The sequence below is a fragment of the Geomesophilobacter sediminis genome (assembly GCF_016458275.1).
Taxonomy (GTDB): domain Bacteria; phylum Desulfobacterota; class Desulfuromonadia; order Geobacterales; family Geobacteraceae; genus Geomesophilobacter; species Geomesophilobacter sediminis.
In genome coordinates this window covers 57,672-284,819 of the sequence record NZ_JAEMHM010000008.1, presented here as the reverse complement: position 1 = coordinate 284,819, position 227,148 = coordinate 57,672, and the positions used below count along the sequence as shown (strand labels likewise).

Annotated in this window: 185 protein-coding genes, 1 tRNA gene and 1 riboswitch; of the genes, 58 read left to right on the top strand and 128 right to left on the bottom strand. The window is 62.0% G+C overall.

Features of this window, described 5'->3' with window-relative positions:
* Together JFN93_RS11675 and JFN93_RS11670 are read left to right on the top strand one after the other, a co-directional pair.
* Window positions 1-1,149, top strand: a 1,149-nt coding sequence (locus JFN93_RS11675; RefSeq protein WP_199384252.1) for a discoidin domain-containing protein, incomplete at its 5' end; no start/stop codon positions are given.
* A 189-nt stretch (window positions 1,150-1,338) separates the two neighbouring features.
* Window positions 1,339-2,961, top strand: coding sequence for a glycoside hydrolase family protein (locus tag JFN93_RS11670; RefSeq protein WP_199384251.1), 1,623 nt, complete (start codon window positions 1,339-1,341; stop codon window positions 2,959-2,961).
* Window positions 2,962-3,260: 299 nt separating this feature from the next.
* Here JFN93_RS11670 and JFN93_RS11665 read toward each other — a convergent pair whose 3' ends face one another.
* The 23 genes from JFN93_RS11665 to JFN93_RS11555 all read right to left on the bottom strand — a co-directional run bounded on the left by JFN93_RS11665 (window position 3,261) and on the right by JFN93_RS11555 (window position 27,220).
* Window positions 3,261-4,052 (bottom strand): glycosyltransferase family 2 protein, encoded by a 792-nt coding sequence (locus tag JFN93_RS11665; RefSeq protein ID WP_199384250.1) that lies wholly within the window; start codon window positions 4,050-4,052, stop codon window positions 3,261-3,263.
* Between the two features lie 37 nt (window positions 4,053-4,089).
* The gene (locus JFN93_RS11660; RefSeq protein ID WP_199384249.1) at window positions 4,090-5,031 is read right to left on the bottom strand and encodes a class I SAM-dependent methyltransferase; all 942 of its coding nucleotides are present in this window, start codon (window positions 5,029-5,031) and stop codon (window positions 4,090-4,092) included.
* A gap of 89 nt (window positions 5,032-5,120) precedes the next feature.
* Window positions 5,121-5,978 carry a glycosyltransferase gene (locus JFN93_RS11655; protein WP_199384248.1) on the bottom strand — a complete coding sequence of 286 codons (858 nt, stop codon included), beginning with the start codon at window positions 5,976-5,978 and terminating at the stop codon, window positions 5,121-5,123.
* The gene (locus tag JFN93_RS11650) at window positions 5,975-6,952 is read right to left on the bottom strand and encodes an NAD-dependent epimerase/dehydratase family protein (protein WP_199384247.1); all 978 of its coding nucleotides are present in this window, start codon (window positions 6,950-6,952) and stop codon (window positions 5,975-5,977) included. The genes JFN93_RS11655 and JFN93_RS11650 overlap by 4 nt, the downstream gene beginning before the upstream one ends.
* A gap of 20 nt (window positions 6,953-6,972) precedes the next feature.
* Entirely contained in the window at window positions 6,973-8,337 is a 1,365-nt protein-coding gene (locus JFN93_RS11645) for a glycosyltransferase (protein ID WP_199384246.1), read from the bottom strand.
* The gene (locus tag JFN93_RS11640; RefSeq protein WP_199384245.1) at window positions 8,334-9,878 is read right to left on the bottom strand and encodes an MATE family efflux transporter; all 1,545 of its coding nucleotides are present in this window, start codon (window positions 9,876-9,878) and stop codon (window positions 8,334-8,336) included. Before JFN93_RS11640 ends, JFN93_RS11645 begins: the two co-directional genes overlap by 4 nt.
* Complete coding sequence (locus JFN93_RS11635) at window positions 9,875-11,347, bottom strand: O-antigen ligase family protein (protein WP_199384244.1); 1,473 nt, start codon at window positions 11,345-11,347, stop codon at window positions 9,875-9,877. Before JFN93_RS11635 ends, JFN93_RS11640 begins: the two co-directional genes overlap by 4 nt.
* A gap of 28 nt (window positions 11,348-11,375) precedes the next feature.
* Window positions 11,376-12,266, bottom strand: a complete 891-nt coding sequence (locus JFN93_RS11630; RefSeq protein WP_199384243.1) for a glycosyltransferase family 2 protein — start codon at window positions 12,264-12,266, stop codon at window positions 11,376-11,378.
* Window positions 12,266-13,360: a lipid II:glycine glycyltransferase FemX gene (locus tag JFN93_RS11625; RefSeq protein WP_199384242.1), complete on the bottom strand. Its 1,095-nt coding sequence runs from the start codon at window positions 13,358-13,360 to the stop codon at window positions 12,266-12,268. The genes JFN93_RS11630 and JFN93_RS11625 overlap by 1 nt, the downstream gene beginning before the upstream one ends.
* Complete coding sequence (locus JFN93_RS11620; protein ID WP_199384241.1) at window positions 13,357-14,343, bottom strand: polysaccharide deacetylase family protein; 987 nt, start codon at window positions 14,341-14,343, stop codon at window positions 13,357-13,359. Before JFN93_RS11620 ends, JFN93_RS11625 begins: the two co-directional genes overlap by 4 nt.
* Before the next feature lie 60 nt (window positions 14,344-14,403).
* Window positions 14,404-15,912 (bottom strand): GumC family protein, encoded by a 1,509-nt coding sequence (locus JFN93_RS11615; protein ID WP_199384240.1) that lies wholly within the window; start codon window positions 15,910-15,912, stop codon window positions 14,404-14,406.
* Between the two features lie 17 nt (window positions 15,913-15,929).
* Window positions 15,930-16,625 carry a polysaccharide biosynthesis/export family protein gene (locus JFN93_RS11610; protein ID WP_199384239.1) on the bottom strand — a complete coding sequence of 232 codons (696 nt, stop codon included), beginning with the start codon at window positions 16,623-16,625 and terminating at the stop codon, window positions 15,930-15,932.
* Between the two features lie 209 nt (window positions 16,626-16,834).
* Entirely contained in the window at window positions 16,835-17,449 is a 615-nt protein-coding gene (locus JFN93_RS11605; protein WP_199384238.1) for a hypothetical protein, read from the bottom strand.
* Between the two features lie 20 nt (window positions 17,450-17,469).
* Window positions 17,470-18,639 carry a glycosyltransferase family 4 protein gene (locus JFN93_RS11600; RefSeq protein WP_199384237.1) on the bottom strand — a complete coding sequence of 390 codons (1,170 nt, stop codon included), beginning with the start codon at window positions 18,637-18,639 and terminating at the stop codon, window positions 17,470-17,472.
* Between the two features lie 29 nt (window positions 18,640-18,668).
* Window positions 18,669-19,169, bottom strand: coding sequence for a hypothetical protein (locus JFN93_RS11595; RefSeq protein ID WP_199384236.1), 501 nt, complete (start codon window positions 19,167-19,169; stop codon window positions 18,669-18,671).
* 11 nt (window positions 19,170-19,180) lie between these two features.
* On the bottom strand, window positions 19,181-20,245 hold the full coding sequence (locus JFN93_RS11590; protein WP_199384235.1) for a GNAT family N-acetyltransferase: 1,065 nt from the start codon (window positions 20,243-20,245) through the stop codon (window positions 19,181-19,183).
* Window positions 20,246-20,282: 37 nt separating this feature from the next.
* The gene (locus JFN93_RS11585; RefSeq protein ID WP_199384234.1) at window positions 20,283-21,314 is read right to left on the bottom strand and encodes a lipid II:glycine glycyltransferase FemX; all 1,032 of its coding nucleotides are present in this window, start codon (window positions 21,312-21,314) and stop codon (window positions 20,283-20,285) included.
* The gene (locus JFN93_RS11580) at window positions 21,311-22,522 is read right to left on the bottom strand and encodes a DegT/DnrJ/EryC1/StrS family aminotransferase (RefSeq protein WP_199384233.1); all 1,212 of its coding nucleotides are present in this window, start codon (window positions 22,520-22,522) and stop codon (window positions 21,311-21,313) included. Before JFN93_RS11580 ends, JFN93_RS11585 begins: the two co-directional genes overlap by 4 nt.
* Window positions 22,503-23,021, bottom strand: a complete 519-nt coding sequence (locus JFN93_RS11575; RefSeq protein ID WP_199384232.1) for an acyltransferase — start codon at window positions 23,019-23,021, stop codon at window positions 22,503-22,505. The genes JFN93_RS11580 and JFN93_RS11575 overlap by 20 nt, the downstream gene beginning before the upstream one ends.
* Before the next feature lie 25 nt (window positions 23,022-23,046).
* Window positions 23,047-24,057 (bottom strand): Gfo/Idh/MocA family protein, encoded by a 1,011-nt coding sequence (locus tag JFN93_RS11570; protein ID WP_199384231.1) that lies wholly within the window; start codon window positions 24,055-24,057, stop codon window positions 23,047-23,049.
* Between the two features lie 25 nt (window positions 24,058-24,082).
* Window positions 24,083-25,204 (bottom strand): sugar transferase, encoded by a 1,122-nt coding sequence (locus JFN93_RS11565; protein WP_199384230.1) that lies wholly within the window; start codon window positions 25,202-25,204, stop codon window positions 24,083-24,085.
* Window positions 25,205-25,228: 24 nt separating this feature from the next.
* On the bottom strand, window positions 25,229-25,966 hold the full coding sequence (locus tag JFN93_RS11560) for a P-loop NTPase family protein (RefSeq protein WP_199384229.1): 738 nt from the start codon (window positions 25,964-25,966) through the stop codon (window positions 25,229-25,231).
* Window positions 25,967-25,999: 33 nt separating this feature from the next.
* On the bottom strand, window positions 26,000-27,220 hold the full coding sequence (locus tag JFN93_RS11555; protein ID WP_199384228.1) for an ExeA family protein: 1,221 nt from the start codon (window positions 27,218-27,220) through the stop codon (window positions 26,000-26,002).
* 781 nt (window positions 27,221-28,001) lie between these two features.
* Between JFN93_RS11555 and JFN93_RS11550 the strand changes: the two genes are divergently transcribed.
* Window positions 28,002-28,172, top strand: coding sequence for a hypothetical protein (locus tag JFN93_RS11550; RefSeq protein WP_199384227.1), 171 nt, complete (start codon window positions 28,002-28,004; stop codon window positions 28,170-28,172).
* Between the two features lie 163 nt (window positions 28,173-28,335).
* Here the strand turns inward: JFN93_RS11550 and JFN93_RS11545 are convergent, their stop codons facing one another.
* The 3 genes from JFN93_RS11545 to JFN93_RS11535 all read right to left on the bottom strand — a co-directional run bounded on the left by JFN93_RS11545 (window position 28,336) and on the right by JFN93_RS11535 (window position 39,467).
* Window positions 28,336-29,490, bottom strand: a complete 1,155-nt coding sequence (locus JFN93_RS11545; RefSeq protein WP_199384226.1) for a hypothetical protein — start codon at window positions 29,488-29,490, stop codon at window positions 28,336-28,338.
* Window positions 29,491-29,510: 20 nt separating this feature from the next.
* Window positions 29,511-37,352, bottom strand: a complete 7,842-nt coding sequence (locus JFN93_RS11540) for a carboxypeptidase regulatory-like domain-containing protein (protein WP_199384225.1) — start codon at window positions 37,350-37,352, stop codon at window positions 29,511-29,513.
* 63 nt (window positions 37,353-37,415) lie between these two features.
* The gene (locus JFN93_RS11535; protein ID WP_199384224.1) at window positions 37,416-39,467 is read right to left on the bottom strand and encodes a chitobiase/beta-hexosaminidase C-terminal domain-containing protein; all 2,052 of its coding nucleotides are present in this window, start codon (window positions 39,465-39,467) and stop codon (window positions 37,416-37,418) included.
* Between the two features lie 569 nt (window positions 39,468-40,036).
* Between JFN93_RS11535 and JFN93_RS11530 the strand changes: the two genes are divergently transcribed.
* Together JFN93_RS11530 and JFN93_RS11525 are read left to right on the top strand one after the other, a co-directional pair.
* Window positions 40,037-41,050, top strand: a complete 1,014-nt coding sequence (locus tag JFN93_RS11530; protein ID WP_199384223.1) for a zinc-dependent alcohol dehydrogenase family protein — start codon at window positions 40,037-40,039, stop codon at window positions 41,048-41,050.
* A gap of 715 nt (window positions 41,051-41,765) precedes the next feature.
* The gene (locus tag JFN93_RS11525) at window positions 41,766-41,954 is read left to right on the top strand and encodes a hypothetical protein (RefSeq protein WP_199384222.1); all 189 of its coding nucleotides are present in this window, start codon (window positions 41,766-41,768) and stop codon (window positions 41,952-41,954) included.
* Window positions 41,955-42,124: 170 nt separating this feature from the next.
* On the opposite strand, the gene JFN93_RS11520 is transcribed toward JFN93_RS11525, so the two are convergent.
* The 8 genes from JFN93_RS11520 to truD form a co-directional block, all read right to left on the bottom strand.
* On the bottom strand, window positions 42,125-42,862 hold the full coding sequence (locus JFN93_RS11520; protein WP_199384221.1) for an SDR family NAD(P)-dependent oxidoreductase: 738 nt from the start codon (window positions 42,860-42,862) through the stop codon (window positions 42,125-42,127).
* A gap of 1,054 nt (window positions 42,863-43,916) precedes the next feature.
* Window positions 43,917-44,288 carry a hypothetical protein gene (locus JFN93_RS11515; protein ID WP_199384220.1) on the bottom strand — a complete coding sequence of 124 codons (372 nt, stop codon included), beginning with the start codon at window positions 44,286-44,288 and terminating at the stop codon, window positions 43,917-43,919.
* Window positions 44,289-45,264: 976 nt separating this feature from the next.
* The gene (locus tag JFN93_RS11510) at window positions 45,265-46,536 is read right to left on the bottom strand and encodes a serpin family protein (protein ID WP_199384219.1); all 1,272 of its coding nucleotides are present in this window, start codon (window positions 46,534-46,536) and stop codon (window positions 45,265-45,267) included.
* A gap of 1,012 nt (window positions 46,537-47,548) precedes the next feature.
* On the bottom strand, window positions 47,549-48,847 hold the full coding sequence (locus tag JFN93_RS11505; protein WP_199384218.1) for a serpin family protein: 1,299 nt from the start codon (window positions 48,845-48,847) through the stop codon (window positions 47,549-47,551).
* 413 nt (window positions 48,848-49,260) lie between these two features.
* Entirely contained in the window at window positions 49,261-50,088 is an 828-nt protein-coding gene (locus JFN93_RS11500; RefSeq protein ID WP_328753865.1) for a TIM barrel protein, read from the bottom strand.
* 62 nt (window positions 50,089-50,150) lie between these two features.
* A tRNA-Gln gene (locus JFN93_RS11495) sits at window positions 50,151-50,225 on the bottom strand.
* An 82-nt stretch (window positions 50,226-50,307) separates the two neighbouring features.
* Window positions 50,308-51,150, bottom strand: coding sequence for a 4-(cytidine 5'-diphospho)-2-C-methyl-D-erythritol kinase (gene ispE, locus JFN93_RS11490; protein ID WP_199384216.1), 843 nt, complete (start codon window positions 51,148-51,150; stop codon window positions 50,308-50,310).
* A 162-nt stretch (window positions 51,151-51,312) separates the two neighbouring features.
* The gene (gene truD, locus JFN93_RS11485; RefSeq protein WP_199384215.1) at window positions 51,313-52,548 is read right to left on the bottom strand and encodes a tRNA pseudouridine(13) synthase TruD; all 1,236 of its coding nucleotides are present in this window, start codon (window positions 52,546-52,548) and stop codon (window positions 51,313-51,315) included.
* A gap of 656 nt (window positions 52,549-53,204) precedes the next feature.
* On the opposite strand from truD, the gene JFN93_RS11480 reads away from it, so the two are divergent.
* The 4 genes from JFN93_RS11480 to JFN93_RS11465 all read left to right on the top strand — a co-directional run bounded on the left by JFN93_RS11480 (window position 53,205) and on the right by JFN93_RS11465 (window position 59,157).
* Window positions 53,205-56,165, top strand: coding sequence for an NAD-glutamate dehydrogenase domain-containing protein (locus JFN93_RS11480; protein ID WP_199384214.1), 2,961 nt, complete (start codon window positions 53,205-53,207; stop codon window positions 56,163-56,165).
* 866 nt (window positions 56,166-57,031) lie between these two features.
* The gene (locus tag JFN93_RS11475; protein ID WP_199384213.1) at window positions 57,032-57,751 is read left to right on the top strand and encodes a hypothetical protein; all 720 of its coding nucleotides are present in this window, start codon (window positions 57,032-57,034) and stop codon (window positions 57,749-57,751) included.
* Window positions 57,748-58,119 carry a copper resistance CopC family protein gene (locus JFN93_RS11470; protein WP_199384212.1) on the top strand — a complete coding sequence of 124 codons (372 nt, stop codon included), beginning with the start codon at window positions 57,748-57,750 and terminating at the stop codon, window positions 58,117-58,119. The genes JFN93_RS11475 and JFN93_RS11470 overlap by 4 nt, the downstream gene beginning before the upstream one ends.
* A gap of 9 nt (window positions 58,120-58,128) precedes the next feature.
* Window positions 58,129-59,157: a copper resistance D family protein gene (locus JFN93_RS11465; protein WP_199384211.1), complete on the top strand. Its 1,029-nt coding sequence runs from the start codon at window positions 58,129-58,131 to the stop codon at window positions 59,155-59,157.
* 237 nt (window positions 59,158-59,394) lie between these two features.
* Here the strand turns inward: JFN93_RS11465 and trmB are convergent, their stop codons facing one another.
* Window positions 59,395-60,027 (bottom strand): tRNA (guanosine(46)-N7)-methyltransferase TrmB, encoded by a 633-nt coding sequence (trmB, locus tag JFN93_RS11460; protein WP_199384210.1) that lies wholly within the window; start codon window positions 60,025-60,027, stop codon window positions 59,395-59,397.
* A 202-nt stretch (window positions 60,028-60,229) separates the two neighbouring features.
* On the opposite strand from trmB, the gene JFN93_RS11455 reads away from it, so the two are divergent.
* Both JFN93_RS11455 and JFN93_RS11450 read left to right on the top strand, forming a co-directional pair.
* Window positions 60,230-61,687, top strand: a complete 1,458-nt coding sequence (locus JFN93_RS11455; protein WP_199384209.1) for a DEAD/DEAH box helicase — start codon at window positions 60,230-60,232, stop codon at window positions 61,685-61,687.
* The gene (locus tag JFN93_RS11450; protein ID WP_199384266.1) at window positions 61,680-62,675 is read left to right on the top strand and encodes a helix-turn-helix transcriptional regulator; all 996 of its coding nucleotides are present in this window, start codon (window positions 61,680-61,682) and stop codon (window positions 62,673-62,675) included. The genes JFN93_RS11455 and JFN93_RS11450 overlap by 8 nt, the downstream gene beginning before the upstream one ends.
* A 608-nt stretch (window positions 62,676-63,283) precedes the next feature.
* Here JFN93_RS11450 and JFN93_RS11445 read toward each other — a convergent pair.
* The 7 genes from JFN93_RS11445 to JFN93_RS11415 form a co-directional block, all read right to left on the bottom strand.
* Window positions 63,284-63,556 carry a type II toxin-antitoxin system TacA family antitoxin gene (locus JFN93_RS11445; protein ID WP_199384208.1) on the bottom strand — a complete coding sequence of 91 codons (273 nt, stop codon included), beginning with the start codon at window positions 63,554-63,556 and terminating at the stop codon, window positions 63,284-63,286.
* A gap of 304 nt (window positions 63,557-63,860) precedes the next feature.
* A complete protein-coding gene (locus tag JFN93_RS11440; RefSeq protein ID WP_199384207.1) occupies window positions 63,861-65,669 on the bottom strand; it encodes an AMP-dependent synthetase/ligase in 1,809 nt (602 codons plus the stop codon).
* Window positions 65,670-65,908: 239 nt separating this feature from the next.
* On the bottom strand, window positions 65,909-66,598 hold the full coding sequence (locus JFN93_RS11435) for a hypothetical protein (RefSeq protein WP_199384206.1): 690 nt from the start codon (window positions 66,596-66,598) through the stop codon (window positions 65,909-65,911).
* 161 nt (window positions 66,599-66,759) lie between these two features.
* Window positions 66,760-68,325: an efflux transporter outer membrane subunit gene (locus JFN93_RS11430; protein ID WP_199384205.1), complete on the bottom strand. Its 1,566-nt coding sequence runs from the start codon at window positions 68,323-68,325 to the stop codon at window positions 66,760-66,762.
* Between the two features lie 200 nt (window positions 68,326-68,525).
* Window positions 68,526-71,675, bottom strand: a complete 3,150-nt coding sequence (locus JFN93_RS11425; RefSeq protein ID WP_199384204.1) for a multidrug efflux RND transporter permease subunit — start codon at window positions 71,673-71,675, stop codon at window positions 68,526-68,528.
* The gene (locus JFN93_RS11420; protein ID WP_199384203.1) at window positions 71,672-74,743 is read right to left on the bottom strand and encodes an MdtB/MuxB family multidrug efflux RND transporter permease subunit; all 3,072 of its coding nucleotides are present in this window, start codon (window positions 74,741-74,743) and stop codon (window positions 71,672-71,674) included. Before JFN93_RS11420 ends, JFN93_RS11425 begins: the two co-directional genes overlap by 4 nt.
* The gene (locus JFN93_RS11415; RefSeq protein ID WP_199384202.1) at window positions 74,740-76,161 is read right to left on the bottom strand and encodes an MdtA/MuxA family multidrug efflux RND transporter periplasmic adaptor subunit; all 1,422 of its coding nucleotides are present in this window, start codon (window positions 76,159-76,161) and stop codon (window positions 74,740-74,742) included. Before JFN93_RS11415 ends, JFN93_RS11420 begins: the two co-directional genes overlap by 4 nt.
* 340 nt (window positions 76,162-76,501) lie before the next feature.
* On the opposite strand from JFN93_RS11415, the gene JFN93_RS11410 reads away from it, so the two are divergent.
* A complete protein-coding gene (locus tag JFN93_RS11410) occupies window positions 76,502-77,056 on the top strand; it encodes an acyloxyacyl hydrolase (protein WP_199384201.1) in 555 nt (184 codons plus the stop codon).
* A 135-nt stretch (window positions 77,057-77,191) separates the two neighbouring features.
* Here the strand turns inward: JFN93_RS11410 and JFN93_RS11405 are convergent, their stop codons facing one another.
* The 3 genes from JFN93_RS11405 to JFN93_RS11395 are packed head-to-tail and all read right to left on the bottom strand — an operon-like array spanning window position 77,192 to window position 80,716.
* Entirely contained in the window at window positions 77,192-78,433 is a 1,242-nt protein-coding gene (locus tag JFN93_RS11405; protein ID WP_199384200.1) for a BamA/TamA family outer membrane protein, read from the bottom strand.
* Entirely contained in the window at window positions 78,434-79,417 is a 984-nt protein-coding gene (locus JFN93_RS11400) for a lysylphosphatidylglycerol synthase domain-containing protein (RefSeq protein WP_236021659.1), read from the bottom strand.
* A gap of 9 nt (window positions 79,418-79,426) precedes the next feature.
* A complete protein-coding gene (locus tag JFN93_RS11395) occupies window positions 79,427-80,716 on the bottom strand; it encodes a sulfotransferase family protein (protein WP_328753863.1) in 1,290 nt (429 codons plus the stop codon).
* A 316-nt stretch (window positions 80,717-81,032) separates the two neighbouring features.
* Here JFN93_RS11395 and JFN93_RS11390 point away from each other — a divergent pair, with 316 nt between their 5' ends.
* Both JFN93_RS11390 and JFN93_RS11385 read left to right on the top strand, forming a co-directional pair.
* Window positions 81,033-82,325 (top strand): M23 family metallopeptidase, encoded by a 1,293-nt coding sequence (locus JFN93_RS11390; protein ID WP_199384199.1) that lies wholly within the window; start codon window positions 81,033-81,035, stop codon window positions 82,323-82,325.
* Window positions 82,326-82,422: 97 nt separating this feature from the next.
* Window positions 82,423-82,821 carry a four helix bundle protein gene (locus tag JFN93_RS11385; protein WP_199384198.1) on the top strand — a complete coding sequence of 133 codons (399 nt, stop codon included), beginning with the start codon at window positions 82,423-82,425 and terminating at the stop codon, window positions 82,819-82,821.
* Window positions 82,822-82,882: 61 nt separating this feature from the next.
* Here JFN93_RS11385 and JFN93_RS11380 read toward each other — a convergent pair whose 3' ends face one another.
* From JFN93_RS11380 to mobA, 9 genes are all read right to left on the bottom strand, one after another.
* Window positions 82,883-84,403, bottom strand: coding sequence for a sensor histidine kinase (locus JFN93_RS11380; RefSeq protein ID WP_199384197.1), 1,521 nt, complete (start codon window positions 84,401-84,403; stop codon window positions 82,883-82,885).
* 1 nt (window position 84,404) lies between these two features.
* The gene (locus JFN93_RS11375) at window positions 84,405-85,772 is read right to left on the bottom strand and encodes a hybrid sensor histidine kinase/response regulator (RefSeq protein WP_199384196.1); all 1,368 of its coding nucleotides are present in this window, start codon (window positions 85,770-85,772) and stop codon (window positions 84,405-84,407) included.
* On the bottom strand, window positions 85,765-86,784 hold the full coding sequence (gene cheB / locus JFN93_RS11370; protein WP_215907744.1) for a chemotaxis-specific protein-glutamate methyltransferase CheB: 1,020 nt from the start codon (window positions 86,782-86,784) through the stop codon (window positions 85,765-85,767). Before cheB ends, JFN93_RS11375 begins: the two co-directional genes overlap by 8 nt.
* A gap of 43 nt (window positions 86,785-86,827) precedes the next feature.
* Window positions 86,828-89,134 carry a hybrid sensor histidine kinase/response regulator gene (locus JFN93_RS11365; RefSeq protein ID WP_199384194.1) on the bottom strand — a complete coding sequence of 769 codons (2,307 nt, stop codon included), beginning with the start codon at window positions 89,132-89,134 and terminating at the stop codon, window positions 86,828-86,830.
* 39 nt (window positions 89,135-89,173) lie between these two features.
* Window positions 89,174-91,030: a HAMP domain-containing methyl-accepting chemotaxis protein gene (locus JFN93_RS11360; protein WP_199384193.1), complete on the bottom strand. Its 1,857-nt coding sequence runs from the start codon at window positions 91,028-91,030 to the stop codon at window positions 89,174-89,176.
* A 95-nt stretch (window positions 91,031-91,125) separates the two neighbouring features.
* Window positions 91,126-91,722 carry a chemotaxis protein CheW gene (locus JFN93_RS11355; protein ID WP_199384192.1) on the bottom strand — a complete coding sequence of 199 codons (597 nt, stop codon included), beginning with the start codon at window positions 91,720-91,722 and terminating at the stop codon, window positions 91,126-91,128.
* Window positions 91,723-93,255, bottom strand: a complete 1,533-nt coding sequence (locus tag JFN93_RS11350; RefSeq protein WP_236021658.1) for a CheR family methyltransferase — start codon at window positions 93,253-93,255, stop codon at window positions 91,723-91,725.
* Window positions 93,236-93,748 carry a chemotaxis protein CheW gene (locus JFN93_RS11345; RefSeq protein ID WP_236021656.1) on the bottom strand — a complete coding sequence of 171 codons (513 nt, stop codon included), beginning with the start codon at window positions 93,746-93,748 and terminating at the stop codon, window positions 93,236-93,238. The genes JFN93_RS11350 and JFN93_RS11345 overlap by 20 nt, the downstream gene beginning before the upstream one ends.
* A gap of 534 nt (window positions 93,749-94,282) precedes the next feature.
* Complete coding sequence (gene mobA, locus JFN93_RS11340; protein WP_199384190.1) at window positions 94,283-94,876, bottom strand: molybdenum cofactor guanylyltransferase; 594 nt, start codon at window positions 94,874-94,876, stop codon at window positions 94,283-94,285.
* Window positions 94,877-95,019: 143 nt separating this feature from the next.
* On the opposite strand from mobA, the gene JFN93_RS11335 reads away from it, so the two are divergent.
* Window positions 95,020-95,451, top strand: a complete 432-nt coding sequence (locus tag JFN93_RS11335) for a bacteriohemerythrin (protein WP_199384189.1) — start codon at window positions 95,020-95,022, stop codon at window positions 95,449-95,451.
* A 115-nt stretch (window positions 95,452-95,566) separates the two neighbouring features.
* On the opposite strand, the gene JFN93_RS11330 is transcribed toward JFN93_RS11335, so the two are convergent.
* The 11 genes from JFN93_RS11330 to JFN93_RS11280 form a co-directional block, all read right to left on the bottom strand.
* Window positions 95,567-95,950 (bottom strand): molybdenum cofactor biosynthesis protein MoaE, encoded by a 384-nt coding sequence (locus tag JFN93_RS11330; protein WP_199384188.1) that lies wholly within the window; start codon window positions 95,948-95,950, stop codon window positions 95,567-95,569.
* 87 nt (window positions 95,951-96,037) lie between these two features.
* On the bottom strand, window positions 96,038-96,439 hold the full coding sequence (locus JFN93_RS11325) for a hypothetical protein (protein WP_199384187.1): 402 nt from the start codon (window positions 96,437-96,439) through the stop codon (window positions 96,038-96,040).
* An 11-nt stretch (window positions 96,440-96,450) separates the two neighbouring features.
* A complete protein-coding gene (locus tag JFN93_RS11320; RefSeq protein WP_199384186.1) occupies window positions 96,451-97,854 on the bottom strand; it encodes a fibronectin type III domain-containing protein in 1,404 nt (467 codons plus the stop codon).
* An 8-nt stretch (window positions 97,855-97,862) separates the two neighbouring features.
* Window positions 97,863-99,854: a TonB-dependent receptor plug domain-containing protein gene (locus JFN93_RS11315; protein ID WP_199384185.1), complete on the bottom strand. Its 1,992-nt coding sequence runs from the start codon at window positions 99,852-99,854 to the stop codon at window positions 97,863-97,865.
* Window positions 99,855-99,927: 73 nt separating this feature from the next.
* The gene (locus JFN93_RS11310; RefSeq protein ID WP_199384184.1) at window positions 99,928-101,616 is read right to left on the bottom strand and encodes a fibronectin type III domain-containing protein; all 1,689 of its coding nucleotides are present in this window, start codon (window positions 101,614-101,616) and stop codon (window positions 99,928-99,930) included.
* Between the two features lie 130 nt (window positions 101,617-101,746).
* Window positions 101,747-102,646 (bottom strand): energy transducer TonB, encoded by a 900-nt coding sequence (locus tag JFN93_RS11305; protein ID WP_199384183.1) that lies wholly within the window; start codon window positions 102,644-102,646, stop codon window positions 101,747-101,749.
* A complete protein-coding gene (locus tag JFN93_RS11300; protein WP_199384182.1) occupies window positions 102,646-103,209 on the bottom strand; it encodes a hypothetical protein in 564 nt (187 codons plus the stop codon). Before JFN93_RS11300 ends, JFN93_RS11305 begins: the two co-directional genes overlap by 1 nt.
* Entirely contained in the window at window positions 103,196-103,975 is a 780-nt protein-coding gene (locus JFN93_RS11295; RefSeq protein ID WP_199384181.1) for an energy-coupling factor transporter transmembrane component T family protein, read from the bottom strand. The genes JFN93_RS11300 and JFN93_RS11295 overlap by 14 nt, the downstream gene beginning before the upstream one ends.
* Complete coding sequence (locus tag JFN93_RS11290; protein ID WP_328753860.1) at window positions 103,959-105,380, bottom strand: ABC transporter ATP-binding protein; 1,422 nt, start codon at window positions 105,378-105,380, stop codon at window positions 103,959-103,961. Before JFN93_RS11290 ends, JFN93_RS11295 begins: the two co-directional genes overlap by 17 nt.
* A complete protein-coding gene (locus JFN93_RS11285; protein WP_199384180.1) occupies window positions 105,377-105,622 on the bottom strand; it encodes a hypothetical protein in 246 nt (81 codons plus the stop codon). The genes JFN93_RS11290 and JFN93_RS11285 overlap by 4 nt, the downstream gene beginning before the upstream one ends.
* Window positions 105,622-106,350: a hypothetical protein gene (locus JFN93_RS11280; RefSeq protein WP_199384179.1), complete on the bottom strand. Its 729-nt coding sequence runs from the start codon at window positions 106,348-106,350 to the stop codon at window positions 105,622-105,624. Before JFN93_RS11280 ends, JFN93_RS11285 begins: the two co-directional genes overlap by 1 nt.
* Window positions 106,351-106,520: 170 nt before the next feature.
* Window positions 106,521-106,639: riboswitch (molybdenum cofactor riboswitch) on the bottom strand.
* A gap of 161 nt (window positions 106,640-106,800) precedes the next feature.
* On the opposite strand from JFN93_RS11280, the gene JFN93_RS11275 reads away from it, so the two are divergent.
* Both JFN93_RS11275 and JFN93_RS11270 read left to right on the top strand, forming a co-directional pair.
* The gene (locus JFN93_RS11275; RefSeq protein WP_199384178.1) at window positions 106,801-107,457 is read left to right on the top strand and encodes a hypothetical protein; all 657 of its coding nucleotides are present in this window, start codon (window positions 106,801-106,803) and stop codon (window positions 107,455-107,457) included.
* A gap of 74 nt (window positions 107,458-107,531) precedes the next feature.
* Window positions 107,532-107,840, top strand: a complete 309-nt coding sequence (locus tag JFN93_RS11270) for a photosystem P840 reaction-center cytochrome c-551 (RefSeq protein ID WP_199384177.1) — start codon at window positions 107,532-107,534, stop codon at window positions 107,838-107,840.
* Between the two features lie 96 nt (window positions 107,841-107,936).
* Here the strand turns inward: JFN93_RS11270 and JFN93_RS11265 are convergent, their stop codons facing one another.
* From JFN93_RS11265 to JFN93_RS11250, 4 genes are all read right to left on the bottom strand, one after another.
* Window positions 107,937-108,944, bottom strand: coding sequence for a GGDEF domain-containing protein (locus JFN93_RS11265; protein WP_199384176.1), 1,008 nt, complete (start codon window positions 108,942-108,944; stop codon window positions 107,937-107,939).
* Between the two features lie 382 nt (window positions 108,945-109,326).
* Window positions 109,327-109,812, bottom strand: coding sequence for a MogA/MoaB family molybdenum cofactor biosynthesis protein (locus JFN93_RS11260; protein WP_199384175.1), 486 nt, complete (start codon window positions 109,810-109,812; stop codon window positions 109,327-109,329).
* Complete coding sequence (gene moaC, locus JFN93_RS11255) at window positions 109,809-110,291, bottom strand: cyclic pyranopterin monophosphate synthase MoaC (protein ID WP_199384174.1); 483 nt, start codon at window positions 110,289-110,291, stop codon at window positions 109,809-109,811. The genes JFN93_RS11260 and moaC overlap by 4 nt, the downstream gene beginning before the upstream one ends.
* A 75-nt stretch (window positions 110,292-110,366) precedes the next feature.
* Window positions 110,367-111,587: a molybdopterin molybdotransferase MoeA gene (locus JFN93_RS11250; protein ID WP_199384173.1), complete on the bottom strand. Its 1,221-nt coding sequence runs from the start codon at window positions 111,585-111,587 to the stop codon at window positions 110,367-110,369.
* A 226-nt stretch (window positions 111,588-111,813) separates the two neighbouring features.
* On the opposite strand from JFN93_RS11250, the gene JFN93_RS11245 reads away from it, so the two are divergent.
* Window positions 111,814-112,350, top strand: a complete 537-nt coding sequence (locus JFN93_RS11245; RefSeq protein WP_199384172.1) for a M48 metallopeptidase family protein — start codon at window positions 111,814-111,816, stop codon at window positions 112,348-112,350.
* Window positions 112,351-112,393: 43 nt separating this feature from the next.
* Here JFN93_RS11245 and JFN93_RS11240 read toward each other — a convergent pair whose 3' ends face one another.
* Together JFN93_RS11240 and moaA are read right to left on the bottom strand one after the other, a co-directional pair.
* Entirely contained in the window at window positions 112,394-112,837 is a 444-nt protein-coding gene (locus JFN93_RS11240; protein WP_199384171.1) for an MOSC domain-containing protein, read from the bottom strand.
* Between the two features lie 15 nt (window positions 112,838-112,852).
* Window positions 112,853-113,827: a GTP 3',8-cyclase MoaA gene (moaA, locus tag JFN93_RS11235; protein WP_199384170.1), complete on the bottom strand. Its 975-nt coding sequence runs from the start codon at window positions 113,825-113,827 to the stop codon at window positions 112,853-112,855.
* Window positions 113,828-114,120: 293 nt separating this feature from the next.
* Here moaA and JFN93_RS11230 point away from each other — a divergent pair, with 293 nt between their 5' ends.
* Window positions 114,121-114,714 carry an acyl carrier protein phosphodiesterase gene (locus JFN93_RS11230; RefSeq protein ID WP_199384169.1) on the top strand — a complete coding sequence of 198 codons (594 nt, stop codon included), beginning with the start codon at window positions 114,121-114,123 and terminating at the stop codon, window positions 114,712-114,714.
* A gap of 80 nt (window positions 114,715-114,794) precedes the next feature.
* Here JFN93_RS11230 and JFN93_RS26220 read toward each other — a convergent pair whose 3' ends face one another.
* Window positions 114,795-115,412, bottom strand: coding sequence for a lipase maturation factor family protein (locus JFN93_RS26220; RefSeq protein WP_268898813.1), 618 nt, complete (start codon window positions 115,410-115,412; stop codon window positions 114,795-114,797).
* A gap of 114 nt (window positions 115,413-115,526) precedes the next feature.
* Here JFN93_RS26220 and JFN93_RS11220 point away from each other — a divergent pair, with 114 nt between their 5' ends.
* Entirely contained in the window at window positions 115,527-115,883 is a 357-nt protein-coding gene (locus JFN93_RS11220) for a hypothetical protein (protein ID WP_199384167.1), read from the top strand.
* A 20-nt stretch (window positions 115,884-115,903) separates the two neighbouring features.
* Here the strand turns inward: JFN93_RS11220 and JFN93_RS11215 are convergent, their stop codons facing one another.
* The 5 genes from JFN93_RS11215 to JFN93_RS11195 form a co-directional block, all read right to left on the bottom strand.
* A complete protein-coding gene (locus JFN93_RS11215; RefSeq protein WP_199384166.1) occupies window positions 115,904-116,443 on the bottom strand; it encodes a DUF2284 domain-containing protein in 540 nt (179 codons plus the stop codon).
* Window positions 116,444-116,907: 464 nt separating this feature from the next.
* Window positions 116,908-117,297: an STAS domain-containing protein gene (locus JFN93_RS11210; RefSeq protein ID WP_199384165.1), complete on the bottom strand. Its 390-nt coding sequence runs from the start codon at window positions 117,295-117,297 to the stop codon at window positions 116,908-116,910.
* A 238-nt stretch (window positions 117,298-117,535) separates the two neighbouring features.
* On the bottom strand, window positions 117,536-118,513 hold the full coding sequence (locus JFN93_RS11205; RefSeq protein ID WP_199384164.1) for a sigma 54-interacting transcriptional regulator: 978 nt from the start codon (window positions 118,511-118,513) through the stop codon (window positions 117,536-117,538).
* Between the two features lies 1 nt (window position 118,514).
* Window positions 118,515-120,755 (bottom strand): PAS domain-containing protein, encoded by a 2,241-nt coding sequence (locus JFN93_RS11200; RefSeq protein ID WP_199384163.1) that lies wholly within the window; start codon window positions 120,753-120,755, stop codon window positions 118,515-118,517.
* Between the two features lie 467 nt (window positions 120,756-121,222).
* Window positions 121,223-121,723, bottom strand: a complete 501-nt coding sequence (locus JFN93_RS11195; protein WP_199384162.1) for an NUDIX domain-containing protein — start codon at window positions 121,721-121,723, stop codon at window positions 121,223-121,225.
* 309 nt (window positions 121,724-122,032) lie between these two features.
* On the opposite strand from JFN93_RS11195, the gene JFN93_RS11190 reads away from it, so the two are divergent.
* On the top strand, window positions 122,033-122,794 hold the full coding sequence (locus JFN93_RS11190; protein WP_199384161.1) for a TIGR01458 family HAD-type hydrolase: 762 nt from the start codon (window positions 122,033-122,035) through the stop codon (window positions 122,792-122,794).
* Window positions 122,795-123,190: 396 nt separating this feature from the next.
* On the opposite strand, the gene JFN93_RS11185 is transcribed toward JFN93_RS11190, so the two are convergent.
* Window positions 123,191-124,021: a transporter family protein gene (locus JFN93_RS11185; protein WP_199384160.1), complete on the bottom strand. Its 831-nt coding sequence runs from the start codon at window positions 124,019-124,021 to the stop codon at window positions 123,191-123,193.
* Window positions 124,022-124,337: 316 nt separating this feature from the next.
* Entirely contained in the window at window positions 124,338-124,841 is a 504-nt protein-coding gene (locus JFN93_RS11180; RefSeq protein ID WP_199384159.1) for a hypothetical protein, read from the bottom strand.
* 188 nt (window positions 124,842-125,029) lie between these two features.
* On the opposite strand from JFN93_RS11180, the gene JFN93_RS11175 reads away from it, so the two are divergent.
* The 3 genes from JFN93_RS11175 (at window position 125,030) to JFN93_RS11165 (ending at window position 126,781) form a co-directional block, all read left to right on the top strand.
* Window positions 125,030-125,275, top strand: coding sequence for a type II toxin-antitoxin system ParD family antitoxin (locus JFN93_RS11175; RefSeq protein ID WP_199384158.1), 246 nt, complete (start codon window positions 125,030-125,032; stop codon window positions 125,273-125,275).
* Entirely contained in the window at window positions 125,275-125,577 is a 303-nt protein-coding gene (locus JFN93_RS11170; protein ID WP_199384157.1) for a type II toxin-antitoxin system RelE/ParE family toxin, read from the top strand. Before JFN93_RS11175 ends, JFN93_RS11170 begins: the two co-directional genes overlap by 1 nt.
* Window positions 125,578-125,866: 289 nt before the next feature.
* Window positions 125,867-126,781: a DUF535 family protein gene (locus tag JFN93_RS11165; protein WP_199384156.1), complete on the top strand. Its 915-nt coding sequence runs from the start codon at window positions 125,867-125,869 to the stop codon at window positions 126,779-126,781.
* Between the two features lie 158 nt (window positions 126,782-126,939).
* Here JFN93_RS11165 and JFN93_RS11160 read toward each other — a convergent pair whose 3' ends face one another.
* The 3 genes from JFN93_RS11160 to JFN93_RS11150 all read right to left on the bottom strand — a co-directional run bounded on the left by JFN93_RS11160 (window position 126,940) and on the right by JFN93_RS11150 (window position 129,045).
* The gene (locus JFN93_RS11160; protein ID WP_199384155.1) at window positions 126,940-127,578 is read right to left on the bottom strand and encodes an HAD family hydrolase; all 639 of its coding nucleotides are present in this window, start codon (window positions 127,576-127,578) and stop codon (window positions 126,940-126,942) included.
* A 558-nt stretch (window positions 127,579-128,136) separates the two neighbouring features.
* Complete coding sequence (locus tag JFN93_RS11155) at window positions 128,137-128,475, bottom strand: hypothetical protein (protein ID WP_199384154.1); 339 nt, start codon at window positions 128,473-128,475, stop codon at window positions 128,137-128,139.
* 57 nt (window positions 128,476-128,532) lie between these two features.
* The gene (locus JFN93_RS11150; protein WP_199384153.1) at window positions 128,533-129,045 is read right to left on the bottom strand and encodes a PaaI family thioesterase; all 513 of its coding nucleotides are present in this window, start codon (window positions 129,043-129,045) and stop codon (window positions 128,533-128,535) included.
* Between the two features lie 188 nt (window positions 129,046-129,233).
* Between JFN93_RS11150 and JFN93_RS11145 the strand changes: the two genes are divergently transcribed.
* Window positions 129,234-129,716: a GreA/GreB family elongation factor gene (locus JFN93_RS11145; RefSeq protein ID WP_215907743.1), complete on the top strand. Its 483-nt coding sequence runs from the start codon at window positions 129,234-129,236 to the stop codon at window positions 129,714-129,716.
* A 266-nt stretch (window positions 129,717-129,982) separates the two neighbouring features.
* Here the strand turns inward: JFN93_RS11145 and JFN93_RS11140 are convergent, their stop codons facing one another.
* The 8 genes from JFN93_RS11140 to JFN93_RS11105 all read right to left on the bottom strand — a co-directional run bounded on the left by JFN93_RS11140 (window position 129,983) and on the right by JFN93_RS11105 (window position 136,856).
* Window positions 129,983-130,321 carry a zinc ribbon domain-containing protein YjdM gene (locus tag JFN93_RS11140; protein ID WP_199384152.1) on the bottom strand — a complete coding sequence of 113 codons (339 nt, stop codon included), beginning with the start codon at window positions 130,319-130,321 and terminating at the stop codon, window positions 129,983-129,985.
* A gap of 400 nt (window positions 130,322-130,721) precedes the next feature.
* Complete coding sequence (panP, locus tag JFN93_RS11135; RefSeq protein ID WP_199384151.1) at window positions 130,722-132,350, bottom strand: pyridoxal-dependent aspartate 1-decarboxylase PanP; 1,629 nt, start codon at window positions 132,348-132,350, stop codon at window positions 130,722-130,724.
* Between the two features lie 284 nt (window positions 132,351-132,634).
* Window positions 132,635-132,940, bottom strand: coding sequence for a DUF167 domain-containing protein (locus JFN93_RS11130; RefSeq protein ID WP_199384150.1), 306 nt, complete (start codon window positions 132,938-132,940; stop codon window positions 132,635-132,637).
* Between the two features lie 15 nt (window positions 132,941-132,955).
* Window positions 132,956-133,570 carry a hypothetical protein gene (locus JFN93_RS11125; RefSeq protein WP_199384149.1) on the bottom strand — a complete coding sequence of 205 codons (615 nt, stop codon included), beginning with the start codon at window positions 133,568-133,570 and terminating at the stop codon, window positions 132,956-132,958.
* A gap of 564 nt (window positions 133,571-134,134) precedes the next feature.
* Entirely contained in the window at window positions 134,135-134,527 is a 393-nt protein-coding gene (locus JFN93_RS11120; RefSeq protein ID WP_199384148.1) for a hypothetical protein, read from the bottom strand.
* Between the two features lie 54 nt (window positions 134,528-134,581).
* Window positions 134,582-135,151 carry a hypothetical protein gene (locus JFN93_RS11115; protein WP_199384147.1) on the bottom strand — a complete coding sequence of 190 codons (570 nt, stop codon included), beginning with the start codon at window positions 135,149-135,151 and terminating at the stop codon, window positions 134,582-134,584.
* A gap of 311 nt (window positions 135,152-135,462) precedes the next feature.
* On the bottom strand, window positions 135,463-136,206 hold the full coding sequence (locus JFN93_RS11110) for a DUF2459 domain-containing protein (protein ID WP_199384146.1): 744 nt from the start codon (window positions 136,204-136,206) through the stop codon (window positions 135,463-135,465).
* 29 nt (window positions 136,207-136,235) lie between these two features.
* A complete protein-coding gene (locus tag JFN93_RS11105; protein ID WP_199384145.1) occupies window positions 136,236-136,856 on the bottom strand; it encodes a cell wall hydrolase in 621 nt (206 codons plus the stop codon).
* 450 nt (window positions 136,857-137,306) lie between these two features.
* Here JFN93_RS11105 and katG point away from each other — a divergent pair, with 450 nt between their 5' ends.
* Window positions 137,307-139,499 (top strand): catalase/peroxidase HPI, encoded by a 2,193-nt coding sequence (gene katG, locus JFN93_RS11100; RefSeq protein ID WP_199384144.1) that lies wholly within the window; start codon window positions 137,307-137,309, stop codon window positions 139,497-139,499.
* Between the two features lie 272 nt (window positions 139,500-139,771).
* Here katG and JFN93_RS11095 read toward each other — a convergent pair whose 3' ends face one another.
* Window positions 139,772-140,656: a hypothetical protein gene (locus tag JFN93_RS11095; protein ID WP_199384143.1), complete on the bottom strand. Its 885-nt coding sequence runs from the start codon at window positions 140,654-140,656 to the stop codon at window positions 139,772-139,774.
* Between the two features lie 401 nt (window positions 140,657-141,057).
* Here JFN93_RS11095 and JFN93_RS11090 point away from each other — a divergent pair, with 401 nt between their 5' ends.
* Window positions 141,058-142,662 (top strand): SecDF P1 head subdomain-containing protein, encoded by a 1,605-nt coding sequence (locus tag JFN93_RS11090; RefSeq protein ID WP_199384142.1) that lies wholly within the window; start codon window positions 141,058-141,060, stop codon window positions 142,660-142,662.
* 176 nt (window positions 142,663-142,838) lie between these two features.
* Here JFN93_RS11090 and JFN93_RS11085 read toward each other — a convergent pair whose 3' ends face one another.
* Entirely contained in the window at window positions 142,839-143,750 is a 912-nt protein-coding gene (locus tag JFN93_RS11085; RefSeq protein WP_199384141.1) for a DUF4384 domain-containing protein, read from the bottom strand.
* 285 nt (window positions 143,751-144,035) lie between these two features.
* Between JFN93_RS11085 and JFN93_RS11080 the strand changes: the two genes are divergently transcribed.
* From JFN93_RS11080 to JFN93_RS11070, 3 genes are all read left to right on the top strand, one after another.
* A complete protein-coding gene (locus JFN93_RS11080; protein ID WP_236021653.1) occupies window positions 144,036-145,775 on the top strand; it encodes a transporter substrate-binding domain-containing protein in 1,740 nt (579 codons plus the stop codon).
* The gene (locus JFN93_RS11075) at window positions 145,772-147,205 is read left to right on the top strand and encodes a sigma-54-dependent transcriptional regulator (RefSeq protein ID WP_199384140.1); all 1,434 of its coding nucleotides are present in this window, start codon (window positions 145,772-145,774) and stop codon (window positions 147,203-147,205) included. The genes JFN93_RS11080 and JFN93_RS11075 overlap by 4 nt, the downstream gene beginning before the upstream one ends.
* A gap of 316 nt (window positions 147,206-147,521) precedes the next feature.
* Window positions 147,522-148,826 carry a dicarboxylate/amino acid:cation symporter gene (locus tag JFN93_RS11070; RefSeq protein WP_199384139.1) on the top strand — a complete coding sequence of 435 codons (1,305 nt, stop codon included), beginning with the start codon at window positions 147,522-147,524 and terminating at the stop codon, window positions 148,824-148,826.
* Window positions 148,827-149,109: 283 nt separating this feature from the next.
* Here JFN93_RS11070 and JFN93_RS11065 read toward each other — a convergent pair whose 3' ends face one another.
* The 5 genes from JFN93_RS11065 to JFN93_RS11045 form a co-directional block, all read right to left on the bottom strand.
* The gene (locus JFN93_RS11065; RefSeq protein WP_199384138.1) at window positions 149,110-149,493 is read right to left on the bottom strand and encodes a hypothetical protein; all 384 of its coding nucleotides are present in this window, start codon (window positions 149,491-149,493) and stop codon (window positions 149,110-149,112) included.
* Window positions 149,494-149,583: 90 nt separating this feature from the next.
* A complete protein-coding gene (locus tag JFN93_RS11060; RefSeq protein WP_236021652.1) occupies window positions 149,584-150,318 on the bottom strand; it encodes a hypothetical protein in 735 nt (244 codons plus the stop codon).
* Window positions 150,319-150,508: 190 nt separating this feature from the next.
* Complete coding sequence (locus JFN93_RS11055) at window positions 150,509-151,441, bottom strand: hypothetical protein (protein WP_199384137.1); 933 nt, start codon at window positions 151,439-151,441, stop codon at window positions 150,509-150,511.
* A complete protein-coding gene (locus JFN93_RS11050) occupies window positions 151,416-153,635 on the bottom strand; it encodes a fibronectin type III domain-containing protein (RefSeq protein ID WP_199384136.1) in 2,220 nt (739 codons plus the stop codon). Before JFN93_RS11050 ends, JFN93_RS11055 begins: the two co-directional genes overlap by 26 nt.
* Before the next feature lie 722 nt (window positions 153,636-154,357).
* Window positions 154,358-154,624, bottom strand: a complete 267-nt coding sequence (locus JFN93_RS11045) for a DksA/TraR family C4-type zinc finger protein (RefSeq protein WP_199384135.1) — start codon at window positions 154,622-154,624, stop codon at window positions 154,358-154,360.
* Between the two features lie 294 nt (window positions 154,625-154,918).
* Here JFN93_RS11045 and JFN93_RS11040 point away from each other — a divergent pair, with 294 nt between their 5' ends.
* The 4 genes from JFN93_RS11040 to JFN93_RS11025 are packed head-to-tail and all read left to right on the top strand — an operon-like array spanning window position 154,919 to window position 160,834.
* Window positions 154,919-157,558: a chemotaxis protein CheB gene (locus JFN93_RS11040; RefSeq protein WP_199384134.1), complete on the top strand. Its 2,640-nt coding sequence runs from the start codon at window positions 154,919-154,921 to the stop codon at window positions 157,556-157,558.
* Window positions 157,559-158,914: a sensor histidine kinase gene (locus JFN93_RS25930; protein ID WP_199384133.1), complete on the top strand. Its 1,356-nt coding sequence runs from the start codon at window positions 157,559-157,561 to the stop codon at window positions 158,912-158,914.
* Window positions 158,915-158,940: 26 nt separating this feature from the next.
* A complete protein-coding gene (locus JFN93_RS11030; protein ID WP_199384132.1) occupies window positions 158,941-160,284 on the top strand; it encodes a sensor histidine kinase in 1,344 nt (447 codons plus the stop codon).
* 31 nt (window positions 160,285-160,315) lie between these two features.
* Complete coding sequence (locus tag JFN93_RS11025; protein ID WP_236021651.1) at window positions 160,316-160,834, top strand: DUF2141 domain-containing protein; 519 nt, start codon at window positions 160,316-160,318, stop codon at window positions 160,832-160,834.
* 246 nt (window positions 160,835-161,080) lie between these two features.
* On the opposite strand, the gene mgtA is transcribed toward JFN93_RS11025, so the two are convergent.
* Window positions 161,081-163,636, bottom strand: a complete 2,556-nt coding sequence (mgtA, locus tag JFN93_RS11020) for a magnesium-translocating P-type ATPase (protein ID WP_199384131.1) — start codon at window positions 163,634-163,636, stop codon at window positions 161,081-161,083.
* 454 nt (window positions 163,637-164,090) lie between these two features.
* Between mgtA and JFN93_RS11015 the strand changes: the two genes are divergently transcribed.
* Window positions 164,091-165,815, top strand: coding sequence for a sigma-54 interaction domain-containing protein (locus JFN93_RS11015; RefSeq protein ID WP_328753854.1), 1,725 nt, complete (start codon window positions 164,091-164,093; stop codon window positions 165,813-165,815).
* Window positions 165,816-166,066: 251 nt separating this feature from the next.
* On the opposite strand, the gene JFN93_RS25780 is transcribed toward JFN93_RS11015, so the two are convergent.
* Window positions 166,067-166,195 carry a hypothetical protein gene (locus JFN93_RS25780; RefSeq protein ID WP_268898807.1) on the bottom strand — a complete coding sequence of 43 codons (129 nt, stop codon included), beginning with the start codon at window positions 166,193-166,195 and terminating at the stop codon, window positions 166,067-166,069.
* A gap of 579 nt (window positions 166,196-166,774) precedes the next feature.
* On the opposite strand from JFN93_RS25780, the gene JFN93_RS11010 reads away from it, so the two are divergent.
* Window positions 166,775-167,722, top strand: a complete 948-nt coding sequence (locus tag JFN93_RS11010; protein WP_199384129.1) for a sigma 54-interacting transcriptional regulator — start codon at window positions 166,775-166,777, stop codon at window positions 167,720-167,722.
* Window positions 167,723-168,043: 321 nt separating this feature from the next.
* Here JFN93_RS11010 and JFN93_RS11005 read toward each other — a convergent pair whose 3' ends face one another.
* The 3 genes from JFN93_RS11005 to JFN93_RS10995 form a co-directional block, all read right to left on the bottom strand.
* Window positions 168,044-168,637 carry a CDP-alcohol phosphatidyltransferase family protein gene (locus JFN93_RS11005; protein ID WP_236021650.1) on the bottom strand — a complete coding sequence of 198 codons (594 nt, stop codon included), beginning with the start codon at window positions 168,635-168,637 and terminating at the stop codon, window positions 168,044-168,046.
* A gap of 195 nt (window positions 168,638-168,832) precedes the next feature.
* The gene (locus JFN93_RS11000) at window positions 168,833-169,147 is read right to left on the bottom strand and encodes a hypothetical protein (RefSeq protein WP_199384127.1); all 315 of its coding nucleotides are present in this window, start codon (window positions 169,145-169,147) and stop codon (window positions 168,833-168,835) included.
* Between the two features lie 62 nt (window positions 169,148-169,209).
* On the bottom strand, window positions 169,210-170,793 hold the full coding sequence (locus JFN93_RS10995; protein ID WP_199384126.1) for a DUF3943 domain-containing protein: 1,584 nt from the start codon (window positions 170,791-170,793) through the stop codon (window positions 169,210-169,212).
* 1,448 nt (window positions 170,794-172,241) lie between these two features.
* Between JFN93_RS10995 and JFN93_RS10990 the strand changes: the two genes are divergently transcribed.
* The 5 genes from JFN93_RS10990 (at window position 172,242) to JFN93_RS10970 (ending at window position 177,801) form a co-directional block, all read left to right on the top strand.
* Window positions 172,242-173,192, top strand: a complete 951-nt coding sequence (locus tag JFN93_RS10990) for a sigma 54-interacting transcriptional regulator (RefSeq protein ID WP_199384125.1) — start codon at window positions 172,242-172,244, stop codon at window positions 173,190-173,192.
* Window positions 173,193-173,613: 421 nt separating this feature from the next.
* Entirely contained in the window at window positions 173,614-173,799 is a 186-nt protein-coding gene (locus JFN93_RS10985) for a hypothetical protein (protein WP_199384124.1), read from the top strand.
* A 40-nt stretch (window positions 173,800-173,839) separates the two neighbouring features.
* A complete protein-coding gene (locus JFN93_RS10980; RefSeq protein WP_199384123.1) occupies window positions 173,840-175,627 on the top strand; it encodes an alpha-amylase family glycosyl hydrolase in 1,788 nt (595 codons plus the stop codon).
* Between the two features lie 81 nt (window positions 175,628-175,708).
* Entirely contained in the window at window positions 175,709-176,875 is a 1,167-nt protein-coding gene (locus JFN93_RS10975) for an OmpA family protein (RefSeq protein WP_199384122.1), read from the top strand.
* A gap of 200 nt (window positions 176,876-177,075) precedes the next feature.
* The gene (locus tag JFN93_RS10970; protein WP_199384121.1) at window positions 177,076-177,801 is read left to right on the top strand and encodes a BON domain-containing protein; all 726 of its coding nucleotides are present in this window, start codon (window positions 177,076-177,078) and stop codon (window positions 177,799-177,801) included.
* A 151-nt stretch (window positions 177,802-177,952) separates the two neighbouring features.
* Here the strand turns inward: JFN93_RS10970 and JFN93_RS10965 are convergent, their stop codons facing one another.
* Both JFN93_RS10965 and JFN93_RS10960 read right to left on the bottom strand, forming a co-directional pair.
* Window positions 177,953-178,084, bottom strand: coding sequence for a lmo0937 family membrane protein (locus JFN93_RS10965; RefSeq protein ID WP_199384257.1), 132 nt, complete (start codon window positions 178,082-178,084; stop codon window positions 177,953-177,955).
* Window positions 178,085-178,195: 111 nt separating this feature from the next.
* Window positions 178,196-178,843 (bottom strand): DUF2959 family protein, encoded by a 648-nt coding sequence (locus tag JFN93_RS10960; RefSeq protein ID WP_199384120.1) that lies wholly within the window; start codon window positions 178,841-178,843, stop codon window positions 178,196-178,198.
* A 583-nt stretch (window positions 178,844-179,426) separates the two neighbouring features.
* Between JFN93_RS10960 and JFN93_RS10955 the strand changes: the two genes are divergently transcribed.
* Window positions 179,427-180,989, top strand: coding sequence for a B12-binding domain-containing radical SAM protein (locus JFN93_RS10955; protein ID WP_199384119.1), 1,563 nt, complete (start codon window positions 179,427-179,429; stop codon window positions 180,987-180,989).
* A 120-nt stretch (window positions 180,990-181,109) separates the two neighbouring features.
* Here the strand turns inward: JFN93_RS10955 and JFN93_RS10950 are convergent, their stop codons facing one another.
* The 5 genes from JFN93_RS10950 to JFN93_RS10930 all read right to left on the bottom strand — a co-directional run bounded on the left by JFN93_RS10950 (window position 181,110) and on the right by JFN93_RS10930 (window position 186,672).
* Entirely contained in the window at window positions 181,110-181,274 is a 165-nt protein-coding gene (locus JFN93_RS10950) for a hypothetical protein (protein WP_199384118.1), read from the bottom strand.
* 121 nt (window positions 181,275-181,395) lie between these two features.
* Entirely contained in the window at window positions 181,396-181,884 is a 489-nt protein-coding gene (locus JFN93_RS10945) for a ferritin-like domain-containing protein (RefSeq protein WP_199384117.1), read from the bottom strand.
* Between the two features lie 674 nt (window positions 181,885-182,558).
* Entirely contained in the window at window positions 182,559-184,145 is a 1,587-nt protein-coding gene (locus JFN93_RS10940) for a sigma-54-dependent transcriptional regulator (protein ID WP_199384116.1), read from the bottom strand.
* A complete protein-coding gene (locus JFN93_RS10935) occupies window positions 184,142-184,519 on the bottom strand; it encodes a response regulator (protein ID WP_236021648.1) in 378 nt (125 codons plus the stop codon). Before JFN93_RS10935 ends, JFN93_RS10940 begins: the two co-directional genes overlap by 4 nt.
* A 35-nt stretch (window positions 184,520-184,554) precedes the next feature.
* On the bottom strand, window positions 184,555-186,672 hold the full coding sequence (locus JFN93_RS10930; RefSeq protein ID WP_199384114.1) for a hybrid sensor histidine kinase/response regulator: 2,118 nt from the start codon (window positions 186,670-186,672) through the stop codon (window positions 184,555-184,557).
* A gap of 847 nt (window positions 186,673-187,519) precedes the next feature.
* On the opposite strand from JFN93_RS10930, the gene JFN93_RS10925 reads away from it, so the two are divergent.
* From JFN93_RS10925 to JFN93_RS10910, 4 genes are all read left to right on the top strand, one after another.
* Window positions 187,520-187,843, top strand: a complete 324-nt coding sequence (locus tag JFN93_RS10925) for a hypothetical protein (RefSeq protein ID WP_199384113.1) — start codon at window positions 187,520-187,522, stop codon at window positions 187,841-187,843.
* Window positions 187,844-187,887: 44 nt separating this feature from the next.
* Window positions 187,888-188,844: a hypothetical protein gene (locus JFN93_RS10920; protein WP_199384112.1), complete on the top strand. Its 957-nt coding sequence runs from the start codon at window positions 187,888-187,890 to the stop codon at window positions 188,842-188,844.
* Between the two features lie 44 nt (window positions 188,845-188,888).
* Window positions 188,889-189,170 (top strand): sll1863 family stress response protein, encoded by a 282-nt coding sequence (locus JFN93_RS10915; protein WP_199384111.1) that lies wholly within the window; start codon window positions 188,889-188,891, stop codon window positions 189,168-189,170.
* Between the two features lie 115 nt (window positions 189,171-189,285).
* Window positions 189,286-190,254, top strand: coding sequence for a hypothetical protein (locus tag JFN93_RS10910; RefSeq protein ID WP_199384110.1), 969 nt, complete (start codon window positions 189,286-189,288; stop codon window positions 190,252-190,254).
* 109 nt (window positions 190,255-190,363) lie between these two features.
* On the opposite strand, the gene JFN93_RS10905 is transcribed toward JFN93_RS10910, so the two are convergent.
* The 4 genes from JFN93_RS10905 to JFN93_RS10890 all read right to left on the bottom strand — a co-directional run bounded on the left by JFN93_RS10905 (window position 190,364) and on the right by JFN93_RS10890 (window position 196,400).
* Window positions 190,364-191,647 (bottom strand): spinster family MFS transporter, encoded by a 1,284-nt coding sequence (locus JFN93_RS10905; protein WP_236021647.1) that lies wholly within the window; start codon window positions 191,645-191,647, stop codon window positions 190,364-190,366.
* Window positions 191,648-191,766: 119 nt separating this feature from the next.
* Entirely contained in the window at window positions 191,767-194,244 is a 2,478-nt protein-coding gene (locus tag JFN93_RS10900) for an AMP-binding protein (protein WP_199384109.1), read from the bottom strand.
* Between the two features lie 99 nt (window positions 194,245-194,343).
* Window positions 194,344-195,117, bottom strand: a complete 774-nt coding sequence (locus tag JFN93_RS10895) for an MlaA family lipoprotein (RefSeq protein ID WP_199384108.1) — start codon at window positions 195,115-195,117, stop codon at window positions 194,344-194,346.
* On the bottom strand, window positions 195,114-196,400 hold the full coding sequence (locus JFN93_RS10890; RefSeq protein WP_199384107.1) for an alpha/beta hydrolase: 1,287 nt from the start codon (window positions 196,398-196,400) through the stop codon (window positions 195,114-195,116). The genes JFN93_RS10895 and JFN93_RS10890 overlap by 4 nt, the downstream gene beginning before the upstream one ends.
* Window positions 196,401-197,155: 755 nt before the next feature.
* On the opposite strand from JFN93_RS10890, the gene lexA reads away from it, so the two are divergent.
* From lexA to JFN93_RS10865, 5 genes are all read left to right on the top strand, one after another.
* On the top strand, window positions 197,156-197,776 hold the full coding sequence (gene lexA, locus JFN93_RS10885; RefSeq protein ID WP_199384106.1) for a transcriptional repressor LexA: 621 nt from the start codon (window positions 197,156-197,158) through the stop codon (window positions 197,774-197,776).
* Entirely contained in the window at window positions 197,752-199,011 is a 1,260-nt protein-coding gene (locus tag JFN93_RS10880; protein WP_199384105.1) for a DNA polymerase Y family protein, read from the top strand. Before lexA ends, JFN93_RS10880 begins: the two co-directional genes overlap by 25 nt.
* 322 nt (window positions 199,012-199,333) lie before the next feature.
* Window positions 199,334-202,321 (top strand): DNA polymerase III subunit alpha, encoded by a 2,988-nt coding sequence (locus JFN93_RS10875; RefSeq protein ID WP_199384104.1) that lies wholly within the window; start codon window positions 199,334-199,336, stop codon window positions 202,319-202,321.
* 274 nt (window positions 202,322-202,595) lie between these two features.
* Complete coding sequence (locus JFN93_RS10870) at window positions 202,596-202,772, top strand: hypothetical protein (protein WP_199384103.1); 177 nt, start codon at window positions 202,596-202,598, stop codon at window positions 202,770-202,772.
* Between the two features lie 281 nt (window positions 202,773-203,053).
* Complete coding sequence (locus JFN93_RS10865; protein WP_199384102.1) at window positions 203,054-203,707, top strand: putative quinol monooxygenase; 654 nt, start codon at window positions 203,054-203,056, stop codon at window positions 203,705-203,707.
* Window positions 203,708-203,883: 176 nt separating this feature from the next.
* On the opposite strand, the gene JFN93_RS10860 is transcribed toward JFN93_RS10865, so the two are convergent.
* From JFN93_RS10860 to JFN93_RS10835, 6 genes are all read right to left on the bottom strand, one after another.
* Window positions 203,884-205,068 (bottom strand): MFS transporter, encoded by a 1,185-nt coding sequence (locus JFN93_RS10860; RefSeq protein WP_199384101.1) that lies wholly within the window; start codon window positions 205,066-205,068, stop codon window positions 203,884-203,886.
* A 216-nt stretch (window positions 205,069-205,284) separates the two neighbouring features.
* Window positions 205,285-205,857: a flavin reductase family protein gene (locus tag JFN93_RS10855; protein ID WP_199384100.1), complete on the bottom strand. Its 573-nt coding sequence runs from the start codon at window positions 205,855-205,857 to the stop codon at window positions 205,285-205,287.
* Window positions 205,858-206,808: 951 nt separating this feature from the next.
* On the bottom strand, window positions 206,809-207,468 hold the full coding sequence (locus JFN93_RS10850; RefSeq protein ID WP_199384099.1) for a hypothetical protein: 660 nt from the start codon (window positions 207,466-207,468) through the stop codon (window positions 206,809-206,811).
* A gap of 168 nt (window positions 207,469-207,636) precedes the next feature.
* Complete coding sequence (locus JFN93_RS10845; protein WP_199384098.1) at window positions 207,637-208,044, bottom strand: hypothetical protein; 408 nt, start codon at window positions 208,042-208,044, stop codon at window positions 207,637-207,639.
* The gene (locus JFN93_RS10840; RefSeq protein WP_199384097.1) at window positions 208,034-209,332 is read right to left on the bottom strand and encodes a vWA domain-containing protein; all 1,299 of its coding nucleotides are present in this window, start codon (window positions 209,330-209,332) and stop codon (window positions 208,034-208,036) included. Before JFN93_RS10840 ends, JFN93_RS10845 begins: the two co-directional genes overlap by 11 nt.
* Before the next feature lie 6 nt (window positions 209,333-209,338).
* Complete coding sequence (locus JFN93_RS10835) at window positions 209,339-210,400, bottom strand: hypothetical protein (protein WP_199384096.1); 1,062 nt, start codon at window positions 210,398-210,400, stop codon at window positions 209,339-209,341.
* A 286-nt stretch (window positions 210,401-210,686) separates the two neighbouring features.
* Between JFN93_RS10835 and JFN93_RS10830 the strand changes: the two genes are divergently transcribed.
* Window positions 210,687-211,085 (top strand): hypothetical protein, encoded by a 399-nt coding sequence (locus JFN93_RS10830; protein ID WP_199384095.1) that lies wholly within the window; start codon window positions 210,687-210,689, stop codon window positions 211,083-211,085.
* Window positions 211,086-211,236: 151 nt separating this feature from the next.
* Here JFN93_RS10830 and JFN93_RS10825 read toward each other — a convergent pair whose 3' ends face one another.
* A complete protein-coding gene (locus JFN93_RS10825; RefSeq protein ID WP_199384094.1) occupies window positions 211,237-211,746 on the bottom strand; it encodes a L,D-transpeptidase family protein in 510 nt (169 codons plus the stop codon).
* 128 nt (window positions 211,747-211,874) lie between these two features.
* Between JFN93_RS10825 and JFN93_RS10820 the strand changes: the two genes are divergently transcribed.
* From JFN93_RS10820 to JFN93_RS10810, 3 genes are all read left to right on the top strand, one after another.
* Window positions 211,875-212,777 carry a L,D-transpeptidase family protein gene (locus JFN93_RS10820; RefSeq protein WP_199384093.1) on the top strand — a complete coding sequence of 301 codons (903 nt, stop codon included), beginning with the start codon at window positions 211,875-211,877 and terminating at the stop codon, window positions 212,775-212,777.
* A 164-nt stretch (window positions 212,778-212,941) separates the two neighbouring features.
* Window positions 212,942-213,817: a DMT family transporter gene (locus JFN93_RS10815; protein WP_236021646.1), complete on the top strand. Its 876-nt coding sequence runs from the start codon at window positions 212,942-212,944 to the stop codon at window positions 213,815-213,817.
* Between the two features lie 396 nt (window positions 213,818-214,213).
* A complete protein-coding gene (locus JFN93_RS10810; protein WP_199384091.1) occupies window positions 214,214-215,137 on the top strand; it encodes a M28 family peptidase in 924 nt (307 codons plus the stop codon).
* Window positions 215,138-215,274: 137 nt separating this feature from the next.
* Here the strand turns inward: JFN93_RS10810 and JFN93_RS10805 are convergent, their stop codons facing one another.
* The 6 genes from JFN93_RS10805 to JFN93_RS10780 form a co-directional block, all read right to left on the bottom strand.
* Window positions 215,275-216,549: a B12-binding domain-containing radical SAM protein gene (locus tag JFN93_RS10805; RefSeq protein WP_199384090.1), complete on the bottom strand. Its 1,275-nt coding sequence runs from the start codon at window positions 216,547-216,549 to the stop codon at window positions 215,275-215,277.
* Window positions 216,546-217,208, bottom strand: a complete 663-nt coding sequence (locus tag JFN93_RS10800) for a cytidylate kinase-like family protein (protein ID WP_199384089.1) — start codon at window positions 217,206-217,208, stop codon at window positions 216,546-216,548. Before JFN93_RS10800 ends, JFN93_RS10805 begins: the two co-directional genes overlap by 4 nt.
* Before the next feature lie 237 nt (window positions 217,209-217,445).
* Window positions 217,446-217,934, bottom strand: coding sequence for an adenosine-specific kinase (locus JFN93_RS10795; RefSeq protein WP_199384088.1), 489 nt, complete (start codon window positions 217,932-217,934; stop codon window positions 217,446-217,448).
* A 37-nt stretch (window positions 217,935-217,971) separates the two neighbouring features.
* Entirely contained in the window at window positions 217,972-219,054 is a 1,083-nt protein-coding gene (gene ald, locus JFN93_RS10790) for an alanine dehydrogenase (RefSeq protein ID WP_199384087.1), read from the bottom strand.
* A 492-nt stretch (window positions 219,055-219,546) separates the two neighbouring features.
* Entirely contained in the window at window positions 219,547-222,708 is a 3,162-nt protein-coding gene (locus tag JFN93_RS10785) for a PAS domain S-box protein (protein WP_199384086.1), read from the bottom strand.
* 164 nt (window positions 222,709-222,872) lie between these two features.
* A complete protein-coding gene (locus JFN93_RS10780; protein WP_199384085.1) occupies window positions 222,873-223,508 on the bottom strand; it encodes a flavodoxin family protein in 636 nt (211 codons plus the stop codon).
* A gap of 243 nt (window positions 223,509-223,751) precedes the next feature.
* On the opposite strand from JFN93_RS10780, the gene JFN93_RS10775 reads away from it, so the two are divergent.
* The 3 genes from JFN93_RS10775 to JFN93_RS10765 all read left to right on the top strand — a co-directional run bounded on the left by JFN93_RS10775 (window position 223,752) and on the right by JFN93_RS10765 (window position 225,539).
* Window positions 223,752-224,102, top strand: coding sequence for a winged helix-turn-helix transcriptional regulator (locus JFN93_RS10775; protein WP_268898806.1), 351 nt, complete (start codon window positions 223,752-223,754; stop codon window positions 224,100-224,102).
* On the top strand, window positions 224,099-224,680 hold the full coding sequence (locus JFN93_RS10770) for a hypothetical protein (protein ID WP_328753848.1): 582 nt from the start codon (window positions 224,099-224,101) through the stop codon (window positions 224,678-224,680). Before JFN93_RS10775 ends, JFN93_RS10770 begins: the two co-directional genes overlap by 4 nt.
* A 292-nt stretch (window positions 224,681-224,972) precedes the next feature.
* Entirely contained in the window at window positions 224,973-225,539 is a 567-nt protein-coding gene (locus JFN93_RS10765) for a hypothetical protein (RefSeq protein ID WP_199384084.1), read from the top strand.
* Between the two features lie 155 nt (window positions 225,540-225,694).
* Here JFN93_RS10765 and JFN93_RS10760 read toward each other — a convergent pair whose 3' ends face one another.
* Both JFN93_RS10760 and JFN93_RS10755 read right to left on the bottom strand, forming a co-directional pair.
* The gene (locus JFN93_RS10760) at window positions 225,695-225,994 is read right to left on the bottom strand and encodes a P-II family nitrogen regulator (protein WP_199384083.1); all 300 of its coding nucleotides are present in this window, start codon (window positions 225,992-225,994) and stop codon (window positions 225,695-225,697) included.
* 576 nt (window positions 225,995-226,570) lie between these two features.
* Window positions 226,571-227,011: a hypothetical protein gene (locus tag JFN93_RS10755; protein ID WP_199384082.1), complete on the bottom strand. Its 441-nt coding sequence runs from the start codon at window positions 227,009-227,011 to the stop codon at window positions 226,571-226,573.
* Window positions 227,012-227,148 lie beyond the last annotated feature (137 nt).

The window sequence follows — 227,148 nt, the reverse complement described above, 5'->3', positions numbered from 1 at the left end:
ACCATCGCCGCCTCGTTTGCCACCGTCAGCTACAGCATCGCCGCCAGCGCCGGCACCGGCGGGAGCATCTCCCCGGCGGGAACCGCCACCGTGAATGCCGGCGGCTCCCAGGTCTACAGCATCACCCCGGCATCGGGCTACCAGATCGCCTCGGTAACGGTCGACGGCGCCTCGGTAGGCGCGGTCTCCTCCTACACCTTCAACAGCGTCGCCGCCAACCACACCATCGCCGCCTCGTTTGCCACCGTCAGCTACAGCATCGCCGCCAGCGCCGGCACCGGCGGGAGCATCTCCCCGGCCGGGACCACCTCGGTGAATGCCGGCGGCTCCCAGGCCTACAGCATCACCCCGGCATCGGGCTACCAGATCGCCTCGGTAACGGTCGACGGCGCCTCGGTAGGCGCGGTCTCCTCCTACACCTTCAACAGCGTCGCCGCCAACCACACCATCGCCGCCTCGTTTGCCACCATCAGCTACAGCATCGCCGCCAGCGCCGGCACCGGCGGGAGCATCTCCCCGGCAGGAACCGCCACCGTGAATGCCGGCAGCTCCCAGGCCTACAGCATCACCCCGGCGTCGGGTTACCAGGTAGCGGCAGTAACGGTCGACGGCACCTCGGTCGGCGCGGTTTCCTCCTACACCTTCACCAGCGTCACCGCAAACCACACCATTTCCGCCACCTTCGCGGCGACCGCGACCACCACGACCGCCGCAAACATCCCCCATACCCTGTGGAAGCTCAAGTATGCCGACAGCCAGGAAACGGTCGGTCAAAACGGCGCGGCAACCAACGCCTTCGACGGGAGCTCCACCACCATCTGGCACACCCAGTGGTACAAGGCTGCGCCTGCCGCCCCGCACGAGATCCAGATCAACCTCGGCAAATCGTACAAGCTCTCCAGCTTCAGCTACCTGCCGCGCCAGGACGGCGGCATCAACGGCACCATCGCGAAGTACGAATTCTACGTCAGCGCCGACGGCGTGAACTGGGGCACCCCGGTGGCAACCGGGACCTTTGCCAAAAGCACCACGCTGAAGCAGGTTTCCTTCGCGGCCAAAAGCGGCCAGTACATCCGGCTGAGAGCCCTCTCGGAGGTAAACGGCGGTCCCTGGACCTCCGCGGCCGAGATCAACGTCGCCGGCTACTAGACTGAACCAGAGCCTGCCGCCAATCCCATAGCGATCAATCAACCGGCACTTCCTCCGCCGCGGATTCCTCATAAGAATCTGCGGCGGGGGTAGCGACACTGTCAGAAAGAATCCGGTTACGCGGTATAATCAATGGGAACGACGGCGAAGTTTGCTCGAGATAGAGTAACTTTGCAAAGGAGATACGGAATGAAGAGAACAGTGAGCAGAACCTGCTTTGGGATCCTGGCTTTCTCGATGATGTCCTTCATGTCGCCGGCAGCATGGGCGGCCACCTACTTCGTCGCACCGAACGGGAGCAACAGCGCAGCAGGATCTGCGTCGGCGCCCTGGCAGACCCTGTCGTACGCCTGCGGCAAGGCGGTCTCCGGCGACACGATCAACGTCAATGCGGGGAGCTACACCGACAACAGCACCTGCACCCTCAAAACCGGCGTCAAGATCCTCGGAGCGGGGAGCTCCCTGGTCACCATCAACACCACCGCCAACCCCTATATCAAGGCCACGAGCTCGCTTCCCGTGGTGAACGGGGCAAACGAGATCGCCGGCATCGGTTTTGTCGGCACCGGCACCGCGATCCTCTCCGGAGCACGCAGCAACCAGATCTTCCACGACTGCGCCTTCAACGGCTTCGCGAACGCCATCAGCGTTTACGGCAAGATGTACATCTACAGCAACGCCTGCCTGACCACGGCGCCGACCCAGACGGCGACCTACTGCGACGACAGCGCGCCCCTGAGCACCGAGCCGGCCGCAAACGAATGGGCCACCGGCATCCAGATCTACAACAACACGCTGATCAACTCGAAGCTCTACCCCAACTCCATCAAGTCTTCGAGCATCCACGACAACGTGATCGACAACTCCACCTCGCTGCTCAGCGCCGTGGGGAACACCTCGCACTGGTGGAACGACGTGCAGTTCTACAACAACACCATGAAGGTGGCCACCCTGGCCTGGCACACGGTCGCCATCGAGGTTTGGATGGTGGAAGGGGACACCAAGTTCTACAACAACTGGACCAACGGGATGTACTCCATCCTGCTCAATCCAAACGGACCGAACCTCCCCTATTCCTGGGAGATCATCAACAACACCTTCGCCAGCGACGTCCCCCAGGGAACCGGGAGCACCGCGGTCGGCCAGGCGCTGGAAAGCTGCTACTTCGTGGAAAACGTGCTGATTGCCGGCAACTATTTCACCAATACCACCTCGACCAAGGGGTATGACACCGCCATCGGCATCCACGGCAAGGGGTACACCAAGAACGTCACCATCAGAAACAACGTCTTCTACAACATCTACGGCGATGCCGTCGCCATCAACACCACCGACAAGACCGGGGCCCCCTTCGTCGGAAGCAACATCAACATCTACAACAACGTGTTCGACACCATGAACAACGGGAGCAGCCAGGGCATCTACATGCAAAACGGGGTCGGCACCCTGGACTCGGTGAACATCCGGAACAACATCTTCAAGGGGGTCGCGCACGGAGCGCTGATCTACCCGGGCGGGGCCGGCATCTCCAACATCGTCTTCACCAACAACAACGTCGCCAACGGGGCGTACACGTACAACTACGGGAGCGGCGGATTCACCACGGTGACCAACAACTACAACTTCGCCGCCCAGTTCCAGGGTTCCGGCAACCGGCCCGATCCTTACTACCGTCCCGGGAGCGCCACCGCCAACATCGTCGGGAAAGGGACCAAGGTAGGTCTGCCGTTCTCCGGAACCGCCCCCACCCTGGGAGCCTTCGACCCGTCGCTGGAACTCTATGCCCCGTCCAGCATCTCCATAGGTCAGTAACCCTTCGGCGGGCCTGTCAACAAGTTGAGGCAAAAGAAAAGGCGGTGTGGCAACACCGCCTTTTTCTTTGGGAATTCAAAAGATGTTCTCCGCACCGGGGCAAAGCCGGCGTTGCGGGAACAGCTCTCGCCTTGGCCCCCCTTTCGTCCTTGACACCCCCCTTTGGCAAAGGGGGGATGGGGGGATTTGCCTTTCTGATGGTGCATCTCCGCCCCAGCTGCACCCGGTCCGTTGCAAGCCGTGCTATCGCACGCACCCCTTGTTGGTTGCCGCCTGCCCCCGATCCCCGATCCCCGCGTCTACCCCACCTTCTGTACCAGTGCCATCCTTCCCACCTTGGCAAGCAACTGCCGCAGTAAAAACGGGTAGAACCTCCAGGTGAAATAGGCGCGGTTGATCCTCAGGTTTTCGATCTTGAGCCGCGTCCGCTGCCGGGAGCTCACCCCGGTGACGTCGAAAAGGCAAACCGGGAGGTCGATGAAGCAGATCTCGAAGTGGTGGCGCTTGAGCGCCCGCAACAGCCACTCCCGGTCGGCGCTGATCCGGTAGCTGATGTCGAAGATCCCGGTGGTGGCGAAAACCCGCCGCGCGGTGAAGAGCGCCTGGTGACATATGGTGTCGCGGTAGAGCTGGTACTGCGAGCCGATATCGTAACGAAACATCCGGGGGCCGGTTTCGTGCAGCTGGAGGACGTTGCCGCAGACGATGTCGGGGGTAGCGCCGTCGAGCCTGGCGACCACCTGCTCCAGGGTATCGGGAGCGGCAAAGGTGTCCCCGCAGTTGAGAAAGTACAGGTAATCCCCCCGGCAGACCTGGATCGCCTTGTTCATGGCATCGTAGATCCCACGGTCGGGTTCGCTGATCCAGTACCGGATGAAGCGCTGGTAGCCCTTGATCAGCTCGATGGTGCCGTCGGAGGAACCGCCGTCGATGACCACCAACTCGAAATTCCGGTAGGTCTGGTTCACCACCGAGGTCAGGGTCCGGGGCAGCCCCTGCTCCCCGTTCAAGACGACGGTGACGATGCTGAAACGCGGCCTTCTCCCCGGCTGGTGCCCTTTCCCCCCGGTGCGTACTGTTTCGGCGCTCATCCGGATCACCTCCTTTGCTTCCCTTATCCCCGACCGGTCAGACCACCTTTCTCAGCCACAGCGAGGTGGGGAAGTGCCGGGAGGGATCGTACCGCTCCACGACCCCCTGGATCGCCTCGGGGAACTTGTAGTGCAGATAGCTCTGGCACATGACGATGCGAAACGCGTGGCTGTACATCAAGAGCGCCCGCACCAGCGCCGCCTCGTTCCACAACATGGAGACCGCGAAGGCGGGGTGTTCCGGATGACAGGTCGCATAGGGAAACGGGATGTCGTGGATGTGGATCACCACCCCCTTGGCCAGGCGGGGGAGGATTTCGAGGTAGATGTGGTTGATGTCGCTGTCCAGCTTGCAGACATGGCTCGAGTCGATGAACAGAAGATCGTCCGGTCCCAAGCGGTCGAAACAGGAAAGCTCGACGTCCTGGACCTCCTGCGCATGCAGCTCGAGGCGGCCGGCTCCGGCGAGTTCGCGGAACTTGGCGCTCGGGTAAGGCTCGATGCAGCTCAGGGAGAACTCCTTCCCACCCTCGGACCGGTTTCGGCGCAGCGCCTCCAAGGCATAGCAGGTCGACACCCCGGAGCCGATCTCGATCACCTGCCCCGGCTTGAGATGGCGGATCATGCAGTGCAGCAAAGAGGCCTCCACCTCGCCGTAGCCCGGGCCGTAACCGGCCGCGGTGACCGCCTCGAAATCCGGCAGGTCCCGGCATTCCTCCCGGTAGGGGCGCAGGGCTTCCAGGACGCCCAACTGCTCTTCCACCGCCAGCTCCACGCCGCCCAGATCGCTTTCCCGGTACCAGCGGGGCATCTTCTCCCGCAGCGCCGCCACATCCGGCAACGGGCTGTAGTAATGGGTCGGGGCCACGGGGATCTCGTACCAGGCCTGGAACCCGCGGGTTACCAGATTCCCGGCCCAGCCGGAAGATTTCAGCTGCCGCATCAGGGCCCGGCATGCTTTACCGATCATGGCGCTCATAGGGCTTGCTCCCTGCCGGAATCGGGCTGCGGGCCGCAACCGCTACCGGCCCGCCGTCCCCCCGGGTGCTTGGTGGCATTTCGCCGAAATCACACCCACTCTTCCCGGTCCTTGTCCCAGACGAAGAGCTGGTCGGGGTTGAGGCTTTTTTTCACCCGCAACGGCAGCGCGCCGACCAGGCGGTCGAAGGCGCACACGAGGTAATCCGGCAGCCCCGGGCGCTGGGCCAGCTCCCGGATCTCCTTGATATTGTTGGCCGCGGGCGCCCCCCCCGCTTCCTGCGCTCCCTTCTGGGTGAGCGAATCGGGATGGACCTTGAAGCCCCCCAGGTACGCCGCGACGATGTGCAGGTCGGCCTTTTGCGCGAACTGGTGCCAGAGGTAGAAGTCGCCGGAGTTCCGGAAACGGCGCAGGGAATCGAAATCGACCGCATCGAGAAGCTCCTTGGCCCAGAAGGTCGATTCCTGCTGGACAAACCCCAGGCGGGGACCGTACAGCCCCCGGGCGAACAGGCGCCGACGGTAGCGGAAGGGGATCCGGAAGCCGACCACCTGCGAGCTCGCGTTGTAGAGGGTCTGGTAGCCGGTCAGCCACTTCACCTGCTTGTTCCGGAAGATGTCCAGCACGATGTCGAAGGCGCACTTGTGGTAGTAATCCCCGGCGTTCAGGTAGGCGACGATGTCGCCGGTAGCCTGCCGCAGCCCCTTGGCGAGGGCATCGTACATCCCGCGGTCCGGCTCGGAGATGATGGTGATCCGCTTAGAGCCGAAGGACTCGATGATCGGGACGGTCCGGTCCGTCGATCCCCCGTCCCGGATCAGGTATTCGAGCTCGGCGCGCCCGGAAAGGATCGCCGTCTGCTCCAGGACCGACGCCACGGTCTCCCGGATCGAGTGCTCCGCCTGGTAGCAGGGGGTGACGATGGAGATGCGGGGGCGCTCTCTCATGGCGCCATCCTTCCCGATTCCCGGACCTGCTGGCTGATCCAGGCATAGGTCGTCTCCAGGCCCGCGGCCAGCGGCTGCGACGGGCGCCAGTGGAGCTTTTCGTAGATGAGCCGGTTGTCCGAGTTGCGCCCCCGGACCCCGAGCGGACCCGGGATGTGTTTGATGCCGAGGTGCTTCCCGGCGATCTTCGCCACCATCGCGACCAGATCGTTGATGCTCACCATCTCGTCGGAGCCGATGTTCACCGGTCCCGTCCAATTAGAGCGCATCAGCCGCGAGATCCCCTCCAGGCATTCGTCGATGTAGAGAAAGGAGCGGGTCTGCTGGCCGTCCCCCCAGATCTCGATCACGCTGTCGTCCCGGCTGAGGGCGACCTTGCGGCAGATGGCGGCCGGCGCCTTTTCCCTCCCCCCGTCCCAGGTCCCCTCCGGGCCGAAGACGTTGTGGAAGCGGGCGATGCGGACCTCCATCCCGTGGTTTCGGCCGTAGGCCAGGTAGAGGCGCTCGCTGAAGAGCTTTTCCCAGCCGTATTCGCTGTCCGGAGCGGCCGGGTAGGCGCTTTTTTCCTCGCAGTTGGGATTGTCCGGGTCGAGCTGGTTGTGCTCGGGATAGATGCAGGCCGAGGAGGAATAGAAGATCTTCTTGATGTTCCGCCTCCGGCAGGCCTCGACCATGTTGAGGTTGATGGTGGCGGAGTTGTGCATGATCGCCGCGTCGTGGTCGCCGGTGAAGATGAACCCGGCCCCCCCCATGTCGGCGGCGAACTGGTAGACCGCGTCGAAACGGCGGTCGACCACCCGCTGGCAGAGGGGAAATTCCCGCAGGTCCCCCAGGACGAACTCGTCGGCGGCGGTTTCCGAGTATTCCGGGAACTTGAGGTCGACCCCCATCACCCAGTACCCTTCCGATTTGAGCCGCTGCACCATATGGCTTCCGATAAACCCACCAGCTCCACAGACCAGTGCCGTTTTCATAGTGGTAGCCCTCCCTTTTGTCACCCCGATGCGACGGAGGCGGAGGGAAGGTCCCCCCCGTACCGGCGCAGGTGAATCATCTGGTACCAGTCGATATAGTCGTCGACCATCCGCGTAAGGGAAAAGCGGCGGCGGGCGGCGGCCGCGGCGTACTCTCCCATCCGGCACCTGAGCGCCGGGTTCCCCTGCAGTTGCCGGATCCGCTCCGCCATGGCCCCGGGGTCGCCGGGGGGGACCAGGAAGCCGGACTCCCCCTCGTCGATCTGCTCGGGGATGCCGCCGACGGCGGTGGCGATCACCGGGGTCCCGCAGGCCAGGGCCTCCAGCACGGTGGTCGGAAAGGTGTCCGCATGGGCGGCGTGGAGGTAGACGTCGGCGGCACGGTAGAACCGGGCCACCCGGTGCGGGTCCCCCTGGTAACCGACGAACCGGATCTCCGCCCCCCCGGCGACCCGGGTCTCCCCCTCTTCGCCGAGGCAGATCAGCAGCGGCCGGCGCCCCCCGGTCCCTCCGGGAAGCGAGCTCACGGCGTTCAGCAGGGTGTCGAAATCCTTGAAGCGGTTTTTGACCACCCCGTGGCCGACGAAAAGGGCCACCCACGCCCCCTCGTCCACCCCCACCTCCCGGCGGGCGGCGCCCCGGTCACCGGGAGAGAACACCGACAGGTCGACCCCGTTGGGGATGACCCGCGCCTCCGCCAGGGCCGGCCGCAGCATGGAGCGGTACACCCGGTCCATGAGCCAGCGGGAGGGGGTGGCGAGGTAAAGCCGGCTGTCCCGGTAGAGCATCCGTTTGCGCTGCCAGTTGTAGGCAGTCGCATCCCTCTTTACCGGCGGATAGCTGGCAAGGTCAGGACAGGCGCCGCACCCGGTCCGCCAGCGCTCGCAGCCGAGGGTGCAGGCGCAGTGCCCGGTCATCAGCCACTCGTCGTGGAGGGTGACCACGGTCGGGAGCGCGGCGGAAAGCTCCGGCAGCAGGCGCAGGTCGAAATAGCCGCCATGCAGCACGTGGAGGTGGAGCAGGTCGGGGCGCCGGGAGGGGAGGTCGAGGAGCCGGGCCGTCCCCGGGAAGTGGCAGTCCTCGACACCGGCCAGCTCCTCCCGCCAGCGCCGCGGCTCGCCGAGGCGGGCCAAAAGCCGCGCCAGGCCGGGGAGCAGGCGGATCCCCCCCTCGGTCAGACGCCGCTCGCCGCTGCGCCAAAAGCCCGACCAGCGGTTGCGCATCGGCTCGTTGGGGATCTCGAAGACGTCCGGGTCGGCGCTCTGCTTTCTCCCGACGGCGAGATACGAGCCGTGCCCCCGCTCCCGGTAGCCGCGAAAGAGGTCGTAGGAGATCCGGGCGGCGCCGCCGGTCGCTTCCAAAAAATTCACCTGAAGGACGTTCACGGTGGCTCCTCCAACGCGCCGGCGGCGCGTTCTTTGCGCCCCGGGCGGAAGTACTGCACGACAAAGGCCCGCTCTTCCCGGGAAAAAACGCCCATCCCGCAGGATACGGCCAGGTACAGGAGCGAGGTCGCCAGCATCGCACCGAGCACGGCCGCCACCCCGGTGAAGGGGAGCCGGAGCAGGAAAAGGAACGGCAGCGCCGTGACCAGACCCGCCGCCGCCGGCAGCAGGTAGACCTCCTGGAAAAGCCGCACCAAGGAGAGGTTGAGCACCCGCTTGGTGACGTAGGCCACGAAGGCGGGAGCGACCAGGACGTGCCCGGCCAAAAAGGCGAGCGCGATCCCGTCGATGTTCAGCCACCGGCTGAGCGGATAGACCAGCGCGAGGTTGATCCCCGCGTTGGCCATCGCGAAAAAGCCGCAGACCTTCGGCATCCCCAGCCCGTTCAGCACGTTGGAGGGGATGTTGGTGCAGGTGTCGATATACAGCGACGCGGTCAACAGCAGCAGGACCGAGCCGGTCTGCGCCCGGAAGGACTCCCCCATCCACAGGGCGAGGAAACGCCCCCCGAAGAGGAAAAGGGGGAGGCAGAGCGCCGTGGAGATGGCGAAGATCAGCCGGGAAGCCTTGAGGTAGAGCCGGGCGACCGAATCGAAGTCGCGCTTTCCCTGCAGCGCGCTGATCACCGGGAAGATGACGCCGCCGACCCGGAAGGTGACCGCCATCGCCCGGGATACCAGGTTGAAGGGGACCACGTAGTAGGTGACCGACGCCACCCCGAGCACCGCCCCCGCGACGAGGCGGACCCCCTGGAACTGCAGCATGGTGGAGAGCCGGCTCATCAGGGAAAAAAGCCCGTAGCGAAGCACCGTCCCCAGCGAGGCGAGGCTCAAGACCGGTCGGAGCGCGAGACCCGGAAGGAGCCTTTTGCCGATGGCGACGTAAAAGGCGATACCGGCCACAGAAACCGCCAGGTTGAGCAGCACCACCCCCCGCAGCCCCGCTCCGAGGTAGAGAAGCCCCACCGTGCCGAGGCTGGTAAAAAGCCCCAGGGCCATGGTCGCCTTGCTGGTGATGTCGTAGCGGTTCACCCCGTTGGGGATCGCCGCCAGGGCCGAGGAGATCATGGTGAGCAGGATCCCCGCCCCCCCGACCCGGAAGGCGAAAAGGGCCGCCGGCCGGAGCTCGGGCTTGATGTCGAGCAGATGCGTCACCAGTTCCCCGGACAACAGCAGCACGGTAACCCCCGCGGCGCAGCCCAGGGCGAGGTAGAGGAGCATCACGCTCCCGACCACCTCGTTCACCTTCCCCATCTTCCCCTCGGCGTGGTACTGCGCCACGTACTTGATCACCGCGTCCCCCAGGTTGAGATCGAGGACGGCGAAATAGCCGATCACCGACAGGACGAGGACCAGCACCCCGTAGCCGTCCGCCCCCAGCCTGCCGACGATGTAGGGGAGAAACACCAGGCTCAGAAGCACCGCCACGACCCAGCTCGCGGTGTTGAAAAGCGCGTTATGGAAGATCCGGTGGTCCGTCATCGACATCTCCCGGGGACGTCCGAGCCTGAGGGGTCCAGGCGCATGAGGTTCAGGCACAGCGCCGCAAAGAGCGCGACCAGGAAGCTTTGGTGCAGGTACCAGGGGACCGGCCCGGTGGCGAACATGCAAAGCCAGATCCCGGCCCCGGAGCCGATCCCGACGACGTGGTCCCGCAAAGGCGATGCCGGCGCGCTGCGGAGGAAGCGGTGCACCCGCCTGAGGTAGACCCCCCCCCCCACGACCAAAAGGGAGATCCCGGCGAGCCCCAGTTTCATCCAGAGGTAGAGAAAGGTGTTGTGCACGACGTGCAGCGGCTGGTCCTCGGCGCGCCAGGCCCCGGGGACCGGGGAGTGCGTCCCGCCGAGCCCCATCCCCAAAAGCGGCCGCGCCGAGAGGTCCTTGAGGGTGACCGCCGACTCCTCGAAGTGGTGCCGGTTCGAGTGCTGGGAGGGATTGAAGATGGAGCCCAGCCGCGCGGCGAGGGTGAGCCGTTCTTCCCCGGGAGCCTCACCCCCCCCCGCGGCCAGGTAGCTTCCCGAGGCGACCAGGGCGCAAAGGAGCGCGGCGAGGGCGAGCTTTCTTCTTGCGTCCCGGAAGCTCCAGAGGTAGAGGAGAAGGCCGGCGGCAATCTGCCCGACCCAGTGCCCCCGACGGAAGGAGAAGACGAGCGCGAAGACCATGGGCAGAAGCGCCAGGAGCACGACCGGGAACGGCCGGGGCCACCTTCCCGCCACGATGAGGGCCAGGACCAGGGAGACCATGATGCCCGACGCCATGAGGAGCCCGGAGTCGAGGGTGACCACGGTGGAGAAATCGTAGGGCTGGCCGTTGCCGGTCAGGTAGTTGAGGTCGAGCAGGGTGCAGCGCAGCGCGCAGGCGGCGAAGAGCACCCAGAGCATGGTGCGGATCTTTTTCCCGTCGTCGAGAAGGTTGACGCAGAGGTAGAAACAGAGCGCGGGGTAGACGAACCGGATCAGGTCGTTTTTGACCTCCTCGGGGGCGGCGCCGTTGCCGAGCCCGGTGCCCAGGGCGAGGGCCAAGAGGAGGGCGTAGGGGATGAGGTACCTGAGCGGCACCACGGAGGGGCGCCCCTGAAACGCGAAGCGCCGGACGAAGTAGAGCGCACCGAGCGCTAAGAGCGCCGCGACGGTGGCGGGGGGGACCCCCTGCATGAGCTTCAGGTCCGGGATCGGGGGAAAGCCTCCGGCCGCCGCGAACTCCTCGTCGATCGTCTCGGTGGTCAGGATCACCGCCGCCATCAGCGCGTAGAGCGCGACCTCCGGTCGCAGCAGGGCCACGATCGAGGCGGCCGCCGCGGCGAGGACGAAGAGGGCGACCGGCAGCGGGGCGGCGGCGATCAGGACCCCGATCCCCGCGGCAACGACGAGCGCGGCGAGCGTCCCCGGCCATCCGGAGGGGAGCCGGGAACTCTCCCCGGCCGCTGAATAGGTACCTGCGGAGCGTGACATCGTGGACCACCTCCCCGGCCGGGCCGGCTCAAAACAGCGCTGGCAAACGCGACCGGACTTTCTCCCACTGTTCGGACCGGAAAAACGTGACGAAGTCGTCGTCGACCGGCCGTGGCGGCTTCAGGCAGTACTGCCAGAAAAATCCCGCGGTTCTTACCCCCGAGGCGACCAGGTACGGTTTCTGGGTGATGCGGCGCACCCCCTTCAGAAGCTGGAACAGCGGATGACTCCCGAGCCCGTAGTCCTTGGCGCCGTCCCGGAAGCTCTCCTTGAGGGCGCCGCGTGCGACGCTCCCCTTTTTGTGGTGCAGCACGGCGAGGTGGTCGAAGGTGGCGCACTCCCACCCCAGCATCCGCGCCATCACCGCCGCGATGGTGTCCTCCCCTCCCAGGGGCGCCGGCCGATACCCGCCGATCGCCTCGAAACACTCCCGGCGAAAGAGCTGCACCCGCCCGGAGACGTACCGGGTGTCGTCGAAGGGGAGCGGGCGGAGCTCGCCGTCCTGCTCTTCCCAGATCCGGCCGCTGGCGATCCCGAGCCCGGGAGAGCGGCGGTACTCCTCGAGGATGCTCTCGAAGTACTCCGGCTCGAAGGAGACGTCGGCGTCGAGGTTGCCCAGGAACTGGTACGGCACCCCCCGCAGCAGGTCATACCCCGCCCCAAAGGCGCGAACCTTCGCGGCGAAGTCGCCCCCGCCCCCCCCTTTCGGCCGGCGCAGGAAGCGGATGAACGGGTGCTCCCGGGCGCAGCTTTGGGCGATGGCATCGGTGCGGTCCGTGGAGCCGTCGCTCACGATCACCCAGCGCAGCGGGAGGATGGTCTGGGCCAGCACCGAGGCCACGGTCTTTTCCAGGTACCGCTCCTCGTTATAGGCCGGGGTGATCAGCGCGTACATGGCATGGGCTCTCCGACTGTCCATCAGCCGCGGCCCCGCAGCAGCTGACCGGCGGCGCGCTTGAGCCGGGCGTACCCCGGGAGGAGGCCCCCCACCCCGGCCACCAGCCGGCTCCCGAAAAAGGTGCAGCTCTCCAGGTACCCGTGGCAGCAGATCTCCTCCCCCCCAAGCCCCGCCTTGAAGTGGTATCCGCCGGGGTTGCGCTCGGGGTCGATGCCGGCGAGGTCGTAGTAGCGGTACCCGTTCTCCTTGAGCCACTGGATGGTCCGCCACTGCAGGAGGTTCGATCCCTTGGTCTTCAGCCCCGGGGTGCTCGTCGCCCCGAGGTGGTAGATGCCGCACTCCCCCAGGGCGGAGAAGATCGCCGCCGCGGCCGGCTCCCCCCCCTCTTCGCAGACCAGGATCCGCAGCTTCGCCCCCTCGGGAAGCGCCTGCTGGAGGGCCCGGAACTCGTCGAGGTCCATCGAGGTGGCAAAGCGCTTGCGGGCGCACATCTCCCGGTAGATCGCGGCGAACCGGTCGTAGAGCTCGAGCGAGGTCCCCCCGGTCACCGTCAGGCCGTTGCGCTCGGCCCGGTTCAGGTCGCAGCGCCACTTCTGGGCCAGCCGCCGGCGCAGCTCCTCCAGCGAAGGCGAGAGGTCCACCAGGAGGGTGCGGTAGGAGTGTCCCCCCCCGACCCAGGCGAAGCCGCTCCCCCGGTAGGTGCGGTCCAGGCGCTCCGGAGAGCGGTTTTCCTCGTACAGCGGATGGGGGACGACCCTGAGGAGCAGGCGCCGCCTGACCGCGTACTCCTCCCGGAGCGCCCCGGCCATGGCCCGTGCGGTACCGACCCCGGCGGCGCCGGCGAGCCGGAGCAGGGGCCCCCAGCGCAGATAGGCGATGCCGGCGGAGCTGACCGGGGCCCGGAAGATGGCAAGCTGCGCGCAGGCGACCACCCCGCCGTCGCGCTTCAATAGCAGGTGGCTCAGCCTGGGCGCCCCCCAGCGCACCGCGCCGTATTCCCAGGTCTGGTACAGGTTCGCATCGGCAAAAGGGCGCAGGATCGCCGACCACTGCTGCGGCCCGACGCTGTCGCTCTCCCAGGTGAAGCCCTGCGGTAACCCAGCCGTGGTCGTCATGCTTCCCCCGTGTTCCGGGCGTCCCACCGCATCGACGCGGCGCCCGGATCTCCTCCCTGCGGGACGGCACGGGCCAGCCGCCCCCCCTTTTCCCAGAAGCGGGCCATCTCCCGCGGCAGCGGGTGCCAGTACTCGCCCCGGTAGCGCGACCGGACGTAGTCGAGGAGCTCGGTGTAGAGCGAGGCGGGATACTCCTCGAACCCGGGCGCTCCCTCGAAGCACATGTAGTCGGGATGGGTGTTCAAAAGGACCATCCCCCCGCACCGGGCGATCCAGTCGATTTTGCGTTTCCAAAGGTCGATCCCCCGCTGCCGGAGCAGGACGAAGAGGGTGAAATCCTGGGGGAGGGTGTAGGGAAGCTCGACATAGCCTTTCCTCCCCCCGCTCCCGGGGACCCAGAAGGGGAAGATGGTGCCGACCCCCTCGGGTTGCGGCTCGAAAGGGTCGGTATCGAAAGTCGAGGCGTCGTACTCGATGTCGAGCTCCTGGAGCCACTCCAGGTTGTGGTACATGCAGGGGGAACGGAAGCCGACCGCTCCCCAGTGGCGCAAGAAGATGTTGATCAGCTCGGCGTGGGCCAGGAAGGTCTCCCGGGACTGGTAGAGGGTCGCGTTGTGCACGAGCCCGTGCAGCCCGACCTCGAAGCCGCGGCCGCGCAGATGGTCGTGCAGCTCGCTCGATACCAGGTAGCGGGCGGCCACGAAGTTGAAGGAGGAACGGAACCCGGCGCTCTCCTCCAGTTGCAGCAGGTGCCGGCACTTCTCCTGTCCCCGGTCCGTATCCACGTCGTGGGTGAGGATGAGGGCAAAGCGCCGCTTTTCGGGCCACCCGCCCCACCCCTCGGGGGGGATCCCGGCCTGGGGATCGATCGGCCAGAAGTGTCCGCACCGGCCGAGGGTCCGGAACGCCCGCCACCGGCGCAACGCTATCTGCAGGCGCCTGGGAAGAAACGGCTTCACACGGTAGTAAAGAGGAATGATCATGCCTTTAGTCCCATGGGTCGGCAGCGGGCGCTTTCGGCCCTCGCCCGACGGCTTCCCGGCTCAGCCGATGGTGATCGAGGTGCCGGCGGCCTCCCCCTCGCGGTAAGGGATCGCCGCGACCACCGGGACCCCCAGGCGCCGCTGCACACTCTCCGGGGTGGAGAAGCTCTGCGCCGCATATTCGCGGAAAAAGGCGGCGGCGACCCCGGCGACCAGGCCGAAGAAGAGCCCCAGGACGAGGTTGCGCCCCTTGTTCGGACGCACCGGAACCGCCGGGACCGCGGCCTGCTCGATGACGCTGATGTTGGCGAGCTTGAGCCGGTTCATGTCGTCGGCGATGCGGGCCTCCTCGGTGCGCTCCAGATAGGTCTGGTAGTTCTTCTCGTTGATCGTCTGATCCCGCTTGAGCTTCTGGATATCCTTCTCCCGGAAGTCGAGCGCCTGGATCGCCCCGTCGAGCTGGCGCAGCTGCTGGCGCAGGGTGCCGGCCTTCGCCTTTTGGGACTGGTAGTCGGTCTCGGCCCGGATCAGCTCGATCTGCACGTTCTGGTAGACCGGGTTGGCCGTTTTCACCCGCGTCTTGATTTCCTCTTCCTGCTCCTTCATGAAATTGGTGACCATCCGGATCTCGTTACGGACGTTGACCACGAGCCGGTTTCCCTCGGTGTACTTCTTGAGCAGTTCCTGCTCCTCCAGCCGCAGCGAAAGCAGCCGCGCCCGGGCGTCCACGATGATCCGATCCCGCTCGGTCTGGGTGTAGCCTCCCTCGACCTGGGCGAGCCGCCGCCCCTGCGCGGTCAGAGCCGCGATCTTCTTTTGCTGTTCGGCGATCGAGTTCTCGGCGGACTTCAGCACCGTGTCCAGGGAGGTCCGCTGGTCGAGGAGGAGCCGGCGCTGCTCGTCGAGCGAATACACCCCGTGCTCCTGCTTGAACTTCTGCAGGGTGTCCTCCGATTGCCGGAGCTTCTTTTCGTAGGCCGAGAGCTGCTGCTCCAGGAAGGGGGACTTGTTGTCGGAGAAGGCCTGGAGATGCATCACGGTGTAAAGCTCCACCAGGGTGTTCACCGCCCGGGCCGCGACCTTCGGGTCCCGGTGCCGAAACGAGACCTGGACCACGTTCGACTTGCGGACCACCGCCACCTTGAGCTGGCTGGTGAAAAGCTCCGCGGCCACCCCCAGCCGGTCGGCCTCCGGTCCGTTATTCCGGGCCAGTTCCGGGTAGATGGTGCCGAGCCCGACCGTCGCGATCACCTTCTTGATCAGGTCGCGGTTGGTGAGGATCTGGATCTCGGAGTTGGTCATCTCTTCCTGGCTTACGGCGACGAAGGGGGCGCCGTTACCGAGATCCTGGCGGTTCTGGTATTCACGGCCGATCTTCACCAGGATGCTCGACCGGGTCTCGTAGACCGGCGGCAGCAGGAAGCTCGCCGCAGCGGTCGCCGCCACGCAGACGGCGCAGACGACGGCGATCCGGAGCCGGTTTTTGAAAATGACGCTGAGCCAGGTCCTCAGATAGTCCCGGTTCCCTCGGCCCGGGCCGGTCTCTTCGATACGGATCAGGTTTCCCATGGCAGTTTCCTTTGGCATCACGGGTACCCCTTGTAGACCCCGGCGCTCAGGGAGAACGGGAGGAGCCGGCGGATGTACTGGTCGACCCAGAGGTCCACGTTGGTGATGGTGGTTCTCGGCACGAAGACGATGTCGTAGGGCAAAAGCGCCACATCCTGCCTGGGATCGCTCCCGTCCAGGGCGGCCTCCAGGTTCAGGGTCATCGCCGTCTTACCCTTTTCCGACATCCGGATCAGGATGACGTCCTGCAGCCGGGCGCTGTCCTGCTTGGCCCCCCCGGCCTGGGAGATCGCCTGGAGAATGGTCATCGGCTCGCTCAGGGCGACCAGGCCCGACTTGTTCACCTCCCCGTCCACGTACACCTTCTCGGTGTTGAAGGTACGGACCAGGACGGTGATCTCCGGGCTCTTGATCTGGGGGGAGTAGCGCTCGATGAGGAGCTCGGTCAACTGGGCGGCGGTCCGGCCGGCGACCTCGATCTCCTTGACCAGCTGCAAGGCGATCTTGCCGTCCGGGCGGACCGTGACCGTCTCGTTGAGCTCCGGGTTGTAGAAGAACTTGATGTCGAGGCTGTCCCCGATCTGGATCCGGTACGCCCGCACCGGGGCCGGGGCATGCGCCAGCACCGACTGGGGTGCGGGAGGAGGGAGCGGGGTGGCACAGGCGGCAAGGAGGACGAGGAGGAGCAGTATCACCAGGCGCGGCGTTTTCATGGCAGTATCTCCCGACGGTTCACGTCACCGGTGTTGAGTTGAACGTTCAACGGTTAATGTTCAGAGTTCAGAGTTCTGGGCTACGCCGGCTCACTTGCTACCGTTACGGCCGATTCTTAAGGGAGCGAACCAGACGCCATTAGTGGCGGTAACCGGTCTCAACGCCTCAGAACGCAAAACTCAAAACTCAAAACTTAAAACTGCCTTTCTCACCTTCCCGTCACGGCGAAGTCGTCGAAGTAGGTCACCGCATCCCCCCGGGTCCAAAGCCCCACCTCTCCCGCCGCCGGGAAGCTCTGGTCCCGCAGCTCCAGGTAGCGCGTCCCGTCCAGGTAGCACTCGATCCGGTCCCCGTTCATGGTCACCCGAAGGGCGTGCCACCCGGAAAAGCTATGGGTCGCGACGCGCCGCAACACCACCCGTCCGAAGTTGTGCACCTTGGCCAGGGTGAAGTCGCCGGCGAGCGGGTCGTAACTCGCGAGGTAGTAGTTTCTTGCGTCCTGCGCCCGCCAGACCACCCCTCCCCCCGGTTCGCGCTCCCCGCCGACCGGACGGAGCATTACCGAAAGCTCGACATCGCGGTAACGGGCGCCGGCGACCAGGGTGAGGTTGAAGGTGTCGGTCGAGCTCCGCCCCAGCTGCGCCAGGACGTTCGGGGGTGAGGGAGCGGTGGCCTCCCCCTTTACCCGCCACTGCCCGGCGCTCACGTAGTAGCCGGACGGGGTGGCCCCGACCCGGTCCCGGTCGAAATCCCAGCCCCCCTCCGCCCCGTGGGGTGCGGCGGCCAAAAGCGCAACGGCTGCGAGAATCTTCTTCCCCGGCATCTCCCCTCCCCCGGTCCCCTTCAGCAGGCACCGATGGTCCGCTCCACGATCGCGACGAGCTTCTCCTTCTGGCGGGCCCACCGGTAGGGCTGGTAACGGCTGGTCCCGGCCCGCGCCACCTCCTCCCGCTTCTCCGGGTGGGCGTAGGCGTCGAAGAGCGTCTCCGCCAGGGCCCCGGGGTCCCCGGCCTCGAAAAAGAGCAGGGTGCGGTCGTCGAAGTAGTCGGTGATCCCCCGGGTCCTGGGTGCGATCACCGGTTTGCCCAGGGAGAGGTACTCCAGGATCCGGGTGGGGAGGTTGATCTCGGTGAAGGGGCTGCTGATGTTCGGGACCAGGCCGACGCTCATCTCCCGGATCCGGGGGCCGAGCTCCTCCTGCGGCCGGTAGCCGTGGAAGCGGACCATTCCCTCCAACCCCAGTTCCCGCGCCTGCCGTTCCGCGCCCGGGCGTGCTTCCCCCTCCCCGTACACCTCGAAACAGAGCCCGGGGATCCGGTCCCGGACCAGGCGCAGCGCCTCCAGGGCGACGTGGATGCCGCTTCTGCGGTTGATCACCCCGTGGAACATCACCACGAATCCTTCCCGGGCCGGCGGCTCGGTGCCGCAACAGAGGACCTCCTCCTGCGCCGAATTCATCACGATGTCGATCTTCTCCCTCGGACAGCCGCGGGCGATGAACCGCTCCTGGAAGGCGAAGTTGGGGGTCAAGACCCGGTCGGCGAACTTCACGCTCAGCCGTTCCAAAAGGCACATCCCCCGCACCACGGGGTGATCCTCGGCGAGGGCGTACTTGGTCATGTAGACCTCGGGGACCGGGTCGTGCAGGTCCAGGATGACCTTCGCCCCGGCGAGCTTCGGGATCAGCGCGCTCAGCACCAGGATGTCCGGCATGTTGTGGACGTGGACCAGCCGGTAGTGCCGCTTCAGGTGAAACAGGGCGACGGCGCCGGCCGAGGCGGCGATGAAGGCCCCGTATTCCAGGACGTAGTTGAGCTTTCCGGACCGGCTTCTTTGCAGGGGGAGCCGGTAGACCTGCACCCCGTTGCAGAGCTCGCGGGGCAGAGCCCCCCGGTCCTTGAGGCAGAAGACGTCGACGGAGATCCCCGCGTCGGCGAGCGCCTCCGCCTCCCGCCGGACCCGGGGGTCTTTCGGGTAGTGCGAGAAAACCACCATGGCCACGTTGCGTCCCATTGTTTCCTCCAGCCTGGATTTCCCGGTCCTCACTCGGCCTGCTCCAGCCATTCGCGCCGCCAGAAGTAGAAGCAGGTGCGGTCGCAGCTGCCGAAATCCACGGTCCCGGAGCAGTACACCCCCTCCAGGAGGTAGATGCCGCGGCATTTCTTCATGCGGTAGTCCCGCTCGTCGAGAAACCGGGCCACCGGCTTCAGGACCGTCTGGCGGCTGTCGCAGAAGGGGAGCATCTCGTTCATGAAGGCGCACCCCTTGAGCTGGTTCCAGCGGTTAAGGGTGGCCCGGATCTCCGCTTCGCTTTTCACCCGCACCCGGGTCCCGGGAAGCAACGGCGCCCCCTCCTCCCCCCCGGGGGGAGCCTCCCGCGACCAGCAGTTCAAAAGGTAGTTGCCCCGGCGCTTCAAGAAGCGCCGCCCCCAGCGCCAGACGTCGGCCAGGGGATTGATCCCGCCCCCTCCGGAAAGGATGAGGTTCGGGACCGATCCGATCTGGCAGGGGAGAGAGTCCCTTTGTTCCGGCCGCTCGTCCATACAGCCTCCCGTCACACCAGGTGCCGGTAGCAGAAGTTCCCCGCCATGCGGAAGGCGAAGCGGGGGAGCGTCGGGACCGCCTTGCGCAAAAGCGCGACGGAGCGCAGCACCTCCTTGCCGTCCCGCTCGCTGGTCCCGGAACGCTGGTAATGGTAGTGACAAAGATCATGGGAGAGGGTCCCCCACCGATTCTTGGCATCCAGCAGGCTCTTGTGCTCCACCGGGGTCCTCCCGAAGTCGAACACCTCGTACCCCTCCCGGCAGGCGGCCCGGATCGCCTCCCAGAAGAGGAGGTGGTTGGGGCTCACCCCGCGGTACGCCTCGTCGCCGACCGAGACCTCGGCGGAGACCCTTTTGCCGTAGCGGAAGAGGAGCAGGGCGGCCACCGGCGCCCCGGCATAATCGGCCATGGTGAGGGTCACCAGCCCGGACGGGTGGAACTCGCTCCAGAGCGCGGCGAAGAACCGGTACGGCTGGGGGAGGAGCCCGATCCTTTTCCGGGCCCCGAGGTAGAGCCGGTAGAAGAGCTCGAGATCGCCCACTCCGGTCCCCGGCCGCGCGGTCACCCCGGCCTCGACGGCCCGCGCGATCCGCTGGCGCACGCAGCTTCGGTGGAAGGCGGGCATCAGCTCCTCAGGGTCGGCGCGAAGCATGAGGTAGTGGTACCGGAAGCGCCGCCGCTCATCCAGAGTCGGGTCGGAGAAAAGCGGCGCGGCGGTCAGGGTCCGCAGCTCGGCGCCCGAGCAGTTCAGCCGCTCGGCCAGGGCGCGCAAGGCAGCAAGGAGCGGCGCCAGCTCCTCCTCGGAGCGGACCAGCGGGTCGCACAGGGTGGCCTGCGGAAGGCTCACCAGCTGCCTCCCCCCGAAAAGGCTCCAGGTCTGGAAGACCGGAAGTCCCGCCACGAGGACGCCGGAGGGCTCCTCGAGGGCGAGGTAGTGCCCCTTGAGATGGGGGAAGGAGTCGTCCAGCACCCGTTTCCAGCCGGAGAGATGGGTGATCCATCCGAACGGGTGGCTCTCCACCAAGGCATCCCAGCGGGGGTCGACCAGGGGATCTATCTCGATCACGCTCGCCATCGCAACCTCCTCTCCTGCGGGGTCTCCCCGCGTTGCCTCACCCGACGTGGCGGTAGCAGATTGCGCCGATGCAGCGGAGCAGGGCGACCGGGAGCCGGTTGAGCACCCGGCGTCCGCCCCCCCCGGGGGGAAGGGGCTCCCGGTAGCAGCCATCCTTAAGGTCGTAGCGGTAGTAGCTGATCACCGACTCCGTCCCTCCCCAGCCGCGCTTGAACCGGCGCAGTCCCTCGTCGCCGCAGTCGGTCCGCCCCAGGCTCAGCACGCCCGCTCCGTTTTCGATTCCCCACCGGATCGCATCCCACATGACCAGGTTGTTGGCCCTCAGGTTCCGGTCCTCAAGGGTCGAGGCGCCGAACTTGTAGAGGAGCGTGGCACCAAAGCAAAGGTAGAGCCCCCCGGCGACAGGGCGCCCCTGGTGCGCGGCGAGAACGACGGTGCCGAGCCCCGGCTCGATCAGGAACCGGTGCAGGTTTTCAAAGAAGCAAAGGGGCTGGGGGGGAACCCCGTGCCGCTTCCGGGTCAGGCAGTGGAGCCGGTAGAACTCGCGCACCGCCTCCAGGGACCGGGAGCGGGTCGTCACCACCCCCTGGGCGACCGCCTTCTCGATGTTGCGCCGGGTGTTCCCCGAGAAGCGGCGCCAAAGCGCCGGTTCCCCCTCGGAGAGGTCGACGCGGTTCCCGACATAGCTGGCAAACGGGGGAACGCCGGGGAGGAAACGTTCCCCGCCCCGAAGCTCCAGATAGCGCCACCCCGCGCCCCTCCCGTAGTCGACCGCCCTCCCCAAAAGCTCGTCAAAGGTCGCCGCGTCCCGGGCGATCGGCTCGCAGAAATCGGAAAAGGCGAGCGAAACACCCCGGCATCCGGTCGCCAGGCTGCGCACCTCCAGCACCGGGAGGAGCCCCGCGATCTCGCCGTGCTCCAGGCGGACCTGGTAGCGGGGCCGATAGCCGTAGGAGCGGCTCAACACCTTGGCCCAGGCGGCGGAGTGGAAGATGCTCGGTTCCTTAAGGCGCAGGATCGCCCGGTCCCATCCTTCCCGCTCCGCGGGGTCCACCATCTCGAAGGTCATCGCCGCTGCGTCCCGGGACCCTCCGGACCCTCCTTGATCCGGGCCCGGTTGTGGGCCGCTACGGGCACCTCCCCGGCGAACCGATAGGTGACGTAGACCCGCTTAGGACGGCAGGCGCTCCGGACCCCCTGAGCGACCTGCCGGATCTGCTCGTCGGTCAGCTCCGGGTACATCGGCAGCGAGAGGAACTCCTCGGCCTGGCGCTCCGCCACCGGGTAGCTCCCCCGGGCATGGCCGAGCCCCCGGTAGGCGAGCTGCAGGTGCACCGGTACCGGGTAATGGATCCCGCAGCTCACCCCCGCCTCGGCGAGGGTGGCCAGAAACTGCGGCCGGTTGCGGACCCGCAGCGCGAAGATGTGGTAGACGTGGTGGGCGTACTCCATCCGGCGCGGCAGGATGACGTCCTCCAGGTCGGCGAGGAGCTCCCGGTACCGCTCGGCATGGCGGATCCGGGCCTGGTTCCAGCCGTCCAGGTACTTGAGCTTCACGCTCAAGACCGCCGCCTGGATGCCGTCCATCCGGCTGTTGATCCCGATCACGTCGTGGCAGTACTTGGTCGCCTGGCCATGGTCGCGCAGGATCCGGACCTTTTCCGCCAGGCTCCGGTCGTTGGTCACCACCCCCCCCGCCTCGCCGTAGGCGCCCAGGTTCTTGCCGGGGTAAAAGCTGAAGCAGGCGATTTCCGACATCGCCCCCGGACCCTTCCCCTTGTACCGGGAGCCGTGGGCCTGGCAGGCGTCCTCCACCACGAACAGCCCGTGCCGGCGGGCGATCTCCACGATCGGGTCGAGGTCGGCCGGCTGCCCGAAAAGGTGCACCGGGATGACCGCCCGGGTGCGCGGGGTGATCGCCGCCTCCAGGAGGGAGGGGTCCATGGTGAAGCTTTTCTCCTGCACGTCCACGAAGACCGGGACCGCACCGCAAAGCGAGATCGCCTCCGCCGTGGCGATGAAGGTGTTGGGGACCGTGATCACCTCGTCGCCGGGGCCGATGCCGAGGGCGAGCAGGGAAAGCCAGAGCGCCTCGGTCCCGCTGCCGACCCCGACCGCGTGGCGGGTGCCGCAGAAGTCGGCAAACGCGGTTTCGAACCCGGAGACGAACGGCCCGCCGGAGAAGGAGCAGCTGGCAATCACCTGGGTCATCGCCGCGGAGATCTCCTCGGCAATACCCTGGTACTGCGCCGCGAGGTCAAGATAGGGGACTTTCATGGTACACCTCCTGGGTGGCCGCCCGCTCGAGGCGCCGGATCAGCCGGGCCGGATTTCCCGCCACGATGGCGTAAGGTGGGACGTCTTTGGTAACCACGCTCCCCGCCCCGACCATGGCATGTTCGCCGACGGTGACCCCGCAAAGCAGGGTGGTGCTCGAACCGATGGACGCCCCCTCCCGGATCAGGGTGGGGACGCACTCCCAGTCCGCTTCGCTTTGCAGACCGCCGCCGGGGTTGGTGGCCCGCGGATAGAGATCGTTGATGAAGGTCACGTTGTGCCCGATGAAGACGTTATCCTCCACGACCACCCCCTCGCAGATGAAGGTATGGCTGGAGATCTTGCAGTCATTCCCGATCCGGGCGTTTTTCTGGATCTCGACGAAGGCGCCGATCTTGGTCCGGTCCCCGATTTCACACCCGTACAGGTTGATGAAGTGGGCGAGCTTCACCCCCTCCCCCAGCCTGACGTCCGCGCTTACCGCCAGATATTCCCCCATGGCAACGCCTCCTTTGACGCAAAGATCACAGGTAGACCACTTCCCCACCCATCTTCAGCGATTTCACCGTCGCCTCGATCATCCGGACCACGTCCAGTCCGGTCCGTCCGTCGTTGAACGGCTTGCGGTTATTGTCGATGCAGTCGACGAAGTACTCCGCCTCGCGCCGCAGGGCCTCGCACTCCTCGACCTTGGGGGCCCACATGTCCCCGCTCCGGTAGCTCATCTGGGCCGGGTGCACCGGCGTCGCATCCGCGTGGCCGTTGTCGACCCCGCGGTCGTAGATGCGGATCTTCTCGTCGGAGACCAGGTCGTTCCAGACGATCATCCGCTTGTCCCCGCCGATCAGCGTGGTCCGGATCTTGACCGGGGAGAGCCAGCTGATGTTGAAGTGGGCGATCATGTTGCCGGAGAAGTAGACGGTGATGTAGGCGACGTTTTCGATGTCGTCGTCGAAGTGGGAGATCCCCGTGGCCGCGATCGCCACCGGGGGGCGGTCGATCAGAAAGTTCATGATGGAAAGGTCGTGGGGGGCGAGGTCCCAGACCACGTTCACGTCCTTTTGGAAGAGCCCCAGGTTGATCCGGGTGGAGTCGAAGTAGTAGAGCTCCCCCAAAAGCCCGTCGCTGATGAGCTCCTTGATCTTGTTGACCGCGCCGGTGAAGAGGAAGGTGTGGTCCACCATGATGGTCAGTTTCTTGCGCTCGGCGATCTCGATGAGCTCCTCGGCCTGCGCGGAGCTTGCCGTGAACGGCTTCTCGATGAAGAGGTGCTTGCCGTTTAAAAGCGCCTTCTTGGCCAGCTCGTAGTGGGTCGACACCGGGGTCACCACCGCCACCGCGTCGATGCGCCGCGACTTGACGAGGGCGTCGTAGTCGTCGGTGATCTCGATCTTGGGAAAGTTCTTCTTGACCATGCCGAGCGCCCTGGCGTCGACATCGCACACCGAGTGGACCGACGCACCGGGAATGCTGGAAAAGTTCCGGACGATATTGGGTCCCCAGTAACCGTAGCCAACCACGCCGAGTCGTAACATGAAGGCACCTCGCTTTGCTTCAGAATCAGTACGCCCCCTTCCCCCGGATGACCGCCAGGGGCGTTGCCAGAAGGAGCTTGATATCGAGCCAGAGGGACCAGTGCCGGATGTACTCCACGTCGAGCCGCACCATCCCGTCGAAGGTGGTCCGGCTCCGGCCGCGCACCTGCCAAAGCCCGGTGATCCCCGGCTTGCGGGTCAGCCGCAAGCGGTGCCAGGGATGGTAGGAGGCCACCTCGTAGGCGATCGGGGGGCGCGGGCCGACCAGCGACATGGCTCCGGTAAGGACGTTGACCAGTTGGGGGAGCTCGTCGATGCTGGAGCGCCGGAGAAAGTTTCCGATCGGGGTGAGCCGCGGGTCGTTGCGGATCTTGAAGGGGGTCGTCGGATCCTTTTCCCCTTCGCCTCCCGCGTTGATGAAGTTGCGGATGAACTCCCGGTGGATCGCGTCGTCGTTGTCGATCCTCATGGAGCGGAACTTGAGCAGGGTGAAGACCCGGCCGTAGGCACCGAGCCGCTCCTGGCGGAAGAAGACCGGCCCCGGCGAGGTGAGCTTGATCAGGAGGGCCACCACGCAAAACAGGGGGGCGCCGAGGACCAGGAGCAGGAGCGAGCCCGCGAGATCGACCCCGCGCTTGGCCAGATCGGCCAGCCGCCCCGGCCCCGCCTTGACGACCTCCGGGTACAAAAGCGCGTTGAGCGGGTCGCCGGGGGCGTCGACCGTTTCGGGAAAGACGATGGCGGAGATGACGAGGTACGCGTAAAGCTCCGGTTCCACCCCTTTTTGCAGGGCGTCGCGCACCCGCTGCACCAAAAGCTCCCGCGTCGCCTGGATCCCGGAGCGGGGAAGGCAGGTAAAGACGATCCCCTGCACCTCGCCCAGGCGGAACCAGCCGTAGGCGTCGGTCTCCCGCAAGAGCGGCGGGAGCACCAAGGCCGCCTCCCGGCACCCCTGCAGCCGCTCCTTTTGCCGCAGCAGGGAGAAGTCGACCAAAAGCAAAAGCAGCGAGTCCTCGGTCCGCTCGGCGCGCTTTCGCTCGCGGCAGAGGATGTGGTCGAAGGCCGCTTCGCCCGGCAGCACCGGTTCCGGAAGGGTCCGGGGGGATGCCGCAGCGAAACCCGTTATGTCATCGCGCAAGGTCGCCATGCCATGGAGCTCCTTTCCCGGGTATCAGTGGAACCACCGATAGACCGGCTCCGGAATGTGGAAGCGCCGCTTGTTGAGGACCACCCCGAGCAGCCGCCCCTCGTTGTTCAGGATCTTCTCCTTGAGGTTGTCGACGAGAAACCACTTGGTCCGCTCCGCTTCCACCACGATGATGACTCCGTCGGCGTGGCGCGCGAGGTCGATCCCGTCCGGGGACTCCTCGAAGGAGGGGGAATCGATCAGGATCAGGTCGAAGTAGTCGCTCAGCTCGGCCAGGATGTCCCGCCCCGACTGGACCGGGCTGAGCCAGATGGCCGCGGCATCGAGGGGGAGAAAGGCGACGCAGAGGTTCTCCCGCCCCGCCTTGAAGCAGGTCGACACCGGCACCGGGCCGCCGTGCGGCCGCTGCCCCCCGGCCATCACCCACTCCGGGTAGCGGCTCGAGGTGTCGATGATGAGGACCCGTTTCCCCAGGCGCTCCGCCGAGGTGAGCGCGATCCCCTTCACCACGGTGGAGACCCCTTCCCCCCGCCGGGAGCAGATGACCTGGACCGTCTTTTTGCTGTGCAGCGCCAACTGGGTCTCGAAGGCGCGGCAGATCTCGATGTAGGCGTTGTGCTCCGCGCTGACCCGGGAGCCCTGCCGCTGCGGGGGTAAGAGCGTGTCCTTGCGGACCGGCATGCGCCATCCCGCACCGGCATCCGATTCCGGTTCCGTCAATTCCTGCCGCGCCTGCTCGAGCGCCCGATAGATCTTGCTCATGATCGCCCCCCGGGGTTGCCGGCCTTGTTCCCCTTACGGTTCCAGGCGAGGGAAGAACACCTTCCTCCCCTCGATGATGAGGTCTTCGTCCTTGATCCAGGGATTCTTCGCCTTCACCCGCTGGATGATGTTGCGGTTCACGAAGCCGTACTGCTTGATGACCAGGGCGGCGAGGGTGTCCCCCTTGCGCACCGTCTTCCCCTCCCCGCGCAGGGCCGTGCCGGCCTCCCTCTCCTCGGGCTGCGCAGCGGCGACCTTTGCTGGCGGCGGCTCCGCGGCGGCGGGAATGGGCGGGGCTTGGCTCCGCGCCACCTCGACCGACCGGGCCGCAGCCGGGGTCCCCCCCTCCGGGCTCAGGAAATGTTCCGCCAGGAAAAACGAGCCGAAAAAGACCATCCCCAGGCCCAACCCGATCGCCAGGGTTCTCAACCACCGCCACTTGGGCCGGCGCGCCGTCGCCTGGAAATCGGCCAGGACCTCCCGGGCGGTCTGGAGGGTCACCCGTTGCCGGCCGTATCCGAACGAGGTGACCAGGCTGTTGTCGCAGAGGATGTTGATCACCCGCGGGATGCCGCCGGCGCGGTCGGCGATGTAGGCCAGCGCATCGGGGGCGAAGAGGGAATCGTTCCCCGCGGCAACCCTCAGCCGGTGCCTGATGTAGGCGAGGCGCTCCTTGCCCGGAAGCGGGCGGATCACCGCCTTCACCGCGACCCGCTGGCGCAGTTGCCGGAGCTCACTTTTTTCGAGCAGCGTCTCCAGTTCCGGCTGGCCGCACAACACCACCTGCAAAAGCTTGCCCCGCTCGGTTTCCAGGTTGGAGAGCACGCAAAGGTGCGCGAGGGTTTCGATCGGGAGGTTCTGCGCCTCGTCGATGACGAGCACGACGTGGTGCCCCCGGGCGCTCTCCCCGAGGAGGTATCCGTTCAACGCACGCATCGCCTCCAGGGGGTCCGCCGCGGCTTCGAGCCCGAGCTCGCGGGCGATGAAGCGGCGCAGCTGATCGACCGAGACGCGCGCCTCCAGGAGGTTCAGCACCCGGTTGATTTCCCGGTTCACCCCTGCGGCGTAGCTGCGCAAGACCGTGGTCTTCCCCACCCCGACCTCGCCTACGATTACGATCACCCCTTTGCGCTGGGCGACGCCGTAAACGATGGCGGCGAGCGCCTCCCGGTGGTCCGGGCTCAGGTAGAGAAACTCCGGATCGGGGGTGATGTTGAACGGTTCCCGTGCCAGTCGGTAATAGCGCAGATACATGGTCAGCTCCCCTTGGTAGGGAATGGGGCTGGGCGGAAGCGATCCTTCCGCCCGGCCCGAGGTCGTATATGCTTTTCATGGCCTTCCGTTATCTGTCACCCGCACCTACCGGACTGACACAGGCCACGATTTACCGGAAAGATTTAATGTATTTGCTAAAAACCATATCGTTCGAGGAATCAGGCGCAATAACTACTTCAGGTATATGTTGGCAGGAAAAACCTCCCATCGGGGGATTATACGGATAGCACTAAGGTAGTAACCCGCCTGGTGAGTAGCAACTGGCATTGCATTGTGAATACAGAGAGTTAGAAAAGAGATGGAACAGCTGTGGAAAGCATTCTCGGGTAGGATCAGTGGGATGGTCGTTTAATTAGAGAGTATATCTTTACATGAAAATCAGTGTGAAGGGGGCCCTTTGTCATGTCTCACTTCCCCTGTGACAGAGAAACCACCTAATTAACTATTTCACATCAACGCAACAACTTCGCAACTGAGCGATGCAGGGAACCCGGAGTGGCGGGAGCGCAATTTCGGGCGCGAACGATCCCTTTAAGCCTGCTACCTGCGCCTTCGGTCATCCAAGGGGATACCACAAATTAGCCATTGTTAATTTTATGAACAGCGCTGCCCTCGGCGCGAGCAGCTCCCCCACTTCCCCCGCCACCGTTTCCTGTCATACCGGGCACTTAGTTCCGGCACAGTTTAAGCTTGGTGCCCAGAAACGAAAGGAAAGCGTCAGCTCCCGGAAGGGAACATCGGATGCGCGCGGAGGTGAACCATGAGCATGCCAGACCGAAGGGGAACCGGGACCATTGTCAACGATCGGCGCACCGGAAGCGGCGAGGATCTCAGTTCGGCGGAAGTAGTGAAGATCCTGAGGCAAAGGGCAGCCCGGAGTTCCGGCAAGAAGCAGGCGGTCGACGCCGACTGGGAGGAAGGGAAACGGTAACCGAGGGAAAAGGCAGGAACCAAGAGGGGGCGGCGGAAAAATGCCGCCCTTTTTTTTGAAGTAGCGGCTTCTTAAACCGCGCGCCGTGCCTGGCGCCAACAAAGAGAGGGGGCGGCTTGGAAAAGCCGCCCCCTCTTCTATTCACCAAACGGTGAACCAGCGCCTACAGCAGCGTGGCGGTCACGGTCAGGCCGGTCGGGTCGATGGGAGCCTGGCCCGAGTCATACGCGCCGAGCACCGGCAGCTGGAAGTCGCCGTTGGCCGGCGCAGCGCCGGGCGCGACCTGGCAGGTCAGGGTCAGAAAGGGACCGAAGGCAAAACCTGTGGGCGAGGCCACGATAACGCCGACCCGTCCCCGCTTCCAGGCGTTGGCGCTGGCGTAAACCCCTTCGGCGAAGACCCCGCTCGCGGTGGCAAGCGACCCTGCCACGACGTTACCGTTGCTGTCTGCCTGCACGGTCACCCCCGGGGGCAGCACCACCTGGAATTGCAGCCCGCCGATCGACCCCGCGGTTCCGGTCACGGCAAGCCGCACGTTTCTGGTCACCGACCCGATGTCGGCCAGGTGGGTCTCGAGGAGGTCGACGATGCCGGTCTGGTTTTCGGCGCTCGCGGTGAAGGTGGCGAGGGCGCCCCGGAACTCCTGGGCGGCAGTCGTGTCCAGGGTCCCGTCGCTCCCGATGGCGCTTTTGAGCGTGGCGATCACCGTCGGCAGATCTTCTCCCTTGTCCTGCATTAACTGGGAAACCGCCGCCAGGACCAAGGCATGCTCCTTCTGGGCGTTGCTCGCCCCCGGCGTCACCGAGAGCGCGTCGACCGGCATGGTCCCGACGATGTCCACCTGGAAAAGGGCGGACACCGCGGCGTTGGTGGCGGCGATCTGCGCCACCGTGACGTTGTGGCTGACCGGGTCCTCCATGCGTTGGACCGCAAGTTCGGTGAGCGGGGTCACCGCGATCGCGGCGGTACCGCTCACCTGTTCCACGGCGGCACGCAGCGGCGCATCGGCCGGAATCGTTTTGGTCGCCCCGGTCGCCTCGTCGGTGTAGCTGCCGCTCGCCTCCACGAGGACCGCACCCGAATAGGAGAAGGAGGCCGAATAGGCGCCGTTTGCGTCGGTCGAGGTCTCCTTCAGGAGCGCGCCCTTGCTCCCGTCCGCATTGAGGGCGAAGATCCTGATCAGGCCGTTTTTGATGATCCCTTTCGAGGCCACCCCGCTCACCCTCGTGCTCGGCGTGCCCCCCCCTCCCCCGCCACCGCAGGAAGCCAGCCCCAGAAACACCACCACTATTGCCAGTAAAGCCAGAACTCGTTTCATTTTTTTCACTCCATCAATCATTAAGGTAGCAAGACGGTCTGGCGCGCGGCCTTTTGCAGGATAAGCAGCGCGTCGGTGATATCGATCTTCCCGTCGGGGGCGGCGACGCCGCCGACCACCGGGGCCACGTCGCAGTGAACCAGCGCCTCGGGCGTGGCGGCATCGAGCCCCACCGCGATCCGCAGCACCTTGATCGCGTCCAAAAGGGTCGGCACGCCGGTGTCCCCCAGGGTGCCGTCCGGGCCGCAGGCCTCGGTGCGGTCGATACCGCTTACGTCGGTGCCGCCGCTTACCGTGATCCGGGTGGCGGTGCCGGTTTCGGCGGAGCTTTTGTACCAGTGGTCGACCCCGTTGACCGTGAAACGGAGCCGGTAGTTGCCGTCGGGAACGCCGCTGATCTGGTAGTGACCGCCGAAGAGTGGGGCAGCTTCGGCGACCAACCCGCCGGAGTACCAGTCGAAGAGCCGGACGTTCCCGATGGTCAACGAGCAGCCGGTATCGCCGGTAACCGTTCCGGAGATGGTCGCGCCGCCGGCGACAAGGGTGACGTCGTTGCCGTCGGCGCTGGCGCCGGGCGTCACCGCGACCGCGGTGGCGGTCTCGGCGTCATTGGCGTTTCGGTACCACTGGCGGAGCAGTCCGGGGTTGGGCGGAGCAAAAAAGAGCTTGTAGCTTCCGGCGGCCAGCCCCCACAAGGTGAACTGCTCGGCGTTTTGAGGGGTGACGAACGTTTGGGCCACCACCTTGTCGTCGGCGTCATATGCCGTTACCGACACGGTGGTCCACTCGGTGCAGAGGCTGGCCGGCAGGGAGACCGCACCGGTGATGGCTCCCCCGGGAACCATCTGCGCGTCGATTCCCGAGTTCACCTGCCCGGCCACTACTCCCACATCGCTCGCCCCCACGCTTCCTGCCGTAGCGTACCACCGGGTCTGGTACCCTCCTACCGTCAGGTTCGGATAATCCGTTTCGAATTTGACCCGGTAGGAGCCGGTGGGGAGACCGAAACGGAAGTAGGTGCCGTCGGATTCCGTTTGGGTGGTTCCAACGATGGCCCCGGTGGTGCTGTCGTAGACCAACACCGTGACGTAAGGGATGACCGCGCCGGAAGGGTCGGTCACCGTGCCGGTAATGGCCCCCAGGGTGTCGACTGTGAAATCGACACCCGAGGTTTCCTGGGGGGAGGTTACGGTGACCGGTCCGATGGGAGCAAGGGTCCCGGCAGAACTCGTGGCCGTGGTAGTGGGCATGTCGGGCGAGGCGGTCAAGCGCTTGGGACTTGTTGCCGGTACCCCGTTGGCAAGGCCCGAGGACGCTCGTTGCTGGGCAGCCGATACCAGGGATACATTCCCTACCGTCGAGACGCTCCCCAAGGTGGCGGAAGACGACCCGAGGTAGCCGGTCCCCCCCGTGGTGCTGGTCGTGGTGCTTGTCGTGGTGCCGTCGATGGTTGGTCCCGGATACGAGCCAGGAAGGTAGTAGTAAAGCTGGTAGCTGCCGCTGGGCAGTCCGCCGATGGAGAAGGCCCCGTAGGAGTCGGAGTAGCTATACCTAACCGAGCTTCCCGAACCGGCATTTCTTGCTTCGACGACCACCCCGGGAACCGGTTCCCCGGTCCTGGAGTCGGTAACGTGCCCACTGATGGTCCCATTACCCGTTGTTACCCCGCCGCCTGGCTGAAGGGAGAGGTCGGCTGCGGTCGCCGTCGTCGCTGCCGCCACCGTCACCCGCACCTGTGGGCCCGGCAGATACCCGTTCTGATTCGCCGAGACGAAATATTCCCCGCTCGGCACCCCAGTGATGAAGTACGTTCCATCCGCCGCAGTGAAGCCGCCCAGTCCATACAGCGACTGGGAGGTGGACGCGACGTAGACCGAGGCATTCCCGATCCCCCGCAGGGTTACCCCATCGATGACCCGTCCGGAGATGTTGCCGCCCTGGCCGAGACGCACGTCAACACCCGAGGTGGTTGCCGGCGCCGAAACGGCGATGGTGGCGGGGCAGCCGCCACCCACCCCCACTCCGTCGAAAACTCCGCCGAGGTAGTTGTTGGTGGAGATGACCTGCAGCCGGTAGTTTCCGCTGGCGAGGCCGGCGATCGTGAAACTGCCGTCGGCTGCGGTGTCAACGGCACCGGTCGAGTTCCCGGTTCGCGTGTCGACCGAGAAGACGTGGGCCAACAACCCGACCCCGGTGCTGCGATCGGTCACCGTGCCGGAAATGGCGCCGCCGCCGGCAAGGGTCGCGTCGAGGGTGGTCTCGGCGGGAGCCGTCACCGCCACCGAAGTGCTGAACTGCAGGTAGCCGCTGCGGTCAAAGGAAATCCGGTAGCTGCCGCTCACCACCCCAGAGACCCGGTAGCGGCCGAAGCTGTCGGTCCAGCCGTATCCGACAGAGCTCCCGGATGCGGTCATCAGCTGGACCGAGACTCCGCTGATGGGGAGCCCGGTCGCGGCATCGGTCACCGTACCGGAAACCGCCCCCCCCTTCTCCAGGGCCGCGTCGATGCCGGAAACGGGCACCCCGGCAGCGGCGGCAACGACGTCCGCAGTCCCATACCCTGCCTTGGCGTTGTACCACTGGGCAGTGTAATCGGTCCCCGAGAAGCGGATCCGGTAATTGCCGTTGGGAAGCCCGGAGATGGTGTAATTCCCGGAACTGTCGGTGTAGGTGGAGCGGCCCCAGTTGCTCGTCGCGACGTCGACGGCGATCACGGAGATCCAAGCAAGCCCGGTCCCGGTCCCCTTGTCGGTCACCGTGCCGGTGATGCTTGCGCCGACCAAAAGTGCCGCGTTTACGCCGCTGGTCGTGTTGGGCGCCGTTACGGCGACGGTGGCGGCGGAGGTCTGGTTACCGGCTCCCCCGGACCACTGGCCGATATACCCGGACGCCGAGTAGGAAACTTGGTAGCTCCCGCTGGCAAGTCCGGGAATGGTGTAGGTGCCGTCGGCGCCGGCGCCGGCGCTGCCGACATATTGGCCGGTGCTGGCATCGTAGGCGGTGGCGCTGGCATAGGGGATGCCGGCCCCGGTCGCGCGGTCGGTGATTTTTCCGGTGATGCTCCCCCCGCGAGCCAGGGCGACATCGATCCCGGTGACGGCACCGCCAGGTACCACCGCGACCACCGAGGCCGCAGCCTGACTCGTCCCGCCGTACCACTGTGCGAGGTATCCCGAGGCGAAGGCCTCGATCTTGAAGCGGCCGGAAAGCCCGGAGATGCTATACCGTCCCGAGCTGTCGGTTCCGGTTGACGTGACATAGGAGCCGCTATCGGCATCGTAGACGGTGACGGTGGCCGAGGTAATCGCTCCCCCGGTGCCGGCCGTAATGGTCCCGGAGACGCTCCCCCCCTTCTGCAAGGCGGCGTTGACACCGCTCGCGGTACTACCGGCGCTCACGACGATTTCCGTTGCCGAGGCCGAGTCCGGCTTGTTGCCATACCACTGGCCGAGGTAACCGTAATCGGCCCAGAAGCGGACCTTGTACCGGCCGGTCGCCATCCCGGACATGGTGTAGTTGCCCGAACCATCGGTAGTGGCCGAACCTCCCCAGGCGCCGGTAACGGCATCGTGGGCCGTGACGTATATCCCGTAAATCGCGGCGCCGGTATCGGCGGAGGTGACGGTCCCGGAAATCCGGCCGGCGATGTTCAGGGCCGCATCGATACCGGTCACCGCTGCCGGAGCAGTAATGACCACCGGGGTGGCCGTGGAGCTATCGGATCGGCCGTTGTACCACTGGTTGAGGTAACCGTTGGCTCGGAAGGAAACCTTATAGCTGCCGCTGCGGACCCCGGACAGGAGGTAAGCCCCGGTAGCGTCGGTAGGAGCGCTTTGGGCCGGCGAACCGGTGTTGGCATTTACCAGCTGTACCCAGACCCCACTGATGCCGCTGCCGGTCGCACTGTCGGTGACCCGTCCGGAAATGCTGCCGACGAAGGAGTAGCTGGCGGTCTTCACCGCCTCCTGGTTGCCGAAGGCATCCACCGAGTAGTACTTGAGCCCGATATCGCCGGAGAGGGCGATCGGGGCGGTGTACGGGAGATTGGGGGTGCATCCGCCCCCCAGGCAGTAGAAGGTGCCGACGCAGCCGCTGCCGCCGGGGTCGTCGCTGCAGGCCAAGGTGACCGACTGCGCGGTGCTGTAGTTGGTGCCGCTCCCCGGGGTGGCGGTCGTGGTCGGAGGGAGGGAGTCGATGGTCCAGCCGGCCACCGTCGCCGAAGCGCTCCGCTGCTCACGGTCGGACGTTTTCCCGATGACCGCAACCACGTGCGCCCCGCCGCTCAGGCCGGTGAGGGTGATGGGGGTGGCGACCGGGATGGCGTCCGGGCCGAAGCCCCCCCCGTCCACGGCGTAGCGGTAGGAGACGATGCCGTCGCCGGCCACGGTGATGGTAGCGGAATTTTCCCGGACGGCGCTGGTGGGCGCGCCGGAGAGGACCGCCCGCGGCTCGCCCGGATCGAACTCGTAGGCGCCGATGTCAAGCCGCGCCGCGCCCCCGGCGGTCCCGGCGGTCCCGGCGATCAGGCGCGGGGCGCCGGCCAGGTCGAAATCGGGAACGCCGGCTACGCTGGCATCCCCCGCGTCGATGGCCGGGGAGCCCGCCGTCAGGCTGAAATATCCGAAGGACGGACCGTTCAGCAGCGGATCGGCGCTCAGGTTGCCGTTCACCCCGTTCTGGCCGCTGCAGGTGCCGCCGAAGGTGGCGCCGCCTAAGGCGTAGACGAGGTTGTCCTGAAATGCCGGGGGGAGCGCATCGGAATACCAACCCTGCTCGCACTGCACCGGAGTCTGGTCGTTTTGGGAGGTGACGATGGTATTGGCGATCAAGGTTCCATCGTTGGGGCCGGAGGCCAGGATTCCTGCGCCGGACGGGGCTTCGTTGAGGGCGATGGTGTTGCCCTCCAGGGTGAGTTGGGCCCCGACCTGGAATTCCTGCAACAGGTACACGCCCCCGCCGGCGACGGCGCGGTTGCCGGCTACCACATTTTGGAGGACCGAGACGTTGTCGCTGTCTTCGATCGCGACGCCCCCTCCGTTTTGGCCGCAGGAATTGTTCCGGACCGTGTTGTTCCGGATGGTGGCCCCGAAGGAATCGCTCACCAGGATGCCGCCGCCGCTGCCGTAGGAAACCGTGTTGTTGCTGATCGTGTTGCCGATGATCCGGGCATCGGCACCGCCGTCCAGTAAGATGCCTCCGCCGCCGTAGTAATAGGAGGAACTGCCCATGCTGTTGTTGGTAATCAGGTTCCCCTGCAGCAAGGGCGATCCCTGATAAATCCCCACCCCGGCGCCGGCATAGGCCGTGTTGCCGGTGATCCGGTTATTGAGGATCGCCGGAGCGGACTGGGCCACGTAAACCCCGCCGCCATACCCCAAGTTATTGGAACTGGTCCCGTTGCGCAGGGTGAAACCGTCCAGCACCGAGGTCCGCATCTCACCGGAGACAAAACTGACTACCGAGCCGGCATGTCCCCCGTCGATGATGGTGGCGGCAGCCCCGTCGCTGCTGGTGACCGAGATCGCCTTTCCCTTGAAGTCGATGTTCTCGCGGTAGGTTCCCGGAGCGACGACGATGGTATCGCCGTCCTGGGCCGCATCGATGGCCCCCTGGATGGTCGCCTGGCCAGCCGGGACGTTGATGGTTGCGGGGGGACCGGAACGGATGGTGTAACGCTCGGTCTTGTCGCGTTCCCAGTTTCCCACCCTATCGCTTGAGTAGTAGGTGAGATAGGTCGACTCGGAGATGGCGATCGGGCCGGAGTAGGCGGTGTGCGGGGTACACCCCTTGCCGAGGCAGTAGTAGGTCGCGGAGCAGCCGGTCCCGCCGCCGTCGCTGCAGGAAAGCGTCACCGTCTGGGGAGCGGTGAAGATTCCCGACGCAACCGACGGGGTCGTCGTGGGCGGGTCGGCATCGATCACGTAGGAGACGGTCTGAACCGCCTCCGCGTTGCCGGACTTGTCCACGGAGTAGAACCTCAGGTCGTTGGAACGGGAAATGTTCACGTACGAGGTGTACAGGTTGGTCGGGGTGCACCCGGTACCGAGGCAGTAATAGGTGTGGGCGCATCCGCTGCCGCTCCCGTCGGAGCACCAAAGGCTCACCGAAAGGGACTGGTAGGTGCCGGAAGACGAACCGGTGGTAGTCACCGGAGGGGTGACGTCGGGGATGATCGTGAAGGACAACGTTTTCACGGCTTCGGCATTGCCGCCGCGGTCGACCGAGTAATAGCGCAGGTCGGTGGAGGCGGTGATGGGGATGGCGGTGCTGTAGGTCGTCGTGGGTGTGCAGCCGCTACCTGTGCAGTAGTAGGTGGTGGCGCACCCCAGGCCGCTGTCGCCGCAGTAAAGCGCTACGTCCCGTTCTCCCGAATAGGTGCCGCCGCCCAGGGAAGACGACGTCGACGGCGGAGTGTGGTCGAAGGTGTAGTGCCCGGTGTTGACCTGCTCGTAGTTCCCCGCCGTGTCCGACGAGGAGAAGCTGAGGTAGGTGTCGGAGGCAATGCTCAGCGGCGTGGTGTAGGGAATGGTCGGGGTACAACCGGAGCCGAGACAGTAAAGGGTTGCGGCGCACCCGGCCCCGGCACCGTCGCTGCAGGAAAGGGCAACGCTCTGGGGCGTGCTGTACATCCCGGCGCCCGGAGCCGCCGTCGTGGTCGGGGCCGAGACGTCGGGGTTCGCTCCGGCCTGGAAGCTGACCTGGTCCAGGAAAGCCGACTCCCAGGGGACGGTGTAGCTTTGGGGGGTGAAGGTCCAGCGCAGGGTGTGGCTTCCGGCCGGGACGAGAACGGACTGCGGCCGCCATCCGGTCGTGTTGTTGAAGGTGGTGTTGCTCCAGGTGGTGGTGATGGTTCCGTCGATGGTGAGGGAAAGCGAGCCGTCGTAGTAGCCCGAATCGATCCGCCACCAGAACCGGAGCGCACCGGGCCCGGTGACGGTGGTTTCCAGCCAGCTCGACTGTCCCGAAGTGACCGCGCCGCTTTGCCAGGCGATCCCGTCGCGGGTCACGTCCGGCTGTACGAACCAGGAGACGTCGCCGCCGGAGGTGAAGGTGAGGTCGCTCGTTTCGGTGTTGACCACCCACCCGGCGGCGGTGGCGGTCTCCGCTTTCTGCTCCAGGCCCGAGCCGTTTTTCCCCAAAACGACGATAAAGTGCCGGCCGTTGCTGAGACCGGTGAGGGTGATCGGGGTCGCGACGGCGGTATCCCCGGAAAAGGCGCCCCCGTCCAGGGCATAGCGGTACGAGACGACGCCGGTTCCGCTCACCGTCAGGGTGAGGCTGTTGCTGGTGAGAAAGGCGGTCGGCACTCCCGCCAGCTGTGCGACCGGGTAGGCGGGATCGAACTCGTAGGCGCCGATGTCGATCGTCGCGGTCCCGTCCCCGTTCCCGTCGACGACTCGCGTCCCTCCTCCCAGGTCCGTGGCGGGAATCGAGGCAACCGTTCCGTCCCCGGCGTCGATCGCGGGGGAACCGGCCCGAAGCGCAGCGAGCCCCTGGGTGACGTTATTCAACAGGGGGTCGCCGGCGAGGTTCCCCTTGATCCCGGTCTGGTCCGGGCACCCGGTTGCATAGGCGGTCCCGGAGGGGGCATAGACGAGGTTGTGGCTGAAGTTTCCGAGCGACGAAGCGGAGCAGACTACCGCGCTCTTTCCCGGCACCCCGAGCAGCACGTTGTTCACGAACGTGCCGCCGCCGAGGGAAACCGCCGCATTGTCGGAGTATGCCCCGCCGGTGGAATCGTTGTTGGCAATGGTGTTGTTGATGAAGACGGTGGGACCGTAGCCGGTGGTCAGTCCGCCGTGGGAGGGAGCCTGGTTATTGACGACCAGGTTCTGCAGGAAGGTGGTCGTAGAGCTGTTCACGCTCGAGATGCCGCCCCCCTCGGTAGTGGCGGTGTTGTTCCGGAAGACGTTTCCCTGGACCAGCTAGTTCCCCGCAGCCCAGAGGGAGATCCCGCCGCCGTTACTGGCGCGGTTTTGGTAGATGCTGTTCCCGGTGACCTCTGCCACCGTCGTGGAACCAGTCAGACTGATGCCGCCCCCCCAATCGCCGCTGTTTTGGTAGATGCTGTTGTTCCGGATCGACGGGGAGCCGAAATAAACCGCGATTCCTCCGCCGAAATCGCCGGTGTTTCCGTAGACCTTGTTGTTGGTGATGGTTGGGGAACTGTTTCCGACGTAGATCCCCCCGCCGTTATAGCTTGCCGAGCCGTTACGGATGGAAAATCCGTCCAGCACGGAGGCACGGGTCTCTCCGGATACCAGGGAAACGACGGAGCCGTTGCGGTTCCCGTCGATGATGGTGGCGTCGGCGCCGCCGCTGCTGGTAACGGTGATGTTCTTGCCGTGGAAGTCGATGTTTTCCAGGTAGGTGCCTGGGGCGACGAGCACGGTGTCCCCGTTGTAGGCCGCGTCGATGGCCGCCTGGATGGTGGCCATGTCGGCCGGCACGTTGATGGTCCGCGCCTGGCTCCCCCGCACGTAGTTAAGCGTGTTAACCGACTCGTTGTTGTAGGCATTGTCGGAAGAGTAGAAGCGGAGCACCGTGGTGTCGTTGATGCGGATCGGGACACTGTAATTTATGTTCGGAGTGCAGTTGGGGCCGGTGCAGTAATAGGTCTGGTTGCATCCGGTGCCGCTGCCGTCACTGCAGGAAAGGGTGACGACCGGAGCCTCGGTGTAGGTACCGGCCGACGGGCTCGCCGAGGTGACCGGCGGGGTCTTGTCGATCACGTACGATACCGTCTGCACCGCTTCGCTGTTGCCGCTGTTATCGGTGGAGTAGAACCGGAGATCGCTGGAGTTGGTGAGGTACGGGATCTGGTTCGCATAGAGCGTGGTCGGCGTGCAGCCGCTCCCCAGGCAGTAGTACGTGGCGGCGCAACCGCTGCCGTTTCCGTCGCTGCAGGTGAAGTAAGGATAGAAGGCCGCGTAGGTTCCGCTGACACGGGAGGGGGTAGTCGTCGGAGGGGTGGTGTCCGCCGTGATGGTGTAGTTGGCGGTAGAGACCGCCTCGGTGTTGCCGGCGCGGTCGGTGGAATAGTAACGGAGCACCGTCGAGGCATTAACGGCAATGGAAGTGGAGTACTGATAGGCCGTCGTCGGGGTGCAGCCGCTTCCTGTGCAGTAATAGGTGGAGGCGCATCCCATGCCGGAATCGCTGCAGCTGAGCTGGATCGAGCGCCCCCCGACATAGGAGCCGGCCGCGGGATTGGCGTTGGTGGTCGGAGCTTGGTTATCGATGTAGTAGGAGGTCTGTTGAACCGTTTCGCTGTTGCCGGCGACATCCGTCGAATAAAACCTGATGGGCGTCGAGGAGGACAGGGCAATCGGAGCTGTGTAGCTGCTGGTCGGGGAGCAGCCGCTTCCGAGGCAGTAATAGGTAGAGGCGCAACCGCTCCCGGTACCGTCGCTGCAGGAAAGAGTGACGCTTTGGCCGGCCGGGTAATAGTAGTACCCCGCAGGGGAAGCGGTCGTGGTCGGAGCGGTGAGATCGAAGGTACCCGGGGTGAAGGTGATCTGGTCCAGCCAGGCGGAATTGCTGCCGCTTAAGATGGAACCGTCGGTGGAATAGGTCCAGCGCAGGGTATGGGTGCCGGCGGGAACGGAGAAACTCTTGTACTGCCAGTCGATCTCGCCGCGGATGTCAGTTTGGGCGGTGCCGTCGATGCTGAAGCGGAGCGGGTCGCAGCATCCCTCCGAGGAGACCTTCCACCAGAACCGGATCACGCCGGGTCCGGTGACCGTGGTCTCCATCCAGCTCGACTGGCTGTTGGAAATCGCCCCGCTCTGGAAGGCATTGCCGCCGCTGTGAGATGTGGCCGTCTCCGTGAACCAGTTGGCGTTACCGCCGTAGGAGAAGGTGAGATCATCGGCCCAGGCCGCAGATTTGGGAAGGATCACGAACAGGGAAAACAGCAGCAACCAGAAAGACAGTCCCCTTTTTAAAACCCCACCGCACCTCAATTCACTCAGCATGCAATTGCCCTCCCGGCATCAGATCACAACATTGGACAGGAAAAACCAATTGGTATTCCAATATTCGTGCCCATTCCAGGAGCAATTCAGAACCCTATACATTTCAACACAATAGCACACCGGACCTAAGCCAGCGTTATCATTAACTTCATTTTACTGTTCATTTTGTTACAGCCGATTTCGGTAAGCTTTTGTAATAGTGTCACTTTGGATAGACTGTAACAAAATGGACAGTCCATTTTGTTACAGAACCACCCGCCAAACGCAGATCAGTCCTTGATACCCCCCTTTGACAAAGGGGGGATGGGGGGATTTGCCTTTTTAATGGCGCAACAGAACCCATTCCCACCCTGCGGTGCCAGCTCGCCCTGACGACAGCACGCCCCTGATGCGAGGTTATCGCCAGCCGAGGCCCGCACATTAATCGCTTAACAACACCCCTCGAAGAGGATCATAATTCAACCAGAAGTCTCAACTACTGGATCAAATCTACCCGGACTGAGACATCGGACACTCTTTTCGATCCAGACGTAGCTGACACCCAAACCATTTGCAAAGATGAGGCGCCTATGAAAGCGATACGACTAAAAGGATCCGGTGGGCTCGAACGCCTGACGATGGTCGAGGCGCAAGAGCCGGGCCCGCCGCAGCAGGGCGAAATCCTGGTGCGGCTATTGGCAAATTCCCTCAATTATCATGATTACCTCGTCGCCCTCGGCAAGATTCGCACTGCGGAAGGACTCATCCCGTTGTCCGATGGTGCAGGCATCGTCGAAAGCGTCGGGAAAGGGGTGACCGAGTTTGCCGTCGGCGATCACGTCGTTTCCTGTTTTTTCCCCGAGTGGCAAAACGGAGAACCGGTACCCTCCGCCGTCGCAAAGGTCCCTGGCGACAGCTCGGATGGCTATGCACAGGAGAAGGTAGTGCGGCCGGCGCACTGGTTCACCCGCGCGCCGAAAAACTACAACCATGCCGAAGCGGCAACGTTGCCAACTGCCGCTCTCACTGCGTGGCGTGCCCTCGTCAGTGATGGCCCATTGAAGGCCGGCGAGACGGTACTGACGTTAGGCACCGGCGGTGTGTCGATCTTCGCGCTGCAATTCGCAAAAATGATGGGCGCAGTTACGATCGTCACTTCCTCCTCGGATGAAAAGCTGGCCCGCGCCCGCACCTTGAGCGCCGATCATACCATCAACTACAAGACCTATCCGAATTGGTCCGATCAGGTATTAGAGCTGACCCGCGGACGCGGCGTAGATCATGTCATCGAAGTGGGCGGTCCCGACACGCTGCCGCAGTCGATCAGGGCAAGCCGCATCGGGGGACACATCGAGTACATCGGCGTCCTGACCGGTTTCTCCGGACCGATTCCGACCGTGGAGCTGTTGGCACGACAAGTGAGGCTTCAAGGCATCCAAGTCGGAAGCCGCCAGCAGCAGATCGAGATGATCCGGGCCCTCGACGCCAATGACGTAAAGCCGGCAATCGACAAGACCTTCCCGCTAAAAAACCTGTTCGAGGCCTTTCAATACGAGGCGGCCGGAGCCCATTTCGGAAAGATTTGCATTGAGATTGCCGGTTAGGGTCCATTCTCCGGGAGGCGGCGGAAGCTGCCAAGACGACAAACGGCCGACCAGAGTGCATAACTGGTCGGCCGTTCCTTTTAGAATTTCCAAGGTTTGTAGTAAGACGACGTGAAACTTAAAATCTTAACAACGTCCCCTCGGGGCGCCTCCAATATTACCGTATAGAACAAGCAACTTATTTTCCAAGTTTTTTTCGAGCGGATGCAACCAGCTTAAAATTAAGTCTGAAAAATACAAAGACTAATACAATAAAACCAACTTTATAAATTATTGGAAAGGTTGAAAACAATACTGGAACCAATAAAATAGCGGTGCCAGTATAATATATAGTCCTTCCTTTTTTAAAGTTGTTAATGTCAAAAACTTCACGCTTCCCAAAAAACATCACTGCTAAATAAATTGACGCAAGTACCAAAGAGAACAGCATCATTAGTGCTTCAGTAAAAGGATCCACATTACCGCCTTGGATTGCCAAAATATCCGCAACATAAAGATTAATTAATCCAAATCAAACCAGTGGTACCAGCAATCGTTCTTATGAAGGTCCCGACAGAAAGGGCGGGAGTGCCTACCGCAGCTAACCCTGAAGGCACATTTAGGGGGACGCCCATGCAATTATGTGTTGCTTTCCCATGGTGATATGGCAATTTTAAGCACATGCCCCGTCAAGCCCGCATAGACACTCCCGGAGCTCTCCGGTGGTTGGCATGTTGTGGAAGATGCCCGACGCTGCAACACGTTCTTAAAGAGCGACGAGCGTATTCTTGGTGATAGCGACTTCGTTGAAGCCGTCCTGAAAGTAGCAAATGAACAAATGGAAAGGAGGGCTGCCTACAAAGACAGCCAAATTGAGCTGGAGCAAATCGCCCACAGAGTGGCGGAGATCTTTAAAGTTGATTGATAGCATCATATCCCGCAAAAATTTCGTCGTCCATATCGAACATTATTATGTCTTTTGATAATGCTTTCGATAGCTTTGAGTCAAAGAACATCATCACGTTGGTTCTAAATTAAATTTAAATACTCTAACTACAATTGGTCCAATTTTGTGTTCCATTGTTTTTGCTCCTTTTACCAGGGACTTAATTCGGTTTCATCCTCTATGTCGTTACTGAAAAACTTACCTGTCGGTCCATCATCATCAGTTAGCGTATGTTTAATGATAAACTCTGCTGCGCTTTCTATTGTTCCTGTCCCAATATGGTTATTAAAATCTGTTGCAGTAAAACCAGGGTCAATTGCATTTACTTTAAAACTCAATCCTTTTAGTTCATAGGCTAAAACAATGGTGTAAGCATTCAAAGCTGCTTTTGAAGTTATATACCCCACATGTTTTACATCATAATATTTCCAACTCGGATCGCTGTGTAAAGTTAAAGATCCAAGACCGGATGTGATAATGCTAATACGTGGGCTTTTAGACTTTTTAAGCAGTTCTAAAAAGGATTGTGCAACACTAATCCCGCCAAAAAAATTGGTATCAAACACTTTCTGAATCTCTTTGATAGGCGTATCAATGGCATGTTGAGGCACTTCTCCGAGTATGCCTGCATTACTTATCAAAATGTCCAATTTGCCCTGCTCTGTTTCGATCCTATTCTTGGCGGACAAAATGGTATCTGGCTTAGTGACATCAATTTCAATAGCTTTAATGTTATCAAATCCATCTTCTGTTAATTCTTTTAAAACAATGTTCCCCTTTTCAATGTTACGACTGCCCAAATAAACAAGCAGCCCTTTTTTTGAAAGTTGTCTTGCTGTTTCCAATCCTATGTTTCTGTTGGCTCCTGTAATTAATACCGATTTCATTTTGTTCTCCTTATATTTTGTATGAAGTTCCTAAGCTTTCCTGGTTGTCGTCCTGTCTCAGTACGTCATAAACGACGTTTCCGGATGGACACTATTTACCAAGCTGTTTTAAGTAAAAGCACGGTACGGACCAACCCGAAGAGGCAAGAGAGGCAAGGGATCAAGTCTTTACCCTTGATGTTTTTCAGCTAACTTCGTCAAGACTCTATTCACCGTTGAATGGTGCAGTTCGAGATAATCTGACACCGCCAGTTGTTCATAGCTATGCTAAATGCAAAATCAAGTCCTCATGTTACTTATTATGAATAGTTTTTCTTACTGCACGAACAACCAAAACATTACCAAAAAACATAATAAGGTATAGCATTGATATATTAATTTTCCAAATTATATCAAATGAAGGTATAATCCATATTGGTATTGACATAACAATAACACTAATCCAAATAATTTTGGATGTTTTTTTATTATTGTTTATATCAAAAAGGTCACTACGAAAATGAAACATCACACGTATATAAACAAAGGTTAAAAAACCAAACAAAAGAATTAATAGGTCACCACGCATATTGTCCTTATTGTTTCAATCCAGCCATCATCTGGCAAGGGGGTAAAGTCATTAAAGGCTGTCCGTCAAGAGGCAAAAAGGCCCCCTGAAGCTGGAAAAGAGACTTTTCAAGCCCTTCTGTTTTCAGTTATCGCCGTCAGTACTATTGCCGTTATTTCTTTCTTTGCGATGTCAAACTTTGCTGCATCCCAGTCACCCATCAGGATCAAGGCCGGTTACGGTGGTAGATGTACGGCCCCTTCCGCATTTCGCGGTCCAGAAAACCCTCGGTACCATGCCGGGTCCAAATGTTTGTTTCAGGTCTTGTGGTTATTAACCAGCCCCTTGGTGGCTCTCGGCATGGGGACACCCCGTGGGGTCAGGTTCGACATTAGGACATTTCAGAAACGTGTCTGCCCTTTGCTTAACCTTCGTCAGAATTGCTCCACGGGATTTCGGCCCCCACAAGGGAATTACCTGGAGGCTCAGCCCCCCATGACAGACCTATCAATTGGTTGGCGCGGGGGTGGTGGTCACCGTATTAAGGGCTGGGCCGTTAGCATCTGTCGGAACTCTGACCGTTGCTCCTACGACCGTGTAGAAAATACCGTTTCGGGTGGTGATGGTGATCGTGCTGCTCCCGTCCGGCGACGTGACTGTTGTTCCCGCGGGTACCTCTACCGAATCATTGGCAAGCATGATCACGGTTGAGCCAGCTGGTAGTGTGTAAAGATTCTGCATCTGGGATTCAAATCCCCCACCGCCATCGTTCCGATTAGTTTGGGGAGTGGAATTGCCAGCAGAGCTGCTGTCGCTTCCACAGCCAGCAAGCATTGCAATGACCAGCATTAAGATCGAGATTCGAAATATTCCGTGCATGAATCCTCCCAAGGCCCTGCCGTCAGACCTACACCGTTTGATAACGGTTCGGCTGTTGACTTTTTTATCCGGAACCTGAAGCTTTGCAGGGTGCCGACCTACAGTCTGGCAACCCCAAGTTTCCTGCCACCTTCAAAGATTTCAGAGCCTTAATACATTGTGAGAACGTTTTATGTCAATCTAAAATCGGGACAAAACCTGTTTAAATTCTGTAGGTTATCAATATTGTTAACCGAGGAAGGCAGAAATAATTTGGAAGGTGTAAACGGACATTCGGTCGCGCCGTTGCTAAGAGCCAGGAATGCCATTGCTACAGGAAGCGGCTGGTTTCATGAAAAAGAAGACCTGCGTGCATCAGCGTTCATCGGCGGACGATTGTATAATCCCACCAGGGAAGGACGTTCCCACAGCTTTTGCAGCGAAAATGCACTCTCCGCCTGAAAAACGCATTTTCCATTCGCAAAATGCTACTTCGCGTCGCGAAATGCATTTTTCCGAACGCAAAATGCAACTTCGTAACGCGAGATGCATTTTTCCGAACGCAAAATGCAACTTCGCGACGCGAAGTGCATTTTGCGCGTTGCGAAATGCGAGTTCGGAAATCGAAGTGACGTTTTCGTGCGGGAAAAGTTGATTTCGTTGCGCGAAGGGCAATTTTCTCTTTGCGGAAAGGCGTTGGCTTAAAATTATCGTCCGCAGATAAACGCAGATTTACGCAGATATTCCGTGTAGTTGAAGAACGTGTATCCCATGATATCCCTACCTATCCCAATTGATTCCTGCATCTTTTAGGTCCTTACCGAGGATCATCGGCGTTCATCTACGTTTATCGGCGGCGGGCTTCAGTTTTGGACACAATTCCAATATCCGCCGACAAAAAAAAGAGGACTTAGCATGTTTGCTAAGTCCTCTTTTATATTGGCTGGAACGCCAGGGATGAACCGTCCCTGTTTCTGTGCGTGACTTGTCCTGTCGCTTAAAAATTCACGACTTTCCCCATGAACAGAATCAACCCCGTGGTACGATCCCGGATCAGGTAAAGGAAAGGATGATCGATTGCCAACGGGATCGACGTAGATACGTACCCACCACCCGCTCCGATTCCGGTAGCAGCTGCGGCTTCGGTTCCGTTCTCATCAATCACCGTGAACGCCTTGTGCTCAACACTCGCGACCGACAGGTCATGTCGTCCGTCGATCAGGGAAAAATCGGCATTGGGGCTGAAAGCGTCGGATATGCCTAAGGCGGACAACGTTTCCTTCAAACCGAAGTCCCCGTCTGCCCTGAATTTAGGGAGATTGAGCTCGATTCCCTGCAAGGTCAGCGCGGTGGTGATTTGCCCCAGGACGGCTGGTGAGAATGTGCCCAGAAACGCATCGAACGAACCGGGGTTCGGAAGCACCACCAGCATCGCGAGGTCATTTCCGACGTACGGCAGCTCGACGGCACGGCATCCTGCTGTCTCCGCATAGGGGAAGGCGCTGATCTGATGCATGAAGGGTACGCTCGCGGACGAACCGTCCCGATTAAAAAAGCTCTCTGCGCTGGTTGCTGACGGCTCAAAGGGGGCAGCCCATGCTGCTTTCAGCCAAACGGCATTGGTGAGCACCAGTTTGGTGTCCGTAGTCACGCTGCCTGAAGGCATCAGGTTCAGGATCTTGTTGTTGGTTTGCTCGGCGACCCAGGCGTTGATCGCCAGGCGAGCCGGTTCCCATGCCGTCACAAAGTCGACGGTATGGACTCCGGCACCGTAGTTGACTGCCAACGTATCCAAATACGTGGGGAGAATTGAGAAGTCCTGCTGCAGCCAAAGCGCGTTGGCATTATGGATTATGGGCCTGTTATTAGAGCCGTCGTTTGCCTGGGTGATGAGGAGATCGAGCTTGTTGAAGGCAGGATTTAGCCGCTCTTGCGGAAGGGTGAAGCACAGTGCCAGTTCAATCTGGGTGAGGGTGTTACCTTGAGCCCCTGCGGTGAGGAGCGCGAAGGCCTGGGTAATGCTGTAGGGGGAAAAAGAGCTGTTGGTGTTATCGTTACCTATCAGCGGAAAGATGTTGAGGGCAAATTGATTGTTTCCCGAGACTACGGCAGCCAGGTCAGCATCGGGAACGCTTGGGCTCGTGTTGCGGGACAGGGCAGATCGGACAACGCTTGACGTCGGGGAACTGGAAGAGCCGTTGCAGCCAGTAAACAGACTGAAAGCACAGATCAGAGCGACAACAAGATTTCGAAGCGATGATGTTTGCATTTGCTCCCCCATAGCACAGATGTTTTTCAAACACCTCTAAACTGAATTTGATTGGCAAACCTATAAATATCGTCCGCAGATGAACGCAGATGTACGCAGATGTACGCAGATATTCGGTGCAGAACGGGAACGTGTTTCCGATGATGGTCACCCACCTATTCCGATTGATTCCTGCATTTTTCTGGTTCGTACCGATGAAAATCGGCGTTCATCTGCATTTATCTGCGGCAGGCTTCAGGTTTGGATACGATTCAATGTCCGCCGACAAAAACAGATATGTGATTTTAGGCGTTTGAGGCGCCGCGAAAGCAAAGACAGGTGACTTGGAGACAGGAGCTGGCTTTATAAATATCGTCCGCAGATAAATGCTGATGCACGCAGATATCGGTGCAGTAGGGCAACGGAAGCCATAGTGCCGGGTACCGGATGAGCTTTTTATCTCGAAGGCAATCGTAGCTCTGTGGTTTCTGTGTTTAATCGCTTTTGTACAATTTTAAAATACCCTCAAGGGCGTCTTTGCTTTTTACTACATTAATATAGAAGAATGGTACCGCCATTATCCATGGGAAAATAAGAAATGTGAGATTGTCAAATTGATTAATCCGATGCATGTCTCGGTATCCAACATACATCCAATAGCTATGAAAACCGGTCCATGCAAGCAAAAAAAACCAAATCAGCGGGTGAAACGTCATCACGACCTTTACATGAGTTCCATCTTTAGAAGGATGAAATCTCCCAAACAACATGGGATTAAATGAATCGCGGCCTCGGATCGTCCGCATGATTTTAAATCCATTTGGGGTGACCTTGCCAAAAAATGGAAGGTCCTTTGGCGGAAGACCTAGTCGATTCGGACGGCCTACAGATCGTTGCAGTACCTCAGAAATTTCATCACAAGGGATTCGCGATTCTGCTTCATATATTAGATAGGGCATCTATAGGACCATAGTACCTAGTATTGATTTACTGATAAGGGGTTCGCCGACGCGAGTTGGCCGGCCAGATCCCCCTACGGATTAACCACCCGCCCCGTGAGGAGAACTACGCCCGTTACAGAGTCTCTGACGTAAAAAAGGAAGGGCCGGCCTACGACTACCGACGGAAGCGAAAATATGGACATGTTAGTGGTGCCCAGATATGAATACACCGTCACACCGTATCCGGAATCACCCGGGTTGGTCCAGGTTTCCGGATGGGCATCGTCCAGGGCCAGGAGCGTTGCCGCTCCCCCTTGAACACCCGACTCATCGATTTTTATGTTTGCGTACTGCCTGCTCGAGGTAACGAAAAGATCGCTGGTCCCGTCAATACCTGAGAAGTCCGCAGTTAATTTAATCGCCCCGCTGCCGACTGGCAGATCGTTGGCGACGGAAATCGAAAACTTCGGAAGCCATAAATCAACGGCTCCCGGTGTCATAGCCGAGGTGATTTGGGCAAGTTTGGTAGGGGTCATCGCCCCCTGAACCGCTCCGAAACGCCCCTCGTCCGGCAAGATCAACAAGAACCGCAAGTCCCCGGAGATCGGCAGTTCCATCGCGGTGTAGCCGTCGCCGGTCGTCTGGCCAAGCGACGTCTGCTTGCGCAAGAAATCCATCGAGTAGATGTTACCGGCAAGATCCTCGAAGTTACCTGGGGTGGTGAGAGCCGGATCGAAGGGGTCCAGCCAGGAAGCTCTCAGAAACAGCCCTTCTCCTACCGCCAAGCGGGTGTCTTTGCTTCCAGGAGCGTTAACCGGCACTGCGGTCCACCCTTGGGCCCAGTCCGTTATCCCCTGCTGGGTAAAATCAAGCCTCTGGTCGAAATCGGCAACAACGGGATACAGCCCGAAATTTTGTGCAAGGGGATCGAAGTATTTCAGAAGATAGCCATAGCGATCCTGCAACCAGGCGCGCGACCCGATGGAGGAGGCCGTCCCCAGGAGAGAGGCGTTTTTAAGCCGTGCAGCGATGCTGAGATCGAGGGAATTGAAACCGGAATCGACCATGGCATCCGGCAGGGAAAGGTGCAGGATGCCGTTGAGGTCGCTAAAGGTCTGACCGGCGGCGCCGATTCGGATTTCTTCCAGCGCGAGGGCGCTGGTGTAGGGAGCGACCACTGTATTGACGGCGTCATTACCCAGGAGGTCTATGCCGAGGGCATTTACACTTTGTGCCAGCGACTGCAGGGTGGCGGCGTCCGCACTGGGAGCAACGTCACGGGTTTGCGCCGACTTGTTGATGATCGGGGTTGTATCGCCGCTACCACCGCATCCGCCCACGGCGAAGACGGAGAGAATGAGCAGGACCATCAGACTTCTGGTGCATCGCATGTTAACCCCCTTGTAGAAAGAAATCCCCACAAGACCTACCCGACCTGTTGCCCAATACCAACGACAAATCTGGGCGTTCCCTTCAAGATTTTAGAGCCTTAATACATTGTGAGAACGTTTTATGTCAACCTCAATTCCAAACAAAAACTGTGTCAATTCTGTAGGTTATCAATATTGTTGACCGAGGATGGCAGAAATAATTGAGTGGGCCGGCTTTAAAATATCGTCCGCAGATGAACGCTGATGAACGCAGCTATTCGGTGTAGTTGAGGAACGTGTTTCCGATGATGGTCACCCACCTATTCCGATTGATTCCTGAATTTTTCTGGTTCGTACCGATGAAAATCGGCGTTCATCTGCGTTTATCTGCGGCAGGCTTCGGGTTTGAAACAATTCGAATTCGAACCGTCACCTCAGAACTTCTCGTAAGTCCTCTTCAACAGCAGCGCGTCGTGCTCGACTTTTGGCCCTTCGCAGATCACGCATCCTTTTACGTCGAAATCCTTCAACGCCTGCAAGCATGCGACGTAGTTGAAATCACTCTCCTGCAAGGGGAGATGGTTCCGCTCGCCTTTTACGCCGTACTCGATACCTCCCATGTGGATGTGCAAGTCGTCCAAAGCGGCCCGCCCGAGCTCGTCGGAAACGAATTGCAGAATCCCCGCAAAGTCCGCGTAACTTCTCAGGCTGCCGTTATTCCGCGCATGTACGTGAGCGAAGTCGATGCAGAGTTTGCAGGAACTGATTTCCTTGCACAACGCCACCAATTCTTCGATCGTCCCGAACTGGGTTCCCTTGCCGGTCGTCTCCAATCGGTAATCGACGCCACGATAGGGCAGAAGGGAGAGGTTATTCCGGACCGACGAGTACGCATCGCTCATAGAGGACTTCAGGTAGTAACCGGGATGGAAAATCAGGCTCCGCCCCTGCACCTTGGCAAGCGCCTCCACTCCATCGAGGATCCGCTCGACGGAGGCCTGCTGCAGCTTCTCGGCCTCTGCATTCAGGTTGATGTAATAGGAGCCGTGAGCCGACAGGTAAAAATCGTGCGCCAGCTTGCTGCTAAGGATCGCGTCCTTGTTCTTGTCGGAGACGTTGATCGAGCGGACAAACAAAAGCTCCATCGCATCCAGCCCAAACTCCTTCAGATAAGGAATCGCGGAAGCGTAGTTGAGCTTCCGTCCGTCTCCAAGCGGAAGCCCGGATATGCCAAAGAGAAGCCGGTCCAATCTGCACCTCACTTGCTGGTAACATCAATACGAAAAAGAGGACTTAGCTGTGGGGGCTAAGTCCTCTTTTATATTGGCTGGGGCGCCAGGGATCGAACCTGGGAATGACGGGATCAAAACCCGTTGCCTTACCGCTTGGCGACGCCCCAATATTTTTAACTGCGGGGGTCTGGGATCGGGGGTCTGGGGTCGGGGACGACCAAACCTCATTGGATCTTGACCCTGTAGTCTTTACAGCGTTTGTACGGCTTCGGCGAACCAGCCTTTTTCTTCGGTTACCCGGTTGGCTACTTGCTTCGCGGTGGCTTCGTCTTCGAACAGGGCGAAAACGGTGGCTCCGCTGCCGGACATTAACGACCCGGCGGCTCCCCACGCGGCCAACAACTCTTTCAGCTCCTGAACGACGGGGAACTTACTGAAGGTGACCGGCTCCAAGTCGTTGGAAAGAATGCCACAGACATCCTTTACCCCGGCGTAAGAATTCGGGATTATAGCCACCGGACGGTCGGCTGTCAATTGCAAATTCTGGTACACCCAGCCGGTTGAGACGTGTACGCCGGGATTGGCGAGCACAACCCACACCTTGGGCATGTTTTCGAGAGCGGTGAGCTGATCGCCGATCCCTTCGGCGATGGCGGTCTTCTTGAAGATGAAAAACGGCACGTCGGCGCCGAGCTTCACGCCAATCTCGCGCAGGCGCTGCTCGGAAAGATTCAGCCCCAAAAGTTCGTTCACGCCCATAAGGACGGTGGCGGCATCGCTGCTCCCGCCGCCGAGTCCGGCGGCAACCGGAATGCGCTTGGTGATGTCGATGTCGATTCCGCCGCGGTAGTCGGAGAGTTGAAGCAGGGCGTCGGCGGCGCGCCAGGCGATGTTGCCCGGTCCGTCGGGAACACCGTCCTTGCCGCAGGTAACACGGATGCCGGGCTCGTCGACGAGGCGGATTTCCACGTCGTCGCTCAGATCGACGCGTTGCATGACCATGCGCAGGTCGTGATAGCCGTCTGCACGGCGACGTAAAACGTCCAGGCGGTAGTTCACCTTGGCCGGTGCTTTAAGGATCAGTTTTTTCAATTGGTTGCCCTCCATTCACTAAAGAACTGTTGCATCAGGCAGGGAGTTGATGATGGGGCGTGGTAAGGAGTAAGAAAGGCAAATCCCCCCTGCCCCCCTTCGCAAAGGGGGGTAACCATCGCAACCTCATTTTTTTAAATGGTCACTTTTTTTTTTGAGTCTCTAGACCTTGATTATCTCGCGCAGGACCGTGGTGGCGTAGGAGCCGCGGGGGAGTGAGAAGGCGAGCAATAGATCGGCGCCGTCCTGCTCGACTTCCACGTCTTTTACCGGCACGCGCAGCGGGCGGCGCTCGCCTTCCATCTTGAGACCGCCACTCAGGTTGAAACTCTCCAGGGTTAGCCCCTCCCCTGCCAGAAGCTCGCGCTCCAGAACGAGTTGCGCACCGGACGGCTCCATCATGGTGCAGCCGAACATCGGGCCGGTCGGCGAGATCTCGAACGCCTGCGCCCGCGGCGCCTCGGCGGCTGCGTCCTGCACCAGGAAGCAGGCGCCGTTTTCGTGTTTGAAAGCGATGTCGCCGGTCGAGACTTCGCCCAAGGTATCCAAGCGATGTTCGACCACGCGGTCGAAAAGCGCGGACTGGAACGCGGAAAGGTAGAGTCGCTTCAGCCGGGGCGGCACCGCGTGGAAGGCCTTGTCAAAGGCGTCGGGGCGGGAAATCAGGCGAGCGATGACGTCGCGTTCGACCCGGAACTGGCCGGGAAACAACGACAGGCTCTCACTTAATTCGCCGCGGCGGTAGGCCTCGATCGCCTGGCGCCAGCGCTCGTCGGAAACCGCACCGGGTTCGCCGATCAGGGCATCGATCGCGGCTTTGTAGTCGCCGCGCAATACCGCGCCGCCGATCCGGTGCGAATTGCCCTGGACCCCGTAGCGCTGTTCGCCGAAGAAGTTGGGTACGCCGCGCGCTTCGAGAACCGCCAGCGCCTGGGCGGCCAGTTGCGCGGCATTCGGCACCACGGAACGGACCCGAATCCGGAAACGGTTCCCTTTCAGGTGGCCGAGCCTAAGCTTGTTGCCGTGCCGTCGCGCCGACAGGACCTTGATCCCGGGGATCTGCATCGCCTCGACTTTTTCCGGGGCCACCCGCGGAATGGAGATGGTTTGCCGGGTGATGCCGATGGCATCTTTCATTCCGGCGTAGCCGAGGTCCCGTTCCTGGACACCGAGCGTCTTGGCGATGCGGCGCAGCGCCTCCAGCGTCGCGATGCCGCGCTTTTCGATGAGGGCGTAGCAGTGTTCCCCCTCCCCGCTCGGCAGATAGGACGGAATTTCCTCGACCAGGAAGTCCTCGACGGTTTCCTTGACGATGCCGCCGGTTCCGGCGATGTCGGATGTCAGGAATTTTGCGGTGCGATCAGTCAACGGCAGCCCCCTTTGCAATCGGGCAATCATACAGACTCACCGGCGCGGATTCAACGGTTTTGTATGACGGATGAATTTGGCCGCAGATGAACGCAGATGAACGCAGATGAGCGTCAAGAGGTCAAACGGTTTGTTTTGCGTCGGTGCTGGGGAATGAGATCGTGTCGTGTTTTACTATCAAAGCTTAAAAGCAAATCTCCCTAAATCCCCCTTTTTCAAAGGAGGACTTAAAATCCTGTCGTACTATACCAATCCGACCGAGTCGCGTTCATCGGCGTTTATCGGCGGACGGATTCGGAAGTTAACAGGGTGTTAACAGGGATGAAGGGGATGCAGGGGATAATCCGTCAGGATCTAAAAGGTTTATCCCCTTCATCCCTTCCATCCCGGTTCAAACGGTTGTCAGTTTTTCCGATGCGCGAGGTCCCGCGGATTATTCGCGCCAGGAATGGCGCTCCCACAGGATAACTGTCGTTTCCTCAGGGTTACCATCTGCACCCATTGAGAGCGGGCCTTGGCTCAAAGAAATGTCACAACTCAACCTTTCCCTGCTCACTGGAACAGCGGGTAAATCTTTAACGGTTCCGGTTGCCGTAGTTCCTTCTATAGGTTAAACATTCTCATGCAGTTGCCGAAACGTGTTGTTACAGTAACAAGCAATCTTTCATATCTCAAAGGGGTATCGCATGCCTAACCAGGGAGCAAAAAAACGGTCGGTCTCCTCCGCCGACGTCGCCAGAAACCGGAAATGGCTCCACGAACAGATCTCCCCCTTCTTTTTCCGCGCCATGCGCGACGAGCCGGAAGCGCTCGCCATCCTGGAGCGCGAACTCGGCAGCTTGAAGCACAACCGGCGCCTTATCCTCGCCGACCGCGAAAAATCGCTCATCCTCGCCCGGGTCAACGAGGTCGGCTCGCTCTACGACGCCCTGCGCCAGTGGGGGGACCGGGACATTTCCTATGCCATGTTCACCCACTCGGACGGAATGCTGCCGGGCATGGAGCAGGAGCTGGAAATCCAGCGTTTCGAGTTTGACCGCAAGAGCAACGAGGTGGTCCTGGCGCTCGATGCCGCGGTAATCCCGAGGTCGATCGTCAGGAGCGTGGCCGGGGAAATCCGGAAGAGCTATCCCGACTTCGACATGAAGGATTACGACCGACTGCTGCGGATCCTCTGGCTCAACAACGAGAGCTATGTGCGGGTCTCCTCGCCGCTTCGGGTCGCCCAGGTGCTGCAGCTTTTGCAAAAGGCCAACCGCAGCAGCGGCCTCTACCTTTCGGTCGAACCGATGGCGGACGGCACGCACTCGCGGGTCCATTTCGCGGTGGCCAACCCGCCGCCGCGGGAATTTCTCCTCCAGCTCATGGAGGTGTTCAACCGCCTGGAATTCGCCGTCAACCGCGCCTATTGCCTTACCATCTCCAGCGGGGGGCATCCCTACTTTCTCGGCACCTTCTACGTCACCCATCGTATCGGCGGCACGCTGCGCCCGGACGGCGAGATTTTCCAGCGACTGCAGGATGAGCTTTACAACACGCAGATCGTCGCCACCCGCGGCCAAGCCTACCGGGAATTCGTCACCACCGGGATCATGACCGGCGAAGAGGCGTCATTGGTGAACGCGTTCATCGCGTTTTGCCACACCAACCTCGCCCACACCCGTCCGGACCGTTACGGGCTGGACGACGTGCAGAGTGCGTTCTATTCGCACCCGGAAATCGCGCTGCAGCTGGTGAAACTCTTCAAGGCGCGTTTCGACCCGCAGCTTGAGGACCGCGACTCGGTGTACCGGACAGTGCTCGAAGAGACCCGGGAGGCGGTCGAGGATTACAACACCGGGCACCGCTATCTCGACGAGGTGCGCCGCACCATCTTCGGCTGCTGCCTTTTGTTCATCGAGCACACGCTGAAGACGAACCTCTTCGTGCTGGAAAAGCAGGCGCTCGCCTTCCGGCTGGATCCGATCTATCTCAAAGAACTCCCCCCCGAATTCACCGCGGATCTCCCCCAGGCGCTGCCGTTTCGGGTCACCTTTTTCTTCAGCCGGTACGGGTTCGGCTACCATATCGGCTTCTCCGATATCGCCCGCGGCGGCTGGCGCACCGTCATCGCGCGCAACACCGACGACTTCATCACCAACGCCAACACCATCTTCCGGGAAAACTTCGTCCTGGCCCACACCCAGCACCTCAAGAACAAGGACATCTACGAGGGGGGATCGAAGCTGGTGCTGATCCTGGACGCCTCCGACATGCAGCGCGGCGGCGAGCGGGAAATGGAAAACTGGCGTCTGTACAAGCTGCAGCACGGGGTGATCAACGCCTTCCTCGACATCTTCATCACCGAGAACGGCGTCGCCAAGCACCCCCGGGTGGTGGATTACTACCGTGAGGACGAGCCGATCGAAATCGGTCCGGACGAGAACATGCACGACGCGATGATCGAGAACATCGCCCGCATCTCCAAGCGGCGCGGCTACATCCTCGGCATCGGGATCATCTCCAGCAAGGAGGTGGGGATCAACCACAAGGAGTACGGGGTCACCTCGACCGGCGTGGTCAAATTCGCCGAGGTCACCATGGCCGATCTCGGCATCGACATCACCAAGGACCCCTTTACGGTGAAGTTCACCGGGGGGACCAACGGGGACGTGGCCGGAAACGCCATGCGCATCCTTTTGGGCCGCGCACCGAAGGTCGCGATCCGGCTGATCCTGGACGGCACCGCCGCCCTCTACGATCCGGAAGGGGCGAACCACGGGGAGCTTTCCCGCATCCTGCTCAAAGAGGATTTGGACGCCTTCAACCCGATGAACCTCAACCCGGGGGGATTCATGCTTTTCCGCACCGGGAACAAGCGCGAAGGGCTGCGCGAACTCTATCGCCGGGTGGACCGCACCTCGGCCGGCATCAACGAAAGCTGGATTTCCACCGACGAGTTCTCCCGCGAGTACGCCAGCCTCCCCTTCACGGTCCCGGCCGACCTCTTCATCCCCGCCGGCGGGCGTCCGGAAACCATCGACCGGGACAACTGGAGCGACTTCTTCCTGTCGGATGCGACGCCGTCCGCCCCGGCGATCGTCGAGGGGGCGAACTCGTTCATCACCCCGGAGGCCCGCATCGAGCTGCAAAAACGCGGGGTGATCATCATGCGCGACGCCTCGGCGAACAAGTGCGGGGTCATTTCCTCGTCCTACGAGATCATCGCCAACCTGCTTTTGAGCGAGGAAGAGTTTCTGACCGAGAAGGACCGCTACGTGCGGGACGTCCTGGCGATCCTGGAAAAAAGGGCCGCGGACGAGGCGAGCCTGATCATCAAGCGGCACCGGGAGCAGCCGGCGCTGCTTTGCACCGACATCTCGGACAGCCTGAGCACCGAGATCAACGCGAACTACGCGATGATCTTCCGGTTCTTCCAGAACCGGCCGCAACTCTGTCTGCAGCCGCTGTACCGGCGGGCGATCCTGGCGCACCTGCCGCGCATGCTGAGCGAGGAGCGCTACCGGCGCCGGATCAAGAACCTGCCGCAGAAATATCTCTTCGCGATCCTGGCCGCGGAGCTCGGTTCCTCGCTGGTGTACCGCGGCGAACGGGAGGACGACCTGGAAGCGACGATCCGCGGGCATCTTTTGCGGAACTTCGAATAACCGGAAGCGGGAAAATTAGCCGCAGATAAACGCTGATGAACGCAGATGGGATTGTCGTAAAGCAGCACCACCGAGGACACGGAGGGACACAGAGGAAAACCTTGTGTTCGCGTTTTTAATCCCGTAGGGGCGCAGCATGCTGCGCCCGTCACTCCTTGCCTTTCGCTCCACAAAAAAGCTCCAGCTTTGTTGTTACAGGCTGGAGCTTTTCTTTTTTACAGGTTCGGTATGGCCCCTCCTTTGACAAAGGGGGCCAAGGGGGATCTGGTTCTCAGGTCTTCTGCTGCCTCCCGGTAACGGTAACACCTCAAAGGCAAATCTCCCTAAGTCCCCCTTTGCTAAAGGGGGACTTAAGGTCACGCTTTCGCCTTGGCGAAATGACCAATACCAGGGCTGACGGGCGCTGCATGCTGAGCCCCTACTGGTTCAACCGACCACACCAATAGGTTTTCCTCTGTGTCCCTCTGTGTCCTCTGTGGTCCGGCTTTAACTTCTGTGGCCCGGCTTTGCCACAATCCTATCTGCGGCCATCGACGTTCATCCGCGGCTAAATTCCCGACAACTACAACAGAAGGGAGAACCAATGGTTCTTCCTTTTGTTGTAAGATTCTTGTAATGCTTATGTTCATTGACAGAATCGCCTTTGGCGATAACCTTCATCGCAATTTCTGACTGCGTTATGTAGTATCCTGGAGGGTATTGTCATGCGAGAACTTAAATTTACGGCTGTTTCGTTCCTTTCCATAATGCTTATCCTTGTTCTGGCGCCCCTTTCCGCTCATGCACACGGGACTGCCGGGAAAAGATTCTTCCCTACTACCTTCCAGGTGGACGATCCGTTCATCTCGGATGAGTTCTCCCTTTTGGTGGATCATCGCAAACAGCCGGGCGATGCCCCGAACAACTCCACCGAGTTCAACCTGGACTATTCCAAAAGGATCCTCCCCAATTTCGGCCTCGAATTCCACGACGCGTATCAGCGCCTGGACGGCGCCGGCGCCACGAGCGGTTGGGAGAACCTCTCGGTCGGCGGCAAGTGGCAATTTTTCACCAGCGAACAGCACGAAACCATCCTATCCTTGGGCACCGACGTGGAAATCGGCGGCACCGGGGCACGCCGGATAGCCGAGAACACCTCGACCGTCTCCCCCGCCCTCTTCTTCGGCAAGGGGATGGGGGATCTCCCCGACAGCGCATCGTTTCTCAAACCGTTCGCCGTCACCGGCGCCATCGGTCCTGATTTCCCGATCCGCTCCGAGAACCCGGCCACCTTCAGTTGGGGCTTTACTTTGCAGTACAGCCTCCAGTATCTTCAGTCCTATGTTAAGGACGTCGGGCTCGGCGCGCCGTTCAACCGGATGACCCTGGTGACGGAGTTTCCCATGCAAACGGACGTGGACACCCGACAAACCACCGGAACCGTCAACCCCGGGATCGTCTGGATGGGCAAATCGGTTGAATTCGGCGTGGCCGCAGAGATTCCGATCAATGCGCGCTCCGGTAACAGTATCGGGGTAATGGCCCTGTTCCATCTGTTCCTCGACGACCTTTTCCCCAACAGCATCGGGAGGCCAATTTTCCCATGATATCGACTCGTTGCAGAGGATGGCTCGTTTCGGCCCTGATCCTCGTGGCACTTGCCGCCCCTGGTACCGTGTGGGCGCACTGTTTCCCGGAGCGCTCCGAGCCGAAGGTCGGGGCGACGGTCAACGCACCGCAAATGGTGCGCATCTGGTTCGACGGAGCGCTGGAGGCGGGATTCAGTACGCTGATGGTCAAAGACCACAACGGCAAACGGGTGGACAAGGGCGACGGGCACGTCGACGCCAAGGACAAAAAACTCCTCGAAATCGGCGTTCCCCCGTTGAAACCGGATACCTACCACGTCTACTGGAAGGTTGTATCCCGCGACGGCCATCGCACCACCGGCGATTTCCCGTTCACGGTCCGCTAAGGGGGAGTTGTGTCGTTGCTTGCCCTCCTTCCCTCCTGGATTGAAATTCTTTCCCTCACCATCTGCACCGGCGCTGTTCTCGGCGCGGGCTGGCTGACCTCCACTCCTGATTCGCCCCCTCTCCTGTGGCGTGACAACAACCTCGGTAAAGTCTTCGGCATCGGGATTGGCGCTGCCTTCCTGAGCGCTGCGCTGGCGTTTCTGGTGCGCAGCACCGAGATGGGGGACGTTCCGCTCTCCGAAGTCGTTCCGATGCTCCCGGCGGTGCTGCGCAGCCACTACGGCCAGTTATGGCTCGGACGGATGGTCGCCTTGGCGTTACTTTCCGGCACCGCGTTGGCCGCCCGGCGGCTCGAGCAAAGAGGATCGCTCTCCTGGGTGATGATGGCGCTCATCGCCGTCGTCTGTGGCACCGAAAGCGCAACCGGCCATGCCGCGGACGCGGGGGATTTCACCCTCCCGGAGTTTATGGATGGACTGCACCTGATGGCGGTGCTGATCTGGTGCGGTGGGTTGATCGCGCTGGATCGCGCGGTGCTGAGGGACGCAACGGAGGAGGTGGCGCCGCGGGTGGCGGAAGCGGTTTCGAGATTTTCCCGCGTTGCCGGGTGGGCGGTTTTGGTCGTGGCCGCCACGGCGGCGTACAACACGGTGATCAACCTCGACGAGGTGAGTTCGCTGATGACTACGCTGTACGGCGGGATCGTGGTGGGCAAGGGAGCGCTTTTCTGCGCGCTTTTGGAGGTGGGGGCATTCAACCGGTACCTGGTGGTGCCGGCACTGCGCGAATCGGCCGGGCTGGACCCGTTGCGATCTACATTGATCGGCCCTATTGCAGCGGCGGTGGCAGGGGCGAATCCGTCGTTGGTGGGAAAGGGAACGGTGGTGCGCCGGTTTCGGGCGACGGTGCGGATTGAGATCCTGCTGCTGGTGGTGATGCTGCTTTTGGCGACGGTTTTGCGCCATGAGACGCCGGCGAAGTATGCGAAACACGATCATCTGCCGGCGGTGGGATCGGTGGAACATCATGCGCATTAGCCGCAGATGAACGCAGATGAACGCAGATGACATCGGACAACGCACCACTTTGGCGAAGGAGGCGGGGCAGATTTGCCTTTGAGGTTTTCCCAGACGTCAGGACGTTGAAAATCTTAAGAGCAAATCCCCCTAAATCCCCTTTTTCAAGGGGGGACTTAAAACCCTGCCGTACTAAACCAATCCGACAGATCTGCGTTTAGTCGCGTTCATCTGCGGCTGATTCAGTAATCTATAAAATCACCCTTCCGCCTTTTTCACCTTGTAATGCACGAAATAGATCTGCTTCCCTTCGGCCATGAACTTCCGCATGTACTTGGAAAGGTGATAGCCGGGGAAGTCGTGCCGGTACAGGTCGGGGGCGAACTGGTTCTCCAGCCGCTCCACACCGGGCAGAGCCTGCGCCACGTCGATCCCGTAGTCGTCAAAATCGGTGGCGAAAAAGAAATCGCCACCGGGAACCAGGTAGTCGAGCATAAATTCCACGAACTCCCGGTTCACCAGACGCCGCTTCCGGTGCCGCTTCTTGGGCCAGGGGTCGGGACAGTTGATGTAGACCGCGGAGAGACTCCCCTTGGCGATCCGCTCGGTGACGAACAGCCGCGCCTCGTCGCGCAGCACCCGGACGTTGCTCACCCCGTGTTTATCCAGGCGCCGGCAGCTTTTCCAGCATCCCTTGTTGTAAAAGTCGATGGCGATGAAGTTGGTGTCCGGCTCATCCAACGCCGTCTTCAGGATGAAGTCGCCGACGCCGCAGCCGATCTCCAGCGCCAATGGCCGGTCGTTGCCGAAAACGGTTTTCCAGTCGGCCGGACTGGAAAGTTCTTCAGGTTTAAGGTAGTTAGGTGATTCGATCTGGATAAACGATTGCATCTGCCCCTCTTCTTGGTGAAATCCGACTGAAGATACCATAGCTCCCGAAAAGGTTGAAGGACAAAAAAGAGAGCGACGTGGAAACTTCTTTTTCGCTGATAACCGCTCCTGGCACGCTTACAGCATCCTTTCCATTGCCATTTCCTGCACATTGTGCTAATGATATCCTCTTGAAATAACGTGAAAAAAGGATAACCAGAGAATGAAATTCACAGACTTATCGATCCCGTCAGAGGTTCTGAAAGGGATCGAGGAGACCGGCTTCACCGACTGCACCCCCATCCAGGAGAAGTCACTCCCGCTGGCGCTGAGCGGAAAAGACGTCGCCGGCCAGGCCCAGACCGGCACCGGCAAGACCGCCGCGTTCCTCATCGCCCTCTTCACCAAGCTCCTCAGCCAGAAGAAGAGCGGCAACGAACATCACCCCCGTGCCCTCATCCTCGCCCCCACCCGCGAACTCGTGGTCCAAATCGAAAAGGACGCCCAGACCCTCGGCAAGCACACCGGTTTCGTGATCCAGGCGATCTACGGCGGCGTGGACTACATGAAGCAGCGCGACGCGCTCAAGGCGGGCGCCGACGTCGTCATCGGCACCCCGGGGCGGCTCATCGACTACCTCAAACAGAAGGTCTACTCCCTCAAGGACATCGAGTCGCTGGTCATCGACGAAGCGGACCGCATGTTCGACATGGGGTTCATCGCCGACCTGCGCTACATCCTGAGAAAACTCCCGAGCTACGAAAAGCGGCAGAATTTCCTCTTCTCGGCGACCCTGAACACCCGGGTCATGGAGCTCGCCTACGAGTTCATGAACATCCCGGAAAAGGTCTCGGTGACTCCGGAGCAGATGACCGCCGAGCGCGTGGAGCAGGTCCTCTTCCACGTCTCGCGCAAGGAGAAGTTCCCGCTGCTTTTGGGTCTGCTCCGGCGCGAAGGGATGGATCGGACCATGGTCTTCGTCAATACCAAGCGCGAAGCCGAGTTCCTCATGGACCGCCTTTCCGCCAACGAGTATCCCTGCCGGGTGATCTCCGGTGACGTCGAACAGCGCAAGCGGATGAAGATCCTCGCCGACTTCAAGGACGGCAAGCTTCCGATCATGATCGCCACCGACGTCGCCTCCCGCGGGCTGCATATCGACGGGGTCTCCCACGTCATCAACTACGACCTGCCGCAGGACTGCGAGGACTACGTGCACCGGATCGGCCGGACCGCCCGCGCCGGCGCGGAAGGAAAGGCGATCTCCCTGGCCGACGAGGACGGGGCGTTCTACCTGGAGGCGATCGAGGATTACATCAAGCAGAAGATCCCGACCGAATGGGCCGAGGACGATCTGTTCGTCCACGATTACAAACGGACCAAGCCCAGACCGAAGACCGACGATAAACTGGCTCCCGGCCGCCGCGGAAAGTCCGGCGGTGAAAGAGGTAGGTCCGGTAGCGGCAGAGGAAAACCGGCCGGCGAAAAGCGCAAGGACGAAGGCGAGAAAGTTAAAGCCGAAGCCGAGAAGGTGAAGGTCGAGGGCGAGCAGGGGAAACCGGAAGGAGACGCCGAGAAGAAAAAACGGCGCCGGCGGCGCAAGCCCGGCTCCAAGCCCGGCGGCTCCGAAGCGGCCAATGCACCGGCATCTTCCGACGCTCCCAACTCCCCCGATGCCTAAAGGGCGTCCTGCCAAGAAATACTCGCAGGCGGCCCGGGTCCACGACATCATCCGGCTCATCGAGTCGCGCCACGGCATCACCCTCGACGAACTCGTCGAGGCGACCGGAGTGAACCGCCGCACCATCCAGCGGGATCTCGTCTCCATCCAGGAGGCGGGATACCCGCTCACCGCCGAGTGGACCGACGGCGTCAAGCTCTACCGCTTCATCACCGGCTTCAAGGACGTCCCCCCCATCCGTTTCACCCTTCAGGAGCTGATGACCCTCTCCCTGCTCCGTTCCCAGCTCGACCTTCTAAGCGGCACCCCGTTTCGCGACGACGTGGAAAGCATTTTCGGCAAGGTAAACTCCGTCCTGCCGCCGCGCTTTGCCGCGCACATGGAACGGATCGCCCAGGTGGCGCTGCCGCTCATCCAGGGGAGGCGCGATTACCAGGGATCGGCCGAACACCTGAAGGCAATCCGCGAGGCGCTCCTCTACCAGAAGCAGCTCACGGTGAGCTACCTGCCGGCCGGCCGAAGTGTGCCGGAAAACTACCATTTCGACCCGTACACCCTGCTTTTCCAGAAAGGGGGGATCTACCTGCTCGGTTACGCGCACGAGCGCAAGGCGCTGCGGACCTTTGCCCTGGAGCGGATCCGGGGGGTGGAGGCGGGGAAGGAACGTTTCGAGATTCCGGAGGGATTCAATCCGGGGCAGGCGCTGGAGGGAGCGTTCGGCCTGGTCGCCGAGCCGCCGATGGAAGTGGCGGTGCGCTTTGACCGGGAGGTGGGGCATTCGATAAAGGACCGGGTCTGGCACCGTTCCCAGGAGATCGTGGAGCAGGAAGACGGCGGGGTGCTGCTGAAGTTCCGGGCGGGGGGAAAGATGGAGATCCTTTCCTGGCTTTTATCCTACGGAGCCCACGCCGAGGTCCTGGAGCCGCCCGAGCTGCGCGAGGAGATCGGGAAGATCGTAAAGGGTGCGGCGCAGCAGTACGAAAGCTGAGGGTTCCCCGTGGAGGACATGCTGTGTGTGAGCGACATAGCTTTCGCGATTGCCAGAGGGTGATTGCGGCAGAGGTGTCGCTCTTTGTTTAAAAGAAATGGCCCGACAGCTGAATATCGGGCCAGGTTTCGGAGGGGCGCGGCATGCTATCCCGTCATCTGCCAGGACAGGCAGGTTGCAACCCGCGTTGCGGGTTGATCGCGACAGGAAAGTCGCTCCTACAAGACTCGGCCGCCCTCGTCCAAGCTCGGGCGACTACCTGACCACGAGAGCGCGTGCCGCCAAGATCTACTCCAGCTTCAAAAGGGTCTGCATCGGCAAAAACTGTCCCCTTGCATCAACAGAGACCGCAAGGCGAGCCAGCCTCACTGCGGGAAGAGCTGAATCAGGGTATTTCTTTGCATACCTTTCCGGTAATACTTCGACTGAAATCTCGCAGATAGCAAGTGTAAAAAAGCCCAGGATTTCCCCGGGCTTTGCATCGTCGACGAGAACAAACGTCTTGCTGATTCCTTTTCGCCATGTTGCCGTGCCGTCTCCTTCAGAAACTGATTCAACGGAGCAACTCCACAATCAACCGGCACGATCATGAGCCTTTGACAGAGGGACTACTTGCACAGCAGCCTCTTCCTCTGCTCCAGTGCCGCCTTCATATAATCATTGGGTTCGGGAGGATTATCGAGCAAGTCAAACAGGATCTTGGACGACGCCCCGTCTAATCTGATTACTGTTTCCTGGTCTAAAACTGCGTCAGCCTTTTCTATTGCGGCAGATACAACGAATTCGTTCAAGGTGGTGCCGAGCGCTGCTGCAGCAGCGCTGATACGTTCATAAACATCAACCGGAAGCGGGATATGTTCTTCGTCTCTTTGTATGGCCATCTACGTTCTCCTGGTAACTACTTAATTCCATACTAAGAAACATGCAGCTCAATGGCAAAGAAAAACGCTACCATCTGGTAGGAAATGATCAACAGCGATGGCAGGGAGACTTCGGCCTCATCGTGGACAGATACCTGCCCACCGACAGCTTTCTTCAATCGCGCCCGGAAGGACGCTCCCACAGGGTAAGGCCCCACATCCCCTCGGCAAGCGTTTCCCCCCGATCCCTGCTCCTAATACCCAATACCCAATACGCCATCCCCGCCCCCAGCCCCCAGATTCTCGATCCCAGACGCCGGTTCCATCAATGCCCCGCATACAGCGCGTCGATCTCGGCGCGGTAGCGCTCGATGAGCTGGGCGCGGCGCAATTTCAGCGTCGCGGTGATCAGTCCCTCGTTGATCTCCCACGGGATCAGGGTGGCGTGCACCCGCCAGATCTTCGCGTATCCCGGGAAATGGGCGATCGCGGCGGCGATGCGCTCCAGGAAAGTCTGCTCCACCCGCGGATCATCGGCCGGAACCGCCTCCCGCGCCTCGGCCAGCCCCTTCTCGGACAAAACGCGCAGGAACTGTTCCTCGTTCACCACCACCAAGGCCGATAAATACGGCCTCCCCTCCCCTACGACGAGTACCTGCTCGAAGAGCGGATCGACGGCGATCGCCATCTCCAGATCGGCCGGCGCCACCTTCTCGCCGGTGGCCAAAACGATGATGTCCTTGATCCGCCCGGTGATGCTTATGTAACCGTCGCCATCGACGGTGGCGAGGTCGCCGGTGTGCAGCCAGCCGTCCTCTTCCAGGGCCAGTTGGGTCGCTTCCAGGCGGTTCCAATAGCCGCTCATCACGTTCGGCCCCTTCACCAGCAACTCTCCGCTTCCCGCGACCTTCACCTGAACGCCGTCGATGGGCGGCCCCACGGTCTCGGGGCGGTTCCCGATCGCCGGATTCACCGCCACTACCGGGCTGGTCTCGGTCAGGCCGTATCCCTGCAGCACGTCGAGCCCGAAGGAAATGAACAGGCGCGCCGTCTCCGGGTTGAGCGGTGCGCCGCCGCTGATCGAGAGCCGGACCCGTCCGCCCAGCGCCGCCATCACTTTGTCGGCAACAAGATGCTTGAGAATCGGCCAAAGGAGAAAAGACGGCGACCAGCCGCCGGTCCCTTGCCGGTGTTGGAAGCGCTGCCAGCCGATCCGGGCGGCCAGGAAAAAGAGCTCTCTTCTAAAGCGCGGGCCCTGCGCCAGTTTGCCGGTCAGCCGTTTGTGGACCCGCTCGAAAACCCGCGGCACGGACACGATCACGGTGGGGCGCACGATTACCAGGTCCTCGGGGAGTTTTTCCAGGGAGCGAACGTGGGCGACCGACGCCCCGGCCATCATCGGCGCATAGTAACCGGCGGTCCGCTCCAGGGTGTGGGAAAGAGGAAGAAACGAGAGGAAGAGATCCTCACGGTAGATGGGGATTCTCTGCATGCCGGCCCAGGCATTGGAAAGCATGTTGCGGTGGGTGAGCATCACCCCTTTGGGATTGCCGGTCGTCCCCGAGGTATAGACGATGGAGGCAACGGAGTCCGGGCTCCAGTTGCCGGGATCATAGGGGGGAGCCTCTTCCGGGATCCAGCGCGAAAGGTCGATCAGCCGGGGATCGCAGTCGTGATCGCAGGCGTGGATCACCGCGACGAACCGCACCAGGCTGACCAGACGGTCCTGCACCCGCCGAATCCGCTCCCACTGTTCCACCCCGTCGAGGAGCAGAAATTTGGCGCCGGTCTCCCCGAGGATGAAGGTGAAGTTGTCGGGACGGTCATTGACGAAGAGCGGAACGGTGATCAGTCCCAGTCCCATGGAAGCGAGGTCGAAAATGACCCACTCCAGGCTGTTGCGCAGCATCACCGCGACCCGGTCGCCGGGTTGGAGCCCTTCCTGGCGCAGGGCGACCTGCCAGCGGGCCGCCAGGCGGGAGACTTCGGCCCAGGTGGCCTCTTCGCAACAGCGGTCGCCGAGATCGAAGCGTCGATAAGCACAGGCGTCCGGGGTGCGCCGGACGCGTTCGCAGAAAAGCGCGGGAAGGGTCGGAGCTACATCGGGGGAAATGAGATCGAGAGTGCCGGACATGACGCATCTCCTGCGGAAGGTGAAAGGTGGTTGCCGGGACGATTCATTATAACGCGGTTAAACTCCGCGCCAAAGAGGAAAGAAATCGGCGCGGGGGGCAAGAATCCTGGATAGGTGAGGGACAGAGTGAGGACGTCGTGGCAAGGGAATAAATGACAAAGGCAGCGGCACAATTTTGCGCCGCTGCCTTGTTATGTAAGTACCTGCGGGGGTGGCAGTTCTGCCGCGGGAATGGGCCCTTATTGCGCCGTCGTCGTCATCGTTCCGGTCTGATTACCGACGGTCAGGGTCGTAACGACGCTTTGTCCCACGGTGCTGGGAGCCGTATTGCGCAGGTAGATCACGGCGGGAGAGGAAAACGTGATCGACTGACTTATCGCAGTGAACCCGGTGGTGGCGTTGGTTGAGAAAAGCCCGTTCGTTATGCTGACAACGTAGGATCCCGGGGTGATATTCAAAGTCACGAGACCGGAATCTACATCCTTCCCGGCGGCCGCCTGCTTGGTGATCGGACTGAACAGGGGCTGAACGTTGCTGACAATGCTGGTAAAGGTCTCGGCGATATTTCCGATGGTAACGGTCGTAACGACGACGCCGCCAACGGTGCTGGAAGCCGTATGCTGCACCGTCACCGTATCTCCGTTTTTCACGGTCCCGTTGGCAGAAGTGAAGGCCCCGCCGTTGATGGAGTACTGGCTCCCGGATCCGGTGGTATCGGAGATGGTTATGGTCGTGCTCGCGGCCTTGAGGCCCTGGACGGTGATGGTATTGGACTTGACCACACTCCCCAAAGCGACGTTGGTCTGCGTATCGAAAGAAAATACGTTCGGATCGGTGGGTGATTGGTGATACTCCGGGAACCAGTCGGCACCGCACCCTGCGGTCAGCGCCAGCAGCAAAAAGATAAGGAAGAATCTGCAGTATTTCATGTTGCCTCTTAGATCGCCGCAAGGATGTCCGGGCTCGTCACCCCTCCGTGTCAGCATGTCGCCATTGATATGAACCGGGTCCCGTCCCGTTATGAGCAACAGTCTCTTTGGGCCCCCAAAGCCACCGAATCCTACCAGATTGCTCCAAGGTTTTCACCCACTTATTTCTTGGCGGCGCCCGCAGAGACCACCGTGCCGGTATTGGGCGACGCTCCGGCGGCAGGGGCAGCGCCGGCCGCCGCAGGTGCGGGAGCTTGTTTGGGCCGGTCGTAGGTGATCTTCGAGGTGTCCCACCCGCCGCCTAAGGCCCGGATCAGGAGCACGCTCGCGGAAAGCCGCCGCCCCAGGATGTCCACCGCGCTTCGCTCGTTGGTAAGGAGGGTGTTCTGGGCCACGGTCACGTTTATGTAGCTCACGATGCCGGCCCGGTACTGGTTCAGGGTCACCGCGAGGGACGACCGGGCGGCAGTCACCGCATCGTTTTGGGCCGCCGCTTCGGACTCCAGGATGCGCAGCGCGGCCAAGTTGTCCTCGACTTCCTGGAAGCCGGTGAGCACGGTCTGGCGGTAGTTGGCGACGACCGCGTCGTAGGCAGCCTTGGCCTGCTCGGTCTGGGCCCTTCTCAGCCCGCCGTCGAACAGGGTCTGCGACAGCGTCGGACCGACCGACCACAAAAAGCTCGGCCAGGAGAGCCAGTTGGAGAGGCTGGTCGATTGGAAGCCCGCCGAAGCGCCGAGGCCGACGGTCGGGTAGAAGGCTGCCTTGGCGACGCCGATCTCGGCGTTGGCCGCCTGCATCCGGCGCTCGGCACCGGCGATGTCGGGCCGGCGCTCCAAAAGCTGGGACGGCACGCCGGTCGGGATGTTGGGGAAGACCGGGGAGAACGGGACGGTCGGAATTGAAAACACCGAGGCCGGTTTGCCGACCAGCAATGCAATGGCATGTTCCAGCTGCGCCCGCTGCACGCTGAGGTCGATCGCCTGGGCCTGGGCCTGTTTGAGTTGAGTTTCCGCCTGCAGCACGTCGGAGCGGGCCACGACGCCACCTTGGTAGCGGTTGTTGGTCAGATCGAGCGCCTTCTGAAAGCTCGCCACCGTGTCGTTAAGAAGCCGGATCTGGACGTCCTGGGCGCGGAGCAGGAAGTAATCCTCGGCAAGGGCGGCCTGGGCCGAGAGCCGTACCCCGGCAAGGTCGGCTTCAGTTGCCTGCGCGCTGGAGCGGTTGGCCTCGACGGTGCGGCGCACCCGTCCCCAGACGTCCGCCTCCCAGGCGAAGTCGATCGGAAGCGCATAGGTGGTGGTTCCGGCAATACCGCGCGAGGAGGCCGCCGAGCCGGCGGACCCGCTGCTGCCGCTCCCGCCGGTCCCGGCGCGGGTTACCGAGGCGCCGGCGGTGACGGTCGGGAAGTAGCCGGCACGCGCCGACTGCACCAAGGCCTTCGCCTGGCGGAACTGCGCCTCGGCCGCCAGGACGTTCTGGTTGGAGATGTTCACCTGCTCTTCGAGGTCGTTCAGCTGAGGGTCGTTGAAGAGCTGCCACCACTTCTCGCCGAGCGTTTCCCCGCCGGGGCGGGCAAGCTTCCAACCGGCGCTCTCCTTGAACGCATCCATGGATGGCGGCGGGACCGGGGCCGAGGGTTTGACGTAATTGGGGCCGACGGTGCAGGCGGTCAAAAGCAGGAGTGCCGCCGCCCCGGTGAGCTGGATCGATCTATTTAAAAAGCGCATGGGATACCTTCCTTCCGTTAGCGGAAAACATCATCTGATGCATAGGCGCCTACCCTGTGGGAGCGCCCTTTCGGGAGCGATTAAAGGATGTGGATCGCGACAGGAATGTCGCTCCTACAGGACGCAACCACCTTTCTTACCTAACTAACTGCCATTCGCGCCAGGAATGGCGCTCCCACAGCATAATCACAACCATCCTGCTATCCCTTGTCCCCGTCGTCCTCGCCCAGTCCGGCGCGGCTTTCCTCGTATTCGCGACGCCGCTCGCTCTTGCCCCGTACCCGTTCGATGAACTCACGGAACCGGTCCATGTAGAGGTAGACGACCGGGGTCGTGTAGAGGGTCATCGCCTGGCTGAAGATCAGCCCGCCGACGATGGAGATACCGAGCGGCCGGCGCAGCTCGCTCCCCACCCCGGTTCCCAACGCCAGCGGCACCGCACCCAGAAGGGCGGCCATCGTGGTCATCATGATGGGACGGAACCGGAGCAGGCACGCCTCGTAGATGGCATCGTGGGCGCTGCGCCCTTCCTTGCGCTGGGCCCCGATGGCGAAGTCGACCATCATGATCCCGTTCTTCTTCACGATGCCGATCAAAAGGATCACGCCGATGATCGCGATCAGGCTCAAATCGGTCTTGAAGAGCATCAGGGCGAGCACCGCCCCGACACCGGCTGATGGCAAGGTCGAGAGGATGGTGAGCGGGTGCATGTAGCTCTCGTAGAGCACCCCGAGCACGATGTAGACGGTGATCAGCGCGGCCAGGATCAGAAACGGTTCGTTGGCGAGCGACGCCTGGAAGGCCTGGGCGGAGCCGGAGAAGTTCCCCCGGATGCTCGCCGGCATCCCGAGATCCCGGGTCGCCTTCTCGATCGCCTGCACCCCCTGGCCGAGCGCCACTCCCGGCGCCAGGTTGAAGGAAAGGGTGACCGAGGGGAACTGGCTTTGGTGGTTCACCGCGAGCGCCGAGGCGGTAGGTTCGTAGTGGCTGAACGCGGAAAGGGGCACCATGGCGTTGTTGGTCCCGGGGACGTAGATGTCCTGCAGCGTGTCGGGACGCTGCCAGAAGGCGGGGTCCACCTCGAGCACCACATGATACTGGTTCAACAGCGTATAGGTAATGGCGACCTGGCGCTGGCCGAAGGCATCGTAGAGGGTGTTGTCGATCACCTGCGGCGTGATGCCGAAGCGGGCCGCGGTGGCGCGGTCGATCACCAGGGTCGCCTCCCGCCCCTTGTCCTGCTGGTCGCTGGAGACATCAACGAGCTGCGGCATGGTGCGGAACTTGCGCATCAGCTGCTGGGCCCAGGAGTTCAGCTCGGCGATGTTCGCCCCCTGCAGGGTGTACTGGTAGAGCGCGTTGCTGATCCGCCCGCCGACCCGCAGGTCCTGCACCGGCTGCAGGAAGGTCGGGGCGCCGGGAACCTGGTTGATCTTGCCACGCAGCCTTCGGATGATCTCCTGGGCGTTCGCCTTCCGCTTGGAGAAGGGCTTGAGCGAGATGAACATCCGGGCGGTATTGGTCGTGGAACCCCCGCCCCCACCGCCGCCGGTGAAGCCGGTCACGTACTCGATGTCGGGGTCGGTCTTGATGATGTTCACGATCTGGGTGAGCTTGTCGCGCATCGCCTGGTAAGAGGTGTCCTGCGCGGCCTGGATGCTCCCGGCGATCCGCCCGGTGTCCTGTTCGGGGAAGAAGCCCTTGGGGATCGCACCGAAGAGATAGACGTTGAAGCCGATGGTGACGAAGGTGACCAGCAGCATGATGAACTGGTGGTCCAAGGCGATACGCAGGGTCCGCTCGTAGCCGGAGTGCAGCCGGTTGAACATCCCCTCGCTCCACCGGTAAAGCCATCCGTGCTCCCGCGGCTCCTCGGGCCTGAGCAAGATAGCGCACATCATCGGGGTGAGGGTGAGCGATACCAGAAGCGACACCATGATCGAGGCGGAAAGGGTGACGGCGAACTCCCGGAAGAGCCGTCCCACCATCCCTCCCATCAACAGGATCGGGATGAAGACCGCCACCAGGGAGATGCTCATGGAGACGACGGTGAACGAGATCTCGCGGCTCCCGATGAACGCGGCCTCCAGGGGAGAGTGGCCCAGTTCCCGGTACCGGGTCGTGTTTTCCAGGACGACGATGGCGTCGTCCACGACGAAGCCGGTGGCGATGGTGAGCGCCATCAGGGAGAGGTTGTCCAACGAGTACCCGAAGAGGTACATCACCGCGAAGGTGCCGATGATGGAGACCCCGACCGCCACCGCCGGGATGATGGTGGCGCGGACGTTACGCAAGAACCAGAAGACGACCAGGATGACCAGCGCCGCCGAGATGAGCAGGGTGACCTCGACGTCGTGCAGCGACCCGCGGATCGGCGGGGTGCGGTCCAAAACCACGGAAAGATCGATCCCGCCGGGAAGGGCGGCTTTGAGCTGCGGCAAGAGGTCGCGCACCGAGTCCACCGTCTCGATGATGTTGGCGCCGGGCTGGCGGAAAAGGACCACCATGACGGCGGGCTTGCCGTTCACGATACCGGTGGTCCGGACGTCCTCGACCGAATCGACCACGTTGGCGATGTCCTGGACCCGCACCGCCGCGCCGGAGCGGTAGCTCACCACGAGCGGAAGGTACTGGGCGGCGGTGTTGAGCTGGTCGTTGGAATGGAGTTCCCAGGTGTGGTCGCGGTCGTCGACGCTCCCCTTGGGGCGGTTCACCGTGGTCGATGAGATGGCGCCGCGCACGTTCTCCAGGCTCACCCCGTAGCGATTCAGCGCCAGGGGATTCATCTCGATGCGCACCGCGGGAAGCGAACTCCCCCCGACGAAGACCTGCCCTACCCCTTTCACCTGGGAGAGCTTTTGGGCCAGGATCGACGAGGCCGCATCGTACATCTTCGGTTTGGTCACCGTCTCCGAGGTGAGCGAGATGATCATGATCGGCGCATCGGAAGGGTTCACCTTCCGGTAGCTCGGGTTGGAGGGGAGGTTCGCCGGGAGATACCCGCGTGCCGCGTTGATCGCGGCCTGGACGTCGCGGGCCGCGCCGTTGATGTCGCGGGACAGGTCGAACTGCAGGGTGACGCTCGTGGAGCCGCGGTTGCTCGTGGAGGTCATCTCGGTGACCCCGGCGATGCGGCCGAACTGGCGTTCCAAAGGCGCCGCCACCGAGGTCGCCATGGTCTCCGGGTCCGCGCCGGGAAGCCCTGCGGAAACCGAGATGGTCGGGAAGTCGACCTGCGGCAACGGGGAGACCGGCAGCAGGTTGAAGGCCAGCATCCCGGCCAGCACCACCCCCAGGGTAAGGAGGGTCGTGGCTACCGGACGGCGTATGAAGATCGCGGAGATGTTCATTTCTTGCCGCGACGGCGCGCGAGCCGGTCAAAGGCCAAGTAGATGACCGGGGTGGTGTAGAGGGTGAGTACCTGGCTGATGATGAGGCCGCCGACGATGGAGATCCCCAGCGGTCGGCGCAGCTCGCTGCCGACGCCGTGGCCCAAGGCCAGCGGGAGTGCCCCGAGGAGCGCCGCCATGGTGGTCATCATGATCGGGCGGAAACGGAGCAGGGAGGCCTGGTAGATCGCCTCCTCGGGCGACTTCCCTTCGGTCCTTTCCGCCTCCAGCGCGAAGTCGACCATCATGATCCCGTTCTTTTTCACGATCCCGATCAACAAGATGATGCCGATGACCGCGATGACGCTCAGTTCGTTGCCGCAGACCATGAGCGAGAGCACCGCACCGGCGCCGGCCGACGGGAGCGTGGAGAGGATGGTGATCGGGTGGATGAAGCTTTCGTAGAGGACGCCGAGCACGATGTAGACGGTGATCAGGGCGGCGAGGATCAAAAGCGGCTCGTTCTTGAGCGACTGCTGGAAGGCCTCGGCGGTCCCCTGGAAGCTGCCGCGGATGCTGGCCGGAAGCCCCATCTTGGCGGTCGCCTCTTCGACCGCGGCGACGGCGCCCCCCAGCGACACCCCCGGGGCCAGGTTGAACGAGGCGGTGACCGCCGGGAACTGCCCCTGGCGGTTGATCACCAGAGGTGTCGTCCCCTCGCGGGCCTTGGCGATGGTGGAAAGCGGCACCGTGCCACCGGTCGAGGAGCGGAGGTAGACCGAACTGAGGCCGTCCGGTCCCTGGTTGAAGCCGTCTTTTACCCCCAGCACGACGCGGTACTGGTTCAGTTCGGTGAAGATGGTCGAGACCTGGCGCTGGCCGAAGGCATCGTAGAGCGCGTCGTCGATGTTCTGCGGGGTGATCCCGAGCCGGGAGGCGGTGGTCCGGTCGACATCGAGCGCCAGCATCAGCCCCAGGTCCTGCTGGTCCGAGCTCACGTCGCGCAGCTCGGGGCGGGCCTTCAAGGCCTCGACGATCCTGGGGGCCCACGCCTTCAGCTCGTCGGTATTGGGGTCCTCCAGGGTGTACTGGAACTGGGTCCGGCTCACCCGGGCATCCACGGTCAAATCCTGCACCGGCTGCATGAACAGCGTGATGCCGGGGACCTTGGCGAGCTCCGGCTGGAGCCGGCGGATCACCTCGGAGGCGGTCAGGTCCCGGTCGGCCAGGGGCTTCAGGTTGATCATGATCCGGCCGGAGTTGAGGGTCGTGTTGGTCCCGTCCACCCCGATGAAGGAGGAGATGCTCTCCACCGCGGGATCCTGCAGGATGACCTTGGCGAGCTCCTGCTGCCTATCTGCCATGGCGGCAAACGAGATCGACTGGGGGGCCTCGGAGATCCCCTGGATGGCGCCGGTGTCCTGCACCGGGAAGAACCCCTTGGGAACGAAGACGTACAAAAGGACGGTCACCACCAGGGTCGCCACGGCGACGAAGAGGGTCTTCTTCTGGTGCCCGAGGACGAAGGTGAGCGAGCGGCCGTAGGCGGCGATGATCCGGTCGAAGAAGCGCCCGGAGGCGTGGTAGAACCACCCCTGCTTTTCCTCGGGGACGTGCTTCAAAAGCCGGGCGCACATCATCGGGGTCAGGGTCAGCGAGACCACGGCGGAGATCAGGATGGTCACCCCGAGGGTGATGGCGAACTCGCGGAAGAGCCTTCCCACCACGTCCCCCATGAATAACAGCGGGATGAGGACGGCGATGAGGGAGACGGTGAGCGAGAGGATGGTGAAGCCGATCTGCTTGGCACCCTTGAGCGCCGCCTGCAGCGGGGGCTCCCCCTCCTCCACGTAACGGGAGATGTTCTCGATCATGACGATGGCGTCGTCGACGACGAAGCCGGTGGAGATGGTGAGCGCCATGAGGGAGAGGTTGTTGAGGCTGAAGCCCAGAAGGTACATCACCCCGAAGCTCCCCACCAGGGAGAGCGGGACCGCGACGCTCGGGATGGCGGTCGCCGGGAGGTTTCGCAGAAAGACGAAGATGACCGCCACGACCAGGACGACGGCGAGCAGCAGCTCGAACTGCACGTCTTCGACCGAGGCGCGGATGGTGTCGGTGCGGTCGGTGAGGACGGTAACCTTGACCGCCGCCGGGAGCGAATTCTGCAGCTGCGGCAAGAGCCTTTTGATCCGGTCCACGACCTCGATGACGTTGGCGCCGGGCTGGCGCTGGATGTTCATGATGACCGCGCGGGTCCCGTTGGACCAGGCGGCCTGCTGCACGTTCTCGGCGTCGTCGATCACGTCGGAGACGTCGGAGAGGCGCACCGGGGCGCCGTTACGATAGGCGATCACCAGGGGGCGGAAGTCCCGGCTCGAGTAGAGCTGGTCGTTGGCGCCGATGACGTAGGCCTGGCGCGGGCCGTCGAAGCCCCCCTTGGCCTGGTTCACGTTGGCCGTCGCGATGGCGCTGCGCACGTCCTCCATGGTGAGCCCGTAGGAGGCGAGCGCGGTCGGGTTCACGTGCACCCGGACCGCCGGGCGCTGGCCGCCGGTGATGCTCACCAGGCCGACGCCGGGGAGCTGGGAGATCTTTTGCGAGAGCCGGGTGTCGGCAAGGTCCTCGACCTCGGTCAAGGGGAGCGAATCCGAGGAGAGCGCCAGGGTCAGGATCGGGGTGTCCGCCGGGTTCACCTTGCTGTAGACCGGCGGGTTGGGGAGGTCCTTCGGCAGGAAGGTGAAGCTCGAGTTGATCGCCGCCTGCACCTCCTGCTCGGCCACGTCGAGCGAGAGATCCAGCGAGAACTGCAGGGTGATGATCGAGCTCCCGTTGGAGCTCGTCGAGGTCATCTGGGTGAGTCCGGGCATCTGGCCGAACTGCCGTTCCAAGGGGGCGGTGACCGAGGTCGCCATGACGTCCGGGCTCGCGCCGGGATAGAAGGTGCGCACCTGGATGATCGGGTAATCGACCTGGGGGAGCGCCGCAACCGGCAGCTGCTTGTAGGCGATGGCCCCGGCGAGGAGGATGGCGATCATGAGCAGCGTGGTCGCCACCGGCCGTATGATGAAGGGACGGGAGATGTTCATCGGTTGCTGCCCGTGCTCCCCTGGCCCCCCATGGGGCCGGAGGCACCGGGCCCGCCGGTGCCGGCGTTGGGATTGGGGCCCGCGGAGGGGCCGGAGACCCCGTTGGCACCGCGCGGCGAAGCCGAAGGCTGCGCGCCCGGTCTCCCCGCGCCCGGCTGACCGGGCTGTCCGCCCCGCCCTCCCATGCCGTGGCCGCCCCGGCCGGGACCGCCCGCCGCACGAAGTTCAACCTTGCTCCCGTCGCGCAGCCGCTCCGCGCCGTCGGCGACCACCAACTCACCCTGGGTAAGACCAGCGGTCACCGAGACCTCGTCCCCCTGCCCCGGACCGAGGGTGACCGGACGCGAGGCGACCGTCTTGTCGGCCTTCACCACGTAGACGAAGGTCCCCTGCGGCCCGCGCTGCACGGCGGAGGTCGGGATCAGGATCTGGTTTTTGCGCAACTCCAGCAGCAGGTGCGCGTTCACGAACTGGTTCGGGAAGAGCTCGTTTTTCTGGTTGGCGAAGTTCGCCTTGAGGCGGACCGTGCCGGTGGTCGGGTCGATCTGGTTGTCGACGGTCAAAAGCTGACCGGTGGCAAGCTTGGTCTTTTCCTCGCGGTCCCAGGCGTCCACCGCCAGGTGCGCCCCGCCGCGCAGCTTGGCCATAACCGGCTGCAGGCTGTCCTCCGGAATCGGAAAGACCACCGACGCGGGCTGCAGCTGGGTGATGATGACCAGGCCGTTGGCATCGGTGGCATGGATGATGTTGCCGACATCCACCTGGCGCAGGCCGACCCGGCCGGGGACCGGTGCGGTGATCCGGCAGTAGATGAGCTGCAGCTTGGCGTTGTCGATCTGTCCCTGGTCCACCTTCATCGCCGCGGCGTACTGGCGCACCAGCGATTCCTGGGTGTCGAGCTGCTGCTTGGGAATGGAGTCCTGCTTCCAGAGGGTGCGGTAGCGCTCCAGGTCCACCAGGGCGTTTTTCCAAAGCGCCTCGTCGCGGGCGAACTGCCCCTGGGCCTGGGTGAGCTGAACCTGGAAGGGACGCGGGTCGATGAGCGCCAAGAGATCGCCGCGGCGCACCATCTCCCCCTCACGGAAACGGACCTCCATGAGCTGCCCGTCCACGCGGGATTTCACCGTCACGGTGTTGGTCGGCACCACCGAGCCGAGACCGTTGACGTAGACGCCGACGTCGCCCAGGTGCGCCGCTAGAGCCAGGACCGGCGCCGGCGGGGCCGTTTTCGGAGCGGCCTGCTTGGCGGGGCGTTTCCCCGGGCCGGCAAAGAGATACCACGCGAGCACCACCAGGGCCAGGACCGCAATGGTCACCACCGTGCCGCGGCGCGAGCGGGGACGTTCCGACGGCGCGTCGGAGGAAGTTTTTTCCGGGGTTTCAGGATTGGCGCCGGAGGCGTCGGTCGATTTCGTCATAGGTAAACTGTCCTTTCCTACAAAAGCTTCGGGACGGCCGCTGGCCATCCCGAAGTCCCGTCTTTAGCTAAAAATTGGAACCCTGCCCGTGGAAACGCTTTAATTTGCGAACGTTACCAGATGGGGGCATACCCTGTCAATTTCAACCTGAGCCGCTCACCCAGGGGATCCTTTTGTGACAACGCGAAGTTAGCAGCGAATTGCGGAGGTATTACGTAAATAATAAGAAAAGGGTTCGCTGCCTCCGCTGCCGCGGCACCAGGGTTGATTTGACTTATTTAATGCGGTCGGTAAAGTACTGGACTAAATTAGTGTTTTCAAATCGAATGGGAGCCGTGCCATGCGAAATCCAGCCTTTATTCTCTTCACACTGATCCTGCTGGTCTCCGGAGCCACCCTGGCCCGAGCCGAGTACGACGACAGCGGCTGGAAGGCCGTCGGCGTACATGCGGGGCTGTCGGCGACCGAGAAGCATCAGTATTTCCACCGCTTCGACATCTTCGCCAACTATGGCCTTCCCTGGTCGTTGCGGGGAGAGCGGGGCTGGGGGGCGGCGATGCAGCTCAACATGGCGGCCGGCATGGTGCGCGGGGGGGGAGAAAGCGGCTTCATCGGGGCGGTCGGCCCTTCGGTGGTGTTCGACAAGGCCGGCAACCGCGGGATCATGTTCGAACTCGGGGGGGACCTGGACGTTCTGAGCCGGCAGGTTTTCGGCCGCCAGGATTTCAACGGCAACCTGCTGTTCGAAGGGTATGCGGCGCTGATCTACCGGTTCGACAACGGGATCGGCATCGGCTACCGGTTCCAGCACATGTCCAACGGCGGCATTTACAGTAACGGCAGCGGCAACCCGGGGCTGGACCTGCATACGGTCAGTCTGAGCTACCACTTCTAGTTGACCACCGATAGAAGCAAAAGAGGCCGGGGTTTTCTCCGGCCTCTTTTTGTTGCTGGCTCACGCAGGGACTTAAAGGACACCAGGGACACCAGGGCGATGCTTGTTATTGCTCATTGTTTCATTGTTTCATTGTCAAAAGGGATACCCCAGTCCCACGAACACCGCCGGGCCTTCCTTGCCCACCCCAATGTCGACCCGCCCCAGTATGTTCGGACGCACCACCGCACGCAAACCGATTCCGGGGTTGAACTCGAAGCTGGATTCCTTCGCCTTCACCAGGCTCTTCATCACTGACCCCAGGTCGATGAACGGCGCGAGCTCCCAATCGGCCTGAACGTGGAAGATCTCCCACCGGAACAGCCGGATCCGTTCCTCAAGGTTCAGCAAAAGGTAGCTGTTGTCGATGAACCGGTTCTGCCCGTAGCCGCGCAGGGTGGTCTCCCCCCCCAAAATGCTCTGCTCCAGAAAGGGGATGTTGCTGCCGTTGGTCTGACTGGCGGCAATCCGGCTCACGGTGATGAACCGCGCATCCTGGAGGGGCAGGTAGTGCAGGAACTGGAGCTCGAAGCGCTGGTAGGTCTCGCTGCTCCCCAAGGCCCGGAAGCTGGTGTCGATCATCGCCCGGCCGTACACCCCCTCCACCGGGAGGTTCCGCGCGTTCAGCGTGCTGTAGACCACGGAAAACTGCTGGGCGTGGACGGTGAAACCGTCGGCCCCCGGGACGCTTTGCGCCGGAAAGACATCGGTGATGAAAGGGACCTTGTTTACTGCCCCGTGGCCGATCTCCACCTTTTTGAAGCGTTCTCCGAAGACCAGCTCGAAATTGCCCGGAAGCAGCCGGTAGCCGAAGTCGATCTTTCCCCCCGCCTCCCGGTCGGCGTAATTGGTCTCGTTCTGGCGCGCGGAGTTGGATTGGAAACCGAAGAACCGCGCCGATCCGTCGGCGAAATCGTACAGGGTGCCGCTCAGCTCGAAGCGCCTATTGAGAAAGGCCTCGTCACCGTACCGGATCCGGTACTCCTTGTTGATGTGGGTCGCCTGGGCGAGACTGACCTGGATTTCGCGCTCCGGGGTGGGATAGAAGGCGCCGTAGATGCTGGAGGTCACCCCGAAGTAGTCGTTGTAGTTGATCTGGGGGACCACCAGGGTGCTCGCCTCGTCCTTCTTGTTATAGAGCAGGAATGCGACCAGCGCGCCGCCGGTGATCCCTTCGTTCGGGCTGGAGGCGATGACCGGCAACGGGATGGTCACGGTCTTCACCTCGTCGCCGAAGTTGTCGTTGGTGAGCGGGTAGGGAAGGTCATGACGGGGGACCGTCGTGGAACACGAACAGAGGAGAAAAAGTGCGAAAAGAAGGGAGAACGGGCGCCGCATCTATTTCCTTCCCCCATTGCCTCGCGCGGCGACCAGCCCGACGCAAAGCCAGAAGGCCTCGCGGAAGCGGCGCAGGATCCCGAAAGCGGCGCCGACCGTCGCACCGAAGCTGAAGCCGAGCGACAGCAGGACGTTGCCGGCGTCCTGGACGCCGACCGAGGCGGGGACCATGAACCCGACCGCGGCGAAGGCCTGGGCGAGGGCATCGAAGCAGAGCGCCGACTCGAGCGTTATGGGACGGCCCAGAAACCGGAAAATGATAATGACCTCCAGGGAGTGGACCAGCCACCCCAGAAAAAGTAAGAACAGGGAAAGGTACCCGCGGCGCGGGTGCTCCCGGTAGAAGCCGCTCAGCTGCGCGTCCAGCGAGGCCAGGTCGGCCTCGCGCCGCAGCAGGAAGGCGGGGCAGATCCCCAGACGCTTTAAAAGGCGCAGTAAGGTCGCACACGGGTTGTGGCGCTGCAGATAGGCAAAGGCGAGCCCGCCGGCGCCCAGCAGGGCGGCCGCCGAGCCGGTGCTAAGAACCAGCCGGCGGGGCAGACCGGGGAGGGCAAACGGGATTAAAGCCAGGCAGAGGAATATATAAAGCACCAGGCTCAGGACGGTCAAGACCTTATGGATCACCAGAGACGCCGTCGCCTCCTGCCAGGGGACCCCGGTCTCACTCACGCGCACCGCCTTGAACGGCTCCCCCCCAAGCGATGCGGTCGGGGTGAGCTGGTTCAGGGCTTCGCCGGCCAGCCGGATCAAAAACAGCCGTCCGAAGCCGAGCCCCGGGGGGGCATCGACCAAAAGCAGCCGCCAGGATAAGGTCCAAAGGCAGCAGGTGAGGCCGTAGGGAAGCAACAGGAGCACCCAGTAGCGCCGGTTAGCGAGCAGCAAGTGCCCGAGCGCCCCCCAGTCGATCCCCACCAGCATGAAAAATAGCACCAGCGCGGCCACGGCCAGCAGCAGCACGTAGAGGCGGCGCAACGTCGGCCCCATCGTCCCCCCCTACCCCTCCGGGACCACCCGGAAGAATTCCATGTAGCGCCGGAAGGTCTCCCGCTCGCGGGCCGGGTCCAGGCCGAACTCCTCCAGGGAATAGCGGTGCAGATTGTTGCGATCGGTTCGTTGCGCCTTGAGGAAGGCGAGCATCTTGCCGTGGGCCTCCTCGGTGAGCTCGCGCTGGAACTGATGGTAAATGCCCCGCACGACCGCCATCGGGTCCCGCACGAGGTCCAGGTAACTTACGTCGCACCATTTATTCTGCGATTTCGGCCGAGACTGGCGAAACCGGATCGCCTGCCGGGCACTCTCCGCCCACCGTTCGCTCACCTCCGCCCCGAGCCCCCTCCGCACGGACCGGTTGGTGAAGGGGGCGCGCAGTACCTCGGCGAAGGAGGCCGTGGAGGCGAGCACCTTGAGCGGATCCCGGTGGGTCATGATGATTTCCGCGTCCGGGTAGACCTGCACCAGCGCGTCGAGCGCCATCAGGTGGCTCGGGGCCTTCAACACCCAGTGGCTGCCCGGACAGTGGCACTGCAGCTGCTGCAGGAACTTCTTGTGGAAAAGATAGGCGGGAACCTTGTCCTGGCGGTCGTGCCATTTCCGGTAGCTGGTGACGAAATACATCGATTCGAAGACATAGCTCAGGAAGGAGTGATCGGTGATGGCGATGCATTCCTGCGGGGCCTGCGCCTCGATGTCGTGGCACCGATCGAAACCGGGCATCAGGACGTCGATCCAGCGGAGTTCCTTTTCGGTGGCGGCGATGCGGGGATCGCTCCGGTAGGAACTGCGCAGGGGAGGTGGCGAGGGGTGCATCACCTCCCAGACCTGCGGTGCCCGGGCACCGGGATCCTGGGCCAGGAGCGCGTGGAGAAAACTGGTGCCACTGCGCGGCAGGCCGGTGATGAAGATGGGGCGGAGGATCTCTTCCCGGGCGATCGCGGGAAACTGTTTGCGGTCGTGGGTCAGGCGGAGCCGGTTGCACAAAAGGCGCAGCATTTCCGAGCGGACGGTGATGCGGCCGACCAGGTTGAGATCGGCGTCGCGTTCGAAGGAGGTGAGGAGGAGGTTGAGCGGCTCCCGCAGCGGCGGGGTCCCGAAATCGTCCAACCGGGTGATCCCGGTCGCGCGCTCGAGGAGATCGTCGGCATCGAGGCCGACCAGCCAGCGGCCGTTTTTGAGCAAGGTGCGCCCGAAGCCGTTGACACCGTGCATCAGCCGGTTGCCCGCGGCGCTGCAGCGTTTGGGAAAGTGGTAATCGACCGTGCCGGTCGGGCGGCTCAATTGGCTCACGTCGGGTCCCTCCTTCATTGAAAAAAAACTTAACCATTCTAACGAAGCCCCCTCTCTTTGCAACCGACGCGAAGGGGTATCCACCGCGGGAATACGTCCACGACAGCGCCCGCAAGACAGCGCTGGGGAAAACCGTAGGCAGCTCCGGTCCGTCCCGGAGCACCGGTCCCGAGGAGGGGTCCACCGACTCGGAAACGATGCCGCAGACCGGCTGGACTTTGAGGGGTGGGGTGCTAGAATCCCGTGACCATCAACTACTTAGCCGCAGCCGCCCCGGCTGTGGGATACTGTGCGGGGTGGCCGATCGAGGTGAAGCATGAAAACGTCCGCGATGGTGATACTGCTGGTTCTTCTGGCCGTGGTGATCGTGGGGGGGGTATACCTCTTCCTCGGCGGAACCGGCCCCCTGGTGACGGTCACCCCCAGTTCGGGAGCGATATCGGCGAAGCAGTCCGTCGTCGTCGCGCTGAAGGCGGTATCCGGGCTCAAGGAGCTGACGGTCAGCGCGGTCCAGGGGCAGCAGCCATTTCAACTGGTGAACAAGAAGTATCCGGAGGGGGTGAAGGAGGCGAGGGAGACCCTGAACCTCGCCCCGGCCGGGGTGAAGGACGGGCCGGTCACGCTGGTGGTACGGGTCAACGACCGCTCCATCGCCCGCTTCGGTGCCGGCCACACGACCGAGCTCTCCCACCAGTTCGTCTTCGACAGCAAGCCCCCCGCCATATCCATCCTGAGCACGGCACACAACATCGCCCGCGGCGGGGTCGGGCTGGTGGTCTATTCGGTGAACAAGGAACTGCAGCGCAGCGGCATCGTCTTCGCCGACCGCTTCTTCCCCGGGTACCGGCAGAAATCCGGCAACTACGCCTGCCTGTTCGCCTTCCCCTACGACATGCCGGAAGAGCAGTTCGTGCCCAAGGTCCTGGCGGTGGACAAGGCCGGCAACGAGCGGCGCGCCGGGATCTACTTCCATCTGATCCCGAAAACCTTCCGTTCCGACCGGATCGAGCTCACCGACAGCTTTCTGGACAAGGTGGCCAACGAATTCGCCGGGAAGTATTCCGGGACACCCTTGGAGGTCTACCTGAAGGTGAACCGGGAAGAGCGGCTGCAGAACCTGAAGACGCTGCGCGAATGCGGTTTGAAAACCGCTGCCGATCCGCTTTGGAAAGACGCCTTTCTCAGGCTCCCCAACTCCGCCCCGCGGGGGGGCTTCGGCCAGCACCGGACCTACTTCTACAAGGGGAAAGAGGTTGACCAGCAGACCCATCTCGGCGTGGACCTGGCGGCACTGTCCCACGTCCCGATTCCGGCGGCAAACAGCGGCAAGGTGGTGTACGCGGACTACCTGGGGATCTACGGGCAATGCATCATCATCGATCACGGCATGGGGCTGCAGAGCATCTACGGGCACCTGAGCCAGATCGGGGTGAAGGTGGGGGATCAGGTCGAGAAAGCGGCGATCATCGGGAGAAGCGGCGATACCGGCCTCGCCGGCGGCGACCATCTCCATTTTGGCATTGCGGTCTCGGGAGAACAGGTCAACCCGATCGAGTGGTGGGACCAGAAGTGGATACGCGACAACATATACAGCAAGATGGAACAATGAAACAATGAAACAATAGGCAATAGGTAATGAAACAATAGGTAATGAGACGGGAGAGGCGTCAGGCCATTACAAGGATCGTTGAAAAATTGGAGGGCGTATGGGTGGGGGTAAAAAAAATCCTGCGTACGATAAAGCCTGTGCCTTCGCTATTCGAATAGTCAATGCGTACCGACACTTGACGGAAGAACACAGGGAATATGTGATGTCGAAGCAATTACTGAAATCGGGGACCTTAATCGGAGCCAATTTAGCCGAGGCAAACGGGGCGATATCCTGGGCGGAACTTTCAGCAAAGGTATCAATCCCTTATAAAGAGTCGCAGGAAACAAAATATTGGCTGTGGCTTTTGAAAGAGACAAATTATATCAACGACAAAGCATTTGATAGTCTGTTCAATGATCTAAACGAACTCGCTGCCATCCTGTACATCATCTTACGTAAAACACGTTTTAGAAAAAACGCTGCAAACAACTCCCTCCCCCCCAGCACCACTTAGCATTGTCTCATTGTCTCATTGTCTCATTGTCTCATTGTCTCATTGTTTCATTGTTTCATTGTCAATGTTCATCCCCCACAGTGAAAAAGAACGTGGCCCCCCGGTCGACTTCCGCGGTTGCCCACACCCTCCCCCCGTGGCGCTGCACGATGCGGTGCACCGTCGCCAGCCCCACCCCGGTACCTTTGAAGTCGGCCGACGAGTGCAGCCGCTGAAACGGCGTGAAGAGCTTGTCGGCCGCGGTCATGTCAAACCCCGCCCCGTTATCCCGCACGTAGAAAACGGTCTCCTCCCCCTCCAGCTTCCCGAACTCGATCTGGGCCTCTTCCTTTCTCCCGGTGTATTTGAAGGCGTTGTTCAACAGGTTGGTGAGCACCACGCGCATCAGGTTGACATCGGCCACGACGCTCACCCCGTCGGCGATGGTGAAGGTAACGCTCCGCTCCGGTTCCCGGATCCGGCACTCGGTCGCCACCGCCCACGCCATCTGGCTCAAATCCACCGGCTCCCGTTTCAACTCCTTGCGCGCCACCCGGGCGAAGTCGAGCAGGGTCTTGATCAGCTTGTTCATGTTCAGGGTCTCGGTGAGCATGATCCGGATGAAGTCCCGGCATTGCTCGTTGAGCCCCTCCGAGAAGAGCTCCAGGATCACCTGGCAGTAGCCGTTGATGTTGGTGAGCGGCGTGCGCAGATCGTGTGAGACGGTGTAACTGAAGGATTCCAGGTCCCGGTTCGCCTCTTCCAGCTCGCGGGCCCGCTCCTCCAGGCGCTGGTTCAAAAGTTCGATCTCGCGCTCGGCCTCCTTGCGGGCGGTGATGTCTTCCTTGACCGCCACGTACTGCGCCGCGGTCGCTTCACCGTAGCGCATCGGCGCGACCGACACCGATTCCCAGTAGGCTTCCCCGTTTTTCCGGCGGCTTTTGAACTCGCCGCGCCAGGCCTGCCCCGCGTTGAGGCTCTCCCACATTTGGCGGATCACCTCGGGGGGGACCGAGTCGGGCTCCAGGAAAAGGGTCGGGCGCCCCACGATCTCCTCCAGGGTGTACCCGGTCACCTCGGTGAACTTCGGGTTCACGTACTCGATCGCCCCGTCCCGGTCGAAGAGGACCACCATGCTCGGCCCCTGCTCCACCGCGCTCTTCAGTTTCTCGATGAACTCCTGCTGCTCGCGGACCTGCCGTTTCAGAAGGATTTCCGAGATGCAGGCCCGGATGCTCCCGAAGAGCTTGTCCTTGTCGATCGGCTTCATGACGTAGCGGCTGATGCCGATCTCGATCGCCTCGATCAGGTAGTCGAGATCGCTGTGGGCCGAGGTGACGATGACGGGGACGTCGGGCCTTTCCTGCTTCATGGTGCGGGACATCTCGATGCCGTGCATCTGCGGCATCTTGACGTCGGTCACCACCAGGTCGGGCTGGATTTCCCGGAACCGCTGCAGCCCCTCCTTGCCGTTGGCGGCGGTCACGATGTCCAACGCGGGGAACTTCCTCCGGATCAGGCCGCAGACGGCCTCCCGGGTAACCGGCTCGTCCTCCACGTACAACAGCTTCAGCTCGTCTTTTGCCGCCTGGCGCAGCTCCATGTCACACCTCAATGGTGAATTCGGCCCCGCCCCCGACGTTGCGCACGGTAAGGGAGCCGTTCATGTTCTTTTCGATGATGTTCTTGGCCATGTAGAGACCGACCCCGGTCCCCTGCCCCTCTTCCTTGGTGGTGAAATACGGCTCGAAGATCCTCCCGATCACCTCTTCGGGAATCCCCCCGGCGTTGTCAGCGATCTTCAAAACCACCCGCCCTTCCGGCGTGGTCTCAGTCTGGACCACGATGCGGGGCTCGCCGTGCGGATTGTCCAGGAACGCGTCCCGGGCGTTGGACAGGATGTTGAGCAGCACCTGGGAGAATTCGTTGGGATAGCCCAGGATCACTGCGTCGGGCCTCCCCACCACGTCGACCTCGATGCCCTTGGCGAGGAAGGCTCCCTCCACCAGGGAAAGCGCGCGCGCCACGACGTCGGCGACGCAAAACGGCACCTTTTCCTTGTCGGGCATGAAGAAGTTGCGGAAATCGTCGATGGTCTGCGACATGTGCCGGATGATCTCCATGATCTTCTCGGTGGTGGTCTGCAGGTATTCGTCGGTGAACCCGCCGCACTCGTGGCAAAGCGAAATGTCCTGGACCAGAAGCCCGACCGCGTTCAGCGGCTGGCGCCACTGGTGGGCGATGTTGCCGATCATCTCCCCGAGCGCCGCCTGGCGGCTTTGCTGCATGAGGACCTCGTCCTTGCGGCGCAGCTCCTCCAGGGCCAGGAGCCGCTCGGTGGTCTCGGCCTGCAGCGCGGCCGACCGCTCTTCGACCCGCTGCTCCAGCTCCCGGTTCAAAAGCCACAGCGACTTCTTGGCGTTGAGGAGTTCCCGGTTCTTCTCCACCGCCGTCTCGTAGGTGGAGAGGAGAAAATCGACGATCTGTTCGCGGGGAGCGCTGACGCGGTAGCGCTGGCCCCGGTACGGCACCTCGATGGGAGCCTCGTCGCCGCCGTCGTAGCAGACCGCCCCCGACTTGAGGGTGGCGGCGATCCGGGACAGGAGAAGCTCGGCGTTGTAGGGCTTGGAAATGAAATGGGTCGCCCCGGCCTCCAGGGAGTGCAGGACGTCGGCGGGGTTGTTGAGCAGGGTTAAAAGGATGATCGGCGTGCTTTGCACCGCGTCCGTCTCGCGGACCCGCCGGCAAAGCTCGAACCCGTCCATCTCGGGCATCAGGATGTCGGAGACGACGAGGTCGGGGCGGGTCTCCAGGATCCGCTCCAGCGCCAGGCGTCCGTTCTGGGCGATGGCCACCTCGTAGCCGTTCTCCATGAGGATGTACTCGAGGAGCCGCGCCTGGGTCGGGCTGTCGTCGACGATGAGAATCCGGTGCCCCCGGTGTCCGTCCCGGATCGTTTCGGCGTCAGACATAGCCCGGCTCCTTCCCACCCAGCCGTTCGAGCAGGGCGATGATCTCCTCGGGAGGCAGGACGTAGTCGGCCGCGTCGAGGCGGAGCGCCTCGCCCGGCATCCCGTACACCACCGCGCTTTCCCGGTCCTGGACCACGGTGAGCCCCCCGCGATCCCGCATCAGCTTGAGCTCGGCGGCGCCGTCGCGCCCCATCCCGGTCAGAAGCACCCCGGCCGCCTGCCGGCCGAACTGCTCGGCGACCGAGCGGAAAAGGCGCGCCACCGCGGGGCGCAGCCCGTTCTCGGGAGGGGCGCTGCTCAAGGAAAGCCGGTCGCCGGCAACCTCCAGGTGGTAGCCGTCCGGCGCGATGTAGACGGTGCCGGGGAGCATCGCTCCCCCCTGTTCGGCCAGACGGACCGGCAGCCGCGCGCTCTGGGCGAGCCAGCTCGCGAAGTTCTCGGTGAACCCTTCGGTCATGTGCTGCACGATGAGGATCGGCGCCGCAAACGGGGGTTGCAGCCGGGAGAGGATCCGCTGCAAAAGCGGCGGACCGCCGGCGGAGGCGCCGATGGCGATCACCCGCGGCCGCAGCGCCGGGGCGGGGCGCAGCAGCGGAGGAGGAGCCAGCGGGGCAGCGTCGCGGGACGGGATGCGGCGCACCACCTTGATCTCGCTCATGAGCTTCACGTTGCGGATCAGCCGCGCCACCGAGTCGGCAAAGTCGGGATCTCCCACCGGGGCCGGCTTGGGAAGCACCATGAGCGCCCCCGCCTCCATCATCCGGAACAGGGTCCCCGAATCCTTGGGGTCGACCTTGCCGCTCACGATGACGATCGGGGCCGGAGCACTGGACATGATGGCCCGGGTGGCCTCGAAACCGTCCATCCCCGGCATCTTGATGTCCATGGTAATGACGTCCGGCTTGAGCGACTGCGCCTGGCGCACCGCCTCCTCACCGGTTCCGGCGGTGCCGACCACGCACAGCTCCGGATCCGACCCGAAGATCTCCACCAAGGCCTGCCGAACCGTCATCGAATCTTCCACGACCAAAACTCGGATCACCGCACGTACCCCTTCAGCTGAGTTTCCGGATCACTTCCACGAGCCCCCCCTGGTCGAAGCTGCTCTTGACCAGGTAGGCGTTCGCCCCGACGTCGATCCCCCGCTCCCGGTCCTCGCGCGACTCAAGGCCGGTGACCAGGATGACCGGGAGCTCGGCCAGCCGTTGGTCACCCCGGATCGCGGCGGTGAGCTGGAAGCCGTCCATCCGCGGCATCTCGACGTCGGACACGACAATATCGAATTCTTCGCTTTTGACCAGCGCCAGCGCGTCCGAGCCGTCCACCGCGGTCCGCACCGCAAACCCCGCTCCCTCCAGGATGTTCTTGAGCAGGGTGCGCGAGGTGATCGAGTCCTCGGCAACAAGGACCGAGAGCTGGCGCGCCTTGCCGCGCCCGGAAAGCGGCTGGGCCTTCGCCTGGGCGGCGGTAAGCGCCGAGCGGAACAGGTCGTTCACGTTGAGGATCGGCACCACCTGCCCGTTGCCCAAAACGGTCGCCCCGGCAACGTTGCGCACCCGGGAGAGCTGGGGCCCCAGGGGCTTGGCCAGGATCTCCTGCACCCCGAAGATGGCGTCCACGGCAAGGGCGATGCGCCGCTCCGCGGCGTCGAGCACCACCACCTGATGCAGCGGCGGGTCGTCCTCGGGCTCGGGGAGTTCCAGGATGCGCGCCAGCCGGGCCAGCGACAGGACCTCCCCCTCGACCGTCACGGTCTCACGGTTTTCAACCCCCTTCACCTCGGCGGCCGAAACCCGGCAGGTGAGCCGGACGCTCGACGACGGGATCAGCGCCTGGCGCCCGGAAACCTCCACGAGCAGGGCGTCCATCATGGCGAAGTTCAACGGGAGCACCAGCCGGAACACGGTCCCGGTACCGATCTGAGAGACCACCGCCGCGTGCCCGCCGAGCTTTTCCAGGGACTCCCGGACGATGGCGCACCCGAGGCCGCGGCCCGAGATGCTCGTGATCATCGAGCTCGTGGAAAGCCCGGATTCGAAGATGAGGTTCAGCGCCTCGGCGTCGGAAAGCGCGGCCGCCTCCGCCTCGGTGATCAGCTCCTGGCGCAGGGCGGCCCCCTTCACCCGGGCCGGATCGATCCCGGCGCCGTCGTCGGTCACCTCGATCTCGGCGCGGTTGCCGTCTAAATGCCGCAGCGCGATGGTCACCCGCCCCCGGGCCGGCTTCCCACGCTCCCGGCGCTCGGCGGGGGGCTCGATGCCGTGGTCCAGGATGTTGCGCACCAGGTGCAAAAGCGGCTCTTTCAGCTCGGCGAGGATGCGCCGGTCGACCTCGAGCTCGCCCCCCCGCAGGTGGAGATCCGCCTCCTTGCCCAGTTCGGCGCAAAGCTCGCGTACCAGCCGCGGGAAACTCTCCACGACGGAGGTAAAGGGGAGCAGTTGCAGCTCCTTGACGTCCCCCAAAAGGGTGTCCACCATCCCCCCCAGGGCCCACAGGCTTGCCTGCCCCTTCTGGGTCAGGCTCTGCAGGCGCTGGCCGAGACGGCTCTCCCGCTCCAGCTGTTCACGAATCAGCTGCGCCAGGGCGGCCGGCGTCCCCTCTGCCGGACCGCTGCGGGCCAGCGCCTCGGCACGGGCGCGCTGGTCGGCACGCAGGGCGATGTTCCGGGAAAGTTCGCCAAGTCCCTCCACCAGCGAAGAAACCATCAGCTTCGCCGACACGAGTTCCTCGGCCTGCAGCAGGAGCTGCTCCAGAAGCGGGACCGGCACCCGGACCGTCTCGACCGGCGCGCTCCGCACCGGCTGCGGCTGCCCAGCCGGAAGCGGGGGTTCCACCGGGGTCGCGCGGGAAGCGATCGGCTCGACCGGCGGCGGGGATACGGGCTCCGAGGCGGGGGGCTCCGAGGCGGGGGGCTTTGCCGCCGGGAGGAAGGTGGACGGCGCTGCTTCGGGAGCCTCGGCAGGGGGAACGATGGGATCCTCGACCGGCGCGGCAGCCATACCCGGCGCCCCAAAGGCGCCCGGTGGGCCGGGGAATATCCCCTGTTCCAACCCCTGCACCTCGCGCTGCAGCCGGTCCAAAAGCGGCGCGGAGAACTCCATATCGCCGCGCTTCACGTCGGCCAGGATGCTCTCCAGCACCTGGCAGACCTCGGCCACGTCCAGGAGATTCACCGCATGGGCGGCCCCCTTCAGGGTGTGCATCCGGCGGGAGAGGCTCTCCAAAAGCGGCTTGCGCGCCGCCGGGTCCTCCTCCTGGCCCAGCGCCTCCAAAAGGGAGTTGAGCGCGCGCAGGTGGTCCTCCGCCTCCCCCTGGAAGATCACCAGGAGCCGTTGCAAGAGATCGGCGCCGTCAACTCCCATGGGAGCCTCCTGCCGGCGTTATGGCACGGGAAGAACCGGTCATGCCACCTTGAACCGGCTTACCAGCTGCTGCAGCTTCTGGTTCAGGTCGTAGAGGTTGCGCGCCGCGGTCTCGATCTGCCGGCTCCCCTCGACGTTCTGGCTGCCCGCCTGGTTGATGCTCTGGATGGCGATGGCGATCTGGTCCATCCCCACCGCCTGCTCCTGGGTGGAGGTGACGATCTGCAGCGTGGAGTTGGAAGCCTCCTCGATGCTCTGGGCCAAAAGCCGGATCGCCTCCCCGGCCTCCCCGGACTGGCGCACCCCGCTCTCCACCGCCTTGCTCCCCTGCTCGGTGGCGAGAACGGCGGCGGTGGTCGCCTTCTGGATGTAGCCCAGGATGTTGCGCACCTGGGCGGTCGCCTGCTTGGACTGGGTGGCGAGGTTCTTCACCTCCTGGGCTACCACCGCGAAACCCTTGCCGTGCTCGCCGGCCTTGGCCGCCTCGATGGCGGCATTCACCGCAAGGAGGTTCGACTGTTCCGCCAGATCCCCCACGGTGGCGATGATCTCCCCGATCGCCTGGCTTTGCTCGCTCAGGTTCACGATCCGCTCGGCGATGAAGCTCATCCGGTCGTCGATGCTGCGCATCCCCTCGATGGCGTCCTCCACCGAGCGTTTGCCGGTGCGCGCGACCGCGACGGCGTTTTGCGAGCTCTCGTAGACCTGCTTGGACTTTTGCGAGGCGAGGTCGGTGGTCTGGCGCACCTCCTGGACCGTGGCGTTGGTCTCGCTGATGGCGGAGGCGGTTTCCGAGGAGGTCGAGGCGAACTCGCTCACCGTGGTCAGGATCTCCCCGGCGGAGGTGCTGAGTACCCCGACGCACTCCCCGATGTCACGGTTCAGCTCCCTGAGGTTGCGGGTCATGGTGGCAAGCGATGCGCCGAGTTGGTCCTTGTCCGATTTCGGTGCGATCTCCACGGTGAGATCCCCCGCCGCGATCCGGTCGGCGAGAGACGCGGTCAGCCGCAGCGAAGCCACCATCCCCTGCATGGCCAGGCCGAGAACGTCATGTTCCGAGCGGGGCACCACATCGACCGAGAGGTCCCCCTGGGCGATCCGGTTGGCGGTTTCCCCCATCCGGCGCAGCGACTCGGTCATGCTCCGGGTGGCGCGCAGCATCTGTCCCGCCTCGTCCCGGCCGGCGCTCTCCACCTCGACCGAGAGGTCCCCGGTTGCCAGCCGCTGGGCGGCGTCGGCGGCCTGGTTGATGGGACGGATGATGGAGGCGGTGATGGCGACGGCGGTGCCGATCGCGGTGAGAACGGCGACGATGGTAAGGAGGACGCCGGTCAGGTAGGCATTTTTCTGGGTCTGCGTCGACTCCTCGATGAACTGGTTGGCGCGCGCGTAGGCGAATTTCACCACCTCTTTCGCGTCTTCGACGATCCGGTCGACGGTGTCGCGGGCATAGGCCTTGTGCCAGGCAATCGCCTCGGCGGTGCGGTGGGCGCGCACCAGGGCGATCGTCTTGGCGCGGACTCCCTTCCACTGGTCCATCATCGTTTTGATCTCGTCGACCTTCGCCTGGTCTCCGAGGAAGCGCTCCCGGACCAGGGCCAGTTCCTGGTAGACGATAGCCTCGGACTCGTCGATCTTGCGTACCGCGTTTTCGAGCTCCCGCGGGTCGTCGCCGTACAACACGACGTCTTTCATCCCCCGATGCATCATCAAGATGTTCAACTCGGCGCGGCGCATCGAGTTGGACACCGTGAAGGGGTGCTCGTGGAACTCAGCGAGGAGTGTCCGCTGCTCCGAGATGTTTCTCAGGGAGACGATCCCCATCACCAGAAGAAACAGCACCACTACGCCGAACCCGGCCAGAAGGCGGGTCCCTATCCTGAAATTGCTGAGCATGATTCCCCCGTTACCAGTAATGCATCGGTCGACGACCGTTACGTACAGTTCTTTCCAAAGCTTTCGCTGTTTTGTTGCGGGCACGCCGCAGGGTGCTACTCCACCTCTTCGTGAACGACGATCCTGCGGTCGGCGAGGATCCTCCCCAGATCGAGCAGCGCCAGGCGGTCGCCGGTCACCCCGGTCAGAAACTCCTCGCGGACCCCGGTAAGGGCGGCCGGAGGCGCCTGCAGCTCCGCCACCGGGAGCGAAACGATCCCCGCGATGGCATCGGCGAGGATCCCCACCTCCATCACCCCGTCGCTGGCCAGGATCACCCGGTTCAGGTTGGAAAGCCCGACGCTGGGGAGTTCGAAGAACCGGCGCAGGTCCACGATGGAAACGATCTTGCCGCGCAGGTTGGTGATGCCGAGCACGAAAGCGGGGGCGCAGAAGAGCGGGGTGAAATCGGTAAGCGGAAAGATCTCCGTCACCAGCGCGGCCCGAACCGCGTAGCGCTCCCCGGAAAGCTCGAACTCGATCACCTCGATCCGCTCCCCGGCGGTCTCTGCCTCCGGCGCCGCCGCGAGCGCCCGGGCCCGCGCCGCCAGGATCTCCTTCGGGCCGGCCGGGTTCGGCGCGACGGCCGGGGGAGCATGAATGACCCCGGCGGTGCCGTCGGCGATCGTATTTCGGTCCTGTTGGGCGGACATTTACCCTCTCCTTTGCCTGCGGATCACTTCGGCCAGCCCTCCTGCCGTCATTCCGTCCGAATCGGGGAGTACCGCCGCCGGGTCGCACCGTTCGAGCAGGCTCAGCGCCACCCCGAACTGCCGTTGCGACTCGGCGTCCCGTCCCATCTGCCGGTAGAGGTTGCCCAGGGCGAAGTATCCGAGGATGAAATCGTGGTCGATGTAGAGGGCGCGTTTCAGGATGGATTCGGCTTCGTCCTGCGCCCCCTGTTCAATGTGGATCAGCGCGAGGAGGTAATGGCTCGCGGCGTGCAGCCGGTCCTGGGCGATGGCTTTTTCGCAGCACTGCTTGGCCGCGTCGAAAAGCCCCTGGTCGGCCAACTGGCGCGCCCTGGCCTCCCAGCCGGCCGCATCCGTGGTGCATTCCGCCGCGTCGCCGGACCGTGCATCCTCCTCGGCGGTAGCGGCCGCCACCGTTGAAGCGGGGCCCGGGTCGGTCGCGGAGGGTACCGGCGTTTCTGCCATAAGTTGCGCGGCGGCCGGGGGAGCGCCGGAAGGAGCGGGAGCAAAATCAAAACCGGTTGCGGCCCACGCCGGGGCCTGGCCGGTGGACATCTCCTTGAGCAGGGTAAGTGGGAGCTCGGGAACCGGCACCGGGTCCTGAACCGGAACCCCGTCGCCTTTTTCGAAAAAGATGGCGCCGGGAAAGCGCCGGCAGCTGAACCGGGTGAAGTGGCGGTGGTCGATCTCGGTCGGGCTGACGAAAAGCCACCCCCCCACCCGCAACGCGGCGTGGAGACGATCGACGACCTGCGGCACCAGCTCGGGGCCGAAATAGAGCATCACGTTGCGGCAGAATACGAGGTCCATCCCGCCGGTCCCGTTGGCTGCCGAGGGGTAGACCTCATCGGCGAGGTTGAGCTGCTTGAAGCGCACCATGCTCCGGATCTCGGGAAGGATCTCCATCCGGCCGTCCGGGCGCTGCTTGAAGTAATCCGAAAGCCACGGGGGGGCGTCGCGGAAGGACCACTGGCTGTAGACCCCGCGTTTCCCCTTCTTCAGGGCCGCCGGGTTGATGTCGGTCCCCAGGATGGTGACATCCCACTGGGCCAGGTCGGGGATGAGCCGCTTGAGCAGGATGGCGATGCTGTACGGCTCTTCACCCGAGGAGCAGCCGGCGCTCCAGATGCGCAGCCGCCGGTCGCCGGCGCGCCGGGAGGCGATCAGTCCGGGGAGCAGCTCCTGTTCCAGGACGCGGTAGCTCGCCGGGTCGCGCAGAAAATAGGTCTCGCCGATGGTGAGGGTGCGGGCGAGGGCGTCAAGCTGGTCGCCGGAAAGCGGTTCCGACATGAGCCACAAAAGGCAGGTCTCGACGTCGGGGTAGCCGAATTCCCGGCAGAGCGGCAGGCATTTCTGGCGCAGTTCATCCAGCCGCTCCTCGCGGTAGAAAAGACCGAGATGCCTGGCGACGAACCTGCCGAATCGGATCAGGATCCGATCGGCGCTCCCGGCCGGGGAGGTTTCCCCGGACCTGTCAGCCTGGCGCGGAAGCAAGGGCCTCCCTCAGGGAATCTTCTTCCTCAAGCGACAGGAACCGGCTCAGATCGTGGATCAGGACCAGTCCCGCCACGGTCCGCGTCACTCCCGAGACATGCTCCATCCCGGGCACAATGCGCTCCGGGGCAACGCAAAGCTCCGGATCATCCTCGATTACCCCTTCCGTCCCATCCACCACCAACGCGACGTTGAGGGAACGGGCGCGGGCCACGATGAACTGGTCCTCCGGCCGGATCTCCCGCTGCGGCATGCCGAAACGCCGGCGCACGTCCACCACGGGAACCACCGTCCCTTGCAGGTCGAGGATGCCGACAACGATCTCCGGAGCCTGCGGAAGGAGCGTCGGCGCCGCGGCACGGATCACCCGTTGCACCCCTGCCAGCGGGAGGGCGTAGCGCTGGTCGTCGAGGTTGAAGATGAGCAGATGTGATGCGGTAATATCGGTCTCCTCCTGGGGGGACGCGCTGCATAGATGCTTGATCCGGTGCAATTTACACTCCGGAGCACCGGGCATCAAGAGAAAACTGAGGGAAACCGTGGCACTACGAATTGGTTATTGACAACTGCATGAAGCCGTGAAAGATTGGCGGTCAGACATTATAAAGACGTTATAGATTATTGTCATACAAAATAACCGAACCGACTGTCAGCATCTTTTGGGCGCAGAGTTTCGACCAACCACCGAATCGGGAGCCGACACTTATAAGAATAAGGTCACTCTCATTACCGGTGACAATTTTCCTTTCTAATTTAGGCTTTGTCAACCGCGGTCTGACATTTTAATGACAACCGATGCGCAATGTCTTCCGAGGGAACTAGCAGACGCTCCACTATGCCGTGCGGCGCAAAGATAATGACTGACGACGGCAGGAGGGCGCCGCACCAAAGACAGAAGTACCGAGGGTCTCTGAGGAAGATAAGTAAAGGGTACTGGCACCGCTGGTGTCGGTTTCCCTGGTCGGCCGATAGCCCCGGCAGGAGGCAAGGTCGGGGAGGTAAAGGGTGCGGCCAGAGCCGCGAACCGTCAGGACCGCAGGCTCTGCGCCGCTTCTTCCGGGGTATTGACGCTAACCAGGGATTTTCCCGTCCCGCCGGCCCGTTCCAGTTCTTCCCCGCAGATGTACCGGGTGCGGACCATCGGGTAGAGGTCGTAGATCCTGAAATTGCCGCTTTCGAGAAGCTGTCGCATCGGAGCGAGGCATCCCTTGCCGTAGAGGGTGAAGAGGGTTTCCAGCGCGTCGTGCTTTTGCGGCACGACGGCATCGTATCCCTCCTTTACGGTGCAGAGATGCCGCAGCAGTTCCCGGCTCGGGAACGGCATGTCGCAAGGGCCGGCAAAGACGTAGTCGGTACGGGCATGGTAGAGCCCGGTGTAGAGCCCGCCCAGCGCGCTTCCGGGGTAGAGGTCGGGGAGCACGGGAACGTCATAGGCGCCGAAGCGTCCGCCGTCGTCACCGACCAGGAGGACCTGGTCGAAGCTGTCCCGGAAAACGGCCAGGATCGCTTCGAAAAGAGGTCTTCCCTGCCAGGGAAGAAAGGCCTTGTCGCGCCCCATGCGCCGGCTTTTGCCCCCGACCAGGATCACTCCGGTTACGTCTGCAAAGCGTGGATTCGACATCGTTACCTGCTGAAGAAAAAGCCCAGGGGTGGGTCCCGCGCGGGCTTAGCGGCAGGAGGCGCCACACTTGCCGGACCGGGACAATGCCGCTAATCTTACCCTTTTCAGGCGGCCAAAGCGAACAATTTCAGGGGGAGGCGGACATGCAATCGAGCCAATCGAGCTGGAAGGATGACCTTTCGTGCGGAATCAAGGGGATCGACCACCAGCACCAGGAGATTTTCGCCCGGTTCGACTACTTCTCGGAGGCCTGCGACGACAGCGCCGGCGGGAAGGAGGTCCTGGCCCTGTTGGAGTACCTGGACAACTACACGGTGGTCCACTTTGCCGAAGAGGAAGGGATCCTCGAGCGCAGCGGCTATCCGGAGCTGGGCCCGCACCGGAAGCAGCACCGGAAGTTCCTGGACGAGCTGGCCCGCCTGCGGGTACAGATCATCGACGACGGCCCGGCCCACAGCGGCGTGCAGGCGAGGAAGAAGGGGATGCGCCAGTGGCTGGTCGATCACATCGTCAACGTGGACAGCGAGTACGTCGCACACGTAGTCGGGTCTTTAAGCATAGACGGTGATCAGTAGACAGTGATCAGTAGACAGTGATTAGAAACAGTGATCAATGATCAGTTCAACTGCGCCGCTTTATCCGACTGATCACTGATCACTGACATCGTTCCCTGACTACTTTTCAATGTCTTTACTGATAACTTTCCGCCTTCAGGATCGTCTTCATCTTTTTCAAAAGCGCGATCCCCTCGCGGCAGCTGCTGAAGGCGTCTTCGCTATTGCGCGAGCTCACCGCCACCAGCGAGATGATCTCCCCCACTTTCAGGGCCCCCACCCGCCTCACCAGCACGACACTTTCCAATTCCCATTTTTCCTTAAGCATCTTCGCAATCCCCTCGAGCTCACCGGCAGTATCCCCCTGTGACGAGTACTGAATCCCGCTCGTGGACTTGCCGCCGCTCACCTGTTCCTTGACCACGGCGAAGTGAAAGACGATGGATCCGCCGTTCTTCCGGTCGAGGAGGTCGTACACCGAACGGGGATCAATTGGTTCCTGCGTGATGATGATTACCATCTGTTGCTCTCCTCTATGATTGCGACGTGAGAAACGGTCCCCCCGAAAACGGGCGGGTAGTGGATTCAAGGCGGCACCTGGAGCCGGTCAATCGATGCGGCAGCGGTGCACCAGCGAATAGTGTCGGATGTCCCCGGGAAGATGGCTCCCCACCACTCCGGAAACCACGATGGCCATCAGGGCTGCGGGCACCTGGGCCGGAAAGGCATGGACCACCCAGGCAAGAGCCAGGTGGAAAAGGGCCAGGACGCCACGCCCCTGGTAGATCCAGTGCCGGCTCGAGAAGATTCCGGCGGCGATGAGGAGAAAGCCGGTCGCGACGGTGAACCAGTGCCACCGGACCATAAGGGAAAACGGTTCCCCCCAGAACATCCCTCCGAAAAGGACGCCGCCGACGGCTACGTGGCCGACGCGGAACACGAGATTCAGATATTTGGAAACCGGCGACCGCTTCTTCTTGCGCTTTGCTTCACCTTCCGGCTGAGCCATCCCTTCTCCCCTCACCTCTTGACTGCCACGCTCAAATACGGCGCCCCTGCGGCACCGGTCCAGGTCGCCACCAGCGAATCCTTGAAGAAGGAGAGCTTCCCGTTGTAGGAGGCATCCGAGGCGGTGGTGACGATTCCCTGCTGATCCATCATCAAAAGCATCGAACCGGGCAAGGTGGCGGCCCCGTTGCTGTCGAGAAAAGCCGCGTAGGTCAGGGTCCCGGTGGAATCGACGCCGAACGAGCCGCTCTCCCAGAGCGTGGCGCTGCCGCCGGAAAGCGCTGCGAAGGCGTAATTTCCGGCAAGGTCGGTCATCTGGTAGCTCGTGGAGGTGAGCACGACCGCCGGCGGATGGATGAACTGCATGATCCGCAGCACCGGCGCCCCGCTGGCATCGGTTGCCGTCCCGACGACGGTCACCTTGTCCGCCGACATGATCCCGTGGTCCAGGAGCAGGGTGGGAGCGGGCGCGGCCCCCGGGAGGAGGGCCTCCGAGACCACGCCTTCGGAGGTGATCGAGAGGGTGACCACCTTGTTCCCGGCACCGGGAAGCTGCCGCGAGGTCGAGCCCTGAATCGCGCTGTAGGTCTCGGTCTGGTCCTTGCCGGTCTGTCCGGCTGCGTATTCCCACCCCCCGGCCAATCCGGCGGAAAGCTGGTGGTAGACCCAGGTGAGCGGTCCGGCAACCGCCCGGCCGGTCCCCTGGATGTCGGCGGCGGAGAAGACGATCCCCGGCACCTGCTTCTGGCCGATCAACAACATGGGGGAACCGGCAACGGAGGTCGCCGTCGCAACGAGGAGGTCCTTGTATTGGTTGTTGGCAAGAGCGCCGTGGAAACTCTGCCCCCCCGCCTGGAGCACTCCCCCGTCGGGAAGGAGTTGGAGGGTACCGAACAGGTCAGCGGGAGCGGAAGTCCCGCCGGCGCTGTCAACAAAAGATGAAACCGAGACGTTGCCAGAACCGTCGATCGCCGCGATCCCTCGCATCCACTTCGAGTTCGCCCCGGTGACGAGGACATTGAAGTTCCACGTTCCCTGCAGGTCAGCCTGGACAAACGGCCCCGGAGCCGAAGGGGTTGCCGAAACGGGATCGGATTTGCCCCCCGCCCCGGAGGAGCTGACTGCAGCCACCGCGAAGTAATAAGGGAGGTCGTTGGTCAGGCCGGTGACAATGGTGGAGGTCCCGGTGAGATTGGCGATCACCGTGCTGCCGGCGCCCGACGGGGAGTTCGAGTAGGAGACCTGGTAGGTGCTCGCTCCGGGGGTGGCGGTCCAACTAAGGGAGACCTGGCGGTTGCCCGCGCTGGCGGTAAGGCCGGTCGCCTGGGCCGGGACCCCGGGATTGTAGCGCCAGGGCTGGTTGTCACCGCAGCCGCCGATAAGCAGCGCGCCGAGAAGGAGCAGCATGATCATCATGGTGCCCCTCATAACCGCCACTCCACGCCGCCATAGACGAACCTTCCGGGGGCCGGAAAGCCGTAGCTCGTCTCGTAGTTTTGGTCCAGCAGGTTGTTCGCCCCGACGTACAGGTTCACCTTGTCGCTCAACAACTTCTGGCTCAACTTCAGGTTCACCACGCCGTAGTCGTTCAGCTTGGCCCGCAGGACCGGCTGGTTCGGGCCGGAGCCGTTTTTCGTATAGAAGTACTGGTTGCCGATCCAGAGAAACGACGCGTAGCTGGTGAAACCGCAGTCGAAGTCGTACTTTGCCTCCAGCGCCACCTTGTCGCCGGGGGTGTACTGCTGCTCCTGCCGCCCCGCCCGGGAGTGGTCGGCGGAATCGAGATAGGAGTAGGAGGCCTTCAGCAGGAGCCGTTTCGTCGGCGCGCTATCGGCCGCCAACTCGACCCCGGTGAAATCGATACGCGCGAGGTTGGTGGCAACCGAGGTGACCGGGTCCTTCTGAATCAGATTTCTGGCGTGGGTGTAGAACCCGGTGACGCTGGCCCGGCTGTTCATGGGGAGCTTCTGCTCCACCCCCGCCTCGTAGGTCCAGGCGACCTCGGGATCGAGATCGTTCCCCCCCGCCCCGGAGACGTTGTAGAGGTCATCCAGCGACGGGAAACGGATGCTGCGCTTGACCGCCGCCTTGAGCCTCGTTTCCGGAAACAGGTCGTAGGATGCCCCGGCCATGACGCTGTAATCGCCGTCGTTTCGTTCGTCACGGAGCTGCCAGTAGTAGCCGTAGCCGACGACCAGCTGCAGCCGGGGCAGCGGCGCGACGGCGTACTCCGCCGCTGCGGAATGGAGGGAGACCTCTTTGCGCTTGTAGCTGCCGACCGCGTTGCCCAGGGAATCCACGACCGGGCCGCTGTTGCGCCAGGTGTCCCACTCCGAGGCAAGCGACAAGGTAACCTTGCCCGCCGTTCCCACCAGGTAGCTGGGCTGGAGGGTGAGACCGCGAATCGAGGTGGTGATGCGCTGCTGGAACGAGCCGATGACCCGGTTGAACGAGGTGAGGCTCGCGTCGTCGAATTGGGTATCGGTTTCGCCGCTTTGGTTGAGAAAGGCCCATCCCCGTACCGTGAAGCGGTCGGTAGCGGCGTACTCGGCCGCGAGTTGTACCGAGGTACCGACGATACCGTCCAGCCGTTCGTACTTCACCGGGTTGGCAAACGGATCATTGGGGTCGTTGATGACGCTGGAGGGGAGTCCCTGGCTCCCCTGAAAGTAGTTGACGGTAAGACCGAGGGAAAGGTCGGCGCTCGGCGTGAAGCCGACGGTCCCCAGGAGCGCTTCCCGCCGGCGATCGCTGTTCTTCCGGTAGCCCCCCGGCTGCTCCGTGGTGGGGGTGAAATCCCCCGATAGCGGGAAGGCATCGACCTTGGAGGCCTGCCCGCTCAGAAAGTAAAAGACGCGCTCCGAGGCGCCGGAAACGCTTCCCTTGGCAAGGTAAGGCTCGCGGTCTCCGGCCTCGGCCCCCACCATCCCCTGGACCCCGGACTTCCCCTTCTTGGTGACGATGTTGATGACGCCCCCCAGCCCCCCCTGCCCGTAAAGGACGGAGCTGGGACCGGAGATCACCTTGATCTCGGCGATGTTCTCGGTGGTGATGAGGGTGGGATCGAACTGCTCGTCGCCGGCGGAGTTCATCGGGACCCCGTCCAAGAGGAGCACCACGTGCCTGGTGCGGAAGCCGCGGATATCGATGCGCGGGGTTCCGTCGGCCCCGACCCGGACGCTGACGCCGGGGAGCAGGGCCAGGGCCTGATCCAGGGTCCGTGCGCCGCGCGCACGGATCTCTTCGGCGCTGACGGTACGGAGGGTCTCGGAAGTCTCGCCCCCTTCCCGTTCGCCGGACACGACGATCTCGCCCAGGCGGTAGCGGTCCGCGTCCTCCGCGGCCTGGGCACCAAGCGCGAAAAGGCAGGAGAGGGAGATCAGCCCGGCAATGAAATAAGGATTCTTAGGATGCATCGGGTACCAAAACGTCTCTATCGGTGAATTTCAAACCGCCCCCCTCGCCTGATGGAGAGGGGGGCGGTGCGGGCTAGGGAATGGTCAGTCCGCCGTTGGGTTTGGGGCTGTTCTGGGTCCCGCTTTCGCCCGCCGCGTTGAGCGCGGTCACCGCGAACCACCAGTAGCTGCTCCCTGAGGGGAGCGCGACGGTGGTGCTGGTCCCGGAGCTCGTAACATAGGCGGCTCCGGCCAGAACCTGGGTTGAGCTTGGCGCGGTCGAGGTCCCGGTCTGGAGGTAGTAGACACGGTAGGAGCTCGCCCCGGAAACGGTCCCCCAGCTGACCTGCGCCTGCCCGGCCCCCCCCTGGGTCACGGTGACCCCGGTGGGGCTTCCCGGCGCCGACGTCGGGTTCGGGGTCCCCTGTTTTATCGCGGAAACCGGGCTTTCCCCGCCGGCGTCCAGAGCGGTGACGGCGAAGTTGTACACGATCCCGTTCTGCAATCCGGTTACGGTGGCGTCAAGCTGCGTCGCAGAGAGTACCGTGCCGGCGGTGTTCAGCTTCGGGGAGGCGGCGGTGATGGAACCGGTGTCATAGTAGATGTTGTAGGAGGTGGCGCCGGTGGCGACGGTCCAGGTGATAGTGGCCTGCCCGTCGCCGGGACTGACCACGATCCCTTTCGGAGCCGCCGGAGCAAGCAGGACGCTCGACTCCGCCGATACCGGGCTTTCCCCGGAGACGTTCACGGCGGTAACGACGAAGTAGTAGCTGGAACCGGCGGTCAAACCGGTCACCGCCTGACCGTTGACGGCACCCACGACCTTGCTGGTGGATGCGGCGGTAACTCCGGGGGAAGTCCCGTAGTAGATGTTGTAGGAGGTGGCGCCGGTGGAGGCCGCCCAGGTGAGGCTGGCCTGGCCGGAGCCGCCGACCGGAGTCACGGCGGTCGGTGCGGCGGGGGCCAAAACGGTGCTGGCGACGGTGGAATGGACGCTCTCCACGCCGGCATTTACGGCGGTGACCGCAAAGTAATAGCCCCCCCCGTTGGTGAGCCCGGTGATCGCCTGGCCGCTGACCGCTCCGGTCACCTTGGTGCTCAGGGAGGTGGCCCCGGCACCGTAGTAGACGTTATACGACGTGGCGTCGGTGACGGAATCCCAGGTCAGCGTGACTTGGCCGTTGCCGGGGGTGACCGTGAGATTGGCCGGTTTTGCCGGGGGGGTGGTCGCCGTCTTGAAAACGGCCCAAATGGAAAGGTGCGTCACCTGCGGCGACACCGCACCGTTACTGTCGACGGCATAGGTTCCGGCGGAGGTCCACACCCCGGTCCCGGAATCGAAGCTGTAGACGGCCAGAAGGTCGCCGGGCTGCGCCACCGCGGCCGGGACGGAGATGGCCAGCGCGACGGGGCTGGAGAAGGTTTTTACGCTCCCCATGCTTATGTCGGCGAAGGCCGCGAGGGTGGTTCCCGCCGGGAGGGTCTGGGCCGCGGCGGGGAGGTCCGCCGGGGTGGTCGAGTAGCTTACGGAAGTGGCGATGGAGCCGGTCACCGGGGCTCCGGAGCCATCCAAAAGGGTAGTGGCCGCCGGAATGGCAAGAGACACCCCGCTCGGGGCGGTCACCGCGACCTGGCTTGCCGTGGTGCCGTTGGTGGTGCTGAGGTTGCCGGTTGCGGTTGCCTTGGTTGCCGAGGAACTGGAACCGCCACAGCCGTACAAACCAAGCAGTGCGAATATGCCTAACAGTGCTACCCAACCCAGATGTGTCTTAGTGAACTTCACAAGCCCTCCTGTTTAATTCGTTTCCTGCCCTAAAGAACTACCCGGCAGGCAGCCGCACGATCTTTGGTTCCCATCCGCCGTGCCTCAAGGTCCCGGCGCGGGTCATCCGTTTCAGCCTTCGTCGTTTCTCTCACTGCTCCCCGCGCAAACTGAAGTTGAGCGTCACCGTGAATGCCGCGTCGCTCCCGGGATAGTCGGCCGGGATCGGGGGAAACTTTCCAATCGAGGTGATGGCCCGCGTCGCAGCCGCGTCCAGGAAAGGATGTCCGCAGGAGGAGACTTCCTCCACGCTTTGCAACGTGCCGTTCCGGGAAAGCACGAACCGGCGCTGGCAGGAACCTTCCCGTCCTCCCCGCCGCGCGGCTACGGGGTACTGCTTGTGCGCCTCGATCAGCCGTTTCAGGATCAGCGGGAAGTCCCGCCCCCTTCCGGTCCCGCCGCTTGCTCCCCTCGCGTCGCGACCACCGGCGCCCCCCTTCCCTCCGTCGTCCCGGGCGCCGCGCGCCCCAGACGCGCCGGATCCAGCGGGGGCACCGACGCCGTTGCCGGTGCCTTCGGCACTGCGCACCGACCTCTCCCTCTCCGATGCCGAGCCGCCCACGCTTGCCGCTCGTAGCGGAAAAGGAGCCGGGATAGCAGGGGCCGGGTTCGCCTCAAGGGAGCGGGCGACCGGTGCAACGCGGTTGCGCAATCCCGAGGCGTGATGGACGGCAGCTGCCGGGACCGGCGGGAGCGGTGCCGGGACGGTTACCGGCTGCTCCGCCCCGCCCGGTGCAGCATCCCGCGCCTGCCGGCCGGTCGCGCCACTGCCGGGTGAGGCGATCTCCCTCGTCGAGGCGGCGCTCAGCGCTCCAGGGCTCGCCCCCCTTCCGGGGGCAGACGGAGCAGCAGCCGCCATGAACAGGGCCATTGGTCGTTGCGGGTGCGGGGCCGGCTGCAGCTGGTTCCCCATTTCAAGCAGAACCAGCAGATGCAGCAGCAGCGAGGCGGCAAAGAGCGGCGCCGCCCGCCGGAATTCGCCGGGGAGCATCACCTTTTTCCCGTCGACTCGATCAGACCGTTTTTCCGCAGCACCCGCAGGACCGACGGGACCGCCAGGGCGCCGAGCCCGCCGAAAATGCCGTTAGCCACGGCGATGAAGAGCGCCTTGGAGAGGATGATCTCCTCCTCGAGCCCCATCAGCCACTCAACGCCGCTGGAAACCAGGGCCCGGGAGGTCGCGGCGATCAGACCAACCGCCGCACAAGCAAGCATCCCTTCCAGGGAGGATGGAAACAGCAGCAGCGCGGCCTCGATGACCAGCGCGGGGAGGAGGTACTTTACGAACACCATCCCCGGCATCCCCATCCCGAGGACGAGGCTCGCCAAGGAGGCGAGGAGCCCGACCAGCGCGGCGGAGCCGATCTTCGGGACACAGCCTCGAGCCAGCAGGTAGAAGAACATGGTGAACAGCATCACGTGCCCGGGGAGGTGGAGGTGCAGCCGCAGCCCGGCCCGGGTGATTATCACGAAGGTGGCGCAAAAGCCGATGAGCAGCGCCTCGCGCAGGGTGAACTGCGGCCAGAGGCGCATCTTTTCCTTAAAGGTCGTCATACAGTTCTCTCCGTTTGGTCAGGCGACCGGCAGGGTCGCCCATCCCTCCCGCGCCGGCTGCCATCGGTGACGGGGGCGACTCCGGTTGGGGAGCATAGTAGGTGCGCTCCCGGTGCAGCCCGAAGCCCCGGGCCTCGGCGGAGCGGGAGACCGCCTCGGCGGTCTTGAGCGCCCGGACCATGAGCGGGAGCAGGAGGCAGTGGAAGAGATCGGGCCAGTTCCGGGGGTCGAGCTGCTGCCGGGGGAGGAGACGGGCCCCCCGAAGGCGCTGGGCGGTGGTGATCTCGTCCATCTCCCTGAGGAAAAAGGGGATGAACCGTATGCTCGTGGTTAAAAGAAAGCTCAACCGGTACGGGACGATCCGCCGCAGCCCCGCCATGACGTCGCGCGTCGAGGTGGTGCGCAGGAAAACGGCGCCGGGAAGATAGAAGACCATGATCTGCACCGACGTGCGCAGCCCCGGCATGAGCCCCTTGGCGCCCCGGAGCGCCAGGTACGCCGCGATGATCAGCGCCGACTGCCAGACGACCAGCCGCAGGTCCCGCCACAGGTCGTACAGGGTGAGCCGGGCCAGGGCGTAATAACCGAGGGTTACCAGCACCAGGAGCGTCAGCGCCTCCGGCGTCCGCACCCCGACCGCGCAGGCACTGAGCAAGGTCGTGGCCGCGATCTTCCACCCCGCCCCCAGCCGGTGCAGCGGCGAGTCGTGGGTGAGGTACTGGCAGGCGTAGTCGCTGCTCCTCTTTTGCCTAAGGGGCAAGTTCATGAAGAATCCCCCGCTCCAGCGTCAACTTTCGGTCCGGCCACGCCCGGTCCGGCAGTTCATCGTGCGAAGCGATCAGTACCGTGGTCCCGCTCTGTTCCGAAAGGAGGCGAAGCGTTTCCAGAAGCGCCGTTCGCTGCGGCAGGTCGAGACCGGAAAAAGGCTCGTCCAGAAGCAACAGGTACGGCCGGGGTGCCAGCGCGGCAGCCAGGGCGACGCGGTGCTGTTCCCCGAAACTCAGCGTAAGGGGGGCGCGCTCGGCCAGATGGGCGATATTGCAGTCGTCCAGGACCCGCGCCGTCAGCTGCCGGATCTCCGGACTGGAAAGCCCCATCCGGCGCAGGGTGAAGGAGACCTCCTCGGCCACCGTCTCGCAAAAAAGCTGGCGCACCGGGTTTTGAAAGAGGACCCCCACCTTCCCGGCGAGCTTTTCCGGCCGGGGAGCCCCCACCCCATGGAGCTCCAGCTTTCCGGAACCGGAGCGCTCCAGGCCGGAAAGGCAGCGCAAAAGCGTGGATTTCCCGGCTCCGTTGCGGCCGATGAGGTGGATCCGTTCCCCCTGGCGGATCTGCAGATCGATCCCCTTCAGGACCTCCCCGACCTCCGGATACCTCAGGCGCAGCCCCGAGATGCTGACGGCCGTCGGGCCGGCGGCGTTCCCGACCGCCCGGCGCGCCCGATCCGGAACCGGCGAAAGGGAGCCGGCCGGTGCCTGGATCGCCTCCTCCACCAGCCGTCCCCGGTCCAGGACGAGGTAGCGGTCCACGACCTGCGCCAGGGGGGCCAGGTCGTGCTCGGCCAGGATGATGGTGTACCCGAATCGCTTCAGCCGGTCCAACAGACGGCAGAATTCCGCCTTCTGGTGGGCGTCCAGCTGGGAGGTCGGCTCGTCCAGAAGCAGCAGCGACGGGTTGAGGGACAGGACCGAAGCCAGGGCGAGCCGCTGTTTCTCCCCGGCCGACAGACGATCGACGCTGCGCGAGGCGTAACCGGCCAGCCCGACAGCGGCGAGGGCGTCCTCGATCCGGGCCCCGATCTCGCCGGGAGAAACGCAGAGGTTTTCCGGCCCGAAGGCAACCTCTTCGGCAACGGTGCTGCAGACGATCTGCGACTCAGGGTCCTGGAAGAGGATCGCCACCGCCAGATCGGAAAAATGGCGCGAGACCGCGGAGACCTCGATCGAACCGCTGCGGGTTCCCCCGTGCAGCACGTCCTTGATCAGCATGAGCAGGGTGCTCTTGCCGCAGCCCGAATTGCCGGTGATGCAGACGCACTCGCCCCGGGCGACCGAAAAGGAGATCCCGGACAGGGCCGGGTCCGCTGTCCCCGGGTAGCGGTACCCAAGCTCGGAAATCGCAAGGGCGCGGTCTTCCCTGCCGGCGTCTGCTCCGCAAAAAGCGGCGGTCACGGGCGCTTTGCAACAGCCGGGTGCGCGGAGACCGAGGGCGCCACCGCGTTTGCCGGACCGTGACAGGTAAATGAGGTGGCCGACCAGCGGCGGTAGCGGCAGTCGTAACAGGACCTCCCCTCGGCAACGACCAGTTCCTCCTCGACGTCGGGGACGAATGCCGCGCAGCGCTCCGCCTCGGCGGCGGCCCGGGCCCAATCCTCCTTGCCGCCGCTAAATTCGGCGGCGTCTCGTCCATCCATCAGAACCTCCTGAGCTCCCTGCGGTGCAGGGTCTGCCAACGGACGCCATCCTCGGGCTGCGCCGGTGCGACCATGAGGACCGAGCGCCCCCCGACCATCACCGTCTTCGGTTTGTCGGCGACCCGCACCAGGTCCTCCGGCGCCACCGTCTCCCCCTCCATCCCCTGGATCGCGTCAACTCCGGGAACGCCGAGAAGATCGGCAACCGACATGACACCGGCGATGTCGAGGCTCCCTTTCATGCGTCCGTCGTTTCCCCCGAGCCGAAGCCCGGCTCCGGCCAGCGCTCCGACCACCCCCTGCCCGGTCCCGCCGTGTTCGGAGAGATGAACCCCGAGCCGCGCCGCCAGCGCGTACGCCTCTTCCTTGGTCAGGACCGTTTCCTTGGCCCGCTCCCCGAAATGAAGCATTTCCACTCCCGCTACCCGGTCCACCACCGCAACGCAGAGCCCGGGATCGGAGCCGGGGGCGCTCTCGCGCTGGAGGAACGCGCCGGCGTGCCGGATCAACGGCTCCAGCGCCTCCTCGTCGATCTCCGCCTCAAAGCACATCGCGCTGTTGTGGGAGGTGTACGGGATGTCGGGATGCAGCAGAAGCTGGTGCCTGGTGACGTGGCGGCTGCGCCCCCAGCCGAAAAGTTCCAGATCCTCGGCGATGAGGGAGGCGAGTTCGCCGGTACCGCGGCTCTCGAGATTGTCGGTATCGTCGATGCTGAGCAGGATGCGCATGGGCAACTCCTTGACCAATCGGTAGGGTCGGCAGTTTCCCCGGAAACTCCCGCGCCCCCTCCGCCGGGGAGGGAAAGGCGGTCTGGAACCCAGGGGATAACCACCGGAAAACACACAACAAAAAAGGGGACCCCTCTTGGATAGAGAAGTCCCCTGCGTGTGGATACGGATCCACCCGTCGAGGTTCTCCTTCTCAAGAGGAAGGCACTGCCGTTTCCAGCAGCACCCAATGGCCGCTCGCCGTGAGGATGACCTTTTAGGCGGAGGCGGCTCGGAGAGCCGTTTTTGGTTGTGGCAACGAGGGGAGCCCGAAAGGGCGCCGCCTCGAAATGCGGTCAAATCTATTACTGGAAAATCGGCGTCACGTCAATGTATACAGTTCCCCTCTCATAAAAACCGCGGCCATGCTATAATCGGCTAGTCCAAAAATTCCAGGAGGTTTCACGTTTTGTGCGTTGGGGATTAGAAAGCATCAGCAGGCGCATCAGGGGAAAGTACTCCGCAACGATCGTTCTCCCGCTGGTATTCGCGTTCATCATCGCCCTTGGCTATCTCGATTTCCTCATCGGGTTTCGACTGAGCCTCTACCCGCTCTACCTGATCCCTCTGGCCCTCGTCGCCTGGAATGAATCCCTCCCCCTCTCCCTCGCCACCGCAGCAGTTGCCAGCACCGTCATCGGAGCGAAATACTTCCTGTTCAAGCCAGCCTACGTGGCACAGACGTACCGGTACTGGGACGGCGCCATCAAGATCATCCTTTTGTTGCTCATCGGCTTCGGGGTCTTCCGCATCCGTCAACTGCTCCGGCAGAAGGAGGCGGTGAACGCCGAGTTGAAGAAGGCCCTGTCCGAAATCCAGGAACTGCGGGAGATGGTCCCGATCTGCGCCTGGTGCCACTCGGTGCGCAACGACCAGGGGTTCTACGAACGTATCGAGGTCTACCTGCAGCAGGTCACCGGCGCCAGCCTCACCCATGGCATCTGCCCCTCCTGCAAGGAGAAGTACTACGGCAACCTCGGTAAAGGGCCCGACGCCAAGGCGGCGGATGATCCGGACAAGGCGGGAGCTGGTCCAGAGATTAATAGATCAAAGAACTTGAATAAATGAGAATTTAGGGTATCCTGTGGCGGCGCTGGACGCCGGCCTCGGCCCCACGCAGACCACCACCAAAGGGAGTTCATATGAAGAGGAGAATGTTATTTGCGGCGCTCGCCATCGCCGTAAGCGCTACGTCCGGGTGGGCCCTGGAGGATACCCGCGCCTCCGGGAGCAATCTGGGGAGCGTGTCCGGCGGCGACTTCAAAAGCGCTCATCAGGTGATGGAGCGCCGCTGCACCTCGTGCCACGGCATCAAAAGGATCGAGGACGCCTTCAAGGCCAAGAAGGACATGGCCGCGATCGAGCAGCGGATGATGATGAAGGGCGCCAAGTTGAGCCAGAAGGAACGCGAGGTTCTCGGGATCTACTGGAAGACCCCGTTGAAGAAATAATTCAACCGGCAGAATGAATTAAAAAGCCCCATCCGGCTCGGTCCGGATGGGGCTTTTCTTTGGTCTGCACTACCGGGGCGAACCAGTCCAGCACCGTCACTCGGCGATGCGAACCCCGTTTCGCCCGCTTTCCTTCACGTCGTACAGGGCACCGTCGGCGCGTTTGATCAGGGTGTCCGAGGTATCGCCGGGAAGGGCCTCAGCCGCGCCGATGGAAACGGTGACCTGGATGTCGTTGCCGTCCAGCAGGAACCGGCTGTCCCGGATTTCCTGGCAGAGCTTCCAAGCGATGCCGGTCGCCGCATGCCGGTTCGCCTTGACGAGGATGATGGCGAACTCGTCGCCGCCGAACCGGGCCACGAAATCGCTTTCGCGCAGGGCGTTTTTGAGTTTGAAGGCGACCCCCTTCAATATCCGGTCCCCGGCGGGGTGCCCGTAATTGTCGTTGATCGCCTTGAAGTTGTCGACGTCGACGAGCAGCAGAAAAAAACCGTCGTCGGCGCGCCGGTTCGACCGGAGCAGGTCGTCCAGTCTCTCATCGAAATGGGCGCGGTTGGCGAACTGGGTCATCTTGTCGACCCTGACCTCGGTACGCAGCGAGTCGATCACCTGCTGCTGGGTCTGCAGCACCTCCCGCGACCTGGCAAGCTCGGCGCGAAGCGTATTGTTGCCGGCAATCACCCGGTCGATCTGCGCCACCAGGAGCGCCGCCGTCTGCTTCACGTCGTCGGGCAGCCCGGTCCGGTTCAGCGCGTCGCGTGCCTGCGACAGGGTCAGCGACGAGGTGCTGGCGGCTTCGTCGATGTGTTGCATGGCCTCGGCCAAGGCCATCAGTATGCACCGGATCGCCTGGAGCGACCCGTTGATCCGGTGCTCCCGCAGGTCGGGACGTTCCCCGGGGGCCGCCGTTCCAGGCTGCTCCTCGGAAGGCTCCCGGCGCCAAAGGCGCCCCGGCAGCAGAAACGGCACCAACGCCCCCCGCCCCAGGCGCTCGAAAAACCTCTGGACGCTCTCCGGATCGAAGATACGGGATAGGACCGGAATCAAGGCCAAACCGACAAGGACGCCCGAAGAAAACAGGACCATCTGGTGAAGCTCAATCAAAGGGCACCCCCAAAACTCATAGGAACATGCAACCGCCGCAAAACATCTTCCATCTATTGAATCAGATCTTTCAGCTAACTCAATAGGAAGCATCGCTGAGAGAGTGAAATATCTCTGAATACAGCAAAAAGCCCCATCAAGTGATGAGGCGTTGAGAGCTGAGACAGGCAATCGTTAAGGTTCCCGGTAGAGCAATATGAATGCTGAGCTGGGAAGGTTCGGATGATACTGCAGGAGTGACATTCCCGTCGCGATCGACTCTTTGCATGCAAGGCGACAAACCCTGTCGGAGCACCTTTCCAGGAGCGATTAACCGCAACCGCGGTCACCGCCTCCGGCGGATCGCGCCTGGAAAGGCGCTCCGACAGAAGGGTCCCGTCGTTCAGGTTGCGCAGTCCGCCGGGTCCCCCTGGATCTTCGCCACCGCATGCGGCACCGCCGGCCAGACCGCTTCCAGGTTCTCCACCGCCCCTTTCGGGCTTCCCGGCAGGTTGATGATCAGTGCCGAACCCCGGATGCCGGCGATCGCCCGGGAGATCATCGCATGCGGCGTTTTCTGCAGGCTGCGGGCCCGCATCACCTCGCCGAACCCGGGGATCACCCGGTCCAAGATCGCCTCGGTCGCCTCCGGGGTGACGTCGCGCGGGGAAACCCCCGTCCCGCCGGTGGTGAGGATGAGGTCGGCAACGTTTCCGTCGGCCCAAGCCGCCAGGGTCGCGGAAATCAGCGCCGCCTCGTCGGCGATCAGATCCATCTTGACCGTGGCGACTCCGCGCTCCTTCAAAAAGGCCTCCAGTGCGGGGCCGCTGGCGTCGGTCCGCTCGCCGCGGGCCCCCTTGTCGCTCAAGGTAAGGATTGCCGCTCTCATGCCGTCTCCTCTCTTTGGAACAACCCGCTCTTGCCCCCTTCCTTGTAAAGGAGCATGACCTCGCCGATGCTGATCGATTTGTCCGCCCCTTTGCACATGTCGTAGATGGTGAGCGCCGCGACCGTGGCCGAGGTCATCGCCTCCATCTCGACGCCGGTCCTCTCGAAAGCCCGCACCGTGGCGCGCACCCGGACCACGCCGGTGGCCGGGTCGGCCTCGAAATCTACGGCGGCATGGTGGATGGCCAGCGGATGGGAAAGCGGAATCAGGTCGGGAGTCTTCTTCGCTGCGGCGATGCCGGCGAGCCGGGCGACGCCGAGGACATCCCCCTTCGCCATGTTCCCTTCCAGGATCGCCTGCAGGGTCTCCGGCTTCAGAAATACCTTGGCGGAAGCGACCGCGGTCCGCAGCGTCGGCTGCTTGCCGCTCACGTCCACCATGATCGCCCGCCCCTGCTCGTCAAAGTGATTGAATGCCATGTCTGCTCCTGTTCCTGTTCATGTAATGCCGCCGACGAACCGCCCGCCAAGACTCCCCGCGAAACCCAAGTCGGGTCAGCGGGGCTCTTCCTGTAGATCCACCTCATGCAGGAAGAGGAGGTCCACCTCGGTCCCCGCGGGCACCTGGGCCGCATCCAGCGGCAGCGCGGCGAGCGCGTCGCTTCGCACGATGGTGGATAAGACCCCGGTGTGCTGATCGCCGGCGCTGTAGGCAAGGTAGCGGCCGTCCTCCTTCTCGATGCGCACCCGGATGAAGTTCAGTTTCCCCTGCTTCTTGCGTACATCCTCGGCAAGCACCCCCTTCACAAAGGGACGGATCACCTTGGGGTGTCCCATCATCTTCATGAGGGCCGGTCGGACGAAGAGCTCGAAGGTCACCATGGTTGATACCGGGTTTCCCGGGAGCGAAAAGACCGGGATGCCGTCTTTCACCGCGAACGCGGTCGGGCCACCCGGCTTGATGTCGATCTTCCAGAAGAGCTGCCGCGCCCCCAATTCGGCCAGAACCGCGCGCACCAGGTCGCGGTCTCCGGCGGAGACCCCGGCTGAGGTGATCAGCACGTCGCACTTGAGCCCTTCGAGCATCTTTTCCCGATGGCTCTCCCGGTTGTCCCGCGCGATCCCCAGCAGAACCGGCACTCCCCCGGCGTCCCGCACCGCGGCGGCCAGGGAAAGGGCGTTGGAATTGATCACCTTGCCCCGGGTGGGAGACTGCCCCAGGTCGATGAGTTCGTCGCCGGTGGAAAGAATGGCGACGCGGGCCCGGCGGCGTACCGGCACCACGGCCTTTCCCATCGAGGCGAGCATGCTCACCTCGGCAGGGCGGATCACCGTTCCCGCGGGGAAGATCACCGTTCCCGCCTTGAGGTCGTCCCCCTGGCGGCGGATATGCTGCCCCGGGCGCACCGGTTCCCGGACGGTGACCGTCCCCTCCCCCTCGGTCACCTCCTCGATCGGCACGATGGCGTCCGAGCCCGGCGGCGTGGGCGCCCCGGTCATGATCTTGTTCGCGCAACCGGCTGCGACGCTTCCCTCGATGCTGCCGCCGGCGGGAAGATAATCGGTTACCGTGAGGGTGACCGGAATGTGGGCACAGTCGGCGGCCCGGACGGCAAACCCGTCCATGGCGGAAAAGTCGCACAAGGGATGGTCCCACGGTGCGGCAAGATCCTGGGAGACGACGCGCCCCAAGGCATCGAGCAGCGGAACCCGCTCCTCCCCGAGCGGCTGGACGTTCGCCAGGATAATGCGGCGAGCTTCTTCAAAACCGGGCATTAAGGTACCTCTTGCATGATTAGTCGCGCCTGTGCGACCGGGGTCGGATCGTACGCGGAGTTCGAAGGGAACTGCCAACCATCTGTAGGGTGGGCGCCCCGTGCCCACCGTGCACTCAGGACTGCCCGTAAGTGGCCACAAAAACCTCTTGCCTGGGTTCATCACGACACGCTACTGTAGGGGCATCGCGGGCACCGCGGTTCATCATCTGAACGGAGCAAAGAAATTGAAGCAGCTTAAATACTTGGCGGGATATGCACCGCAGGTCGTCGGGCAGGTCAGCCGGCTGATCGAAGAGGATCGGCTCGGGGCGGCGCTGTTGCAAAAGTACCCGAACGTCCATGAAGTCAGGACCGACCGCGCGCTTTATGCCTTCGCCGTCGACATCAAAAACGACTATCTCCGCAACTCGCCGCCGCTCAGCAAGGTCGTCTACGACCAGAAGATCGTCATCGACAACGCGCTGGGACTGCATACCTTCGCTTCCCGCGTTCAGGGGGCGAAACTCAAGGCGAAGCACGAGATCCGGGTCGCCTCCCTGTTCAAGGAGGCGCCGTTGGAGTTTCTGCGCATGATCGTGGTGCACGAACTGGCGCATCTTAAAGAGCGGGACCACAACAAGGCGTTCTACCAACTCTGCGAGCACCTGGAACCGGAATACCACCAGTTGGAGTTCGACCTGAGACTCTACCTGACCTATGTCGACCTCTCCGGTCCGCTGTATGACCGGGATCAGGGATCTGGGGTCGGGGATCGGGGGTAAAGGCCCGCGTGGCGCTCCGGAACGAAGAAAATCTCCGTCGCGCCTACTCCGATCCCGCCTCCACCAGCGCGACCGCATCCCCCGCCTGTACCGTCCCCCCTTTGAGCACCTTGGCAAAGATCCCTTCCTTGGGCATGACGCAGTCTCCCGCCTGATGGTAGATCGCACAGCGGGTGTGGCACTCCTTCCCGATCTGGGTCACCTCGAGAAGCGTCTCCCCAACCGTAAGCCGCGCCCCCACCGGGAGCGAGTAGAGATGAATCCCCTCGGTGGTGAGGTTCTCGGCGAAATCGCCGTTGTCCACGTCCAGCCCCATGTCCCGCATCTTGTTGATGCTCTCCCGGGCCAGCAGGCTCACCTGGCGGTGCCAGTCTCCCGCATGGGCGTCCCCCACGATGCCGTGATTCTCCCGAAGGACCACCGACTCGACCGGGGTCTTGCGCTCTCCCTTCTTTTCGCTGATACAGACCGCTACAACGGATGCCATCTTTTCTCCTGAGTGTTAGCCGCCGATTTTCGACATGGCGAACGGGGTGGGTTCATCATTTTCCTGGGTCAGCTGGTGCCGGTGCGGTTTTTCCCGGACGATCCGGCGCAGCGCCTCCTGCAGCGCGGCGTCCCCCTCCTGCAGGTAGGGGCGGAGGTCGAGTTCGCCCCCGGAAAAAAGGCAGCTTTTGGCTTTGCCGGTGGAGGTCACCCGGATCCGGTTGCAGTCGCCGCAGAAGTGGCCGGTCACCGGGGTGATGATACCGACCGTCCCGGCCGCTCCGGGAATGCGGTACTCCCGGGCCGGACCGGACAAGGCGCCGCGGTCCACCAGTTCCAGGGTGAAGCGCGCCGAAAGCCGGCGCAAAATTTCCTCTCCCGGGACCACGAGCGACTGCCAACGCTCCTCGCCGGAAGAAGGCATGTACTCGATGAAACGGACCGAGAACGGGGCGTCGAGCGCCAGCGAGGCCACCGACTCCACCTCGTCGTCGTTCACCCCGCGCATCACCACCATGTTGAGCTTGATCGGGAACCCTTCCCGCCGCGCCGCCTCAATTCCGGCCAACACCCGGGAGAGATCCCCGCCGCGGGTGACGGCGGCAAAACGTGCCGGGTCCAGCGAGTCGAGGCTCACGTTCAGCCGCTGAACCCCCGCCGCGTGCAGCGGCGCCGCCAGCTCCTCCAGAAGGACGCCGTTGGTGGTCAGCACCAGCTGGCGGAGGCCGGGAAGCGCCGACAGGGAAGAGAGGAAGGGGAGGATCCCCTTGCGCACCAGCGGTTCGCCTCCGGTGACGCGGATCTTCTCGACCCCTTCATTCACGGCGGCGCGACCGATCCGCAGCAGCTCCTCGTAACTCAGGACGTCGCTGTGGGTGAGTTTCTCCACCCCTTCCGCCGGCATGCAGTAACGACAGCGCATGTTGCAGCGGTCGGTGATCGAAAGGCGCAGGTAATTGATCCTGCGGCCGAAAGTATCAACGAGCTCCATAGGTTTCCTTTGCCGGCGGGTAGACATAGGGCGCCGGACCTCCTAGTGTAGAGATTTTTTCCGTCGATCTCCAGAACTTTCCACGGCTGCGGGGCGTATACATTACCAAACTGGGTCACCAGGAGGCAACCCGCGCCGTTCGATCCTTGCGCTGCCGCGTGAGCACGGGGTCCCCACCCCACGCGCCCCCCCGGTGCAACAAATGTCCCAGCTTCGACCGCGTTCATGCTACCCTGAGCGAGGGAAGGAGCGCCATCCGTACCACTGCTTTTTGCCCGGGAAGGAACACGTGCATGAACTACCTATTCCATCTTTACCTGTCCGGCGACGACCCGGAGATCCTGGTGGGCAACCTCGCCGGAGATTTCGTAAAAGGGAGGATCGGTGACGATTTTTCACCCGGGTTGGCAACGGGGCTTCGACTGCACCGCAGAATCGATTCCTTTGCCCAGAACCATCCCTGCTTCGTCCGGAGCCGTAACCGGCTTTCCCCCGAGCTGGGGCTGTACCGCGGCGTGGTGGTCGACCTCTGCTACGACCATTTCCTCTCCCTCAACTGGAGCGCTTTCGCCGCCGATCCGCTGGACCGATACCTGGATCGGGTCCGCAGCATCGTGGAGGCGCGCAAAGACACCCTCCCCCAACGGCTGCAGAACCTGCTCCCCTTGATCTTCGACGACTTCATCCCCTCCTACCGCACCGTTTCCGGGATCGATCACGCCCTGAAACGTCTGTCGCACCGGATCAGGCAACCTAACCCGCTCCCCGCCGGCGGAGCGGAACTCGCCCGGCATTACGACGGGCTGCACCGTGACTTCCTTGCCTTTCTCCCCGAAGTCGGAGCCGACGCCCGGAGCTTTCTCGCCGAACGAATCGGCTCGCGCTGAGGCCGCGTGCCCGGCTCTTTCCGTATCGGCACCGTGGTCGTAATCCCCCTTCCGCGCTACCTACTCTTTTTCGCTTCCCGCTACGGAAGCTGCCGGTCCAACTCCCAAAGCTCCTCCCGCGACACCGGCGGGAAATAGATCCCCGCCAGATCCCGGTGCCACCAGGCACCCGTTCGTCGCCGCTCCTCCGGAGTGGTAAACCGGTAACGGTAGTGCAGGGCTCGGACGAACTTCGGCGGCGCCTCCGGAAAAGGATTGCCGTCCAGGAGCGCCAGGGTCGGCCGGTCTCCCTGAAGGATCCGCTCCAGAAGCCGGACGAACCAGGGATCGTAATAAAGTGACGGCATCGCGGCAAACCACATCAGCCAATCCAGGCGCAGGTGGCCGGCAGGACCTTTTCCAGTTGGGACTGCTGAAGGTGCTGAGTGCAAGGACAACGGTGAGCAGGCCGAGCCAGGAGAAATTGCCACGGGCCAGGAGAATCCCCTGGCACAGTAAGGTGAGGACTCCGGCGATTTCCATGACGTGTTCCCCCTAAACCCGGTCCCCTTCAACGGAATTGCCCCCCCCGGGACAATTGAACGATTGTATCCAAGCCCCCCCCGGCGGCAAGCACGGGGACGGCCTTCCGTGGGACCAGGGGACACCCGCAACTTTTCCGGGGGGACGGCGAGCCAAATTGAGCCGACCCCGATCATGCTCATATCCCCACACGACACCAGTCGCCTACTGCTGTGGTATAGTTACCCTTTCTGCCATCGGCCGGGGAAGCAAAACCACGGGATAACGCCAGGAAAATGGGGGGAATTGCCATGACGGTTGAGCTGAACGTGCTTCGAGATCTTGCCGACCGGGTCGCGATCCGGCTGGAGCTCGGAGAATTCGTGATGAAGGGGCCGCGCGAGAACATCATGGAAGTGGAATCGCGGGTTGCGTGGTCAGCGGTGGCGGGACAGTTGCACCATGAAGGGTATCCCCTGGTGCCCCCGGAGGAGTACGCGGAAATCTACGGGTTGACGCCGGAACAGGTCATGCACCGGGTTGAGGAGGAGGGGACGTTGTTCGCGCTCTATTTCGAAGGGCACGACGAGACGTTTGTCCTGGTACCGCTGGAAAATCGTGACGACGAAGAACGGAAAGATGATGATAGGTCCCCGATTCCCCGGTAACGAAGGAGCCGCGGGAGGCGCTACTCCAGCAGAAGGAAGGCGTAGCGGTTCATCTCCTGCTGATAGTCGGAAAGCACGTCAATGGGGAAGCCAAAGCCGCGCACGGTGGCAAAGACGTCCATCCCGAGGGCTTCCGGAGCAGGGCGCGCCATCTTGCGGTTGCGGCAGACACTGCGGGACTTAGCGCACTCTTTGCAGAGGTTGCAGCTATCCATGAAAAGCAGAAACGCTTTCTGATATCCCTGCAGAAAGACTTCCCGCTCCAGGGCCAAAAGTTCGAGGTTCACCTTGCGCGACCACTCATGGCGGTCGTCCGGGTCCTCGAAGCGGCTGGTGAAGTGAAACACGGCGCCGATGCGGTACTCGCGAAAGAAGCTCCGGCATTCGGCAATGGAAGGGGTGTTGGGGGGGCAGGAGGCATTCCTGCCGTAGGAATCGCACCCGAAGGTGCATTTCATGCGGACCCAGTTCGCGACCACGATTTCGGCGGGATCGATCCAGCGGAAATCACTGAAGCCGTGCTTGTGAAACAATCTCTGCAATGCGTTCTGGTCAGCCATGATCGGTCCCTCCCCGGATCCTCCCTGGCGGGAAGTGGTCCCGGAGGTTAAACAAAAACAAACAAAAAGGCCAGCCCATTCGGGCCGGCCTTTTTTTACATAACCGGTCAGGTTGGACCTGCCGCAGGCCCACTTCTTAGCTATCCCCCGGCCCCGGCACTATTGCCTGCGAGCCCGCCCCTGCAGCTTGAGGAAAAGGAGATGGCACCTACGGCAGGTCCAGCCCGATCGGTGCTGGTTCCTGGTTTCAGCCTGATACTGCGATCAACAGAACCGTTTTACTTCGACAGGTTTGACGAAGGTCGGGGCCTGTCGGACCCGATCCCCCTGTTCCAATTCCCACATCCTAACTCGCTTCCCAGCCATTGTTGCCCTCCGCATTGAACAGAATCTTGGGTTAAACTCAATCTTTCCTACCCGGACTTTCATTGCCTCATTGTCTCATTGTCTCATTGTTTATTGTTTCATTGTTTCAGGGTATAGGGACTGTTGGTAAACAGGTTATCCCAAATGCAGCACGAACTCGTCGTGGCATAGGAACAAGCATGTTTATCGGAATGCAGGGCAGCTTCATAGATACATGAAAAAGTATCTGCCGCTTTCCCGACGATGGTAAGTCTTTTGCTGAGCAGTTGAACCGTCCTGCGCAACAGGCAGACCAGCACGTTGAAAGAATCGTCGAACTCCGAAACGTTCTCGATGTTCAGCACAAGCTGCTCGCTGTTCTTCAATACGTCGATGAGCAGTTCCCGCAAACGCTCCCAGTCCGCCACGGTGACGGCCCCCTCGATATGGAGGGTAGTCCTGAGACTGGAATCGTAGTTCCTGGCACTCGAAATGGTGTACGCGACCATCGGACCCTCGCAGCATGGCTGACCATGGCCTCCTGTAGAGCAGCTTTTATGCCGAAACGGGGCGGCACGAGATTTTGCCGGTGCTTCGAAGGGTTAGCAAAAGTGATGGGAGAGAGCGGATTCGGGAGGGGGTGCAACCAATGGTGCGGGGATTTTTTGACAAGGGAGAGGAACTGCGGAGAAACAGCCACTTACCAGCAGTTCCGTTTTCGGAGCACAATCAAAAAAGTTGCAGGGGTCACTTATCCTTGGGCTGCAGCCTCCGGTTGAGTGCCTGGCGGGAGATACCGAGCATGGCAGCAGCAACGCCCTGATTTGACTTGGCCAGCGCCAGCGCCTGGGCGATCAGCAAATCCTCGGCCTCCTTCAGGGTGGGAAAGCGGGAGAAGGCAATCACCGGAGGGACTTCCGGCCTCCCCGCCCCCCCTTGGGCTGGCAGCGCATCGGAGCGCTCCCGCAGGATGATCTCCTTGAAGAGATCCAGGGAGATCTTGCCCCCTCCGCTTCGGGCCACCGCCTCGAACACCATCGCCTGGAACTCCCGAACGTTGCCCGGAAAGGAGTAGGAACCAAGCAGGGTGATGAGCTCAGGGTGGTAGGAAGGAACCTCCCGCCCGAGCGACTGGGCCGCATAGCGGACGAAGCTGTCCAGCAGCAGCGGGATGTCGTCCGGCCGGGAACGCAGAGGGGGGACCGGGATCTGATGCGCGAAGAGACGGTAATAGAGATCCTTGCGGAACCGGCCATCGTTCATCGCCCTCCGGAGATCCCGATTGGTGGCAATGACGATACGCGCGTCGCTGCGCGAGGGGGTGTCGCAACCAAGGCGATAGTATTCCTGTTCCTGTACCAGCCGGAGCAGCCGAATCTGGGCCGGTTCAGCCAGGTCGCCGATCTCGTCGAGAAACAGGGTCCCCCCCGCCGCCCGGCTGACCAGCCCTTCCCGGTCCGAATCCGCGCCGGTATAGGTCCCCTTTACGTGCCCGAAAAGGGTGTCGGAGAACATGTGGTCATCCAGTCCGGCGACGTTCACCGCGATGAAAAGCCCGTCCCTGCCGCTCGCGTCGTGCAGCGCCCGGGCAAAGAGTTCCTTGCCTACCCCGGTCTCACCGAGGATGAGCACCGGCTGCCCGGAAGGGGCGATGAGCTCCAGGTATTGGAGCAGATCGCCCATCACGCTGTTTTGGGTGATGATCTCAGGAAAGCGGACCGTCATATCAGACCTCGATGGTGAACTCGGCCCCGCCGTTCACGTTGCGGGCCGTCAGGCGGCCACCCATATTTTTCTCGACGATGCTCTTGGACATGAAAAGCCCGACACCGGTGCCCCGGTCCGGTTCCTTGGTCGTAAAGTAGGGCTCGAAAATCTTGGGGAGAACCGCCTCCGAGATTCCCCCGGCGTTATCGACGACCGTCACCACGGAGCGCCCCTCTCGCCCGGCGACCCGGATCTCGATAATGCGCGGCGGCGGGACCTCCCGGTCCAGGAAGGCATCGCGGGCGTTGTTCAGGATGTTCAAAAGCACCTGGGCGTACTCGTTGGGATAGCCGTCGACGACGACGTCCTCGTCGATATGCACCCGGATCTCGATGTCCTGACAGAAGAAGCTTTCCTCCAGAAAGGAGACCGTGCTCCGCACGGCGCTGCTGACGATGAAGGGGGCCTTTTCCTTGTCCGGCTTGAAGTAGTTGCGGAAATCGTTGATGGTCTGGGACATGTGATGGATGATCTTCATCGACTTCTGCTCGATGGAGAGGAGATACTCCTCGGTCAGCTCGCCGAGCTGTTTTTCCACCGAAAGGGACTGGATCATGAGCGCCAGGGCGTTGAGGGGCTGGCGCCACTGGTGGGCGATGTTGCCGATCATCTCCCCCATGGCGGCCTGCCGGCTCTGCTGCATCAGCATCCGGTCTTTCTCGCGCAGGGCTTCAATTGCCCGGAGCCGCTCCGCCGTCTCGGCCTGGAGCTCCTGTTCGGCACGCGTACGTTCGGTGATTTCCTGGAGCAGGCTCTCCACGGTATCGGCGAGTTCCACGGTCCGCTCCGCCACCCGTTCCTCCAGCTCCTGACGCGCCTTTTGCAATTCCCGCCGCTCCCGGTTCAGTTCCGCGTTGCGCTGCTCCAGAACCCGGTTCAGCTCCCGGATCTGCTCTTCGACCTCCTTGCGTTCGGTGATGTCAACGTTGATACCGACCGCCCGGATCGCCTCGCCGTTACCGTCCTTGAGGAAACGAGCCCGGCCGTACATCCAGCGCAGTTCCCCGTTGTCCCGCCGGCGGATGCGGAACTCGCAGCCAAATTCCCCCGTTTCCATCGCCTGCCGGAAGGCGTGGCTTCCCGTCTGCCGGTCCTCCGGAATCACGCATTCAAGCCAATCCTCGAAGCGCTCCCCGAACTCCTCCCGGCGCAGGCCGTAGAGCTCCAGGAGCTCGTCGGACCAGCGTCCTCCCCCGTTTTTCACGTCCCAGTCGAAGGTCCCGGAGCGGCCCGCTTTCAAGGCGAGAGCGAGCTGGTCGGCAAGCTTTCGGCTGGCGCGCTGCTCGCGTTTCAGCGCCCGCGCCTGCCGTTCCGCCTCGCGGCGCGCCTCGATGTGCCGGATCGCCAGCGAGGCGACCGCCGCAACCTGCTTGAGAAGGGCCTCGTCGGTCCGGCTGAAGCTCCCTTCGATCTTTTCCACCGCAATGACCGCCCCGGCCTCCCCCCCATCGAGCCCGGAGAGCGCGGCGGCGGCAAAATCTCCCGCCGGTTCCTTGGAACGGGGATGCGGGATCGCTCCCACCTGCTTTCCCGAGACGGCGTGGCCGTGGTGCCAGCGTAAGGAGCCGGAGCTTTCCCGGAGCCGGTTCAGGATGTCGGCCGCACGCGGTACCGGAGGATGGCCGTTGTCATCCAGCCCGGAGTGGACCGCCCAGGAAAGGCGTCCGTCGGTGCCATGTCCGGCGTGGACGTAGCGGCAGCAAAGCAGCGCCAGGACCGCCTCGCCGGTCACCTGCAGCACCTCCTTGACGGTGGAGCAGGAGAGCACCTGGAGGGCGAGAGCGTTCAGCCGGGACACCCGGGACTCCTGCAACCGGGACCGGCGCAACATCTCCTTTTCGAGCGCCGCCCGGCGGCAGCGAAAGACCGAGTTGACCATGCGGGCGAGGTCGCCCCGGGGGACATAATCGGCAATGCCGAGTTCGAGCAGGTCCAGGGCGTTGTCTTCGGAAAGGTCACCGAAAACCACGAAAGGGAGCAGCCGAAAGTACTGCCGGACCAGATCGAGATTGCTGCCGTCTCCGTCCAGGAGGATTTCGTGGTCGGCCAGCACGAGGTCGACGTCCCCCTGGTCCAGCGCCTGGACGAGCGCTTCCCGCCCCTCAACCTCCGCCAGCGCCTGCGCCAAGCCGGCGCCGGCCAAGCGGGCCGTGGCATCTCGGAGGTAATCGGGATCGCTGGCAAGACAGACGATGCGCAAGCCTTCCCTCCCCTTCCCGATCGCTTTCGCCCCGCAGGCGATTTCGGAGAATTCCGGCACATGGTCGGACGGCGGTGAATGATGATCCTGATGTTTGTTCAGAGCGTTTGGCATTGACAGAACGTGAGGCCCCAATGAATGGCAGCAGGGAAAAGATAGCTCTATTTCGCTGGTATGGTTGTTGAAATCTAGTGAACGGTCGAGAAAGCGTGCTCAGGGTGGCCAACAGTGATGACAACAGAGAGAAGCTCTCTCCGATACTGCCTGCCGCGCCATCCGGAAAAAACAGTGACTATTCTACTGTAACAGGGAAATTTTCCCAGCGTGACAGAAAGGAAAACTTTGTCTGACGGTGAAGACAGAGAAGGGATTCCGTTTGTGAGATTGGCAAGGCTAAGAGGTGGCATATCACAGAGATCGCTGCGGTCGAACCGCCCCACGGCGGGGGCACGGGGTGCCACGTTGCATCAGGTCTCCATCTCTTTAGGCGGGGGACCCGAGGGAAGTGGCAGGCCGAGCAAATTCTGAAGCTGATCCAGCAAGCCGAGTTGCCCCTTGAGGATCTTCTCCGACGCCTCGGGGAGGGTGAACCAGTCGGCACGGTCCACCTCGGGGAATTCGGCGCTCCTGCCGGAGCGGGGAGGCCATTCCATCTGGAAGAGGTTGCTGGTTATCCGCGCGGCGTCACATTCACCCTCCACGGCCCACGCCGAAACCACCTTCCCGCCCGGCTGCCGTACCGGTTCGAGCCGGGTAAAGGGTCCGTCCACCGTGAATCCGGTCTCCTCCTGGAATTCCCGGCGGGCAACCGTCAGCGGGTCCTCGCCGTCCAGGTATTCCCCCTTGGGGATCGACCAGGCGCCGAGATCCTTGTTTTTCCAAAACGGTCCCCCGGGATGGACCAGAAAAACCTGCGGGACCCCACCCCGGAAGCGGTACAAAACGATTCCCGCGCTCTGCTTGGGCATGGTTCCTCCCCGTGGCGGCGGCATGGAACCAGACCATCCCGCCAATGCCGCCGGCCTTGCCGGTAACCAATTAAAGACAAAGTATTTTCCTATCCGAAACCTCCCTCTCCCTCCGGGAGAGGTTCGGGGTGAGGGGCTTACCGCAAGACTCTCCTGCCGCTCCGGAACCGAGTGGGTAAAGAGAAACCCGCGGCGAAAACCGTGCCACCACCCTTGATTCCACCGAGGCAAAAAGGTACATCTGGTGCACCCGCATCAGAAAACGAAAACCAATGGCTGATCCAGAGCGACTGGGACCGGGAGGAAATCATGATAAAGGGCATTCTTGTGGATCTCAGCGGCACCATCCATGTCGGGGAGACCGCAATTCCTGGAGCTATCGAAGCGCTGTCCCGGCTGGAGGGTGCCGGTCTCATCGTGCGTTTCGTCACCAACACCTCCCGCAAGACGCGAAAAATGCTGCACGGCGACCTGGTCCGGATGGGATTCGGCATGCCCCAGGAGCACATCTTCACGGCGCCGCTCGCCGTGCGCCGGTACCTTGAGGCAAACGGGCTGCGTCCCCACCTCCTGGTGCACCGCAACCTGGTCGCCGAGTACGACGGCCTGCCCCAGGATGAGCCGGATGCGGTGGTGGTGGGATATGCCCAGGACGATTTCACCTATCGCAACATGAACGAGGCGTTCCGGCTGCTGAAAAAAGGGGCCCGGCTGCTGGCGACCGGGAGGACCCGGTATTTCGAGGGGACCAACGGCCTCGACCTGGATGCCGGGCCATTCGTCACCGCCCTGGAATACGCCGCCGAGACCCAGGCCGTGGTCCTAGGCAAACCCTCCGCCGATTTCTTTGCCGCGGCGGCAGCGGAGGCATGTCTGGCACCGGAAGAGTGCGTGATGGTCGGCGATGATGCCGAGTCGGACGTCGGCGCCGCGCTGCAGGCCGGGCTTAAGGGGGTACTGGTGCAGACCGGCAAATACCGTCCGGGGGACGAGGCCAAGATATCCGGGCACTTCACCCTGGCCAAAGACATCTCGGCGGCAGCCGATGCAATCCTGGCCCAGTTGGGATAGGCACGATCCCGCTAACAGCGGGTAACCCGAGCGGGCGAACCAATCGCGTCAACAGTGACGCCCCTTTGCACGCATGCCGCCGACCGAAGCTGTGGGAGCGCCATTCCTGGCGCGATCCCGCAAACAGCGGGTAATCTGAATCGCAAGAGGTCACCTTGCAGGAAGATCCACCCCAAATCCGCCGCCAGCATGCCCCCGATCAGGCTTTTCCCGGCGCCGGTCACTCCCATGACAATGAATCACCATGGTTCATTTTAAGAACTTTCCCCCCAGAAAATAAAGAGATATTCGGCCGGGACTGAAACAGCGGAAGTCCACAACACCGGTCTGAAACAAGAAAAGCCGCCCCCGGGCATGACCGGTGGGCGGCTTTTCTCAGCTTAGATATGAACCGGGTTAGTACAGGTAGTACAGCGAAGCACCGACGCGGTAGCCATCAACGGAGCCGATCTTGGTGTTCGTTGCCTTGAGGGTCGAGTCGCTTTCTTTGATGTAGGCGGCGGCGGGCAGCACGTAGAGGTTGTGCGCCACCTGGATGTAGCTTGCCAGCTCGAACACGTAACGCTCATTTGCAGTCACGGTGTCGTCAGAAGTATTGAAGTTGGCGTCGAACCGCCCATCCAGCGTGAAGGTCTCGTTCAGTTCCTTCTCCAGCCCCAGCGAGATGGTGTGGGTGTCCCGGGTATCGTGGTTGCGCAGGGTGGCCTGGTAGATGGCGTAGGGAATGGTGTGGTGGCCGAGGTTGGCACTGGCGGCGATGAAAGGGGCAAAGTCGGTAGTTCCGGTCCCGGCATCGCCATTTTTGTTCCCGGCGGTGTCGAACTTGAGGTCCAGGCCGGCAACCACGGTGAACGGCTCGTGCTCGCCACCCAGCAGGCGGTACTTCGCCTCGAGGGCGAAGTCTCCGAAGCCGTCCTTTTTATCGACCTCCGGGTCGAACCCGGTGAACTGGGCCTTCTCCCGCTCATTGAACACATACGGGATAAACGCCGTCATCTCCAGGCCGGGGAGCAGCCCCACGCCGACGGAGTAAAGGGATTCGGTGGCCCGGACCGAGGTGGTCCCACTCGGGTTGCTGAGGCTTCCGGAAAGATAGGTGTGTTCGAACTTCGCCTGCGCCTCGACCTGTTTCGGATCGAGAACATCGGTCACCAGCAGCTTGTGTTCTGCCAGCGCGGGGGTAGCTGCCAGCATGACGCCGACGGCGGCCAGGATCATCTTCTTCATCAACATCCTCCTTCACACAAAATTGTAGATCATCCTCTCCCATGATACGCATCACGGCACAGGCATTACCGACCATTCGATTGCTATCTCAGCAGGGAGAAACCTAAGAGGAATGGAAGAAGCGGGGCGTGATGCTGAATTATGAGAGAGGTCAAGTCCTCATTACATACATCATATAGACAGCAATTACAACTTGAAATGAGGCTAGTTCACACAATAAGGCTGGCAATTACGTGTTTTACTGCACCTTTTTATCTATTTTCCTATGGTCAAGATCACCCGCAGCTCTTTAATGAGACCTGCGGGTGAACCGCTGCTAGTCGTTCAAAGCCTCCCAATGCCTCTTTTCGAGGTGATAGCACATTCTGCCGTAGGGGGGGACCGTGGTGTAGCTGAGACAATGATCGGCGGGGTCGGCATGATACTGGAATTTGTCGCCGACGGTAACGAACGGTTTCGCCAGCGGGATCTTTGGGAGGTATCCGGGGACCAGTTGGGAGAGTTTCTCAGGATAGGCGCCGGTTTTTCCGCGGAACGCCTCACAGGCGGCGATGACCTTTTCCGCTCTGCGCACGGCAAGGGAATCGTTGCCGATGAGCGCGGCGATGCTGAGGACCACCATGGCGCCCCAGACCGCCGCCCGTTTCAACAGGAGCCTGCGCCGCTCGCGCTCCTTCCGGTACAGGACAAGTTTAACCAGCAACACCGGAATCCCGACCAAGAGAACGATCCCAGCCATGAAGACCGTGTTGACCAGCACCGCATCAACGATCAAGAGCAGAAAAGCTGTTACCACGGTCCCGCGTACTCCGGCCAGCATGATTCCTCCGGTACGACGTCGTTTCTCGGCAATGTTTGGTTGACCTATCGGTGCTTCCCCGCGATTGCTGAAGTCATTCGAGCGGCAACAGCCCGTATCGGCAAACGTTCACTATAAGCCAAAGGTTCAATTGCCCGATACCAATAAATATTATATGCTGGATCTTGGAGAAACGGAGGAGGTACTTCATGGCTGCGAAGAACACGAGTGTTACCATCGGTGCATACTATGAGAAATTCATTTCCGAGCAGATTGCGAATGGACGGTTCGCTTCTGCCAGCGAGGCAATCCGTGCCGGCCTGAGGTTGCTGGAGGAGCGGGAAACGAAATTGGTGATGTTGCGCCGCGCCTTGCAAGAAGGAGAAGAATCCGGAACCGTAGAATATTCCCTCGAAAAGTTGATCGAAGAACTTGATGCAGAAGGCTTGCCGTGATGGCACTGTTCACCTTGACCGAAAGGGCCAAAGAGGATCTGAAAGAAATCGGCCGCTATACCGAGGCGAAATGGGGACGCAGTCAACGAAACAAGTACCTGGGCAGCCGCCATCATGTTTTTCAGCAACTGGCCGCCGATCCACTCAAAGGAAAAGATTGCAGCGACATCCGTTTCGGGTATCGAAAGGCAAACGCAGGAAGTCATGTCATCTTTTACCGAACATCAGCACCAGATACCATCGAAGTTGTCAGAATACTTCATGCCCGGATGGACCTTGAATCCAGAATTTCGGGCAGCTGACACCACTCATGCAAGCGTTTCGGCGTTATGACAGGTGGTGTCACGCAATATCTACAGATAAAAAAAGCAGCCCGCTGAGCTGCCTTTTCCACTGACTCCTTCCCGGCAACAACACTGCCGATTGCCCCCTCGCCTGACATCACGCCTCCTACTTTACGCCCGCCAATCTCTGGTAGAATTCATCCTTTCCCACCCGGTTGCCGCCCCATTCGGAGATCCGGCACTGGTCCAGGGAACGCTCCTACCCTCGCAAGCCCCCCCTCGAAATTGCGTTTACGGGGAGACCACCATGAAGCTCACCCATCGTCTGACCAGGGAACGCCACCGAATCATCAAACATGGACCAGCCCGCTATATCACCGACCGGCTTCGCTTGCTCGGAAGATTGATCTTCGATGCCGCCTGGGGACTCGTTTTCAAAGTCATTTTCGCCAACAGCCGCTTCCGCGCGATTTGCCAACTCTATCCCCAGGAAATTTCCAAGCTCAAGTTCAATTACCTGGCCCTCTCTTTCAACAAGGGTGAACGTCTGCGCATCTTCTTGAACCACTATTACTTTCTCAAGCATCACTTTCTGCCCGAGTTCGTCGCCCGGATCACTGAAGATGAAATCGTTTTGTGGGAACACGCCTGCGAGCAGAGTCTTTACCGGATCTGCATAGAGCTGGATGCGATCATCTTCGAAGGAGAACTTTCCCTGATCCTGAAGGAGAACGACACCCCCTTCTATGCGTTGGCGTTCGCCTTCGTTCCGTCCAGGATCGTTGCGCTACCGGGTCGCCAGGCCCTCTACATCTCGCGGCTCCAGGGAGCACGCAATGCGCTGGAATCGGTCCATTCGGCAACCAAGGCTTTCAACGGACTCCGGCCCCAAGAGGTTTTGCTTGCCTCCGCCCGAGGCGTCGCCCAGGCGCTTCAGGTCAGCACCCTCGCCGGAGTCCGTACCGTCGACCAACTCGCCTTTTGCCGCCAAAAGCTTTGCCATACCTGCAGTTTTTTCAATTACGACAGGTTCTGGGAGGATGTGGGAGGAACCGCCGCTACGCCTCGGGTCTTCAGCATTCCTCTCACCCCCCAGCATCCGTCCGATGCCTCAACAAAACACCGGACCCGAAAGAAAATTAAGTACGAAACCGAAACCCAGATGATCCAGCACGTACGCCAGACCTTCAAGAAAGAATGCCTGAAGAACAATGATCAATGAACCATGGGCACGCCACTGATGAAGTTCAACAGCAGATTGAGCTGCCCAACCTCGCCGCAGCTGAACTTGCTACCTAGGGGCGCAGCAAGCTGCGCCCGCCCCCCCCTCTCCGGCAAACCCCACACCAGGACCGGCTCCCCCGCACCGAAGCGTCACCCTTAAGAAGAAGGAGGGGGTGACGATGGTGTCAGTACCAAGCCGAACTCCTCCAGCTCCCGCCGCGTTGTTTCCACTCCAAGATGCAAGATGGCATTGATCCCCAGGCCGCGAGCGATATCGACGAACATGGGCCGGTCCTCGATGTACATAACTTGCTCCGGCGCCACCTGCGCCACATCGAGAGCTACCCGGAAGATATCGGCATCGGGTTTGCGGAAGTGGACGAAACAAGAGGAGATGAAAAAATCGATGAAGCTGCCGAGGTTGAAAGACTGAATCCGGTGGCTGTTCAGTTCCCGCCCCTCGTTGTGGACCGCCGCCACCTTCAGCCCGTAGCGGGGCTTGAGCCCGACGACCAGATCGATCATCTCCGGAATGGGTTGCGACTGGGCGAACATGAACTGCCGGAACTGCTCCCGGGAAAACGATCGCTCCTCGTAAAACACCACCCGGTCCAGGTATTCCTCCAGCGACAGCTTGCCGGCCTCATAGGTGTCGAAGGTAAGATGGTGCCTCTCGTTCATTTCCTCGTAGTCGAGCACGAACTTCTGAGCCGCAGACCGCCTGGCCTTGCGGTCCCACCCGTTGGTTAAAAGGACTCCCCCGATATCGAGAAAAAGCGTCGTTATTGCGGTCATCTCGTTTCCCCTTTCCCTGGACGATTGCCGAGCCCGAAATAGAAGTGACCATTCTACCGCATGAGCTCCCGGCTTGAGACAGGGATTTTCCGAAGATAAAAGGGGGTGCCCCTCACCAGGAGCACCCCCATTATCTTCCCCCCCCCCGCTCAACTAGGCCCGTTCCAAGGTCCCGATCAGCTTGCCGCAGGCCAGTCCTGGAACGACATTCCTGTCGCGATCCCATCTGCGTTAAGAAGGCAAGGTAGCGCCAACCTGTGGGAGCGCCTTTCCAGGCGCGAATAACAACAACCGAACTCACCGCCTCCGGCGGATCGCGCCAGGAAAGGCGCTCCCACAGAAAAGGCCACTTCCGCCCTTATACAAGGAGCGGCGTTCCTGTCCTGATCACCCGCTGACAAGTGGCAGGAGTGAAAGGAGGAAAAGCACGCCCTGAACGTCACGGGATACCCGCTGGCAGGAAAAAAAGTCGGGCCGGTATGTCTTCGTGATGGAACTCGGCTGGTGAATAGCGCAGAGGGCAAAATCTGGGGGAGGCGGTTCAGCTCAAATGAAGATTCAATCTTCCTTGCAGGATTCGGAACAGATGCCGACGATCTCGGCGTTCATCTCCTCCTTGTAGTTGAGGACCTCGCGACCGAACTGCTGGTAAACCAACGCAGCCCGTTCCGCGATGCTGACAGCCAGCACGTCGGGAACCAGGTCATATTTCGCGCGGATCCGCTTGATGTCTGCGTCTTTGGGAGTTCCCGACGTGTTGAGCGAAAGAACGTCCCAATAGTAATCGGCCGCTTGCTTGCAGGCCTTCTCACAGAAGGCGTTCCGGGAATCCTCCGCGCGAACCGGGCCGACCAACACTGCCATGACCAGAGCTAACGTAACCAGGGGCACTTTCATTGAAGACTCCTTGTCAGCCATCCAGGCGGTGGTGAAAAAGCCTCCGCCCCCTGCTTTTTATAGCTCGATGACTTCCGGATCGCTCGGCTCCGGGACAACCTTCCATTGGTTCACTTCGGTATCGAAGTCGACACTGTCGATCTTGGCCTTCAGGTATTTTCCCGAAGCGGTGACCGCGACCTCGCCGTTTTCCAGTACGATCTCCCCGGTTCCTTCGAAGAAGCGCCGGTTCTGGCTGGTGATCCTGGCGATCACGCGTACCTGGCGATCAAGCGGAACCGGCTTCAAATAGCGCAGGGTCAGCTCCGTCGTCACTCCCCAGATGTCTTCTTCGCTCCCGATCAGGATGGCCCGGCCGATGGTCTCGTCTAGGATGGCGGAAGCGATCCCGCCGTGCAGCCGCCCCGGGTAGCTCTGGTGTTCCTCGGTCGGATAAAAGGTGGCGATCAGCTCGCCAGCCTCCGTCTCGTAAAAAGAAGCCTTGAGTCCCGAGTTGTTCTGCAACCCGCAGATGAAGCAGAGTTTCGAGTTGTATTGCTTGCGCGCAACCTTGTGCGGTGTTTTTGCCATGGGTCCTCCTTTTCAACGGTACCGGTCGATTTGCAGCGCGTGCCTTGCCAGCACGCAGGGCTGGAGCCAGAAAACGTCAGCTGTCAGGGAAGGTTTCCTTGGATCGGCAGATGTGGTATTCTGGGCGGCTCGGGCTGAACCGATCCCCCCAGCCCCACCATCCAAGGACAGCGGAGCATTTTCACCACATGACGATCACCAAAGCAGAAATCGTACAAGATATCATCGACCAGCTGAGTGCCGACCTGGACCTGTTCCTGCGCGCGGCAAAATCCGCCCACGCGGCGGCGACCCACGAAGAATGCCAGCCGGACAACAAGTACGACACCTTGGCGCTGGAATCCTCGTACGTCGCCCAAGGGCAGGCAAACCGTGCCCAGGAGATCCGCGAGTCGATCAACATCTACCGGCAGCTGGCCGTCGCAACCGAAAGCGAAGTCGTCAAGCTGGCTTCGCTGGTAACGCTCGAAGCCGACAACGGCTCCAGCAGGTCGGTCTTTATCGGCCCGGTCGAAGGCGGGCGAAAGATCTGCCACGACGGCAGGGAGATCATGGTCATCACCCCCACCTCGCCTTTAGGCAAGGAACTCCTCGGCAAATCCGTGGGCGACACCGCCGACATCGCCACGGGCGCCAAGCGGATCGAGTATGAAATTGTGGACCTTTGCTGAAGGCGCGACGGCCCTATCCCGCAGGTGTAGGAGCGACATTCCTGTCGCGATAGAACACCTCGATAGCGGGGGTAAGAGCCAACTTTATCTCCCCCCTTTATCAAAGGAGAGCTGGGGGGATTTGGTTCTGATGTCTTTGTTAACCCCTTGGGTCAGGACCTCAAATCCCCCTCAATCCCCCTTTGCCAAAGGGGGACTTTTCGGGCTTAGGTGCGCAGCAAAGACCGGTTCCTACAAGGAACTGCCCACACCCTCCCACCTTGAATTTACGCCTTTTTCACGAACTCCGACTTCAGCTGCATCGCGCCGATGCCGTCGATCTTGCAATCTATGTCGTGATCCCCGTCGATGAGGCGGATGTTCCTTACCTTGGTGCCTACCTTTACTACCAACGAAGAACCTTTGATCTTCAGATCCTTGATCACCGTTACCGAGTCGCCGTCGTTGAGGACGTTGCCGAACGCGTCGCGGATGACCCGACTCTCCTCGCTACTTTCCGCCGCAGCGATCGGCCATTCGTGGGCGCACTCCGGGCAGACGTACATCTCCCCGTCTTCATAGGTGTATTCCGAACTGCACTTCGGGCATTTGGGCAACGTGCTCATACTACTCCTGTCAGTGATTTGATATTTTTCGGCGGACTACCCGGTGGGAGCGCCTTTTCAGGCGATTAACCACACCCATTCTCACCGCCTTCGGCGGATCGCGCCTGGAAAGGCGCTCCTACAGAATAGGTCCCGCCCGATCCGTCAACGCTGCAGGCGGGCACCCGTATGCCCCACGTGGCAGAGCCGAACCGGTTTGGGCCTCGGGCAGGTATCCGCAGCAACCGAAGAAAGTAATAGAGAGCCTTCGCAAAGTCAAAGGCAATCACAGCAAAACGCCACACAGGTACAGAAGTCATCGAGAAATGAGGGGGTTACCTGCCTCCTTTTTTCACCATGATCCCTGCGCCTCTGTGGCGCTTGTCTTTTTTCCAGATCTCGGTGCCAACGTGGCACCAATCTACCCCTTGATCTGCTCCAGCATGGCCTGAATATCCGGCTGCGAGGCGATTTCGCACTCTTCTTCCAGCACTGCGGAGAGGATGTCGTCGGTGGTCAACGGGTTCGCCAGGACCACCCGGAAGACCGTGATGGTGTCGCCGCCGTAGCGCCCCGGGGCGAGCCGGGTGCGGGAAACGAACGTTTTCCCCGCCTCGCGCTGCCGCTTCTGCATGGTCTCGATGACCTTGTCCAGGATCTCGTTGATCTGCGCCCGGCGCTCCGGCACGGCTTCCGCCAGCACCTGCTGCGCCCAGCTCGGGAGGTAGCGGTAGGTAAGGATGTTGAGCTCGGGCTCCGACACCAGTTCAAATTCGGAATGGGCGTCGATGAGCCGGGCGAAACGGCGGGCGCGCTCAATCCCTTGGTTGATGAGAAGTTCGTATCCCTTGCGGCCGATGATGGAGAGCCCGGCGTGCACCAGCATCGCCATCCCGGGGCGCGAACCTTCCAGGGTGCGGCTCCCCAGGTCCCGGGACCCGCGGCGGATGATATAGGCGGCATGGTGCTCGATGGAGGAAAGCGTGGCCGGGTCCTTGAACAGGACCATCCCCGCCCCCATCGGGACGTAGAGCTGCTTGTGCGCGTCGATGGTTACCGAGTCCGCCCTCTCGATCCCCCGCAGCAGACCGCGGTAGCGGTCGGAGAAAAGGGTCGGCCCGCCCCAGGCGGCATCCACATGGAAATGGCAGCCAAGCTCCCCGGCCAGATCGGCCAGAGCCTCCAGCGGGTCCACGTTGCCGGTCTCGGTGGTCCCCCCGATGCCGATGATCGCCAACGGACGGATTCCCTCCCCTTTCAGCCGCGCGCACTGTTCCCGAAGCCGGACCAGGTCGATCCGGTTGTTCCCGTCGGTATCGACCGCGATCAGGTTATCCCGCCCAATCCCCAGGACGTCGGCCGCCTTGCCCAGCGAGTAGTGCCCGCGCCGGGAGACCAGGACGGCGAGCCCCTGGCAGTCCAGGTGCCGAAGCGCCTTGACCAGCCCTTCCCGCGCGATCCCCTTGAAGTCGCCCGACGGCCCGCAGAGTCGGTTGCGCGCCGCCCAGAGCGCGGTGACGTTGGCGATGGTGCCGCCGGAGCAGAAAGCGCCCAGCGCGTAGCGGTTGTTCTGGATCCACTCGCGGTAGAACTCGTCGCTTTGGGCGTAGATCAGCCGGTGGATCATCGCCAGCACCTGCCGCTCCATGGGCGTAAAGGCGCGCGAGGTCTCCACCTTGACCAGGTTCTGGTTCAATGCGGTCAAAATCCGGGAGAGCGGGAGCATGAAGTACGGCAGCGCCGAGGTCATGTGCCCGATGAAGCCGGGCGAGGCGGTGTGCACCGACTGGGAGACCAGCTTCTCCTTGAGAAAATCGGTGTAGTCGGAAACGTAGGTGGGCTCTTCCGGGATGCGGGACTGGGAGAAATCGCCCTCGATCTCGTCCAGGTCGCGCTCGACCGCTACGATGTGCTGCTGCAGAAAGCCGGTGAGGTCGTCGGTGATTGCCTTGTCGATCTCCCCGAGTGTCGATTCGGGGGCCACGGGAACGGTAAAGATCCGGTACAAGGTCTCCAGGTTGGCCTGGGCAAGTTCTCTAGATTTAGGCATGGCAGTTAAGTCACCGTTTTTAAACGGGGATAGCCCTGAGGCGAAAGTGTATACGGAGATGTAACAGAAAAAGGCCGAGATATCTAGGAAAAAGGGGGGGGAGATAGATTTTCCCTAATGTCGTTGCCCGCGCTGGTCTTCCGACCACCCCCGTCGCTCCCCCCCTCTGCACAACGGGCCATGCATCGAAAGGCAAACGAGCGGTCCTGCCGGCAATACCAAGGCTCCGAATGACTACTGTGGGAGCGCCATTCCGGGCGCGCTCAGCCCAAAAGACACCCCACTTACCGCCCCAGCTCCTGCTGCCCGATGACCGCCGGCAACCGTTTCGGCGCCTTGATCCGCAGTTGCTTATTCACGTTCATCCGCCCGAAGACGACCTCGATATCCGAAACCCGCACCTCGAATTCCTCAGCCAGAAACCGCACCATGTGGTCGGTTGCCCGCCCGGCGCGGGGAAACTCCGTCACACTGACGCAAAGCTGGTGCCCCTTCACCTTGCCGATCGCATCCCGCTTGGCGTTGGGTGTACCGAGGATGTTAAGCACGAGAGTGTCTCCCTCCCAGGTATAAAAAGGCCTCTTCGTCATTGCTGCAATATCCTTTCACCCGTTATTCCGGATGACGAACTCGATGAACAGCCAGGCAACCACAAGGGACACCGGCAGGATGTACCAGATGATGCGCCCGATGGGGTGTTTTTCCGGCGCGCTCGGCCACCCTGCGTGGAAAAAGGCGAAGGTCGCCCCGCGCCCCGTCCGCCATTCCAGGTTCCAGAAAAGCCCGGCCAGGAGGTAGAGAAACGACGAGGCGTAGAGGTTCTCCCGCCACATCGGCGTGTAGGAGCCGTCCCGCAGCAAGATGTAGAGGTCGTAGGACCAACTGGCCGAGAAAAGCCCGAGGCAAACGGCGCAGTAAAGCTCCCACCAGCGGCACTGCCGGCGCAGCGCCTTCCAGAAGATGCCGATGGCCCAGGGCGCGGAAAGGAAGGTGAAGGTCGACATGAAGAAGGCGTCGTAGTAGTCCCAGGTGGGGTCCCCGGTGTAGGGTGCGATGATCGAAGTCCCGACCGCTCCGAGCAGAAAGGTGACGACCTTCCATCGCACCGCCAGGAAGCGCCGATAGTCGGGCTGGAGCAGGATGCAGCTACGCCGATTGATAACTATCAGGGCAAACGCAAAGACAGTCAGGGTGCAGTAAGTAGCAAGGTAAAGCTTCATATCCGGCCCCACGGTCAGTTACAGAACGAACCGCCAAGTCTCAATGTTGCGCTCCTAGTGCCAGCCGCCCTACCATACACCAGCCGAATCCCAGAGTACAGAGCTGTGGATTCACCAAACAGGAACCTGATTGGCGTCAATCTTCATCCTGACGCCCGTAACCACCCTCTCCCGCCGGGAGAGGGTCGGGGTGAGGAGGTTGCAAAGGGAGAGGGGATCATGAAATTTACGCTAAACAGCAACAGGAAGGATGGTGCATCCTGCCTTATGAAACGGAGGTGGAATGGGTGCAGCCTGCTGCGCCCCTACGGAGGTGGTCCCTGGTGTGCTATAGGAGCGACATCCCTGTCAAGATTCGAGGAAATCTATCTTTTCCCGGTGGGAGCGCCATTCCTGGCGCGATCCGCCGGAGGCGGTAATAACCGGTTGTATCAATCGAGCCTGGAATGGCGCTCCCACAGCGTACGCTAAACATCCCATTCATCCTGTTCATCCCTGTCAACCAAAGCCTTTCTCCACAAAGCCTTTCCTCGGCGTCCTCTGCGATATGACTTCCTCCCCGGTTCAGATCTTAAGCAGCCGGTTGAAAAAGGACCGGTAGCGCCGCAGCGCCTGCCGTAAGTCCTCGGTCGAGACATCATCGCCCCGATCCCATTGACCTTCCAATCCGGCCCGTTCCTCGGAGAACATCTCCGCCAGACGCTTCATCGTCGCCGCAACCAGCTTGTCCGCCTCTTCAACGGCCTCGCGCGGATGGTCCACGAAAGCCCCCTGGATCGCGTCCCAGCGGGCATGCAGATGCTGCGCCTCGTCGCCGGCAAAAAGCGGCGCCACACGCTCCTGCTCATCAATTTGCACCGCTGCCGCGCCAGGCTCTGAAACCTTTCCTTCCCCCGCGCCGGCCAGCGTAGCCGTCGTCAAACCTTCATTTCTTTGCTCGTCCCTTTCGTCGAACATGATCTCACCTCTGACCTGAACCTTCGTTTACCTTTCGTGATACGGCTCCCGCTGCTACGCAGCATGAGGCAGATGCTCGCCCGGGTGCGGGGCCTCGCCGACCAATTCGTCGAAAAGCGCCCGGTAGTTGAGCATGGCCTGCCGTAAATCCTCGGTGGTCGCCTGACCGCGGGCATGGCGCAGGGCGATGTCGTGGCCGGCCCGGTAGTTATCGACGACCCGCGGATGGTCCACGGATATGTCGGCCGCCCGCTGATCGAAATCGCTTACCGGATACCCCCGAGCCGACATGACTTCCCCCAGAAGCCGGTCCGCGGCGGTCACTGCACCTTTGGGATCGTCGACGAATTGGGTCTGGACCCGATGCCACGCCTCGGTAAACCGGGCGGTTTCGTCCGCAGTGAGCGGTTTGATGCGCAGCCGCTCCACCCGAGCCTCGCGCTTTTGGAGATCCGCTTCAGCTCGCGAACGGCTGGCGCTTTCCCGTACCGTTCGGTCATACTCCGGCCCGAACCGGCCGCGCAGCCGTTCCGTGCGGCGGTTACGCAGATAGATTGCCGCAACGATCGCCAGAACCGCAACGACAATGAGAACAACAGAACCGATAAGTGGTGTATTGACCATGGTTCACGCCTCCTCCTTTTTGCTAAATGTTAGTCTCTTTTCATATGGTTAGTCAATTTTGAGGGGTCGGGGGGCGGGGGGAAATGCAACTGCTTACCCTGTGGGAGCGCCATTCCTGGCGCGATCCGCCGAAGGCGGTGACGGTGCTTACCGCTAATCGCGCCTGGAAAGGCGCTCCCACAGGGTAACCTGCCGGTTGCCGGACAATCGCCATCAACGCAGAGTCGGCACAGCCGGCCCCACCGGCGCCAGGAACAGCCCCCCTACAGGGGTAAAAAATGGGGCCCAGCTCGCCGTGGAAAAGAAGGCCCTTACTGCAATGCCGGCACCGCCTGCCCCACTGGCCGCATCCCCGGATACTCCCTTTGCGCCTTCTTGACCTGCCTCATCACACTCACGGCACGCACGGTGAAAACCGTATTCATCGGCACCCCGCCGCTATCCAGCATCTTCGCGGTCCACGTGTTACAGGTATCGGTTATGACGTACTGCCCTTCCGCCTGAAAGAACCTGCTTTCACCATAAAGCCCTTTCTTCAAGGCATGCGGAAGACCCACCCTATCGAATTTGAAGCTCGCCCGCAAATTCTCCTTCAAATGCCTCAGTCCGGTCTCCGACAAAGTGAGCGCTACAACGTCGGCCCCGGTGAAAAACTGCTCCGGCCTCCCCGGGACCGAAACAACATGCATCACGCTCGGATTCCTCCAGAACACCGCCTTTAAAAAGATCGACGGAGTAACCTTCTGCGCCTGGTAAAATTCCGCCTCACCCCAACCGAACTCGTAGTAGCGCCCTTCATGAAGATAGTCGTTGATGAAGGAGAGCTCCGGTCCCAAATCCTCTTTAGAGAGCACGACCCCGGTATGCCATCCGTGCCCCACCACGAAAATCGACCGTTCCTGGGCCCTGGTGGGCGGCAGGTATCTCCATCCTTGATCGGTAGCGCACCCCGCGAGCATGACGGCGATAACGACCACCAGCAGGGCCCGCCAGGGTTCCGGCAGCGTGCCTTCCGGAAAACCGCGCGGTGCTTCTGTTGGTCGTGGATTTTCCATGTGAACCTCGATCAACCATGGATGCGTATCTATTTCGCCGTCCCGCCGCGGGGCTTGTAAAAGATGTGCCGGCCGATTTCCCCCGTCTTGAGGTATTCCCTGGCCCAGCGCGGGTGCACCGTCCGCAGGTGGAAATAGAGGGCGCCGCCGGTGCGATCAGGCAGTTGCCGGTTGAGCGCTCTCCGGGATATTTCTTTGGCGGTGGCGTAGGAATTCTCGTCTTTGGCCACATTGGAATGGCCGTCGCACCACCAGGAGAACTGGCAGGAACCGTGCTTGCGCCCTTCCTTGACTACCTTGCATACGGTGTCGGGGAATCCCTCATGCCCCAACCGGTTCATGACCACGCTGGCGATCGCCTCCATCTCCGCCGGCCCCTCACCCCGGGCCTCCCAGTAGATGGCGCGCGAAAGGCAGGTGATGGCATCGTTTAGAGGAGCCTTGCCGGCCGGATCGACCGCCTGGGCTTCCGTTTTCTTGATCGGCGCCACCGGGACCGTCTTTTTTACCTCGCCGGCAACTTTTTTCTCCAGCACGTGCGCTTTCTTTTTAGCGGTGGCGCCTTCCACCTGCTGCGACTCGCCGGCGGCAGCGGCATCGCCTGCCATGCAGATCGTCGCAATCCCGATAACCAGCGCCCATCGGCCCATGGCTCAAACCTCCAGGGTAGGCCTCCGAAGAGGAAAATCCCTGCGGAGCGCCTCTCCTCATGAAACCGCGGTTGCAGTAGCTTCGCATTTCCATTTTCTATTAACCGGGACCAATTAGCACGCTAAATCGACGCACAGGCAGAACTGGCATTCATTGGCGCAAACAGGATATGGGGCACCGGCAATCAGGCGATGGTTCCCCCTGCGGAACCCTGGCAACGTCTCCATCCACCACGCTCTCAACCTGTTAAGGCTACGAGGTTTCAGTCAAAGGGCAGAGCCGAATCTGGGGGGAAAACTGGATTGGATGGAAACTGGGCAACACTGACTTGGGGGTCACCAAGCCGATAGCAGTTATTCAAGAACCCTATACCATCTGAATGTCAAAGCGGTATACTTATGAGCCAACGGCAACTCAACTCATACAGTGAAGTGAAAGGAGCCAAGTTCATGGACACCGAAAACAAATGCCCCTTCACGGGTAAAGCTGACATACATTCCCCCACCGGCCGGTCCAACCGGGACTGGTGGCCGAACCAGTTGAACATCAAGATCCTGCACCAGCACTCCGCCCTCTCCAACCCAATGGGCGAGGCGTTCAACTATGCCGAGGAGTTCAAGACGGTCGACCTCGAAGCCCTGAAGAAGGACATCTTCGAGCTGATGACGACATCACAGGAGTGGTGGCCTGCGGATTACGGCCACTACGGACCTTTGTTCATACGCATGGCATGGCACAGCGCCGGCACCTACCGTACCGGCGACGGCCGCGGCGGCGCCGGGTACGGCACCCAGCGCTTTGCGCCCCTCAACAGCTGGCCCGACAACGCAAACCTCGACAAGGCGCGCCGGCTTTTGTGGCCGATCAAGCAGAAGTACGGCAGGAAAATCTCCTGGGCCGACCTGTTGATCTTCGCAGGCAACTGCGCCCTGGAGTCGATGGGATTCAAGACCTTCGGGTTCGGCGGCGGTCGGGCGGACATCTGGGAAGCGCCGGAGGACATCTACTGGGGGGCTGAGGATACCTGGCTGGGTGACAAACGCTACACGGGCGACCGCGACCTGGAAAACCCGCTCGCTGCCGTGCAGATGGGTCTGATCTACGTGAATCCGGAAGGGCCCAACGGGAACCCGGACCCGCTCTCCGCCGCCCAGGACATTCGCGAAACCTTCGCCCGCATGGCGATGAACGACGTGGAAACGGTGGCCCTGATCGCCGGCGGGCATACCTTCGGCAAATGCCACGGCGCCGGCGATGCCTCCCTGGTAGGTCCCGAGCCGGAGGGGGCCGGGATCGAGGAACAGGGGCTCGGCTGGAAAAGCAGCTTCGGCACCGGCAAAGGAGCGCACGCGATCACCAGCGGGCTGGAAGGCGCCTGGACCACGAACCCGACCCAGTGGGACAACGGCTACTTCGACGTCCTGTTCGGCTACGACTGGGAATTGACCAAGAGTCCGGCCGGCGCCAACCAGTGGATTCCGAAGGACCCCGCGGCCCGGACCACCGTGCCCGACGCCCACGATCCGTCGAAGCGGCGCGCCCCGATGATGCTCACCACCGACCTTGCGCTGAAGCTCGACCCGATCTACGGGCCGATATCCAAGCGCTTCCATGAGCATCCCGAAGAGCTCGCCGATGCCTTCGCCCGGGCCTGGTTCAAGCTGACCCACCGCGACATGGGTCCCCGGGCGCGCTACCTCGGACCGTTGGTCCCGAAGGAAGAGCTCATCTGGCAAGACCCCGTCCCCGCCGTCGACCATCCTTTGATCGACGAGCGGGACATCGCCGAGCTCAAGGGAAAGCTCCTCCGCTCCGGGCTGTCCATCGCGCAACTGGTTGCAACGGCGTGGGCATCGGCGTCAACCTTCCGCGGCTCCGACAAGCGCGGCGGGGCCAACGGGGCGCGCATCCGCCTCGCCCCGCAAAGGGACTGGGCGGTAAACCAGCCGGCCCAACTGCAGGCCGTGCTGCAAACCCTCGAGTCAATCCAGCAAGCGTTCAACAGCACCCAGAGCGGCGGCCAAAAGGTCTCCCTCGCCGACCTGATCGTCCTGGGCGGCTGCGCCGGCATCGAGCAGGCCGCCAGAAATGCCGGCCACGCGCTAACCGTTCCCTTCACGCCTGGGCGCACCGATGCGTCCCAGCAGCAGACCGATGTGGCCGCCTTTGCCGTGCTGGAACCGGCTGCAGATGGATTCCGCAACTATCAGAGAACAAAGTTCGCCGTCTCGGCGGAGGAGATGCTGGTGGATCGGGCGCAACTGCTGACACTGACCGCGCCCGAGATGACGGCACTGGTCGGCGGCCTGCGCGTGCTGGACGCAAACTTCGGGCAGTCGCCGCACGGCGTCTTCACCAAGCGGGCAGGCGCGCTCACCAACGACTTCTTTGTGAACCTGCTCGACATGGGGACCATCTGGAATCCGACCTCGGCCGACGCCGATCTCTTCGAAGGACGCGATCGCGCCACCGGCGAGGTGAAATGGACCGCCACCCGGGTCGACCTCATCTTCGGTTCCCACTCGCAGCTCCGGGCTATCGCGGAAGTATATGGTTGTAAGGACTCACAGGAGAAGTTCGTGCAGGACTTCGTGGCGGCGTGGAACAAGGTCATGAACCTGGACCGGTTCGACCTTGGCTGATCCTGAAGCGGGTTTGGCGGCTGGCGGCAGGGAAGCCATCCAAGCGCGGCTGGGATGCGATAGGAGTCGAAGGTACTTCCAACCATTCGGGCAAATGAGAAAGCGGCGGCATTTCAGACCCACCTGAAATGCCGCTTTTTTGTTCTTCCGGGAAGACCGGAGAGATGCCCGTCTCGCTGCCAAACTCCAGCTTCGGGGAGACCGCATCGTTTACCGGGCTGGACCTTTGAACAACGTTCCCCATGTGGAGCGCGCCGCTGCGCAGATTGCGGTCAACGTTTATCGAACACCACCGTAAGCGTGTCGTTCGTATCCACCTTCATCCCGGGCATCCCTTTGAGGGCGGCCCTTGCGTCCATCAGCGAAGGGCTTTGCAACTTGTTTCGCAGCTGAGGATCGGCCAGGGCGCTGCCGAGTTTGTCCAGGTCGCAGTCGAGCACCGTGATCCGGTTGCCGTCCCGGAAAGCGGCGTTGGTGGAGATGATGGAACCGTTGATATCGATCGCCAGCAGGAATTTCATTCCCTTGAACATCTCCATCACCTTGCGGGCTTCCTCATCGGGCGCAGCCATGGGGGCATCGGGAGACAAGGCCGGAGGTTCCGGAACCGAAGGGGCGGCCTGAGGTGCCGTTGCCGCCGGTTGCGCGATGGCGAGTTTCGCTGGGGAACCGGGAGCACCCTTGGTGAATTTGAAACCAGCCATCGGCATGGAAGGTCCCGCTCCCGCCCCCGGCACCTTCAAACCGGCGCCCTGCTGGTTGAGATTGAGCTGGTTGATGTCGGCGAAGGCATAGACCGCGGTAAAACCCGAGAAATCTGCGGTTTCCACCTTGCGGACCGATCGGAAGGTGACGCCCTCCCCCATGTCGCCCGCCTGCTTGCGCAGCAGGTCCGGATCGTACAAATCAAGTGGTGCGGGAGGGGCCGCAGGGACCGGAGGGGTGGCGGCAGGGCCGGTTCCGGCGGTGTCAGCCGGGGCGTCCATCATCCCGGTCATCAAGGCCTTCATCTGGGCCAGGAATTTCTTCGAGATCAGCACCGTCTCCTCGACCGTTCCGCTGCCGTCCGGATTTACGTGCAGCACCTCGGCTACCTGGAAGCACCCGGAAAGCAAAAGCAGACCGACGGCGGTGATCAGCCAACGAAACAGTTTCATATTCCCTCCTGGCCTGACGTTGCGAAGCTGCATCGGCAGCCGCGGCGCAATGCGAGACGGGTCGATGGAAACTTCGGGTACCGGTGCCCCGCAGCGTGTGATCGCACCGTTCGGGGAGAACATCGATGCCTGCCATACTACCAGCGCCGGAAGCAGCCGAACAAGGAGAAATGTGCGGTCTATGATAGGCAGCATCCCGAATCGTAGGTCGCGTTGAAGAACGAAACGCGACACTCTCCACCAATCCAGGCAATCACTCTGTTTCACGATGACCCGTTGGCACGGAACCGGTGACTGACACAGCTATTGACTATTCTCTCTCAGGCAGATTAAGGTGAATCCGAATCCGCAGCGGCAGTTACCGCCGCGGGGAGAGAAAGAACTTGATATCGAGGGTTTCCATGCTCAGGATCGGATCGTCTTTGCGTTGCTGCTGTCTTTGCTTGCTGTTCGTCCTGTTCCTTATGACAGGGCCGGTCTCCACCGTGACCGCCGCGCAAAACGGGAGTGTCATCACCCTGGAGGTTTCTTCAACGGGAAAGGGGTCCCTCGACAAGGAAATCACCCGCCAGTCGGTCGAGGTGATGAAAAACCGCCTGGAATCGATCGGGATCACCGACGGAGTCGTCGAGCAAAAAGGAGCGCGGAGAATCACCATCGGCTTGGAACGTACCGGTTCCGAAGTCGACTGGATCATCGACTTTCTCCTCCGCCCCTCGCGGCTGGAATTCAAAAAGGTGAAGGACGCAAGCGCCCAGGATGATGCTTCGGACGACACGGAAACCATCTACGAGTCGAGACTGGATGGCGCGGGAAAGGTCGAGCAAATCCCGTATCTCGTGGAGAAAAAGCCCCTGCTCTCCGGAGATGTCGTGGAAAGCGCCGAAGTTGCCTTTTTGCCGATCAGCGAGGGCAATATTCCGGCGATCAACCTGGTTTTGAACAAAAAGGGAGCCGAAATTTTTGCCCAAGCGACCGAGGCGTCCATTGGCGGCAGGATCGCCATCGCGGTCGACGGCAACGTGATCTCCGCACCGGTGATCCGGACGGCGATCACTTCCGGCTGGGTGCAGGTTACCGGCAACTTCACCACCGAGGAAGCCCAGGATCTGGCCAAAGCCATCAAGTCCGGCATCCTCCCCGCAGCCATACACGTTGCGGACCGCCGGGAAACCGGAGCGCCGCAACCGGTCGCAGCCGGCGCCGAAGCCAATGTGGACGACCTTGCCGGTGTCCCGGTGCAGCCGCGAGCGGAGAATTTCGCCATCGTCATCGGCATCGAGAAATATCGGGACATCAAGGGAGTCGAGTTTGCCGCACATGATGCCAGTACGGTGCAGCGCTACCTGACCAAACTCATGGGATATCCGGAGGAGAACGTCGTGGTTCTCCCCAACGAACGTGCCACCAAGTCCGATCTCGAGAAATACCTCGGAGTGTGGCTCAAAAACCGGGTCACCCCGCAGAGCACCGTGTTCGTCTACTACGCCGGGCACGGCGCCCCCAATCCGACCAGCGGCGAACCGTACCTCGTCCCCTATGACGGCGATCCCAACTATCTCGAAACGACCGCCTACCCTCTGAAAGAGCTCTATGCCGGACTTTCGCGGCTCAAGGCAAAGCAGATCGTGGTCGTCTTGGATTCCTGCTTTTCCGGCTCGGGAGGGCGGTCCGTGCTGGCCAAGGGGGCGCGCCCGCTGGTCATGACGACGGAGGCCGCACCCGCGCTCAAAGACAACATGGTCGTCCTGGCCGCCGCCGGCGGCAGCCAGATCAGCACCTCGTACGAAAAGGGCGGACACGGCCTGTTCACCTACTATCTGCTGAAAGGGTTGAAAGGAGAAGCCGGGGCGGGAAAAGAGGGAACCATCACCGTGGAGAGCCTGTACCGCTACCTTCTGCCGCAGGTGGAAAGGGCGGCCCGGTTACAGAACGTAGAGCAGACCCCGGTAATCATGCCGCCCCTGTCGACGCTGAAGGAAATGGGCGAGCTGCGCCTGCGGTGAGGGGCGTGGGGGGACTCGAGCGGACAATGCGGGGCTAGGGACAGGCGACGAGGGAAAGAAGTTATGAAAACGATCCCGAGCAGCTTCTGACACCGTTGATCTAACGTCCCCTCTCCTTCAAGGGGAGGGACAGGGTGAGGATGGGGTTAAATGCCACGAAGTAAAGCCAGCCACGGCTAATCACCCTGCGGCATGATCCTGTAGCTCACCGTAACCTCCCCCCAATCAGCAGGATCGATCTGCATCAGCCGTTTCAGCAGATCACTGACCAGCCCGGTGGATTTCGCATCGTACACCTTGAAACCTTCCTGAAAGCCGCTGCTCAAAAGAGGTTCTTCCTGCCGGGTCGCTATGATCTTGATCTTCTCTACCGCCCCTTTGCCCTTCGATTCCGGCAGCAGCATCGCGGTCAGCTTGATTCCGGCCTCCCGGGGCGGAAAGATCGCCTGACGATTGGCCCGAACGAAGTTGTCCCTCACCCTTGAGTTCGGCAACAACTGCGTCACCGAATTGTCCGCGCCGATCACGAAGAGGTAGACATAACTGTCGGCGCTGACCTGGTAGTGAAGCTCCACCGGATCACCTTCCTGCAGGTTCTCCCTGGAGAGCGCCGCTTTGATCCGGATTCCTTCAGCCGCATCGGGATACACCGGCCGGACCAGTGCCTTGATCTTCACGCGGAACCGGTTCGGGTCATTGCGGTCCCGTTCCTGTTCGACCACCTCGACCTTTTCGATCCTCCCCCGGACCCTGGCGAATACCATGTCCTCGGCGAGCTGACCGTTACTGACCAAGGTGTGGGAGCGAACGAACACACCGACCGCACTCTCGACCGCGGTCCGCTCCGCGTCCATCTTGGCCCGTTGGAAGACTTCTACCGCGGCCTCCAGGTCGCTCCCCACCGATTCCCCCGTCGCCTCCACCCAAACCGGTTCCTCCGCGGCGAAAGCGGCTCCCGCCGACAGGTGCCACGCCAAAACGGAAACCACCGTGAGGATCAAAGTAGCGGCGATCCGCCTGATCACAGTTTTGTGAAAGTGAGCTGTATCTTGCATCTGCGGCACGAGCATCTCCGTCGGTATTACCATGGCAAATCTGCGCCGGAAATTAGCATTGCGCCGCTCGATTGTAAACCCGAATCGGCCGGAAGCGGTAGCCGGCACATCAACCCCATACCCAACATCACCCGAAAGCAGCCCGTGCTGTGGGAGCGCCATTCCTGGCGCGATGAATTCCCCCGCCACTATCGAGCGCCCTCTCCCCCCCTTCACCTTGTCCTTTACAAAAATTTTCCGCCCCCCTATAGTCGACCTGTCGACCGGCGCAACACGCGCCGTTACCACCCGTACCAGCCCCTCCCCTGCGAGAGATCAATGCGCTTTACCTGTGAAAAGCCACGCTTCATCCGACCGCACCGCCTGATGCGGTCCTGGTCCGTGCCCCTCCTCACGCTGGCGCTCTTGCTGTTGCTGACGCCGCTTTCCGGATGGGCGGCACTGCCGTCTCCTGGGGCCACTCCGAAGCAGGTGATCGTGATCGGCGGGGACCAGAACTTTCCCCCCTACGAATTCCTGGACCGCGACGGCAAACCCGCCGGCTTCAACGTGGAACTCTCACAGGCGATCGCCGAGGTGATGGGGATGCGGGTGGAGTTTCGCCTGGGCAACTGGAACGAGGCCCGGAGCGCCCTCAGGGACGGGAGCATCGACGTCCTGCAGGGGGTGACCTGGTCGGAGGCGCGCAGCCGGGAGTTCGACTTCTCCCCCCCGCACAACATCGTCAATACCTCGGTCTTCGGCAGGAGAGGGGCACGCCACATCGCCCGGCTGGAAGAGCTGCGCGGCAAAGAGGTGATCGTGCAAAAGGGCGGAAGCATGCACGACTACCTGGTGGCGCACCACATCGGCGCCCGTCTGATCCTGGTGGATACCCACGCGGCCGCGCTCCGGCTTCTTGCCTCCGGCAAGCACGACTACGCCCTGGTGGGAAACCTCCCCGGCCTGTACCTGGGCAAGGAGCTCGGGCTCTCCAACATCGTCCCGGTAGGGGGCCCCTTCGGCAGCGGCCAGTACGGCTATGCCGTGAAAAAAGGGAACGACGAGATCCTCTCCCGCTTCAGCGAGGGGCTCGCCATTTTGAAGAACACCGGGCGCTACCAGCAGATCTACGGCCGGTGGCTGGGCGTGCTGGCCCCCCAGCCGCTCCCCCTCGGCAAGGTGGCCCAGTACGCAGCCATCGTCGCGCTCCCCCTGCTTTTGATCCTGGGTGGCACCGTGCTCTGGTCCCGTACCCTCCAGAAACGGATCGACGAGCACTCCGCCGAGCTGCAACAGCGCCAGCAGCAGCTCATCCAGGCGGACAAGATGGCCTCGCTGGGGATCCTGGTCTCCGGGGTGGCCCATGAAATCAACAACCCCACCGGGCTGATCCTGTTCAACCTCCCGGTGCTGAAGAAGGCCTATCAGGCGGCTCAGGAGAGCCTGGAGGACCGGTTCCAGGAATCGGGAGACTTCATGGTCGGGGGGCTGAGGTATTCGACGCTGCGCGAGGAGGCGCCGCGCCTTTTCGATGAGATGCACGACGGGGCCCGCCGCATCAAGAGGATCGTCGACGACCTGAAGGATTTCGCCCGCAAGGACGATTCGGCGCTCGATGAAACGGTCGATCTGAACCGGGTGGTGGAGACCTCGGTGCGCCTTTTGGAGAACTCGATCCGGAAGGCGACCCGGCACTTCGAGCTGAACCTCGCCCCCGCCCGCCCCTGCTGCCGGGGGAGTGCCCAGCGCATCGAGCAGGTAGTGGTGAACCTGATCCTGAACGCCTGTCAGGCGCTTTCCGACCCGGAAAAGGGGATCAGCGTCGCCACCGAGCTCTCCGGCACCGAGATCCGGGTCGTCGTCCGGGACCAGGGGGTAGGGATCCCGCCGGAGCACCTGAGCCACCTCACCGACCCCTTCTTCACCACCAAGCGCGACGCCGGGGGAACCGGCCTCGGACTGTCGGTATCGGCCGGCATCGTGAAGGACCACCAGGGACGGCTGGAATTTAGTTCGGAACCGGGAGAAGGGACCACGGTACTCGTGGCGCTCCCGGTACAAGGAGCATGTTCGTGATCGAAAACCTCTACCCATCCTTCGGCATCCTCCTGGTCGACGACGAGGAGGCCTGGCTCAGGAGCCTCAGCATGACGCTTGGCCTCTCCGGCGGCATCAGCAACATCGTGCGCTGCAGCGACAGCCGCGAGGTCCTCGGGATTCTTTCCGGAGGCGGCATCGGCCTGGTGCTGCTCGACCTCAACATGCCCCACCTCTCGGGGCAGGAACTCCTCGCCCTGATCGTGGAACAGCATCCCGAAATCCCGGTGATCGTCATCTCCGGCCTGAACCAGGTGGAGACCGCGGTGGAGTGCATGAAGCGCGGCGGGTTCGACTTCTTCGTCAAGACGGTGGAGGAGGAGCGCCTGGTCCAGGGGGTGCAGCGGGCGATCCGGATGATCGAATTGCAGCGCGAAAACCGCGAGATGCAGTCGCGCTTTCTCTCGGACCGTCTGGACCACCCGGAGGTCTTCGCCGACATCGTCACCGTCGATCCCGCCATGCGCTCCATCTTCCGTTACATCGAGGCGGTGGCGCGCAGCGCGCAGCCGATCCTGATCACCGGGGAAAGCGGCGTGGGGAAGGAGCTGGTGGCCCGCACCGTCCACCGGCTGAGCCACAGCCGCGAGAAGCTCGTCTCGGTAAACGTCGCGGGGCTGGATGACAACGTCTTCAGCGACACCCTGTTCGGCCACACCCGGGGCGCCTTCACCGGCGCCGAGGTGCCGCGGCGCGGCATGATCGAGCAGGCCGGCGAGGGGACCCTCTTTCTGGATGAGATCGGCGACCTGAGCATCCCGTCCCAGGTAAAACTGCTGCGCCTTTTGCAGGAGGGGGAGTATTTTCCGCTGGGGAGCGACCTCCCCAAACGGATGAACGCGCGGGTGGTGGTTGCCACCCACCACGACCTGGCGGCCCGGCAGGCGGGCGGGCAGTTCCGCAAGGACCTCTACTACCGGCTCTGCGCCCACCACGTCCACGTCCCCGCGCTTCGGGAGCGGCCGTCCGACATCCCGGTCCTTTTGGAGCACTTCCTCGCCGAGGCCGCGGCCGAGCTGGGGAAAAAGAAGCCGACCGTCCCCAAGGAGCTCATCGTCCTCTTGGGGAACTACCCCTTCCCGGGCAACGTGCGCGAGCTCCGTTCCATGGTCTACGACGCCATGACCCAGCACGAAAACCGGATGCTCTCCATGGAGAGTTTCAAGCGCGCCATGGACAAGCAGGGGTTCAGCCCCGCCGAGCGGAGCGCGGTGGCCGCCACGCCGGGCAGCGTCTTCGTGGCGAGCGAGCCGCTCCCGGCGCTGCACGACATCATCGACCTGCTGGTCGCCGAGGCCATGCAGCGAACCGGCGGCAACCAGTCGATCGCCGCGCGGCTCATCGGGGTCTCGCAGCCGGCCCTGAGCAAGCGGCTCAAGAAGCTCGGGAGAAGCGAGGAAGGGTTATAACCGCCGCACGCGTTATAACTTCCCGAAACCATCGCCCAAGCAGCAGCATCAACGCCCCTTAGCGCCCCTTTCCGCACTCTTGTCCGCCGGACCGCCCCGCAGGTTATAACCCTTCCGCCCTCCGCACGGGGGGCATATTTCCCACTTTTTCCCACCAAAACCAGCAACTTACCCGTTTCGACCCCGTTTGGCACCCTGTTTGCTGAAAGTGGCTGGCCCTTGGGCCCGCAGGCAGCGATGCAATCCAGGCGGAGGCCCGCCTCCCGGCGCTTCCGCCGATGTCCGTTCATACCCACCCCGAAGGAGAGACGCACCGATGAAAACCAACAAACTGACACTGTGTATCATGGCCGGCATGCTGCTTGGGATCGCCGTCGGCTACGCCTGCAATGCTTCGGCGCCCAACGCCGACGCGGCCAAGGAAATCGCCGGCTACTTCAACATCGTGACCGACATCTTCCTGCGGCTCATCAAGATGATCATCGGTCCGCTGGTCTTCGCCACCCTGGTGTCCGGCATTGCCGGGATGGGCGACTCCAAGGCGGTGGGACGCATCGGCCTCAAGGCCATGCTCTGGTTTCTCTGCGCCTCCCTCGCCTCCCTTTTCATCGGCATGCTCTTCGTCGACGTGCTGCAGCCCGGGCACGCCATGAACCTCCCCCTTCCGGCCGCCGGCGCCGCCACCAACCTCAAGACCTCCTCGCTCAACCTCAAGGACTTCATCACCCACGTCTTCCCGAAAAGCTTTTTCGACGCGATGGCACAGAACGAGATCCTGCAGATCCTGGTCTTCTCCGTCTTCTTCGGGTTCGCCGCGGGCTCTTTCAAGGAACAGGGGGGTAAGACCGTCCTCAAGTTCGTGGACGAGCTGGGCAAGATCATGCTGAGGGTCACCGACTACGTCATGTGGTTCGCCCCGGCAGGGGTCTTTGCCGCGATCGCCTCGGTGATCACCGTGCAGGGACTGGGCATCCTGATCACCTACGGCAAGTTCATCACCGGCTTCTACCTCGCCCTCGCCGTACTTTGGAGCGTGCTCTTTATTGGCGGCTACCTGGTGCTCCGCGGCCGGCTCTTCGGCCTTTTGAAGATGATCCAGGAGCCGACGCTTCTCGCCTTCTCCACCGCGAGTTCCGAAGCCGCCTATCCGAAGACCCTGGAGCAGCTCAAGAAGTTCGGCGTCTCCGACAAGATTTCCGGGTTCGTGCTGCCGCTCGGGTATTCCTTCAACCTGGATGGCTCCATGATCTACCAGGCCTTCGCCATCATCTTCGTGGCCCAGGCCTTCAACATCGAGCTCTCCATCACCAAGCAGATCACCATCCTCCTGGTCCTGATGATCACCAGCAAAGGGATGGCCGGCGTGGCGCGCGCTTCCCTGGTGGTCGTCGCCGCGACCTTGCCGATGTTCAACCTCCCCGAGGCGGGGCTGCTGCTCATCATGGGAATCGACCAGTTCCTCGACATGGGGCGCACCGCGACCAACGTGATCGGCAACTCCATCGCCACCGCGGTAGTGGCCCAGTGGGAGGGTGGACTTGCCCCGGAGGGTGCCCTGGAGGAAGGAGTGGTCGAAGAGGACGACGCCCTCCTCGACCTGCCGGTAGCCGCAGCGGAATAGCCGTAGTCGGCACGACAGAAAGAAGGATGCCGCTCCGAGGCGGCACCCGCACCGCAAAGAAAGGGGGGATGTCGCACCAGCGGCATCCCCCTTTTCACTGAACAAAGAATCTTTGATTGGGCACGTTCCGTTTTCGAATTCAAGGAAAGGCCATTCCCTTCCTGTCCCCCCTTGGCAAAGGGTGTATGGGACAGGGGGGGATTTGCTCTTTTAAACACCTCCGAAATATCTCTTCCAGCTCGTAACCCGGCAGCGTCGCGTTACGTTCCTCAACGCGACCTACCTATCCAACCACCGAACCCTTCTGTTTCGCCAGCCGCTCGCACAGATCCTTGAACGCGGAGCTGTCCACCTTGAGCTCCACCGGTTTCCCGTTGTCCTGGTAGCCGATCGTGACCAGCCCGCCGACGATCTCATGCTCCATCTCGGCAAAGAGCACCCCCCGCGGATTGATGAGCAGGTTACCCGAGCGGATGAAGCCCCGGTTCTCCAGATCCTTGGCCATCGCCTCCTGCTCCGTCTTGTGCACCTTTTTGAAGAGCTGCTTTTGCACCGAACTGCCGTCGAACCAGACATCGATGAGGCGCGTGTCGTCCCCGACCAGCGGATTTTCCGCCGGAGTGGTGAGCTGAGCGGCGAGAATCCGATCCGTATTGATGTAGCGCATGGAAAAACTCCTTTCGTATGAGATTCGTCCGGAAGATACGACAGTAGGTCGCGTTGAGGTACGAAACGCGACATCATTCCCGCTTGCTACTCACAGGATGTTGACCGCCCGCGCCGCCAGCAGGGCAATGACGAGCAATGAAATCATCGACTGGAGCATCATCAGGACCTTGGCCCAACGCGACAGGACCGGAACATCAGTCGGAGAGAAGGCAGTTGAAGTATTGAACGCCAGGAAGAGGTAATCGATGAAGTTGGGGGTCCACTCCTCGATGCCGGCGGCGTGCTTTTTCTCCGTCGGCAAGGTCATCTGGGGGAAGAGAAAGGCTCCCCGCTGATGGTCTCTTCTTTGCGCGCGTTTGTGCGGTCCACCGGCATCGAGGCGCCAGTACCACGAGGCGAACACGAGGATGTTAGACAGCCATAGTGCGGCGGCAGACTGCAGAAGTTCCTGCGGTTTTTCCAGATGTAACGGCAAGGCCCTGATCAGCAATCCCAACGAAATGATCATGGCAGCCGTCACCACGCCGTTCAGGAGATACCCCAGCACCATGTTGGTAGTATGGGCACCTCGGTAATGCGAGATGAGCATCGGCACAATGAGCACAGCAATCAGAACCAGCAGAAGCCAGCGCTGACCGCCGAGCAGCAATGATGAAGGCAGCGCCGCATACAATCCACCCAGAGCCAAAAACGCGACGATTGCCGGCCACCGCGACCCCGCAGCTTTCGTGGCATTGGCCCATTTTTCAATAAACACCGTCATCTCCGCCTCGGTCTGAATGACATTACTAATTTTGTAAGGGATTTCCATACTCAACGTCAACAGTTCTCTCTGACCTCGTCGTGGTGAACACGTCAAAACCTTACCTCATCTGCAGATAGCGTTGGCGCAGGGAGGTGCTTTGACATCTAGCGAACTTCTGTGACCATGGAGTCCTCGGTTTTCGATGTGAACTGGAGATTTGCCGAATCCAGTGGCAGTGTCATATCGATTTCCATACTGTCGTGGGATTTCAACTGCACCTTTTTTTCACGTCGTACATTATATTTCCTGTGCCTTTTCCGGACGCGTCTATCTTGATTGCTTGATCGGAAGCGGCCAGGGTAAAGGTATACGTCGTGACAAAATCGGCGATTCCGTCCTTAATATCAACCAATTCATAGTTCGTTGTCATCTCCATACTCAGGTTCATAACTCCTGGTATTGGTATTTCCAACGGCATGGTTTTCGTCGTTTTCTCGCCAATGCCGATTGGTTCACTTTTGACTGATTTCATACTTTTCGAGACTGCTTCAAAAGTTGCTAACACAATCTTCCGCTCCTCTTCGGACAGTTCTTTCCCATCCAATTTGACCAGACTGAGGTTCCCCTCCAAGTCACTTGTGCCATGAGCACGTATGCCTACCAGCCTTCCAAGAGAGCCATCGATGCTTTTTACCAGATCATTTTGCTTCAACAGCTGAATGCCTTTATTCAACTGTATGGTGATCGGATATTTCTTCTCATCCGTCATCTTTCCGGTCACAACTGACATCTCGCGGATGTCATCAATTACCATTGAGACCGGAAATTTCAGCCTTATTTCTTCCGGAACTCCGAAGGGATTATCGAGACTCATCGTGATTTGGTTTGTCGAGGACTGTTTGACAGTATAAGTCGTTTCCGGAAGATACGTCGGATTAATTGCAACTTTGTCGTCGCCGAAAGAAGGTCGGGGAACAAAGGCAACCAATAATAGAAGAACAAGGATTAAACGATACATGCGCCCTCCATAAACTGATTTTTCACGTCCAGGCACCACCCCGGCACCACCCCCCTGCGAAATTATGTGTTGGAGCAGGGAGTAAGGGGCGTCCCCCGTATCTATTTCTTCGTCCCAGTTCAAAAATCGGGGGCAATTTTCAAAAAGCGGCTGTCCCTCAAGGGAATAGCCCTTTGTACACACCCGCTCCTCCCCCGACATACATGGTCTTGTGGTTCGTTGGATCCAGTGCCAGAGAGTAGACCGCAATATCGGTCGGTAGATTGGCCGTGTTCCAACTGCTCCCACCATCGTTGGATACGAACACCCCGCCTGCCGCCGTTCCGGCATAGACGGTCTGGCTGTTCAGCGGGTCAATGACCAGAGATGTAATATGGGTGCTCGATGGAATCCCAATGTTCACGGCCACCCATGTGTCGCCGCCATCGGTTGACTTAAATACCCCGTCAAAATATGTCCCGGCATAGACGGTCTGGCTGTTCGTAGGGTCGGCAGCCAGCGCAGTGACCGGTTTGTTCTGCAGAAGCTGACTCCACCCCCACGTGCTCCCCCCATCTCTGGATTTGCACACCTGCCCTGAATTCGCTGCAGCATAGATAGTCTGGCTACTTGCCGAGCTGACTGCCAGGGCGTTAATCGGGGATCCGCCAATATTCCCACGATACACCCATGAACTGCCGCCATCGGTGGACATGAAAACCCCGGCATCTGTTCCGGCGTAGATGGTCCCATTGTTTTTTGGGTCCACGAGCAGTGAGTAGACATACGAATCCGCTGCGATGGTTCCCCCATTGGCGTCACTCCAGGTCGCGCCGCCGTTGGCGGACTTAAACACCCCGTGGGTTGTCCCGGCATAAATGGTCTGGCTGCTGTTTGAATCGATGGCTAGAGACATCACCAATTCATTGGGGATCCCGGTGTTACTCATGCTCCACGTGTTGCCGCCATCGCTGGATTTAGCCACCCCGGTCGTCACGGTGCCGGCATAAATTGTCCGGCTGTTGCTCGGGTCAATCGCAAAAGCGGTGACACCGGCACAGGGAAGCCCACTGATGGCCGTGCTCCAAGAGCCGCCCCCATCGGTGGATTTGGATACTCCAGCCAAAGAGCCGGCATAGATGTTCTGGCCGTTGGTTGGGTCGATGGCCAGGGAAAAAATCATGGTGTTGTCCAGACCGCTGTTGGCCGAGTTCCAGGTGCCGCCGCCGTTGGTAGATTTAAACACCCCATCCCGGGTTCCGGCATAGAGGGTTTGACTGTTGGTCGGATCAAGGGCCAGGACGCCAACAACCATAGTGGTTATTCCGCTATTGATTGCGCTCCACGTACCGCCAGCATCGGTCGATTTAAACACTCCGATGTTCGTTCCGGCATAGATGGTCTGACTGTTGCCCGGGTCTATGCGCAGGGAGTAGACATCGGTAACAGCCGGCATCCCGCTGTTGGCAGCGCTCCAAGTACCGCCGCCATTGGTGGATTTATAGACGCCCCGTTCGGTCCCGCTGTAGACGATCTGACGGTTAATCGGGTCAATGGCCAGAGATAACTGATTGGCCGTAGGAATTCCGTTACTGATTACTTGAGGGGGAAGCCCGTTGTTGATCGAATTCCACGACACGCCGCCATTGGTGGACTTGGACACCCCCCAGGGGGTTGCGGCGTAAATGGTCTGAGTATTGGTCGGATCGATGGCCAGTGCGTTGGCAATGTCAAGCGGGACCGCTGCGCTCCAGGTGGCGCCGCCGTCGACAGATATCACTACACCGAGGTCAGTCCCAGCGTAAATTTTCTGGCCATTGCTCGGGTCAATGGCAAGAGAACGCACGTATCTGCCGGAAAGAACGGTGCTCCAAGATCCGCCGCCATCGGTAGACTTCGACACCGTATTTTGGGTTACCGCATAGACAGTCTGACCGTTAGTCGGATCAAGGGCGATCACGGTTGCCGGATAACTGGGCAACCCACTGTCCGCCCGGCTCCAGGTTCCCCCTGCTGTGGTCGCGGCGGGAGAAACACGTATCTCGGCCGAAACTGCGGATTCGCCAACGTCATTTACCGCGGTAACCACGTAGTAATAACTCGCCCCATTGCTCAGTCCACCGTGGGTATAGGTATTGGTCCCGGCCGCTAGTTGGGAAGCAGTTGTGGTCACTCCAGGAGTCGTAGACCAGTAAATGTGATAAGAAGTTGCGTTTGACACTGGCGTCCAGGCAAGAGTTACCTGACCATACCCCGGTGTTGCGTTAATCCCCGTTGGCCTGCCCGGTACCGTTGAGGCGCCTCCGCCTCCACCGCCAACACCACCTCCACGACATCCAGCCAGTGCCAGTAGCCCCATCACCACAAGTGCACCAATGATCCTTTTCCAGTAGTGCATGTTCACTCCAGTTTTTGTCTCAGTGAGGTCACAGCCAGGACAGTTGAGTACCTGCGTCTCGTGCTACCCACGGTTCAAGACCGATTTGAGCAAAACAATCAAATATCAAGTTCTATGCCACCAGATCCTTGAAGCTAACCGTCTGATTAATCACCGTTTCTGTACATCGTAAAATTCAATTAAAATGCATTTACTGTTCATTTTATTACAGCGCCACGTGGTAACATGCCGAATTATAAAGAGGCTCGTCCGACTGTAACATTATGGACAGTCCATTTTGTTACAGCTTAGGGAGCGAGGAACCACTCAGGGCCCGGACCAACAGATTCGACAAGGTGAGTAACAGGTCTTGAACCTCATCGGTGCCAACCTCATCGGTGCCCTCATCGGTGCCAGGTCTTGAAAAATCACTTTTCAAACTGATTTTTCAAGACCTGGCACCACCCCCGTGGCACCACCCCCGCTTTCACGACCAGGCACCACCCCGGCACCCTGACCTCGTCGTGGTGAACATGTCAAAACCTTACCCCACCCCCCTCGCGGTTGAGTGGACCCCTTCCGGACAAGGACAAGGCAAAGAACGCGATCATGAGCCGCAGCATCGCCTGGATCAAGAATAGTGATTTTGGGAAAACAGCAGCTGGCATTTTCGAACGAGGAGAAGAGAACACAGAGGAGGGATGAAATTAGTTTGAAATACGAGAGCTACCCAAGGCAGGAATTTACTTCAGCTGGCTATCTTTGCTACCTCTCCGATTGTAGAGCGCAGCGGCCTTCTGCCGCTTTTCGAGTTCCGATTGGCAGGCAACACAGAATCGAACTCCCGGCATTGCCTTGCGACGCGCTTCCGGAATGGGTGACTCACACTCTTCGCAATGGGTGAGACTTTCACCTTTCGGTAGGCGACTTTTAGCTATTTCGACGGCGGATGCCACGGTGGCATCTATCTGTTCCTGCACCGCCCCATCGCGCGACCATCCAACTGCCATGACCTTTCCTCCGTAACCTGCGATTAAGTATACTCTTTTGCCCCCCCATGTTGGTAGAGATTCGGCTAACCCCGCCGGAGCCCCCCCCTCCGCCGCCATCACCCGCAGTCATCTTCGCAGTGGAAGCCCGCATTAAATACGGATACTTCATCTGGCATCTGTTCGTGGTGACAGGGTCGACCGGCCACTACTTCGCCCTGTTCTGGTACGGGGCCTGAATGATGCACACTCAGAGTTGTTGCCCAAGTATATTTGCTTTGAAATAACTCATGATAACTGGTATCGTCTCCCCCTATGAAAAATCGACCGGACAGTGATAACGGCAATGATCGGGCCAACTCCATTCCCAAGGAGACTCCGGCGGATAAAGTGAACCTTTCCTTTCCCATCGTCGGCATCGGTGCCTCCGCCGGCGGGCTGGAGGCGCTGGAGCAGTTTCTGCGCAGGGTCCCGGAGGGGTGCGGCATGGCATTTGTCATCATTCAGCACCTGGACCCCACCCACAAAGGGATCATGGCGGAGCTTTTGCGGCGCACCACCGGGATGAAGGTGCACCAGGTCCGGGACCGGATGCGGGTCGAACCCGATTGTGTCTACGTGATCCCTCCCAACCGGGACATGTCCATCCTGCACGGCGTGCTGCACCTGTTCGAACCGGCCGAGCCGCGCGGTCTGCGCCTTCCCATCGACTTCTTTCTCCGCTCCCTGGCCGAGGACCGGCAGGAGCTAAGCATCGGCGTCATCCTGTCCGGCATGGGCTCGGACGGCACCATGGGGCTGCGTGCCATCAAGGAAAAGGCCGGATTGACGCTGGTGCAGGAGCCGGCCTCGGCCAAGTTCGACAGCATGCCCAGAACCGCCATCGCTGCCGGTCTTGCCGACTTGGTTGCCCCGGCGGAGGATCTCCCCGGAAAGATCGTTGACTACATCCGGCACACGCTCATCATTAACAAACCCGAACTGAACCTGGAAGAGAAGGACCTGAGCGCCCTGGAGAAGGTCCTGATCCTTTTGCGCGCCCAAAGTGGACAGGACTTCTCGCTGTACAAGAAGAACACCGTGTACCGCCGGATCGAGCGGCGCATGGGACTGCACCAGATCAACCGCATCGCCACCTACGTCCGATACCTTCAGGAGAATCCGCAGGAGGTGGAGCTCCTTTTCAAGGAACTCCTCATCGGCGTCACGAGCTTTTTCCGCGACCCGGAGGCCTGGGCCCATCTCCAGGCGGAGGGGATCCCGGCGCTTCTGGCGGCGCACCCGGCAGGCGGAACGCTGCGCGCCTGGTCGGCGGGCTGCTCCACCGGGGAGGAGGCCTACTCGCTGGCCATAGCTTTCAAGGAGGTGCTGGAAAAGGTCAAGCCCGCAGGCAAGTTCACGCTGCAGATCTTTGCCACCGACCTGGACCGCGATGCGATCGACAAGGCCCGCCAGGGTAGGTTTCCGGCCAACATCGCCGCCGATCTTTCTGCCGAGCGGCTGAGCCGGTTCTTTATCAGGGATGAGTACGGTTACCGGGTCAGGAAGGAAATCCGGGAGATGGTGACCTTCGCCACGCAAAACCTCATCATGGACCCTCCCTTTACCAAGCTCGACATTCTCATCTGCCGGAACCTTCTGATCTATCTGGCTCCCGAACTTCAGAAAAAGGTGCTGCCGCTCTTCCACTACAGCCTGAACCCCGGCGGCCTCCTGTTTCTGGGGAGTTCCGAGAGCCTCGGCACCTTGTCCGAGAACTTCGCCCCGCTCAACCTCAAATCCAGGCTGTTCCGCAGGCGCGAATCGGTCCCGGCAGCTCAGCCGCTGGCGTTTCCCCCTTCGTTTTTTGTCCACCAGCCGGAAGTCTCAAGGGAGTCGATGATGGCAAAACCGGTAGCAAATCTGCAGTCGCTGGCGGATCAACTGCTCCTGCAGCACTTTTCCCCCCCCGCCGTACTGGTAAACCACACCGGCGACATCCTCTATATCAGCGGTCGGACCGGCAAGTACCTGGAACCTGCCGCGGGCAAGGCCAACTGGAATGTCTTCGCCATGGTCCGCGAGGGACTCCGCTTCGAATTGGAGAGCGCCTTCCCCAGGGCGCTCCGGCACAAAGAACCGGTCACCGTCAAGGGGCTGAGGGTCGGAGAAAGCGCTGCTTCCCAGACGATCGACCTCACCCTCCAGTCGATTCAGGAGCCCGAGGCGCTCAAGGGAATGGTGATGATCGTCTTCCAGGATGTGGCCCCCCCGGAAAAGGAAAAGCCGGGCCGAGCCAAGTCCGCGGCGAGAACCGGCCGGGAGCTCGAATTGGAGCAGGAACTGCGGCACATGCGCGAAGCGTTGCAGAACACCCGCGAAGAGATGCAATCCTCCCAGGAGGAGCTGAAGTCGACCAACGAGGAACTGCAGTCCACCAACGAAGAGCTGCAGTCCACCAACGAGGAGCTGATGACTTCGCGGGAAGAGATGCAGTCCCTGAACGAAGAGTTGCAGACGGTGAACGCCGAACAGCAGTCCAAAATGGACGAGCTCTCCCGGATGAACAACGACATGAGGAACCTGCTGAACAGCACCGAAATAGTCACCATTTTCCTGGACAACGACCTGCACGTCCGGCGCTTCACCACCGGGGCCAACAAGCTCTTCAATCTTATTCCCGGCGACGTGGGACGGCCGCTTTCCGATATAACCAGCGACCTGGTCTACCCCGAGATGACCGAAGAAGCACGCGAGGTGCTGCGGACCCTGGTCTTTTCGGAGAAGCAGATCGCGGCTTCCGGCAAGCGCTGGTTCAGGGTGCGCATCATGCCGTACCGCACCATCGAGGACGTCATCGGGGGGGTGGTCATCACCTTCACCGACATCAGCGCGGCCAAGGCCCTGGAAGAGGATCTGCGCGAGGAGATTGCCCGGCTCCAGGGTGAGCGTGCAGCTCCCGGCAAGGAGGCGTAGGTGACGGTCAAGGGATACCGGGTGCCGGGAGCAGGTGAGCTGCGCCAAATTGCGGAAGAGCGGCTGGACGCCTCGTCTTCGGCTACGGAACCGGCGCGAGCAGAGTTCGATAGGGAGCGGTTCCTCCGTGAGCTGCAGGTCAACCAGATCGAACTGGAGCTGCAACATGCCGAGATTCTCCACGCCCGGGACGAGGTGGAGGCCTTGCTGGAAAAGTACACCGACCTCTACGATTTCGCCCCGATCGGCTACCTTACCCTGAACGGCCAGGGAATCATCAGCTCGGCGAACCTATGCGCCGCCACACTTTTGGATGTGGAACGCTCCCACCTGCTGGGCAGGCGTTTCGGGCTGTTCGTGGCCGACGAGGCCCGTTCCCGTTTTGCTGCCTTTCTCGACGACGTGTTTGCCTCTCAAGAAAAAAAGTACTGCGAACTACCGCTCATCACACAGACCAATCGCCCTCACTTCGTACGGATCGAAGCAATTGCCTCCGAGTCGAGCCCGATGTGCCGGGTTGCCGTTGTTGATATCACTGAGCTGAAGCTTTCCGAGGATAGAATTATCCGGCTCAACAACGAACTGGAACAGCGCGTGAAGGAGCGCACCGCAGAACTTGAATTCGCGAACCGGGCACTGAACGCATCCTACGCAGTGCTGGAAGCATCGTACCGAGAGCTTGAGGTATTCAGCTACGCAGTGGCTCACGACTTACGCACGCCGTTGCGCGGCATGAGCGGATTCAGCAACATCCTTCTGGAGGATTATTCAGCCCGCCTGGATGAACCGGGCCAGGCCCTGCTCAAGCGTATCGGAACCGCCGCGGGGAAAATGGGGCAACTGGTCGACGGCATTTTGAACCTGTCCCGTTTGACCCGGGTAAGGTTGACCAAGACCAACGTGGATCTGAGTTTGCTGGCCGGCGAGATCCTGGACCTGCTCAGTGAACTTGAACCGGAACGCAAGGTGGATACGGCCGTTGCAGGAGGGATTATTGCCTATGGCGATCTCCATCTGCTGAGACAGGTTCTGGAAAACCTGCTGCAAAACGCCTGGAAGTACACCGGAAAGTGCCCGGCCGCGCGGATTGAATTCGGAACCGTGTGCACCAACGGAGAAACCGTGTATTTCGTGAGGGACAATGGCATCGGCTTTGATATGCTCCATACGGCCCGGCTGTTCATACCCTTTGAAAGGCTCCACGGGGAGTATGAATATGAGGGAATCGGCATCGGATTGGCGACCGTACAGAGGATCGTACAAAAGCACGATGGACGGATCTGGGCCGAGGGGAGGCCTGATGAAGGCGCCTCCTTTTATTTCACGTTACCGGAACGGATTGGCCCAGCGGCGTAGTTCCTTTTTCCGGACAAGGAGCGTTCATGAAAACCGACAAAGACACATCACCGCCAACCGAGCCGGCCGAGCTGCGCCGTCTCGCCGAAGAGCGGCTGAAGGCGCAGAGGTCGGCCCAGGCCACCAATAACGTGCAGGAAACGCAGTATCTCGTCCACGAACTGCAGGTCCACCAGATCGAGCTGGAGATGCAAAACGACGAGCTCCGCCGCGCCAGGGACGAGGTGGAGACGCTGCTGGAAAAGTACACCGACCTCTACGATTTCGCTCCGACCGGCTACTTCACCCTCGACGCCGGCGGATTCATCCTGGCCGCGAACTTGCGCGGCGCAGGACTCCTCGGCATCGACCGCGCCAAGCTTTTGGGGCGCGACTTCGGGCTCTTCGTCGACCGGGAAGCGCGCCCGCTCTACCAGGAGTGTCGAAACAAGGTGTTGGCCGGCCAGGAGAAGGTGACCGTTGAGGTACCGCTTGCGACGGAAGGAAACCGCCCACGCTTCGTGCAGATCGAGGCGGTGGCGGACGGCTCAGGGAAGGAGTGCCGCGTTGCGCTGGTCGACATCACCGAGCGCAGGTTGGCCCAGGATCTAGCCGTGCAAAAAAGCCGGGAGCTTGAGGAGATTAACCGGTCTTTGGAGGAGCGCATCCGGCAGGCAGTGGACGACCTGCGCCAAAGGGACCAGATGCTGATCATTCAGGACCGGCTGGCCGTCATGGGCGATATGATCAACAGTATCGCCCATCAGTGGCGCCAGCCGCTGAACATATTGGCGCTCCTCATCCAGCAGTTGCCCATATTTTTTAAATCCGGGGGGGTTACCGCGGAGTTTCTGGAGGAGAATGTCGAGAAGGGGATGGAGGTGATCGATCACCTGTCGCGGACCGTCGAAGACTTCAGGAACTTTTTCAGCCCCGACAAGAAAAAGGTCACGTTCAGCATAGGAGAGGAAATCAAGCGTACGCTTTCGCTCGTAGCCGGGAGCTTCCAGGCGCAAAAGATTGCGATTGTTGTCGACCTCCAGGGAGATCCCCAAGCTTTCGGTTATCCCAACGAATATGCCCAGGTGCTGCTGAATATCCTGATGAACGCCCGTGACGCGCTGGTGGAGAAAAATATCGCGGTTCCGGTGATTTCCATTCGCGCGGCCGAGGCAGGGGGCACGTCGGTGGTAACCATATCCGATAATGCCGGCGGGGTTCCCGAGGGGATTTTGGACCGGCTTTTCGATCCCTACTTCACCACCAAGGGACCGGAAAAGGGAACCGGGATCGGCCTTTACCTTTCCAAGGCCATCATCGTGAAGAACATGGGGGGACGCCTGACGGTGTGCAATACCGGAAGTGGTGCGGAGTTCAGGATCGAAGTCTGACCCGGCTCCCCTCGAATGTCGGGAGGAAACCATGAACGAGTCAACTGCCAGAAAACCGCCGGTGGCTTCCTCAGCCACGAATCTTCGGTTGCGGAGCTTGGCCGGATTTCTCCGTGTCGCATCGGTAGTGATGTCGTTGCTGGTTTGGGAGCCCTGCCACGCATTGGCGGGATCGGAATGCCGGGGCATCCACGTGCGGGTCCTGGACATAAGAAACAGCAAGGGGACCGTGGCCTGTGCGCTCTTCGAAGCACCGGCCGGCTTTCCCGCCGAGTTTCTGAAGACGGCCCGAAACATCATGGTGATAAAAATCCGGGAATCCCAGGCGCGCTGCGACTTTTTGGACATCCCCCCGGGAAAGTATGCGGTGGCGGTCATTCATGATGAGAATAGAAACGGCAAGCTCGATACCAACCTGTTCGGCGTTCCCAAGGAAGGTTACGGCTTTTCAAACGATGCCAAAGGGGTGATCGGCGCACCAACTTTTTCCGCCGCCAGCTTCTCCTACGATGGGAAGGACCTCGACCTGACCATCAGCCTGCACTACTGACTCCCCTTCCCCGCAGGGGCTCCGAAGCGGCAGGGCGTCCGGCGCGCCGGAAATGCCCGCGCCGCTCTACGATTCCTCCCCCCTGCCCATGCTTCCCCGCATCCACAGTTAAGGTTTCGAATCCCGGCTGTTTTTCCGCCTGGCTGCGCCGGCCTGCGCTCAAGCTCCGCGACGACCTGGACTCCCCGCAGCAGGATCATTGCCACCGACCGGGATCCGGCATCGGGAGCAGAGCCCCCCCCCGTTTCACTCCGTGTAAAAGCGGCGGAAGAACCAGCGCTTCATCCCCTCCACGGCAAAAAGGTACGTCACCAGCATGGCGGTCAGAATCAGGAAAAAGAACGCCGGGGGGGCCACGAAGCCGAGCCCTTTTCCGACGGGGGTGAAGGGGACCAGCGCGGCCACCGCCACCACCGTCAGGGAACAGACGATCAGCCAGGGGTTGGGGCGGCTTTGGAAAGGGTTTTTGCGGGTGCGGATGACGAAGATGACCAGCACCTGCGTGGCCATCGACTCGATGAACCAGCCGGTATGGAAGAGCGCCTCGCCGGCATGGAAGAGCTTCAGCATCACGTAGAAGGTGAGAAAGTCGAAGACCGAGCTGACCGGACCGACGATCAGCATGAAGTTTCGGATAAACTTCATGTCCCAGTGCCGGGGATGACTCAGATAGTCGTCGTCGACACGGTCCAGCGGGATGGGGAGTTCGGAGAAGTCGTAGAGGAGGTTGTTGAGCAGGATCTGGACCGGCAGCATGGGGAGGAAAGGGAGGAAAAGCGAGGCCCCGGCCATGCTGAACATGTTGCCGAAATTGGAGCTGGTCCCCATCATGATGTACTTCATGATATTGCCGAAGGTGCGCCTCCCTTCCAGGACGCCGGCATGGAGCACCCCCAGGTCCTGTTCCAAAAGGATCATATCCGCCGCGGCCTTAGCCACGTCCACGGCGCTGTCCACGGAAATCCCCACGTCGGCGGAGTGCAGCGACGGGGCGTCGTTGATGCCGTCCCCCAGGTACCCGACCACATGGCCGCGCCGCTTGAGGGCAAGGATGACCCGGTTTTTCTGCGCGGGAGCCACGCGACAGAAGAGATTCACCTGCTCGGCCCGCACCGCCAGGGCGGAGTCATCCAGCTGCTGGATCTCCGCGCCGGTGAGGACTCCGGTCACCGTCAGACCGAGTTTCGCAAAGATATGCTGGGTCACCAGTTCGTTGTCGCCGGTGATGATCTTGACCGCCACCCGATCGGCGTCAAGCCCGGCCAGAGCCGCCTTGGCGCTCTCCTTGGGGGGGTCGAGGAAGGCGGCAAACCCCGCGAAAACCAGTTCCGCCTCGTCGCCGACCACGGCATGGACGTGCTCCTTCCCCACCTGCCGCGACGCGATTCCCAGTACCCGAAATCCCTCCCGGCTCAAGGCCTCGAATTGCGCATTGATGCTGCGGCGTGCCGCTTCATCCAGGGGATGCGGCTGCGCCTCCCCTTCCCGCACATAGCTCACCGAAAGCCGCAGAATGTCCTCCGGAGCCCCCTTGACGACGAGCAGGCGGTCGGTTGTGCTGCCAAGGAGCACCGAAATCCGGCGCCGCTCAAAGTCAAAGGGCACCTCGTCGACCTTTTCCCAGCGGCTCGCGTCGATCTCGGTGTGTTCCAGGATGGCGTCGTCCAGGGTGCTCTTCAGACCGGTCTCGAAGAAGCTGTTGAAATACGCCAGTTCCAGGACCCGCTGGCTCTCCTTCCCCAGGGGATCCAGGTGGCGTTCCAGGTGGATGCGGGCTTCGGTCAGGGTGCCGGTCTTGTCGGTGCAAAAGACGTCCATGCTCCCCAGGTTATGGATGGAAGCGAGCCTTTTCACAATCACCTTGTGGGCCGCCATGCGCAGCGCCCCGCGCGCAAGGGTCACGGAAACCACCATGGGAAGGAGCTCCGGGGTGAGGCCGACCGCAAGCGCCACCGCAAACAGGAAGGATTCCAGCCAGGGGCGGTGAAAATAGGCGTTGACCAGAAGGACGAACAGGACCAGCAGCATGGTCATGCGCATGATGAGCAGACCGAACCGGTGGGTACCCTCTTCAAAGGCGGTGGGCGGGGGCTTGGTCAAAAGGGTTTCGGCAATCTCGCCCAGTTCGGTATCCTGGCCGGTGCGGCACATCATCACCCGGGCGCTGCCGCTTACCACCGAGGTCCCCAGAAGCACGGTATTGCCCGCGGCGAGAACCTCGGTCTCATTGACGTTTGCCGCCGCTGATTTTTCCACCGGAAACGCTTCCCCGGTCAAAAGGGACTGGTTTACGAAAAAGTCCTGTGCCTCGAGCACGCGGCCGTCGCAGGGAATGAGATCGCCGGCGGCGAGAAGCGCCACATCTCCCGGCACCAATTCGGCGAGCGGAATCGGCCGGCTCGTTCCGTCACGCAGCACTTGGGCGCGCACCGCAACCGACTGGCGCAGGTGATCCGCCGCCTGCCCCGCCCGGTACTCCTGGACGAAGTCGAGGGTCACGCTGATCAGGACGATGGTGCCGATGATGATGAAGCTCGTGGCGTCTCCGGTAACGGCGGAGAGCGCGCTGGCGGTAAGCAGGACGATGACGAGAGGATTTTTGAACTTGGCGATGAATTGCAGGACCAGCGCCTTTTTGCGCTCCCCGTGGATGAGGTTCGGGCCGAACCGCGCCAGACGCGCGGCCGCCTCGACACTGCTCAGCCCATCCGGAGTGGATTCCAGCCGTTGCAAGAGCTCAGGGACGGTAATTCGCCAGAATGGGGCACCGGTTTTGGTGGCAGGAGCAGGCATAATATCCATGGTTTGTTCTCTTAGCGGCGCGGGGCCTGACGCTGATGCAGCGGTGGAGGTAGTGCCCGCACTCAATGGTAACAGGTTTTCTCACTCCCACGATTTCCCGGTCCATTCAGGAGCTGATACCCGGGAGGAGGGGGATCCGGCGATCAGGGAGACGTCGATCTCAGAGAGCGCCTCGAGCATCGAACATTTGATTACACAAATTATCATTGGCTTATCAAAACGTTTCCTGATAGAGTAACCCTGTTGACAGGAAAGTATAATCGGGCAGACTGCACTTGCCATGATACATCCCCCGGTCACGTCAGGACCCTTACGGTCGACCTTGGTCGGCATGGGTTCACCACGACAAAAGAGCAGGGCATTTCGCAGGTCCAGTAACGGCACGCCAAAGGGAAACCGGAAACAAGCCGTGCCGGCACTGAGACAGTTTTTCGCCCAACCAGGGGGCAGATCCGTGGGGAACAAAGATAAAAGCCCGGCGACGGCGGCCGGCGAATTGCGGCAGCAGGCCGAAAAAAAACTGCGGGCCACCGCCGAGGATCTCCAGGCATCCCGGGCGGGGGACCGGTCGCAGCGGCTTTCCCACGAGCTGGAAGTTCACCAGATCGAGCTGGAGATGCAGAACCTGGCGTTGCGCCAGGCCCAGCAGGAGCTGGAGCTTTCGCTGGCGAAGTATGCCGAGCTCTTCGATTTTGCGCCGGTGGGCTATTTCGCCTTTGACGCTTCCGGGGTGATTCGGGAGGTAAATCTGGCCGGGGCCCGGCTTCTGGGCATCAACAGAAGCGAGGCTGCCGCTACCCCCTTTGCCAGCTATATTGCCGATCCGGGAGAAAGAGCACGGTTTACCCGCCACTTGGCCGACGTACTGCACGAGCCGGGGGTGCAGCGATGCGAAATCAGGCTCACGGGAACCGACGGCAAGGTGGTCCATTGGCAACTGCAGAGCGTCGCCGTGGGGGCACCCGGGAAAAAGGGATTCCACGTCTTTTGTTCGGTCGTCGACGGCACCCTGGCCCGGGAGTTGAAGGCGCAGCTGCAAAAAGCCCACGACAATCTCGAGTGCGTCGTCGGCGAACGGACCGAGGAGTTGACCCGGGCCAACGCACAACTGACTCGGGAAATAGACGAGCGAAAGAGGGCGGAAGAGTCGCTCAAGAACGCCTTGGCCGAAATAAAAGGGTTGAAGGACCGGCTCCTGGCGGAAAACATCTACCTGCGGCAGGAGGCGGCCGGAGAGTACAACTTCGGCGAGATCGTCGGGCAGAGCAAGGCGATCACCCACGTCTTCACCCAGGTCAAACAGGTGGCCCCCATGGATGCCACGGTTTTGCTCCTCGGCGAGACCGGCACCGGCAAAGGGGTGGTGGCCCGCGCCATCCACAGCAACAGCTCCCGCAAGGACCGCCCCATGATCACGGTCAACTGCACCGCCTTGCCGGGAAACCTCATCGAAAGCGAACTCTTCGGGCGGGAAAAGGGGGCCTTCACGGGGGCCAATGCGCAGCAGATCGGCCGTTTCGAGCTGGCGCACCGCGGTACCATTTTCCTCGACGAAATCGGCGAAATGCCCCTGGAACTGCAATGCAAGCTGCTCCGGGTCATCCAGGACGGCGAGTTCGAACGGTTGGGGAGTCCCCGCACCGTCAAGGTAGACGTACGGATCATCGCGGCCAGCAACAAAAATCTGGAGGAAGAGGTCCGTAACCACCGGTTCCGGGAAGACCTCTTCTACCGGCTCAACGTTTTCCCGATCACGATCCCGCCCCTGCGGCAGCGCACGGAAGACATTCCGCGGCTCGTCGAACATTTCATCGCCAAATTCAACAAGAAAAACGGCAAGAAGATACAGAGCGTGTCGCGGGAAACCCTGAAGGCCCTTCAGCAATACCAATGGCCCGGAAACGTCCGGGAGTTGGAGAGCGTTGTCGAGCGGGCCGTCATCACGACCCAGGGGCCCTCCTTGCAGATCGTGGACCGGTTCGACCTGGATCGGCCCGCGATGTCGACCACAGAACCGCAGACGAAGGCGCTGGCCGAATTGGAGTACGACCACATCCTCGGGGTGCTCCTGAAAACGGGGTGGCGCATCGAAGGGAAAAACGGGGCGGCCGGGCTCCTCGGCCTCAACCCCAGCACCCTGCGGGCCCGGATGAGAAAATGCGGCATCCAGCGCAAATAGGCACCAAAGCAGCAATCCCCTCCGCTCGGGACAAGATCCGGCCGGACCGCCAGGAATTCTCCCGGCAACCGCAGCTCTCCTCCCAATTCCATCCGTGCAATCATCCCCTTCCCTGGCGCCCGACGGGTGCCTCACCCGGCATACCGGCTGCCCCTTGCCTGGACAAAACGCACGTCGGAAAAGGCCCACCAACGTCACCCGGGCCGACGTAAGAGAGGGACCTGCCTCAGGACAGGTCCCTCTTTTAATGGTTACTCCCGGGTGTAGAACCGCGGCCCCGTGGCGACGTCGGCCTCCTCCTTGCGGTGAGCCGCCATGCAGAGCCAGATCATGAGGACGACCATCGTTACCACCATGACACCGACCGCAATTTCCGCCATATCAAATCCTCCTCCAGGTGCTTCCTGTCGAGCCGAGCGTTGACGGCAAAGCGACGCGCCTTCTGCAAGCGCGCCGATCGCCCAGGCAGGGTTGGTTCAGCAACTACCAGGCCAAATACCGTTTTTTTCGATTTTGCCGGGGCAGGCCCCGACTTTACGGGATAAATCCGGATTCGGGCGCAGCGCTTGAGCCAGAAACGCCGGGGGAAGCCGTCAGCGGTGACATAACCGTCATATCTTGCGGGCAAAACACGGCCGAAGGGCAACCCGGAGGGAAAGGGACGGGCAAAAGACGGGTGGCAAACGCGCTTGACCAGTCAGTGCCCTCCGTCGCATATGGCAGTTTCACCAAACGTGGCAGATTTTCCTGCCGGGCGCATCCATCCTTCGGACGCACCCCTGCCATAATCAGTGCCTAATCGGCCACTTGCGTCGGCGGCGGGCGTCGGGTCCGTCCGGCACATTAGCTGCATCATTTCTTCTGCATGGCGGTCGCAAAAGCCTTGTCCGCAGCATCCGGCCTCAGACCGTTCACGGCAGGCCGACCGATATTTCGCATCGAACCAGTGGGTGACAGCTATGGAAGAAACCCTGGCGGAAATTGAACGGCGGCTGCTGCCCGGCATCTTCCAGCAGATCGACCAAGTTGCCCCGCGGAATACGCCGGTTCTTCTCCTGGGCGAAGCAGGCACCGGCCAGGGGATGGTCGCTCACGCCATCCACGAGATAAGTGCCCGTAGAACGCGACCCCTGATACAGGTAAACTGTGCCTCGCTGCCGCCGGACATGATGGAAGGAGAGCTGTTCGGGCGGGAGCATGACGGAACCGGGGTGCGACAGCCCGGACGTTTGGAGGCAGCCGACCGCGCCACCATCTTTCTCGACGAAATCGGCGCGATGCCTTGGGCACTGCAAGACAAAATGCACCGGTTCATCCGTGATGGCGCGTTACCGCGGCCGGGAATTTCCCGCAACAGCAAGCTGGACGTACGGTTCATCGCCGCCAGCAACCGAAAGCTCGCCGAAGAGGTCCGCCTCGGCAGATTTCGGGAAGAGCTCTTCCGGATGCTCAGCGTTGACACCATCACCCTTCCTCCGCTGAATCAGCGTAAAAAGGACCTTCCGAGCCTCGTGGATTACTTCGTCGCCAAATTCAACAGGAAATACGGCAAGAACATCCGGGTGATATCCGAGGAGACCCGGGACGCATTCCAGCGGTACCGATGGCCCGGCAACCTGCTGGAACTGGAAAGTGTCGTCGAACGTGCCGTGATCATCAGCCAGGGGAGCACCCTGCAGGTCGCCAACTGGTTCGCGGGGTGTGCGGCGACCGAGGCCCCGGCGGGGCTGGAGGTCAAGGTGCTGGCTGATCTGGAGCACGACTGGATCCTGCAGGCCCTCGGGAAAACCGACTGGCATATCGAGGGAAACAACGGGGCCGCCGCGCACCTCGGGCTCAATCCGAGCACGCTCCGGGCCCGGATGCGCAAATACGGCATTTTTCGCCGGGAGGGGAAGACGAGATAAAAGGGTCGATTTTTGGGAAAAAAACAGGGGAACCCCACGGACGTTCCAAACGGTGGAGTAACGACCCGAAGCACGATGGTTTGAGGTGACCTATGAAACTCTGGAGCTTATTCATAGTAGTAATGTTGACGACGAGCGCCGCCTACGGGGCGGCACCGACGAACATCCTCGGGAGGTGGAAAACCGAGGGGGGAGATTCACAGTTGAATTTTTACCCGTGCGGAGGAAAGATCTGCGGGAAAAGTGTCCCCACACCGGCGCTCCCCCACCTTGATAAGACGGCGCTTACCTCCCTTGGTTGGCTGACAGCTGCCGGATGCCTCAGAACTTCGGGAACCGGATGCGGCTTACCATGAGCGAGCCGGAGATGGCGAAAAGGAGCACGATCGGGTGCAGGGTAAAGCCCCCCAGCTTCACCTGCCCCAACCAGAGCGACTCCCCCAGGGCGCCGCGCGCGGCGGCCACCAGCATCATCATCACCAGCAGCAATGAGCTCGGGATCGGAGTCCCCTCGAAATACTTCACCTTGTCGCCCCCCTCGGAAAGCGCTTCGGCGGTGACGTTGTAACGTGCCAGGCGCGATACTCCGCAGGCGACAAAGGCGGTGAGGATGACACGGTCGTACAGGCCCTGCATGCCGCAGCCGTACCCGATGACGGCAGGCGCCACCCCGAAGGAGATAATGTCGGCGAGCGAGTCGAGCTCGCGGCCAAGGCCGGAGGACTTCTGCCGCCAGCGTGCGATCCGTCCGTCCAGGACATCGAACAGACCGGCGGCAAAGATCATCCCGCAGGCGAAGTAGACATGCCGGATCGCACCGGTTTGCAGGTAGGAGAGCATGGAAAACAAGGCGCCGGTGCCACAGACCGCATTGGCCAGGGTGCACCAGTCGGCAAGCTGAAATTCACGAATCATCGAAAATGCTTTCTGTTTTTCCATTCAGGGGTCCTTGCTGGTCAGGGTTGGATCAGGATCTGGCGGCACCTGCCTGGATGCACTCTTCCGCAATGCGGACCAGGCTCCCCAGGGCTCAGGATCGTCTGTTTCAGGCCGCCGGACCGGCGCATTGCAGGCTCCGAGGCATCGGCTGCGGCCAGGGGTCCAATCCTATCATTCCGAGCCCTTTTCAACCAGCGATTCCAGCAGATCTCGCGAAGCATCCCTTGCCTCGGGGGTTACCTGCTTTTGCTCTTTGGCCTTGAGCCCCGCGCCGCCATCTTTTCCCGGCGGAACCTTCCCTGGCGTCGCGCAGACATCGGGATCAGCGATGTGCCTCGGGCACTCCTGAACGTTTCCCGGGGCCGTCCCCGGTCCGGGGCGGGAATCGGGTTTCCGGTCGGCGGCGGACAAAGCAGCGGCTGAGAGCAGCATCAACGCCGCGCCGACCACGGTCAGTGCTGCGGATAACGATCCGATCGGTTTCATGGCCCCTCCTTAGGTGGGACGAGACAGCGGACGCGGACGGTGAGCGCTGATCAGAAAGCAACTCAGCGCCCTTCATCGCGCCAACCGACGGCGCCGAAGTGCGAGTCGCCGGTGAAGGTGTAGACCAGGCTCACGGTGCCATCCCGGGAATGGCGGCTCGGCTGCCGGCCGTACTGAGAATCACGCATCGACTCGACGTACTGTACGCCGAGCCCGTGCCGGTGATAGACCCTGACGTTGAATCCGCTCTTGAGGCGCACGATCGTCTCCGACCCCCCTACATCGTCCAGGGCATTACCGGTGCTGATGAACCTCCCCGTCCCGTCCACGTAGTAGGCCCGGGCATCGAGGTCCAGGACAGCCCTGGTGCCGAAGAGCAGCCGCAGGGCGAGCAACCCCTGGGGAGCGATGCCGTAGTGGTAATCCCGATCGCCGGAGGAGACGGGGGTCGACCCGGCGGCACCGAAACCGACCCCGCCGAGGAGGGTACCCTGCAGGGCAATACCCGGGGCAACCCAGTACTGGCCGGTGCTCCCCAACGAGAGGGCCGTAGTCGAGACCCGGAAAACGGTGGGAGAGAGGTAATCGTAGCTGCCGTAGAGTCCCCAGATCCCCCGGTAGTCTTCCCCGGCGGCATAATCCCTGCCGTAGAGAAGCCCGCGCAAAAGGACGTCGTGTACGGGGTTGGTCGCCCTTGCCTGCCCGCTTATCTCGAAGTTGAAGTAATCCAGGGGGCGTTGGTAGCGGTACCCCGGTTTTCCCGGCAACCCGTACGCCATGGCAAAGTCGAAGCTCGCGTTGAGCTCGGAGAGGGTATTGAAGCTGGAGCCGACCTGGAAACGCCAGGCGGTGGCCGGATGCTGGCTCGGGAACACCGACTTGAAGCGGTTGCCGAAGGCATAACGGTTGAAGGCGGTCGGGGGCGAAATGATCGCCGCGCCGACCTCGTGCAGGGTATCGGGCCTCGCGCCGTCATCGTTCAGGACCAGTCCCGCCATCCGGAAAAGCGCCTCGCCCAGCAGACTGCCCGCGTTGCCGGTCGTGATCATGTCGTTGAGGGAGGGAGGATCGGTCTCGCCGGCCATTTTCCACAGAAAGCTCCCGACATTGCTGTAGGCAAGCGATTCCCAGAAGCCAAGGCCGGAGGAACGCGCCAGGCCGTACATGGTGGCCCCCTGGTAGGGGTGGGCGAACTGATTGACGTTGAAGGGGTCCTTGTCGAAGACCCAGTTCTGTCTGGTCAGGTGGTCCCAGGTGCTGGAAAAGGTGGAACTGTAGACCCTCTTGCCGTCCTCGGTCTGGTTTGGGTAGGCAACCCTGTCGTAAACGTTCAGCAGGATGAGAAACCCCGGCACCTCCAGAGCGGGAATAAGGTAGCTTTTATCGACGCCGGTTTCCCCGGGGTGCACGGCGTCCGGGGGGGATGCCGTTGCGAAGATCACCCCGTCCTGCTCGAAGGCGGTCAGGGAGAGCTCCGGGGGAGTGGCGCGCAATAAGTTCGGTTCCCCACGGGCGCCCGGTTCCAGCAGGCAGGGCGCCGACGGCACCGGGGCCGCCGCCGGCCCCGATGCGAAGCCGTAGGCACCAGGGGCGGAGAACCCGGTGATTACCGTGATAAGAAGGAAGAGCGCCCGTGCTTTGATCATGTTCGGAGTGTCCGGCGCAAACGCACCTCCAGATTGTTGCCGCTGCCGCGGCGATGACGGCAACCCGGGTGCCGGAGCGTATGGTGGCACGCTCTCAACGGCCGGAAAGGGTTTCCTTCGATATTCAGCGGGTGCCGGGGGAAGCGCCTGGCGATGCTCCCGCCGGAGCGCGGTCAGCCGCGAACCGGCAAGAAATTACCCCAAAAATGACCCAGCCCATTGCCCGTTCAAAGGCAACCACCTCATCCGGCCCATTCAGGACATCCAGCATGAAGCCTTTGACGTAGTCGTTTCGGCTGTGGTTGCACCTGACATGTAGTAACAAAACCCCTCCTTATTAACCCGATACCTTGCGGTGATTCATTGCCACAATTCTGATGGATTATGTGGTGGTTATCTTTGATCTGGGCTTCAAGTTTCCGGCTCATTGTATGACTCGGATAGTCACTGACAGAAAATGGAACAGTCCACAGGCATGAAGAGTGTCCGTCTTCTGGCAGCAATAGAATTTGCAATTAGCAGGCCCGGTGGATTGTTTCTGCCACGACCATGCAACCGATTGAATATAATAGGGAAGGCGCTCTGAGGGACCGCGGAATTGGGCTGGCCTCCCGACCGGCCCCGCCACATGCAGCGTAACTGCCACATATGACGGCTCCGGCCGGGATGATCGTATCGGTATGGAACAGCCCCCCAACCCGAGCCAAAGGGAAAGATGGCGTTCGAGAAGGTTGGTCCGTGCCCGGAGGGGTGGTGAGGCTGACAAAAAAAACGGGGTTCCTCTGGAGCTACGGGACCCGGTTCCAATTGGAACGGTATCGCAGATAGAGACTGCCAGGTTGCCGTTTCTGGGTTAGTTCTCTCTCCCCCGTCGTGCCCGGAGCCTCAGAGTGACTTTTGTTATTTCGACACGCAGTTGTGATAGCTCGGATCTTCCTAGATGCCGGAAAGGATCCAGGGGGCAGAAGGGATGAAGGGAGCGTCCCAAGAGGCGTGGGTACCCGGCAGGCCCAGGTCAGGCCTGTTTCGGCGACGGGTGGGAGGCCATCGAATCCTTCCCTACGGTGATCAGGCTCGCAAAGAGAACGGGGCCCAGGATAAGGCCGAGGATCCCCAAGGCAAACACCCCGCAGATCGCTCCGAGCACAATTGCCGGAACCGTAAATGTCGCTCTTTGCGCCGATGGCCAGCGGACGTACCGCATTATCGGCCAAACCGACGAAAATGATTTGACGGTTTTGCCAAACGTGGCGGATTTCATCCTCTGCCATCCCCTCCCCCCAACGCCTCCCTCCGTCCCCCCAACGCATCATCGGCTGGTTGCCGATCGCAGGCTGCGTCAATCCCCGTCCGGCACGCAAGTTGCTCTACCCTCCACGTGTTCGCGCCAAAATATCCCCCCTCGACGGGCCGATACCGGTTTTTAACCCAACAGGCGAGCGTACGGTATGGAAGCAGCCCAACTGGCAAACGTGGAGCAGCAACTACTGGCTGCAGTTTTCCGGCTGGTGGAGCAGGTTGCCCCTCTGGACACCCCCGTTTTGCTTCTCGGCGAGCCCGGCACCAGCCAGGAGATCGTCGCCCGGGCCATCCACAGCCGCAGTGCTCGCCATAAGCGGCCCCTGATCCGGGTCAACTGTGCGGCACTGCCGGCAGCCGTCATGGAAGCCGAGCTGTTCGGAAGGGAACGGGGCTCCGGGGACGGGGGGAGACAAATCGGCCGGTTCGAGATGGCCCACCGCGGAACCATTTTCCTGGAAGAAATCGGCGCCCTCCCTTTGAACCAGCAAGACAGACTGCTCCGGGTCATGCGCTACGGTGAGTTCAAACGGCAGAGGTGCCCCCGCGCGATCCCGGTGGACGTTCGGATCCTGGCGGCCAGCAACAGGCATCTGGAGGAAGAGGTCCGCAACGGCAGGTTCCGGGAAGACCTGTTCCGCCTGCTCAGCGTGCTCACCATCACCATCCCGCCGCTGGCGCAGCGCAAGCAGGACATCCCGCGGCTGGTGGAATTTTTTGTTGCCAAGTTCAACGGGAAATACGGCAAGCAGGTAGGACCGCTCCCCGAAGGGATCCAGAATGTCCTGCAGGAATATCCCTGGCCCGGCAACCTGCTGGAGTTGGAAAGCGTCATCGAACGGGCCGTGATCACCACCCCGGAGGAGGCGGTGCAGGATCTGAACCGGCGGGAGAATTCGCGGGGACGACGCGGGGAGGCGGGGTTGGAAGCTCAGGCCCGGGGCGTCTCCGAGCACGACCGGATCGTAGAGGTTCTGGGGAAAACCGGTGGGCGCATCGAAGGAAAAAACGGAGCGGCGGAATTCCTCGGGCTCCATCCGAGCACGCTTCGTGGCCGGATGCGGAAATACGGCATCCTGCGCCGGCCGCCGCGAGTTTGACACAAACCACACGGGAAGGGGCGGACCATGATGAGCAGTTAAGGACGGATTGAGCCCCAGGCATCCTCCCCCCGTGGTCCGGGCTCGCCGGGGGCGACGGGTCCGGGCCGACACGCTTCCCGCCCACCCACCCGTCCGCCTGCCCCCTCCGGCAGCTCTCCCTGCCGGCCGACGTGCCCGCCCACCGTCGCCCGTCATATATGACAGTTATGTTACCCTTGACGGCTCGTCCGCTCCCCTCCCCTTTCCTTGCTCCCCGCATTTTCCGCAGACGCCTCGTAAAATCCCATCCTTCCACGCGCCGCGGCAGTTTTTTGCCTCTGGCACGTTAGTTGCCCCCCCATAACCGAAGCATCGCCTCGGCGCACCTCCCGGACCAGTTTTTTTGCTCCGGGACGAGAACCTTTTCCAAGGAGCCCAGATGATGAAAAAACCGTCCCGGATACCGTCGCTCATCCTGTTCACCGTAGTCATCATGCTCCCCGGCTGCCTGTTCCCTTACTGGGACGACGACGGGGGGGGAGGACGCGGCGGCGGCCATCGCGACGGAGGATATCGGGATGGCGGACATCGTGACGGAGGAGGACGTGGGGGAGAACGCCGCTAGGGCGGATCCCCTGTCGGACCTGCCGAGATAGGGAGGGACCATGAACGACGCTGCGCATATCGAGGGGATGGGAGCCATCCTTCATCCGGGTGGGGTGGCGTTTCGCGTGTGGGCGCCCCACGCTCGGAACGTATCGGTTATCGGTTCGTTTAACGGATGGGACGGCACCAAACATCCCATGCAGAGCGAGGATAACGGCTACTGGTATGCGGATGCGGCTCAGGCCAAGGCCGGGGACGAGTACAAGTTTCTGCTCTTCACCGAGCAGGGGGAACTCAAACGGATCGACCCCTACGCCCGCGAGGTGACCGGTTCGACCGGCAACGCCATCGTCCACGACCCGCAATTTGACTGGTCCGGGGACGATTTCCAGCTCGCGCCCTGGAACGAGCTCGTCATCTACGAACTGCATGTCGGAACCTTCAACGACGAGGAGGACGTGAAGCGCGCCGGAGAGTTCGCCTCGGTATCGGCGCGGCTGGGGCATTTGAAGAAGCTCGGCGTCAATGCGATCCAGGTCATGCCGGTGGGGGAGTTCGCCGGAGAACGGTCCTGGGGTTACAATCCCGCCCACATCTTTTCGGTGGAGCTCAACTACGGAGGGCCCCGGGCCTTGAAACGGTTCGTCAAGCGCGCCCACGAGGAGGGGATCGCGGTGCTCCTGGACGTCGTTTACAACCACCTGGGCCCCGACGACCTCGACCTTTGGCAGTTCGACGGCTGGAGGGAAAACGAGCGCGGCGGCATCTACTTCTACAACGACGAGCGGGCCATAACGCCCTGGGGAGAGACCCGGCCCGATTACGGGCGCGGCGAGGTGCGCCAGTTCCTCCTCGACAACGCCCTCATGTGGCTCGAGGAATTCCACGTCGACGGCCTGCGCTTCGACTGCACCCAGTTCATCCGCACCGTCAACGGCTCCGACGAGGAGGAGCTCCCCGAAGGGTGGGCCCTCCTGCAGTGGATCAACAGCCGGATCACCGAACTATTCGCGGGGCGCATCACCATCGCCGAGGATCTTCGGAACAACATCTGGCTCACCAAGCCGGTAGGAGCCGGGGGGGCCGGGTTCGGGTCGCAGTGGGACGCCATGTTCGTCCATCCCATCCGCCAGGCGGTAATCGCACCCTGGGACGAGCAACGCTCGCTGGCCGAAATCCGCGATGCCATCTGCTACCGCTACAACGACGACGCCTTCGACCGGGTCATCTACAGCGAATCGCACGACGAGGTGGCCAACGGGAAGGCACGCGTGCCGCAGGAGATCGCGCCGGACGACCCCAAGGGATGGCAGGCCCGGAAACGCTCGACGCTGGCCGCCGCCATGGTTTTCACCGCTCCCGGCATTCCCATGCTCTTCCAGGGGCAGGAATTTCTGGAAGGGGAGTGGTTTCGCGACTCGGTGCCCCTGGACTGGGATCAATGCGTCGAGTTTCACGGCATCGTCCGGCTGTACCGGGACCTCGCCCGGTTGCGGCTCAACCGCGACGGTTTCACGCGCGGGCTCTGCGGCCAATTCACCGAGGTGTATCACCAGCACGAGGACAGCAAGGTCATCGCCTTCCACCGCTGGGACCAGGGGGGGGCCTCGGACCAGGTGGTGGTCGTGGCCAACTTCCACAGCGAGCCCCTGGATGGTTACGTCATCGGATTCCCGGCCGAGGGCGCCTGGAAACTCCGGTTCAACAGCGACTGGCAGGGGTACAGCGACGACTTCGCCGGCCATCCGAGCGGCGACGTCGTTGCGGTACCGGAACCGTATGACGGCCTTCCCTGCCAGGCCGCGCTTTCCATCGGCTCGTACAGCGTGCTGATTTTCTCTCAATAGAGGGATGCAGCGAAACAGCCAAGCACCGCAGGACGCAAAGAGGCCAGCAGCCACATCTGGCCCGACAAAGGAGAAAACGACATGCGCGTTACCAAGAAAATGGGTGCTGTTCCGTATCTGCTGGTAGCCGGGTTCCTGGGGGGGTTAACGGGTTGCGCCAATTATGAGGTCAACACCAAGCGCGGCGACATTCCCGGGTATTACATCCGCTCCGAGATGCAGGAGTCGGACCGAGCGCTAGAAGCGGCGCGGCAGGCCGGAAAGGATACCGCCTGTCCTGTCGAGTACAAAGAGGCCGAAGCGGCCAGGGACCACGCCTACGACGTGTTCCGGGCCTGTCACACCGAGGAAGGGGCCGCACTGGCCAAACAGGCGACGGCAAAGGCAAACGCGCTCTGTCCACCTCAAGCGGCAGCGGCCCAACCCAAGGGGGCGGCGGCCCAGCCCGTGGCGGCAGCGGCCCAGCCCAAGGCGGCAGTCGTGCCGATCCCGGTCACCGAACCGACCCGGGAGACCATGAAATACTGCGTCTCTCTTGCCATCGAGTTCGACATCGGCAGGGACGACATCCGCCCCCAATATAATGATGAGGTGGCCAAAGTCGGAACGTTCATGAGCAAGTACCCCTCGACGACCGCCGTGATCGAAGGATATGCCGATGCGGTCGGCAGCGATGAGTCCAACCGGCAGCTTTCCCAACGGCGTGCCGAGAGCGTGGTGAAAGCCCTGGAGAATGGTTACGGCATCGCCCCCTCCCGCCTGTCGGCGAAAGGATACGGGAAGGAAGGGGCGATCGCGGACAACGCGAGCGACGCCGGAAGGCAGAAAAACCGGCGCATCAACGCCATCATCGACTGCGCCCTCGACGTCAAGGAACTCGCGCCTCCCCCCGAAAGGCTCTGCATGACCCTTAAGGTGGAATTCGCCACCGACAGCGCGGAAATCGATCCCCGTTATTTCAAAGAGATCGATAACGTCGGCGCCTACATGAAGAAGTACCCGACGACCACCGCGGTAATCGAAGGTCATACCGACGACCGGGGCGAGTCAGGGTACAACCTGCGGCTTTCCCAGCAGCGCGCCGAGAGCGTGGTGCAGTACCTGACGAAAACGTCCGGGATCGAGAGTTCCCGCCTCTCCGCCAAAGGGTTCGGTTCCACCCGGCGTATTGCCTATAACGACACCCCCGAGGGGAGACAGGCGAACCGGAGAATCAACGCCATCATCGATTGCGTGATTAAGCAATAGCCGATCGTCAGCCCAGAGCAGGAGAATGGCGCAGGTACTGCCGGAAGTCCGGTTGCCGTCGAAACAAGGGAGCAAGGCCCGGCAGCTGCACCGGAGAAGTCCGCAAAAGGGCGGCCGGAACCGGAAATTTCAGGGACGAGGGAAGAGCGCTCCCATCAAAGGGAGCCGTAAACGTCAGGCACAAAGAAAGGAAAACGCCCATGAAAACCACGGTATCTGCGACGATGATGTTGGTGGTCTGGCTCGCGCTCGGCGTCCCCGTGCAGGCCTCGGATCAGGACCGGGTCATCGAGGCATCGGCCAGGAACTCCTATGCCTTCAAGACCTTCCTCCAGCGTGATGCCATCGAAATCCGGTCCGACAATGGGGTAGTGACCCTGACCGGAGTCGTGTCCAAGAACATCGATCAACTGCTGGCCCAGGAGACGGTGACCGCCCTTCCCGGGGTGAATAAGGTGGAGAACCGGATCGAGGTCCGAGGGGCCACCCCCGACGTGACGCCGGATGCGATACTGCGCGACAAGGTGAAGAGGTTGCTCTCCTTTCACCGAAGCGTGAACTCCGCCACGACCGAGGTTTACGTCAAAGACGGCATCGTTACCCTGCGGGGAGTCGCCGCAAGCCAGGCACAAAAAGAGCTGACGACGGAATTCATCGAAGACGTCGACGGGGTGAAAACCGTCGTCAACGAGCTGAGCGTCATGGTTGACGAAACCGTCGATGACGCTTCGATAACCGCACAAGTCAAGGTTGCCCTGCTTTCCAACCGCGCCCTGAAAGCCTTCATTTCCCAGGTCGAAACGAAGGACGGGGTGGTCACCTTGCACGGCAAGGCGGCAGGCGCACAGGAATTCGCCAAGGCCAGCAGACTCACCAACGATGTAAACGGCGTACGGGGGGTCAAGAACTGGATGACCACCGAATAGAGCCAGCCCGCATTCGCTGCCGGATGGTCCAGATCCGGTTGGCAGGGCGACCACATTTTGCCGCACAAAAAAGGAGGGGCGCATCCCGGTGCGCCCCTCCCTTTCTTATGTGTCCCCAACCTGACGGTCGGTGCTACATGACCCTGCGCCCCTAAATGACGCGCACCAGTATCGTTATGATGGCAACAACGAGGAGCAGGTGGATCAGGCCCCCCATCATAAAGGATGTCACCAGGCCTGCGATCCACAAAAGCAATAAAAGCACAGCAATGGTCCAGAGCATGATGCTACTGGTTGCCACCCCGGGGTAACCGCGAAAAAGTACCCTCACGAGATATTTCCTTTTTTTCTGGCGGAGCCTGTGTCACGCGAGCGTGGAAACTGGTTCTCGGAGTTACTGTTTTTTAGTGTACAGTTCCGCCTTGATGTTATCCAAAGCGACGATCACCGGTCCGAGCGAGGTCTTAAAAGCCTCCCGGTCCTGGACGGATTTTTTTGCCACCGGATCGATGGCCTGGATCCCTTTGGGCGTCAAGTCGTTAGAAAGAAACTGCTGAATTTCCTTCAAGTCAGACAGGTAATCAAGATAGGCGCGTTTGACGCCGATGCCTGCCTCGGGTACCTGGGCATAGATACTGGCCAGCTTGTTGCGGCGCTCGTCGCTCAGTTCGCGGATCTGCGGATTGGTGTAGGTTTCCCCCTGCCTTTCCCACTCGGTGAAATACTCGGTACTTCTCACCTTCATTTCCTCCATATGTATGATCACCTTCTTGCCTTTGGTATCCAGATTGGCCAGATCTTTGGTATACGCATCAAATGATTTTTTCAGGTCGGGATTGTCCACCAAAACCAGAGCGTCCAGTGAGGCGCCCGTGGTATCGATCTGAACTATGAGTTCCCTGATATCGCTGTCCACCTGCTGAATCGAGTTGGATGCTTTCACCGACCGACTCATTCCGGTAGTAGCACACCCCTCCCAGAAGACGACCGTGGCGAGTAGAAACAAGATGAAACAAACGGTAAAACGGGCTCCGGATTTCATGACTTTCTCCTTTAGTTGAAGGTGCGTGGCAGCGTCCAAAACCGTTCAAAGCATGTTTCCGAATGAACCAAGTCCCCCCCCGGAATCATTCGAAAAAAACACCGCTACCGTTTAACAGCAAATGGCCTGCCAGAGATCAAGCAACTACCAGTGCGCCGCAATCTTGTTAGATAACGGTGCGTTATGCCAAGGGTAAACCGTCTGGAAAGCGCTTGGACCCGATGGTTTGCCTCAACATTTGAAGGAACCTCGATATACGAAGGGAGATCCCGGCGGGCAATGCCATGGGCTCTCGGAATTCGCCGTCGTGGAGCTGACCCACCTGCTCGACACATGCTCAGGCCCGCGTTTCAGGGGAGCCGTCATATATGGCGGTTATGCCAAACCTGACGGATTCGGCGCCCTGGCAGCCCCTGGCACCGCAGCCATCCCCCCCCGCTTTCCCCTGATACATTCGCAGCTTCCCCCAACGGGCACCTTCAGGTTTCCTCTGGCACGCAAGTTGCCGTTTATCGAAGCAATATCGTTTGGAAAATACAGCTGCCTGCGGCGCTGGCCTCGTCCGCAGGTCCCAGAGGCATGAATGAACGTCCTGCTGGTCTACCCCAAATACCCCGATACCTACTGGAGCTTCCGTTACGCGTTGCCGTTTGTCGGCAAGAAAGCCGTTTTTCCTCCGCTAGGGCTGCTCACGGTGGCGGGAATGCTTCCCGAATCCTGGCAACTCAGGCTGATCGATCTGAATGTGGACGAGATCTCGGACCGCGACCTGCGGTCGGCCGACCTCGTGTTCCTCAGCGCGATGGCGGTCCAGCGTGAGTCGGCACGGGAGGTACTGGAGCGATGCCGCGTTCTGGGGGTCACCACCGTGGCGGGGGGGCCCCTGTTCACGAGTTGTCCCGACGCGTTCCCGGAGGTGAGCCACCTCGTTCTCGGCGAGGCGGAACTGAGCCTGCCGCGTTTTCTGGAAGATCTGAAACACCGGGCGCCCCAGCGGCTCTATGCTGCCGACGGGCGTCCCGACCTCGGCGGCACCCCTTTGCCCCGGTGGTCGCTGATCGACATTCGGGACTATGCCTCGATGAACATCCAGTACTCCCGCGGCTGCCACTTCGACTGCGAATTTTGCGACATCACCCAGCTCTTCGGCCGCAAACCGAGAACCAAGCATTCGGACCAGATCATCAGCGAGCTGGAAGCGCTCTATGCCACGGGGTGGCGGGGCGGGGTGTTCTTCGTGGACGACAACTTCATCGGGGACAAGGAAAAGCTGAAAAATGAGGTACTCCCGGGCATCATCTCCTGGATGCAGCATCGCGGAAAGCCGTTTTTCTTCTATACCGAGGCGTCGATCAACCTTTCGGACGACCCCCGGCTCATGGAGCTGATGGTTGCGGCCGGGTTCCGGGAGGTTTTCGTTGGCATCGAAAGTCCCGAGGAGGATTCGCTCCAGGAGACGGGCAAGGTGCAAAACCGCAACCGCGATCTGGTTGCCTCGGTGCAGCGCATCCAGCGGGCGGGGCTCCAGGTGCAGGGAGGATTCATCGTCGGTTTCGACAGCGACACGCCGGCCATCTTCGAAAAACAGCTCCGTTTCATCCAGGAAAGCGGCATCGTCGCCGCGATGGTGGGCATATTGATGGTGCTGCCGGGGACCAAGCTCCACGACCGTCTCCGCCGGGAGGGGCGGATCGTGGTCGTCTCTACCGGCAACAACACGGACGACTTCCTGAATTACGTCCCCAAAATGAACCGTCAGGTTCTGCTGGCCGGATACCGGCGCCTGGTCCGGACGATCTATGCGCCGGACTATTTCTACCCCCGGCTGAAGACGTTTCTAAAAGAGTACCGGCCGGCCGCAGCAGCATCGTTTGCGCAGCTGCAACGCCGTGATATCAGGGCGTTATTGCGGTCCATGCTTTTTCTCGGCATCCTGGGGAAAGAGCGGTGGCACTTCTGGAAGATCTTTTTCTGGACCCTTTGGAGAAAGCCTCGCGTGTTCCCGCTGACGATAGCGTTGACGATTTACGGCCTTCATTTCCGCACCGTCGCGGAGCGACTCGGCGCCGATGACGGGGGACGGGAAAGGGATTGTGATGCGGAGCTCGTGGGATTGTTCTCCCGATCGCAAGAGAAGTTCCAGTAAAGACACGCCCCCCGGGCAGAAACGCATCAAGAGCCCCCGAGCCGCCAAAGGCGGCGGGGGCTCCCAAACGTACCCATGTGCCCGGCGCGACGCCGGAGCCTGCCGCCGAAAGAGCGGAGATCAGTCCCTGTTGCGGGTGCGGGTCACCCCGGTCAGGATTGCGATGCCGACCAAAATGACGGCCGTGATCGTCACGTACCGCGCGCCCACCCCGGCGACGGCAAGGGCCCAGGCAATGCCGCCAATGACGAAGGCAAAACCGACGAGATAAATTATCAGGGACATAGTTACGCCTCCTGGCCTGTTTTCGACCGCCCCCCCGCCCCCACCCCGACCGTCCCGGACCTGGACGACTCCCCACTGCGCCGTGCGAGGGCCGTTGGTGGGAAGGCATCACGCCGCAGCCTCAGTATTCCTTGAGATTGCTGAATTCCCCCGAGGCCAGAAACGTCTTCGGGGTGTCGACAAAGGAGTAGATGTTCTGCGTTATGCTCAGGTGCTTGCTCGCCTCGGCGGCGATCCGGAGCAAAAGTACGCGAGCGGAGGCGTCCCGGGTCCGGGCCGCCAGCTCGGTGTAGAGCTCTACCCCCTTCTCCTCCTTCGCGATTACCAGCCGATACGCTCCGGGATCCTTTTTCAATAAAGCGACGAGGTCGCGTTTTGCCAGCAGGGGTTTGAAGACGCAGGCGGCCGGGTCCAGATCTCCGCACTCCGTCTGCTCCTGAGGCGCGATATGTCTTTTCAGTTGCACCAGGGCATCGTGATGTTCCTGCTCGGCTTGCGCCAGCAGGGTAAAGAGATTCTTCATATCTGGGGTGGTTGACATCGCCGCGAGTGACTCATAGAACGCTTTGGTATCCCTTTCCATTCTGATAGCACAGTCAAAGGCTTCCATCGGGTGCTCCTTTCTTGGCCGTTTAAGCTCCGTTCGCTCCAGGTCCGTCGCCGTCTATTTCCTGACGGCGCAGTCGATGATGGCGTTGATCCTTCTGTTTAGCTGCCTTCCTTCGGGGGTGTAATGGGAACATCCGGTAGCGGCCCCGAGGGATGCCAGGACCATCGGAAATGTCGATACTCTCAAAATTCTCTCCAGTTTCATTCGTTCTCCTTTTACACTACTTGGGACTTCCTTAAATGCATCGTGCTGGGTCAAGCATGCTGGTTACCAATGTCCCATGTATTCCACGTGCCGCCGGTCGGAAGAGATGTGACAGCACGGGGCAAATATCAATAGAATAACGGGCTCGCATGAAGAGTATCCACCCTCTGACAACAAGGTAATTTGCAACTAGCGAGCCAGGGATTCCATATCTTTGTAAGCGTGCAACCGTTCGAAATTAAAAGGGGAGAGTGACAGGAGATAGTGGGAGGCGCTCGGCGGTCCACAAACGTGGCCCATCACATGCGGCGTAACAGGCATATGTGACGGCCCCGGTCCGGGGGCGGAACCTCCTTGCGAACGGTTGAGGCGGGGGTGAAGGCACCTTGCGAAACGGGGATTTGACGCGGGGGGAGTCTGGCTGAAGGTTGGCGCGGCGGGCGGTTACGGGAAGGCAGGAGGCTTCGCGGCTAGACGCGCACGATGCCGTACTTGCGCATCCTGGCGCGCAGGGTGCTGGGATTGAGGCCGAGGGCCCCCGCGGCGCCGTTTATCCCCTCGATGCGCCAACCGGTCTTCTTGAGCACCTGGAGGATGTGGTTGCGCTCCAGCTCGACCAGGGCCGTCACGGGGCCTTCCCCGTCGTGCTCCCTGTCGTGCTCCCCGGCCGGCGGCACCGGCCTGGTCAGGCTGTCGAAGCGGTCCAGCACCTCCAATTCGGTACCCTGGCTGGTGATCACGGCCCGTTCCACCACGCTTTCCAGCTCCCGCACGTTCCCGGGCCAGTGGTATCCCAGGAGGACCTCCAGGGTCCCCTTGGACACGGTCACGATCTTCTTGCCCATCTTCTTGTTGAACTTGGCCACGAAATGGTTCACGAGCAGCGGGATGTCGGCGCTCCGCTTGCGCAGCGGCGGCAGGGTAATCGGGAAGACGTTGAGCCGGTAGAAAAGGTCCTCGCGGAACCTGCCGGCCCGGATCTCCTCCTCAAGGTTGCGGTTGGTGGCAGCGATGATGCGCACGTCGGCCTTGATGGTGCGGGGGCTCCCCAGCCGTTCGAACTCGCCGTCCTGAACCACCCGGAGCAGCTTGCATTGCAGCTCCATGGGCATCTCCCCGATTTCATCCAGGAATATGGTCCCCCCTTCGGCGAGCTCGAAGCGCCCGATCTGCCGGGTGTCGGCCCCGGTGAAGGCCCCCTTTTCCCGCCCGAAGAGCTCACTCTCCACAAGCGTCGCCGGAAGGGTGGTGCAGTTGACCGTGATCAGGGGGCGGTCCTTGCGGGAGCTGCCGCCATGGATGGCGCGCGCCACCACTCCCTTGCCGGTGCCGGTCTCACCGAGAAGCAGCACCGTCGCGTCCATGGGCGCGACCTGCGCCACCCGCAGGAACACCTGGGCGAGGATGTCGCTTTGCCCAATGCTCTCGCCGAAGTTGTACTGGCTCCCCACCTCTCGGCGCAGATACACGTTCTCGGCCTGGAGGCGATCCTTCAATCCTTTAATTTCCGCGTAGGCACCCTGCAGCGACTCTTCCGCCTTCATGCGTTCGTGAATTTCCCGGGTGAGCTGCTGGTTGGCCCGGGTAAGATCGCCGGTGCGCTCGGCCACCTTGATTTCCAGGTCGTCGTGCGCCCGTTGCAGATCGGCTTCCAGCTGCACCCGCCGATCGTTGAGTCTTTTGACCTCAAGCAGCATCTTGATCCGGGCCAGCACCTCGGCGCTTTCAAAAGGTTTGGAGATGAAATCCTCGGCGCCGGCCTCGATGCCCCGGATGCGGTTGTCGATGTCATCGTAGGAGGTGATCATCACGATCGGGAGATTGCCGTTCACCTCGTCCGATTTTATCCGGCGGCAAAGCTCAAAGCCGTCCATCCCCGGCATCGACACATCGAGCAGGCAGATGTCGATCCGCTCCGTCTGGAGCTTTTCCAGCGCCTTCGGCCCGCTTGCCGCCGTTATCACCTCGTACCCCCGCGGAGCGAGCGTCGCCACCAGCAGGTCCAGATTGAGGGGGCCGTCGTCCACGCAAAGGATACGCGCCTTGGACGTGTTCATACTTTTTTCTCCTCCAGCCACTTTTGCACCAGTACGGGGAGCTCGCGGGTGCTGACGGGCTTGGACAGGTAGCCGTCGAACCCGGCCTTCAGAAACCGCTCCTCGTCCCCGTGCATGGCAAACGAGGTCAGGGCGATGATCTTCAGCCCGCTGGTTGAGGGGTCTTGCTTGAGGATGCAGCCGGCCGCCATGCCATCCATCCCCGGCATCTGGATATCCATCAGGATCAGATCCGGCATCAGGCGCCGCGCCAGGGCCACCCCCTCCTGTCCGTCGCAGGCCACCGACACCTCGTGGCCGTGAAAGCTCAGGAGGTCGCGGAACAGGCTGCGGTTGTTTTCGTTGTCCTCAACGATCAGGATCGTGTGCGGCATACCCATAGCTCCTTCGGTGCCCGGAGATGATCCGCTCAACTCTGGGCGCCGACTACGGTTTCGACCAGGCTCAAGAACTCGTGCGGGGAAAGAGTTCCCTTTCCTTCGATGCGCCAGACCTTTCCCGCCAGCCGCGTGCGGTCCGCAGCCGAGAGATCCATTGAGGTCAATACCAGGATGGGTATCTTCGCGGCAGCTTTTTCATGAAGCAGCCGGTCGGCGACCTCGAAGCCATTCATGCCGGGCATGACCAGGTCAAGGACGATGAGGTCGGGTGCGTTACGCCGGGCCATCTCGACCCCCTCCGGCCCGTCACTCGCCCTGAGCGCTCGGTATCCCTTGCGCAGCAGCGCGCTTTCCAGTGCGCCCAGAGTCAGCGGATCGTCCTCGATCACGAGCACAGTCTTGCCGGCGCCGGGGTGACCGGCCGGCGGGAAGCCTTGAGGCTCACCGTCGGAGACTTGAGTGGCCGGAGCCTGGAGAGAAGGAGCCTGGGTAACCGGAATGGTGAAGCTGAACCTGCTGCCCGTGCCGAACTCGCTTTTCACCCAGATCCTGCCGCCATGCATCTCCACCAGTTGCCGGGTGAGGGCCAGTCCGAGGCCGGTTCCCTCGAAACCCTTGGTATAGACCGACTCCAGCTGGGTGAAGGCCCGGAACAGCATCGGGATGTCCTCCTCCCGGATGCCGATGCCGGTATCCGCTACGGTGATCTCGATGAAATCCCCGTCCCGGCGCCCGCTCACCCGTACAGCGCCCGCGGTCGGGGTGAACTTCACGGCATTGGAGAGCAGGTTGAAGAGGATCTGCTTTAGCTTTCTCTGGTCCGCCATGATGACGAGGTCCGCTTCCGGCTCCAGGTCCAGCACCAGTTCGAGACTGCCTTTCAAGGCTCTCTCCCGCAGGATCGTCAAAGCGCCGTCGAGGACCCCCCGCAGCTCGAAGTTGCTGAGGTCCAGTCCCATCTTCCCCGACTCCACCTTGGAAAGGTCGAGTATGTCGTTGATGAGCGATAAAAGGTGCCGGCCGCTGGTGATGATGTTGCCTACGTATTCCTGCTGCTTGGCGTTGATCGGGCCGAAGAGCTGGTCCTGCAGCACCTCGGAGAAGCCGATGACCGAGTTGAGCGGGGTGCGCAGTTCGTGGCTCATGTTGGCGAGAAAGTCGCTTTTGGTGAGGCTGGTTTTCTCCGCCACGGCCCGCGCGCTCTCCAACTCGACGTTTTTATCCCGGAGCACCTGGTCCAGGCGCTTTCTCTCGGTGACGTCGCGTGCCGCGGCGAAAACGCCCTGCAGCTTCCGGTCCCGGTCATAGAAGGTGGTCGCGTTGCAGGAGACCACCGTCTCCTTGCCGTCCCGGGTGCGGGCAGTGAGTTCGTAGTCGGTGACTTTCTTCTCCTCCAGCGCCAGCCTGATGGCCGTGTCGGCGCGGTCCGGATCGGTGAAGTAGTTCTTGAAGGGGGCTCCGACCAACTCGTCGCGGGTGCAGCCGGTGAGCACCTCCATCTGCTGGTTGACGTCGGTTATCATGCCGGACGGGTCGGTGGTCATGCTCGCGTCGATGTTGGCCTCGAACAGGGAGCGGGTATAGAACTGGTGGTCGCGCAGCCGCTGGCTCAACTGGGTCTGCTCCGCCTCGATCTCCTTGCGCGCGGTGATGTCTTCGATCGCGAGCAGGATGACGTGGGAGCCGACGTTATCGCGCAAAATCTCCCGGGCATTGAGCAGCATGACCTTGCGGCCGATATCGAGGAAAACGTGGTCCACTTCATAGCCGTTGAACACGCTCTCGCTGGGGAGGATGTCTTCGAAGAGCACCCGAAGCTTGGGGATGTCCCACTGGCCGTTACCGAGCTCGTAGATGAATTTGCCGATCGTTTGCTCGGGGGTGACCCGGAAGGTCTCGTAGAAGCACAGATTGGCGGTGAGAATCTTCAACTCGGGGCTGAGCACCACCAGCGGCTTGCAGACGGTCTCCACGATGCTCTCGGCATAATCCCGGGCCTCCTGGAGTTCGATCCGCTGGGCCTCAAGCTCCCCCTGGGTCCGGAGCAATTCGGCGTTTTGCAGCTCCAGCTCGATCTGCTGGTCCTCAAGCAGGGCCTGCGCCCGAAGCAGCTCTAAGTTCTGCATTTCCAGCTCGATCTGGTGCACCTCCCACTCGTGTTCGTCCCTCTGGGTGGCGGGTCCTTGCGACGCGGGGTGCTTTTCAGCCCTCCTCTCAGCAAGCGTATCTTCCGCGCGACGACGCAGTCTGTCGGCTCCTGACAGTAATTTTTCGCTTCTTCCCATTTTCAGGCCTCTCCATCAGGACAATTACCGGTCTTGAAACTCTTCTTGCAGTAATTAGCTACCGCTCAGGCTATACCTCATTACCGGCAAAGTACACCTCCATATGCTGAGGTTACCGCCAAATACTGTGGCATTGACAGTAATTCCATTTCTGAATGGAGTTTATCAATTCAAATCCAATACCCTGTTATTCATTGAATAACGGCAAAATGAGTTCGGTATTTCCACTTTTGGCCGTCTAATGGCGCAGCCAGTTCTCTGACTACTGCAACAACATCACCAACATTCCCTACGAATTCTGAAAAACATCTTTGCTCGTATCGTTTCAGAATAACAAACTGCCGAAGGCTCAAAAAAGAGCGTTGCGACCCAGGCCGCAAAGGAACACCGCTCTTTGTTTCACCCCAACGGGGTGAGGCATCGGTTCCCTCCCCAGCCTGCGGAACCGTGCCCCCCTGCCCCTTCCCCGCACCTACCCGTTGCGTCTCCCCGCCATATGTGACGGCTTCGCTACATGCAACGGCCATTCCTGGCGGAGCAAGGTTCTTCACCCTGGATCAGGTAATGTCGTGCCGCCTGGAATCAGCATCTTAGCCTCATCGGCCCAGCACCATCGGCTTGGCACGTTCGTTGTAGTTGAAGTTGGTGATAGTTGCCGGATTCACAACCAGACGCACCCAGCGTACCGGGCTGGATCAAAGGAGCCCCGATGCGCGTAAAACCACTTCTTCCCACGCTGATAATGGCAGTAGCTGCAATCACCTTCAGCATGAAATCAGTCGAGGCAGCCAATGTCGGCATCACCATCAACGGCTACCTGCCGGCGCCACCGGGAGTATACGTCCAGGTCGATGCCGGCCGGCCCTACTATGTCGAAAACGAACGCCGGGTGTATCTCGAAGAAGAAAGGCCCCAGCACCGCAAGCATTACCAGGAGAAAAGGCATCACGGCAAGGGCCGCAAGAACGGTCATGACCGGGAGGACAAGCATGGCAACCATGGCGATCACGACCACGGGGGGCACGGCCGCTAGGAAGCACCCGTCGACAGCCCCAGCCCGGTAAAAGCGAGGACAACATGCGGAAGATACGTTACGGACTCATCGCAGTATGGCTTTTGATGTGCATCACGAATGCCGCATACGCCGGTGTCAACATCGGCATCGGCATCGGGTTACCCAACGTGAGCATCGGGATCAACTTGCCGCTGTACCCGGAGCTGGCCCCGGTGCCGGGCTATCCCGTTTACTACGCCCCCGCAGTGGAAGGGAACTACTTCTTCTATGACGGCATGTACTGGGTCTATCAGAACGACAACTGGTACGCGAGTTCCTGGTACAACGGGCCTTGGGGGTACGTCGATCCGATGGCGGTACCGCTTTTCATCCTGCGCGTTCCGGTGCGCTATTACCACCGCCCCCCCATGTACTTTCGCGGCTGGCAATCCAATGCAGCACCGCGCTGGGGCGAGCACTGGGGCCGGTCCTGGGAACAGCGCCGGGGCGGGTGGGACCGCTGGAACCGCGGCTCGGTGCCCAAGCGCGCGCCGCTGCCCGTCTACCAGCGGCAGTATGCGGGTGACCGCTATCCCAAAGCGGAGCAGCAGCACACCTTGCGCAGCCAGCAGTACCACTACCAGCCGCGCGACAAGGTGATACGCCAGCATTTCCAACAGACCGAGCAAAAAGCGTCCCCGGCACAACGGGGCAGGAAGGAAAACCCGCAGGGGGGCCCCCCCCAGCAGCAGGTCCGACCTGGATCGCCCAACCGGCCGGGGGCAGCGCCCAACCGGCAGGCGCAGCCCCAGCACCGTGAGGGGTTGAAGCAGGCGCCCGAGAAGGCGGCCCCGCAACAGCGAGCGCCGGCAGCCCATGAGCAGAAACAGCAGCCGGCACAGCATCAGCAGGGCCGTGAGCCGCGCCAGCAACAGCCGCAACAGCCGCAGGGCCGTGAGCAGCGCGGTGGTGGGCAGGAGCGCGGTGGTGGGCAGGAACACGGACCAGGGCAGAACAGGGAAGAGGGGCGCGGCAGATAAGCGGAGCCCCCTTCCGGAAGCCGACCCGGCAAAGGAGTCATCTCATGGCAAAACAAGCGCAATTGATTGAAAAACTCTCGGCGCAGATGGTCGAATGGGATAACCAGATCTTCCGGCTCAAGGACCGGGAGAAAAACTCCCTCCAGAGCCCGGAGGATGCGACGGCGCTCGCGGCGCTGCAGCAAAAACGGGCCGAAGCGGCGCATAAGCTTGAGGGGATGCCTTCGGCAAGCGGCGGGGAAATGGAAGGGCTAAAAAAGGGAACCGACGAGGTGTGGGACGAAATCAGGTCCGGCCTGCGCGATGCCATAATAAAGGTCAAATAGGCCAGCCAGACCGGGGTCCACAGAGCCGAATCCGGTTTCCCTCGGAAGCGCGTCACCCACCGACACCGGGGTCTTCCGGTGACCTTGCCCGTTTACCCCTTGAGGAGAAAAAGCCATGCGGAGAGTTCTTGGGACCCTGGTAGTAATCCTTCTGGCTTTGCCTGCCCATGCCGGTGAAATCGGCTTGTTGGGAGGTTATGGCTGGACCGACAAGCCTCTGGAAAAAACCTACGCCTGGCAGGTGCAGTACATGGAAGGGCTCGGCGATCACCTGGCGTACAGCCTCTCCTACGTGAACCAGGGCCACTTCATCGAACACCACCGCGACGGCTATGCGGCGAACCTCTGGGCCCGGACCAACCTCATGGAACGCCGCCTCTCCCTGGGCCTCGGATTGGGGGGCATTTTCTATTTCGATACGATCAACCCGGCCACCGGCCCCTCCCGCGACTATCACGGCTGGGGAGGCATGACGAGCCTGGCGGCCACCTGGTATACGGAAAGCCGCCTGTTTTACCAGCTGCAGGGTTACTACGTCCGAGGTGACAAAAGCTTCAATACCCTGTCGGTCCTGGCCGGTATCGGGTACCAGCTTGATGCCCCGCCGGTACCGGGCCCGGATGTAAGGGGCGCCCACCAGTCGGAAAATACCACCGAGAACGAAATTACCCTCGTGGGGGGCGAAACGGTGGTCAATATACCGGGCAGGGGAAAATCGGCAGCCTTCGAGCTTGAATACCGGCGCGGCATCTGGCGCTACCTGGAAGTAAGCGCCGGAGCCCTCTACGAGGGGAGAAACGACCTGATCGACCGCTACGGCCTGACCACCCAACTCTGGCTGGCGAAACGTTTCCTGGATGACCGCATCTCCCTGGGAGCGGGTCTGGGGGGGTATTTCGCCGTAGACCAGCGCCGCGGCGACAGCGGAACGGGACGGAACGCGTTCGTGTCCGAGCTGGCATCGATATCCGGGAGCCTGCAGGTAAGCCGGCACTACACGCTGCGGGCAACCTTCCACCGGGTCATCTCGACCTATAACCGGGACTCCGACATCTTCCTGGGGGGCATCGGCTACCAGTTCTAAAACCGGCGCATGATCCATGGAGTAAGCTTCTCGGGGAGACCAAACATCAAAAGCCTCACTACGGAAGGCCACCGGAGCAAACCGGGGTATTTCCGTACGTGAGGCTTTTTCACGTCCTTCTTCCCGCGGCAGTCCCGGGTCCCCCCTTCACCCTTTCTCTACCTGAGCCATATCCCGCAGGACGAACCTGCCGCAGACAAAGCAGAGCCCCCCCGCCAGAGCCATGGCCAAGGGGGTGATCAGCAGCGCGTTGCGCAAACCCCACTGGTCCGAGAGCCATCCCAGGATGGAGGGGGAAAAGGCGTCCCCCAGGGCGTGGATAAAGAAGATGTTGACGGCAAAAGCCATGGCGCGCACCGCGGGAGGAGTGACGTTGAGGATGACGGTATTGAGCGGCCCGGTGTTGAGAAAGAGGAAGAACTCGGCGACGAAAATGGCCGCCAGGCAGGAGGTCAAGCCGGGAGCCAGAATGGCCCAGACCGCAAAGGGAGTTCCTGCCAGCAACCCCCACCCCGAGATCGTCAGGTACCCCGTGCCGCTTTTTTTTTTGCCAGCGGTCGCCGAGCCAGCCGCCGATCAGGGTCCCCAGGATCCCCGCCAGCACCGTGGTGGCGCCGAAGAGGGTATTCCCGCTGGCCACGCCGAGACCATGAACGCGGTTCAAAAAAGAGGGAATCCACTGGGCGAGCCCGCCGATGGCAAAGGTCATGGCGGACATGGCGAGGGTGTTGCAGACAAAGGAGCGGTTTTTGAAGAGGGGCGCGTAGCCGCCGGGCACCTTTTTACGTGAGTCGCGGGGCGCGGTTTCGTCGCCGCCGCGGGGCGGTGTGCGCAAAAGTGCGATGGGAACGGCCAGGATCAGCCCCGGCAACCCCACCATGAGAAAGGCGGCGTGCCAGCCGAATCTCTGGCCCAGCACTCCCCCCAACAGGTATCCCAGCGCGCTCCCGACCGGAATGGCGACATAGAACCAGGAAAGGATCTGACCGCGGCGCTCCTTGGGAAAGAAATCGGAGATGAGGCCGGGCGACACCGTGCCGAAACTCGCCTCGCCTACCCCGACGGTGGCCCGTGCCGCCAGAAGGGTCCGGTAGCCGGGGGCAAACCCGGCCAGGGAGGTGGCCAGGCTCCAGACCACGAGCCCTCCGGAGGCGAGCTTGACCCGGCTCCAGCGGTCACCCAGCCAGCCGAAGAGCGGGGCGAGGAGGAGGTAGCTCATCATGAAGGCGCTGCCGAGCACCCCCAGTGCCGTATCGGAAAGCTGCAGATCGACCTTGATCAGCGGAAAGACGGCGAAGAGCACCTGGCGGTCGATGTAGTTCAGCAGGTTCACCGCCAGCAGAAGGCCCAGTGCGTAGCGGCGGTAGGGGATCGATATCGGCCCGGCATTCATGCGTGCGGCCTCCAGGAATGGAATGAGAAAACTCCCCGGCACACGAAACGCAGACCAAGCGGCGTTCCGGCGCTCACCAGGGACCAACCGGCCTCAGGGGTGCGGCCCGCTCCTGGAGCTCACCCGAGGGTTTCCACCGCCCGGCGTACCAGTTCCACAATCTGCTCCGGCGTCTCCTGGCGAAAGGATAGCGGCTTGCCGAAGGTCACCCTGACCTTCCCCTTGGTGGGAAAGTGCGCCCCGGGCGGCAGGACCTGGTCGGTGCCGCTGATTTTAACGGGCACGACCGGGATCCCCAGCGCCTTGACCATGATCCCCAGTCCCATCTGGAAGGGAAGCAGCTTCCCGCTCCTCGAATGCTCCCCTTCCGGGAAAATGAGGATATTGACCCCGGCGTCGGCAAGCCTTCCCATGAACCGGAGCGAGCCGGAGAACCCCTGGCTCTGGGGAAGGGGAAAAAGGTTCATCAGCAGGGTGCCGTACTGGTAGCTCAAGCGTCTCAGGATCCGGTTGAGCCCGTGATAATCCCCGAAGAAAAACTCCTCCCAGGCGGCGGTGGCGCTTTGGTAGCGCAGCTTCGGCGGAAGCGCGAACATGATGGCCGGCTGGTCGAGGTAACTCAGGTGGTTGGCGACGAAAAAGATCGGTCCCTTGAGGCTCTCCAACTGCGCGGCACCCCGCACCTCCAAAGTTACCAAGGCTCGAAACAGCGGGGCGTGGAAAACCGTGTCCACCAACCGGCGCACGCCCCGAAAAAAGGAGCGGTTGGTCCAAAAACGGAAGTGATCGTGCCGGTTCACTCTTTCCCGCTTGGCGATGATCTGGCGCAGGTCCGAGACTCGGGTCTGTGCCCCGACCTGGGAGTCTTCGATGTCGAGACGGTATTCCTGTTCGAGGAAGTTCACCAGCTCCACACCGTCGATGGAGGTCAACCCCAGATCGGCCACCAGAAGGGAATCCTCGCGGATCTTTCCGGTAGCGGTGCCGGTCACCTTGGCGAGCAGGGCAATCAAGCTGTCGCTGCTGACGGTTGCGTCTCCCCCCTCCGGCCCCTTCTGGACCGCCTCCTTGACGGCGAACTTCTTGATCTTGAGGGTCGTGGTTTTCGGGAATTCCGGCTCGTGCCAGAGGGTGTAGCCGGTTATCTGGTGCATCGCATCGAGAGAGTTGTTCGCCTGGCCGACGATATCCTCCGGGGCGATCCCGCGGCCGTCCAGAAGCAGCACGGCGTGCACCTCCTCCCCCCCTCCACGCTCCAACCCGATGACGCACGATTCCTTCACGCCCTGGATCTTGTTCAGCACCGCTTCGAGTTCGTCGGGATACACGTTCACCCCGGAGCCGGTGACGATCAACTCCTTCTCTCTCCCCTTGATGGACAGGGTGCCGTCCGGGCCGATCTCCCCGATATCGCCGGTCTTAAACCACCCATCCGGAGTGAACGCCTCGAGGGTTGCCTGCTCGTTGCGGTAGTAGCCGGGAAAGACGTTGTCGCCGCGGGCCAGGATCTGTTTGTCCTCGATCTTCAGCTGCACCCCCGGGAGCGGGGGGCCGACCGATCCCGCCTGCTGGTGCTCCAGGGTGTTGACGCAGAGAACGGGCGAGGTCTCGGTGAGCCCGTACCCTTCCAGCACCGTGAACCCGAAGGCGTCCCAGAAGTTGAAGAGCTCCGGAGCCAGCGCGGCGCCGCCGGAGACGAAGACGACGAAATTGGCGCCGAACTTCCGCTGCACCGGGTAAAACATGACCCGGCGCCCCCCCTTGGGGAGCCGGATTCCGAGCCGGGTCAGCAGCCGGAACGTTCCGGAGAGGTGCTTCTCCTCAAGCTCCCGCTCGATGGTCGATCGGAGCAGTTGCATGAGACGGGGAACGGACATGATGACGTAGATGTCCTCCTCTTTGAGGGCATCCATGATGGCGGAGGGTTTGAGGGCCCCCAGGTACACGACCGACGCGCCCCGGTAGAGCGGAAGGAAGAATCCCCCCATCTGCTCGAACATGTGGGAGAGCGGGAGCAGCGAGAGAAAGCGGAACGCGGGGGTGATGATGGGCACCTGGCGGTGAATCTGGGTCACGTTGGCGATCAGGTTCCGGTGGGTGAGGATGACCCCCTTGGGATTACCGGTAGTGCCCGAAGTGTAGATGAGCTGAGCGGTGGCATCGGGGAGGCAGCCTGCGATGGTGCCGATCGGAGCGACGTTTTCGAGCAGGTACGGCAGGTCCTCCAGCAGCAGTGTGTTCCCCTCGGTGATCCGGTCCGGCTTGAAACGGCTCTGCAGCACGAGCCGTGCCTCGGTGAGACCGCGGATCGTGTCGGCGCGCGCCAAATCCGACATGAAGTCCACCGGGACTGCGATCGCGCCGCGCAGGATGATGCCCCAGTAGGCGACTGCCCACCAGGAGGAGTTGGGCCCCCAGATCAGCACCCGATCCCCCTCACCCACGCCATTTTGCTCCAGCAGGGTTGCCATTTTGAGGGAGAGGTCGTGGAACTCGCGGTAGGTTACCGTGAAGCGCCGCACGCCGGTGCGGTTAACAAAGACGGTCTGGTCCCCGCGCTCCGCAAAGCTATGGAAAAGATCGATCAAGGTCAGCATGGAAATTTCCTTTGGCCCGGCGGAGCAGATCAGCCGCAAAGTTTTCCGCCCCCCGGGCCGAAGGGAGCAAAAGCCCTTGGAGGGCTTTTTTTGAGCTTCTCACTCCGCGGGATGCTTGCCTGATTCGATTTCCCGCTTCTGATGGTAGAGGAAGCGGACCATGTAGTATTCGAAGGGGTAGCCGCTCTCGTAGTAGCGAAAACTCTGCTGATGCCGCATGTCGACCGCCTCGAGCGCCGTTATCCCCGAACTGATGGCCAAGGAGTTGCCGGTGTTGGCGAAGGGATCGACGGCGGTATAGATCCCGTAGGTGACGCCGGTGTCGACGGCGAGCCCACCGGTGTCGCGCACCGAAGAGGGTCCGAAAAACGGCAGCACCAGGTAGGGCCCCGATTCGACTCCCCAGTACCCCAAGGTCTTGCCGAAATCCTCATCGCGACGTGCCAGACCGAGCCTGGTGGCTGGGTCGAACATCCCACCAAGCCCCAGGGTGCTGTTGGTCACGAAGCGCCCAAGGGTCGTCGCTGACTCCACCCCCTTGAGCTGGACCATGCTGTTGGTCAGGTTTCGTATCTCGCTCAGGTTGTTGAAGATCCCGGAGACGCGGTTTTGGACGAAGGTCGGGGTGACCAGCTCGTAGCCGTGCACCACCGGGATCAGGACGAATTTGTCGAGGTAGAAATTGAACCGGTACATGCTCCGGTTGAATCCCTCCCAGGGATCGTCGACGTCGGCGAAGCGCTGGTCCCGGAACTCCGCTATCGTGTGCCGAGGGGCGACCTCGGCGAGACGGTTCCCCCTGGGGGAGGCGCACCCGGTGAGGGAGAGGGCCAGCATCAGGGCCAGTATCATCCAAGGGCCGCGGCATCTCATCGCAGCATCTCCTTCTCCTGGAAGAAAGCGACCATGTAGGCGAGGTTGTCCTTATACTCGAGATTTCCGATGTGGCCACCGCGCGGGTAGATCTTGATCCGGCCGGCAAAGATCCGCTTCAGGTAGTCGAGATCGGCCTTGGACAGGATGAAATCGTTCTCGTTGGTCATCACCCCGAACTTGGGCGAAGATTTCAGGTAGCCCTCGATGCTCCTGAGGCTCTGCGCCTCGATGAGCGCGTCCTTGGTGAGCCCGGGGCGCTGTTTCTTGAAATAGGGGTAGAAATACTCGTTGATGTAGTCGTAAAAGCTCAGGTGGGTGGCGACCATGAAATAATCCGAGAGGGAATCGGAGCTTTTCAGCACCCGGTTCTTGGGGACAACATAGCCGCTGTTGGTCACGACGTCGGAGGCGAAGATCATGCCGGCCAGGTTGATGCGGAAGGTGAGCCCGATCAGACCGGCGGTTTCCTCAGGGGAAAACAGCTTCTCCGTGTAAATGGAGTAGAGAAAGTCGTCGTTTATGGCGACGAAGTTGCCGTAGCTGTAGTACTCACTGAACTTGGTCAGCATCTTGTTGAAGAAGATCCCCTCTTTCTTGGGTCCGCCGGGGATCTGCTTCAGCAATTCCTCGAGCTTGCCACCGGAATTGTAAAGGCTTACCGCCGGGTTGATCATGAGGACTTTTTTGAAATTGAAGACCCGGCGCTGCTCGTCCAGTTTGGCCACAAACGCCGACTGGGTAGCCCCCATGCTGTAACCGCCCAGGTAAAAGGAAGAAACCTCGATGTCGCCGGCTACCTTTTTCCAGGCGGTTTCCATTGCCCGGTACAGATCGGCAGAGTCCTCCGTGAGGTCCCCGGGAACGCCGCTCCGGGAAGCGGAGACGATGAAGTTGGCATGGGAGGGGGACGGCAGGGCGATGACGTGGAAACCAACCGCGTAGAGCGCCTTCACCATGAACATGAGTTTGGCCGCCCGGTCGTTGGTCCCGGTACCGGCGATCAGGAATACCAGCGGAGCCTTCTGCTTTTGGTAGGCGAAGCTGCAGCGCAGCCCGTCGTCATAAAAGAAGACATCCGACTTCTTCCGGTCCGGCAGGACCTCGAGCACGAGCTGCCGGAAGCGCATCTTGGTCGGCAGTTCGGGGACGAGGCTGGCCGGGGTCCCGAGGATGGTGGCCTCGTAGGCACCCGGGATCGGGTAGCCGTATTCCGTTTCAGCCGAAAGCGCGGCCAACGGGAGAAGCAAAAGCCAGGATATGATCAGCACTCTGAGGTACATGCAGAAACTCCTTCCGGAATTACGATGCAGAAGACGCTTGCCGGAATCGGTGTGGGCCTGGGTAGTGGCATAGCTCACCGTTCGTGATGCCCGCCTTCATGATGCCCTTCACCGTATCCGCCGCCACGTCCCCTTCCACCACCACTCCCCCGGCCGTCGTCCCCCCAATAAGGAAAAATGCAGCCCGACAACATGAGGGCTGCGACGAAAAGAACCAGCGAGGATAGGATTGATGACCTTTTCATTACCTGCTCCTTTTCTTTTTCTATCCGTTTGCATGCCCATGCGATCAGCTTCGGCCGGAAAAGGTGCTCCTTGCCGGGTAGTTTCCCCGGTGGCATCCGGTACCGAACGTTGCGTTCCTCCGGAAATTGATCCGGCACCGCTGGCCGTCGCTCAGGATGGAGGCATCGGGCATCCATTTCAGGCCCAGCCAACAAGGAAAGAGCAGGTAACATGCCACTGGAGTTAGCCGACCCATCTTGATGTTTTAATTACCAAATTACGCGACATAGCATAAAGGGCGCGCAAAAGCCGTCAGGACATTCCGTCACTAGGCGCGCAACTGTCATATATGACGGCTATGCGCCGCACAACGGTTTCACGATTGGGAAGGCTTCGGCACGAGACTTCTACCGAGTTGCACCACCTTCTACCATCCACCAGATATCTCAAGAGTCGGCTTCCGCCGCCCCTTGACTTGCGACCAACTTACGAGTATCCTGCGAGACAAGATGTAAGACCACGGAGGGGGTATGACGCCTAAGCAGAAGAAGGTGCTGGACTTCATCGCGCACTATGCGGAGCGAAACGGCTACCAGCCCACGCAGCAGGAGATCGCCCAAAGCTGCGGCTTCCAGTCGCTCGGCACGGTGCAGCACTACCTCCGCCTCCTGGAACGGGACGGCCACCTCTCCCGCCGCTGGAACGCCAAACGGGGGGTGCAGATCACCGAGACCCTCACCACCTCGGCCACCGCGGAGCTTCCCTTGGTCGGCATCGTCGCGGCGGGAAAACCGGTGGAGGCGTTCGACCTGCCGGACGTGATCGAGGTCCCCTCTTCCATGGCAAGCCCGGGTAACGTCGTGTACGAGGTCCGCGGCGACTCCATGGTGGAGATGGGGATCATGGACGGCGACTACGTCGCCGTCCACCCGCAGCCGGTCGCCGAGAACGGCCAGACGGTGATCGCGGAGGTGAACGGCTCGATCACCATCAAGAAGTACCTGCACCGGGGGGACCACATCGAGCTCCACCCGGCCAACGCGGCGATGAGTCCCATCGTCGTCACGGCCGACGACGACTTCCGCATCCGCGGGGTGCTGGTCGGCTCCATGAGGTTTTATCGAAAGTGGTCCGGGAAATCCTCCACATAACCGTCCCCGCCTTCCCGATCGCCCTGGCGCGGGCGGTCCACTCCCAGCTCAGGCAGCGGCCGGTCGCGGTCGCGCCGCTCAACTCGGAACGCGCCCTCTTGCAAAGCGTCTCCGCCGAGGCCGCCGCCGAGGGGGTCTTCGCGGGAACCCCGATCTTCCGGGCCCGCAAGGTCTGTCCCTCCCTCATCGTGATTCCCCCCGATCCCGACCTCCTCAGCAAGGGGAGCCGGAAACTCGCCGAGCTCTCCGAGGAGTTCACCCCGCTCGTCGAGCCGGGGGTGGGGCGGGTTTTCCTCGATGTCACCGCCTCCCGGCGCCTCTTCGGGCCGGCGCGGGACGTAGCGGCCCGGTTGGAAAAGTCGATCGCCGGGGAGCTGGGGCTTCAGGCGATGGCGGGAACCGGATTGAACAAACTGGTCTCGCGGGTCGCCGCCGACGCCCTTCCGGAGCCGGGGGTGTACGACGTTTTCCACGGATCGGAGCGGAACTTCCTGGCACCGTTTCCGGTGTCGGTGCTGCCGGGGGTGGGCGAGTCGCGCCAGCTCCTGTTGTTTCGCGACCTGAACCTGCAGTGGGTGGAACAGGTGGCGGAGCTGTCGGTGCCGCAGTTGCGGCTGGCGGTGGGGCCGTTCGCCCCGCTTTTGCACGACCGGGCCCGGGGGATCGACCGTTCCCCGGTGCAGCCGCCGCGGCGAACCACCGAAATCGTCGAGGAGGGGCTGCTGGCGGAGGAGGAAAACGACGACCGGATCATCCTGAGCGAACTGCTCCGCCTGGTGGAGGGATGCGGGCTGCGACTGCGGCGACTGGGGAAGGAGGCAAGGAAGATCACCCTTTCCATCAGCTACGCCGACGGGGTCTCCGAAGAGGGAAAGAAGGTTCTGGACGAGCCGACGGCGTTTGACCTGTTACTTTTCGTCGCAGTGGAAAAACTGTTCCTTACAACCAGCAAAAGGCGGCAGAAGGTGCGGGGCTTGCGGCTTTCCTGCGACCAGGTGGCGCAGGCGGCAGGGCAAATGGAGCTCTTCGCGCCGCCGCCGGAGCGCAAGGGAGTCTCGCGTCAGCAGGAGGCGTTGCAGCGGACCCTGGACCAGCTGCGGGAGAAGCACGGCAGGGAGGTGCTCCAATGGGGAAGAGGAATCGTGGCACCGCGCAGGGAACAGGTGGTGGAGGTGCAGGGGGACTGGGACCCGGAGCGGACGCGGTACATGACGGTGACCACGCGGGGCGGGTAACACCCACGCTCCAAGCACACCGCAGAGGGCGCGGAGGGACACGGAGGAAAACCTTTTTTCACGAACCAGGATGCCCAGGATGGGCTGGATGGGACGGTGCTTCCAGCACACATGCCTTAGGCGATCGAAGTACCGGCCCAACTGGGTGTCGACACTAGTCTCGCTTTCAATCGAGAACCTCAGAAACAAATCCCCCCCGCCCCCCTTTGCCAAAGGGGGATGTATGCGGGTTTTACCTGTTCATCCCTGTTACTGAAAGCTTTTCCTCTGCGTTCCTCTGCGACCTCTGCGGTGCGCTTCGCCTTCAAAATCGAGTTCAATCATGTTCGTCCATCTCCACGTTCATTCTTCCTATTCTCCCAACTGGGGCGTTCATTCCCCGGAGACGCTCTGCGCCGCCGCGCGTCAGATGGGTTACTCCACCCTGGCGCTCACCGACCGAAACGGCTTCTATGCCATCCCCCGCTTCGTCGACGCCGCCCGCGACGCGGGCATCGCGCCGATCATCGGCACCGAGGCGGTAACAGCAGCCAACCGCGCCGTCCTTTTGGCCCGCGACGAGGAAGGGTACGCCAACATCTCCCGGCTCATCTCCGACCTGCACTGCCGCCGCAACTTCGACCTCATCCGCGCCCTCGCCGAGTTCCGCCGCGGCGTCATCGTCATCAGCGACGACGCCAGACTCCTCGCCGAGCTCAAGCGCAAATCCGCCGACGACCTCTTCGCCGAACTGTCGCCCGGACACAACCTGCACCGCGCCCTGGCGCTCTCCCGCGATCTGAAGCTCCCGCCGGTCGCCACCTCGCGCGCCCTGTTCCTGGAGCGCGACGACCTGCACCTGCACCGGGTCATCCGGGCGATCCACCGGAACAGCAAGCTTTCGCGGCTCACCCCGGAGGACACCGCCAGCGACGCGAATTTTTTGCTGACACCGGCGCGGATCGCGGAGTTTTTCCCCCACTGCCCCGAGTCCTTGGAAAACGCCGAGGCCATCGCGGCACGCTGCCGCACCGACTGGGACTTCTCCCGCACCATATTCCCCGCCTTCCGCAGCCTGGGTGACGATGCGGCCTTCCAGGAGCTGGAGCGCCGGGCCCGCGCCGGGGCCCTCTGGCGCTACGGGACGATCGACGGGAAGGTGGAGGCGCGGCTGCAAAAGGAGCTCAGCATCATCCGGGACAAGGGATTTGCCCATTACTTCCTGGTGGTGGAGGAGATCTCGAACCAGTCGGAGCGGACCTGCGGCCGGGGAAGCGCCGCAGCCTCGCTGGTCGCCTATGCCCTCGGCATCACCCACGTCGACCCGATCCGCCACAACCTCTTCTTCGAGCGCTTCCTCAACCCGGGGCGTATCGATCCCCCCGACATCGACATCGACTTTCCCTGGGATGAGCGGGACGCGGTGCTCGACTTCGCCTTCGCCCGCTACGGCTCGCAGCGCGCCGCCATGGTCGCCAACCAGATCGGCTTCAAGGGGCGCTCGGCGCTGCGGGAGGTGGCGAAGGTCTACGGCCTCACCGATCTGGAAATCAAGGAAATGACCGAGCGGATCTCGGGGTTCTGGAAGGCGGACCAGACGGTCGGCGCGGTGGCGGCGCACCCGCTTTTCCGCGGCGAGACCCTTTCGGCGGACTGGCTGGAGATCATGGCGACCGCCCAGCGTCTCAAAGGGCACCTGCGCCACCTCTCCCTGCACTGCGGCGGGCTGATCATCGTCCCGGACGAGATCCGCCGCTATGTCCCGGTGGAGGTTTCCCGCAAGGGGCTGCCGCTCATCCAGTGGGAGAAGGACCAGGCCGAGGACAGCGGGCTGGTGAAGATCGACATCCTGGGGAACCGCTCCCTGGCCGTGGTGCGCGACGCGCTGGCTGCGGTGAAGCGCGGGCGCGGCATCGAGATCGACTACGCCTCGTGGCAACCGCTGGAGGACGGCAAGACCTGCAACATCCTGCGCCGCGGCCGCACCATGGGGTGCTTTTACCTGGAGTCGCCGTCGATCCGGCTCCTGTTGCGCAAGATCTGGGGTGACGTACCGGCGCCGGGCACCGAGGAGCTCGACATCTTTGAGGTCCTGGTGCAGGCCTCTTCCATCATTCGGCCCGCGGCGAACAGCTTCATTCAGGAATACGTGGCGCGGCTCCACGGCAAGCCGTGGCAGCACCTGCATCCCCTGCTGGAGGGGGTGCTCGGCGAGACCTACGGGATCGCCATCTACCAGGAGCAGATCACCCAGATCGCCATGGAACTCGCCGGCTTCTCCGCCTTCGACGGCGATCAGCTGCGCAAGGTGATCACCAAGAAGCACCGGGAGAAACGGCTGGCCGACTACCGGAAGCTGTTCTTCAGCGGCGGACTTGAGCGCGGCGTCACCGAGCCCGTGCTGCAGTCGATCTGGGATCAGATCCTCTCCTTCGCCGGATACTCCTTCTGCAAGCCGCATTCGGCAAGCTACGCGCACCTGAGCGCGAAGGCGTCGTACTTGAAGGCGAACTATCCGGCGGAATTCATGGCGGCGGTGATCTCCAACCAGGGGGGCTACTACTCCGCCTTTGCCTACCTCTCGGAGAGCCGGCGGCTCGGGCTGACCGTCCTTGCCCCGGACATCAACGAGAGCGAGCACCACTACACCGGGAAGGACGACTGGGTGCGGGTCGGGCTGATGCAGGTGGACGGGCTGACCCGCGACGGCGCGGGCAAGCTCCTCCAAGAGCGCGAGGAAAGGGGAAGATTCGCTTCGTTCGGCGAGTTTTTACGGCGCGCCCGGGTAACCAGGAGCGATGCGGAGCGGCTGGTGCGGGCGGGATGTTTCGATGGGGTGGAGGGGAAGGAGCGCCGCCCGGCCCTGCTCTGGGAACTGCTCCACTTCCAGCAGCAGGCAACGGCGCTTTTATTCGAGCAAAAGACCGAGCTCCCCGAGCCACCTCCCTACGACGAGGCAACGGTGCTGCGCCAGGAGGTGGAGAGTCTGGGATTTTTGGTCTCGCGGCACCCATTGACGCTGTACCGGGAGGAGTGTCTGCAGCGCAAGCCGATCCGGGCATCGCGGATGCTGGAGCACGCCGGGAAATGGGTGACCATGGTGGGGTGGTGGATCACGACCAAGACCGTGGAGGACAAGCACGGCCGGCCGATGGAGTTCGTCTCCTTCGAGGACACCACGGCGATCTTCGACACCACCTTCTTCCCCGAGGTCTATGCGCGGTTTTGTCGCAAGCTTTCGCAGAAGCGGCCGTATGTCATGAAGGGGGCGGTGGAGGTGGAGTTCGGGGTCCCGACCTTGCGGGTCAAATGGTTGGATTTCCTAAGCTAGTCACCAAGGGCCGGGGCCTACGTTTCAACCGGGATGATCGGGATCGGGATGAAGCGGGATAAACCGGAACCGCTCCGGGTTCCCGGTATTCCTCGGGCGCTTGAACCTCTGCGGTTCGCCCCCCTCGCCCCCCGGGAGAGGGTCGGGGTGAGGGCGATATTGGCCTCCCGGCAGGTAATTGATTTTTAATTTCAACAACAACTTGCGCAGTGGTGGTGGTATGATGTAATTAGACCGCAGGACGCGACTCTCTAATATGAGAAGGAGATGCCATATGAAACGCGAGGGAAATAGCCACCAAAGCCTGAACGACAAGATCTGCATGATCGAAAACGACCGTTTGCTCAACAAACTCTCCGACGAGGCAACCGCCTGCTGCGCCAAGTGCGGTGCCCGGGCCCACGATCCTTCCAGTCTCTGCAGCCCGGTACGCCTGAACGGCTCGCGCTGAGCAAACGGCCGGCAACGAAGTCCCACCCTTTCCGCACGTCAAAAAAGCCCGGATATTTTTCCGGGCTTTTTTGGTTCTGATCATCCCTGAGGTCCTTTGGTCCCCCTTTATTTACAAAGGGGCCCGGGGGGATTGGGTTTTGGGATTTCGAAATTGCCCTCATATCGTTAAGATCGAGCCGCTGCTATCTTCATTGACACACCGAAAAAATTAGACCACAATAATTGTATACACTTTCGGGGATGGGACGTCCGTTGGGCCGCGGGCAAAGGGGGAGGCAGATGGTAAGTCATGGATTGCTGGTGAAATTGGAAGCAAAGCCGGGCCTGGACGCCGAGGTTGAGGAGTTGCTGATGTCGCTCGTCCCCATGGTGCGCGACGAGGTCGACACCGTCGCTTGGTTCGCCATCCGCTTCGGACGCTCCGAATACGGCATCTTCGCCGCATTTCCCGACGAGGCCGCCCGGAGCGCGCATCGGGAAGGAAGGGCCGGCCGAGCGATCGTACAGACCGACCTTCTCCATTCAGCGCCGGTTTTCAGAAATGCCGTCATCCTCACGAACAAGCTCCCGGAACGGGAATCGCTTCAGGACGATACCAAGGGGACCTACTTCAGTTTCACGGCCAAGACAAACCAAGAGGAAGAGGTAGAGGAACTCCTGCTGGCGGCAGCCCCCCTGGTGCGGGACGAACCGAGGACCACGACCTGGTTCGCCCTGCGCTTCGACGACGGGGAGTACGGCGTCCTGGTGACCGTGCCCGACAACGCGGCACGGCTCGCCCATCTGACCGGTCACGCGCCACGGGAATTGGCGAAGCACGCCCTGGCACTGCTCTCCGGCATCCACGACCTCCACCTGGTGAACGTTCTGGCAGCGAAGGTCCCCCCGCACCACGTCTCCGTGCAGCTTGATACGCGGCGGGGTATGGCATAGGTCATCCAGCCGCAGCAGGCGCTACTATCGCAGCATCGAACGCTGCCGTTAGGGAATTCGCGCCAAGAGTGGCCCGCCCACAGCCGAGGGGCTGCTACTTACCCTGTGGGAGCGCCATTCCTGGCGCGAAGCCTTTTAATCCAAAAAACAGCGCCGCTGGGAACGAAGTCCCCCCCCTACCCTGCCGGTGCCTGCTTCCGGTAAAGCCGACTGAAGAGAAAGAGCACCGCGGCCGCCATCGCTCCGTTGATCACGAAGGCGGTGGCAAACCCCGCCGATTTGATCACCGCCCCCATCCCCGCCGCACAAGCCAGCAACCCCGCATAGACGCAGGTGTTGTAGCACCCCATCGCCAGTCCCCGCATCTCGCGCGGCACCACGTCGGCAATGAGCGCGCCGATGGCGGTGAACGCCATCCCCATGCTGATCCCCATCAGCGCGGCGACCGCCATGAGCGAGCCGACCGACGTGCAGGCACCGAAGCCGGCCAGTGCCAGGGCGAAGACCGCGATCCCCCCTTTGACGAAGACGCTCCGGTCCCCCACCCGGTCGCTGAACTTCCCGGTCGGCAGGCGGGAGAGCGCGTTGGCGAGAGACTGCGCCGCGAAGACGAAGCCGACCTGGGTGGTCCCCATCCCGTGGCTGCGGATGTAAAGGGGCATGAAGGTCACGAACATCCCGAACCCGAAACAGGTGCCGAAGGTGGCGCTCAGGCAGGCCAGAAGCGAGCGGTTGCGCGAAAGCTCGCGCAGGGCCGGCAATAGCTGCTGCCGGTGAACACCGTGGCGTTCGGGAGGGTGCGGGAGCAGAACCAGGGCGACGCAGAACATCGCCAGGATCAGCCCGCCGGAGACCAGGAAGACCGGCCGCAGGCCGACCGCGGTGCCCAGAAAGCCGCCGGCGGCGGGCCCCAAGGTCATCCCGCCGTACAAAGCCATGGTGTACCAGCCGTAAGCCTGCCCCAGGACCTCGGGCGGCGTGACATCGGCGACATACGACATGAGGGTCGGAGAGAAGGCGGAAAGTCCCATCCCGAAGAGGAGGTAGATCCCAGCCATCTCCCAGGGAGAGCGGCTCCAGTAGAGGAGAAAGGAGGAGCCGCCCAAAAGCACCAGACCGAGAAGCAGCGGTATGCGGCGTCCGAGCCGGTCGGAGACCAAACCGGAGGGGATGGAGAGCGCCCCGGCCACCAGCATGAAGGCGCTGTTGATGATGCCTACCTGGACCGTGTCGGCGCCCAGGGAAATGGCGAAGAGAGGGACGATGGGGATACGCATGTAGGAGCCGAGGAAGCAGAAGAAGCTGATCGTGCAGGCGATCAGCAGGATCTCTCCGGGGCTCTTCTTGTGGATTGCGGACATGTTATTGAACCGGGGTCGGGGATCTGGGGTCGGGGGTCGGGGCAAAAGGGGACTGGCTCCGAAGGTGCCTGTCCCCCTCTCAGTTCAGGCGCGATTGACGCTGCCGTGGGCACCGCCTGCGGCGGAATCGCGACAGGAATATCGCGCCTGCATAACACGAGAGGCGGAGGAGCGGGCGCAGCATGCTGCGCCCCTACGAGTCAGACGGGGTGGCGATTATATTCCGAACTCTCTCCCTGCGGAAAACGCCTGGCCCAAAAGCTCGCCGACGCCGTAGTAGCCGCGGTGGGCGGTATCGAAGATGAGCGGCTTGAGTTTCAAGATGTCGGGAAGCCCGTCGGCCGCAAGCACCGCGGGGTCCGCCTTCACATCGACGATCTCACCGATGAACTGGGTGTGAATGCCGATCTCGATGGTATGCAGCAGGCGGCATTCGAGCACGAAGGGAAATTCCGCCGCATAGGGAGCGTCCACCAGTTCGCTTTTCACCGGGGTGAGCCCGGCCACCGCAAACTTGTCCGCGTTGCGCCCCGAGGCGATCCCGACGTAGTCCGCTTCCTTCAGCTGGCTTTCGGTGGGGATACAGATGGTGAAGGCCTTCCGCTCCACGATGGCGTCATAGGAATGCCGCGCCTTGCGCAGGGAAACCCCGACGCAGGGGGGCTCGGAGCAGCAGATGCCGCCCCAGGCAGCGTTCATCAGGTTCGGTTTGCCGGCCTGGTCGTAGGTCCCGACCAAAAGGACCGGTGCCGGAAAGAGCAGCGTCTTGGCGCCCAAGGATTGCTTCATGGGTCTCCTCCTCGAAACGGGGTGATGGGATGAAGGCGTGATACTAGCCTCGACCGCCCCGGAATTCAACAACAAATCCATGCACCGCCGGGTTCGACAGAAGCGTTAGGAGTAACAGGGAAAGGCAAATTTGACGGCAAGCGAAATGCCAGTCGTGCCGATTTGGGGACGATTGGCTTGCAGAGCTTGGCCATTTCTTTACATTTGTGGCTGACGGGTTCGGCGGGCCTGCTTGCAGCGTAGGGAATGATCGGCGAAGCGTATCAGTGCTACTGCTTTCGTTGGGGGTGAGGCCGGTTTACTTGGCGGGGTGACTCCCTTCGAAAAAGGTGAGCCTTTTAAGCTTGGCGGGGACACTGCTACCGTTAGAGCTGGGGAGGGTAAGCGTGGAGGTGTGACTCCCTCCGTACGAGGTGAGCCTTTTAAGTTTGGCAGGGACACCGCTACTGTTAGGGCTGGGGCGGGTAAGCTTGCTGGACAGCGTCCTTCGTTAAGGGCGACGGGCGCAAGGTTGGAAAGGTCACGGCAATCGTTGAAGGGTGGGCGAGCAACGTTGGCGGTGTGGATTCTTTGCTTACCGCCTTGCCCGTTTGGCTTGATTGCCTGCTGGTTTGTCTTAGGCGTGATCGGGGTCAGCTTGGTAGTGACATATTTTTCATTGTGGGGGTTACCTTCACTGGAAGGAGCCGGTGCTACCCGTTCATATCGTGCGGCAATGTTCGAAGGAGTCCGATTCCTGCTGCTACCCACCTGTTAATCGCGACAAGACCTTTAAAAGTTTGCACGGCCTGCGACGGACAGGGAGACGCCGGGGGGGCAGAATAAAAGGCAAATCCCCCCTGCCCCCCTTCTCAAAGGGGGGTTCTTTTTATATATCCATAACAAAAAAGGCTTCCCTTTTCGGGAAGCCTTTTTTGTTTCAGCGTTGCGGTACCTGGGTATCGGTTGCGGTCAAAGTACGATGATGGTTACGTGCGGGGACCAGGGGCCGTGGGTGTTGTTGTCTCCCTTGGCTCTCAGGCGGAAGGAGCGCCTTCGGGCCGGCTCGCAGCCGTCGACTTGTATCTTGCTGCAGGACTTGAAGTCCCTCCCCGTCTCCCAACACTCTTCCCCGGTCGGAATGCCGTCGCAGGCTTGGAGCTCGTACATTACCGCTCCGGGGACCTTCCTCGCGCGGAGCGTAACGGTACCGGACATTTTGCCATGCTTCGCGATCAGCTCCCCTGGCGCATTCAGTGGTATGTAGGTGATGGGGCTCCTCGAGTTGCTCTTTACGCTGAGTTCGAAACCGATGGCGGTGATCAAACCGGGATCGTTTTCCTTGATCGACTTCATGACGACATAGGCGGCGACGATCTTGAGGTCGTCTTCCAAAGCGGCACGAATGCTGTTTCTCTCAGCGATCTTCTGGGTGTCCCGGTTGGCAGCGGCATTGACTGCGGCGCGAAGCGCCGCGTTCTGCTCCCTGAGATGAGAGGGAAGTGGAACCACATCAGGGTAGTTGGTTTGGAACAGCGGGTGGGTTTCCAGGTTGCCGGCAACGGTATCGGTGAGCAGGATCAGTTCCGGATAACTGAGGCGTTTGAAGTTGGTATCGGCCACATCGAACATGGAAATCACCTCCTCTTCTTGCGACTTTTGCTGAGATGCCGATGATCCAAAAGACTACACATGCATTAATTTTTGTCAATTAATTTTTCTCACACAAAAAAAGAGCCCGGCTACCGATGCGGTTGCCGGGCTCGACTTGTGGGGTAATCCACGGGCTCTGGAATGACCTTACCTATCTCCGGTCAGCTCCTGGAGGAGGTAGACCTTGACGTTGACCTTGCGGACGCAGTCGATCACTTCGCGGAGCTGGTCCTCGTCGAGGTTGCATTCCTCCTCGGTTCCCTGGAAGTACGGATACCCCTTGGGGAGCGCGGTGAGCGCGCCGTCGCGCAAGAGCATCGCGTCCACCAGGTCGTTTACCCGCCCCTCGGCCTCCCACGGGTCGCGGTAGTTGAACTGGCGCGCCACCACGTGCAGCCCCATCCCGTTTTCGAAAATCGACTTCACCTCAAAGGAAAATTCGCGCGGCGCGCTGTAGTTTTCCGAACGGCCGGCACGGACCATCACCTGGGCCCCGGCCTCCTTTAAGAGTTCCGCGACCGACTCGGCGGTCATCGGCTTGAATTCAGTCTCCATGGTAATCCTCCAGTCTAAGTTCCACGCCCCACGGGACCGGCTTCGCTCCCTGGGCGGTCAGCACCCACAGGGTCGGAAACTCCATCTGCTCCGGTGCGGGTCCCTCGCCGTCGGTAAGGTAGATAACCGCCGCGGGGAGGGGGTTCATGGTCTTTGCGTAGTCAAAGACGGGACGCAGATCGGTAAAGCCGCCCCCGTCGTAGCGCCGCTGCACGCAGGAGGCGCTGTTGAAGCTCTCCACCCGCTGGATCCGGCTGTTGGCGTACAACACGGTGATCGCCGCGTCGCGCCCCCGGGCGATCTGCACCAGTTCCCGGGCGAAGAGTTCACGCAGCGCCACGATGTCGGTGGACTCGCTCACGTCGATCCCCACCAAAAGGTTCAGCCGCCGGCGCTTGCGGGTCCCCGGTGTGTCGTGGCCGAAGCGGCGGTGCTGACGCATCCAGGTGCTGGAGCGCCCCACCCGCCCGGCGGTTCCGATGAACTGCCTCAGCACCTGGCGCCAGGGGATCGGTGACGGTGCCAGGAGCCCTTCCACCACCGCGGCGATGTCGGCGGGGACTTGCCCGTCGGCACCGCGCATACTTTCCCGGGTCACCGCGCGCACCATCTCCTCGGCCAACGTGAGCGGCGTGCTGTCGGCGTCGCTCCAAAGATCGTGGCTGTCGACGGTCTTTCCCTGGACCTCGCCCGGACCCGGGCCGGATGCGCCGTGGGTCTCCTCGTCGGCGTCGCCGTGGCCGCGCCCGGAAAGGTTCCCGGTGTCGAAGGGGGGAACCAGCAGCGCGTAGTATTCCTCGGCGGCAAGGCCCGGAAGCTGGCCGTACTGCTCGGGGTAGACGGCCCCTTCGGGGAGGCGGCGCGGGGAAGTGGCGGCGGCATCCTTGGTATGAGGGGGACAGGCACCGGAGGTGCCAGTCCCCGTTGCTCCCTCACCCCAACCCTCTCCCGGGGGGAGAGGGGGATGGTTGGTTCCCGTGATGCCCGGGTTGATGGCGAGGTCGCAGGCGATGTCCCAGTCGTGGCGGTTACGTTCTTTTCTCCGCAGCATGTGCAGATGCAAAAGGTGCTTCACCAGGTGCTCCAGGAGTCCTTCCTGCTCCCCCGGATCGAGCGCGTCAAAGCGCGCCGGATCGACCGAGAGGATCGGAATCCCGTCCCGGATGGTCACCCCCGCCCCCCATCCTTCCAGGGGACGCTCCTCGCGACGCAGGTTGAGGAGAAAATGGCCGTAGAAGGGACGCTCCCTAAGGAGACGCACCACGGCATTTTGCAGCCCGTTTACCATGGCGGCCTAGCTCGCCTCGCTCGCGATCGACTGCATCGCGTCGAGGATGACCGCGTCGTAGCGGTCCTTGGCGATGGAAAGCGCCACCTCGGGGATCTTGAGGAGGGTCTTCACGAAACCGAACCGCAGGTCGCGCGGCAGCACGGCGATGTAGGCGACCAGGTTCTCCTCCTGCTCTTCGGTGAGGCCGGGGGAGACCCGCAGCGTGGTGCCGAGGTCGTTCACCGTGGCGGCCTGGATGTCGTCGCGCTGGGCGGCGGCGCGGTCGGCTACGCTCTCCCATTCGTTCAGGACCTCGGAAGCGGTGACCGGACGCCCCTTCCGGTCGGCCAGCCAGCGCAGGAACATGATGGCAGCCTCCTTGCCGATGATCCCGGCGTAGACTTCCATCTCCAGGTCGCCGGGAAAGCGGCAGTTCTTGCGCAGCGCGCTCACCATCTCCCAGCCGCGCTCGCTCGGCTCGACCTGAAGGTCCATCGGCGCCCCCTGCCTGGCGAGGACACCGGAGTTGCCGGCGAGAAAGCTCCGGACGTCGCCGGAGAGGTCGCGTTCCTGGGCGTAGCGGGCCCAGCACTGGTAGTCGGTCTCAACGAACAGCATCACCATGCGGTCCACCAGGGCGCGGTCCAGGGTCGCCACCTGGTAGGTGCCGTCGGGGGGGTTGATGCTGACGACGACCTTGTGGCGCTTAGAGAGCCGGTGGGTGTGGAGGGCGCGGAGCATCCCTTCCGCGGGGGGCTCCACGAACTGGAAGATCGCCTGCAGGGTGTCCTCCTGCTGGGCGCGGTTCAACTCGTCGCAGTGCACCAGGGTCGGCACGTCGTCGTCCTGGGGAAGCCAGGACGGGCGGGACCAGTGCATATTGCTCCCTTCGCGGTAGGGGATACCAACCAGGTCTCCCACCTCCATCTGCCCCAGGCGCAGCGAGACGTAGCGGCGTTCCATGTCGCGGCAGGCCTGGATGATCCCGGCCGTCTTGCCGACGCCACGGTGCCCGACGATGCAGGGGGTGAGGTCGGTCTTGGTGACGATCTCTTTCAGGACCGCCTTCATCTGTTCAACGTTCATGCTATGAGCTCCATATCAAACTGGCATTTAGGACTAAAATGATCCGGTATGATAGCACAAGTCGGCTGGCGAAGAAAAGTCACAAAGAATGGGTGTCTGGGTCGGGGAGATGGCAATGGACAATGAAACAATGAGACAATGAACCAGGGCTCGTACATATCAATGAGGGGGACAGGCACCTGCGGAGCCAGTCCCCTTGCCCACTCTTCGATTCAATTCGTTGCGCGGGTTGGTGGGAGCGGTATAACAGGAGGGTCGCATAATTCAGACATTGAGGAGGTCATCAATGAGACAGGTTGTAAGTATTTGTGCCTTGACGCTTTTGGTTGCCTCGGGTTGTGCCACCAAGGATTACGTGAAACAGCAGGTAGATCCGGTCAACGACCGGCTGGGGAGGATCGAGTCGCGTCTGAACGCGATCGAAAGCAGGCTGGCCCAGCCAACGGAGCTCTCAGCCACCGACCGCGCGGCGGTCCAGAATGCGACCGACACCGCCCGCCAGGCACTCGAAGCGGCCAAACGGGCCGAGGCCGCCGCGACGGACGCGCGCAACGATGCCCGAAGCGCCGCGCAATCGGCACAGCAGGCTCAAAGCTCGGCTAAACAGGCGGAACAGTCGACCCGCGAGGCGGAGCAGGCGGCGAAAAAGGCGGAGAAGATCTTCAGGCTGGAGCAGAAGAAATAGGCTGTTCAATGATGAATGAACCAGCCGATTCATGTTAATTCTCAGTAGGACCATTACCTCCCTCTCCTTCAAGGAAAGGGTCGGGGTGAGGATGGGGTGACGGACTCCGGGGACACGGGGTGCCACCGTGCGCCGAAGGGGTGAGGAAAAACTACGGGCGGATTTCTATCGGGGTGCCGTCGGGGACCAGCTGCCACAGCTCGTCGATTTCCTGGTTGGAGACGGCAATGCAGCCGCTGGTCCAGTTGTGGCGGGTGTGGATCGCTGCCAGGTCCTCGTATCCCTTGGGAAGGCCGTGGATCTCGATATTGCCCCCCGGAAGACATCCCGTGCTATGCGCGTTTCTTTCGTCATCGGCATTGGGATAGGATATGTGGAGCGCCTTGTAGAACCGGCTGTCGCGCCGGCGGCCGTCGATGCGGTAGGAGCCTTCGGGAGTGCGGCAGTCGCCCTGACGGGTTTTGGGCCCCATCTTCTTGCCCAGGGCGACCTTGTAGGTCTTGAGAAGGGTCCCCTCACGGTACAAAAAGAGCCGTTTCTGGCTCTTGATCACCACCAACCGGTCGGCATAAAGCGAGGCTGGGCCGGGTTCGGACCGGACGACCACCGGCAGCGCCAGGGCCAGGGCCAACAGGATGGTGAATATTGAAGAGATTCTCATAGCATGGGATTATAGGACAGGTGCCGTAAGCGCGTCAATTGCCGGAAATGACACAGAGTTAAGAGAAGCTGTACCTTGGGGGGCGCGTATATCGTGCCCCTTCTTACTGGTGAAGGAAGCGGGCTGCCATGCTAAATAGGCGGTTTCTGATCATACGGAAGGCAACGATCCTGTTCCTGATCGTGCTGGGATGCTTCGGCAGCGCCGGAACGAGCCTTGCCGCCAAGTACGTCAGAGACGGTGCCCTGATCGGCGCCCGGAACTTTTATACCATCACGGCGGATGAGTCCCTCTTCGAGGTGGCGCGGGATTTCGATATCGGGGTGAACGCCATTTCGGCGGCCAATCCAGCCGTCGATCCGTTCATCCCCGCCCAGGAAACGCTCCTGGTAGTCCCGACCCAGTGGATAATTCCGGATGTGCCGATCCAGCGCGGCATCGTGATCAACCTCGCCGAGATGCGCCTTTACTATTTCCCCCGCGACAATGCCCACGAGGTCATCACCTTCCCCATCGGCATCGGCGACCAGGGGATGGACACCCCGCTGGGGGTGTTCAAGGTGGTGGAGAAAACCAAGGACCCGAGCTGGTTCGTGCCCAAGTCCATCCTCAATGAAAAGCCGTACCTGCCGCCGGTAGTCCCGCCGGGACCGGACAACCCGATGGGGAGCCGGTCGCTGCGCCTTTCCAACCGCTCCATCCTGATCCACGGCACCGACCGCCCTTTTGGTATCGGCACGCGCAGCAGCCACGGCTGCATCCGGCTCTACGAGGAGGACATCCAGGCGCTGTTCCAGATGGTGCCGACCGGGATGCGGGTCCTGATCGTGAACCAGCCGGTGAAGGTGGCGGTGATCGGCAAAAAGGTCTACCTCCAGGTCAGCGACTATGAAGACAGCCGGGACCTCTTCAAGGAAGCGTTCCACCTTCTGGACGGCAGGAACCTGTTGGAAAAGGTGGACCTGCACAAGGTGCGGGCGGCGGCACTGGAAGCTAGTGGGCTGCTGGTGGATGTATCAATCGACAATTGATAATTGACAATGGACAACGAAAGGCGGGCAGGTTTTGCCGGCACCGACGGCGTTGTCCATTGTCCATTGTCAATTGTCCATTGACTAACCGTGCCCTCGCAGTCTTTAATAGGGCGATGCAACCTCAGTCCTCTGCAGATTCGAACTCGGTCAAGCCGACCTTGATGCTGGTGCTCACCACCCTCTTTTGGGGCGGGAGCTTCGTATTCAACAAGATCGGCTTCCGGGAGATCCCGCCGGTCACCTTCTTCTTTTTCCGCTTCTCCCTCGCCACTCTCTTGATGGCAATCATCTGCTTCCCGCGCCGGCACCGCTTCAACCGGGCCACCTTCGTGACCGGGATCAAGGTCGGCCTGGCCCTGGGCGCCACCAACCTCTCCTTCGTGCTCGGCGTGAGCGGCACCTCGGCTACCCGGGCCGGTTTTCTCAACAACCTTTTCGTGCTCCTGATCCCGATGCTCTGCCTGCTCATCTGGCGCGAGCGGGTGGACCGCTGGACCTTCGCCGGGCTGGCCGGCGCGATGGCCGGGCTCTGGCAGCTCGCCCGCGGCGGCGTGGAAGGTTTCAACCAGGGGGACCTCCTCTCCACCCTGTGCGCCCTCTTCATCGCGATGCACATCATCACGGTGTCAAAGCTCTTGCGCGACGAGGACATCTACCTGGTGAGCCTGGTCCAGTTCGCCACCGTTGCCACGATCGGCGGAATCCTCTTTATGATCCTTCCCGCCAAGCCGTTCGCGATCACGGCGGTCTCCGGGGGCGCCCTCGCCTACTGCGCGATCTTCCCGACCGTGATCTGCTTCACCCTGCAGAACACCTACCAAAGATATACGACCCCCACCAAGGCGGGGCTGATCTATACCCTCGATCCGGTCTGGAGCATGCTCGGTGGCATGCTCCTTTTGGGGGAGCGGCTGACCGAGCAGGAATGGGTCGGCTGCGGCCTGATCTTTGCGGCGGTCGTGCTGCCGCTGACGGTAAAGCGGCTCCGGGAGCGCCAGCTGGGAATCGGCTACCGCGCCGAGGCCGCCGCCGAATAGCAGGCGGGACGAAGGCGGCAAGCGGCTCCCCGTTGTACGAATGATCTGGCCTCAAGGTCGGTGGAAACCCAACGCAGTGGGAGCGCCATTCCTGGCGCGAATAGCGGCCGCGGGTGGTCGCCGCCTTCGGCGGTTCACACCTGGAAAGATGCTCCCACAGCACCAAAAATCGCCCTCCATCCGTTAAACCGGCCGCAAAATCGGCGAATCTCCTTCCTCTTTTGTCACCGCCTGCGGCGGATCGCGACAGGAATGTCGCTCCTACAGTTTGGTCCTCACCTGTTAAGCTGCATGGATACTCTCACCCCACGGAGTGAATCGATGCTGCCTCTTTCCTGCCGAAAATTGTTTCTGCCGTTGCTGCTTCTACTCCTGCTGCTCTGCGCCGGAGGCCTCATGCTCATCATGCCGGGGAAATCGTACCAGGGAACGTTGCCGCCCCTGACGCCCGAAGAGTCACTGCTGCGCGACCGGTTGCACCGGCACGTCGCAGTGCTGGCGGGGGAGATCGGCGCCCGCAACATCGCCGACTACGGAAACCTGCGCCAGGCGGCGCAGTACGTTGCGACGCAGCTGAAAGAGACCGGGCTGCCGGTGCGGGAACTGCCCTACCGCGTCGGCACCACGATCGTCGTCAACATCGAGGCGGAATTGAAGGGGCAGTCCCGGGGGGACGAGATCGTGGTGATCGGTGCCCACTACGACACCGTGCCCGGCTGCCCCGGCGCCAACGATAACGGGTCGGGGATCGCCGCCCTTTTGGAACTCGCCCGCCTGCTCCATGCCGCGCAGCCGGCGCGCACGGTGCGCCTGGTCGCCTTCGCCAACGAGGAGCCGCCGTATTTTCAAACGGAAACGATGGGGAGCCTGGTCTATGCCCGGGCTCTGCAGCAGCGGGGCGAGAAGGTGGTCGCCATGCTTTCCCTGGAGACCATCGGCTGCTATTCCGATGCGCCGAAAAGCCAACAGTACCCCGCTCCGCTGAACCTTTTCTATCCCGATACCGGGAACTTCATCGGCTTTGTTTCCCATCTGGGATCGGTTTCTCTGCTGCGCGAGGTCATCGGCACCTTCCGCAGGACGACCCGATTCCCTTCCGAAGGAGCGGCCACGCCGGAGCGGATCCCCGGGGTGAGCTGGTCCGATCACTGGGCCTTCTGGCAGGCAGGTTACCCGGCGGTGATGGTGACCGATACCGCCCCTTTCCGGTATCCGGACTACCATGAGCCGACGGATACCCCGGAAAAGCTCGATTACGATCGAATGGCGCGGGTGGTGATGGGGATCGAGAGAGTGGTGGAAAAGCTGGCGGGAAAGTGACCGAAGGCCAGGTCGCGCAGGGTCCCAAAACTGTGGGAGCGCCATTTCGGGCGCAAATACCGGTGGGGGAATCGCGCCAGGAATGGCGCTCCCACAGGATGCGCAATCCAATAGCCAAAAGAATAATCGTCTCGTTATCAGGTGGTGCAGTACGGGCGGGAGGCCATCCACTCCTGCACCATCGGGATGAGCCACTCATCGGCGCCGCGGGCAAAATAGAACCGAGGCAAAAGAAGATCGTCCCCCGCCTCGAGCATCCCCTCTTCCCGGGCGGCACGTTCCAGCGCGGTGCCGGGGTAGATCCGGATCCCCATGCTCAGCTTCAACAGGTCGAGATCGAGCGATTCGGCAAAATCCAGGCTTTGCCGCACCGACTCCCTCGTTTCCCCGGGCCCACCGAGCAACAAAAAACCCATCCGACGAATGCCGTATTGCTTCAGCAGCGCCGCGGCAAAACGGACCTCCTCCCGATCGTAGTGCTTGTTCAGGGTCCGTAGCATCTCGGGACAGCCGCTTTCAAACCCAAGGCTCACCTCGACGCACCCCGCCTGCGCCATCTTGCGCACCACCTCCTCGTCAACCGAACCGGGATAGAGGATGCAGCGCCAGCGGATGCCCAGGGCGGCCCCAGCGAGGGCGTCGCAGAGCTCCTTGGCGTAATCGGGAGGGAGATTGAAGGTGTTGTCGACAAAGTAAAAGCGGTCGAAACCCGCGGCCACGTGCCGGGCGATCCCCGCCACCACCGCCTCGACGGAGCGCTTTCGGATCGCGGTACCTTCCAGGGTCGGCGTGCTGCAGTAACTGCAGCGCATCGGGCAGCCGCGCCGGGTCTGGTACGGAATCCAGATGTCGGCCGAGGCCTCGTCCGGAATGCTCCAAAGCGCCGGGTCGGGAAGCGGCAGCTCGTCCAGCCCGCGGCGCACCGCCGACTCCTGCACTACCGGTTTTCCCGGCCGGCAGAGCCCGGGGATGCCGGAAAGATCCGCCCCCTCCTGCAGCGCCTGCAGCAGCGCGGTGAAGGCGGCCTCCCCTTCCCCGCAAATACCGAGGTCGGCGCCGAGGTACTCGAGGGTGGCCTCCGGAAAGATGCTGAACCCCGCGCCGCCGATGACGATGGTGGCCGCCGAACAGCTCCGGCACCGGGCCACCGTTTCCCGCACCGGCTCCAGGAGAAATCGCGTCTGCGCCATGTTCTGGTTGTCGATATTGCGCACCGAGATCCCGATTACCCGCGGCTGGAAGGTTTCGATCTCGTCCCGAAGCGCCGTTTTGTTGCTTTCGCTTCCCATGAGATCGAGCAGGCGCACGTCGTGCCCGGCGTTTCGGGTGGCGACCGCCACGCAATTGAGCCCCAGCGGCAGGGGCACCATGTTGGCAGTCTCGGTATTGGCCGAAATGAGCAGGACCTTCACGCGCCACCCTCCGTTTCAGGAACCTTCATCCCTGTTTTTGCCTCCACGTGCCGCAGGATCAACTCGACGGTCCCCTCCAGCCCCACCACCGCGGTGTCGATGCACAGGTGGTAGTTGCGCGCGTCGGTCCAGTCCGTGTCGATCATCCTCTCCACATAGGTCCTGCGAATCCGGTCCGACTCTTCAAGGGTGGCGCGGGCCAGCTCCGGAGTCGCAATCCCGTGGATTTCCATCAGCCTCTTGATCCGGTATTGCTTGTCGGCATGCAGGAAAACGCTGACCAGGTCCGGGTTTCCCTGCAGCACATGGAACGCCGCGCGCCCGATGATGACGGCACTGTCGCACTCGGTGACCTTTTTGATGATCTCCGACTCCACGGCGAACAGGTCCTCGTCGTAGAGCAGACGCATCGGCGGCGGGAGATACCCGGCGGCATCGACGGTCCCCAGGGCGACCACCCGGAAGGCCTTTTCGAAGAAACCGGAGCATCGTTCCTCCCGCTCGGCCAGAAGCGACTCATCCTCGCGCAGCACCTGGGCCGCCTCGTGGAGGATTTCCCGGTCCAGGTACCGGATCCCGAGACGCCGGGCCAACTGCTGGGCGACCCAGGCGCCCCCGCAGGCATACTCCCTGGAGATGGTGATGATGACGTGGGACATGATGGCTCCTCGGCAACTTGTCGGAGCGGCATACCTGCCGCGATCGACGCTTTCAAACAAGAAACGTAGCTGCTTACCTTGTGGGAGCGCCTTTCCAGGCGCGAATGACCGCAACCGCTGTCACCGCCTCCGGCGGTTCGCGCCAGGAATGGCGCTCCCACAGGACATTCCCCGGCTGATCCTCGATTAACAAGGTCCTTCTCTGCGTATCTTGGCGTCCTCTGCGGTGCGCTTTCCCTATAGTTTGTAACCGATCTTGCGCAGCAGGCTCCGGCGCGCCTGGCGGTCTTCGTCCGACTCCACCCCTTTGGGCGGGAATCCGTCGATGACCCCGAGGATGCCCCACCCCTGCGTCGTCGATCCGACCACGACCTGGAGCGGGTTGGCCGTGGCGCAGTAGATCCGGCAGACCTCTGGGCAGTTCTTGATCTGGTTCAGGACGTTGATCGGGTAGGCATCGCGCAAGACGACGCAGAAGACGTGCCCCGCGCCGATGGCCTGAAGCGCGGTCACACCGACCTGCACCAGCTCCTGATCGTTACCTTCGGTGCGGATCAGGCAGGGGCCGGACGCCTCGGTGAAGGCAACCCCGAAGCGGGCGCCGGGGACGGTGCCGGCGATGATTTCGTAGAGGTCTTCGGCGGTCTTGATGAAATGGGTCTGGCCGATGATGATGTTGCACCCTTCGGGGAATTCGATCGGGACGGCATGGATCTCAAGCTGCATGACTATCTCCTTTCTCTTCCGTTGGTGGTGAATCTCTTCAGGCCGATGCCAGGGAGCTGGCAAGCCCCGGGTGGACCACCTTGCCGTCGCGGACGTTGACCGCCGTCGCCAGCGCCGGGTCCTGCGCCAGGGCCCCATCCACTCCTTTTTGCGCCAGCAGGATCACGTAGGGAAGGGTCGCGTTGGTCAGCGCCACGGTGGAGGTGCGGGGATAGGCTCCGGGCATGTTGGCGACCGTGTAGTGGATGATGCCGTCGACGCAGTAGATGGGATCGTCATGAAAGGTCGGGCGGGTCGTTTCCGCGCAGCCCCCCTGATCCACCGCCACGTCGACGATGACGGCACCGGGCTTCATCGCACCTAGGAGAGCGCGCGGGATGAGCAGCGGCGGCCGGCCGCCGGGGACCAGCACGGCTCCGACGACGAGGTCGGCGTCGGCGATCTCGGTCTTGATGTTCTCCTGCACCAAGGCGCCGGTCCGTACCCTGCCTCCGGTCAGCTCGTCGATCCGCTGCAGCCGGTCGATCCCGCGGTTGAGCACCACCGTTTCCATTCCCATGCCGAGGGCTACCCGCGCCGCGTTGTAACCGACGGTACCCGCCCCCAGAATCAGCGCCTTGGCGGGCCGGACCCCGACCGCGCCGCAGGGAAGCACGCCGGTACCGCCGTTCACCTTCTGCAGGCACCACGCCCCCAGCATCGGAGCCATCCGTCCGGCGACCTCGCTCATCGGAGCCAGCAGGGGGAGCGCCCCCCCCTTCTCCAGCGTTTCGTATGCCAAGGCAACGATCTTCCGCTCCATCAGGAATTCGGTAAGCCGGCGGTTCGGGGCGAGGTGCAGGTAGGTGAAGAGGGTCTGTCCGCTCCGAAAGAAGTCGAATTCCTCGACAAGCGGCTCCTTCACCTTCACGATCATTTCCGCCCGTTGGAAAAGATCCCCGCGGCCGACGGTTTGGGCGCCGGTTTGCCGGTAGAGATCGTCGCTGAAGCCACTGCCTGCTCCCGCACCGTTTTCCACCAGCACGGTGTGGCCGGCCTGGACCAGTTCCACGGCTCCGGCGGGGGTCAGAGCCACCCGGTGCTCCTCCTTTTTCACCTCTTTCGGAATGCCGATTACCATGGGCCTCCTCCTTTCTGCCGGCAGACAGATCTGGAGCCTCGCGGCAGGCTATCAGTTATATCATATGTCCCTCCCCCTGCTCGTTCAAAGAGATTCTGCCCGGGAGGCGGTTGATCCAGAAGAAAAGGGGGATCCGGCCGCCCCCATCCAATCTCCCTCTTTGGCTATGAGAGTGGAGCCGACGTTACTTCCTTTGTCCTGCCACGGAAGGTGCGGCACTTGTTAGTCAAACACGCTTCCCCGGCGCAAGGCCGGCGTTGGGGGAGTGCCTTTCCTGGCGCGAATATCGGCAACCGCGGTCACCGCCTCCGGCGGTTCGCGCCAGTAAATGGCGCTCCCACCGGGTAGGCAGCAACTTCGCCCATTCAAAAAGACTCAATCGCGACAGGAATGTCGCTCCTACCTTTAATGGTTCTGGCGCGGCTAAAGCTGCAAACAAAAAAAGGACCAAGCCAATGCCTGGTCCTTTCCGTTCCCCCATGTCCCACCGCTTCACACCGCGGTGCCGCCGTTTGCCGATAGTACCCGTTTCAGCACCTCCCGCAAGCGGTCGAACCGGTAGGGCTTGCTGATCGTCGCGGCGATGCCGTCGGCAAGCCGCTCGGCGACCGTCGCATCGCCGAACCCGCTGGAAACCACGATGGGCACCCCCGGAGCGAGCCGGTTCAGCTCCTTGACCAGGACATAGCCGTCCATTTCCGGCATCCCCACGTCAGTGAGCACCAGCGTGATCGCCTCCCGGTGCTGCTGGAACAACTCCAGCGCCTCCTGGCCGTTGGCAGCCGGAACCACCGCGAAGCCAAGCTCTTCAAGCATGAGCTGGGCGATGTGCAGGATCTGTTCTTCGTCCTCGGCAAGAAGAACCGTCCCCGCCCCCTGCCACTCGGGCGAATCGGGAGCCGCGGGGAGTTCCGGGCCGGGTACCTTCGTCACCGGCACCGGGAAAAAGACCTTGAAGGTGGTACCGCTGCCGGGAGTGCTGGCAATCTGCACCGCCCCCTGATGACCGATCACGATCCCCAAAACCGCCGACATCCCCAGGCCGCGCCCGGCGAACTTGGTGCTGTAAAACGGCTCGAACACCCGACGCAGCGTCTCCTCGTTCATGCCGGAGCCGTTGTCGGTGACTTCGAGGCAGACATAGCGCCCGTGGGGAATCGGTTTGCCGCAGTAATCGCACACCCTATCGGAGTCGATCAGGACGGGAGCCAGGGCAATCGCGATTTTTCCCTGGGCTTCACCGATCGCCTCGGCCGCATTGATCAAAAGGTTCATGACCACCTGCCGGAACTGGCTGGCATCGCCGGCAATCGACGGGAGCTCCGCCGCGGCATCGAAGGAGACGGCGAGGTTCGCGCCCATGGTCGAGCGCAGCATCTGCACCATCTCCTCGGTCAGGGCGCGCAGCTCCAGCGGCATCCGGACCGAGTCAGCCTTGCCGGCGTAGACCATCATCTGGCGGCAAAGCTCGGCGGCGCGCTCGGCGGCCTTTTCGATGTGCTGGAGGCAGTCCCCGGTCCGCGCCGGACTGATGACGGCGAGCCCGCAGTTGCCGAGGATGATCGACAGGATGTTGTTGAAATCATGAGCGATGCCGCCGGCCAGCACCCCCAGGCTCTCCAGTTTTTGCGTGTGCTGGAGCTGGTCGGCCTGCTGGCGCTGCAGCTTTTCGTTTTCCATCTTTTGGGTTACGTCCTGGAAGATGGTGGCAAAGCCATCGGATTCCCAGGGCATCGCCGAAATCTCGAATTGCCGCTGCATGGGCTCGTGGTTGGTGGTAAACCGCATCGACCGTTTCGAATTCACCACCTGGGCATACCGGTTGAGGTAGGGAGCGGGGTCGCCGAACGCCTCCGAGCCCAGCTTGCCGACTACCTGTTCAGCGGGAATCCCGAGAATCCTGGTGAAGGCCGGGTTCACCATCTCTATCCGGTAGTTCACTACCGTTCCGGCCTCGTCCCGCACCACGCTGTGCAGGGCCACCCCTTCGGTCATCTCCTCGAACAGGGACCGGAAGCGGTGCTCGCTTTCGGTAAGGCGCACCTCGGCAAGCTTACGGTCGGTAATGTCCCGGGCGATACCGAAGATGCCGACCGGTTTTCCCTCGGCGTCGAGCATCGGCCCCTTGGTGGAAAGGAAGATGCGTTGGCTGCCGCTGTGATCGGGGAGCTGCTCCTCGAAGGTCCGGATCGCGCCGGCCTCGAGAACCTGCCGGTCCTGTGCCTTTATCACCGCCGCACTTTCGGCAGGGAAGATGAAAGCGTCGTCCTTGCCAAGCACCTCGTCCGCCTTTTTGCCGACCACGCGCTCCGCGCCGTTATTGAAAAGCTGGTAGCGCCCCAGGCGGTCCTTTGCATAGATCGCATCGGGTGTGCTGTTGACGATGTTCTGGAGCATGGCGCGGCTTTCCTTAAGCGCCTCCTCCGCCTGTTTCCGGGCGCTGATGTCCCTGATGATGACGTAGGTCTCCAGCGTTTCCCGCGAGCAGATCACCGAGCTGACCTCCGCCGGAAAGATCTCTCCATTTTTCCGCACGCAGGTCAATTCGGTGAACGCCCGCCCCAAGCGGTTTCGTTCCTTGAGCACGGCCGCGAGCCGCGGGTCGTCCAGGTTCATGATCCCGTCCCGGCCGACCGCGCAGATTTCCTCCTCCGAGCGGCCGAACATGGCGCAGGCGGCGGAATTGGCCCGCAGGACCCTGCCGTCGGACAAGGTGAGAAAGACGGCGTCCTGGGACTCCTCGAACAGGTGGCGGAAGCGCTCTTCGCTGCGGGCCAGTTCCTGGACGATGAGCTTGCGCTCGGTGATGTCCCAGGCGAGGTCGGCCAAAAGGGAAACCGCCTTTACGTCCCACGGCGTGTAGTCGGAAGGCTTGTTGCCGATGCCGAGGACGGCCACGATCCTTTTGTCCCGGAAAACGGGCACGACCACTTCCCTGAAGACCGCAACGTGCCCGTGCGGGAAGCGTTGTTTGGAGCCCAGGGTGGCAACGTCGTTATGAATGACCGGCCGCCCCTCCCGGATGCAATCGGCCCAGACACCCGCCTCGGAGAGGGGGTAGTGGCCGCTCCGTTCCGGCGTCGGGCGGCATTGGCCGAGGGTCCTGCGGGACCAGGCATTGAGGGAGATCATCTGCCGGTCGGAATCGACCAGGTGGAAAAATCCGATGGCGCTTCCGGTCAGCTCTTCCGCTTCATCCACCGCCCGCTGCAGCAGCTCATCCACGCTGTGGTTCAGCGCGAACTCCATCAGCCGCAGTCTGGCCGCGATGGTGCCGCGGGTGCGGCGCTGGTCGGAGATGTCCCGGATGAAGGAAACGAAGCAGCCGCCGTGGATGGAGGAATAGTTGGCGCTCACCTCGACGTCGATGGCGGATCCGTTCTTATGCCGGTGCTGCGCCTCGAAGCGCAGCCCCCCCGCACGGATGATCTCCTCGGCGCGCCGCGCCACGGTCTCGGCATCATCGATCGGATCGATTTCAGACAAGTGCCGGTTGACCACCTCGTCTCGGCGGTAGCCGGTCATTTGGCAATAGCTGTCGTTAGCCTCGAGGACATGGCCGGAGGGGCTGACCACGATGAAAGCGTCGATAGCCGAGGCAATGATCGTGCGGAAATCCTGATCGCAGATGGGACTGCCTTGCAGAGGCTCCATGAATGGCTCCGGGGTGTGACGGGAGAACCGATGGTGAGTGATGGAGGTGCACGCAGAAGGGGTGCAATCTTTTACCACAGGTATGGGTTGTGGTTAAAGACGAAAAAGAAAAGGGGCACCGCCGTCATGAGCGGTGCCCCTTTTTTCTTCTTCCGGCCCTGGCCTTAGTGGATGAAGTTCAGGTAGGTCTTCGGCTCCCGTTCCGGCGGGGTCACCTTCCCCTGGCCGTTTTGGACCAGTTTCAAAAGCCACGCCATGTTCTTGCCCAGGACCCGCATGATCTGGACCCCTTCGCTGTCCTGGGTCACCTCGCCCGGTTTGGTGCCGTGAATCACGTTCCAGTACATGGAGGTGGGGACCAGCATCTCGGAATACATGAGGAAGTTGTTCAACTCGTGGAAGGTGGGGAGCCCTCCCGAGCGCCGCACCGCGGCAACGGCCGCGCCGACCTTGTGGCGGAACAGCCCGCCGTTCACCCCCGCCACGTAAAAGGCGCGGTCCAGAAACGACTTCATGGTCCCGCCCATCGCGGCGTAGTGGACCGGCGAGGCGAGGATGATGCCGTCGGCGGCCTTCATCTTCTGGACCCACTCGTTCACCTCGTCCCCGGGGAGGACGCACTGCTCGTTCTGGTTCCTCATGCAGCCGCCGCAGGCGGTGCAGCCCCGGATGACCTTGTTGCCGACGTGAACGATCTCGGTCTCGATCCCCTCCCGCTCCAGTTCCGCCGTCACCATCTTCAGTGCGTGCCAGGTGTTCCCCTCTTTGTTGGGACTGCCGTTGAACGCCACAACCTTCATACGCGATCCTCCTGTTGGATTCCATGCCCGGCGTTCCGGTCACCCGGCTCCGATGCAGCTGTCGATCTACTCTTTCCCGCGGGCCGGGCCGATCACCCGATGCAAAAGGGGCTTCCCTTTCCGCGGCTGATCGGCTATATACACCCATACGTTTCGATCGGGCAATAACGCACTTTTCCGGAACGTAGTACCCTGTACGGAACGTAGTACCCCTTTGGGAACCGTAAAAAGTTGGGAGACGGCATGAGCGACAATCTGGCAGAAGATCAAAGCATGATCTACCGGGAGAAGGGATACCGCTGCGGTATCGACGTGACGCTGGCGGTGGTCGGCGGCAAGTGGAAGAGCTCGATCCTGTGGCACCTGGCCCAGGAGACGATGCGTTTTTCCGATCTGCAACGGCAGTTTTCCGATACCACGCGCAAGATGCTGACCCAGCAGCTGCGCGAGCTGGAGGCCGACGGGATGGTGCACCGCAAGGTCTACCCGCAGGTCCCCCCGAAGGTGGAGTATTCGCTGACCGAGAAAGGGCGGAGCATCCACCCGATCCTCGAACAGATGTGCGCCTGGGGGAAGGCGTTTGTGGGGGAATGATGCTGGCCCAGTCGCAAACGACCATCCTCTCCGTCTTCAAGCTCTTCCTGCTGCCGGTCGGCGGCGGGATCCCTGCCGGCGTGCTCCTCGCTCACCAGAAAGGACTGGCCTGGCCGGTCACCACCGCCCTCTACCTCGTTTCCGACCTCATCCTGGCGCTGGTCTTCGAACCGATCCTGCGCCTGTTGGCGGCGGTCGCCAGGAAGGTACCGTTTCTTGCCCGCCTCGCCGCCGCGTCGAAAGCGCTTTCCGAGCGCAGCACCCGGCATTTCAGCGGCACCGGAGCCGGGCCGGTAGCACTCATCATGATCGCCTTCGGCGTCGACCCCATGACCGGAAGGACCTCCGCGCTGGCGGCCGGCTATGGCTTCTGCGCCGGCTGGGCCGTCGCCATCGCCGGCGACATGCTCTATTTCGCCGTCATCGCCCTTACCACGTTGCGCCTCAGCGCCTACTTCCACAATCCCGATACCGCGATGCTGATCGTCCTCGCCGGGATGTTCCTGATCCCGATGGGGGTCCGGTATTTCCGCCCACGGTTCCCGGGGGTTGCCCCGGTGGAAGAGCAGGCCAACTGAACCCGCGGTCCAAAACAGCGGAAAGGGCCCCGGCGGACGCTGGGGCCCTTTTTGTATCGCCGTACGTTCGGGGACGCGTTGCCTGTTCGGGCAAAGCGCAGAGTTGTTCAACATCCGCACAGATCTGTTCACACCTCGCACACACCTGTTCAACCTAGGTACAGCCTCGCCCAACCCCCGCCACTTAACCAGCTGAAATCACATATACGAATATTGGCATACGACGTGCTACCGCCTTGGAGATAACCTGCGGGCGCCAGGCGCAGCAGGACCAAACAGACAAGGAGAGGTAATGAAGCTCGTAGTAGTAATCTTGGCAGTGCTGATCGCAGCAGGCTTGAGCGGATGCGGCAGCACCGGTTCGACCGAATCATCGACGAAAGCGGTTTCCAATGCGACCAGTAATCCGGCAGGCACCCAGCTCCCCACCGCAGCTAAAATCCAGTTCAGCCTCAACAGCAACGCGGTTGCCGCTTCGGAAATAAATGCGCTGCGGTTCAAATTCACTCTCCCGGCAGGTCTCGAGCCGGTTCTCACCTCGACAACGGCTCCGTCCGGTACCGTGCAGCAGATCGACCCCGCCCAGATCAGCGAGTCTCCCCTCTGCACCGGGGCTTTCGCGGTGGCAAGCTACGACGCCGCCACCCGACAGGTCGAAGTGGCCCTGATCGACAGCGGGTTCACGACGTTGGGAAGCATTTTCGGGTCAATCACCTTCCCGCTCGCCAACGCCGGCACCGCACCCCTGTCGACCCTTGCGGTAACGGACCTGCAGCTCGAAGAAGCGCTCAGCAACAGCGCAGGCACCCTGAAGACGAGCTACCTCACCCTTACCTCCTCGATCGTCGCGGCCAACTGATCGCGATTACCGTTTGCCAGACAAAGCGGCCTCGGAAGAAATTCCGAGGCCGCTTTTTTGTGTTCCGATGCGCCCCCCGGAGCGCCAAAACGAAACCGGCACCGGGCTTGATGCCGGTGCCGGTTCTTTTTCTCGTCACTGCCGCTGGGCGCTGGTCAGGTGACTTCCAGGTAAGGGCGGATCGCGATCCGGCAGTCACCGGGGCGCCCGGTCTTGCCGATGGAACCGATCGCGTCGATGATCCGTTCCACCGATTCATCGGCGGACACGATCTCCAGTTTCACCTTTTCGGCCACGTCGGCTACGAATTTCGCTCCGCGAAAGACCATGATTCGGGCGGGGCTCCCATGGCATACGACGGAGCTCTCCATGCAATCCACCACCCCCAGCTCATCCAGGGCGCTCCGAACCTCCGGCAACTTCAGCCGGTTGATAACAGCTTCGATCAGCTTCATGATGTCACCTCTCCCCGTGAGGGGATTATCCCCCACTGCGTGCTGAGTCCTCTGCCCTTTTCCCTTACATGCGCCATGCCAAGTCAAAACGAAGCAAAACACGTCTAAATACAGCCACTTACCGCACCACCCCACGTCGTTGACGTAATAGATGCCGGGAACTTGGGCACCCCGTCGGGCCCTGCCCAAAAAGCGGTCAGCAGGGCCCGGACTCATCCCCTTCCAGGAGCCCCCTCCCCACGTGTAGGAGAAGGTCATGCCTTCGTGACAAGTGTTACCTATGTCTCCGAACTGTTGTTACCCATGTCCCCAGTCGCTACCGGGTGGGTCGGGGGGGAGTTGCCCTGGAGTGATCTGATGGCACCGTCTCCCGTCCTGACCTCGCAGGTTCCCGCTCGCCCGCAACTTCACCGGGGGGTGACCAGGTAACGGTGATTGCGACCTACCGCACCAGGGGGGATCAACGGCCGGATCTCTGTTTTGGGGGATGGTCAGAATCAAAAAAGGGACCTGCAGCACTCTGCAGATCCCTTCGTGTTTCATGGGTGGGTGGTTTGGGGCTCGCCGCGGCTCCTGCTACGGGAGGAAATTGGCGTCCTCGATGACGACGCGGTACCGGCTCCCGGCCTCAACGACCGTCCCCAGGACCGAGACGATGTCGCCGATTTCGGCCCCGCGCTGGGTCGAAATGCAGATGAGGTCGTTGGTTCCCTTGGCTTTGTCTCCGGTACCGTCCTGAAGATGGGTCCAGGTCTTGCCGTTGATGCCGCTGGTCACCTTGACCACCCGCCCCCGGACCACAACCTTCTTCTTCATGAGCTCCGCACTCTTGGCGTAGATTTCACCGATGGAATGGACGGTCGGCGCCGGTTCCTGCGCGGCCGGTTTCTGGGCGGCAGGAGCCTGCGCGGCCGGCTTTTGGAGGTAAGGACCCGGTTTGGCGGGTGTCTCGGCAGCGAGGGCGATGGATGCGGTAAGTAGGCCAAACGCTAGGGCCATGACGAGGTGTTTTCTCATGCAGTTTCCTTCCTGATATGCGCCGGGTGTTTTGGCAGGACAGGAGCTCACCCAAGCGGGGCTCCGCCCGGAACCAGACAGGTACGGTAGCACAACGAAGCCGCGTTTACCAAGTGAAAGTTGCCGTTCTCCCTCAC

Bases quoted from the DNA above. Each gene is read 5' to 3' on its own strand.
- JFN93_RS11670 (WP_199384251.1), top strand. From the start codon at position 1,339: ATGAAGAGAACAGTGAGCAGAACCTGCTTTGGGATCCTGGCTTTCTCG.
- JFN93_RS11665 (WP_199384250.1), bottom strand. From the start codon at position 4,052: ATGAGCGCCGAAACAGTACGCACCGGGGGGAAAGGGCACCAGCCGGGG.
- JFN93_RS11660 (WP_199384249.1), bottom strand. From the start codon at position 5,031: ATGAGCGCCATGATCGGTAAAGCATGCCGGGCCCTGATGCGGCAGCTG.
- JFN93_RS11655 (WP_199384248.1), bottom strand. From the start codon at position 5,978: ATGAGAGAGCGCCCCCGCATCTCCATCGTCACCCCCTGCTACCAGGCG.
- JFN93_RS11650 (WP_199384247.1), bottom strand. From the start codon at position 6,952: ATGAAAACGGCACTGGTCTGTGGAGCTGGTGGGTTTATCGGAAGCCAT.
- JFN93_RS11640 (WP_199384245.1), bottom strand. From the start codon at position 9,878: ATGACGGACCACCGGATCTTCCATAACGCGCTTTTCAACACCGCGAGC.
- JFN93_RS11635 (WP_199384244.1), bottom strand. From the start codon at position 11,347: ATGTCACGCTCCGCAGGTACCTATTCAGCGGCCGGGGAGAGTTCCCGG.
- JFN93_RS11630 (WP_199384243.1), bottom strand. From the start codon at position 12,266: ATGGACAGTCGGAGAGCCCATGCCATGTACGCGCTGATCACCCCGGCC.
- JFN93_RS11625 (WP_199384242.1), bottom strand. From the start codon at position 13,360: ATGACGACCACGGCTGGGTTACCGCAGGGCTTCACCTGGGAGAGCGAC.
- JFN93_RS11620 (WP_199384241.1), bottom strand. From the start codon at position 14,343: ATGATCATTCCTCTTTACTACCGTGTGAAGCCGTTTCTTCCCAGGCGC.
- JFN93_RS11615 (WP_199384240.1), bottom strand. From the start codon at position 15,912: ATGGGAAACCTGATCCGTATCGAAGAGACCGGCCCGGGCCGAGGGAAC.
- JFN93_RS11610 (WP_199384239.1), bottom strand. From the start codon at position 16,625: ATGAAAACGCCGCGCCTGGTGATACTGCTCCTCCTCGTCCTCCTTGCC.
- JFN93_RS11605 (WP_199384238.1), bottom strand. From the start codon at position 17,449: ATGCCGGGGAAGAAGATTCTCGCAGCCGTTGCGCTTTTGGCCGCCGCA.
- JFN93_RS11600 (WP_199384237.1), bottom strand. From the start codon at position 18,639: ATGGGACGCAACGTGGCCATGGTGGTTTTCTCGCACTACCCGAAAGAC.
- JFN93_RS11595 (WP_199384236.1), bottom strand. From the start codon at position 19,169: ATGGACGAGCGGCCGGAACAAAGGGACTCTCTCCCCTGCCAGATCGGA.
- JFN93_RS11590 (WP_199384235.1), bottom strand. From the start codon at position 20,245: ATGGCGAGCGTGATCGAGATAGATCCCCTGGTCGACCCCCGCTGGGAT.
- JFN93_RS11585 (WP_199384234.1), bottom strand. From the start codon at position 21,314: ATGACCTTCGAGATGGTGGACCCCGCGGAGCGGGAAGGATGGGACCGG.
- JFN93_RS11580 (WP_199384233.1), bottom strand. From the start codon at position 22,522: ATGAAAGTCCCCTATCTTGACCTCGCGGCGCAGTACCAGGGTATTGCC.
- JFN93_RS11575 (WP_199384232.1), bottom strand. From the start codon at position 23,021: ATGGGGGAATATCTGGCGGTAAGCGCGGACGTCAGGCTGGGGGAGGGG.
- JFN93_RS11570 (WP_199384231.1), bottom strand. From the start codon at position 24,057: ATGTTACGACTCGGCGTGGTTGGCTACGGTTACTGGGGACCCAATATC.
- JFN93_RS11565 (WP_199384230.1), bottom strand. From the start codon at position 25,204: ATGGCGACCTTGCGCGATGACATAACGGGTTTCGCTGCGGCATCCCCC.
- JFN93_RS11560 (WP_199384229.1), bottom strand. From the start codon at position 25,966: ATGAGCAAGATCTATCGGGCGCTCGAGCAGGCGCGGCAGGAATTGACG.
- JFN93_RS11555 (WP_199384228.1), bottom strand. From the start codon at position 27,220: ATGTATCTGCGCTATTACCGACTGGCACGGGAACCGTTCAACATCACC.
- JFN93_RS11550 (WP_199384227.1), top strand. From the start codon at position 28,002: ATGAGCATGCCAGACCGAAGGGGAACCGGGACCATTGTCAACGATCGG.
- JFN93_RS11545 (WP_199384226.1), bottom strand. From the start codon at position 29,490: ATGAAACGAGTTCTGGCTTTACTGGCAATAGTGGTGGTGTTTCTGGGG.
- JFN93_RS11535 (WP_199384224.1), bottom strand. From the start codon at position 39,467: ATGCTGAGTGAATTGAGGTGCGGTGGGGTTTTAAAAAGGGGACTGTCT.
- JFN93_RS11530 (WP_199384223.1), top strand. From the start codon at position 40,037: ATGAAAGCGATACGACTAAAAGGATCCGGTGGGCTCGAACGCCTGACG.
- JFN93_RS11520 (WP_199384221.1), bottom strand. From the start codon at position 42,862: ATGAAATCGGTATTAATTACAGGAGCCAACAGAAACATAGGATTGGAA.
- JFN93_RS11515 (WP_199384220.1), bottom strand. From the start codon at position 44,288: ATGCACGGAATATTTCGAATCTCGATCTTAATGCTGGTCATTGCAATG.
- JFN93_RS11510 (WP_199384219.1), bottom strand. From the start codon at position 46,536: ATGCAAACATCATCGCTTCGAAATCTTGTTGTCGCTCTGATCTGTGCT.
- JFN93_RS11505 (WP_199384218.1), bottom strand. From the start codon at position 48,847: ATGCGATGCACCAGAAGTCTGATGGTCCTGCTCATTCTCTCCGTCTTC.
- truD (WP_199384215.1), bottom strand. From the start codon at position 52,548: ATGATTGCCCGATTGCAAAGGGGGCTGCCGTTGACTGATCGCACCGCA.
- JFN93_RS11480 (WP_199384214.1), top strand. From the start codon at position 53,205: ATGCCTAACCAGGGAGCAAAAAAACGGTCGGTCTCCTCCGCCGACGTC.
- JFN93_RS11470 (WP_199384212.1), top strand. From the start codon at position 57,748: ATGATATCGACTCGTTGCAGAGGATGGCTCGTTTCGGCCCTGATCCTC.
- trmB (WP_199384210.1), bottom strand. From the start codon at position 60,027: ATGCAATCGTTTATCCAGATCGAATCACCTAACTACCTTAAACCTGAA.
- JFN93_RS11455 (WP_199384209.1), top strand. From the start codon at position 60,230: ATGAAATTCACAGACTTATCGATCCCGTCAGAGGTTCTGAAAGGGATC.
- JFN93_RS11450 (WP_199384266.1), top strand. From the start codon at position 61,680: ATGCCTAAAGGGCGTCCTGCCAAGAAATACTCGCAGGCGGCCCGGGTC.
- JFN93_RS11445 (WP_199384208.1), bottom strand. From the start codon at position 63,556: ATGGCCATACAAAGAGACGAAGAACATATCCCGCTTCCGGTTGATGTT.
- JFN93_RS11440 (WP_199384207.1), bottom strand. From the start codon at position 65,669: ATGTCCGGCACTCTCGATCTCATTTCCCCCGATGTAGCTCCGACCCTT.
- JFN93_RS11435 (WP_199384206.1), bottom strand. From the start codon at position 66,598: ATGAAATACTGCAGATTCTTCCTTATCTTTTTGCTGCTGGCGCTGACC.
- JFN93_RS11430 (WP_199384205.1), bottom strand. From the start codon at position 68,325: ATGCGCTTTTTAAATAGATCGATCCAGCTCACCGGGGCGGCGGCACTC.
- JFN93_RS11425 (WP_199384204.1), bottom strand. From the start codon at position 71,675: ATGAACATCTCCGCGATCTTCATACGCCGTCCGGTAGCCACGACCCTC.
- JFN93_RS11420 (WP_199384203.1), bottom strand. From the start codon at position 74,743: ATGAACATCTCCCGTCCCTTCATCATACGGCCGGTGGCGACCACGCTG.
- JFN93_RS11415 (WP_199384202.1), bottom strand. From the start codon at position 76,161: ATGACGAAATCGACCGACGCCTCCGGCGCCAATCCTGAAACCCCGGAA.
- JFN93_RS11410 (WP_199384201.1), top strand. From the start codon at position 76,502: ATGCGAAATCCAGCCTTTATTCTCTTCACACTGATCCTGCTGGTCTCC.
- JFN93_RS11405 (WP_199384200.1), bottom strand. From the start codon at position 78,433: ATGCGGCGCCCGTTCTCCCTTCTTTTCGCACTTTTTCTCCTCTGTTCG.
- JFN93_RS11400 (WP_236021659.1), bottom strand. From the start codon at position 79,417: ATGGGGCCGACGTTGCGCCGCCTCTACGTGCTGCTGCTGGCCGTGGCC.
- JFN93_RS11390 (WP_199384199.1), top strand. From the start codon at position 81,033: ATGAAAACGTCCGCGATGGTGATACTGCTGGTTCTTCTGGCCGTGGTG.
- JFN93_RS11385 (WP_199384198.1), top strand. From the start codon at position 82,423: ATGGGTGGGGGTAAAAAAAATCCTGCGTACGATAAAGCCTGTGCCTTC.
- JFN93_RS11380 (WP_199384197.1), bottom strand. From the start codon at position 84,403: ATGGAGCTGCGCCAGGCGGCAAAAGACGAGCTGAAGCTGTTGTACGTG.
- JFN93_RS11375 (WP_199384196.1), bottom strand. From the start codon at position 85,772: ATGTCTGACGCCGAAACGATCCGGGACGGACACCGGGGGCACCGGATT.
- cheB (WP_215907744.1), bottom strand. From the start codon at position 86,784: ATGACGGTTCGGCAGGCCTTGGTGGAGATCTTCGGGTCGGATCCGGAG.
- JFN93_RS11365 (WP_199384194.1), bottom strand. From the start codon at position 89,134: ATGGGAGTTGACGGCGCCGATCTCTTGCAACGGCTCCTGGTGATCTTC.
- JFN93_RS11360 (WP_199384193.1), bottom strand. From the start codon at position 91,030: ATGCTCAGCAATTTCAGGATAGGGACCCGCCTTCTGGCCGGGTTCGGC.
- JFN93_RS11355 (WP_199384192.1), bottom strand. From the start codon at position 91,722: ATGTCCGCCCAACAGGACCGAAATACGATCGCCGACGGCACCGCCGGG.
- mobA (WP_199384190.1), bottom strand. From the start codon at position 94,876: ATGTCGAATCCACGCTTTGCAGACGTAACCGGAGTGATCCTGGTCGGG.
- JFN93_RS11335 (WP_199384189.1), top strand. From the start codon at position 95,020: ATGCAATCGAGCCAATCGAGCTGGAAGGATGACCTTTCGTGCGGAATC.
- JFN93_RS11330 (WP_199384188.1), bottom strand. From the start codon at position 95,950: ATGGTAATCATCATCACGCAGGAACCAATTGATCCCCGTTCGGTGTAC.
- JFN93_RS11325 (WP_199384187.1), bottom strand. From the start codon at position 96,439: ATGGCTCAGCCGGAAGGTGAAGCAAAGCGCAAGAAGAAGCGGTCGCCG.
- JFN93_RS11320 (WP_199384186.1), bottom strand. From the start codon at position 97,854: ATGATGATCATGCTGCTCCTTCTCGGCGCGCTGCTTATCGGCGGCTGC.
- JFN93_RS11315 (WP_199384185.1), bottom strand. From the start codon at position 99,854: ATGCATCCTAAGAATCCTTATTTCATTGCCGGGCTGATCTCCCTCTCC.
- JFN93_RS11305 (WP_199384183.1), bottom strand. From the start codon at position 102,646: ATGCTCCCCGGCGAATTCCGGCGGGCGGCGCCGCTCTTTGCCGCCTCG.
- JFN93_RS11300 (WP_199384182.1), bottom strand. From the start codon at position 103,209: ATGACGACCTTTAAGGAAAAGATGCGCCTCTGGCCGCAGTTCACCCTG.
- JFN93_RS11295 (WP_199384181.1), bottom strand. From the start codon at position 103,975: ATGAACTTGCCCCTTAGGCAAAAGAGGAGCAGCGACTACGCCTGCCAG.
- JFN93_RS11285 (WP_199384180.1), bottom strand. From the start codon at position 105,622: ATGGATGGACGAGACGCCGCCGAATTTAGCGGCGGCAAGGAGGATTGG.
- JFN93_RS11280 (WP_199384179.1), bottom strand. From the start codon at position 106,350: ATGCGCATCCTGCTCAGCATCGACGATACCGACAATCTCGAGAGCCGC.
- JFN93_RS11270 (WP_199384177.1), top strand. From the start codon at position 107,532: ATGAAGAGGAGAATGTTATTTGCGGCGCTCGCCATCGCCGTAAGCGCT.
- JFN93_RS11260 (WP_199384175.1), bottom strand. From the start codon at position 109,812: ATGAGAGCGGCAATCCTTACCTTGAGCGACAAGGGGGCCCGCGGCGAG.
- moaC (WP_199384174.1), bottom strand. From the start codon at position 110,291: ATGGCATTCAATCACTTTGACGAGCAGGGGCGGGCGATCATGGTGGAC.
- JFN93_RS11250 (WP_199384173.1), bottom strand. From the start codon at position 111,587: ATGCCCGGTTTTGAAGAAGCTCGCCGCATTATCCTGGCGAACGTCCAG.
- JFN93_RS11240 (WP_199384171.1), bottom strand. From the start codon at position 112,837: ATGGCATCCGTTGTAGCGGTCTGTATCAGCGAAAAGAAGGGAGAGCGC.
- moaA (WP_199384170.1), bottom strand. From the start codon at position 113,827: ATGGAGCTCGTTGATACTTTCGGCCGCAGGATCAATTACCTGCGCCTT.
- JFN93_RS11230 (WP_199384169.1), top strand. From the start codon at position 114,121: ATGAACTACCTATTCCATCTTTACCTGTCCGGCGACGACCCGGAGATC.
- JFN93_RS26220 (WP_268898813.1), bottom strand. From the start codon at position 115,412: ATGATCGGGGTCGGCTCAATTTGGCTCGCCGTCCCCCCGGAAAAGTTG.
- JFN93_RS11220 (WP_199384167.1), top strand. From the start codon at position 115,527: ATGACGGTTGAGCTGAACGTGCTTCGAGATCTTGCCGACCGGGTCGCG.
- JFN93_RS11215 (WP_199384166.1), bottom strand. From the start codon at position 116,443: ATGGCTGACCAGAACGCATTGCAGAGATTGTTTCACAAGCACGGCTTC.
- JFN93_RS11210 (WP_199384165.1), bottom strand. From the start codon at position 117,297: ATGGTCGCGTACACCATTTCGAGTGCCAGGAACTACGATTCCAGTCTC.
- JFN93_RS11205 (WP_199384164.1), bottom strand. From the start codon at position 118,513: ATGACGGTCCGCTTTCCTGAGATCATCACCCAAAACAGCGTGATGGGC.
- JFN93_RS11195 (WP_199384162.1), bottom strand. From the start codon at position 121,723: ATGCCCAAGCAGAGCGCGGGAATCGTTTTGTACCGCTTCCGGGGTGGG.
- JFN93_RS11190 (WP_199384161.1), top strand. From the start codon at position 122,033: ATGATAAAGGGCATTCTTGTGGATCTCAGCGGCACCATCCATGTCGGG.
- JFN93_RS11185 (WP_199384160.1), bottom strand. From the start codon at position 124,021: ATGAAGAAGATGATCCTGGCCGCCGTCGGCGTCATGCTGGCAGCTACC.
- JFN93_RS11180 (WP_199384159.1), bottom strand. From the start codon at position 124,841: ATGCTGGCCGGAGTACGCGGGACCGTGGTAACAGCTTTTCTGCTCTTG.
- JFN93_RS11175 (WP_199384158.1), top strand. From the start codon at position 125,030: ATGGCTGCGAAGAACACGAGTGTTACCATCGGTGCATACTATGAGAAA.
- JFN93_RS11170 (WP_199384157.1), top strand. From the start codon at position 125,275: ATGGCACTGTTCACCTTGACCGAAAGGGCCAAAGAGGATCTGAAAGAA.
- JFN93_RS11165 (WP_199384156.1), top strand. From the start codon at position 125,867: ATGAAGCTCACCCATCGTCTGACCAGGGAACGCCACCGAATCATCAAA.
- JFN93_RS11160 (WP_199384155.1), bottom strand. From the start codon at position 127,578: ATGACCGCAATAACGACGCTTTTTCTCGATATCGGGGGAGTCCTTTTA.
- JFN93_RS11155 (WP_199384154.1), bottom strand. From the start codon at position 128,475: ATGAAAGTGCCCCTGGTTACGTTAGCTCTGGTCATGGCAGTGTTGGTC.
- JFN93_RS11150 (WP_199384153.1), bottom strand. From the start codon at position 129,045: ATGGCAAAAACACCGCACAAGGTTGCGCGCAAGCAATACAACTCGAAA.
- JFN93_RS11145 (WP_215907743.1), top strand. From the start codon at position 129,234: ATGACGATCACCAAAGCAGAAATCGTACAAGATATCATCGACCAGCTG.
- JFN93_RS11140 (WP_199384152.1), bottom strand. From the start codon at position 130,321: ATGAGCACGTTGCCCAAATGCCCGAAGTGCAGTTCGGAATACACCTAT.
- panP (WP_199384151.1), bottom strand. From the start codon at position 132,350: ATGCCTAAATCTAGAGAACTTGCCCAGGCCAACCTGGAGACCTTGTAC.
- JFN93_RS11130 (WP_199384150.1), bottom strand. From the start codon at position 132,940: ATGACGAAGAGGCCTTTTTATACCTGGGAGGGAGACACTCTCGTGCTT.
- JFN93_RS11125 (WP_199384149.1), bottom strand. From the start codon at position 133,570: ATGAAGCTTTACCTTGCTACTTACTGCACCCTGACTGTCTTTGCGTTT.
- JFN93_RS11120 (WP_199384148.1), bottom strand. From the start codon at position 134,527: ATGTTCGACGAAAGGGACGAGCAAAGAAATGAAGGTTTGACGACGGCT.
- JFN93_RS11115 (WP_199384147.1), bottom strand. From the start codon at position 135,151: ATGGTCAATACACCACTTATCGGTTCTGTTGTTCTCATTGTCGTTGCG.
- JFN93_RS11110 (WP_199384146.1), bottom strand. From the start codon at position 136,206: ATGGAAAATCCACGACCAACAGAAGCACCGCGCGGTTTTCCGGAAGGC.
- JFN93_RS11105 (WP_199384145.1), bottom strand. From the start codon at position 136,856: ATGGGCCGATGGGCGCTGGTTATCGGGATTGCGACGATCTGCATGGCA.
- katG (WP_199384144.1), top strand. From the start codon at position 137,307: ATGGACACCGAAAACAAATGCCCCTTCACGGGTAAAGCTGACATACAT.
- JFN93_RS11095 (WP_199384143.1), bottom strand. From the start codon at position 140,656: ATGAAACTGTTTCGTTGGCTGATCACCGCCGTCGGTCTGCTTTTGCTT.
- JFN93_RS11090 (WP_199384142.1), top strand. From the start codon at position 141,058: ATGCTCAGGATCGGATCGTCTTTGCGTTGCTGCTGTCTTTGCTTGCTG.
- JFN93_RS11085 (WP_199384141.1), bottom strand. From the start codon at position 143,750: ATGGTAATACCGACGGAGATGCTCGTGCCGCAGATGCAAGATACAGCT.
- JFN93_RS11080 (WP_236021653.1), top strand. From the start codon at position 144,036: ATGCGCTTTACCTGTGAAAAGCCACGCTTCATCCGACCGCACCGCCTG.
- JFN93_RS11070 (WP_199384139.1), top strand. From the start codon at position 147,522: ATGAAAACCAACAAACTGACACTGTGTATCATGGCCGGCATGCTGCTT.
- JFN93_RS11065 (WP_199384138.1), bottom strand. From the start codon at position 149,493: ATGCGCTACATCAATACGGATCGGATTCTCGCCGCTCAGCTCACCACT.
- JFN93_RS11050 (WP_199384136.1), bottom strand. From the start codon at position 153,635: ATGCACTACTGGAAAAGGATCATTGGTGCACTTGTGGTGATGGGGCTA.
- JFN93_RS11045 (WP_199384135.1), bottom strand. From the start codon at position 154,624: ATGGCAGTTGGATGGTCGCGCGATGGGGCGGTGCAGGAACAGATAGAT.
- JFN93_RS11040 (WP_199384134.1), top strand. From the start codon at position 154,919: ATGAAAAATCGACCGGACAGTGATAACGGCAATGATCGGGCCAACTCC.
- JFN93_RS11030 (WP_199384132.1), top strand. From the start codon at position 158,941: ATGAAAACCGACAAAGACACATCACCGCCAACCGAGCCGGCCGAGCTG.
- JFN93_RS11025 (WP_236021651.1), top strand. From the start codon at position 160,316: ATGAACGAGTCAACTGCCAGAAAACCGCCGGTGGCTTCCTCAGCCACG.
- mgtA (WP_199384131.1), bottom strand. From the start codon at position 163,636: ATGGATATTATGCCTGCTCCTGCCACCAAAACCGGTGCCCCATTCTGG.
- JFN93_RS25780 (WP_268898807.1), bottom strand. From the start codon at position 166,195: ATGGCGGAAATTGCGGTCGGTGTCATGGTGGTAACGATGGTCGTCCTC.
- JFN93_RS11010 (WP_199384129.1), top strand. From the start codon at position 166,775: ATGGAAGAAACCCTGGCGGAAATTGAACGGCGGCTGCTGCCCGGCATC.
- JFN93_RS11005 (WP_236021650.1), bottom strand. From the start codon at position 168,637: ATGATTCGTGAATTTCAGCTTGCCGACTGGTGCACCCTGGCCAATGCG.
- JFN93_RS11000 (WP_199384127.1), bottom strand. From the start codon at position 169,147: ATGAAACCGATCGGATCGTTATCCGCAGCACTGACCGTGGTCGGCGCG.
- JFN93_RS10995 (WP_199384126.1), bottom strand. From the start codon at position 170,793: ATGATCAAAGCACGGGCGCTCTTCCTTCTTATCACGGTAATCACCGGG.
- JFN93_RS10990 (WP_199384125.1), top strand. From the start codon at position 172,242: ATGGAAGCAGCCCAACTGGCAAACGTGGAGCAGCAACTACTGGCTGCA.
- JFN93_RS10985 (WP_199384124.1), top strand. From the start codon at position 173,614: ATGATGAAAAAACCGTCCCGGATACCGTCGCTCATCCTGTTCACCGTA.
- JFN93_RS10980 (WP_199384123.1), top strand. From the start codon at position 173,840: ATGAACGACGCTGCGCATATCGAGGGGATGGGAGCCATCCTTCATCCG.
- JFN93_RS10975 (WP_199384122.1), top strand. From the start codon at position 175,709: ATGCGCGTTACCAAGAAAATGGGTGCTGTTCCGTATCTGCTGGTAGCC.
- JFN93_RS10970 (WP_199384121.1), top strand. From the start codon at position 177,076: ATGAAAACCACGGTATCTGCGACGATGATGTTGGTGGTCTGGCTCGCG.
- JFN93_RS10965 (WP_199384257.1), bottom strand. From the start codon at position 178,084: ATGCTCTGGACCATTGCTGTGCTTTTATTGCTTTTGTGGATCGCAGGC.
- JFN93_RS10960 (WP_199384120.1), bottom strand. From the start codon at position 178,843: ATGAAATCCGGAGCCCGTTTTACCGTTTGTTTCATCTTGTTTCTACTC.
- JFN93_RS10955 (WP_199384119.1), top strand. From the start codon at position 179,427: ATGAACGTCCTGCTGGTCTACCCCAAATACCCCGATACCTACTGGAGC.
- JFN93_RS10950 (WP_199384118.1), bottom strand. From the start codon at position 181,274: ATGTCCCTGATAATTTATCTCGTCGGTTTTGCCTTCGTCATTGGCGGC.
- JFN93_RS10945 (WP_199384117.1), bottom strand. From the start codon at position 181,884: ATGGAAGCCTTTGACTGTGCTATCAGAATGGAAAGGGATACCAAAGCG.
- JFN93_RS10940 (WP_199384116.1), bottom strand. From the start codon at position 184,145: ATGAACACGTCCAAGGCGCGTATCCTTTGCGTGGACGACGGCCCCCTC.
- JFN93_RS10935 (WP_236021648.1), bottom strand. From the start codon at position 184,519: ATGCCGCACACGATCCTGATCGTTGAGGACAACGAAAACAACCGCAGC.
- JFN93_RS10925 (WP_199384113.1), top strand. From the start codon at position 187,520: ATGCGCGTAAAACCACTTCTTCCCACGCTGATAATGGCAGTAGCTGCA.
- JFN93_RS10920 (WP_199384112.1), top strand. From the start codon at position 187,888: ATGCGGAAGATACGTTACGGACTCATCGCAGTATGGCTTTTGATGTGC.
- JFN93_RS10915 (WP_199384111.1), top strand. From the start codon at position 188,889: ATGGCAAAACAAGCGCAATTGATTGAAAAACTCTCGGCGCAGATGGTC.
- JFN93_RS10910 (WP_199384110.1), top strand. From the start codon at position 189,286: ATGCGGAGAGTTCTTGGGACCCTGGTAGTAATCCTTCTGGCTTTGCCT.
- JFN93_RS10905 (WP_236021647.1), bottom strand. From the start codon at position 191,647: ATGAATGCCGGGCCGATATCGATCCCCTACCGCCGCTACGCACTGGGC.
- JFN93_RS10900 (WP_199384109.1), bottom strand. From the start codon at position 194,244: ATGCTGACCTTGATCGATCTTTTCCATAGCTTTGCGGAGCGCGGGGAC.
- JFN93_RS10895 (WP_199384108.1), bottom strand. From the start codon at position 195,117: ATGAGATGCCGCGGCCCTTGGATGATACTGGCCCTGATGCTGGCCCTC.
- JFN93_RS10890 (WP_199384107.1), bottom strand. From the start codon at position 196,400: ATGTACCTCAGAGTGCTGATCATATCCTGGCTTTTGCTTCTCCCGTTG.
- lexA (WP_199384106.1), top strand. From the start codon at position 197,156: ATGACGCCTAAGCAGAAGAAGGTGCTGGACTTCATCGCGCACTATGCG.
- JFN93_RS10875 (WP_199384104.1), top strand. From the start codon at position 199,334: ATGTTCGTCCATCTCCACGTTCATTCTTCCTATTCTCCCAACTGGGGC.
- JFN93_RS10870 (WP_199384103.1), top strand. From the start codon at position 202,596: ATGAAACGCGAGGGAAATAGCCACCAAAGCCTGAACGACAAGATCTGC.
- JFN93_RS10865 (WP_199384102.1), top strand. From the start codon at position 203,054: ATGGTAAGTCATGGATTGCTGGTGAAATTGGAAGCAAAGCCGGGCCTG.
- JFN93_RS10860 (WP_199384101.1), bottom strand. From the start codon at position 205,068: ATGTCCGCAATCCACAAGAAGAGCCCCGGAGAGATCCTGCTGATCGCC.
- JFN93_RS10855 (WP_199384100.1), bottom strand. From the start codon at position 205,857: ATGAAGCAATCCTTGGGCGCCAAGACGCTGCTCTTTCCGGCACCGGTC.
- JFN93_RS10850 (WP_199384099.1), bottom strand. From the start codon at position 207,468: ATGTTCGATGTGGCCGATACCAACTTCAAACGCCTCAGTTATCCGGAA.
- JFN93_RS10845 (WP_199384098.1), bottom strand. From the start codon at position 208,044: ATGGAGACTGAATTCAAGCCGATGACCGCCGAGTCGGTCGCGGAACTC.
- JFN93_RS10840 (WP_199384097.1), bottom strand. From the start codon at position 209,332: ATGGTAAACGGGCTGCAAAATGCCGTGGTGCGTCTCCTTAGGGAGCGT.
- JFN93_RS10835 (WP_199384096.1), bottom strand. From the start codon at position 210,400: ATGAACGTTGAACAGATGAAGGCGGTCCTGAAAGAGATCGTCACCAAG.
- JFN93_RS10830 (WP_199384095.1), top strand. From the start codon at position 210,687: ATGAGACAGGTTGTAAGTATTTGTGCCTTGACGCTTTTGGTTGCCTCG.
- JFN93_RS10825 (WP_199384094.1), bottom strand. From the start codon at position 211,746: ATGAGAATCTCTTCAATATTCACCATCCTGTTGGCCCTGGCCCTGGCG.
- JFN93_RS10820 (WP_199384093.1), top strand. From the start codon at position 211,875: ATGCTAAATAGGCGGTTTCTGATCATACGGAAGGCAACGATCCTGTTC.
- JFN93_RS10815 (WP_236021646.1), top strand. From the start codon at position 212,942: ATGCTGGTGCTCACCACCCTCTTTTGGGGCGGGAGCTTCGTATTCAAC.
- JFN93_RS10810 (WP_199384091.1), top strand. From the start codon at position 214,214: ATGCTCATCATGCCGGGGAAATCGTACCAGGGAACGTTGCCGCCCCTG.
- JFN93_RS10800 (WP_199384089.1), bottom strand. From the start codon at position 217,208: ATGTCCCACGTCATCATCACCATCTCCAGGGAGTATGCCTGCGGGGGC.
- JFN93_RS10795 (WP_199384088.1), bottom strand. From the start codon at position 217,934: ATGCAGCTTGAGATCCATGCCGTCCCGATCGAATTCCCCGAAGGGTGC.
- ald (WP_199384087.1), bottom strand. From the start codon at position 219,054: ATGGTAATCGGCATTCCGAAAGAGGTGAAAAAGGAGGAGCACCGGGTG.
- JFN93_RS10785 (WP_199384086.1), bottom strand. From the start codon at position 222,708: ATGGAGCCTCTGCAAGGCAGTCCCATCTGCGATCAGGATTTCCGCACG.
- JFN93_RS10780 (WP_199384085.1), bottom strand. From the start codon at position 223,508: ATGAAGGTTGTGGCGTTCAACGGCAGTCCCAACAAAGAGGGGAACACC.
- JFN93_RS10775 (WP_268898806.1), top strand. From the start codon at position 223,752: ATGAGCGACAATCTGGCAGAAGATCAAAGCATGATCTACCGGGAGAAG.
- JFN93_RS10770 (WP_328753848.1), top strand. From the start codon at position 224,099: ATGATGCTGGCCCAGTCGCAAACGACCATCCTCTCCGTCTTCAAGCTC.
- JFN93_RS10765 (WP_199384084.1), top strand. From the start codon at position 224,973: ATGAAGCTCGTAGTAGTAATCTTGGCAGTGCTGATCGCAGCAGGCTTG.
- JFN93_RS10760 (WP_199384083.1), bottom strand. From the start codon at position 225,994: ATGAAGCTGATCGAAGCTGTTATCAACCGGCTGAAGTTGCCGGAGGTT.
- JFN93_RS10755 (WP_199384082.1), bottom strand. From the start codon at position 227,011: ATGAGAAAACACCTCGTCATGGCCCTAGCGTTTGGCCTACTTACCGCA.